General features: G+C 68.2%; 180 protein-coding genes, 2 tRNA genes, 1 rRNA gene, 3 pseudogenes and 1 riboswitch (1 of these 187 only partly in view). Of the genes and pseudogenes, 138 read left to right on the forward strand and 48 right to left on the reverse strand.

All coding sequences use genetic code 11. The features are described 5' to 3' along the window. The 10 genes from H507_RS15010 to H507_RS15020 form a co-directional block, all read left to right on the forward strand. Positions 1-803: the 3' portion of a purine nucleoside phosphorylase YfiH/LACC1 family protein gene (locus H507_RS15010; protein WP_022909744.1), read on the forward strand. 10 nt of this gene lie to the left of the window's left edge; only the last 803 of its 813 coding nucleotides appear in the window; its start codon lies beyond the left edge, outside the window; it ends in the stop codon at positions 801-803. Positions 804-869: 66 nt separating this feature from the next. Further along, entirely contained in the window at positions 870-1,364 is a 495-nt protein-coding gene (locus H507_RS18415) for a cell division protein SepF (RefSeq protein ID WP_022909745.1), read from the forward strand. A gap of 51 nt (positions 1,365-1,415) precedes the next feature. After that, positions 1,416-1,706, forward strand: a complete 291-nt coding sequence (locus H507_RS0105615; RefSeq protein WP_022909746.1) for a YggT family protein — start codon at positions 1,416-1,418, stop codon at positions 1,704-1,706. Between the two features lie 164 nt (positions 1,707-1,870). Continuing rightward, positions 1,871-2,908 (forward strand): DivIVA domain-containing protein, encoded by a 1,038-nt coding sequence (locus H507_RS0105620; protein ID WP_022909747.1) that lies wholly within the window; start codon positions 1,871-1,873, stop codon positions 2,906-2,908. Between the two features lie 173 nt (positions 2,909-3,081). Beyond that, entirely contained in the window at positions 3,082-3,501 is a 420-nt protein-coding gene (locus H507_RS0105625) for a TraR/DksA family transcriptional regulator (RefSeq protein WP_022909748.1), read from the forward strand. A gap of 17 nt (positions 3,502-3,518) precedes the next feature. After that, a complete protein-coding gene (gene lspA / locus H507_RS15015) occupies positions 3,519-4,070 on the forward strand; it encodes a signal peptidase II (protein ID WP_022909749.1) in 552 nt (183 codons plus the stop codon). Then, a complete protein-coding gene (locus tag H507_RS0105635; protein WP_022909750.1) occupies positions 4,070-4,990 on the forward strand; it encodes an RluA family pseudouridine synthase in 921 nt (306 codons plus the stop codon). The genes lspA and H507_RS0105635 overlap by 1 nt, the downstream gene beginning before the upstream one ends. Positions 4,991-5,064: 74 nt before the next feature. Further along, positions 5,065-6,486: a pyruvate kinase gene (gene pyk, locus H507_RS0105640; protein ID WP_022909751.1), complete on the forward strand. Its 1,422-nt coding sequence runs from the start codon at positions 5,065-5,067 to the stop codon at positions 6,484-6,486. A 161-nt stretch (positions 6,487-6,647) separates the two neighbouring features. After that, positions 6,648-6,733 (forward strand) — tRNA-Leu (locus H507_RS0105645). Positions 6,734-6,844: 111 nt separating this feature from the next. Beyond that, on the forward strand, positions 6,845-7,483 hold the full coding sequence (locus tag H507_RS15020) for an ANTAR domain-containing response regulator (protein WP_022909752.1): 639 nt from the start codon (positions 6,845-6,847) through the stop codon (positions 7,481-7,483). 48 nt (positions 7,484-7,531) lie between these two features. Here the strand turns inward: H507_RS15020 and H507_RS0105655 are convergent, their stop codons facing one another. Next, complete coding sequence (locus H507_RS0105655; protein ID WP_051139641.1) at positions 7,532-7,939, reverse strand: PaaI family thioesterase; 408 nt, start codon at positions 7,937-7,939, stop codon at positions 7,532-7,534. 37 nt (positions 7,940-7,976) lie between these two features. Here H507_RS0105655 and polA point away from each other — a divergent pair, with 37 nt between their 5' ends. Next, positions 7,977-10,706, forward strand: a complete 2,730-nt coding sequence (gene polA, locus H507_RS0105660; protein ID WP_051139642.1) for a DNA polymerase I — start codon at positions 7,977-7,979, stop codon at positions 10,704-10,706. Here the strand turns inward: polA and H507_RS15025 are convergent. Together H507_RS15025 and H507_RS18235 are read right to left on the reverse strand one after the other, a co-directional pair. Then, positions 10,663-13,521 (reverse strand): FAD-binding and (Fe-S)-binding domain-containing protein, encoded by a 2,859-nt coding sequence (locus H507_RS15025; RefSeq protein WP_022909755.1) that lies wholly within the window; start codon positions 13,519-13,521, stop codon positions 10,663-10,665. The two genes, polA and H507_RS15025, sit on opposite strands and share 44 nt — an antisense overlap. Positions 13,522-13,597: 76 nt before the next feature. Beyond that, the gene (locus H507_RS18235; RefSeq protein ID WP_022909756.1) at positions 13,598-14,407 is read right to left on the reverse strand and encodes a hypothetical protein; all 810 of its coding nucleotides are present in this window, start codon (positions 14,405-14,407) and stop codon (positions 13,598-13,600) included. Between the two features lie 324 nt (positions 14,408-14,731). Here H507_RS18235 and rpsA point away from each other — a divergent pair, with 324 nt between their 5' ends. Then, a complete protein-coding gene (rpsA, locus tag H507_RS0105675) occupies positions 14,732-16,183 on the forward strand; it encodes a 30S ribosomal protein S1 (RefSeq protein ID WP_026377833.1) in 1,452 nt (483 codons plus the stop codon). A 79-nt stretch (positions 16,184-16,262) separates the two neighbouring features. Here rpsA and H507_RS0105680 read toward each other — a convergent pair whose 3' ends face one another. Further along, positions 16,263-17,405: an ROK family protein gene (locus H507_RS0105680; protein WP_026377834.1), complete on the reverse strand. Its 1,143-nt coding sequence runs from the start codon at positions 17,403-17,405 to the stop codon at positions 16,263-16,265. 207 nt (positions 17,406-17,612) lie between these two features. On the opposite strand from H507_RS0105680, the gene H507_RS0105685 reads away from it, so the two are divergent. From H507_RS0105685 to H507_RS0105705, 5 genes are read left to right on the forward strand one after another with little or no spacing between them, the layout of a single operon-like run. After that, complete coding sequence (locus tag H507_RS0105685) at positions 17,613-18,626, forward strand: ABC transporter permease (RefSeq protein ID WP_022909759.1); 1,014 nt, start codon at positions 17,613-17,615, stop codon at positions 18,624-18,626. Further along, positions 18,626-19,558, forward strand: coding sequence for an ABC transporter permease (locus H507_RS15030; protein ID WP_022909760.1), 933 nt, complete (start codon positions 18,626-18,628; stop codon positions 19,556-19,558). Before H507_RS0105685 ends, H507_RS15030 begins: the two co-directional genes overlap by 1 nt. After that, entirely contained in the window at positions 19,555-20,697 is a 1,143-nt protein-coding gene (locus H507_RS15035) for an ABC transporter ATP-binding protein (RefSeq protein ID WP_022909761.1), read from the forward strand. Before H507_RS15030 ends, H507_RS15035 begins: the two co-directional genes overlap by 4 nt. After that, the gene (locus H507_RS15040; RefSeq protein ID WP_022909762.1) at positions 20,694-21,740 is read left to right on the forward strand and encodes an ABC transporter ATP-binding protein; all 1,047 of its coding nucleotides are present in this window, start codon (positions 20,694-20,696) and stop codon (positions 21,738-21,740) included. The genes H507_RS15035 and H507_RS15040 overlap by 4 nt, the downstream gene beginning before the upstream one ends. Positions 21,741-21,791: 51 nt before the next feature. Continuing rightward, on the forward strand, positions 21,792-23,507 hold the full coding sequence (locus tag H507_RS0105705; protein ID WP_022909763.1) for an ABC transporter substrate-binding protein: 1,716 nt from the start codon (positions 21,792-21,794) through the stop codon (positions 23,505-23,507). A gap of 54 nt (positions 23,508-23,561) precedes the next feature. Here H507_RS0105705 and H507_RS0105710 read toward each other — a convergent pair whose 3' ends face one another. Then, positions 23,562-24,671 (reverse strand): fatty acid desaturase family protein, encoded by a 1,110-nt coding sequence (locus tag H507_RS0105710; protein WP_022909764.1) that lies wholly within the window; start codon positions 24,669-24,671, stop codon positions 23,562-23,564. A gap of 145 nt (positions 24,672-24,816) precedes the next feature. On the opposite strand from H507_RS0105710, the gene coaE reads away from it, so the two are divergent. From coaE to H507_RS0105735, 5 genes are all read left to right on the forward strand, one after another. Then, entirely contained in the window at positions 24,817-25,431 is a 615-nt protein-coding gene (gene coaE, locus H507_RS0105715) for a dephospho-CoA kinase (RefSeq protein ID WP_051139643.1), read from the forward strand. Positions 25,432-25,528: 97 nt separating this feature from the next. Beyond that, positions 25,529-26,761, forward strand: a complete 1,233-nt coding sequence (locus H507_RS15045; protein WP_022909766.1) for a zinc ribbon domain-containing protein — start codon at positions 25,529-25,531, stop codon at positions 26,759-26,761. After that, the gene (locus H507_RS18070) at positions 26,758-27,651 is read left to right on the forward strand and encodes a hypothetical protein (RefSeq protein ID WP_022909767.1); all 894 of its coding nucleotides are present in this window, start codon (positions 26,758-26,760) and stop codon (positions 27,649-27,651) included. The genes H507_RS15045 and H507_RS18070 overlap by 4 nt, the downstream gene beginning before the upstream one ends. Positions 27,652-27,788: 137 nt before the next feature. After that, complete coding sequence (gene uvrB, locus H507_RS0105730) at positions 27,789-29,882, forward strand: excinuclease ABC subunit UvrB (RefSeq protein WP_022909768.1); 2,094 nt, start codon at positions 27,789-27,791, stop codon at positions 29,880-29,882. A gap of 272 nt (positions 29,883-30,154) precedes the next feature. Further along, positions 30,155-31,153: a TerC family protein gene (locus tag H507_RS0105735; protein WP_022909769.1), complete on the forward strand. Its 999-nt coding sequence runs from the start codon at positions 30,155-30,157 to the stop codon at positions 31,151-31,153. Positions 31,154-31,231: 78 nt separating this feature from the next. Here the strand turns inward: H507_RS0105735 and H507_RS0105740 are convergent, their stop codons facing one another. From H507_RS0105740 to H507_RS15055, 3 genes are all read right to left on the reverse strand, one after another. Then, positions 31,232-32,209, reverse strand: a complete 978-nt coding sequence (locus H507_RS0105740; protein ID WP_022909770.1) for an aldo/keto reductase — start codon at positions 32,207-32,209, stop codon at positions 31,232-31,234. Between the two features lie 64 nt (positions 32,210-32,273). Then, on the reverse strand, positions 32,274-32,972 hold the full coding sequence (locus tag H507_RS0105745) for an MBL fold metallo-hydrolase (RefSeq protein WP_022909771.1): 699 nt from the start codon (positions 32,970-32,972) through the stop codon (positions 32,274-32,276). A 24-nt stretch (positions 32,973-32,996) separates the two neighbouring features. Then, positions 32,997-33,743: a maleylpyruvate isomerase family mycothiol-dependent enzyme gene (locus H507_RS15055; protein ID WP_084707636.1), complete on the reverse strand. Its 747-nt coding sequence runs from the start codon at positions 33,741-33,743 to the stop codon at positions 32,997-32,999. A 112-nt stretch (positions 33,744-33,855) separates the two neighbouring features. On the opposite strand from H507_RS15055, the gene uvrA reads away from it, so the two are divergent. Beyond that, a complete protein-coding gene (uvrA, locus tag H507_RS15060) occupies positions 33,856-36,921 on the forward strand; it encodes an excinuclease ABC subunit UvrA (RefSeq protein WP_245558853.1) in 3,066 nt (1,021 codons plus the stop codon). An 89-nt stretch (positions 36,922-37,010) separates the two neighbouring features. Here uvrA and H507_RS17645 read toward each other — a convergent pair whose 3' ends face one another. The 3 genes from H507_RS17645 to H507_RS0105770 all read right to left on the reverse strand — a co-directional run bounded on the left by H507_RS17645 (position 37,011) and on the right by H507_RS0105770 (position 38,668). Next, positions 37,011-37,484, reverse strand: coding sequence for a Rieske (2Fe-2S) protein (locus tag H507_RS17645; protein ID WP_022909774.1), 474 nt, complete (start codon positions 37,482-37,484; stop codon positions 37,011-37,013). Between the two features lie 64 nt (positions 37,485-37,548). Next, the gene (locus tag H507_RS15070; protein WP_022909775.1) at positions 37,549-38,295 is read right to left on the reverse strand and encodes a histidine phosphatase family protein; all 747 of its coding nucleotides are present in this window, start codon (positions 38,293-38,295) and stop codon (positions 37,549-37,551) included. 52 nt (positions 38,296-38,347) lie between these two features. After that, a complete protein-coding gene (locus H507_RS0105770; RefSeq protein ID WP_022909776.1) occupies positions 38,348-38,668 on the reverse strand; it encodes a putative quinol monooxygenase in 321 nt (106 codons plus the stop codon). Between the two features lie 67 nt (positions 38,669-38,735). On the opposite strand from H507_RS0105770, the gene uvrC reads away from it, so the two are divergent. From uvrC to H507_RS0105820, 10 genes are all read left to right on the forward strand, one after another. After that, positions 38,736-40,715, forward strand: a complete 1,980-nt coding sequence (uvrC, locus tag H507_RS0105775; protein WP_022909777.1) for an excinuclease ABC subunit UvrC — start codon at positions 38,736-38,738, stop codon at positions 40,713-40,715. Positions 40,716-40,758: 43 nt separating this feature from the next. Then, entirely contained in the window at positions 40,759-41,649 is an 891-nt protein-coding gene (rapZ, locus tag H507_RS0105780; RefSeq protein ID WP_026377839.1) for an RNase adapter RapZ, read from the forward strand. A gap of 2 nt (positions 41,650-41,651) precedes the next feature. Next, positions 41,652-42,698, forward strand: a complete 1,047-nt coding sequence (locus tag H507_RS0105785) for a gluconeogenesis factor YvcK family protein (RefSeq protein WP_022909779.1) — start codon at positions 41,652-41,654, stop codon at positions 42,696-42,698. Positions 42,699-42,725: 27 nt separating this feature from the next. After that, a complete protein-coding gene (gene whiA, locus H507_RS0105790; protein ID WP_022909780.1) occupies positions 42,726-43,706 on the forward strand; it encodes a DNA-binding protein WhiA in 981 nt (326 codons plus the stop codon). 219 nt (positions 43,707-43,925) lie between these two features. Next, the gene (gene gap, locus H507_RS0105795) at positions 43,926-44,930 is read left to right on the forward strand and encodes a type I glyceraldehyde-3-phosphate dehydrogenase (protein WP_022909781.1); all 1,005 of its coding nucleotides are present in this window, start codon (positions 43,926-43,928) and stop codon (positions 44,928-44,930) included. Between the two features lie 114 nt (positions 44,931-45,044). Continuing rightward, complete coding sequence (locus tag H507_RS0105800; RefSeq protein WP_022909782.1) at positions 45,045-46,253, forward strand: phosphoglycerate kinase; 1,209 nt, start codon at positions 45,045-45,047, stop codon at positions 46,251-46,253. Beyond that, the gene (gene tpiA / locus H507_RS0105805) at positions 46,253-47,035 is read left to right on the forward strand and encodes a triose-phosphate isomerase (RefSeq protein WP_022909783.1); all 783 of its coding nucleotides are present in this window, start codon (positions 46,253-46,255) and stop codon (positions 47,033-47,035) included. The genes H507_RS0105800 and tpiA overlap by 1 nt, the downstream gene beginning before the upstream one ends. Before the next feature lie 205 nt (positions 47,036-47,240). Then, positions 47,241-47,486, forward strand: a complete 246-nt coding sequence (gene secG / locus H507_RS0105810; RefSeq protein WP_022909784.1) for a preprotein translocase subunit SecG — start codon at positions 47,241-47,243, stop codon at positions 47,484-47,486. A gap of 124 nt (positions 47,487-47,610) precedes the next feature. Further along, positions 47,611-47,967 (forward strand): RNA polymerase-binding protein RbpA, encoded by a 357-nt coding sequence (locus H507_RS0105815; protein ID WP_022909785.1) that lies wholly within the window; start codon positions 47,611-47,613, stop codon positions 47,965-47,967. A 70-nt stretch (positions 47,968-48,037) separates the two neighbouring features. Beyond that, complete coding sequence (locus H507_RS0105820) at positions 48,038-48,787, forward strand: class I SAM-dependent methyltransferase (protein WP_026377842.1); 750 nt, start codon at positions 48,038-48,040, stop codon at positions 48,785-48,787. A 36-nt stretch (positions 48,788-48,823) separates the two neighbouring features. Here the strand turns inward: H507_RS0105820 and pgl are convergent, their stop codons facing one another. The 4 genes from pgl to tal all read right to left on the reverse strand — a co-directional run bounded on the left by pgl (position 48,824) and on the right by tal (position 53,312). Continuing rightward, the gene (gene pgl, locus H507_RS0105825) at positions 48,824-49,552 is read right to left on the reverse strand and encodes a 6-phosphogluconolactonase (RefSeq protein ID WP_022909787.1); all 729 of its coding nucleotides are present in this window, start codon (positions 49,550-49,552) and stop codon (positions 48,824-48,826) included. Continuing rightward, a complete protein-coding gene (locus tag H507_RS15075; RefSeq protein WP_022909788.1) occupies positions 49,549-50,484 on the reverse strand; it encodes a glucose-6-phosphate dehydrogenase assembly protein OpcA in 936 nt (311 codons plus the stop codon). Before H507_RS15075 ends, pgl begins: the two co-directional genes overlap by 4 nt. Before the next feature lie 48 nt (positions 50,485-50,532). Next, positions 50,533-52,062: a glucose-6-phosphate dehydrogenase gene (gene zwf, locus H507_RS0105835; protein WP_022909789.1), complete on the reverse strand. Its 1,530-nt coding sequence runs from the start codon at positions 52,060-52,062 to the stop codon at positions 50,533-50,535. 140 nt (positions 52,063-52,202) lie between these two features. After that, positions 52,203-53,312 (reverse strand): transaldolase, encoded by a 1,110-nt coding sequence (tal, locus tag H507_RS0105840; protein ID WP_022909790.1) that lies wholly within the window; start codon positions 53,310-53,312, stop codon positions 52,203-52,205. A 124-nt stretch (positions 53,313-53,436) separates the two neighbouring features. Between tal and H507_RS0105845 the strand changes: the two genes are divergently transcribed. Then, a complete protein-coding gene (locus H507_RS0105845) occupies positions 53,437-54,480 on the forward strand; it encodes a glutathione S-transferase family protein (protein WP_022909791.1) in 1,044 nt (347 codons plus the stop codon). 59 nt (positions 54,481-54,539) lie between these two features. On the opposite strand, the gene H507_RS0105850 is transcribed toward H507_RS0105845, so the two are convergent. From H507_RS0105850 to H507_RS0105870, 5 genes are read right to left on the reverse strand one after another with little or no spacing between them, the layout of a single operon-like run. After that, entirely contained in the window at positions 54,540-55,523 is a 984-nt protein-coding gene (locus tag H507_RS0105850; protein ID WP_051139646.1) for a heme o synthase, read from the reverse strand. A 27-nt stretch (positions 55,524-55,550) separates the two neighbouring features. Continuing rightward, positions 55,551-57,260: an FG-GAP repeat domain-containing protein gene (locus H507_RS0105855; RefSeq protein WP_022909793.1), complete on the reverse strand. Its 1,710-nt coding sequence runs from the start codon at positions 57,258-57,260 to the stop codon at positions 55,551-55,553. A 42-nt stretch (positions 57,261-57,302) separates the two neighbouring features. Continuing rightward, positions 57,303-58,211: a COX15/CtaA family protein gene (locus tag H507_RS0105860; RefSeq protein ID WP_022909794.1), complete on the reverse strand. Its 909-nt coding sequence runs from the start codon at positions 58,209-58,211 to the stop codon at positions 57,303-57,305. Next, positions 58,199-58,969: an ABC transporter permease gene (locus tag H507_RS0105865; RefSeq protein WP_022909795.1), complete on the reverse strand. Its 771-nt coding sequence runs from the start codon at positions 58,967-58,969 to the stop codon at positions 58,199-58,201. The genes H507_RS0105860 and H507_RS0105865 overlap by 13 nt, the downstream gene beginning before the upstream one ends. Then, positions 58,969-59,688 (reverse strand): ABC transporter ATP-binding protein, encoded by a 720-nt coding sequence (locus tag H507_RS0105870; protein WP_022909796.1) that lies wholly within the window; start codon positions 59,686-59,688, stop codon positions 58,969-58,971. Before H507_RS0105870 ends, H507_RS0105865 begins: the two co-directional genes overlap by 1 nt. 109 nt (positions 59,689-59,797) lie before the next feature. On the opposite strand from H507_RS0105870, the gene H507_RS15080 reads away from it, so the two are divergent. The 8 genes from H507_RS15080 (at position 59,798) to H507_RS0105910 (ending at position 66,568) form a co-directional block, all read left to right on the forward strand. Next, positions 59,798-60,508: a helix-turn-helix transcriptional regulator gene (locus H507_RS15080; protein WP_211217291.1), complete on the forward strand. Its 711-nt coding sequence runs from the start codon at positions 59,798-59,800 to the stop codon at positions 60,506-60,508. A 65-nt stretch (positions 60,509-60,573) separates the two neighbouring features. Further along, positions 60,574-62,025 carry a Fe-S cluster assembly protein SufB gene (gene sufB / locus H507_RS0105880; RefSeq protein ID WP_051139647.1) on the forward strand — a complete coding sequence of 484 codons (1,452 nt, stop codon included), beginning with the start codon at positions 60,574-60,576 and terminating at the stop codon, positions 62,023-62,025. 44 nt (positions 62,026-62,069) lie between these two features. Further along, a complete protein-coding gene (gene sufD, locus H507_RS0105885) occupies positions 62,070-63,215 on the forward strand; it encodes a Fe-S cluster assembly protein SufD (protein ID WP_022909799.1) in 1,146 nt (381 codons plus the stop codon). Continuing rightward, positions 63,212-63,571 (forward strand): non-heme iron oxygenase ferredoxin subunit, encoded by a 360-nt coding sequence (locus H507_RS0105890; protein ID WP_022909800.1) that lies wholly within the window; start codon positions 63,212-63,214, stop codon positions 63,569-63,571. The genes sufD and H507_RS0105890 overlap by 4 nt, the downstream gene beginning before the upstream one ends. A 45-nt stretch (positions 63,572-63,616) precedes the next feature. Further along, entirely contained in the window at positions 63,617-64,384 is a 768-nt protein-coding gene (gene sufC, locus H507_RS0105895) for a Fe-S cluster assembly ATPase SufC (protein ID WP_022909801.1), read from the forward strand. 32 nt (positions 64,385-64,416) lie between these two features. After that, on the forward strand, positions 64,417-65,715 hold the full coding sequence (locus H507_RS15085) for a cysteine desulfurase (protein WP_022909802.1): 1,299 nt from the start codon (positions 64,417-64,419) through the stop codon (positions 65,713-65,715). Next, complete coding sequence (sufU, locus tag H507_RS0105905; protein ID WP_022909803.1) at positions 65,712-66,182, forward strand: Fe-S cluster assembly sulfur transfer protein SufU; 471 nt, start codon at positions 65,712-65,714, stop codon at positions 66,180-66,182. Before H507_RS15085 ends, sufU begins: the two co-directional genes overlap by 4 nt. Beyond that, the gene (locus H507_RS0105910) at positions 66,179-66,568 is read left to right on the forward strand and encodes a metal-sulfur cluster assembly factor (protein ID WP_022909804.1); all 390 of its coding nucleotides are present in this window, start codon (positions 66,179-66,181) and stop codon (positions 66,566-66,568) included. The genes sufU and H507_RS0105910 overlap by 4 nt, the downstream gene beginning before the upstream one ends. Positions 66,569-66,601: 33 nt before the next feature. Here the strand turns inward: H507_RS0105910 and H507_RS0105915 are convergent, their stop codons facing one another. Then, positions 66,602-68,161, reverse strand: coding sequence for a hypothetical protein (locus H507_RS0105915; protein WP_022909805.1), 1,560 nt, complete (start codon positions 68,159-68,161; stop codon positions 66,602-66,604). A 137-nt stretch (positions 68,162-68,298) separates the two neighbouring features. On the opposite strand from H507_RS0105915, the gene H507_RS0105920 reads away from it, so the two are divergent. Genes H507_RS0105920 through H507_RS0105930 form a run of 3 tightly spaced genes read left to right on the forward strand, consistent with a single transcriptional unit; the run spans position 68,299 to position 72,513 of the window. Then, entirely contained in the window at positions 68,299-69,897 is a 1,599-nt protein-coding gene (locus H507_RS0105920) for an ABC-F family ATP-binding cassette domain-containing protein (protein WP_022909806.1), read from the forward strand. 37 nt (positions 69,898-69,934) lie between these two features. Further along, positions 69,935-70,600 (forward strand): helix-turn-helix domain-containing protein, encoded by a 666-nt coding sequence (locus H507_RS18240; RefSeq protein ID WP_022909807.1) that lies wholly within the window; start codon positions 69,935-69,937, stop codon positions 70,598-70,600. After that, on the forward strand, positions 70,597-72,513 hold the full coding sequence (locus tag H507_RS0105930; RefSeq protein ID WP_026377849.1) for an ABC transporter transmembrane domain-containing protein: 1,917 nt from the start codon (positions 70,597-70,599) through the stop codon (positions 72,511-72,513). The genes H507_RS18240 and H507_RS0105930 overlap by 4 nt, the downstream gene beginning before the upstream one ends. Here H507_RS0105930 and H507_RS0105935 read toward each other — a convergent pair. The 3 genes from H507_RS0105935 to H507_RS0105945 form a co-directional block, all read right to left on the reverse strand. Further along, complete coding sequence (locus H507_RS0105935) at positions 72,510-73,280, reverse strand: SDR family oxidoreductase (protein ID WP_022909809.1); 771 nt, start codon at positions 73,278-73,280, stop codon at positions 72,510-72,512. The genes H507_RS0105930 and H507_RS0105935 overlap by 4 nt on opposite strands. Then, positions 73,261-74,004, reverse strand: a complete 744-nt coding sequence (locus H507_RS15095) for an SURF1 family cytochrome oxidase biogenesis protein (protein WP_051139649.1) — start codon at positions 74,002-74,004, stop codon at positions 73,261-73,263. The genes H507_RS0105935 and H507_RS15095 overlap by 20 nt, the downstream gene beginning before the upstream one ends. A 99-nt stretch (positions 74,005-74,103) precedes the next feature. Continuing rightward, positions 74,104-74,451 carry a DUF3099 domain-containing protein gene (locus tag H507_RS0105945; RefSeq protein WP_022909811.1) on the reverse strand — a complete coding sequence of 116 codons (348 nt, stop codon included), beginning with the start codon at positions 74,449-74,451 and terminating at the stop codon, positions 74,104-74,106. A gap of 125 nt (positions 74,452-74,576) precedes the next feature. On the opposite strand from H507_RS0105945, the gene fabG reads away from it, so the two are divergent. Genes fabG through H507_RS15100 form a run of 3 tightly spaced genes read left to right on the forward strand, consistent with a single transcriptional unit; the run spans position 74,577 to position 77,829 of the window. After that, the gene (gene fabG / locus H507_RS0105950) at positions 74,577-75,293 is read left to right on the forward strand and encodes a 3-oxoacyl-ACP reductase FabG (protein WP_026377851.1); all 717 of its coding nucleotides are present in this window, start codon (positions 74,577-74,579) and stop codon (positions 75,291-75,293) included. 59 nt (positions 75,294-75,352) lie between these two features. After that, the gene (fabI, locus tag H507_RS0105955) at positions 75,353-76,126 is read left to right on the forward strand and encodes an enoyl-ACP reductase FabI (RefSeq protein WP_022909813.1); all 774 of its coding nucleotides are present in this window, start codon (positions 75,353-75,355) and stop codon (positions 76,124-76,126) included. Positions 76,127-76,131: 5 nt separating this feature from the next. Next, complete coding sequence (locus tag H507_RS15100; RefSeq protein ID WP_022909814.1) at positions 76,132-77,829, forward strand: Mur ligase family protein; 1,698 nt, start codon at positions 76,132-76,134, stop codon at positions 77,827-77,829. Positions 77,830-77,833: 4 nt separating this feature from the next. Here H507_RS15100 and H507_RS0105965 read toward each other — a convergent pair whose 3' ends face one another. The 5 genes from H507_RS0105965 to H507_RS17240 form a co-directional block, all read right to left on the reverse strand. Next, on the reverse strand, positions 77,834-78,808 hold the full coding sequence (locus H507_RS0105965; protein WP_022909815.1) for a hypothetical protein: 975 nt from the start codon (positions 78,806-78,808) through the stop codon (positions 77,834-77,836). Next, positions 78,805-79,530: a hypothetical protein gene (locus H507_RS0105970; RefSeq protein WP_022909816.1), complete on the reverse strand. Its 726-nt coding sequence runs from the start codon at positions 79,528-79,530 to the stop codon at positions 78,805-78,807. Before H507_RS0105970 ends, H507_RS0105965 begins: the two co-directional genes overlap by 4 nt. Next, a complete protein-coding gene (gene cphA, locus H507_RS15105) occupies positions 79,527-82,268 on the reverse strand; it encodes a cyanophycin synthetase (protein ID WP_051139650.1) in 2,742 nt (913 codons plus the stop codon). Before cphA ends, H507_RS0105970 begins: the two co-directional genes overlap by 4 nt. Before the next feature lie 55 nt (positions 82,269-82,323). Beyond that, on the reverse strand, positions 82,324-83,265 hold the full coding sequence (locus H507_RS15110; RefSeq protein ID WP_022909818.1) for a cyanophycinase: 942 nt from the start codon (positions 83,263-83,265) through the stop codon (positions 82,324-82,326). A gap of 195 nt (positions 83,266-83,460) precedes the next feature. Beyond that, positions 83,461-84,219 carry a hypothetical protein gene (locus H507_RS17240; RefSeq protein WP_022909819.1) on the reverse strand — a complete coding sequence of 253 codons (759 nt, stop codon included), beginning with the start codon at positions 84,217-84,219 and terminating at the stop codon, positions 83,461-83,463. A gap of 76 nt (positions 84,220-84,295) precedes the next feature. Between H507_RS17240 and H507_RS0105990 the strand changes: the two genes are divergently transcribed. From H507_RS0105990 to H507_RS15120, 3 genes and pseudogenes are all read left to right on the forward strand, one after another. Continuing rightward, on the forward strand, positions 84,296-85,099 hold the full coding sequence (locus H507_RS0105990) for an ABC transporter ATP-binding protein (RefSeq protein WP_022909820.1): 804 nt from the start codon (positions 84,296-84,298) through the stop codon (positions 85,097-85,099). Positions 85,100-85,102: 3 nt separating this feature from the next. After that, a complete protein-coding gene (locus H507_RS0105995; protein ID WP_022909821.1) occupies positions 85,103-85,561 on the forward strand; it encodes an NfeD family protein in 459 nt (152 codons plus the stop codon). 79 nt (positions 85,562-85,640) lie between these two features. After that, positions 85,641-86,723: pseudogene (locus tag H507_RS15120) on the forward strand (SPFH domain-containing protein); the annotation flags it as partial. 247 nt (positions 86,724-86,970) lie between these two features. On the opposite strand, the gene H507_RS15125 reads toward H507_RS15120, so the two are convergent. After that, positions 86,971-88,029 carry a bile acid:sodium symporter family protein gene (locus tag H507_RS15125; protein ID WP_022909823.1) on the reverse strand — a complete coding sequence of 353 codons (1,059 nt, stop codon included), beginning with the start codon at positions 88,027-88,029 and terminating at the stop codon, positions 86,971-86,973. A 63-nt stretch (positions 88,030-88,092) separates the two neighbouring features. Here H507_RS15125 and H507_RS0106010 point away from each other — a divergent pair, with 63 nt between their 5' ends. Further along, a complete protein-coding gene (locus H507_RS0106010; protein ID WP_022909824.1) occupies positions 88,093-88,917 on the forward strand; it encodes a TrmH family RNA methyltransferase in 825 nt (274 codons plus the stop codon). A gap of 29 nt (positions 88,918-88,946) precedes the next feature. Here H507_RS0106010 and def read toward each other — a convergent pair whose 3' ends face one another. From def to H507_RS17245, 3 genes are read right to left on the reverse strand one after another with little or no spacing between them, the layout of a single operon-like run. Next, complete coding sequence (def, locus tag H507_RS0106015; protein ID WP_022909825.1) at positions 88,947-89,585, reverse strand: peptide deformylase; 639 nt, start codon at positions 89,583-89,585, stop codon at positions 88,947-88,949. Next, positions 89,582-90,826 (reverse strand): amidohydrolase, encoded by a 1,245-nt coding sequence (locus H507_RS0106020; protein WP_022909826.1) that lies wholly within the window; start codon positions 90,824-90,826, stop codon positions 89,582-89,584. The genes def and H507_RS0106020 overlap by 4 nt, the downstream gene beginning before the upstream one ends. A gap of 18 nt (positions 90,827-90,844) precedes the next feature. After that, complete coding sequence (locus tag H507_RS17245) at positions 90,845-91,879, reverse strand: lactonase family protein (RefSeq protein ID WP_022909827.1); 1,035 nt, start codon at positions 91,877-91,879, stop codon at positions 90,845-90,847. A 35-nt stretch (positions 91,880-91,914) separates the two neighbouring features. On the opposite strand from H507_RS17245, the gene H507_RS0106030 reads away from it, so the two are divergent. Continuing rightward, positions 91,915-92,832 (forward strand): tyrosine recombinase XerC, encoded by a 918-nt coding sequence (locus H507_RS0106030; protein WP_022909828.1) that lies wholly within the window; start codon positions 91,915-91,917, stop codon positions 92,830-92,832. Positions 92,833-92,862: 30 nt separating this feature from the next. On the opposite strand, the gene H507_RS17815 is transcribed toward H507_RS0106030, so the two are convergent. After that, complete coding sequence (locus H507_RS17815; protein WP_211217292.1) at positions 92,863-93,849, reverse strand: M23 family metallopeptidase; 987 nt, start codon at positions 93,847-93,849, stop codon at positions 92,863-92,865. 310 nt (positions 93,850-94,159) lie between these two features. On the opposite strand from H507_RS17815, the gene rpsB reads away from it, so the two are divergent. From rpsB to rlmN, 6 genes are all read left to right on the forward strand, one after another. Then, entirely contained in the window at positions 94,160-95,119 is a 960-nt protein-coding gene (gene rpsB / locus H507_RS15145; RefSeq protein WP_040437951.1) for a 30S ribosomal protein S2, read from the forward strand. A 48-nt stretch (positions 95,120-95,167) separates the two neighbouring features. Then, the gene (gene tsf, locus H507_RS0106050) at positions 95,168-95,980 is read left to right on the forward strand and encodes a translation elongation factor Ts (protein ID WP_022909831.1); all 813 of its coding nucleotides are present in this window, start codon (positions 95,168-95,170) and stop codon (positions 95,978-95,980) included. A gap of 141 nt (positions 95,981-96,121) precedes the next feature. Further along, positions 96,122-96,835 (forward strand): UMP kinase, encoded by a 714-nt coding sequence (gene pyrH / locus H507_RS0106055; RefSeq protein ID WP_022909832.1) that lies wholly within the window; start codon positions 96,122-96,124, stop codon positions 96,833-96,835. 50 nt (positions 96,836-96,885) lie between these two features. Next, the gene (frr, locus tag H507_RS0106060) at positions 96,886-97,440 is read left to right on the forward strand and encodes a ribosome recycling factor (RefSeq protein ID WP_026377855.1); all 555 of its coding nucleotides are present in this window, start codon (positions 96,886-96,888) and stop codon (positions 97,438-97,440) included. A gap of 45 nt (positions 97,441-97,485) precedes the next feature. Next, positions 97,486-98,367 (forward strand): phosphatidate cytidylyltransferase, encoded by an 882-nt coding sequence (locus H507_RS0106065; RefSeq protein WP_026377856.1) that lies wholly within the window; start codon positions 97,486-97,488, stop codon positions 98,365-98,367. A gap of 88 nt (positions 98,368-98,455) precedes the next feature. Further along, positions 98,456-99,613 carry a dual-specificity RNA methyltransferase RlmN gene (gene rlmN, locus H507_RS0106070; protein WP_051139709.1) on the forward strand — a complete coding sequence of 386 codons (1,158 nt, stop codon included), beginning with the start codon at positions 98,456-98,458 and terminating at the stop codon, positions 99,611-99,613. An 18-nt stretch (positions 99,614-99,631) separates the two neighbouring features. Here rlmN and H507_RS0106075 read toward each other — a convergent pair whose 3' ends face one another. The 3 genes from H507_RS0106075 to H507_RS0106085 all read right to left on the reverse strand — a co-directional run bounded on the left by H507_RS0106075 (position 99,632) and on the right by H507_RS0106085 (position 102,794). Then, the gene (locus tag H507_RS0106075; RefSeq protein WP_022909836.1) at positions 99,632-100,180 is read right to left on the reverse strand and encodes an NUDIX hydrolase; all 549 of its coding nucleotides are present in this window, start codon (positions 100,178-100,180) and stop codon (positions 99,632-99,634) included. After that, positions 100,177-101,319 carry an LOG family protein gene (locus H507_RS0106080; RefSeq protein ID WP_022909837.1) on the reverse strand — a complete coding sequence of 381 codons (1,143 nt, stop codon included), beginning with the start codon at positions 101,317-101,319 and terminating at the stop codon, positions 100,177-100,179. The genes H507_RS0106075 and H507_RS0106080 overlap by 4 nt, the downstream gene beginning before the upstream one ends. Before the next feature lie 83 nt (positions 101,320-101,402). Continuing rightward, positions 101,403-102,794 (reverse strand): serine hydrolase domain-containing protein, encoded by a 1,392-nt coding sequence (locus H507_RS0106085; protein WP_022909838.1) that lies wholly within the window; start codon positions 102,792-102,794, stop codon positions 101,403-101,405. A gap of 238 nt (positions 102,795-103,032) precedes the next feature. Here H507_RS0106085 and H507_RS0106090 point away from each other — a divergent pair, with 238 nt between their 5' ends. The 10 genes from H507_RS0106090 to H507_RS0106135 all read left to right on the forward strand — a co-directional run bounded on the left by H507_RS0106090 (position 103,033) and on the right by H507_RS0106135 (position 116,297). Continuing rightward, positions 103,033-104,463 carry a purine-cytosine permease family protein gene (locus H507_RS0106090; protein WP_022909839.1) on the forward strand — a complete coding sequence of 477 codons (1,431 nt, stop codon included), beginning with the start codon at positions 103,033-103,035 and terminating at the stop codon, positions 104,461-104,463. An 8-nt stretch (positions 104,464-104,471) separates the two neighbouring features. Continuing rightward, a complete protein-coding gene (gene dxr / locus H507_RS0106095; protein ID WP_026377857.1) occupies positions 104,472-105,698 on the forward strand; it encodes a 1-deoxy-D-xylulose-5-phosphate reductoisomerase in 1,227 nt (408 codons plus the stop codon). Further along, the gene (locus H507_RS0106100; RefSeq protein ID WP_022909841.1) at positions 105,698-106,978 is read left to right on the forward strand and encodes a M50 family metallopeptidase; all 1,281 of its coding nucleotides are present in this window, start codon (positions 105,698-105,700) and stop codon (positions 106,976-106,978) included. The genes dxr and H507_RS0106100 overlap by 1 nt, the downstream gene beginning before the upstream one ends. 123 nt (positions 106,979-107,101) lie before the next feature. Then, positions 107,102-107,236, forward strand: a complete 135-nt coding sequence (locus H507_RS18365) for a hypothetical protein (protein WP_022909842.1) — start codon at positions 107,102-107,104, stop codon at positions 107,234-107,236. Next, on the forward strand, positions 107,233-108,381 hold the full coding sequence (locus tag H507_RS0106110; RefSeq protein ID WP_022909843.1) for a N(5)-(carboxyethyl)ornithine synthase: 1,149 nt from the start codon (positions 107,233-107,235) through the stop codon (positions 108,379-108,381). The genes H507_RS18365 and H507_RS0106110 overlap by 4 nt, the downstream gene beginning before the upstream one ends. A gap of 153 nt (positions 108,382-108,534) precedes the next feature. Next, on the forward strand, positions 108,535-111,180 hold the full coding sequence (locus H507_RS15150; protein ID WP_084707640.1) for an ExeM/NucH family extracellular endonuclease: 2,646 nt from the start codon (positions 108,535-108,537) through the stop codon (positions 111,178-111,180). Between the two features lie 330 nt (positions 111,181-111,510). Continuing rightward, positions 111,511-112,653 (forward strand): flavodoxin-dependent (E)-4-hydroxy-3-methylbut-2-enyl-diphosphate synthase, encoded by a 1,143-nt coding sequence (ispG, locus tag H507_RS0106120; RefSeq protein ID WP_022909844.1) that lies wholly within the window; start codon positions 111,511-111,513, stop codon positions 112,651-112,653. A 157-nt stretch (positions 112,654-112,810) separates the two neighbouring features. Next, positions 112,811-113,644: a GNAT family N-acetyltransferase gene (locus H507_RS0106125; protein WP_022909845.1), complete on the forward strand. Its 834-nt coding sequence runs from the start codon at positions 112,811-112,813 to the stop codon at positions 113,642-113,644. A 117-nt stretch (positions 113,645-113,761) separates the two neighbouring features. Beyond that, positions 113,762-115,507 (forward strand): proline--tRNA ligase, encoded by a 1,746-nt coding sequence (locus H507_RS0106130; protein ID WP_022909846.1) that lies wholly within the window; start codon positions 113,762-113,764, stop codon positions 115,505-115,507. 4 nt (positions 115,508-115,511) lie between these two features. Further along, positions 115,512-116,297 (forward strand): sulfite exporter TauE/SafE family protein, encoded by a 786-nt coding sequence (locus tag H507_RS0106135; protein ID WP_022909847.1) that lies wholly within the window; start codon positions 115,512-115,514, stop codon positions 116,295-116,297. 27 nt (positions 116,298-116,324) lie between these two features. Here H507_RS0106135 and H507_RS0106140 read toward each other — a convergent pair whose 3' ends face one another. Further along, on the reverse strand, positions 116,325-117,305 hold the full coding sequence (locus H507_RS0106140) for a DUF4439 domain-containing protein (protein ID WP_022909848.1): 981 nt from the start codon (positions 117,303-117,305) through the stop codon (positions 116,325-116,327). A gap of 109 nt (positions 117,306-117,414) precedes the next feature. Here H507_RS0106140 and rimP point away from each other — a divergent pair. The 7 genes and pseudogenes from rimP to H507_RS15170 all read left to right on the forward strand — a co-directional run. After that, positions 117,415-117,900: pseudogene (rimP, locus tag H507_RS15155) on the forward strand (ribosome maturation factor RimP); the annotation flags it as partial. 140 nt (positions 117,901-118,040) lie between these two features. After that, on the forward strand, positions 118,041-119,012 hold the full coding sequence (gene nusA / locus H507_RS0106150) for a transcription termination factor NusA (RefSeq protein WP_022909850.1): 972 nt from the start codon (positions 118,041-118,043) through the stop codon (positions 119,010-119,012). A gap of 23 nt (positions 119,013-119,035) precedes the next feature. After that, on the forward strand, positions 119,036-119,287 hold the full coding sequence (locus H507_RS15160; RefSeq protein ID WP_245558821.1) for a YlxR family protein: 252 nt from the start codon (positions 119,036-119,038) through the stop codon (positions 119,285-119,287). 229 nt (positions 119,288-119,516) lie between these two features. Beyond that, positions 119,517-122,621: a translation initiation factor IF-2 gene (gene infB / locus H507_RS0106160; protein ID WP_022909852.1), complete on the forward strand. Its 3,105-nt coding sequence runs from the start codon at positions 119,517-119,519 to the stop codon at positions 122,619-122,621. An 83-nt stretch (positions 122,622-122,704) separates the two neighbouring features. After that, positions 122,705-123,127, forward strand: a pseudogene (rbfA, locus tag H507_RS15165) (30S ribosome-binding factor RbfA); the annotation flags it as partial. Between the two features lie 104 nt (positions 123,128-123,231). After that, on the forward strand, positions 123,232-124,119 hold the full coding sequence (gene truB / locus H507_RS0106170; RefSeq protein WP_022909853.1) for a tRNA pseudouridine(55) synthase TruB: 888 nt from the start codon (positions 123,232-123,234) through the stop codon (positions 124,117-124,119). 38 nt (positions 124,120-124,157) lie between these two features. Then, complete coding sequence (locus H507_RS15170; protein ID WP_342662649.1) at positions 124,158-125,144, forward strand: bifunctional riboflavin kinase/FAD synthetase; 987 nt, start codon at positions 124,158-124,160, stop codon at positions 125,142-125,144. A 58-nt stretch (positions 125,145-125,202) separates the two neighbouring features. On the opposite strand, the gene H507_RS0106180 is transcribed toward H507_RS15170, so the two are convergent. Beyond that, positions 125,203-125,691 (reverse strand): GNAT family N-acetyltransferase, encoded by a 489-nt coding sequence (locus H507_RS0106180; protein ID WP_022909855.1) that lies wholly within the window; start codon positions 125,689-125,691, stop codon positions 125,203-125,205. A 252-nt stretch (positions 125,692-125,943) separates the two neighbouring features. Here H507_RS0106180 and rpsO point away from each other — a divergent pair, with 252 nt between their 5' ends. Then, the gene (gene rpsO, locus H507_RS0106185) at positions 125,944-126,207 is read left to right on the forward strand and encodes a 30S ribosomal protein S15 (protein WP_022909856.1); all 264 of its coding nucleotides are present in this window, start codon (positions 125,944-125,946) and stop codon (positions 126,205-126,207) included. Positions 126,208-126,415: 208 nt separating this feature from the next. Here the strand turns inward: rpsO and H507_RS15175 are convergent, their stop codons facing one another. Then, positions 126,416-127,372 (reverse strand): type IV toxin-antitoxin system AbiEi family antitoxin domain-containing protein, encoded by a 957-nt coding sequence (locus tag H507_RS15175; RefSeq protein WP_084707642.1) that lies wholly within the window; start codon positions 127,370-127,372, stop codon positions 126,416-126,418. A gap of 527 nt (positions 127,373-127,899) precedes the next feature. Between H507_RS15175 and H507_RS0106195 the strand changes: the two genes are divergently transcribed. The 3 genes from H507_RS0106195 (at position 127,900) to H507_RS0106205 (ending at position 131,733) form a co-directional block, all read left to right on the forward strand. After that, entirely contained in the window at positions 127,900-130,119 is a 2,220-nt protein-coding gene (locus H507_RS0106195; protein WP_022909858.1) for a polyribonucleotide nucleotidyltransferase, read from the forward strand. A gap of 95 nt (positions 130,120-130,214) precedes the next feature. Further along, entirely contained in the window at positions 130,215-130,952 is a 738-nt protein-coding gene (gene dapB / locus H507_RS0106200; RefSeq protein ID WP_026377858.1) for a 4-hydroxy-tetrahydrodipicolinate reductase, read from the forward strand. A gap of 10 nt (positions 130,953-130,962) precedes the next feature. Continuing rightward, on the forward strand, positions 130,963-131,733 hold the full coding sequence (locus H507_RS0106205) for a hypothetical protein (protein ID WP_157438890.1): 771 nt from the start codon (positions 130,963-130,965) through the stop codon (positions 131,731-131,733). Positions 131,734-131,769: 36 nt separating this feature from the next. Here the strand turns inward: H507_RS0106205 and H507_RS0106210 are convergent, their stop codons facing one another. Continuing rightward, entirely contained in the window at positions 131,770-132,393 is a 624-nt protein-coding gene (locus H507_RS0106210; RefSeq protein WP_022909861.1) for a GNAT family N-acetyltransferase, read from the reverse strand. A gap of 39 nt (positions 132,394-132,432) precedes the next feature. Here H507_RS0106210 and H507_RS0106215 point away from each other — a divergent pair, with 39 nt between their 5' ends. From H507_RS0106215 to H507_RS0106325, 23 genes are all read left to right on the forward strand, one after another. Beyond that, positions 132,433-134,115 carry a ribonuclease J gene (locus H507_RS0106215; RefSeq protein ID WP_022909862.1) on the forward strand — a complete coding sequence of 561 codons (1,683 nt, stop codon included), beginning with the start codon at positions 132,433-132,435 and terminating at the stop codon, positions 134,113-134,115. A 222-nt stretch (positions 134,116-134,337) separates the two neighbouring features. Next, complete coding sequence (rpmB, locus tag H507_RS0106220; protein ID WP_022909863.1) at positions 134,338-134,523, forward strand: 50S ribosomal protein L28; 186 nt, start codon at positions 134,338-134,340, stop codon at positions 134,521-134,523. A 144-nt stretch (positions 134,524-134,667) separates the two neighbouring features. Further along, positions 134,668-136,926: an ATP-dependent DNA helicase RecG gene (locus H507_RS0106225; RefSeq protein ID WP_026377861.1), complete on the forward strand. Its 2,259-nt coding sequence runs from the start codon at positions 134,668-134,670 to the stop codon at positions 136,924-136,926. Further along, positions 136,923-137,546: an RsmD family RNA methyltransferase gene (locus H507_RS15180; RefSeq protein ID WP_022909866.1), complete on the forward strand. Its 624-nt coding sequence runs from the start codon at positions 136,923-136,925 to the stop codon at positions 137,544-137,546. The genes H507_RS0106225 and H507_RS15180 overlap by 4 nt, the downstream gene beginning before the upstream one ends. Continuing rightward, positions 137,543-138,031, forward strand: coding sequence for a pantetheine-phosphate adenylyltransferase (gene coaD / locus H507_RS0106235; RefSeq protein WP_022909867.1), 489 nt, complete (start codon positions 137,543-137,545; stop codon positions 138,029-138,031). Before H507_RS15180 ends, coaD begins: the two co-directional genes overlap by 4 nt. A gap of 218 nt (positions 138,032-138,249) precedes the next feature. Then, entirely contained in the window at positions 138,250-138,795 is a 546-nt protein-coding gene (locus H507_RS0106240) for a YceD family protein (RefSeq protein WP_022909868.1), read from the forward strand. 49 nt (positions 138,796-138,844) lie between these two features. Further along, a complete protein-coding gene (rpmF, locus tag H507_RS0106245) occupies positions 138,845-139,036 on the forward strand; it encodes a 50S ribosomal protein L32 (RefSeq protein WP_026377862.1) in 192 nt (63 codons plus the stop codon). Between the two features lie 56 nt (positions 139,037-139,092). Continuing rightward, entirely contained in the window at positions 139,093-139,740 is a 648-nt protein-coding gene (gene rnc / locus H507_RS15185) for a ribonuclease III (protein ID WP_084707700.1), read from the forward strand. Positions 139,741-139,746: 6 nt separating this feature from the next. Further along, a complete protein-coding gene (mutM, locus tag H507_RS0106255) occupies positions 139,747-140,625 on the forward strand; it encodes a bifunctional DNA-formamidopyrimidine glycosylase/DNA-(apurinic or apyrimidinic site) lyase (RefSeq protein WP_022909871.1) in 879 nt (292 codons plus the stop codon). A 65-nt stretch (positions 140,626-140,690) separates the two neighbouring features. Next, complete coding sequence (locus tag H507_RS15190; RefSeq protein ID WP_084707701.1) at positions 140,691-141,284, forward strand: GtrA family protein; 594 nt, start codon at positions 140,691-140,693, stop codon at positions 141,282-141,284. Further along, complete coding sequence (gene smc, locus H507_RS0106265) at positions 141,284-144,856, forward strand: chromosome segregation protein SMC (protein ID WP_022909873.1); 3,573 nt, start codon at positions 141,284-141,286, stop codon at positions 144,854-144,856. The genes H507_RS15190 and smc overlap by 1 nt, the downstream gene beginning before the upstream one ends. Positions 144,857-145,100: 244 nt before the next feature. Beyond that, positions 145,101-145,304: a hypothetical protein gene (locus H507_RS0106270; RefSeq protein ID WP_022909874.1), complete on the forward strand. Its 204-nt coding sequence runs from the start codon at positions 145,101-145,103 to the stop codon at positions 145,302-145,304. Between the two features lie 96 nt (positions 145,305-145,400). Further along, positions 145,401-146,579 carry a signal recognition particle-docking protein FtsY gene (gene ftsY / locus H507_RS0106275; RefSeq protein ID WP_022909875.1) on the forward strand — a complete coding sequence of 393 codons (1,179 nt, stop codon included), beginning with the start codon at positions 145,401-145,403 and terminating at the stop codon, positions 146,577-146,579. Between the two features lie 68 nt (positions 146,580-146,647). Continuing rightward, positions 146,648-147,748, forward strand: a complete 1,101-nt coding sequence (locus tag H507_RS0106280) for an alpha/beta hydrolase (protein WP_022909876.1) — start codon at positions 146,648-146,650, stop codon at positions 147,746-147,748. 63 nt (positions 147,749-147,811) lie between these two features. Continuing rightward, on the forward strand, positions 147,812-149,380 hold the full coding sequence (gene ffh / locus H507_RS0106285; protein WP_022909877.1) for a signal recognition particle protein: 1,569 nt from the start codon (positions 147,812-147,814) through the stop codon (positions 149,378-149,380). A gap of 88 nt (positions 149,381-149,468) precedes the next feature. Next, positions 149,469-150,656, forward strand: coding sequence for an amidohydrolase family protein (locus H507_RS0106290; protein WP_425393306.1), 1,188 nt, complete (start codon positions 149,469-149,471; stop codon positions 150,654-150,656). Positions 150,657-150,887: 231 nt separating this feature from the next. Continuing rightward, positions 150,888-151,322, forward strand: a complete 435-nt coding sequence (rpsP, locus tag H507_RS0106295; protein ID WP_022909879.1) for a 30S ribosomal protein S16 — start codon at positions 150,888-150,890, stop codon at positions 151,320-151,322. Positions 151,323-151,324: 2 nt separating this feature from the next. Continuing rightward, positions 151,325-151,579, forward strand: coding sequence for an RNA-binding protein (locus tag H507_RS0106300; protein WP_022909880.1), 255 nt, complete (start codon positions 151,325-151,327; stop codon positions 151,577-151,579). Positions 151,580-151,681: 102 nt separating this feature from the next. Next, positions 151,682-152,233, forward strand: a complete 552-nt coding sequence (gene rimM, locus H507_RS0106305) for a ribosome maturation factor RimM (protein WP_022909881.1) — start codon at positions 151,682-151,684, stop codon at positions 152,231-152,233. Then, the gene (trmD, locus tag H507_RS0106310; RefSeq protein ID WP_022909882.1) at positions 152,230-152,967 is read left to right on the forward strand and encodes a tRNA (guanosine(37)-N1)-methyltransferase TrmD; all 738 of its coding nucleotides are present in this window, start codon (positions 152,230-152,232) and stop codon (positions 152,965-152,967) included. Before rimM ends, trmD begins: the two co-directional genes overlap by 4 nt. A 184-nt stretch (positions 152,968-153,151) precedes the next feature. Next, positions 153,152-153,805: a succinate dehydrogenase cytochrome b subunit gene (locus tag H507_RS0106315; protein WP_022909883.1), complete on the forward strand. Its 654-nt coding sequence runs from the start codon at positions 153,152-153,154 to the stop codon at positions 153,803-153,805. Between the two features lie 53 nt (positions 153,806-153,858). Next, positions 153,859-155,895, forward strand: a complete 2,037-nt coding sequence (locus H507_RS0106320; protein WP_026377867.1) for a fumarate reductase/succinate dehydrogenase flavoprotein subunit — start codon at positions 153,859-153,861, stop codon at positions 155,893-155,895. Continuing rightward, the gene (locus H507_RS0106325; RefSeq protein WP_022909885.1) at positions 155,892-156,647 is read left to right on the forward strand and encodes a succinate dehydrogenase/fumarate reductase iron-sulfur subunit; all 756 of its coding nucleotides are present in this window, start codon (positions 155,892-155,894) and stop codon (positions 156,645-156,647) included. Before H507_RS0106320 ends, H507_RS0106325 begins: the two co-directional genes overlap by 4 nt. Before the next feature lie 102 nt (positions 156,648-156,749). On the opposite strand, the gene H507_RS0106330 is transcribed toward H507_RS0106325, so the two are convergent. Both H507_RS0106330 and H507_RS0106335 read right to left on the reverse strand, forming a co-directional pair. Then, entirely contained in the window at positions 156,750-157,628 is an 879-nt protein-coding gene (locus H507_RS0106330; RefSeq protein ID WP_157438891.1) for a hypothetical protein, read from the reverse strand. Between the two features lie 67 nt (positions 157,629-157,695). Then, positions 157,696-158,190, reverse strand: a complete 495-nt coding sequence (locus H507_RS0106335; protein ID WP_022909887.1) for an RNA polymerase sigma factor — start codon at positions 158,188-158,190, stop codon at positions 157,696-157,698. Between the two features lie 279 nt (positions 158,191-158,469). On the opposite strand from H507_RS0106335, the gene rplS reads away from it, so the two are divergent. The 7 genes from rplS to H507_RS0106370 all read left to right on the forward strand — a co-directional run bounded on the left by rplS (position 158,470) and on the right by H507_RS0106370 (position 163,963). After that, positions 158,470-158,820 carry a 50S ribosomal protein L19 gene (gene rplS, locus H507_RS0106340; RefSeq protein ID WP_022909888.1) on the forward strand — a complete coding sequence of 117 codons (351 nt, stop codon included), beginning with the start codon at positions 158,470-158,472 and terminating at the stop codon, positions 158,818-158,820. Positions 158,821-158,999: 179 nt separating this feature from the next. Further along, positions 159,000-159,827 carry a signal peptidase I gene (gene lepB, locus H507_RS0106345; protein WP_022909889.1) on the forward strand — a complete coding sequence of 276 codons (828 nt, stop codon included), beginning with the start codon at positions 159,000-159,002 and terminating at the stop codon, positions 159,825-159,827. After that, positions 159,824-160,462, forward strand: a complete 639-nt coding sequence (locus tag H507_RS0106350; RefSeq protein ID WP_022909890.1) for a ribonuclease HII — start codon at positions 159,824-159,826, stop codon at positions 160,460-160,462. The genes lepB and H507_RS0106350 overlap by 4 nt, the downstream gene beginning before the upstream one ends. After that, on the forward strand, positions 160,459-160,770 hold the full coding sequence (locus tag H507_RS0106355; RefSeq protein WP_022909891.1) for a DUF2469 domain-containing protein: 312 nt from the start codon (positions 160,459-160,461) through the stop codon (positions 160,768-160,770). Before H507_RS0106350 ends, H507_RS0106355 begins: the two co-directional genes overlap by 4 nt. Positions 160,771-160,926: 156 nt before the next feature. Next, positions 160,927-161,295, forward strand: coding sequence for a YraN family protein (locus H507_RS0106360; protein WP_040437961.1), 369 nt, complete (start codon positions 160,927-160,929; stop codon positions 161,293-161,295). After that, positions 161,292-162,821, forward strand: coding sequence for a YifB family Mg chelatase-like AAA ATPase (locus tag H507_RS0106365; RefSeq protein ID WP_022909893.1), 1,530 nt, complete (start codon positions 161,292-161,294; stop codon positions 162,819-162,821). Before H507_RS0106360 ends, H507_RS0106365 begins: the two co-directional genes overlap by 4 nt. Then, positions 162,818-163,963, forward strand: coding sequence for a DNA-processing protein DprA (locus H507_RS0106370; protein WP_026377871.1), 1,146 nt, complete (start codon positions 162,818-162,820; stop codon positions 163,961-163,963). Before H507_RS0106365 ends, H507_RS0106370 begins: the two co-directional genes overlap by 4 nt. 38 nt (positions 163,964-164,001) lie before the next feature. Here the strand turns inward: H507_RS0106370 and H507_RS17255 are convergent, their stop codons facing one another. Continuing rightward, positions 164,002-166,335, reverse strand: a complete 2,334-nt coding sequence (locus H507_RS17255; RefSeq protein WP_084707644.1) for an FG-GAP-like repeat-containing protein — start codon at positions 166,333-166,335, stop codon at positions 164,002-164,004. Positions 166,336-166,586: 251 nt separating this feature from the next. Here H507_RS17255 and H507_RS0106380 point away from each other — a divergent pair, with 251 nt between their 5' ends. From H507_RS0106380 to H507_RS0106390, 3 genes are all read left to right on the forward strand, one after another. Next, positions 166,587-167,225, forward strand: a complete 639-nt coding sequence (locus tag H507_RS0106380) for a hypothetical protein (RefSeq protein ID WP_022909896.1) — start codon at positions 166,587-166,589, stop codon at positions 167,223-167,225. A gap of 48 nt (positions 167,226-167,273) precedes the next feature. Further along, a complete protein-coding gene (locus H507_RS15200) occupies positions 167,274-167,951 on the forward strand; it encodes a DinB family protein (RefSeq protein WP_022909897.1) in 678 nt (225 codons plus the stop codon). A 247-nt stretch (positions 167,952-168,198) separates the two neighbouring features. Further along, a complete protein-coding gene (locus H507_RS0106390) occupies positions 168,199-169,023 on the forward strand; it encodes a class I SAM-dependent methyltransferase (protein ID WP_026377872.1) in 825 nt (274 codons plus the stop codon). 321 nt (positions 169,024-169,344) lie between these two features. Here the strand turns inward: H507_RS0106390 and H507_RS0106395 are convergent. Then, positions 169,345-169,429 (reverse strand) — tRNA-Leu (locus H507_RS0106395). A 112-nt stretch (positions 169,430-169,541) separates the two neighbouring features. Between H507_RS0106395 and H507_RS0106400 the strand changes: the two genes are divergently transcribed. Beyond that, complete coding sequence (locus H507_RS0106400; RefSeq protein WP_022909899.1) at positions 169,542-170,903, forward strand: M20/M25/M40 family metallo-hydrolase; 1,362 nt, start codon at positions 169,542-169,544, stop codon at positions 170,901-170,903. 26 nt (positions 170,904-170,929) lie between these two features. On the opposite strand, the gene H507_RS0106405 is transcribed toward H507_RS0106400, so the two are convergent. Continuing rightward, a complete protein-coding gene (locus tag H507_RS0106405; RefSeq protein ID WP_022909900.1) occupies positions 170,930-171,898 on the reverse strand; it encodes an aldo/keto reductase in 969 nt (322 codons plus the stop codon). Between the two features lie 48 nt (positions 171,899-171,946). On the opposite strand from H507_RS0106405, the gene H507_RS15205 reads away from it, so the two are divergent. The 4 genes from H507_RS15205 to H507_RS0106425 all read left to right on the forward strand — a co-directional run bounded on the left by H507_RS15205 (position 171,947) and on the right by H507_RS0106425 (position 175,229). After that, complete coding sequence (locus H507_RS15205) at positions 171,947-172,708, forward strand: MSMEG_4193 family putative phosphomutase (RefSeq protein ID WP_022909901.1); 762 nt, start codon at positions 171,947-171,949, stop codon at positions 172,706-172,708. Next, positions 172,705-173,247 (forward strand): DUF3090 family protein, encoded by a 543-nt coding sequence (locus tag H507_RS0106415; RefSeq protein ID WP_022909902.1) that lies wholly within the window; start codon positions 172,705-172,707, stop codon positions 173,245-173,247. Before H507_RS15205 ends, H507_RS0106415 begins: the two co-directional genes overlap by 4 nt. Positions 173,248-173,254: 7 nt before the next feature. Beyond that, positions 173,255-174,088, forward strand: a complete 834-nt coding sequence (locus H507_RS0106420) for an SCO1664 family protein (RefSeq protein ID WP_022909903.1) — start codon at positions 173,255-173,257, stop codon at positions 174,086-174,088. A gap of 85 nt (positions 174,089-174,173) precedes the next feature. After that, the gene (locus H507_RS0106425) at positions 174,174-175,229 is read left to right on the forward strand and encodes a hypothetical protein (RefSeq protein WP_022909904.1); all 1,056 of its coding nucleotides are present in this window, start codon (positions 174,174-174,176) and stop codon (positions 175,227-175,229) included. Here H507_RS0106425 and H507_RS0106430 read toward each other — a convergent pair. Further along, positions 175,213-176,064 (reverse strand): serine protein kinase RIO, encoded by an 852-nt coding sequence (locus H507_RS0106430; RefSeq protein ID WP_022909905.1) that lies wholly within the window; start codon positions 176,062-176,064, stop codon positions 175,213-175,215. The genes H507_RS0106425 and H507_RS0106430 overlap by 17 nt on opposite strands. A 337-nt stretch (positions 176,065-176,401) precedes the next feature. Between H507_RS0106430 and mshC the strand changes: the two genes are divergently transcribed. From mshC to H507_RS15215, 5 genes are all read left to right on the forward strand, one after another. Next, positions 176,402-177,658: a cysteine--1-D-myo-inosityl 2-amino-2-deoxy-alpha-D-glucopyranoside ligase gene (mshC, locus tag H507_RS0106435; protein ID WP_022909906.1), complete on the forward strand. Its 1,257-nt coding sequence runs from the start codon at positions 176,402-176,404 to the stop codon at positions 177,656-177,658. A gap of 129 nt (positions 177,659-177,787) precedes the next feature. Further along, positions 177,788-177,923, forward strand: a riboswitch (FMN riboswitch). A gap of 76 nt (positions 177,924-177,999) precedes the next feature. Next, a complete protein-coding gene (gene pnuC, locus H507_RS15210) occupies positions 178,000-178,713 on the forward strand; it encodes a nicotinamide riboside transporter PnuC (protein ID WP_022909907.1) in 714 nt (237 codons plus the stop codon). Between the two features lie 67 nt (positions 178,714-178,780). Further along, positions 178,781-179,047, forward strand: coding sequence for a phosphoribosyl-ATP diphosphatase (locus H507_RS0106445; RefSeq protein ID WP_022909908.1), 267 nt, complete (start codon positions 178,781-178,783; stop codon positions 179,045-179,047). Positions 179,048-179,055: 8 nt separating this feature from the next. Beyond that, entirely contained in the window at positions 179,056-179,925 is an 870-nt protein-coding gene (gene hisG, locus H507_RS0106450) for an ATP phosphoribosyltransferase (RefSeq protein WP_022909909.1), read from the forward strand. 11 nt (positions 179,926-179,936) lie between these two features. Continuing rightward, positions 179,937-180,407, forward strand: coding sequence for a PH domain-containing protein (locus H507_RS15215; RefSeq protein ID WP_022909910.1), 471 nt, complete (start codon positions 179,937-179,939; stop codon positions 180,405-180,407). Positions 180,408-180,461: 54 nt separating this feature from the next. Here H507_RS15215 and H507_RS0106460 read toward each other — a convergent pair whose 3' ends face one another. Then, entirely contained in the window at positions 180,462-180,965 is a 504-nt protein-coding gene (locus tag H507_RS0106460) for a hypothetical protein (RefSeq protein WP_022909911.1), read from the reverse strand. Between the two features lie 127 nt (positions 180,966-181,092). Here H507_RS0106460 and H507_RS15220 point away from each other — a divergent pair, with 127 nt between their 5' ends. The 15 genes from H507_RS15220 to H507_RS0106535 form a co-directional block, all read left to right on the forward strand. Further along, positions 181,093-181,635: an SseB family protein gene (locus H507_RS15220; protein ID WP_022909912.1), complete on the forward strand. Its 543-nt coding sequence runs from the start codon at positions 181,093-181,095 to the stop codon at positions 181,633-181,635. 250 nt (positions 181,636-181,885) lie between these two features. After that, entirely contained in the window at positions 181,886-182,545 is a 660-nt protein-coding gene (infC, locus tag H507_RS17660) for a translation initiation factor IF-3 (protein ID WP_040437967.1), read from the forward strand. A 90-nt stretch (positions 182,546-182,635) separates the two neighbouring features. Beyond that, entirely contained in the window at positions 182,636-182,848 is a 213-nt protein-coding gene (locus H507_RS0106475) for a large ribosomal subunit protein bL35 (protein WP_022909914.1), read from the forward strand. 60 nt (positions 182,849-182,908) lie between these two features. Continuing rightward, positions 182,909-183,277, forward strand: coding sequence for a 50S ribosomal protein L20 (rplT, locus tag H507_RS0106480; RefSeq protein ID WP_022909915.1), 369 nt, complete (start codon positions 182,909-182,911; stop codon positions 183,275-183,277). Positions 183,278-183,293: 16 nt separating this feature from the next. Further along, a complete protein-coding gene (locus H507_RS0106485; protein WP_022909916.1) occupies positions 183,294-184,130 on the forward strand; it encodes a TrmH family RNA methyltransferase in 837 nt (278 codons plus the stop codon). 187 nt (positions 184,131-184,317) lie between these two features. Continuing rightward, positions 184,318-185,427, forward strand: coding sequence for a phenylalanine--tRNA ligase subunit alpha (gene pheS / locus H507_RS0106490; RefSeq protein ID WP_022909917.1), 1,110 nt, complete (start codon positions 184,318-184,320; stop codon positions 185,425-185,427). Further along, entirely contained in the window at positions 185,424-187,940 is a 2,517-nt protein-coding gene (pheT, locus tag H507_RS0106495; RefSeq protein ID WP_022909918.1) for a phenylalanine--tRNA ligase subunit beta, read from the forward strand. The genes pheS and pheT overlap by 4 nt, the downstream gene beginning before the upstream one ends. 68 nt (positions 187,941-188,008) lie before the next feature. Further along, entirely contained in the window at positions 188,009-189,046 is a 1,038-nt protein-coding gene (argC, locus tag H507_RS0106500) for an N-acetyl-gamma-glutamyl-phosphate reductase (RefSeq protein WP_022909919.1), read from the forward strand. Continuing rightward, positions 189,043-190,218, forward strand: coding sequence for a bifunctional glutamate N-acetyltransferase/amino-acid acetyltransferase ArgJ (gene argJ, locus H507_RS0106505; RefSeq protein WP_022909920.1), 1,176 nt, complete (start codon positions 189,043-189,045; stop codon positions 190,216-190,218). Before argC ends, argJ begins: the two co-directional genes overlap by 4 nt. Further along, a complete protein-coding gene (gene argB / locus H507_RS15225; protein ID WP_051139653.1) occupies positions 190,215-191,147 on the forward strand; it encodes an acetylglutamate kinase in 933 nt (310 codons plus the stop codon). The genes argJ and argB overlap by 4 nt, the downstream gene beginning before the upstream one ends. Continuing rightward, positions 191,144-192,370, forward strand: coding sequence for an acetylornithine transaminase (locus tag H507_RS15230; protein ID WP_022909922.1), 1,227 nt, complete (start codon positions 191,144-191,146; stop codon positions 192,368-192,370). Before argB ends, H507_RS15230 begins: the two co-directional genes overlap by 4 nt. Continuing rightward, positions 192,367-192,888 carry an arginine repressor gene (argR, locus tag H507_RS0106520; RefSeq protein WP_022909923.1) on the forward strand — a complete coding sequence of 174 codons (522 nt, stop codon included), beginning with the start codon at positions 192,367-192,369 and terminating at the stop codon, positions 192,886-192,888. The genes H507_RS15230 and argR overlap by 4 nt, the downstream gene beginning before the upstream one ends. Further along, the gene (argH, locus tag H507_RS0106525; protein WP_022909924.1) at positions 192,885-194,360 is read left to right on the forward strand and encodes an argininosuccinate lyase; all 1,476 of its coding nucleotides are present in this window, start codon (positions 192,885-192,887) and stop codon (positions 194,358-194,360) included. The genes argR and argH overlap by 4 nt, the downstream gene beginning before the upstream one ends. A gap of 77 nt (positions 194,361-194,437) precedes the next feature. Further along, positions 194,438-195,703, forward strand: coding sequence for a tyrosine--tRNA ligase (gene tyrS, locus H507_RS0106530; RefSeq protein ID WP_022909925.1), 1,266 nt, complete (start codon positions 194,438-194,440; stop codon positions 195,701-195,703). 676 nt (positions 195,704-196,379) lie between these two features. Beyond that, positions 196,380-196,515 (forward strand): 16S ribosomal RNA (locus tag H507_RS0106535); the annotation flags it as partial.

The following is a 196,515-nucleotide window of genomic DNA, read 5'->3' on the forward strand; positions in this document are numbered from 1 at the left end:
TGCTGATCAGCCCCGACGCCAATGCCGGCGTCGGGGCTTGTTTCACCGACCGCCACGGTGGTGTGACGCCCGGCGACCTCGGCTCACTCAACCTCGGTCGGACCGACGTCGACCAGGTGAGCCACGTCGAGGCCAACTTCGAGCGCGTGCGTCGCGCCATCGGCGGACCCACCCTGGTCACCCTGTCGCAGGTGCACTCGTCCGACGTCGTGGTGGTCGACGACTCCTTCCTCTCCGGCTGGGGGCCGCGATCCCACCTCGGATCGCCCGGGGGAGTGGCGCCCTTGTCGTCCGCTGACGCCATGGTCACGACCCGGGCCGACGTGGCCCTGGTGATCCGGGTGGCGGACTGCGTCCCCGTCCTCCTCGCCGACCCGACGGCCGGGGTGCTGGGTGCCGTGCACGCCGGGCGGGAGGGCTACCTCGGTGGTGTGGTGACCCACACCGTCGAGGCGATGCGTGACCTGGGCGCCCGCGAGATCGTCGCCTGGGTGGGGCCGCACATCTGCGGCCGCTGCTACGAGGTCGACGAGGCGATGGCCGACCGGGTGGCATCGTCCCACCCGCAGGTGGTGGTGGCGTCACGCTGGGGTACCAGGGCTCTCGACCTGGGCGCGGGGGTGGAGCAGGAACTGGTCGACCAGGGGGTGACCGCCGTCAGACTGGACCCCTGCACGCTGACCACGCCCGAACTGCACTCGCACCGCCGTGACGGGGCCGACGCCGGGCGGTTCGCCGGCATCATTTGGCGCGTGTCGGGTGTTGCGTCGACCGGCGTGCCGGGGGCAGCAGGTACGGTGTAGGCGATCCGACTTCCCCGTCCGTCAGGGCTGGAGGTCCAGGGGCGACAACTTGTGGAGGCTGGACGCATGTCTTTTCTGAGGAACACGGCTGAGTGGCTCGGTCTGGTGCAGACCGACCGGTACGCCGGTACCCACGATGACGACGACTACGCCGAGATCACCCAGGCCGTCGACCACCGTGAGGCCGAGGACGAGCTGTCGACCATCACCCCCATCCACCGCAACCCGAGCACCCGGGAGGTCTCCGTGTCCGGTCACGAGTCCGAGCAGAAGATCGCCGACCTGACCCGCATCATCACGATCCATCCGCGCACCTACAACGAGGCCCGCACCATCGGCGAGCACTTCCGTGACGGTGTGCCGGTGATCATGAACCTCTCCGACATGGAGGACGCCGACGCCAAGCGCCTGGTCGATTTCGCGGCCGGACTGATCTTTGGCCTGCATGGCACGATTGAGCGCGTCACCTCGAAGGTGTTCCTGCTCTCGCCGAAGAACGTCAACGTTCGCGCCGAGGACAAGGAACGCATCGCCTCGAGTGGCTTCTTCAACCAGAGCTGACTGCTCGCCCCGCGGGGTCGTTCGGTCGGATGATCCGTGGAGGTCTGATTCGTGCAGGTCGTCGGAGTGGTGCTCGCGTGGGCACTGCAGATCTACATGTTCCTGTTCTTCGTCCGCATGATCCTGTCGTTCATTCCCGCGCTCAGTCCCTCGTTCACTCCCCGGGGTGTGATCCTGGTCGTCTTCGAGGTCGTCTACACCCTGACCGACCCACCCATCCGCTTCTTCGAACGCTTCCTGCCCCCCTTGCGGGTGGGCCAGGTGGCCTTCTCGTTGGGGTTCATGGCGGCGTGGTTGTCCTTGCTGATCGCACAGCGACTGGTGACCGCGATCTTCTTCTGAGGGCTGTCTCAACTTCTGCTTGAACGTGTCCGGCGGCCAGTGGTGTGGCGTTCAACCCGTGCAGTAGCCTGATCAGGATCGCTTGTGCGCGCTCACCCCCGCAGGCCAACCCCTGGGTGTCCCGGCCGGGGTGCGCTGCATCCCCCGAGAGTTTGGAGACAACCATGACGATGACCTTGGACGAGGTCAACCAGATTCGGTTCCCCATGGCCCGGCGCCCCAACGAGGGCTACCGCGCGCAGGAGGTGGACGAATTCGTTGATCGGGTGGTCGCCACATTCCAGTCGATGCACGAGGAGGCCGATCGGGCCAAGGCCCAGGTCGAGGCGCTCAAGGCCGACCAGGCCGGTGTTGCGCACGAGCCCTCGGGCCAGGTCGACCAGGCCTTGGTCGAGGAGAACGACCGACTCAAGGCCGAGGTCGCCGAGCTCCGTGCCCGCGCCGAGCGCGCCGAGGCGGCCCTCGCTGCCACCCAGGGATCTGACACCCATGACCCGGGCAATGCCGAACTCGAGGTCCTGCGTCAGCGCAACGCCGAGTTGGAGCAGCGCACCAGCGACCTGGATCGTCAGCTCGCCGAGGCCCGCGAGTCGGCCGAGTCCCGCCAGCCGGCAGAGGCTGCCGCCGAGGGTCAGGTTCAGCACGGCACCGGCAAGCTGGAGCGCCTGGTGGTGACCACCAGCACCGATGCGAGCCCCGCGGTCATCCGGTTGGTGCAGCTGGCCACCGAGCAGGCCGAGGGCGTCGTCGCCGACGCCCAGCGCGATGCCGAGGGCATGCGCAACGAGGCTGCGGCCGACGCCAAGCAGACTCGTGACGAGGCCGACGCCTACGCCGCCGAGACCACCAAGGCCGCGGACGCCAAGGCCGAGCAGATCACCGCGGAGGCCACGTCGAACGCCGACTCACTGGTGGCCGCCGCCCGCGCGAACGCCGAACAGGTCGAGGTGGACGCCAAGAACCGCCGCACCGAGTTGTTCCAGACGCTGGAGTCGGAGCGCGACGAGTTCGCCGGCAAGGTCGACCAGCTCAAGGCCTGGGAGTCCGACTACCGCAGCTCCTTGACCCAGCACCTGCGCTCGCAGGCCGAGGCGCTCGAGTCCGGGCAGTTCCAGCCCGGCGGCAACGCCGCCCTGCTGGGCGACGAGCGGTCGGCTTCCGCCACCCCCCGTTTGGACGCCCTGCTCGCCCAGAAGCAGTGACCCCCACCAGGTGACAGACTCGGCCCCGTTCCGCAGGGAACGGGGCCGATCACCGTCCGGGTGAAGGGGTGCGTGTCGGTCAGCCGCCACCTGCCCTTGACCTGCGCCGTGGGTGGTGTAGCCTTCACTCTCCGCGCCCCGACGGGCGCGGCTGACTCAGAGAGGATTCGGCCATGACCAGCAAGGCGAAGTCCACCGCGGTGACTCTTCCCGTCCGTGACGGCGAAGAGCCGTGGACAGAGGCTGAAATCGCGGAGGTGCGCGATGAACTGGTCGCCGAGATCGCGCAGCTCAACAAGAAGATCCGCCAGCACGAGGAGGAGCTGGCCGACATCCTCAAGGAGGGCAGCGACGGAGCTGGTCGCGATCCCGCCGACGTCGGCTCGTCCAACTTCGAGCGCGACCAAGAGCTGTCGCTGGCGCAGAACTCTCGCGAGATGCTCGACCAGGCACAGCTGGCCCTGCGCTTGTTCGACTCGGGCGACTACGGGCTGTGCGAGAACTGTGGCAACCCGATCGGCAAGGCTCGGTTGCAGGCGTTCCCGCGTGCAACCATGTGCGTCACCTGCAAGCAGCGCTCCGAGCGTCGCTGAGCGCGTGGGCACTGAGCTTGTCTGATCCTGAGCTCGTCGACCCCGGTGGATCGCCCAGGGTTCGTCCCCGGGTTCTCCTGGCAGTGATCGCGGTGCTACTGCTGGTGACCGACCAGATCACCAAGCAGGTGGCGTTGACCCATCTCGACCCGCGTGACCCACCGGAGTTCCTCGGCGGATTCTTCCGCCTGTGGCTGGTGTTCAACCCCGGAGCAGCCTTCTCCCTGGGCACCTCCTCGACGCTGTTCTTCTCCGTCCTCGCCCTGGTGGTGCTGGCGCTGCTCGTGTTCGTCATCGCGCCGCGCGTCAGGAGCGTGGGAATGGCGGTGGTCGTCGGTCTGGGCATCGCGGGGGTGGGTGGCAACTTCATCGACCGGGTGGTGCGCGATCCCTCCCCCTTCCGTGGGCACGTGATCGATTTCCTCTCCTTCGGTACCTTCCCGGTCTTCAACGTCGCCGACATGTGTCTCACCTCGGCGGCTGGCCTGATGATCCTGTTGTCGCTGCGCCCCCACCCTCGTGAGCAGGCAGCCAGACCTGTCGACCACGTCTCGTCGGGGCAGCCCTGATGGCGGTCATGCTGGTTCCCGACGGTCTGGCCGGGGAGCGGATCGATGCCGCCGCTGCGCGGATGACCGGACTCTCGCGATCCCGGGTCGCCGACCTGATCACGGCCGGTGGGGTGGTGCTGGCAGGCATGCCGGTCGAGAAGGCCTCCGTCAAGGTGGTCGGCGGTGAGCTGCTCGAGATCGATCTCGACAGCCCGGCCCGCAGCGCGACGATCACTCCCCAGATGGTCGAGGGGGTGCGCATCGTCCACGACGACGCCGACATCGTGGTGGTCGACAAGCCGGTCGGCGTGGCTGCCCATCCCTCCGTGGGGTGGGAGGGTCCCTCGGTCGTCGAGCACCTCGCCGGGGCCGGGTTCCGCATCTCGACGAGCGGGGCCGCGGAGCGGCAGGGGATCGTCCAACGCCTCGACGTGGGCACGTCGGGGCTGATGGTGGTGGCCAAGTCGGAGCGGGCCTACACCGTGCTCAAGCAGGCATTCCGTGACCGGACCGTCGACAAGACCTACCACGCCTTGGTGCAGGGCCACCCCGACCCCTTCGAGGGCACCATCGACGCGCCCATCGGTCGCCACCCGCACCACGACTGGAAGATGGCGGTGATGGAGGGCGGGCGTCGATCCATCACCCACTACCAGACGATCGAGGCCTTCCGGTCGGCGACCCTGCTCGAGATCCACCTCGAGACGGGCCGCACCCACCAGATCCGCGTGCACATGAGTGCCCTGCACCACCCCTGCATCGGGGACCCCCTCTACGGCTCCGACCCCGTGCTGGCCGCCCGGCTGGGACTGGATCGGCAGTGGCTGCATGCCCACAAACTGGGCTTCGTGCACCCCACCGAGGGCGACTGGGTCGAGTTCGTCTCGCCCTATCCGGACGACCTGCAGAGGGCACTCGACATCATCGCCGCCGGCTGACGGCAGCGCCAACGCTGGGCAGCCATTCGGTGAACCCGTTCTTGGGCCCCAGCGGTCTCGGGTAGGTTGTGCCTGTGCGTAGAGCAAAGATCGTGTGCACGCTGGGCCCGGCTGTCGAGTCGCCCGAGCGTATGGAAGAACTGGTCGCCGCGGGGATGAACGTCGCCCGCCTGAACATGAGCCACGGGGATTACTCCGAGCATGAGAACCGGCTCAATCTCACCCGGGCCGCGGCGAAGGCCGCCGGCAAGCGGGTGGCGGTCCTTGCCGACCTGCAGGGCCCCAAGATCCGCCTGGGCAAGTTCGAGGGCGGTGAGAAGCACTACCTCGAGGTCGGCCAGAAGTTCACCATCACCACCGACGACATCGAGGGAACGGTCGAGCGTTGCTCCACCACCTTCAAGGGCCTTCCCGGTGACGTGAAGCCCGGCGACCTGCTGCTGATCGACGACGGCAAGGTCATGCTGAAGGCGATCGAGGTCACCGACACCGACGTCATCTGTGAGACCGTCGTCCCCGGCCCCGTCAGCAACAACAAGGGAATCAACCTTCCCGGGGTTGCCGTCAGCGTGCCCGCCCTGAGCGACAAGGACGAGGCCGATCTCCGCTGGGCGCTGGGCAAGGGTGTCGACATGGTCGCGCTGTCCTTCGTCCGCTCTGCCGACGACGTCACCCGGGTGCACGAGATCATGGACGAGGAGGGCCGCCGAGTCCCCGTCATCGCCAAGCTCGAGAAGCCCCAGGCGGTGCAGAACCTCGACTCCATCGTCGACGCCTTCGACGCCGTCATGGTCGCCCGCGGTGACCTCGGCGTGGAGCTGCCCCTCGAAGAGGTGCCCCTGGTGCAGAAGCGCATCGTCAACCAGGCGCGCCGCTGGGCCAAGCCCGTGATCGTTGCCACCCAGATGCTCGAGTCGATGATCGACAACCCGCGCCCGACCCGCGCCGAGGCCTCCGACGTGGCCAACGCGGTGCTCGACGGTGCCGACGCGGTCATGCTCTCGGGTGAGACCTCGGTGGGCAAGTTCCCGATCGTCACCGTGCAGACCATGGCCCGGATCGTCGAGAACACCGAGACCCACGGTCTCGACCAGATCCAGGAACTCGAGTGGGATCCGCACACCACCGGTGGCGTGGTCGTGATGGCCGCCTACGACGTGGCGAAGCGGCTCGACGCCAAGTTGCTGGTCGCGCTCACCAAGTCGGGTGACACCGCACGTCGTCTGGCCCGACTCCGCCCCACCATTCCCATGGTGGCCTTCACCCCCGACGAGGACACCTGCCAGCGGATGATGCTGTCGTGGGGTGTGCAGACAGTGCTCACCCCGTCCTACGACGACAAGGACGAGGCCGTCGCCCACATCAACGACGTGCTGCTGCAGCAGGGCCTCGTGCAGGTCGGGGACAGGGTGCTGATCGTCTCCGGTTCACCGATGGGTGTGCCCGGCAAGACCAACGCCCTGCGCGTGCACCGGATCACCGAGCCGCAGGCCTGACACCCACAACCACGATGACACGCTGACGACGACCCTGACACAAAGGTCCGTCAGCGGGACGACTGAAGGGCGGCGCCCCCACCTCGGTGGGGGCGCCTCCCTCGTCATGGGGCCGGAATGCCTCACCCCTCCAGGTGTGGCTACAATCGTCCATGCTGCTCGCCCGGGTGGCGGAATGGCATACGCGGACGGCTCAAACCCGTCTGGTCGAAAGACCGTAGGGGTTCGACTCCCCTCCCGGGCACCACGGATCGTCCGCACTTCAATCGGCGCTCGACCCGGGCGTCGGGCAGTAGTGTCGGGCGCAGCGCCCCCCTCGCCACACGAGTGGGTGCCAGGAACCAGAGGAGCAAGCATCGTGGCTGAGCCGAGCACCACCACCCCGCAGCGTCCCCGTCCCAGGGTGTTGGTCGCCGAGGACGAGGCCCTGATCCGGATGGACCTGGTGGAACTGCTCACCGACGAGGGATACGACGTCGTCGGTCAGGCCGGCGACGGCCAGCAGGCCCTTGAGCTGGCCCGTGAACTCGAGCCCGACCTGGTCGTGATGGACGTGAAGATGCCCGTCATGGACGGGATCACCGCTGCCGAGAAGATCGCCGAGGAGCGCATCGCCCCGGTGGTCATGCTGACCGCCTTCAGCCAGCGTGACCTGGTTGAACGGGCCCGTGAGGCCGGCGCCATGGCCTACGTGGTGAAGCCGTTCGACGCCTCCGACGTGGTGCCCGCCATCGAGATCGCGATGGGGCGGTTCCAGGAGATCCGCTCGATCGAGGACGAGGTCGCTGACCTCGAGGACAGACTGGCCTCCCGCAAGGCCATCGACCAGGCCAAGGGACTGCTGCAGGAGGCTCTCGACCTGTCTGAAGCCGAGGCCTTCCGCTGGATCCAGAAGACCGCCATGGACATGCGCAAGTCGATGCGTGAGGTGGCCGAAGGGGTCATCACTCAGTTCTCGAAGTCGAAGGCCAAGGCCAGGACGAAGTCCGACGACTGAGGCCACGGGCACCTCACCACGGTCACCGGCCCGGGCCCTCCTGTCGGCTCAGCCCATCTGGACGAACTGACAGGTCAATCGGCCGGTGGCAACCCTGCGGTGGTTCTCGTCGGTGATCACCACTTCCCAACTGGTGGTGGTGCGGCCCACGTGCAGCGGTACTGCGGTGCCCGTCACCCAACCGGACCGGACGGGCCGGTGGTGGGTCACACTGAGGTCAACCCCCACCGCTGCCTTCCCCTGTTCCCGCGCGTGGGCGAAGGCCCCCAACGAGGCGAGGGTCTCGACCACCACCGCCGATGCGCCCCCGTGCCACAGTCCCATCGGTTGGGTGTTGCCGGCGACGGGGTAGCGGGCCACCACCCGCTGCGCGGACAGTTCGACCAGTTCGATCCCCATCCGGTCGTCGAGGGCGCTGTGGTAGTGGTCGGCCCACTCGGGCAACGTCGGCGTCATGCGCCGAGGCTAGTGGCTGGGCCTCGGGCTGGGGAAAATGTGGGTGTCGCTCGCTAGAGTCGCGGGTGTGAATGAGACCCCACGGCTCCTGCTCATCGACGGTCACTCGATCGCCTATCGGGCGTTCTTCGCGTTGCCGGTCGAGAACTTCTCGACCTCGACGGGCCAGCACACCAATGCCGTGTACGGGTTCACGTCCATGCTGATCAACGTGCTGCGCGACGAGCAACCCACCCACGTGGCGGTGGCCTTCGACCGCTCCCGGCAGACCTTCCGCACGGAGCAGTACGCGGAGTACAAGGCGAACCGTTCGAAGTCACCCGAGGAGTTCACCGGCCAGGTGCAACTCATCAAGGAGGTGCTCGACGCCCTCAACATCGTCCACCTCGACCGCGAGGGGTACGAGGCCGACGACCTGATCGCCTCGATGGCCAAACAGTTGGCCGGCAGCGCCGATGTCTACATCTGCACCGGTGACCGGGACTCACTGCAGTTGGTCAACGACCACGTGACGGTGCTCTATCCCCGCAAGGGGGTCTCAGATCTGGCCCGCATGACCCCAGTGGCGATCGAGGAGAAGTACTTCGTCACCCCGGCGCGCTACGCCGAACTGGCGGCGCTGGTCGGCGAGACCTCCGACAACCTGCCCGGGGTGCCCGGGGTGGGGCCGAAGACCGCGGCCAAGTGGATCGCCCAGTTCGACGGTCTCGAGAACATCGTGGCCCGCGCTGAACAGATCCCGGGCAAGGCGGGTGAGTCGTTGCGCGCCCATCTTGACGACGTCGTGCGAAATCGGCGCCTCAACGCGCTGGTGGAAGATCTCGAGTTGCCCTTCGGCCTCGACGAGCTTCGCCGTCAGGACTGGGACCGTGAGGCCGTGCACACCCTCTTCGACGGGCTGGAGTTCCGCGTGCTTCGCGACCGACTGCTCGAGGCGCTCCCGCAGCACGGCGAGGAGCCCGAGGCCGAGCAGGGGTTCGAACTCATCGGCGAGGTGCTCCGTCCCGGTGAACTGGCCGCCTGGCTCGATCGTCACGCCCGTGGCGACACGGTCACGGGGCTCGACGTGATCGGCCACTGGGGAAGCGGCACGGGCGACGTCAAGGAGCTCTCGTTGGCCAGCGCCGACGGCGAGGCCTGCCACATCGTCACCACCGACCTCACCCCCGAGGACGACGCTGCCCTGGCCGACTGGTTGGCCGACGAGTCCTGCGGGAAGGCGCTGCACGAGGCCAAGGGACCGATGCTGGCGTGCTGGGCGCGCGGGTGGGAACTGCGAGGCGTGGTCAATGACACGGTGCTGGCCGCCTACCTCCTACGCCCCGACCAGCGCACGTTCGACCTGGCAGACCTGGCGCTGCGCCACCTCAGGCGTGAACTGCGCGTCGAGTCGGGGGCGGTCGACGACGACGACCAACTCACCCTGGACTTCGGTGAGGACGACGGTTCCTCGCTGCAGGCCGCGCGCGAGTCGATGGTGCGGGCCAGGGCGGTGATCGACCTGTCCGACGCGCTGGCCACCGAGTTGGCCAACCAGGACGGTGCGGAACTGTTGGCCGAGGTGGAGGTCCCACTCGAGCGGATCCTGGCCGGCATGGAGAGGGTGGGGATCGCGGTCGACGTGACCCTGCTCGACCGGCTGCGCTCCGAGTTCGACGCCAAGGTGGTTGCCGCCGAGCAGGACGCCTACGCCGTCATCGGGAAACCGATCAACCTCGGTTCACCCAAGCAGTTGCAGGCGGTGCTGTTCGACGAACTCAACATGCCCAAGACACGCAAGACCAAGTCGGGCTGGACGACCGACGCCGATGCGCTGGAGGGATTGTTCGCCAAGACCGAGCACCCCTTCCTGGCGCACCTGCTGGCGCACCGTGACGCCATCCGCCTGCGCCAGACCGTCGACGGCCTGCTCAAGTCCGTGGCCGACGACGGTCGGATCCACACGACCTATGTGCAGACCATCGCTGCCACCGGCAGGCTGTCGTCCACCGACCCCAACCTGCAGAACATCCCCATCCGCACCGAAGAGGGACGTCGGATCCGCGAGGGCTTCGTCGTGGGCCGTGGCTTCGAGTCGCTGATGACGGCCGACTACTCCCAGATCGAGATGCGCATCATGGCTCACGTCAGCGAGGACGACGGCCTGATCGAAGCATTCCGTTCGGGGCGGGACTTCCACACCGAGACGGCCTCCAAGGTGTTCCACGTCGAGGCCGACCAGGTCTCGGGCGAGATGCGCGCCAAGATCAAGGCCATGAACTACGGCCTCGCCTACGGGTTGAGCGCCTTCGGCCTGTCGAACCAGTTGGGGATCACCACCAGCGAGGCCAAGGGTCTGATGGACGACTACTTCTCCCGCTTCGGGGAGGTGCGCGACTACCTGCAGTCGGTGGTCGGTGAGGCCCGCAAGACCGGGTTCACCGAGACCCTGCTGGGGCGCCGTCGTTACCTGCCCGACCTCACCTCGTCGAACCGGCAGCGCCGCGAGATGGCCGAGCGGATGGCGCTCAACGCGCCCATCCAGGGATCGGCGGCCGATGTCATCAAGGTGGCCATGCTGCGCCTGCACGAGAGCCTGGTCGAGCAGGAGTTCTCGTCCCGCATCCTGTTGCAGGTGCACGACGAACTGGTCCTCGAGGTGGCGCCGGGGGAACGCGACCGGCTGGAAGCCCTCGTCCGACAGACGATGGGTCACGCCATGGACCTCACCGTGCCACTGGACGTCAGCGTCGGGGTCGGGGCTTCCTGGCACGAGGCCGCCCACTGAGGGCCCGGTCGAGGGCCAGCAACACGTGCTCGTACTCGACCCCCAGGGCTCGTCCCACGCCCAGTTCGCAGGTGCGGTTGGCCGACAGGTACAGGTCGAAGTCGTGCGCTGACCCGTGCCGGTGACCCTCGTCCTGTCGTCCGATCTCCTCGACCATGTCACGGGTGGCGGCCTGCGTGAGTTCTGGGTGCAGCAGTCCGCGGTCCCCGGCGAACCCGCAGCACCGCCACGCGTCGGGCACGACCACGTCGTCGGCGACCAATGCGGCCAGGGACCGTAGCTGGACGTCGAGCCCCACCTGGGTGGTCGCACAGGTGGGGTGCAGCAGGGCACGGGCCACCCGCGGTACCGGGGGCAGCGACGTGGCACGGTCAGCCACGAATTCCACCACATCGACGATGGTGAGCCGGGCTCCCAACGCGTTGGCGGCAACCCTCAGCCCCTCGGTGCACGAGGCCGCATCGGAGATCACGACCAGTTCGCCGCCCCGAGTGGCTCGCTCGAGCACATGGGTCACGCGGTCGTCCATCACCTGCTGCCCACGCCCGTGACCCTTCGACTTCCACGGAGTGGCGCAGCACAAGGACTCCACCTCGTCGGGTACCAGGACCTGCACGCCGAGCCGTGAGAGCACCGACTCGACGGCCGACTGCAGGGTGGAGCCGTCCCGTTGGCCGAACATGGTCTGCACGCACGACGGCAGGTAGACAGCATCAGGGCGGCTGCTCGGTCGTGGTCGGCGGCCGACTCCACCGGGTGGCAACTCCGCCGACAGCTGGGGCACCGCGTCATCGCCCAGCAGACGCCGCCCCAGGGCCAGCGGCGTGGTCACCACCGGCGTCGGCAGCCGATCGGCCGCCGTCATCCCCATCGACGACAGTCGGGTGAAGGGTCCCCACGCGTGGGCGGCCACGTGCCACCCGGCCCCGGTGAGCGGGGTCTGCGACTCCCGACGCAGGCGGCGCACCAGGTCGCCGGTGTTGATGCCCACGGGGCAGGTGGTGGCACACATGCCGTCGACCGCGCAGGTCTCGGTCACCGGATAGGTCTGGTCGCGGCGGAGCCGGTCGGCCAGCTCGTGGTCGCCCGCCTCGTCGGCGTCGACGATGGCCCGTTGGGCCACGATCCGCTGGCGCGGGGTGAGGGTGAGGAACTCGCTGGGGCAGACGGGTTCGCAGTACCCACATTCCACGCAGCGGTCCACCTCGGACTGGACGGTGGGAGTGGTCTTGAAGTCACGCAGGTGCAGTTCTGGATCATCGGTGATGACGGCCCCGGGGTTCATGATGCCCGCCGGGTCGAGGGCCTGTTTCAGCGAGCGCATCATCGTGTACAGCTCCGGGCCGTACTGCCGCTCCACGAAGGGAGCCATGATGCGTCCCGTGCCGTGCTCGGCCTTGAGGGTTCCGGCGGCATCCAGCACCAGCTGCACGAGACCCTCGGTGAACTCACGCTGCCGTGACACCGCGTCGGCGGTGCGGAAGTCCTCCGTCACGAGGAAGTGGAGGTTGCCGTCCTTGGCGTGTCCGAAGATCACCGGAGCCGCTCCCAGTCGGTCGCGGCAGAGCTGGGTCAAGTCGCTGCAGACCTGTGCCAACGAGGGGACGGGTACGGCGATGTCCTCCAGCAGGGCCGTGGTGCCGCTGGCGCGAGCGCCGGCGACCTTGGCGTACAGCCCCTTGCGAAGCGCCCACAGCCCCGAGCGGCGCCGTGCGTCGAACGAGAACTCGGCCCTGGCCAGACCGAGCTGGTCGCAGGCGTCGGCCACGTCGGCGTCGAGCCGGTCGGGGCTCGCGGACTGGAACTCCACCAGGAGCGCGGCTTCGCCATGGCGGGCCCCGGGCAGCACGGCGGCGTGCGCCGGGTCGGTGCGGCACACGGCAAGTGAGGTCTCGTCCAGCAGTTCGATCACGGCTGGGCCGGTCTGCCGCAGGTGGGGGACGACCGCGGTGGCCTCGTGGAGCGATCCGAAGGTCAACAAGGCCGTCGAGACATGGGGCAGCAGGGGCACGGTGTTCATCACCACCGATGCGATGAACCCGAGCGTCCCCTCGGAGCCCACCATCAGGTGCTCGAGCGCCTTGGCGGGGGAGTCGTGGTCGACGAGTGCGTTCAGTCCATAGCCCATGGTGTTCTTGCGGGCGAACTGTCGTCCGATCTCCTCGGCGAGGTCGGCTCGCCGCGCCTGCGCCGACAGGGACACCAGGAGGGAGTGCAGGGCCGGTTCGTCCGCCGCCAACTGGGCATCTGCGTCGGGGGCACCGGTGTCGAGCACGGTGCCGGAGGCCAGCACCACCACCATGGAATCCACCGTGCGGTAGGAGTTCTGCTCGACCCCGCAGGTCATGCCGGAGGAATTGTTGGCCACCACCCCGCCGACGGTGCAGGCCACCTCCGAGGCGGGGTCGGGGCCGAGTTTGCGTCCGTGCCTGGCCAGCCGGGAGTTGACCTCGCGCACGGTCATACCGGGGCCGAGCCGAACCCGGCGGGCGCCCTCGTCCAACAGTTCCATGGAGCGGAACCCGCGACGCACGTCGACGAGCAGTGCGGACGACTGCGCCTGCCCGGACAGGGACGTGCCCCCGGCCCGGAAGGTGACCGACGTGCGATGGCGGGTGGCCACCCCCAGGATCGTCGCCACCTGCGAGGCGTCGGCCGCGACCAAGGAGGCCTGGGGGGTGAGCAGGAAGTGGCTGGCGTCGACGGCGGTGGTGGCCCGGTCGAGCGGCGAGGTGCGCACACGTGCCCGGCCCAACAGCCGCGTCAACTCCTCGGCCAGGTCGGAGGGGAGGGGGGTCGTGCTGCTGCGCCGCATGAGCCCACTCTAGGCAGGCGCGGGGTGGTCGGGCCGGGGCCGCGCAGCTGCGGGGCCGGACAGGTCAGGGCTGGAGTCAGGCGGAAGGGGCGACTGGTGTGAGGTGGAACAGGATGCGCGAGTCCCACGCGGCCGTGGCCCGGTTGAAGTCCCAGCAGATGACGATGATCGCCTCGGGGGCCCCCGCGTCGTCGTAGAGCACGGTCGAGTTGGGGTCGTAGTCCTTGACCCACACCTTGGTGGAGCGGCTGAAGGTGTAGCAGACGGTGTTCCCGCGCCCGTCGCTGACCCTCACCAGGGCCCCGGGTCGCAGTCCCGAGTTCGGGTCGGCCAACTCGTTTCCCAGGGCGTTGCCATTGCGGTACGTGTGGATGGTCAGCACGGCGTGGCCCTGACCCGAACCGAGCTTGGGACCTTGGTCGAACCAGCCGACGGTGCGGGGTTGGTCCTTGGGTGGGGCAGCCGCCGACCCGCTCTCGTCCAGTCCCAGCGACAGCATGGGGGAGTCGACCTTCATCGACTCGATCGACAGCCGCTGCGGATCGTCCATCGGGGCGGTCGGGCTGCTGCAGCCGGGCGGCAACGGTGTGGACGAGGAGGCAGTCGGAGTCGGTTGGGCAGGCGTGGTGCCGGAGCTAGTCGGGGACTCCGGTGTCGGGGCAACGATGGTCGCGGAGGTGCTGGTCTCCGGGCTGGCCGGCGGCGCCGCGACTCCCGGTTGCCGGTTCGTCGCTCGCCAGATCGCGAAGCCAGCCCCCACCAGGATCACCAGGACCACCAGCAGCACGACCAGGCGGGAGGGTCCCCGTCCAGGGCTGGACGACCGGCCGCGTCCGGGGACGCCGTCTGGCTGCGGACTGGCTGGCACGGGGGCCTGGTCGGCCATGGTCGTCGTGGTCCTCTCGGGTGGCTGCGTGGTCGGGGGTGCTGCGGACGGGAGTGTGGTGGATCGCTGCTGTCGTGCTGCCGGACGCCGTGTGGCACCCGGTTCAAGGGTCTGCGCGGAGCCATGCCTCGCTCGCGCATCAGCGTACCGAGTGCGGGCAAGCCCGGATTGACCCTCGCGGTTGACCGCGAGTACTCTGGACGGGCACTGTGACCTGTCCTGTTCCGTACCGAGTGAGTGGGTCTGCGGTGGGGGGAGACTTCCAAGTAGCCGCAGGGTGATGGTGCGTCATCAGCATTGTCCAACCATCGGAGCACCTACTACATGACCTCCTCCACTGAGGCCTCGACCCAGGTCGCCTTTGACGACCTCGGCTCGCCGGAAGCCTTCCTGGCCGCCGTCGACGCCACCATCAAGTACTTCAATGACGGTGACATCGTCACCGGCACCGTCGTCAAGGTTGACCGCGACGAAGTCCTGCTCGACATCGGTTACAAGACCGAGGGCGTCATTCCTTCCAAGGAACTTTCCATCAAGCACGACGTGGACCCCTTCGAGGTCGTCCAGGTCGGCGACGAGATCGAGGCTCTCGTCCAGCAGAAGGAAGACAAGGAAGGCCGCCTGATCCTGTCGAAGAAGCGGGCTCAGTACGAGCGCGCCTGGGGCACGATCGAGAAGGTCAAGGAGGAGGACGGCGTCGTCACCGGCACCGTCATCGAGGTGGTCAAGGGTGGTCTGATCGTCGACATCGGTCTGCGCGGCTTCCTGCCCGCATCGCTGGTCGAGATGCGTCGCGTCCGTGACCTGCAGCCCTACGTCGGCATGGAGCTCGAGGCCAAGATCATCGAGCTCGACAAGCACCGCAACAATGTCGTGCTGTCTCGCCGTGCCTGGCTCGAGCAGACCCAGAGCGAGGTTCGCCAGAACTTCCTCACCCAGCTGCAGAAGGGCCAGATCCGCAAGGGCGTCGTCTCCTCGATCGTCAACTTCGGTGCCTTCGTCGACCTCGGTGGGGTCGACGGTCTGGTGCACGTCTCGGAGTTGTCGTGGAAGCACATCGACCACCCGTCCGAGGTCGTCGAGGTCGGTACCCCGGTCACCGTCGAGGTGCTGGAGGTCGACATGGACCGCGAGCGTGTCTCGCTGTCGCTGAAGGCCACCCAGGAAGACCCGTGGCAGACCTTCGCACGCATCCACGCCATCGGCCAGATCGTGCCCGGCAAGGTCACCAAGCTGGTGCCCTTCGGTGCGTTCGTCCGCGTCGAGGAGGGCATCGAGGGCTTGGTGCACGTCTCTGAGCTCGCTGAGCGTCACGTCGAGATCCCCGAGCAGGTCGTCACTGTCAACGACGAGGTCATGGTCAAGATCATCGACATCGACCTCGAGCGTCGCCGTATCTCGCTGTCGCTCAAGCAGGCCAACGCCGGTGTCGACGTCGCCGCTGACGACTTCGACCCCTCGCTGTACGGCATGACCGCGAGCTACGACGACCAGGGCAACTACATCTACCCCGAGGGCTTCGATCCGGAGTCCAACGAGTGGAAGGAAGGCTACGAGGAGCAGCAGCGTGCCTGGGAGTCCCAGTACGCCGAGGCGCAGTCCCGTTGGGAGGCGCACAAGCGTCAGGTCGAGGAGGCCGAGCAGGCCGACCAGAACGCTGCCACCGAGTCGGCCACCACGACGAGCTTCGCATCGACCGAGGAGCCGGGCGCTGGTTCGCTCGCTTCGGACGAGGCGCTGCAGGCCCTGCGCGACAAGCTGACCGGCGGCAACTGACCGCCCTTCGGCTGACAGCCACCAGGCAGGCCCCCGACCACATGGTCGGGGGCCTTCCTCGTTCTGTCCTAGTCCTGTGTCAGCGCTGCGGAATGAAGGCGGCGCGTGCCAGGGCCGAACGGGCTTCGTCCAAGGCTCCCAGGCGCACGGCTTCGTCCCCCAGGTCACTGGAGCGCACCATCGGCGGGGGCCAGTGCAGGGTCGTGCGCAGGATGGCCTCGAGGGCCGCGCGCAGCGACTCCCCGGCAACGCGCGAGGTCTCCCCGGCCAGGATGACCAGTTCCGGGTCGAGCGTGGTGGCGATGTTGACGATGCCGGGTGCGATCCGCTCGGCCAGCGCATCCCAGACCGGTGAGCCCAAGGGCTCGCTGCCGGTGATCTCATCGAGCCACGCATGCCCGGGGCTGTGCTCGCGCCCGACGGTGTGCGCCAGGTTCCAGGCACCCGCACGGTCCTGGTAGGGCGTCTGGCCGGCTTCGCCCGTGTGCATGAACCCGATCTCGCCGGCCGCGCCGTGGGCGCCCCGATGAACCCGGCCGCTGAGCACCACGGCAGCGCCTACGCCACTGCCCAAGCTCACCAGCACGTAGTCCTCGGCATCGGCGGCCACCCCGTGCAACTTTTCGGCGATGGCCCTGAAGTTCACCTCGTTGTCGAAGGCGACGTGGGCTCCCTCGAGGCGCTGCGCGATCCGATGGGCGGTGCCCGCAACCCAGCGGGGCTGCTCGGTCGAGAAGAGCACGTCGCCAGTGAGCGGGTCGACGGCGCCCGGCAGGGCGATCGACACGGCGTGGTGCCGGTACGACTCAGGGGGGATGGTCGCGTTCACCGCCTCGACGATGGCGTCGTCGAGCCTTCGGTCACGATCGAGTTCCACGTCGTGGCCCAGTGCCTGGGTCGAGCCCAGCGGGGAATGGCTGACGAGGAGCACGTCTCCGTGCACCTCGACGGCCGTGGCCAGTCCGAGGTCGGCCGCCAGGGTGAACTTGGCCGCTTTGGGGCCGGGACGGCTGGCCTCGTCGAAGCCATCGGCCACCACCAGTCCTTCGGCCTGCAGCCGCTCAATCACATTGAGCGCCGCTGGACTCGAAAGTCCAGCCAATCGGGCAAGTTGCGGCCGCGTCGATGGACCATGCTGTGCCAGGAGCTCGCAGAAGACACGGTCGTTGACCTGGCGCATCAGGCGCTGCGGAGCGCCTCCGATGCTCGACGGGTGGGTCATGGGGCCCATCTTTCCTGAAGCCACCCCGTCACCGCCGTGGTGATCGATGGGTGTCGCTCCCTGTCTTGGTTGATTATTTACTTACTTATTGATTGTGTGCAAGATGTACCCCGACGAGCAACGAAGCCGGGAGACGACGTGAGCGTGGACGCGAAGACAGACGGGGGGTCCCGGGCTGAGGCTGCGCAGCGTCCAGGGCCCCGAGGGATGCCCCAGTGGCTGGTCTTCCTGGGTCGCCGACTGGGTATCTACACGGGTACCGCCGTCCTGGCCGTGGTGATGAATTTCATGCTTCCCCGGCTGATGCCGGGGGATCCGGTGCAGGACATGTTCCTTCGGATCCAGCAGGCCACGGGTGCGCCGCCACCTCAATACCTGATCGACAACATCTATGCCCTGTACGGCGATCCCAACCGCCCACTACCCCTGCAGTTCGTCGATTACCTCACCCAATTGGCGCGCGGTGACCTGGGCAGGTCCGTCATGCAGTACCCGACTCCCGTTTCAGAACTGCTGGCCCAGACCTTGCCATGGACGCTCGGCCTCGGACTGATCACGCTGGTGCTCGCCTGGCTGATCGGCACCCTGCTGGGGGCCTGGCTCGGGTGGAAGCCCTCGGGCATGGCCGACAAGGCCTTCACCCCGGTGTTGATGTTCTTCCACTCGATCCCGGCTTTCTGGCTCGCGATCATGGCGGCCTGGTTCTTCGCCTACCGCAACTACTACTTCCCGGCCCAGGGTGGATACGACGCCGAGCAGCGCAACCACTCCTGGGCAAACGGCCCCTTCCTCACCTCGGTGGTCACCCACGGGACGCTGCCAGCGTTGGTGCTTGTCATCGTGGGATTCGCAGGATGGTTGTTCAGCATGCGCAACATGACCATCGCCACCACCAGCGAGGACTACGTCACGCTTGCCCGAGCCAAGGGGCTCTCGCGGTGGGTGGTCCTGATGCGCTACGCCGCACGCAACGCCATCCTGCCCAACGTCACGGGCCTGGCCCAAGCAGTGGGCGGACTCCTCGGCTCAATCGTGTTGGTCGAGTCTGTCTTCGTCTACCCGGGCATGGGCAACTTGTTGGGCAATGCCATCGGTCAGCGTGACTACCCGGTGATGCAGGCGATCCTGCTGATGACGGTGTTCCTCACCTTGGCTGCCAATTTCATCGCCGACTCGATCTACGTGCTGCTCGATCCCCGCACCCGAGAAGGAGACGCCTGATGACCAGAAGATTTCTGGGACTGCCGATGGTGCGGGCTGGCATCGCGCTGATGGCCTTCTTCGCATTGATGGCGACGGTCGGCCCATGGCTGTGCTCCACCTTCCTCGGCCTCGACCCGCTTGAGCTCGACACCGCAAACGCCGGCATGCCGCCGAGCGCACAACACTGGCTCGGCACCACCTCGTCCGGTCAGGACGTGCTCGCCCGCATCGTCTGGGGGGCACGTGGCTCCCTGCTCGTCGGTCTCGCCTCGGGAACGATCGCCACGGCGCTGAGTGTGGTGATCGGCACCTGGGCGGGATTCATCGGGGGCTGGGCCGACAAGGTGCTGAACACCTTCACCAACCTGTTCCTGACCATGCCGAGCTTCGCCGTCACGCTGATCATCGCCGGCTACGTGCAGAAACTCGACTGGCTGTCGGTCTCCCTGATCATCGGCGCCTTCGAGTGGCCCGGTGGGGCGCGCCGCATCCGCGCCCAAGCCATGAGCCTGCGCGGACGAGACTTCACCGCGGCCCTGCGGACGACCGGTGAGTCACGCTGGCGGATCATCGCGGTCGAGGTCGCACCCCATCTCAACGGCGTGGCGTCCAGCATGTTCCTGACGGCCTTCGTCTACGGCGTCTTCACCCAGGCGTCGATGGCTTTCCTGGGCATCGGCGACCCGGAAACTGTTTCCTGGGGCACCGAGATCGCCTACGCCGAGGGCCAGAACGCGCTCTTTCGTGGCTACTGGTGGTGGTTCGCCCCGCCCGGCATCGCCATCGCCCTGCTCGGACTGAGCACCGCCCTCATCAACTTCGGCATCGACGAGATCGTCAATCCGGTCCTCAACTCCAAGCAGGAGGTACTGGTGCGCCAGTTCTTCAAGCGCACCCGGAAGGGTTCCCACCATGAAGTCCGGCCGGTCACTGGGGCGGTGACCCGATGACCCCCACCGACCAGACGCTGCCGGCTGAGCGGGATCACCACACCGGCCCCCTGCTCGAGATCCGCAACCTCTCGGTGCGCTACCTCACCGAGGCCGGCGAGGTGCCTGCCTGCGACGACGTCACCCTGACCGTGCGCCGCGGCGAGATCCTGGGCATCGCAGGCGAGTCGGCCTCGGGCAAGTCGACCCTGCTGACCGCTCTGCTGCGCCTGCAACGCACCCCGGCCGTGACCTCGGGGGGTGAGGTGATCTTCCATCGAGGGGGTGGGAGACCACCCGTCGACCTCGTCCGCCTCGATGAACGGGCGATGTCACCGTTGCGGTGGTCCGACCTGTCAATCGTGATGCAGTCCGCGATGGCCTGCCTCAATCCCGTGATGCGTCTGCGCGCCCAGTTCGCCGACGTGATCACACTCAAGAACCCGACGATGACCCGCGGTCAGGTCGACGAGCGCATCACGGAACTCCTGCGCATGGTCGGCATCGCTCCCGACTACGCCACCGCGTATCCCCACCAGCTCTCCGGCGGTATGCGGCAACGTTCCCTGATCGCCCTGGCGCTGGCGTGCGACCCCGACCTCGTGGTGATGGACGAGCCGACCACTGCGGTCGACGTCGTCATGCAGCGCACGATCCTCGACCAGGTACTGGCCCTGCAGGAGCGATTGGGTTTTGCCATCATCATGGTGACCCACGACCTCTCGCTGTTGCTCGAGATCTCTGACCGGATCGCCATCATGTACGGCGGCCGTGTGGTCGAGGTGGGCGACGCGGCCGAGATCTACGCCCACCCACGGCACCCGTACACCCAGGGCCTGCGCAACGCCTTCCCTCCGCTGAGCGAACCGGTGCGTCGACTCACCGGCATCCCTGGGACGCCGCCGAACCTGCTGAATCTACCTGTCGGTTGCGCCTTCGCGCCGAGGTGCCCGCACGCGCAGGACGACTGTCTGGCCCTTCGACCCGAGTTGAGGACGATGCCGACGACCGGGGCCGGCGAGCCCGGCCTGGCCGCCTGCCTGCACCCGCTCGATCGGGACGAGACCCGGCGGCAGGACGAGGATGCCGCCAGGCCAGATGCCGTCGCGGTCGATTCCGAGGCCCTCCTGGCCTCGACCATGGAAGGAGCGCAGCGATGACGGCCACCCTGCCCGCCAACCCGCCGGGCCTGCCGGGTTCCGGCCCGTCGCCTTCCGGAGGGCCGATCGTCAGCGCGAGAAGGCTGACCAGGCACTTCCAGGGACGGTCACGCGGAGGAGGTCGAACCACGATCCGAGCCGTTGAGGAGGTCGACTTCGACATCGAACCCGGCACCATCGTGGCATTGGTCGGGGAGTCCGGATCGGGCAAGACCACCTTGGCGCGGATGTTGGCTCTCCTCCACCCGCCCACCTCCGGGGACCTCGTCGTGGCCGGGAAGGAACTCCCGCGCCGCCAGCGCGACAAGGTGCGTTACTACGGCAACGTGCAGATGATCTATCAGGATCCCTTCGCCTCGCTGAACACCCTCAAACCCTTGCGTCACATCTTGGGCCGCGCCCTGCGCATCCACGGACGAGCCAAAGGGCGTCGTAACGAGAGGGAGCTCGTCGCAGAACTTCTCGCGAAGGTGAACCTCACCCCGCCCGAACAGTTCGTGGACGCCTACCCCACCTCCCTGTCGGGTGGGCAACGACAGCGGGTGGCGATCGCTCGGGCGCTGGCCGTGCGGCCTCGGCTCCTGCTCGCCGACGAGCCCACCTCGATGCTCGATGCCTCCATCCGCCTCGACATCCTGAACCTGTTGCGCGACCTGCGAGATTCCGAGCGGGTGGCCATTCTCTACATCACCCACGACATCGCATCGGCGCGCTACATCTCCGACCGGATCATGGTGATGTACGGCGGCCGGATCGTCGAACAGGGGCCGACCGACGACGTGGTGCAGAACCCCAGGCACCCCTACACCCGGCTGCTGGTGGCCTCCGCCCCCGACCCGGCGCACCACAAGGGCAGCGGACTGAACCGGCGGGTCCAGGTCGTCGGGGACGCAGAGCCGGTCGACGTCTCCCAAGAGGTGACGGGTTGCCGGTTCGCCCCACGCTGCCCCTTCGTGATGGACCGCTGCCGGGAGCAGCGTCCCCCCTTGCTTCAGGTCGGCGACCAGGCCGCCGCCTGTTGGCTGCTCGAGGACGAGCAGTGACCCCCCACCTCCGTCGCGCTGCGACGGCACCCCAACCATGAAGGAACAACGATGTCTCTGAACCTGTCACGTCGTGCCGTGCTGGCGACGCTGTCCGTCGGCGCGCTCGCAGGCACAGCTGCCTGCGCCGGCCAGGGAGGCGCCAAGCCGGGCGGTTCCGGAACCAGTGCCACGTCCGGTTCGTCCGCGAGCAAGGTGGCCACCAATGACGGTGTCATCACCCTCGCCTCGGGTGGACCGACGTACCCCAAGAACTTCAACTGGTACGGCGCCAACCAGAACGGCACGGCCCCCGGCCTCAACTTGATCTATGAATCGCCGTTCGCGCTCGACTACACCAAGCCCGGCCACTTCATCCCCATGCTCGCCGAGAGCTACGAGATGGAGGACGACGGGTCGACCATGGTGTTCCACCTGCGCAAGGGTGTGAAGTGGTCCGACGGCGTCGAGATGACCGCGGACGACTTCGCCTACACGCTGGGCTTCATCAACGGCGACGCCTGCCCCGACCCGGAGAAGTGTTGGGCGAAGAAGCCCCCGGAGGCGACCGACAAGTACACCTGCAAGGTCTACTTCAACGACACCGAGTACCAGCAGATGGCCAGCTACGCCATGTACTACCCGATCATCCCGGCCCACGTGTGGAAGTCGAAGGACCGCAAGACCGACACGAATGACAAGCCCGTCGGCACCGGTCCTTGCACCCTGGAGTCGTTCGACCCGCAATTGGTCACCTACACCTGGCGCGAGGACTACTGGGGCGGCAAGGGCAACGGAGTGAAGACGGTGAAGTTCAAACCCATGGGGCCCATCGGCGGGGTCGAGAGCCAACTCGACCGTGGCGACCTCGACCTCGCTGAGGGCACCGCCCCCGGCATCGAGAAGGATTTCGTGGCGAAGAACCCCGAGCTCAACCACTTCTCGGTCTACCCCTCGGGCGGCTCGCAGATCATCACCTTCAACTGCCTCAAGGCGCCCTTCAACGACGTCGCCGTGCGCACCGCTCTGCGCGGAAGCCTCGACCTGCAGGCGGCGGCAGACTTGGCGGCGACCGGCTACACCGTGCCGAGCGTCACCGGCCTCGACCCGCAGGTGTACTCCGACACCTTGCTTCCCGACTACAAGCAGGCGCAGAAGGCCGATGTCGAGGGCGCGAAGAAGGCTCTCGCAGACGCCGGCTGGACCGTGGTGGACGGTCACCTCAGCAAGGGTGGCAAGGCGCACCCGATCGCGCTGGTGCTCGACAACTCCAACCAGGTCTGGATGCAGCTGGGCCAGGTGCTGATCGACCAGTGGATGAAGGCGTTGGGGGTCAAGGTTGCCTGGCAACCCACCCCCACCCAGGTCTTCAACGACAAGGCGGTCAAGGGCGAGTACGACATGTTCGCCGCAGGAGGCGTCAGTTCGGGCAACTACTACCAGGCCTTCGCGCAGTACTCCAAGAGCAATTGGCAGCCGATCGGCACCAAGGAGAACGTGTGGGGCAACTACGGTCGTTGGCAGAACAAGGCCATGCAGGACAACGTCAAGAAGATGAGTGACTTCCGCTCCGACGACGCAGAGGGGCTGAAGCCGCTGATCGAGGCCATGCAGAAGGCCGTGGCGGACGACGCCCCGTTCATCCCCGTGATGACCAACGCCCAGGGTGTGCTGTGGAGTTCACGGAAGTGGACGGGCTTCCCCGAGCCCGGTGCGACCGCCTACCTGCCGGGCGTCGGTGGGGTCAATCACTCGATCCTGACCCTGCTGAACCTCAAGCCCGCCTGAACAAGGACGTCCCGGCACCCGAGGGTGCCGGGACGTCGTCGCGTCACGTCGGGGTCACACCCGGCGGTACTGCGCGTTCATGGGGCAGTCGAACGGGTCACGGGCGTGCAGTCCCACCTCGTTGAGGTATCGGACGACGATGCCGTAGGACGCCAGCAGGGTGGTCTCGGTGTAGGGCACGTTGTGCTTGCGGCAGTAGTCGCGGACGATGGCTCGGGCCTTGCCGAGGTGGGGGCGTGCCATGGTCGGGAAGAGGTGGTGCTCGATCTGGTAGTTGAGGCCGCCCATCAGGAGGCTGGCCGCCCAGCCCCCGCGGATGTTGCGGGAGGTCCGCACCTGCTTGGTGAAGAAGTCCAGTCGGGCTCGCTTGTCGATGATCGGCATCCCGGTGTGGTTCGGCGCGAACGATGCGCCCATGTACACGCCGAACACCGCCACTTGCACGCCGACGAAGGCGAAGGCCATCCCCAGCGGCAGGAGCCAGAACACGGGCACGAGAACTGCGGCGAAGCGCACGGCCAGCAGCACGATCTCCGTGGCCCTCTTGTCGACCTTCCCGCGGCCCAGCACGTGACGCACGCTGTGCAGGTGCAGGTTCAGGCCCTCGAGGGTGAGCAGCGGGAAGAACAGCCAACCCTGCCGCTTGGTGACCCACCGGAGCCAGCCCTTGGCCCGGCTGGCGTCCTCCTCCAGGAATGAGATGGTGTCGCGTTCGATGTCGGGGTCCTTGCCGACCCGATTGGGGTTGCCGTGGTGCCGCGAGTGCTTGTTCTGCCACCACGACAGCGACAGCCCCACCACGCCCGTGGCCAGCAATCTGGCCAGGCGGTTGTTGTTCTCCCCGGATTCGAGGATCTGACGGTGGTCGGCCTCGTGTCCGACGAACGCGACCTGGGTGAAGATGATGCCCAGCGCCGCTGCGATCAGGAGCTGGAACCAGCTGTGCCCCAGCAGGATGAACCCGGCGATGCAGCCGCCCAGCCCGAGGGCCAGGATGGTGAGCAACAGGGCGTAGAACCAGCGCGCCCGCTTCATCAGTCCAAGACCCTTGGCGAGGGTCGACACCTCGACGAAGGCACGCAGCTGGGGTGGGAACGAGGCGGCGTCGACGTATTTCGAGGGGGTGTCCGTCGCGGGCGACGAACGAAGCAGCGTCTCGCTCATGTCTGCTGCACCTGGCTCTCTGCTTGGTGGCGTGGGGACGCTTCGGCGTCGGTTCGGCCACGGGCTTGTGCCTACAGCTGATGCCAGTCTACCCGTCGGTGACAACGCCCACTGCGGGCAGCGCCCGATGCGCAAGACTGGTGGCATGGCCCCTCATCCACCTCGCTCTGCGCAGCCGCGGCGGATCGGGCTGACGGGGGGAATCGCCTCGGGCAAGTCCACCGTTGCCGAGCGGCTGACCGAGTTGGGGGCCGTGGTGATCGATGCCGACGAGCTCGCCCGGCGCGTCGTTGAGCCCGGCACCGACGGCCTCGCCCAGGTGATTGCCAGGTTCGGACCGCAGGTGGTGGGGGAGGGGGGCGGACTTGATCGGGCCCGCCTCGGTCAGATCGTCTTCGCGGACGACACCGCCCGCCGTGACCTCGAGGCGATCATCCACCCGCGGGTCCGGGCACTCGCGGCGACCCTTCGCTGTTGCCATCCCGGTCGGGTGGTGGTCGAGATGATCCCCCTGCTGGTCGAGACAGGGCAGTCCGGCGCATTCGACGAGGTCATCGTCGTCGACCTTCCCGAGGATCTGCAGCGCGAACGTCTCGTCCGTCGTTCTGGTCTCACGCCGGCCGCGGCTGAGGCTCGGATACGGGCACAGGCGAGCCGCGACCAGCGGTTGACGGCCGCCACCACGGTGTTCGACAACTCCGGCGACAGGGCTGCGCTGATCGCACAGGTCGACCAGTGGTGGCGTGAGCTGCACGCCTGACCCGGTTGTCGTTGAAGGTCAACTAACCCTCCGATGGGATTGACTGGACCCGTCACGCGCCTGCTCGGCGCAGTCCCCCCACTCCAAGGAGCGACCTGTGAGCTGCCCACGCTGCGGCACCGAACTGCCGGAGGCTGGACATTTCTGCCACGCCTGCGGTCACGACCTCTCGGCGGGCGACGGCGCCCGTCGCTCCTTCGCGGCCAAACCCGACGAGCCGGTGCGTTCCTTCCGGCTGGTCTCGTCGATCATGCCGAAGGGTGCCGCCGAACGTCCCCGCACGTACCAGATCGCCTTTGGGGTGTCCTTCGTGGTCGCCGTGGTCGCCGCCCTGCTGGGTGCGCTTCCCGTGGCCATCCTCGTGGCGGCCCTGGCCATCCCCCTGATCTACATCGTCTACCTCTACGACGTGAACCTCTGGGAGGACGAACCCTTGCCGGTCACCGGTCTGGCGTTCGGACTCACGTTCGCGCTGGCGGCCCTGTTCACGGTGGGGTGGACGACGCTGCGAGGTCCCCTGGTGAGTGCGCGCGCGTTCGACGCGGCAGCCACCCCGACGATGGCGGGGGTGCTGATCACCGCCTTGCTGGTGCCGGTCGTGGGTGAACTCATTCGGCAGGTGGGTCCAGTGGTGCTGGCGGCTCGACCGGAGTTCGACGACCTGATGGACGGTCTCACCTTCGGGGTCATCTCGGGCGTGGCGTTCGCCACGGCCGACACCCTGGTCAAGCACTGGGACCTGCTGGGGCAGGGCTTCCACGCGCCCGGACAGAGCGCAGCCACCTGGGTGGCGCTGCTGGTGCTCGAGGGCTTCATCAAGCCGCTGGTGATCGGGACCGCTTCGGGCATCGCATGCGCAGAGTTCTCGGGACTGGGGAAGGGCTATGACGGCTTCACGGTGCGCTACCTGTTGGCAGTGCTCGAGGCCGTCGCCTGGAACGCTCTCTACTTCGGTGGCACCTATCTGCTGAGCTTCGTGAGCCCTGTCTGGCTCGGTCTGGTTCTGTCCGTGGTGCTCGGGGGCGTGCTGCTCGGCGCACTGCTGATCAGGATCAGGGGAGTGCTGCAGACCGGTCTGGTCGAGGCAGCGCTCGAGGCCACCGCCCGTCATGGGGCCGGCGGCGTCGGTGTCGAGGGCGACCTCACCCATTGCGCCTCCTGCGAGATGCCGCTGCTCGGCGGGGCCGCGTTCTGCTCGAACTGTGGACTGGCACAGAAGTCCACGGTCAAGGGACGCCTGCACCCGCAACGCGCCGTGTTGGCAGGTGCAGGTCCAGCGCCCACCGCCCCCGATGATGCCCGCAACGATGATCTGGAGGCCCGCTCATGAGCAGCCCGAACCAGCAGGGGCAGTCGCCTCAGTCGTGGGGCCAGCAGCCCGGTCAGCCCTATGGTCAGCAGCCCGGACAGCCCTACGGTCAGCAGCCCGGACAGCCCTATGGTCAGCAGCCCGGACAGCCCTACGGCCAGGGCTTCACCGGATTCGGGGGTGCCCAACCCCCGCGACCAGGGCGTCGTCGTCCCGTGCTGGTGATGGTCGCCATCGGCATCGCGCTGGTCGTGGTGCTCGGAGTCGTGATCGGGCTGGTGGGGTCCAGGGGCAAGGCGGGGCCTGAACCGACCGCGCCCATCTCGGTGTCGACGCCCACGGCCCCGGAACCGAGCGACGAGCCCAGCCAGGAACCCTCCTCGAGCGCCTCGGCCGACACCTCCGGCGGCCCCAGCTCCAGCTCATCCGCCGAACCGACCGAAGAGCCGGGGACCAGCGACGAACTGGCCTTCCGCCACAACATCCGGGCATCCGTCCCCCAGGGATGGAAGGTGGTCAAGCACGACACCAGCAAGGACTTCTACGTGCTGCAGGCCGCGGACGGGTCGGCGCTGCTGCTGCAGACCTACACCCCGGGCGGGAAGGACGCTGCGGCAGAGGTCAAGGCGTACCTCGACCGTCAGGCGGAGAGCCTGCAGGACGCCAAGGCGGGCCAGGTCAAGGTGCACGAGGTCGACCCTGCCCTGTCCGTGGCCGAAGGGGCCTTGGCCGGTGTCGACGTCAGTTCGGGCGGGTCGGACACAGTCGTGATCGACACCGTGGTGTCGGTGCGCAAGGCCGATGACGCGGCCTTCGCCGCAACCCTCGTGGGCGGGAGCGTCGATGACGTCAAGGCCAACAGCGATGACTTCTCAAAGGTCGTCAACCAGGTCCTCTCGTCCATGGTCTGAGGACGGGGCGTGAGGGGTGTGGACTGGGATGCAGCTCATGATCCTGTGAGCTCCTGATGGTCAGGATGGGCCGGCTTCCGCGGTGAGCGGAGGCCGGCCCATCAGTTTTGTCAGGGCTGCTGTCTACGCTGGTTCCCATGCGTCCCAAGGAGAAGTTGCAGCGTCGAGTCGCGCCGTTCACGATGCAGGCCGACTTCGAGCCGTCCGGTGACCAGCCAGCGGCCATCGCCGAACTCGAACGCCGTATCCGCGCAGGCGAGAACGATGTCGTGCTGCTCGGGGCGACGGGCACGGGCAAGACAGCGACGGTGGCCTGGCTCGCCGAGCGGTTGCAGCGTCCCGTGCTGGTGATGCAACCCAACAAGACGCTGGCCGCCCAGTTCGCCAATGAACTGAGGCAGTTCTTCCCCGACAATGCGGTGGAGTACTTCGTCTCGTACTACGACTACTACCAGCCCGAGGCCTACGTACCCCAGACGGACACCTACATCGAGAAGGACTCCTCGCTCAACGAGGAGGTCGAGAGGCTCCGCCACCAGGCGACCCACTCGTTGTTCACCCGACGCGACTGCATCGTGGTCGCCACCGTGTCAGCCATCTACGGTCTGGGCACCCCCGAGGAGTACCTCGACCGGGCCATCCAGTTGCAGGTGGGCGACGAGTGGGACCGTGACGCCCTGCTGCGGGCGCTGGTGGGCATCCAGTACGCGCGCAACGACCTGGCAGGCACCCGCGGGACGTTCCGGGTGAAGGGAGACACCCTCGAGGTGTTCCCGATGTGGGAGGAGCTGGCCTGGCGGGTGGAGTTCTTCGGCGACGAGATCGAGGCACTCTCGACGCTCAATCCGCTCACCGGAGAGGTGGTGACCGACGACGACGTGCTCGCCATCTTCCCCGCGACCCACTACTCCGCCGGTCCCGAGCGGATGGAGCGGGCCATCTCGAAGATCGAGGTGGAGCTCGAACAGCGCCTGGCCCAGCTCGAGAAGCAGGACAAGCTGCTCGAGGCCCAGCGGCTGCGCATGCGCACCAGCTACGACATCGAGATGATGCGCCAGATCGGAACCTGTTCGGGCATCGAGAACTACTCCCGCCACATCGACGGACGCGAGGCAGGCTCGGCCCCCAGCTGCCTGCTCGACTACTTCCCCGAGGACTTCCTGCTGGTGGTCGACGAGTCGCACGTCACCGTTCCCCAGATCGGGGGCATGTTCGAGGGCGACATGTCTCGCAAGCGCACCCTGGTGGAGCACGGCTTCCGGCTGCCGAGCGCCATGGACAACCGTCCCCTCAAGTTCGAGGAGTTCGTCGACCGGATCGGGCAGACGGTCTACCTGTCGGCCACCCCGGGCAAGTACGAGTTGGCACGGTCGAACGGTTTCGTCGAGCAGATCATCCGCCCGACCGGACTGGTCGACCCCGAAGTGGTGGTCAAGCCCACCAAGGGGCAGATCGACGACCTGATGGGCGAGATCCGTGGCCGGGTCGAGAAGAACGAGCGGGTGCTGGTGACCACCCTGACCAAGAAGATGGCCGAGGACCTGACCGACTACCTGATGGAGAACGGAGTCCGCACCCGCTACCTGCACTCGGAGGTCGACACGCTGCGACGCATCGAGTTGCTGCGCGAACTGCGCATGGGCGAGTACGACGTGTTGGTCGGCATCAACCTTCTGCGAGAAGGGCTCGACCTGCCCGAGGTGAGCCTGGTGGCCATCCTCGACGCCGACAAGGAGGGCTTCCTGCGCTCGGATCGTTCCCTCATCCAGACCATCGGACGAGCCGCCCGCAACGTGGCCGGCCAGGTTCACATGTACGCCGACAAGATCACACCCTCGATGGAGTCCGCGATCGAGGAGACCAACCGACGACGTGCCATCCAGCAGGCCTACAACGCCGAGCACGGCATCGACCCGCAACCCCTGCGCAAGAAGATCGCCGACATCACCGACATGCTCGCCCGGGAGGACGCCGACACCGAGAAGCTCGTCGACCAGGCGAGGGGGGGACGGCCCAACCGGGGACGGTCGCCGGTGCCGGCGGTCTCGCCCACCCGCCAGCTCGACACCGCGGGCATGGCGGCCAGCGAACTGGCAGACCTGGTGCAGGACCTCACCTCGCAGATGCACACCGCGGCAGCCGAACTGCAGTTCGAGGTGGCCGCTCGCCTGCGAGACGAGATCTCGGACCTCAAGAAGGAACTGCGCCAGCTGATCGAGGCCAACCGCTGACCCTTGCCAACTGTTGCGGTGGACACTGCGGCGATGCGTCCGCGCTTGTCATGAGGGCATTGCGTTGGTGCTGCCTCGGCGGGATCGCAGCCGAGCGCTGGTCGGCCACGGTGAAGGTGACACAATGGTCGGCGGAGGGGAGTACTCCATTGCGCAGGGTCGTCAACACGGACGAGATCCCGGTCCTGTCGCCCGCCTGACGCTGCTGGCGCCATCGGGTGGAAGAGACCTCCAGCCCTGATTCATGCTCAACTCTCCGTGAAGGGTGCTGGATGAACGTCCACATGTACACCTGGGCCATCACCATCGTGGTGATGGTCGCCGTTCTCGCCATCGACGTGCTGGTCATCGGTCGCCGACCGCACGTCCCGTCCTTCAAGGAATGCCTGCTGGCCGTCCTGCTCTTCGTCGGTCTGGCGGTGATCTTCGGCATCGGCGTCACTGTGTTCAGCGGGGCAGCCTACGGAAAGCAGTTCTTCGCCGGGTGGTTGACCGAGTACAGCCTGTCGATAGACAACCTGTTCATCTTCCTGATCATCATGGCCAAGATGCGGGTGCCCAAGCACCTCCAACAGTTCGCGCTGCTGATCGGCATCATCCTGGCGTTGGTCTTCCGCGGCATCTTCATCGCAATGGGCGCGGCCATCATCTCCGCCGCAGCATGGGTTTTCTTCATCTTCGGCGCGTTCCTGCTCTACACGGCGGTCGACCTGGTGAAGGACTTCATCGAGAAGGACACCGAGGAGGAGGCGACCGACAACTTCCTGCTGCGATGGGTCAAGCGTCGTTTCCGTTCCACCGAGGACTTCCACGGCACCCGCATGACCATCATCGACCGCGGCAAGCGCGTGATGACACCCATGCTGATCGTGATCATCGCGCTGGGTTCCACGGACCTGCTGTTCGCCCTCGATTCGATCCCCGCCATCTACGGGCTCACCCAGGAGCCCTACCTGGTGTTCACCGCCAATGTGTTCGCGCTGATGGGCCTGCGCCAGCTGTACTTCCTGTTGGGCGACGTGCTGCAGAGGCTGGTGTACCTGCCGATCGGCCTGTCGGTGATCCTGGCGTTCATCGGTGTGAAGCTCGTGCTGCACGCCATGCACCACTACCACTTCGACGAGAAGCTCGGCTTCTCCCTCGACTTCTCTATCGAGTTGTCGCTCGGGGTGATCGTGGTGACGCTGTTGGTGACCACCGTGGCGAGCCTGCTCAAGTCGAGGTCGGAGCGGACCGCCGAAGTTCCCGAGTCGGTCGACTCGCCGCTGTGAGCGAGCTCGCACCACAACCACCGACGATCGCCGCCACCCCCCAGGGGTGACGGCGATCGTCGTGTGTGCCGGGTGGGATCACCAGGCGTAGGCCTCGGGGGCAGTCCCTCCAGGTCCGGGGAAGATCTCGTCGAGGCGAGCCAGGGCAGCCTCGTCCAGATCGATCGACAGCGAAGCGATGGCACCCTCGAGCTGGTCCATGGTGCGGGGTCCCACGATCGGACCGGTCACCACGGGGTTCGCCAACAGCCAGGCCAACGCCACCTCTCCGGGCTTCTCGCCGCGGTCGGCGCAGAAGCTCTCCCACTGTTCGAGCTGGGGCCGGAGCTTCTCGATCCGCTTCTGCATGCCCTCCTCGGTGCGGCGACCCTCAGCCGCGCCGGCGAGCACGCCACCCAACAGACCGCCAGCGAGCGGGGACCACGGGATGACCCCGAGGCCGTAGTGCTCGGCGGCGGGGATCACCTCAAGCTCGATGGTGCGGTCGGCCAGGTTGTACAGCGACTGCTCGCTGACCAGGCCGAGGGTGTGGCGGGCCTTGGCTGCCTCGTTCGCCGCGGCGATGTGCCAGCCGGCGAAGTTCGACGAGCCGACGTAGAGGATCTTGCCCTGGGAGACCAAGGTGTCCATCGCCTGCCAGAGCTCCTCCCACGGAGTGGCGCGGTCGATGTGGTGCATCTGGTAGAGGTCGATGTGGTCGGTCTGCAGGCGGCGCAGTGAGTCGTCCACGTTCTTGCGGATGCTCGCTGCCGACAGCTTGCCGTGGTTGGGCCACGGGGTCATGTCGCCGTAGACCTTGGTGGCCAGCACCACCTTGTCGCGGTTGCCGGACTTGGTGAGCCAGTCGCCCACGATCTCTTCGGTGTGGCCGCGGTTGTCGGCGCCGCCGTACACGTTGGCTGAGTCGAAGAAGTTGATGCCGGCGTCAATGGCGCGCGACATGATGGCGTGGGAATCGTCGGGAGTGGTGCGGGGGCCGAAGTTCATCGTGCCGAGCACGATGCGGGACACCTTGAGTCCCGTGCGGCCGAGTTGGGTGAAGGTCATCTCTGACATGTGTTCCACCCTAGGGAGACTGCCGCGGCCGGTGTGCGCACGGTGATCACATGCTCAGTGGGGTTCACCACCCGCGAACACGCCACCCCGTCAGGTGCGGTCGCTCCGCACCGAGGGTGGTGGCGTCGCCGTGACCGGGATGGACGACGGTCTCGTCCGGCAGCACGTCGAAGATCTTGGCCTCGAGGTCGTCCATCAGAGAGCTGAAGTCATCCGGCCTGGCGGTCTTCCCGGGACCTCCGGGGAAGAGGCTGTCGCCGGTGAACAGGCTCGGCGGGCCGTCCTGGGGCTGCCACAGCAGGGCGATCGAGCCTGGGGTGTGGCCCACCAGTCCGATCACCTCCAGGTGTCCCTCGTGCAGCGCGACGCGGTCACCAGTCCACAACCCCCGCTGCTCCACACCCGTGGCCTCGGCGATGGACGCGGCGTCCGGGGTCCCACAGAAGCAGGTGGCACCGGTGTCCTCGACCACCTCTGCGATCGCCTTGATGTGATCGTGGTGGCGATGGGTGGTGACCAGGTGGTGCAGGGCCCGCTGCCCCAGCGCCGACAGCAGTCGGTGGGCATCGTTCGCCGCGTCGACCAGGACCACCGACCCCTGCGTCGGCACCAGCAGATAGGCGTTGTTGTCCATCGGGCCCACCGACAACTTGTGGCAGGTGACCCCTCCGCCGAGGTCGAAGCTGGTGTGCCCGCCGGGTTCGACGTGGTGGGCCCGTTCCGTGCGGTCCGGCTGGTGACCGGGTTCGATGGGTTGGCTCATGGTGAATCCTCTCCGTAGGGGTGGTCAGCCGAGCAGGGGGAGCATGACGCCCCCGGTGCCTTGGACGGTGTCACCATGGCTGCGGCCGGTCAACCACCCGAGCAGTGCCTGGTCCGAGCCGTGCACCTCGCTCCGGTCACCGACCCCGCCGAGGGCGGCCTCCAGGCCGGAGGTGGACGACAGGTGCAGCGGGGGCAGGTCATCGCGTCCCTCCAGCCGCAGCAGGGTCCACTCGACCAGCCAGCGAGCGACGGGTTGGGGAACGTGGTCGGGGGTGAAACCGACGTTCAGGTCGATGTGGTGCAGCACCACCTCGTTGAGTCGGGCCAGGGGAAGCAGGACCACCGGGATGCGGAACCCCGCACGCAGTTCGATCATGGTGTCGGGGTCGAGCCCCTCGATCTGGTCGAACACCCGGTTGAGATTGCCGGCCGAGGTGTCCAGGTCGATCTGCAGGTCGAGGCCCGTACGCTGCGAGCCGCGCTCGATGTCGCTCTGACGGTCAGCCTCGGAGGAGTACATGCGCTGGGGGCGTCCCTTGATGAGGGCGTCGAGACTGTGCACGAATCCGTCGGCGTTGCGGGCCACGTGGGTGGCCACGTGGGCGCGGGTCCACCCGGGCAGCAGACTGGGCTCCTGCCATTCCCGGTCGGAGAGCCGGATGGTCTCGCCCAACAGGCGTTGTGTCATCTCCAGCTTGCGGGAGCGCACCTCGTGCAGGCTGCCACCGATGGACCACCCATGCGGGTGTGGCGCGGTCATCGGGCTCATGTCGCCAACCTAACGAACCCGGGCGCTGTGCGAAAACGGTGGACGAAAACTGTCAGGGGCGAGGTCTAGGCTTCCCGATGTGAATGATCGCCTAGTCGTCCGCGGTGCCCGCATGCACAACCTGAGGAACGTGTCGCTCGACCTCCCGCGCGACTCCCTCATCGTGTTCACCGGGCTGTCGGGGTCGGGCAAGTCGTCTCTCGCCTTCGACACCATCTTCGCCGAGGGTCAACGCCGCTACGTCGAGAGCCTGTCGGCCTATGCCCGCCAGTTCCTGGGGCAGATGGACAAGCCCGACGTCGACTTCATCGAGGGTCTGTCCCCAGCGGTCTCGATCGATCAGAAGTCCACCAGTCGCAATCCGCGTTCGACCGTGGGCACCATCACCGAGGTGTCGGACTACCTGCGCCTGCTCTACGCCCGCATCGGCATCCCCCACTGCCCGGTCTGTGGCGAGGAGATCAGCCGGCAGAGCCCGCAGCAGATCGTGGACCGGCTCCTCAACCTGGACGAGGGCACCCGCCTGCAGGTGCTGGCACCCGCCGTGCGCGGACGCAAGGGCGAGCACGTGGAGTTGTTCAGGCAGTTCTCCACCCAGGGCTTCTCGAGGGTGCGCGTCGACGGCGAGATGCACCAGCTGACCAACCCCCCGGTCCTCGACAAGCAGAAGAAGCACGACATCGACGTGGTGGTCGACCGCATCGCGATCAAGGCCAGCGCCAAACAGCGCCTCACCGACTCGATCGAGACGGCGCTGGGGTTGGCGAACGGTGTGGTCGGCATCGACTTCGTCGACCGTTCACCCCACGACCCCGACCGTGAGCGGCGCTACTCCGAGAAGTTGGCCTGCCCCAACCAGCACGACATCAGCATCGAGGAACTCGAACCCCGTCAGTTCTCGTTCAACGGCCCGTGGGGTGCCTGCCCCACCTGCACCGGACTGGGCACGTCCATGGAGGTCGATCCCGAGCTGGTGGTACCCGACAGCAGCCTGAGCCTGGCCGGGGGAGCGATCGCGCCGTGGGCCAACCCCCAGGTCGCCGCGCACTTCGAGCACGTCTACGAATCCCTCGCGGAGAAGGAGGGTTTCTCGGTCACCACACCGTGGGAGGAGCTCCCGGCGCCCGCCCGGAAGGTACTGCTGCACGGCGTGGGCGACCCCGTGGTGGTCAGGTACAAGAACCGTTTCGGACGGGTGCGGTCCTTCACCCAGAAGTTCGAGGGGGTGCTCCACTACGTCAAGCGCAGGCACGCGGAGTCTGAGACCGACACCGCCCGCGAGCGTTGGGGCGAGTACATGCGCGAGATTCCCTGCTCCACCTGCGGTGGTGCCAGGTTGAAGCCGTCGAGCCTCGCGGTCACCGTGGGCGGACGCAACATCGCGCAGGTGAGTGAGCTCTCCATCGGTGAGGCCAGCGAGTTCCTCGCCGAGATCCGGTTGAGCGACCGTGACCGCCAGATCGCCGAGCGTGTGCTGAAGGAGATCCAGGAGCGGCTGAGGTTCCTGCTCGACGTCGGCCTGGACTACCTGACGTTGTCGCGTTCGTCGGGCTCCCTGTCCGGCGGCGAGGCTCAGCGCATTCGCCTCGCCACGCAGATCGGCTCCGGTCTGGTCGGGGTGCTCTACGTTCTCGACGAACCGTCGATCGGGTTGCACCAGCGCGACAACCGCCGGCTGATCGAGACCCTCGTGCGGCTGAGGGATCTGGGCAACACCTTGATCGTGGTGGAGCACGACGAGGACACCATCAGGGTTGCTGACTGGGCCGTCGACATCGGTCCCGGTGCCGGTGAGCACGGCGGCAAGGTCGTCCACTCCGGTACGGTGGCCGATCTGTTGAGCAACGAGGAGTCGCTGACCGGCGCCTACCTCTCGGGTCGCCGCGAGATCCCGCTGCCTGCCCAGCGACGTCCGCTCACGGGTCGCACCCTGGTCGTCAACGGCGCCACCGAGAACAACCTGCGCAACGTCACCGTCGAGTTCCCGTTGGGGCAACTGATCGCGGTCACCGGGGTCTCGGGCTCGGGCAAGTCGTCGTTGGTCAACGGCATCCTCTACAAGGCTCTGGCGCGCCGGATCTACGGGGCCAAGGCCGCGCCCGGTCGCCACAAGGGCATCACCGGTATGGATCAGCTCGACAAGGTCATCCACGTCGACCAGTCGCCCATCGGACGAACGCCACGCTCCAACCCGGCCACCTACACCGGTGTCTTCGACAAGATCCGCGGACTGTTCGCCCAGACCCCTGAGGCGAAGGTGCGTGGCTACCAGCAGGGTCGGTTCAGCTTCAACGTGAAGGGTGGACGCTGCGAGAACTGCATGGGCGACGGCACCATCAAGATCGAGATGAACTTCCTCCCCGACGTCTACGTCCCCTGCGAGGTCTGCCACGGTGCGCGGTACAACCGCGAGACCCTGGAGGTGCACTACAAGGGGAAGACGATCGCGGAGGTGCTCGACCTGCCCATCGAGGAGGCCGCCGACTTCTTCGAGGCGATCCCGGCCATCTCCAGGCACCTCAAGACCCTCGTCGAGGTCGGTCTGGGCTATGTGCGGCTCGGTCAGCCTGCCACCACGTTGTCCGGAGGTGAGGCGCAGCGCGTGAAGTTGTCGGCGGAGCTGCAGAAGCGGTCGACGGGCCGCACCCTCTACGTCCTGGATGAACCCACCACGGGCCTGCACTTCGAGGACATCCGCAAGCTGCTGGGTGTGCTCGGCAAGCTGGTGGACGGAGGCAACACGGTGCTCGTGATCGAGCACAACCTCGACGTCATCAAGACAGCCGACTGGCTGATCGACATGGGTCCCCAGGGCGGGTCCCGTGGCGGGGAGGTCGTGGTCGAGGGGACCCCCGAGACGGTCGCCCAGCACGAGACCTCGGCGACCGGTGAGTTCCTGCGGGAGATCCTGCACGGCCGCCACGTGCCGGTGGGGGACGCGGAACCGACGCTCATCGATGCTGAACCACCGACGGCCAAGACGGCGCGGAAGACTGCGGCTCGCAAGAGTTCGAGCCGCGCCACCAGCAAGCAGCCGGCCCCCGCGAGGGCAGCCGCCACCAAGCCAGCCGCCACGAAGGGCACGGCAGCGAGGTCCTCAGGCAGCAAGGCCTCCGCGGGCTCCGGCGGGGCTGCATCCCGGACCTCTGGTCGGGGAGGCTCAGCAGCAGCGAGCTGACACGTCGGGAGGACAGTTGGCCCAGTCCCGTTCGGATCGGTCCCGCTCAGCCCCGTCCCGTTCAGCCCAGTTCGGTTCAGCCAGTCCGTTCAGCCCAGTGTGATCTGGTCGCCGTTGTCGGTGAATGGCTCGCTTGCGAGTGGCTGTGTCGCAGGGCCTCGTACGACGGAGCCATCGGTGATGGAGAACCTCGAACCGTGGCAGTTGCACGCGATCTGCCCGCCTTCGACGGCGGTGACGGGGCAGCCCTGATGGGTGCAGATCGAGGTGAACGCCTTGAAGTCCCCCCGAGTCGGTTGGGTGACGACGATCTGGGCATCGGTGAGGATGATCCCGCCGCCGACCGGAATGCTCGACTTGGGGATGTTCTTGCCACCCTGGACCGTGCCCCCCGAACTGGTGGCCAGCGACTTGGTGGGCTCACTCGACGCCCGGGTTGGACGGCCCGAGGCGTCGGTGGAGGAGGCACCCGGGGTCGGGGCGGCGGTGTCGGTGCCGCACGCGGCGAGACCGCACGCGGTACAGGTGGCTGCGGCGACCAGTCCGCGTCGTGTCAGTTCCATCCGAGCCTCCGGGTTCGTGCGCTGCGGTGCGGGTGCCATCACGCTACACACCCGCCGAAACTGCTCAGCCGCTGAACGCGGGAGGGAATCGGTGGTGGGTCCGTGAGACCTGGTGCTCGAGTCCGGCGAGGTGGTCGATCCGGTTGATCCAGTCCACCTCGACCTGCTCGTCGCCGACGAGTTCGAGCAGGCTCACGGAGGTGTTGTCGAGACGGAACCAGAGGGGTAGGTGGGCGGCATCCGCGGCGGGATCCTGGGCCAACTCCCGCACGGGTTCGGGGTGCAACAGCGCACTCATCAGCACGGAGCCGATCGCGCCGTGGATCACGAGGGCCACGCATGACTCGTCCGTCGCGCGCAGCCAGTCGACGAGGGCCAGGGCGCGCTGGCAGACCTGCTGCGCCGACTCCACCTCGGCCCGGTACCACCCGTCCTCGTCCACTCCCGGCGGCAGCACGACCTCATGGGCGAGGCCGCTCAGCACCGACCCCGGTGACCCCGCGCCTGCCACCCTGTCGAGGTAGGCACCCTCGAAGACACCGCCACTCTCGAACAGGTCGCGATGGGGTTCCACGGGTACCCCCAAGGCATGCGCCAGCGGTGCCGCCGTCTCGATGGTGCGCCTCATCAGAGACGTGTGGATGCGCTCGGGGTGCGGGCCGTGGTCGACGATCCACCTGCCGACGGCCTCCGCCTGTCGTCTGCCCAGGTCGGTGAGAGCAGGGTCGGCCACGCGGCCGTCCTCCCCCAGAGAGGCCTCCATGGCGACATTGTTGGCGGACTGTCCGTGACGAATGATGAGGAGCTGCACGAACCCAGCCTAGGAGTTCACGGCCCTCGCTCGCCGCGCCGGGTCGGGCAGCTCAGTCCACCTGGAGCTCACCCATCGGGCCCCAACCCGAGCCCTCGACCTGGCGGCTGATGATGCGGGGAGTGCTGGCGAGTGCCGGGCGCATGTCGTCCATGGCCTGCTTGAAGTGCTCGGAGTTGACGTGCGGAGCTGCGCCGTCGTCGGTGAATCCCTCCACCAACACGAACGTGTCCGGCTCCTCGGCGCTGCGACTCCACTCGAAGAACAGGTTGCCGGGCTCACGTCGGGTGGCCCGGGTGAACGAGTCGACCCGGTCGAGCCAGTCATCGCTGTGCTCGGGCTTGACGGTGAACTTCACCACGATCAGATACACGACAGCTCCTGGTTCGTCCGGCAGGCAGGGCATCAGCCCTGTCAGAGGGTGCTTCTAGACTCCCATCATGGCCGACCCCTCGACGTACCGCCCCGCACCGGGCAGCATCCCCACCGATCCAGGGGTCTATCGGTTCTCGGATGCGAACGGCATCGTCATCTATGTCGGCAAGGCCAAGAACCTTCGCCAGCGCCTGAACTCCTACTTTGCCGACCCGGCCGGGCTGCACTTCCGCACCCAGACCATGGTTCGGACGGCGGCGAAGGTGGAGTGGACCGTCGTCCGCAACGAACTCGAGTCCCTGCAACTCGAGTACACGTGGATCAAGCAGTTCGACCCACGGTTCAACGTCAAGTACCGCGACGACAAGTCCTATCCCTGGCTGTGCATCACCTGGTCGGAGGAGTTCCCGCGCGTCTTCGTGGGACGAGGCGCCAAGCGCCCCGGCTACCGGTACTTCGGTCCATTCGGACAGGCCTGGGCCATCCGCGACACCGTCGACTCCCTGTTGCGGGTGTTCCCGATGCGCTCCTGCTCGTCGGGCACCTTCAAGTCGGCCGCTGCCAGTGGACGACCCTGCCTGCTGGGGTACATCGGCAAGTGCTCGGCCCCCTGCGTGGGCAAGATCTCGGCCGAGGACCATCGCGAGATCGTCGGCGACTTCGCTGCCTTCATGAACGGCCAGTCCGCGGCCCTGATCCGCAAGTTGGAGCGGGAGATGAGCCGGGCGGCCGAGCGACAGGAGTACGAGCATGCCGCCGTCGTCCGAGATTCGCTGACCGCGCTGCGCCTGGCGACCGAGAAGAACGCCATCGTGCTGTCGGACGGTGCCGACTGCGACGTGATCAACCTGGCCGTCGACCCGCTCGAGGTGGCCGCCCAGATCTTCCACGTGCGCGCCGGCCGCGTCCGCGGCGAGCGTGGCTGGGTGGCTGACCGACCTGACGACGGGGACCTCCCCGACCTGGTGGAGTCGCTGCTGCTGCAGCTCTACGCGGGGGCCAGTGATGCCTCGGACGACACCTCGTCCATCCCACGCGAGATCCTGGTGCCGCACCTGCCCACCTCCGGGTCGGCGATGGCCGAACTGCTCAGCGAGGTGCGGGGTGCCCGGGTGGCGGTACGGGTGCCCCAACGTGGTGACAAGGTCGCCCTGCTCGACACGGTCGGTCGCAATGCGGCCGAATCCCTGGCCCAGCACAAGATGAAACGCGCCTCCGACCTGTCCACCCGCAACCGGGCCCTGGAGGAGGTGCAGCGCGCCCTGATGCTGCCCGACCCACCGCTGCGGATCGAGTGCTACGACATCTCGCACACCCAGGGCTCCGAGGTGGTGGGCTCCATGGTTGTCTTCGAGGACGGTCTGCCCCGCAAGAGTGAGTACCGCAGGTTCGTGATCCGATCGTTCGAGGGATCCAACGACGTGGCGGCCATGCACGAGGTGCTGACCCGGCGGTTCCGTCGACTGCTCGAGGACAGGGAGGCGATCAGGGCCGCCAGTGGGGCCAGCGCGGGGGAGGAGGCAGCACTGCTCATCGATCCCACCACCGGGGCGCCCCGCAAGTTCGCCTACGCACCGGCGCTGGTCGTGGTCGACGGTGGCGAGCCCCAGGTCAATGCCGCGCAACAGGTCTTCGACGAGCTCGGCATCACCGACATCGCCCTGGTCGGCCTCGCCAAGCGACTCGAGGAGGTGTGGCTGCCCGGCGACGACATGCCCGTCATCCTGCCTCGCACCAGCGAGGGTCTGTACCTGCTGCAGCGGCTGCGCGACGAGGCGCACCGCTTCGCCATCACCCACCACCGGGGTCGCCGCAGTGCGGCCATGGTCGACTCGGTCCTCGACCACGTCCCGGGGCTGGGCGAGACCCGCCGGAAGGCCCTGATCAAGCACTTCGGGTCGCTGAAGAAGCTGCGCACCGCCGACGAGGAGCAGATCGCCCAGGTGCCGGGATTCGGCCCCACCCTGGCCGCTGCGGTCAAGCAGGCGCTGGTGGCCGACCAACCCGGCGAGGCGATCAACATGGCCACGGGGGAGGTGCTGTGAGCGCGGCTGCCGCCGTCGGGTCGCCGACTGGCAGGATGGGCCCGTGAGTCAGTCGCAGTCGCCAAGGTCGTCGTCCGCCACGAAGTCGCGTGTGGTCGTGATCACTGGTCTGTCGGGGGCTGGTCGTCGCACCGCGGCACACGCGATGGAGGACCTCGGCTGGTACGTGGTCGACAACCTGCCGCCGTCGATGGTGCCCAGCCTGGTCGGCTTTGCCCGGCAGCAGGCCCTCACCAAGGTCTGTGTGGTGCTCGACGTGCGCTCGCCCCGACTGGTCGAGCAGTTGCCGCAGATGTTCGCGGCCCTGGCCGACGCCGGGATCGACCACGAAGTGTTGTTCCTGGAGGCCACCGACGACGTGATCGTCAAGCGGCAGGAGTCCTCCCGTCGGCCGTTGCCGCTGCAGGGTGACGGACGACTGCTGGACGCGATCGCCAGTGAACGCAGCATGCTGTCGGCGGTGCGGGCTAGCGCGGGCCTGGTCATCGACACCGGACGGCTCACGGTTCACCAGTTGGCCTCCCGGGTCGCGCACGCCTACGGCGGTGACTCCTCGGCCATGGTCCGCATCGCCGTGATGTCGTTCGGCTTCAAGAACGGCCTCCCCATCGACGCCGACCTCGTCTTCGACGTGCGGTTCCTCCCGAATCCCCACTGGGTGCCCGAACTGCGTCCGAAGACCGGCCTCTCCCAGGAGGTGTCGAGTTATGTGCTCTCCCAGCCCGGAGCCGCGGAATTCCTCGACCAGACCGAGGCCCTGCTGGTCACGATGGCCCCCGGGTACGTGCGTGAGGGCAAGCGTCAGTGCACGATCGCAATCGGCTGCACGGGCGGCAAACACCGGTCGACGGCCATCTCTGAGGCCCTCGGTGCGCGGCTCACCGCGCGCGGGTTCAGGGTCAACGTCACCCACCGAGACCTGGGGCTGGAATGACCATGGGCCGCTCACCCGGTCGCTCCCACGCCGCCGGGCCGACCCACGGGACCGGCCCCCACGTGGCCGGGCTGAGGACGACCGCGGCGGCGCACGGCTCCGGGCTGCACAGCAGCGTTCCGGCGGTGACCGCCCTGGGTGGTGGCCACGGACTGTCTGCCACCCTGTCGGCGCTGAGGCGCGTGACCGATCGGGTCACGGCGGTCGTCACCGTTGCCGACGACGGGGGTTCGTCCGGGCGGCTGCGCGAGGAACTCGACTGCCTGCCGCCCGGTGACCTGAGGATGGCGCTCGCTGCCCTGTGTGGGGACTCGCACGATGGGCGCCTCTGGGCCGACGTGCTGCAGTCACGCTTCGGCGGTTCGGGTGCGCTCGCGGGTCACGCCATCGGCAACCTGCTGATCGCCGGCATCTGGCAACGCCTCGACGACCCGGTGTCGGGCCTCGACATGGTCGGGGAACTGCTCAACATCCGGGGGCGGGTCCTGCCGATGTCGCTGGTGCCGCTGTCGATCGAGGCCGATGTCATCGGGCTCGACCCCATGCGACCCGACGAGATGTGCACGCTGGCGGGCCAGGCGACCGTGGCCAAGACCCGTGCCGAGGTCCAGGCGGTCCGCCTGGTTCCGGAGAACCCCCCGGCCTGTCCCGAGGCGGTCGAGGCGGTGCTGGCCAGCGACCACGTGGTGCTCGGACCCGGGTCGTGGTTCACCTCCCTGATCCCGCACCTGCTGGTGCCCGACCTGGCCCGGGCCATCCAGGAGACCCGGGCCCAGAAGATCCTGGTCATGAACGTCACGTCCGCCGACGAGACCGACGGCTTCTCGGCCTCGCGTCACATCGAGTTGCTCGCCGAACACGCGCCCCAGCTGCGCTTCGACGTGGTGGTGGTGGACGAGACGTTCGGCAGCGCCGACGCCAACCTCGAGTCGTATGCGGCCTCACTGGGGGCCAGGGTCGAGATCGCCGACGTCGCCATGCGCGACGGCACCGCCCGTCACGACCCTTTGCGCCTGGCCTCGGTGATGAGCCAGCTGATGGGCGTCTGAGCACGCGGGTGTGCCAGACTCGGCACCATGGCAATGACCGCACAGCTGAAGTCCGAACTGGCGACGATTCCAGCGGCCAAGCCGTGCTGTCGTCGCGCAGAGGTGGCTTCCATGCTGCGCTTCGGGGGTGGTCTCCACCTGGTGGCGGGCAAGCTCGTGATCGAGTGCGAGTTCGACACCGGAGCCGCCGCCCGACGGCTGCGGACTGCCATCGCCGAGATCTTCGGCCTCACCAGCGAACTGTTGGTGATCAACGGTTCGGGCATCAGGCGGGGAACCCGCTACATGGTGCGCCTGGTGCAGGACGGGGAGGCACTCGCACGCCAGACCGGCATGATCGACGCCAAGCGTCGTCCCGTGCGAGGACTGCCTGCCTCGGTCGTCGGCTCCGGCATGTGCTGCCAGGTCGCGGTGTGGCGGGGCGCCTTCCTCGCCCACGGGTCGTTGACCGAGCCGGGACGATCGATGAGTCTCGAGATCACCTGCCCGGGCAGCGAGGCCGCGCTCGCGCTGGTCGGGGCCGCCCGACGGCTGGGCATCAGCGCCAAGGCCCGCGAGGTGCGCAACATCGATCGGGTCGTGATCCGCGACGGTGACCAGATCGCCGCCCTGCTCGCGCGAATGGGCGCCCACGACACCCTGCTCACCTGGGAGGACCGCCGGGTGCGGCGCGAGGTGAGGGCCTCGGCCACCCGGCTCGCGAACTTCGACGACGCGAATCTCCGACGGTCCGTGCACGCTGCCGTCACCGCCAGCGCCCGGGTCGAGCGAGCCCTCGAGATCCTCGGCGACCAGGTGCCCGAACACCTGCTGATGGCGGGCCGGCTGAGGTTGGAGCACCGCAACGCGAGCTTGGAGGAGCTGGGTCAGGCGCATGAGCCGCCGCTCACCAAGGACGCCATCGCCGGCCGGATCCGCCGACTGCTGTCGACCGCCGACAAGGTGGCCCAGGAACGGGGCGTCCCGGGCACCGAGGTGCACCTCTCGGCCGACCTGCTCGACGGCTGACCGGATCCAGGCCCGAGTTCCCCGAGCGTCTCGTGCCGCCCCCGCGGCGGGTTCCCGCCGGTGGGGGCGGCTGTCCACGATGCAGTCAAGCGAACCCCGCCCGGACAGGCTGCGGCGGCATTCGTTAGGCTGTCAGGGTCGGAACAAGACACCGCAGCGGGCCGGGGTGCCTACCTCGATTCGTCGCCCGCCTGAGCATCTCGAAGGAGATCACGAGACATGACCGTCAAGGTTGGTATCAACGGCTTCGGCCGCATTGGCCGCAACTTCTACCGCGCGCTGCTCGCTCAGGGCGCCGATCTCGAGGTGGTGGCCGTCAACGACCTCACCGACAACAAGACTCTCGCGCACCTGCTGAAGTACGACTCGATCCTGGGTCGTTTCGAGGGCGACGTCACCTACGACGAGGACTCGATCACCGCCAACGGCAAGACCATCAAGGTCTTCGAGGAGCGCGACCCCGCGAACCTTCCCTGGGGTGACCTGGGAGTCGACATCGTCGTGGAGTCGACCGGTATCTTCACCGACGCCACCAAGGCTCAGGCCCACATCAACGGTGGAGCCAAGAAGGTGCTGATCTCGGCCCCCGCCAAGAACGAGGACATCACCATCGTGATGGGCGTCAACGACGGTCTGTACGACCCCGCCCAGCACAACATCATCTCGAACGCCTCGTGCACCACCAACTGCCTGGCCCCCATGGCCAAGGCGTTGAACGACTCGATCGGCATCGTCAAGGGCCTGATGACCACGATCCACGCCTACACCCAGGACCAGAACCTGCAGGATGGTCCCCACAAGGACCTGCGTCGCTCGCGTGCCGCCGCCCTCAACATGGTGCCCACCACCACTGGTGCCGCCAAGGCCGTGGCCTTGGTGCTTCCGGAGCTGAAGGGCAAGTTGGACGGCTACGCCATGCGCGTCCCGACCCCCACCGGTTCGGCCACTGACCTGACCTTCGAGGCCGGCAAGGAGACCACCGTCGAGGAGGTCAACGCCGCCGTCAAGGCCGCCGCCGAGGGTGCTCTCAAGGGCTACCTGGTCTACACCGAGGACGAGATCGTCTCGAAGGACATCGAGACCGATCCGGCCTCCTGCATCTTCGATGCCGGGCTGACCAAGGTCATCGGCAACCAGGTGAAGGTCGTCGGCTGGTACGACAACGAGTGGGGTTACTCCAACCGTCTCGTCGACCTGACCGAGCTGGTCGCCTCGAAGCTCTGAGCCTGACCGGTTCACACCCGTCTTTCGGGGGAACGAGGGGGTGGGGGACTGCCCCCACCCCCTCGTTCTCGTTCCACCTCACACTCAGCCCACAACCACCGCGAGAGGAATCCCGTGAAGTCCATCAAGGAGCTCGGAGACCTGTCCGGCAAGCGCGTCGTGATCCGTTGCGATTTCAACGTGCCGCTGGACGGCTCCACCATCACCGACGACGGCCGCATCCGTGCCGCCCTGCCCACCCTCACCGAGCTGCGTGAGGCCGGCGCCAAGGTCATCGTGCTGGCCCACCTGGGTCGTCCCAAGGGGCAGGTCAACCCCAAGTACTCCCTCGCGCCCGTGGCAGCCCGCTTGGGCGAACTGTTGGGCACCGAGGTCAAGCTGGCCGAGGATGTCGTGGGTGAGTCCGCCTCGTCCGTGGTCGCAGCCCTCTCCGACGGAGACGTTGCCCTGCTCGAGAACGTTCGCTACGAACCGGCCGAGGAGTCCAAGGACGAGTCTGAGCGCGCCGCCCTCGCCGCCCGTTACGCCGCCCTCGGCGACGTCTTCGTCTCCGACGGCTTCGGTGTCGTGCACCGCAAGCAGGCCTCGGTCTACGACGTCGCGAAGTTGCTCCCCGCCGGCGCTGGCCACCTGGTCGCCAAGGAGGTGGAGGTGCTCGCTCGCCTCACCCAGGACCCCGAGCGCCCGTTCGTGGTCGTGCTCGGCGGCGCCAAGGTGGCCGACAAGCTTGCCGTCATCGACAATCTGCTGAAGGTCGCCGACACCCTGGTGATCGGCGGGGGGATGCTGTTCACCTTCCTCAAGGCACAGGGCCACGAGGTGGGCGCCTCGCTGGTCGACGACGCGAACCTGGAGACCTGCAAGGGCTACCTCGAGCAGGCCAAGGCGGCAGGCAAGACCATCCTGCTGCCCACCGACGTGCGCGTGGCAGACGGGGCCGACTTCGAGAACCGAACCGTCAAGGGTGAGGTCGAGGTCGTGGCCGCCGACGCGATCCCCGCCGGCAAGATGGGTCTCGACATCGGTCCCGACTCCGAGAAGGCCTTCGCGGAGGCCATCAAGGGGGCCCGCACGGTCTTCTGGAACGGCCCCATGGGCGTGTTCGAGATCGAGGAGTTCGCCGGCGGCACCAAGGCCGTCGCGCAAGCCCTCACCGAGGTCGAAGGACTGTCGGTCGTCGGCGGTGGCGACTCCGCCGCAGCCGTGCGTGACCTCGGTTTCGCCGATGACGACTTCGGTCACATCTCCACGGGTGGCGGCGCCTCCCTGGAGTACCTCGAGGGCAAGGAGCTCCCGGGTCTTTCTGTCCTTGAGGAGAACTGATGGCACGCAAGCCGATCCTGGCCGGCAACTGGAAGATGAACCTGAACCACGTCGAGGCGGTGGGCCTGGTGCAGAAGCTGGCCTGGACCCTGGCCGACAAGAAGTGGGAGGCCGATCAGTCAGAGGCCGTCGTGATCGTCCCGTTCACCGATCTGCGGACGGTGCAGACCCTCGTCGAGGGCGACCGGCTCCCGATCGTCTTCGGTGCGCAGGACGTCTCCGCCCATGACAAGGGCGCCTACACCGGCGAGGTCTCGGCCTCGATGCTGGCGAAGCTGGGGTGCACCTACGTGGTGATCGGGCACTCGGAGCGTCGCCAGTACCACGCCGAGAGCGATGAGCTGATCAACGCGAAGGCCAAGCAGGTGCTCGCCAACTCCATGACGCCGATCATCTGCGTCGGCGAGGGGCTCGACATCCGCAAGCAGGGCCAGCAGGTGCCCCACACCCTCGCCCAGGTGGACGGCGCGCTCAAGGACCTCTCGGCCGAGCAGGTCGCTGGCCTCGTGATCGCCTACGAGCCCGTGTGGGCCATCGGCACCGGCGAGGTGGCCACCCCCGAGGACGCCCAGGAGGTGTGCGGGGCGATCCGTGCCCGGGTGGCGGAACTGTACGACCAGCCCACGGCGGATGCCGTCCGCATCCAGTACGGCGGTTCGGTGAAGGCCAGCAACGTCGTCGAGATCATGGCTCAGCCTGATGTCGACGGTGCTCTGGTGGGAGGCGCGAGCCTCGACCCCGAGGAGTTCGCCGGGATCGTCCGGTTCCAGCAGCTCGCCTGAGCCGACCTCGCGTCGACCACCGTCAGTCCCTCCGACCGACGAACAGACGGCCCGTCCCAGCAATGGGGCGGGCCGTTTTGGTGTGCCCGGTCGGGCCGTTGTGGGGCGCCGCTGAGCACGCCTGCGACCCCCGAGGTCCGGGGGCCTGCCGAATGTGGTTTTGGTGGAGGGGTGGGTTATCCTGAGCGACGTGATTGTCCCGCTCATGACCTGGCCTGTGATGACCCTTTCGATCATTCTGGTCGTGGTCAGCGTGATTCTTGCGCTGTCAGTCCTGCTGCACAAGGGGCGCGGTGGCGGCATGTCCGACCTGTTCGGTGGTGGCATGTCCACCTCGATGGGAGGGACCTCCGTCGCGGAACGCAACCTTGACCGCATCACCATCGTGCTGGGGTTGGTCTGGCTGGCCTGCATCATCGGCCTGCTGGTGCTCTACAAGTACCAGTCCTGACAGCAGCCCAATGCCCGCCGGGTGCGCGGGCCTCGGGGCGATCTCACCAAGATCTCCCGGGACATGCCCTCGCAGCACGCGAGGCAGGCATCCGGATCACCGAACACAACCAAGGAGTCACACAGTGGTGGGTGGCAGCGCCATCAGAGGCAGCCGGGTCGGCGCCGGACCGATGGGAGAGGCAGAGCGCGGGGATTCCGCACCGCGACTGCACGTTTCATACTTCTGTGCCAACGGGCACGAGACGCGTCCGGCCTTCGCGGCCGACGCAGCCATCCCGGCTGAGTGGGACTGTCCGCGTTGCGGGCTGCCGGCGAACCTCGATTCCGAGAACCCGCCGCCACCGCCGAAGATCCAGCCGTACAAGACTCACCTCGCGTACGTGAAGGAGCGTCGCAGCGACGCGGAGGCGGCAGCCATCCTGGCCGAGGCCCTCGACCTGCTGCGCACCCGCCGCGCCAACGGCGAGATCATCTACTGACCCCCGTTCGATCCTGAGTCGTAATTCAGGTGCCTGCCCTGCTCGCGTGGGGCAGGCTGGGGGCGTGAAGATGCCCCGACGAACCAGCAACGAGATCTGGAATCGTGCCGCCGCCCAGAGCTATGACAGCCCCGGCGAAGGCATGTTCGACGAGCAGGTGCTCGACCGGACGACGGCCCGACTGCAGGAACTCGCCGACGGCGGCCCCGCACTCGAGTTCGCCGTCGGCACCGGCCGGGTGGCCATCCCCCTGCAGCGACGTGGGGTGAGTGTCAGTGGTATCGAGTGGTCGCCCGACATGGTCGATCGACTGCGCGAGAAGGTGGACGAGGCCACGCTGCCTGTCACCCTCGGCGACATGTCGACCACTCGCGTCGACGGTGCGGGCGAGTTCGGTCTGGTCTACCTCGTCTACAACACCATCGCCAACCTGCTCACCCAGGAGGCCCAAATCGAGTGCTTCCGCAACGCGGCCCGGCACCTTCGTCCCGGTGGTCGATTCGTCATCGAACTGTGGGTACCCCGTCCGCAGTCCACGCACGGTGCGGTCGCCGCAGAAGTGTTCACCGTCGAGGACGGCTACCTGGGTGTCGACGTGATGGATCCGGTCACCCAGCAGTTGGTGAGTCACCACGTACGCTTCGACGATGACGGAACCGCCACGGTCGGCTTCAGCCCTCACCGGTACGTCTGGCCGAGCGAACTCGACCTGATGGCGCGGTTGGCCGGTCTCGAACTCGAGACCAGGCACGCGGACTGGGAGGGAACCCCGTTCTCGCACGACTCGCGCGGTCACGTCAGCGTCTACCGCAAGCCCTGACCACGGCCCAGCGGGCCTTCGTCATCCGAAGGTCTGTCAGAGCAGGCAGTTGAAGCGGGGGAGCAGCGCCGCCGCCTCCGCATCGAGGAACAGCAGCGTCTCCTCGGTGCCGTGCACCCGGGCGGCGGGCAGGAACCAGTCGCCCGACAAGGCCTTGGCCACCGCGTCGGCCTTCTCCTCGCCGGTGACCACCATCCAGATCGCCTTCGACCGGTTGAGGGCATTGATGGTCAGAGAGATCCGCTCGGCCGGCGGCTTGGGGGCGTCGGTCACCCCGATCACCGTCGCGGTGGTCGGGTCGAAGCTGGGATGGTCGGGGAAGATCGAGGCCACGTGCCCGTCGGGTCCCATCCCCAGCAAGCAGATGTCGAACACCGTGTCGCCCAACTCCTGGGCGTAGGCGTAGGCGGCGTCGCCCGGATCGGCGCGTCCGTCCTTGCCCGGCATGGGATGGATCTGCGCCGCCGGCACGTGCAGTGTGCGCGCCAGGATCGACAGCGACTGCAGCGCGTTGCGGTCGGGGTCGGTCAGGCCGACGAACCGCTCGTCCCCCCACCACAGGTGCAGGGCCGTCGGGTCGATGCCCGAGTCCGCGAACTGGTCGGCGAGCGACTCGTACATGCGGTTGGCGACTCGACCGCCGGTCAGACACAGGTCGGCCCGGCCCTGGGTGTCCTGCAGGTCGCGAAGGCGTCCCAGCAAGGTACCCGCCGCCCCGTCCGCCAGTTCGTCGGGGGTGTGGTACCGGACGACCCGGGTGCTCACGCCCTCGCCTTCTTCGGCTTCGTCCGGTCAGGGTTGTCCCAGCGCTTCACCAAGGTGGCTGCCGCCGCCTCGAAGATGTCGTCGGCGTCCAGGCGGCGCAGTTCCTCCGAGATCAGTTCGGTGAGCGAACGTCGCTTGAGTGCCACCTTGCGACGCGGCTGGCCGGGCACCTCGTAGGTGGCCAGCAGCCCGTCCGTGCGGATGATGGCGATGTCACCCGCGGCCGTGGTCAGCCTCACCGCCGTGATGCCCGGCCCGTCGTTGGTGGTGCGGACGACCGGTACGTGCAGGCGACTCTCGAGCCACGACGCCAACAGTTCGGCCGGGGCGTTGTCGCGGTCGGCCTCGACCTTGGCCGACGAGATCCGTGCCGGGTACTGGTCCAGCGCTGCCGCCAGCAGGGCTCGCCAGACGGTCAGCCGGGTCCAGGTCAGGTCGGTGTCGCCGATGGCGTGGTGCTCGGCCCGCAGGCGCAGTGCCTGCAGCGAGTGGGTGACCCCGCTGGCGTCGGTGATGCGCCGCTTGGCGAGTCGGCCGATCGGGTCGTCGGCGGGGTCGACCGGCGACTCGTTCGGCCACCACGCCACGACAGGCGAGTCGGGCAGCAGCAGGGGCAGCACGACGGAGTCGGCGTGCTCGGCGACCTCACCGCCCATCCGCAGCGTGATCACGTCCCCGGGGGCGTCCTCGCCGAAGTGGATGTCGGCGTCGAGCTTGCTCGTGCGTCCGGTTCCCTTCACCACCAGGATGATGCGCGAGGGATGCTCCCGTCCGGCCTGCAGGGCGGCCTCGAGGGCCTCCTCGTAACGGCGGGCCGACACCATCACGACGAGGGTGAACACCAGCCCCGAGGCGGTGCCGCTGCTGCGCCGGGCCTTGCGGATGGTCGAACTGATGGCCCCGGCATTGGTGTGGTTCAGATGGATGATCACGGTGTCTTCCTTGAGTCTTGGTGGCGAGCGCTGCTGGAGGGCTGACCCTCAGGGCCTGCGCCAGACGAAACCGTCGCGGGCGAGCATGTCGATCCCGCTCTGGGGTCCCCAGGTGCCGGACTCGTACTGGTCGACCGGGCCACCCAACTCGGCCCAGCGGTTCAGGATGGGATCGAGGATCTGCCAGCTGAGCTCGACCTCTTCGTGCTGCGGGAACAGTGGGGGCTCGCCCAGCAGCACGTCGAGGATGAGCCGCTCGTAGGCCTCCGGCGACGACTCCGTGAAGGAACCGCCATAGTTGAAGTCCATCGACACCTCGCGGATCTCCATCTGGGTCGACGGCACCTTGGCGCCGAAGCGCATGGTGATGCCCTCGTCGGGCTGGATCCGCATCACCAGGGCGTTGATGCCCAGTTCCTCGGTGTCGGTCGAGGTGAACGGCAGGTGCGGGGCCCGCTTGAAGTTCAGGGCGATCTCGGTGACCCGGCGCGGCATCCGCTTGGCCGAGCGCAGGTAGAACGGCACACCGGCCCAGCGGCGGTTGTCGATGTCGACGCGGATGGCGGCGTAGGTCTCGGTGAACGAGTCGGGCTTGATGCCGTCCTCCTCGAGGAACCCCTTGACCTTCTCGCCGCCCTGCCAGCCGGCGGAGTACTGCCCGCGGGCGGTGTGGGCGTCGATGTCGACCGGGGGCCGGGCTGCACCCAGTACCTTCTGCTTCTCGGTGCGCAGTTGCGCAGCCTCGAAGCTGGTCGGCTCCTCCATCGCGGTCAGGGCCATCAACTGCATCAGGTGGTTCTGGATGACGTCACGGGCTGCACCGATGCCGTCGTAGTAGCCGGCCCGCCCACCGATGCCGATGTCCTCGGCCATGGTGATCTGCACGTGGCTGACGTAGTTGTTGTTCCAGATCGGCTCGAACATCTGGTTGGCGAATCGGAAGGCCAACAGGTTCTGCACCGTCTCCTTGCCCAGGTAGTGGTCGATCCGGAAGACCGACTCCGGGGGGAACACGGTGCTGACGATGTCGTTGAGTTCGCGGGCCGATCGGAGGTCGTGGCCGAAGGGCTTCTCGATGACCACGCGCCGCCATCCCTGACCCTTCTCGTCGGCCATGCCGTGGCGTCGGAGTTGCCCCACCACGTCGTCGAAGAAGGACGGGGGGATGGACAGGTAGAAGGCGTGGTTGCCACCCGTGCCCCGTTGCTCGTCGAGTTCCTGGATGGTCTCCCTGAGCGTCTCGAAGGCCTGGTCGTCGGAGAACTCACCGGGAACGAAGCGAATCCCCTCGAGCAGTTGCTGCCAGACCTCCTCACGGAAGGGGGTGCGGGCGTGCTCCTTGACGGAGTCGTGCACCTCCTTGGCGAAGTCCTGGTCGGCCCAGTCGCGGCGGGCGAAGCCGACGAGCCCGAAGCCCGGGGGCAACAGCCCGCGGTTGGCGAGGTCGTAGACCGCGGGCATCAGCTTCTTGCGCGACAGGTCACCGGTGACACCGAAGATCACCAGGACGCTGGGTCCGGCGATCCTGGGGAGTCGGCGATCCTGCGGGTCGCGAAGCGGGTTGACGTGCTCGGTCACGGGTGGTGCTCCCTCAGGTGGGTGAACAGGGGGTGGGATGAACAGGAGGTCTGTGGAACCGGAGTTCGGTGGGATGGGGGACCGGTTCCCACTGTCTGGTGGGCAGCGGACGGCTGCCCGAGACGATGGGTGCGGGTGGGTCAGGCCTCGTCGAGGGTCTTCTGCACGGAGGCGACCAGTTCGTCCCAGGAAGCGCTGAACTTCTGCACACCCTCACGCTCGAGGGTCGCGAAGACGTCCTCCATGTCGAGACCCACGCCTGCTGCCCGGCGCAGGGTCTCCTCGGCCTCGCCGTAGTGGGGGACGACCGTGTCACCGGCGACTCGTCCGTGGTCGGCGAAGGCCTGCAGGGTCTTCTCGGGCATCGTGTTGACGACTCCGGAAGTGACCAGGTGGCTGACGTAGAAGGTGTCGTCGAGGTCGGGATTCTTCACGCCTGTCGAGGCCCACAGGGGGCGCTGGACATGGGCTCCCTGGTCGGCGAGGGCATGCCATCTCTGCGAGGTGAACGCCTGGGCGTAGAGATGGTGCGCCACGCGGGTGTTGGCCACGGCCACCGTGCTGAGCAGGGCGGACGCCTCGTCGGTTCCCAGCGCCTTCAATCGCTTGTCGACCTCGGAGTCGATGCGGCTGACGAACACCGACGCGACGGAGTGGATGGTCGACAGGTCGAGACCGGCCGCGGCCGCCTTCTCGAGGCCCGCCAGGTAGGCCTCGATGACCTGCTGGTAACGCTCGGCGGAGAAGATCAGCGTGACATTGACGCTGATCCCGGCGGCGATGGTCTCGGTGATGGCAGGCAGGCCCTCGAGGGTTGCGGGAATCTTGATGAGGACGTTGTCGCGATTGACCAGGTCGTGCAGTTCCGCGGCCTGCTTGATGGTCCCTCCGGTGTCATGGGCCAGCCCGGGTTCCACCTCGATCGAGACCCGACCGTCATACCCGTCGGTGCTGGTGTAGAGGTCGGCGAAAAGGTCACTCGCGGTGCGTACGTCAGTGGTGGTGAGCTCACGGATGGCGTGGGCGACGTCGGCGCCCTCCCGTCGGAGTTGGCCCACCTGCTCGGCGTAGGCCTCGCCGTCGGCCAGCGCGGCGGCGAAGATGGTCGGGTTGGTGGTCACACCCACCACGTTGCGCGTCGCGACCAGTTCGGCGAGGTTGCCCGACTGCAGCCGCTCCCGGGACAAGTCGTCCAGCCAGATGCTGACGCCCGCGTCAGACAGGGCTTGGGTGTTCGGATTCTGCGACATCACATTCTCCTGGTGAATCACTGGTTGATACTTCAAGCAACTTCGCGGCGTGCTGTTCTGTTCCCTGCCTTTCACTCTAGTCAGCGTGGCCGAATGCACGAGGACTGCTGACTAGATTGGCCCCATGACTGAGTCCCGCGCGAAGGCAGAGACGTCGGGGTCGGGCTACGTGACCAAGGGTCAGGGCTACGACCGCGACACCACCTACATCACCGATCGGATCACCTCGTCGGGGGAAGGTGCCAACGAGTGGCCCGTGCAGCCCGGTCGTTACCGGCTGATCGCGGCCCGGGCGTGCCCGTGGGCCAACCGCGCCATCATCGTCCGCCGCCTGTTGGGGCTGGAGCCCGTGATCTCGCTGGGCATGCCCGGACCCACCCATGACGCGCGGTCGTGGACCTTCGACCTCGACCCCGGCGGGGTCGACCCGGTGCTGGGCTACGAGCGACTGCAGCAGGCCTACTTCGCCCGGTTCCACGACTACCCCCGCGGCATCACCGTGCCGGCCATGGTCGACGTCCCGACCGGAGCCGTCGTGACCAACGACTTCGCCCAGATGACCCTGGACTTCTCGACCGAGTGGAAGCAGTACCACCGCGAGGGTGCTCCCGACCTGTTTCCGGAACATCTGCGCGGTGAGATGGAGCCGGTGATGAAGCGGATCTACACCGAGATCAACAACGGCGTCTACCGGTGCGGGTTCGCGGGGTCGCAGGATGCCTACGACGCCGCCTACGAGCGGTTGTTCACCGCCCTTGACTGGGTGGACGAGCGGCTTCGCACGCAGCGATACCTGATGGGTGACTCCATCACCGAGGCCGACGTGCGGCTGTTCACGACCCTCGTCCGCTTCGACCCGGTCTACCACGGGCACTTCAAGTGCAACCGGCAGAAGTTGTCGGAGTTCGGCGCCCTGTGGGGCTACGCCCGCGACCTGTTCCAGACCCCCGGGTTCGGCGACACGGTCGACTTCGTGCAGATCAAGCGGCACTACTACATCGTCCACGCCGACGTGAACCCCTCGCAGATCGTGCCCCAGGGCCCTGATCTGGCGAACTGGCTCTCCGAGCACCACCGCGAGGAACTCGGTGGACGGCCGTTCGGCGCCGGGACGGCGCCGGGGCCGGTGGCAGCCGGTGACGAGGTTCCCCTCGGACACGGGGCCTGACCGGGTCGGAGGCGACCGTTCCGACGCCGTCGTGCGGCGACTCCCCGGGACGGGAGGGTTCAGAACAGGAGCGGGTCGATCGCCGCGGCAATGAACACCAGCGCCAGATAGCTGTTCGACCAGTGGAACAGCCTCATCGGCTGCATCGCCACCTCGTCGAGCCCGGCCCGCGCTCGGCGGAGCAGTCCGACAGCCTGCCAGACCAGCACCACTCCGGTGGCCAGGGCGACCGCGGGGTACAGCCAGCCGGTGTGGGCCACGGGCCACAGCGTCAGGGAGACCAGCACGGTCACCACCGAGTAGGCGAGCATGCGACGAGCCACGCCCACCCGATCCATGACCACCGGCAGCATCGGCACGCCCGCGGCGGCGTAGTCGTCCTTGTAGCGGAAGGCGAGAGCCCAGGTGTGCGGAGGAGTCCAGAAGAACACGATCGCGAACAGGATCAGGGGCGGCCAGTCAACCGAGCCCGTCACGGCGGTCCAGCCGATCAGGGGAGGGAAGCAGCCGGCGATCCCACCCCAGACGATGTTCTGTGAGGTGCGGCGTTTGAGCCACATCGTGTAGACGAAGACGTAGAAGGCGTTCGCTCCCAGCGCCAGCAGGGCCGACAGCCAGTTCGCCCCCCAGCCCAGGACGAGGGTCGCGGCCACTCCCAGGAGTGCGCCGAACGTGATCGCGTGAGCGGGCGGCACCTGGTGCCGGGGCATCGGACGGCGTCGCGTGCGCCTCATCACCTCGTCGATGTCGCGGTCGATCACACAGTTGAACGTGTTGGCGCTGGCGGCGGCGAACAGCCCGCCCAGCATCGTCCAACCGGCGAGCGCGAGAGGTGGCAGACCGCCGGCGGCCAGGAACATGGCGGGAAGGGTGGTGACCAACAGCAGTTCGATGATCCGCGGCTTGGTGAGGGCCACGTAGGCACGCGCCACGTCACGCCACGTGGCGCTCACGGCAGGATGCACGACGGACGCCGCGGGGCGCTGCTGGTGTGTGGTCACGTGGTCCTTCCGAGTGCCTGGCGGTTGGCGACGGCACGACAGGTGCCGAGTCTACCGAGGCCTCCGAGGTCAGGCGAAAAGCCGATACCCGCCGAACCCGGTGCCGACGAGTCGAGCGGGGGAGAAGCTCACCCGCCCGGTCTGGTAGGCGTACAGGGTTCCGGAGGAGTTCCGTCCGACCAGGTCGGGCACCCCGTCACCACTCAGGTCACCAGGGGTAAACACTGCGGTCCAGCCCGACCAGCCGCGACCGACCTTCGCCGCCTGCACGATGATGCCGTTGCGCACGTAGTAGGCGATCAGGTCGCCCTGCCTCGACACCGCCACCAGGTCGTTCCAGCCATCGCGGTTGAAGTCGCCCAACCCGACGGTGAACGAGATGGCCTGCCAGTTGCGGCCGATCTTGTTGGTGCTCGTGAACCCGCTCCGGGTCAGGGTGTAGCGCACCAGGTCGCCGGATGAGGAGATGGCGACCACCTCGGGAGTGGAGTCGTGGGTCATGTCACCGATGACGGTGATGTTGCGCACCGTGTTCCAGCCGCGCCCCACTTGACGTCCCGACGCGTATCCACCCATGCCCGAGCCCAGGTAGAGCCACATGCTCCCGTCGGAGCGGACGGCCAGCAGTTCGTCGGTGCGATTGCCGTCGAGGTCTGGCACGTGGCCCACCCAGATGGTGGTTCCCCATCCCGGCCCGATGGGCCAGCGGGCGCCGAAGCCCGCGCCGGACTGCCCCTTGATCATCTGCAGGGTGCCGGCTGTGTCGACGGCCAGCAGGTCGGCGACACCGTCGCCGGTCTGGTCCCCGTTGCCGCGGGCCGTGGCGGCGGTGGTGAACGAGATGGCCGCATCGAGGTTCTGGCTCGCCCCTTGGTCGGTGACGGCCGTTCCGCGGACCCGGCCGGAGTAGATGGCTCCCGGCACCAGCGGACGGGTGGGGACCACCAGGACGAGGCCGTCGACGCCGGTGAAGCCCGCGTCCGAGACGACGCAGGTCTCGATCGGCTGGCCGTCCTCGGTCAGGGTGGCCTGCGCCCCGAGGACCTGGTGGATGCGGGTGTCATCCAGCTGCACCGAGATGGGGTACCCCCACTGCACCGGGTTCTGGCTGCACTGGCTCGTGTAGTACGAGGCTCCCGACGAGGTCCAGGCCAGTCCGCGGTGGCTGGCCTTGGCGGGGAACACCTTCGGCCACGAGGTAGAGACCGCCGAGGTGGCGACGGGGAGACCTATGACCGTGAAGGTGGCGGTGTGGGCGAACGCCGCCGACGTGGCCCTGGGGTTGAGCAGGAGCGTGCTGCGGGCCCACGGATCGGTCATGGCGACGTCGAGGGCGATCGCATGGGTGCTCGCCTCGGCAACCGTGACGGTGAAGGGCGCGATGGCGTCCCCCTCCGCCGAGTAGCCCGGCTTGCCCAATTGCTCGTCGTTGGGGTTGAGGTTGGCGTCGTCCTTGTTCAGTTCGAGGTAGACGGCGTGTGCGCTGACGGCCGACTGGGTTGCGCTGGTGACCGCCAAGGAGGACGAACCGACACGCGAGCGCAGTTCGTTGAGCGAGCTCAGGGCCGGATCAACGGCTGCCTGGGTGGTCACCGTCTGCGGGGCCAGGCCCTGGCTGCCCGAGGACTGGGGCGACACGGTGCTGCTGCCAGCGCTGAGGATGCGGGGGCGCGACTGCGGGGTGGGTTCGGCGTGTGCCGAAGGGGCCGTGCCCGCCAAGGTCACGACGACCAGGGAACTGGCGACGGCAACCGTGAGCGCGCGAAGTCGGATCGACATGGACAATCTCCTGGCATCACCGGTGGGGAAGTGGGCGCCAGTCTAGGCAGCGGCCCTCGTCAGTCGGGAGTCGTGCCTCGAGCTGTACATGACACTTGCGGCGGCGGCGGCGGCCAACCCGGCACCCAGCAGGTGCAGCAGCACGACACCTGCCGGCAGCCCCGTGAAGAACTGCAGGTAGCCGATACCCGCCTGCACCAGTTCGACGCCCACCAAGGCGGTGGCCCAGCGGCGTACCACCCGGTGACCTGCACGCCAGGCCCTCACCAGGACCGTCACGGTGAGCAGGACGGTGAGCCACACGGTGGCCGAGTGGATGCGCGCGACCACCTCGATGTCGAAGCCGGTGCGGGCGGCACCGCCGTCCCCGGCGTGCGGTCCCGATCCGGTGACGACGGTGCCCAGCCAGCACGCCACCATCATCAGGGCGAAGGTGGCCACCCCGAGGGTTCGGTCGAGTCGCCCGACGGTGTCGGGCACCACTGCGGTGACCGCGAACAGGAGCCGCACGATCAGCACGACAAGTACCAGTGACAGCAGCAGGTGCAGGGCGACCACGAAGGGGTTGAGCCCGCTCAACACGGTGACCCCGCCGATCACACCCTGGAACGGGATGCCGAGGGCCACCAGCAGGGTCAGGCGTCGGACCAGCCGACCACGGGGATCGTCCACGGTGACGCGTCGAGCCGTGATCCAGCAGGCCACCGCGATGATGATCAGCACGAACGTGAGCAGCCGGTTGCCGAACTCGATCAGGGAGTGGTGACTGATGGCGCCATGGGGCACGTACGCGGCGTCGTTGCACTGGGGCCACGTGGAACAGCCCAGGCCCGAAGCGGTCAACCGGACGATGGCTCCGGTGACGATGATGCCGATGTTGGCGACCAGCGAGGCCCATGACCAACGGCGCAGCGCGACCTCGGTGCCGAGCAGGCGGTTCAGGAAGTCCATCTCATGACCTTTCGGGCGAGCAGGACGGCGGCCACCGCCCAGACGAGGGCGACGACCAGGGGTACCCACCAGCCTCCGCTGGCGGGGGCATCGGCCAGTCCCTGCCGCAGTCCCTCACCGAGGGCAGCCGTGGGCAGACAGCGCACCGCCGGTTCCAGGAAGCCATAGCTCCCCGCAGGCACCACCAGGGCCCCGCCCGCGGCGAGCGCCAGATAGACGAGATTGGCCAGGGCGAGGGTGATCTCTGCCCGGAGCAGGCTGGCCATCACCAGGGCAGCCGCGACGAAGGAGGCCTGCGCCGCCAGCATCGTCGGCACGGCCAGCAGCAGGCCCAGCGCGTCGAGCCGGGGTCTCCACCCCAGCGCCAGCGACAGGGATACCAGCAGGACGACCTGGGCGAGTGAGACCACCACGCTGGCGGACGCCTTGCCGATCACCATCCCGGTACGACCCAACGGCGTGGAGGCGAGCCGCTCCAGCACCCCGTAGCGGCGGTCGAACCCGGTCCCGATGGCCACGGAGGTGAATCCCGTCGAGAAGAGGGCCAGTCCGAGGACCGAGGGCACCAGCAGGGTGAAGTCGACGCCGAGCCTGCTCGGGAACCAGCGGCCCACGAGCAGGACAGCGGCGGGGATGACCAGCGCCAACAACAGCTGCTCGCCGTTGCGGACCAGCATCAGTGTCTCCAAGGTGGCGTGGCGCACGATCCGCTGCCGGGTCGGCGCGGCCCCGGGGGCGGGCGCGAAGTCGAGGCTCATCAGACTCCCTCGTCGGTGTGGCTCAGGAACAGTTCCTCCAGTGAGGTCGTGCGGGTCAGCTCCGGCACCGCCCCGGACATCACCGCCCGTCCGTGGTCGATCAGCACGACTTCGTCCGCCAACTGCTCGGCCTCCACCATGTCGTGGGTGGTGAGCAGCACCGAGACGCCGGCAGCCCGCAGGTCGCGGACGAGGGCCCAGGTGCGGCGGCGGGCGTGCGGGTCCATACCGGCGGTGGGTTCGTCCAGGAAGACCAGCTCGGGCCGCCCCACGATCGCTCCCGCAAGGTTGACCGCCTGCTTCTGCCCCCCGGAGAGACGTCGGTAGGTGGTGCGGGCGAAGGCGTCGATGCCCAGGTGGGTGATCAGGGTGTCGGGGTCGAGTGGGGTGGCGTAGAGACCGGCCAGGAAGTGCACGAGCTCGCCGGCCCTGACTCCCGACCACGCGCCGGTGCTCTGCGGCATCACCCCGAGCCGGGCCCCGAGGTCGGGGGACCCGGGGGCCTGCCCGAGCACCCTGACCGTTCCCGACCGTGGGCCCACGAGCCCCGTGCAGGTGCGCAGCAGGGTGGTCTTGCCGGCGCCATTGGGACCGAGCAGCGCCGTCACGTGCCCCCGCAACGCCCGAAGGCTCAGCGAGTCGAGGGCGGTCACGGCTCCGAAGGTCACCACCAGATCGGCGATGTCGAGCACGGGCTCGGAGGGGGTGGGCGTGGGCACCCGCCCATCGTAGGGGCGAGCCGAAGAGGTCCGACCGCGGGGTTCGGCTGCGAGCGAAGCAAGGGCAGCCTTACTTGTGTGGGCGCGGGAATAAGGAAAGTATGGTGTCGTGAAAAAGGTGGCGGAGAACGCAGTGCAGGAGGGTCATGACGATGATGCCTCCACGCGTCAGCGCGTCGCCCAGTCGATCCTGGAGCAGGGACCGTCGACCGCTGCCGAGCTCGCCGAACGCCTGGGGCTCACGCCTGCGGCGATCCGTCGACACCTGACCGCACTGGTCGAACGCAACCAGGTCAGTTCACGAGAGAAGAAGATCTACGGACAGCGTGGCCGCGGTCGCCCCTCGAAGGTCTTCCTGTTGACCGACGAGGGACGCGCCACCTTCTACCAGGCCTACGACGACCTGGCCATCCAAGCGCTGAAGGCGTTGGCGTCCGTGGGCGGCTCTGCCGCGGTGACGAGGGTGGCCGAGGAACGTTTCGGTCAGGTGGAGCGGCGCTACCTCGCCCTCCGCGAGGCCGACCCCGATCGTTCCCCGGTCGACCTGTTGGCCGAGGCGCTCACCGCCGATGGGTACGTGGCCTCACTGAAGCCTGCCCGTTTCGGTGAGCAGCTGTGCCAGCACCACTGCCCGGTGGCACACGTCGCGACCGAGTTCCCGGAGCTGTGTGAGGCCGAGACCCAACTGTTCAGCCGGCTGCTGGGTTCGCACGTGCAACGGCTGGCGACCATCGCCCACGGCGACGGGGTGTGCACGACGCACATTCCGCTGGCCTCGATGGTGCAGCGGTTCAGACCGCCCCTTCCCAGCCACACCTGACCCAGCCCGATCCACACCATCCCCGAACCACCCAGCCACGACACTCGACACGTTTGGAGCAGATCATGACCCAGGTCGACAACCCCCGCCCGGCAGCACCGGGACTTGGGGCCACCCAGGACGAACACATCGAGGCCCTGTCGAAGTACCAGTGGGGGTGGCATGACGCCGACTCCGCCGGTGCCATCGCCCAGCGCGGCCTCAGTGAGGCCGTCGTCGCCAACATCTCGGCACTGAAGGACGAGCCGCAGTGGATGCTCGACCTGCGCATGAAGGGCCTGAAGCTCTTCCGCCGCAAGCCGATGCCCAGCTGGGGTGCCGACCTGTCGGACATCGACTTCGAGAACATCAAGTACTTCGTGCGCTCCACCGAGAAGCAGGCCCAGACCTGGGAGGACCTGCCCGAGGAGATCAAGAACACCTATGACCGGCTCGGCATCCCCGAGGCCGAGAAGGCGCGTCTCGTCTCGGGTGTCGCAGCCCAGTACGAGTCCGAGGTGGTCTACCACAAGATCAACGAGGAGCTCGAGAAGCAGGGTGTCATCTTCCTCGACACCGACACCGCTCTCAGGGAGCACCCGGAGATCTTCCAGGAGTACTTCGGCACCGTCATCCCGGTGGGCGACAACAAGTTCGCCTCGCTGAACACGGCCGTCTGGTCGGGTGGCTCGTTCATCTACGTGCCGAAGGGTGTGCACGTCTCGATCCCGCTGCAGGCCTACTTCCGCATCAACACCGAGAACATGGGCCAGTTCGAACGCACCCTGATCATCGCCGACGAGGGCTCCTACGTGCACTACGTCGAGGGCTGCACGGCGCCGATCTACTCGTCGGACTCGCTGCACTCGGCCGTGGTCGAGATCGTGGTCAAGAAGAACGCCCGTGTTCGCTACACGACCATCCAGAACTGGTCGAACAACGTCTACAACCTCGTGACCAAGCGCGCCACCTGCGACGAGGGCGCCACCATGGAGTGGATCGACGGCAACATCGGGTCCAAGGTCACCATGAAGTACCCGGCCGTCTACATGATGGGTGAGCACGCCCGCGGCGAGACCCTGTCGATCGCCTTCGCGGGTGAGGGGCAGCACCAGGACGCCGGCTCCAAGATGGTGCACTGCGCACCGCACACCTCGAGCTCGATCATCTCGAAGTCGGTGGCCCGCGGTGGCGGTCGTTCGTCCTACCGCGGCCTGGTCGAGGTGCAGGAGGGCGCCCACCACTCCGCCAGCTCGGTGAAGTGTGACGCGCTGCTGGTCGACACCATCTCGCGTTCGGACACCTACCCCTACGTGGACGTGCGTGAGGACGACGTCTCGATGGCACACGAGGCCACCGTGTCGAAGGTCTCCGACGACCAGCTGTTCTACCTGATGTCTCGTGGCATGGAGGAGGACGAGGCCATGGCGATGATCGTGCGCGGCTTCGTCGAGCCGATCGCCCGTGAGTTGCCGATGGAGTACGCGCTGGAACTCAACCGCCTGATCGAGCTGCAGATGGAGGGTGCGGTCGGCTGACCAGCACTCCCGGCATCCCATCGACCCCCCTGAAGGAGACACCCTTGTCCGTCGACACCCTGTCGGCCGCGATCGAGACCGTCGAATCGCACCTGCACCCCACACCCTCCTGGAACGTGGACGACCACCCCATGCCCACCGGCCGCGAGGAGATCTGGCGGTTCAGCCCCGTCAAGCGCTTCCGCGCGCTGCTGTCACCGTCCGACGACCTCGGCACCCTGGACTGGTCCGGACAGTTCAGTGCGCCGGTCACGGTCACCTCGTTGACCGCGGACGAGGCCCGAGCCCTGGCCGTGGAGGCGCCCGTCGACAGGGTGTCGTCCCTGGCCGCCGAGCAGACGGTGCACCGCACCCACATCTCGATCCCGGCCAACGCCGAGCTCAGCGAACCCGTCGTGTTCACCGCCACCGGTGTCGACGGCCGGGCCAGCGACCACTACGTGCTCTCGGTGGGCAACTTCGCCCGTGCCACGGTGGTGGTGAAGTTCGAGGGTCGCGCGACCTACTCCGAGAAGCTCGACGTCATCGTGGGTGACGGCGCCAGCCTGAACCTGATCACGGTGCAGGACTGGGCCGACGGTTCGGTGCACGGGGGCCAGCGCTCCATCAGGGTGGGTCGCGACGCGCAGGTCAAGGCCATCACGGTCTCGATCGGTGGCGACATCCGACTGCAGGAGAACGCCCGTTTCGCCGGCCCGGGAGGGTCGCTGCAGCAGTTCGGTCTCTACCTGGTCGATGCCGGCCAGCACATCGAGCACCGTCTGTTCGTCGACCACAATGAGCCCCACACGAGCTCGAACGTCGACTACCGCGGAGCCCTGCAGGGCAGGGGTGCGCACTCGGTGTGGATCGGCGACGTGCTGATCCGCAAGGTCGCCGAGGGGATCGAGACCTATGAGTCGAACAAGAACCTGGTGCTGACCGACGGTTGCCAGGCCGACTCGGTGCCGAACCTCGAGATCGAGACCGGCGAGATCGCCGGTGCCGGCCACTCCTCGACCACCGGACGCTTCGACGACGAGCAGTTGTTCTACCTGCGCAGCCGGGGCATCTCCGAGGCCGAGGCCCGACGGTTGGTCGTCCACGGCTTCTTCAATGACATCATCCGTCGCATCGGCGTTCCCGACATCGAGGACCACCTGCGCGAGATCGTCGAGAACGAACTGGCCATCGTGGGGGACGGACGGTGAGCGGCACCCCCGACTGGCAGAAGGTCGCCACCCTCGACGAGTTCGAGGACGACCGGCCGATCGGCTGCGCCGCGACGCTGCCCTCGGGCGAGGACCTCGAGGTGGCCATCGTGCGCCACCAGGGCGAGTGGTTCGCCATCCGGGACGAGTGCTCCCACGCCAAGGTGCCGTTGTCGGACGGTGACGTCGTCGACTGCACGATCGAGTGCTATCTGCACGGATCGGTGTTCAGCCTGCGCACCGGTGAGCCGCTCAACCTGCCGGCCACCCAACCGGTGCCGGTCTTCCCGGTCCGGATCGACGGGAACGACATCCTCGTCGACATCGCCAACCCCAGCTTTGATGCCGACTGGTGACCCAGCCGGTCACCCACCAGTCATCCACCCAGAGAAGAGATCACCATGAGCACCCTTGACATCAAGAACCTGCACGTGTCGGTCGAGACCGAGGACGGCCCCAAGCCGATCCTCAAGGGCGTCGACCTGACCATCCACTCCGGCGAGGTGCACGCCATCATGGGCCCCAACGGCTCGGGCAAGTCCACGTTGGCCTACTCGATCGCCGGCCACCCGAAGTACACCATCACCGACGGTTCGGTCACCCTCGACGGGGTCGAGTTGACCACCCTGTCGGTCGACCAGCGCGCCCGCGCCGGCCTGTTCCTCGCCATGCAGTACCCCGTCGAGGTGCCGGGGGTGTCGGTGAGCAACTTCCTGCGGACCGCCAAGACGGCGCTCGACGGCGAGGCCCCCAAGGTGCGCACCTGGGTCAAGGACGTCAACGCCGCCCTCGCCAAGATGCAGCTCGACAGCTCCTTCGGTGCCCGCTCGGTCAACGAGGGCTTCTCCGGTGGAGAGAAGAAGCGCCACGAGATCGCCCAGCTGGAGTTGCTGAACCCCCGGTTCGCCATCCTCGACGAGACCGACTCGGGCCTCGACATCGACGCCCTCAAGGTCGTCTCGGAAGGTGTCAACCGCTACACCGCCCAGGGCGATCGTGGGTTGCTGCTGATCACCCACTACACCCGCATCCTGCGCTACATCGATCCCACCTTCGTGCACGTCTTCGTCGACGGCCGGATTGCCGAGCAGGGTGGCAAGGAACTGGCCGACCAGCTCGAGGCCGAGGGGTACGACAAGTACGTGCGCGCCTCCCGCGTCTCGGCCTGAGAGCCGATCCATCCCCGAGAGGAGGGGCACTCATGACCTACGACGTCGAGGCGATCCGTCGCGACTTCCCGATCTTCGAGCGGACGGTGGGGGAGTACCCCCTCGTCTACCTCGATTCGGCCAACACCTCGCAGAAGCCCCGTCAGGTGGTCGAGCGCATGTCGGCGCACTACCTGCAGCACAACGCCAACGTGGCGCGAGCGATGCACCTGCTGGGCGCGGAGTCCACCGAGGCCTACGAGTTCGCCCGGGCCACCGTGGCGCGCTTCGTCGGTGCCCGCTCGACCCGCGAGGTGGTGTTCACCAAGAACGCCTCCGAGGCGCTCAACCTGGCCGCCCACACCCTCGCCTCGCGGCTCGAGCCCGGTGACGAGGTCGTGGTCTCGGTGATGGAGCACCACTCCAACATCGTGCCGTGGCAGATCGCCTGCCAGCGCACCGGTGCGACCTTGCGGTGGTTCGACGTCACCGAGGACGGCCACTTGGACCTGGAGAAGGCCGAGCGTGAGGGGCTCGTGAACGAGCGGACGAAGGTGGTCTCGCTGACCTGGGTCTCGAACGTGCTCGGTACGGTCAACCCCATCGCCGAGATCGCCGCCCAGGCCCACGCGGTCGGGGCCCTGATGGTGGTCGACGGTGCCCAGGGGGTGCCGCAGCGGGTCACCCGTGTCTCCGACCTGGGTGCCGACCTGCTCGTGTTCACGGGTCACAAGCTGTGCGGACCCACCGGGATCGGCGTGCTGTGGGGTCGGCTCGACCTGCTCGAGGAACTGCCGCCCTTCATGGGCGGCGGGGAGATGATCGAGATCGTCCATATGGAGGGCTCCACCTATGCGCCGCCTCCCGCGCGCTTCGAGGCCGGCACGCCCCCGATCGCACAGGCCATCGGGTTGGCCGCGGCCATGGACTACGTCAGTGCCGTGGGCATGGACGCCGTCGCTGCGCACGAGCGCGAACTGACCGCACACATGCTCGCGCAACTCGATCGCGTCACCGGCATCCGCATCCTCGGCCCCCGCGATGCCGATCGTGGGGGAGCCGTCGCCTTCACCCTCGACGGGGTGCACCCCCACGACGTGATGCAGATGCTCGATTCGCGAGGGGTCGCCGTGCGAGGGGGACACCACTGCGCTCGTCCCCTGCACGAACGCTTCGGGGTGCAGAGTTCCACCCGCGCCTCGAGCTACCTCTACACCACCACCGCCGAGGTGGACGCCCTGGCCGAGGCCCTGGACTACACCCGCGACTTCTTCGCCGGGAAGTTCTCGTCGGGTGGGTCACGGGCCCGCCGTGAACGTCGCCGCCAGTTGGCGGGGGAGGACATCCGATGAGCCAACCCCACCTGCACAGCATGGAATCGCTGTACCAGGAGATCATCCTCGACCACTACCGCGAGAAGCACCACAGTGGACTGCGCGAGCCCTTCGAGGCGCAGGTGCACCACGTGAATCCCAGTTGCGGTGACGAGCTCACCCTGCGGGTGCTGCTCGACGGCGACACGGTCTCCGACATCAGCTACGAGGGAGTGGGATGTTCGATCTCGCAGGCCTCGACCTCGGTGATGAGCGACCTGGTCATCGGCCGCTCGATCGAGGACTCCATGAAGCTCTACGACGAGTTCCGTGAACTGATGGACTCACGCGGCCTCGCCGAACCCGACGAGGACCGCTTCGAGGACGCCATCGCCTTCGTCGGCGTGGCCCAGTTCCCTGCCCGAATCAAGTGCGCGCTGCTGGCCTGGGCAGCGATGCGCGATGCCACCAGCCAGGCCGTCGCAGCCCGCGAGGAGACCCCATGAGCAACCCCACCACCGAACCCCGTCCCTCAGACCTGGTCAGGGACGAACTGCCCGACGTCACCGCCGTGGCCTCCGCCCGTCCCACCGAGGACGACGTGCTCGAGGCGATGAAGGATGTCGTCGACCCCGAGTTGATGGTCAACGTCGTCGACCTCGGTCTGGTGTACGGGGTGCACGTCGACGAGCAGAACAACGCCACCCTCGACATGACGCTGACCAGCCCCACCTGCCCGCTGACCGACCGGATCGAGTACGACACCCAGTCGGTGCTGGACGGTCTGGTCAACTCCGTGGCGATCAACTGGGTCTGGCTGCCGCCGTGGAGCCTCGACAAGATCACCGAGGACGGCCGCGAGCAATTGCGGGCGATCGGGTACAACGTCTGAGCCGACCGGCCATCCGGCCCCTCGGCTGAACGGTCAGGGCTGCTGGACCAGTCGAACGCTGTCCGGCAGGTCGTAGTAGGCGCGGATCATCGGTGCGTAACGGTCGAGCCGGAACGCGTAGTAGTAGATCAACTCGGGGTGCGGGTACTGCCGGGGGAAGACGACCTCGTCCACCTGACCAGCCCGCGCCCGCTCGATCTGGGCGAGCACCGGCCCGTACGCTGCGGCGTTGTCGCGCAACCCGGTCCAGGTACGCCACCACCACAGCGGCACCGCCCAGGACGACAGTCCGAGGACGAGGACCAGCGCCCCCGCTGCGAGTCGGCGTTCGACCGCTCGTGACGTCTGCACCGCCCACCCGCCCAGCACGGCGAAGGCCAGCGCCAGCAGCCACAGCGTCAGGGGCAGCAACGCCCGGGTCGCGGTGATGCCCGCCAACAGCGGGGGCATGAACGAACCGGCTGCACCCGCCAGGGCCACCACCGGGAGCGGCCCGAGGTGATCGACCAGCGACCCCGCCATCACCAGCGCCGCGAGGGACGCCACCACCACCGACCCGAGGAACACCGTCGCCCAGCCCAGTTGTTCGGCCGTCATGGCGAACCCGTAGCTGGTGAGCGAGGGCCACCTGGACCACTGCCGGCAGGCCAGGACCGCCGTCCCCATCCCGAGGACGTGCACCACCGCGAAGGCCGTGAGCCGCGAACGCCAGCCACGGCCAACCACGGCAGCGACGGTGAGCAGTCCGCTCACGACCAGCACGACGGCTCCCGCTGTCGCCCCGACCTGCCAACACGTGTTGGCCGCCCGCAGCAGGAGCAGTCGGGGCCCCGCCTCAGCCGGCTGGGTTCCGGTGACGGCTCCCAGACGCTTCCACATCCCCGGCGCCGTCGCCTGCACCACAGCGCTGACCGTGGCGACGATCAGCAGGGTTCGCACCCGGGGCTGGGTCGTCCGGGCCCTAGCGCGTTGCACCACCACCAGCACCACCACGCTCGCGAGCGTGGCCAACGACCCCGTCTCGTGGAGCAGGGGTGCCACCACGGCCAGCAGCGTCACCCCGAGGGTGCGTGGCCAGGACCAGCGCTCGTCCGACTCGGTGCCGAGCACCAGCGATCCGACCAGCACCAGGCACAACACAGGTGAGACCACGTAGTCGAAGCTCGCCTGGGCCCACACCAGGGCAGCCCCGTGCAGTCCGGGATCACGCCAGCCCAGAATGGGGACTGCGCACACCGCTGCCAACGCGAAGGCCCAGCGCACCGGCGGAGGGGTCGACGTGCTGCGGCTCCACAGCAGCAGCACCGCCGCCACGCCGACCTGCTGGGCGGTCATCGCCCACCGGACGACCTCCGGCCCTCCTCGGAGGACGATGCGGAACAGGCTCCCGGACTGACGTCCGGTGGCTTGCCAGTAGTCGCGCCACGAGTCGTTGGCCCACGCCTGGAACGTGAAGTGCCCGCCGCGTGCCCCGCCGATGGTGGCCGACATGAAGTCGTCGCCCTGCATCATCCAGAACCGGAAGACCAGCCACCAGGCCAATCCCCCCAGCGCCAGGATGACGAGGACACCCCGGCGGGAGACGGCAGACATGGCGTCATGCTAGTCACAGCGGTCGGGCGGATTCCGACGTGCTCGTGGGCCGGGGTGGACCGTTCCGGTCAGGCTTGATCCGTTCGGTGAGGGTGAATCGGTTTGGTCGAGGGCGGACCGGCTGGAAGAATGGGCCGGTGCTTCAGGTTCGCGATCTCGAGGTGCGGGCGGGCGCCCGCCTGCTCGTCGAACCCATTTCCTTCCAGGTGATCGCCGGTGACAAGGTGGGCCTGGTCGGCCGCAATGGTGCCGGCAAGACCACCCTCACCAGGATCCTCGCCGGGGAGGCCCAGCCCGCGGGTGGCACCGTCACCCGAACCGGGCACCTGGGTTATCTTCCGCAGGACCCGCGCGACCCTGACCTCGAGGTGCTGGCCCACAACCGCATCCTGTCGGCCCGTGGCCTCGACGAGGTGCTGGTACGCCTGCGTCGCTACGAACTCGAGATGGCCGAGGCCGACGGGGACCGTCGTGACGCCGCCATGAGGTCCTACGAGCGCGCCGAGGCCGAGCACGTGGCGGCCGGCGGCTACGCGGCGGAGTCGGAGGCCGCCAGGATCGCGGCCAACCTCGGTCTTCCCGACCGCGTGCTCGGTCAGCCGTTGAAGGAACTCTCCGGTGGTCAGCGCAGGCGGGTCGAACTCGCCCGCATCCTGTTCTCCGGCGCCGACACCCTGCTGCTGGACGAACCCACGAACCACCTGGACGCCGACTCCATCATCTGGCTGCGGTCCTGGTTGCAGGGCTACTCGGGCGGCCTGATCATGATCAGCCACGACGCGAGCCTGCTCGACGCCACGATCAACAAGGTCTTCCACCTCGACGCGAACCGCTCGATGATCGACGTCTACTCCATGAACTGGAAGCTGTACCTGCAACAGCGCGAGTCGGACGAGAAGCGACGCAAGCGTGAACTCGCCAACGCCCAGAAGAAGGCCGACGCCCTCAACGCCCAGGCCGAGAAGATGCGCGCCAAGGCCACCAAGGCGACCGCCGCCCAGAACATGATGAAGCGCGCCGAAAGACTGCTGGCCGGGGTCGAGGGTGAGCGCGAGGTCGACCGGGTCGCACGGATCGCGTTCCCGACCCCCGCCCCATGCGGGAAGACTCCCCTGATGGCCGAGGACCTGTCGAAGTCGTACGGTTCCCTCGAGGTCTTCACCGGTGTCGACCTGGCCATCGACCGTGGCTCGAAGGTGGTCATCCTGGGGCTGAACGGTGCCGGCAAGACGACCATGCTGCGCATCCTGGCGGGCGTGGAGGAGTCAGACACCGGTGGCCTGCTTCCTGGTCACGGCCTCAAGTTGGGCTACTTCGCCCAGGAGCACGACCTCCTCGACCTCAAGGCGACGGTGCTCGACAACATGCAGGCTGCAGCCACCGACATGAATGCCACGGAGTGCCGCAAGGTGCTCGGCTCATTCCTGTTCAGCGGTGACGACGTGGACAAGCCTGCTGGTGTGCTGTCCGGAGGCGAGAAGACCCGTCTCGCGCTCGCCATGCTGGTGGTCTCGGCCGCCAACGTGCTGTTGCTCGACGAACCCACCAACAACCTCGACCCCGCCTCGCGCCGTGAGGTGCTGGACGCCATTCGTACCTATCGGGGGGCGATGGTGCTGGTCACCCACGACGAGGGTGCCGTCGCCGCCCTCGAACCCGACCGGGTGCTGTTGCTGCCCGACGGCGTCGAGGACCTGTGGAACGCTGAGTACGCCGAACTGGTGTCGCTGGCCTGAGCAGGGTCACCGACCAGGTCGCAGGAGGGGACAGCCGATGGAGCTCACGCCACACGCCCGGATAGCGGGGGATGACAGGCGTTCCCTGACCAGTCTCGTGGTCGAACGACACCGCCAGGGCGCGAGCCTGAGGGCGATCGCCGCCGAACTCGGACGAAGCTACGGCTTCGTCCATCGGCTGCTGGACGAGGCCGGGGTGCAGCCACGCGACCGTGGTGGGGACACCCGCAGTCCCCAGGCCCGTGAGCGCCGGGCGTCATCGACCGGGGCTCAGGTGGCCGCCACTGAGCACATCACCTCAACACCGGAGGGCGGGACCACGGACAAGGATGCGGCCACCAGCACCGATCCACCCGAGCGGGCTTCCGGGCAGCCGCCCACGAAGGCCAAGAGGAAGGCCGGGAAGAAGGCCCGGAGGAAGGCAGAGGCGTCCGGGAAGGCCGATGTCGCGGACGGCACATCCGTGAGCGCGAAGGGCGCGGGGGAGCGGGCGAAGAGCCAGAAGGCCAAGGTCGGGACGGGCCGCGACGAGGCCAGCACGAAGGCGGCCAGCAAGAAGGCGGCCAGCAAGAAGACAGGCAACAAGAAGACAGGCAACAAGAAGGCGAGCAAGCGCACGCTGGACAAGGTCACGTCGGACACCTCGGACAAGCCGGGCAAGTCGGGCAGGTCGGGCAAGGCCAAGAAGGCGAAGCAGTCGTGAGCGTGGGCATGGGCCCGAACGGCGGCATGATCATGCGCCAGTTCAGCAAGGGTGACGCCATCAAGGGGGCGGAACTTCGTCCGGGCACGTGGCGCCGGGTGCTGGGCTACGCCACCCCGTACCGAGGACTGCTCACCGTCTTCCTGATCGGTGTGGTCATCGACGCCACCCTGGGCGTCGTCCCGCCGCTGTTGCTCCAACGTCTCGTCGACCACGGGGTGCTGGCCGGCAACTCACGTCTGGTGGTGCAGTTGGCGGTCGTGGTCGCTGCCATCGCGCTGGTCGACGCCGTGCTCGGGACCTTCACCACCTGGTGTTCGGCCACCATTGGTGAGGGCCTCATCCGTGACCTGCGCATCCAAGTGTTCGACCACGTCTCGGCGATGCCGCTGGCCTTCTTCAGCCGAACCCAGACCGGGCAACTGGTCTCGCGTCTGCAGTCCGATGTGATCGGGGCCCAGCAGGCCTTCACCTCGACCCTGTCGCGAGTGATCTCGAACGTGCTGTCGGTCGTGCTCGTGCTGCTGGCGATGCTCACCCTCGACTGGCGTCTGGCCATCGCCTCGGTGCTGCTGTTCCCGTTGGCCCTCGTGCCGACGCGCCTTGTGGGCCGTCGGGTGGCAGCACTGCAGCGGCGGTCGATGCAGGTCAACGGCGACCTGTCGGGCCTGATGACCGAGCGTTTCTCGGTCTCGGGTGCCCTGCTGGCCAAGCTGTTCGGGTCGCCCGCGCGGGAGCACGAGACATTCGCCGATCCCGCGAACCAGCGGCTCGAGATCGGTGTGCGCATCGCCATGATCGGCCGTGTCTTCGCGGCCACGCTGGTCCTGGTCGCCGCCCTCGCCACCGCCATGGTCTACGGGGTGGGCGGCCTGATGACCGTCCGCGGCGCCCTGACCGTCGGCACCCTGACCGCCTTCGCCGGACTCCTCGGGCGCCTCTACGGCCCCATGCAGGCCCTCACCACCGTACGCGTCGACATCATGAGCGCCCTGGTCAGCTTCGAGCGGGTCTTCGAGGTGCTCGACCTGCCCATCCTGATCACGGATGCACCCGACGCCCGACCGGTCACCGGACCCGCGTCGATCGAGTTCGACCACGTCAGCTTCGCCTACCCCGACCCTGCGTCGTACTCCCTGCGATCCCTCGAACCGGCGGGCAGCGCCGAGGCTCCCTCCGATGAGGGGCCGGGGCGGGCGGTGCTGCGTGATGTCTCGTTCCGGGTGGAACCCGGCCAGACGGTCGCACTGGTGGGCGCCTCCGGGGCAGGCAAGACCACGATCACCCACCTGCTGGCGCGGCTCTACGACGTCGAGGCAGGCAGCGTGCGACTGGGCGGTGTCGACGTGCGCCAGATCAGTCAGGAGTCGCTGCGTCGGCTGGTCGGCTACGTGACCCAGGACGCCCACATGTTCCACGACACGCTCCGCGCCAACCTCACCTACGCCAATCCCGCGGCGACGGAGGAGCAGATGCGCAGCGCCCTCGCCCAGGCGCAGGTGCTCGACCTCGTCGACCGCCTGCCCCAGGGTCTCGACACCACCGTGGGGGAACGCGGGTACCGCCTCTCCGGTGGGGAGCGGCAACGGCTCGCCATTGCCCGGTTGCTGCTGGTTCAGTCGCCGATCGTGGTGCTGGACGAGGCCACCGCCCATCTCGACTCCCGCTCCGAACACCTGGTCCAGCGGGCCCTCGACACGGCCATGGAGCAACGGACCTGTGTGGTGATCGCCCACCGCCTGGCGACGGTGCGCACGGCCGACCAGATCCTGGTCGTGCGCGACGGTCGCATCATCGAACGTGGCACCCATGTGGAACTGCTGGCGGCCTCGGGGCCGTACGCCACCTTGTACGCCACGCAGTTCGTCGACGATCCAGCCGTGCCGGACGACCAGATCGCCGTCGGTGACTAGAGCGCCCGCATGGCCCCACCGTCGACCGGCACCAGGCAGCCCGTGACGTAACTGGCGGCGTCGGAGAGCAGGAAGGCTGCCACTCGCCCGAACTCCGCCGGTTCACCCAGCCGGCGCAACGGGATGGCCGCTGCTGCCTGCTCACGCGCGGCCTGGGGGTCGGGGGTGCCGCTCCACAGGTGCTGCAGGCGTTCCGTCGCGACCGACCCGGGCAGCAGGCCCACGGCTCGTCCTCCCCGGGGGCCGAGTTCATCGGCCAACTGCTTGACGAGCATCGCGAGACCGGGACGGAGCCCGTTCGAGATCGCCATCTGTGCCAGCGGCACCTTCGCCGAGGTCGACAGCACGAAGGCCATCCGGGGGGCCGGCTGGGCCGACGTCACCGCTCGGGCCGTCCGCAGCGCGGGCAGGAAGACCGAGGAGAAGGCGGAACTCCACTCCTCGTCGGTGTTGTCGAGCACCCCGCCGCGGGGCGGTCCGCCCACACTGACCAGGGCGCCGTCGACCCGACCGAAGGTTCGCAGGGCCAGGTCCACGGCCCGTTGGGGTACCTGCGGGTCGGCGAGGTCCGCCGCCAAGCTGTTGGCACGATCGGGCGCATCGTCCCCGCCGTTGAGTTCCACGCAGGCCTCGGCGAGTGCCTCGGCGCGGCGTGCCACGAGCACCACCCTGGCGCCCTCGGCCACGAGCGCATGGGCCGTGGCGAGCCCCAGTCCGGAACTCGCGGCCGTCACCACGAAGACCTTGTCAGACAGTCCCAGCTGCATCCCTGCTCCGTTCGCGACGTTTCCGGCGGTCCTTCAGGTCTCCCCGGATCAACAATGCAGCACCGCCCACGGCGATGGCGGTGAACACGAACCACTGGATGGCGTAGGAGAAGTGGGGGCCCTCGTCCAGGGTGGGTGTCGGCACCGGGGACAGCACCTTGTCGTCGGACGGGGTCGAACTGATCTGCTGGATGTAGCCGTCCTCGAGGCGCAGCCCCAAGGTCTCGGCGATCATCGGGGCGTTGATCAGCCGGACGTTGCCCTCCACGGGCCTGGTTGCCGTGGTCTTGCCGTTCTCGCTGCGGCGCACCCAGCCCACGACGGTCACGGTGCCGACCGGTGCCTTCGGCACGTCGGCCTCGGGACGGTCCTCGGGCTTCGGGATGAAGCCCCGGTCGATCAGCATGGTGCGCCCTGACGCCGTCACCAGCGGTGTGACCACCTCCATGCCGGCCTGGTCGCCCGAGTTGCGGTACCGCACGCGCAGGGAGTGCTGCTGCTCGTAGGTGCCCGTGATGGTCACCCGCTGCCACTGCTGGTCGTCGGCGATCGGCCCGGTGAACACCTGCGTCCAGTCGCGGACGGGCTCCTTCTGGTGGGCCACGATGCGGGCGTTGGTCTCGCGGCGGTGGTCGAGGCGGTGCAGTTGCCACTCACCGAGCCGCACGAAGACCCCACCGAGCACGGCCACGAAGACGACCAGAACGATCCATCTGACCCACATCCTCTGCACTGGGCGAGCCTACCCGTCCCCAGTCGCCGTCAGATTCCCAGTCCCCGCCCCGTTGTCAGTCCCCGCCCCGTTGCCAGTCCTCGGAGAGTTTCAGTCATCGACGACTTCGCCCCGGATCACCTCGCCGGTACCCAGTTGGTGCCCGGTGAGGTCGGCGTCCTCGTCCCCGGGGGCGGTGGGGACCGTGTAGGGCTTGGACGACACATTGGCGAGCATGACCGCGAAGGCCGGGATGATCGCGGCCCCGACCGCGAAGGCCCATCGCCACGGGCCCGGCGTGACCACCAGTCCCAGGAAGCACAGCACCCGGATGCTCATCGAGATCAGGTAGTTGCGCTGGCGTTTGTGACGGTCGACGCTGCGTCCCGGTTGCGCGTCGGTGACGGGCGCCCAGGTCAGGCCTGGGCGGCCGGCGCCGGGCTCACGGGGGTCTGTCACCGCGCCAGCCTACGTCGGGGTCGGTGGCGCCCGGCCCGACCGATCGCGGGTTGCTCGGGCAACCAGACCCGGGACAGGACGAACGCGGACTGACACGGCGGGTCCGGCCCGATAGGTTGCAGGTCGTGAATGCAACAGCGTCCCGCAGTGTCCTGGTCACCGGCGTCAGCAAGGGGATCGGGCGAGCCATCGCGGCTGATCTGGTGGCCGCCGGTCACAAGGTCGCCGGTACCCATCGCTCGGGTGACGTGCCCGAGGGGGTGCTGGGCCTGGTCTGCGATGTCACCGATCCCGAGCAGGTCGAGGCCGCCTTCCTCGCCGCCGAGCAGGCACACGGTCCCGTGGAGATCCTGGTCGCCAACGCCGGCATCACGAAGGACGCCCTGCTGATGCGCATGAGCGAGCAGGACTTCGCGTCGGTCATCGACACCAACCTCACCGGTACCTGGCGCGTCGTGAAGCGGGCCGTGCGACCCATGATGAAGGCCCGACACGGCAGGATCGTGCTGATCAGTTCGGTGGTGGGGCTGCTGGGTTCAGCCGGGCAGGTGAACTACGCGGCCTCGAAGTCGGCACTGGTGGGGCTCGCGCGCAGCCTGAGCCGCGAGGTGGGGAGCCGGGGCATCACCTGCAACGTGGTCGCTCCCGGGTTCATCGAGACGGACATGACCGCCGTCCTGTCCGACGAGGTGATCGCCGGCTACAAGGAGCGCATCCCCGCGGCCCGGCTGGGCTCGGTCGACGACGTCACCTCGGCCGTCCGGTTCCTGACCAGTGACGCCGCCGGTTACATCACCGGTGCCGTCATCCCCGTTGACGGTGGCCTGGGCATGGGCCACTGAGCCCGGCGAGAACCCATCCACGACCACTCATCCCTCTCCCCGACTGAATAGGAACCGCAATGGGAATCCTCGAAGGCAAGTCCATCCTGGTGGCGGGAGTCACCCTCAACACCTCGATCGGTTTCGAGGTGGCGCGCCAGGCCCAGCTCGAAGGTGCCACCGTCGTGGTCTCCAACTTCGGACGAGCGCTCTCGCTCACCCGCAGGGTCGTGCAGAAGCTCGACCCCGTTCCGCCCGTCCTCGACCTCGACGTGACCAATGAGGAGCAGCTGGCGGGTCTGGTGGACGCCCTGCGCGCCGAGGGCATCGAGCGGCTCGACGGGGTCGTGCACTCGATTGCGTTCGCCAACCCTGAGCGTGCCCTCGGAGGCGCCTTCCTGAGCACCGAGTGGGACGACGTCGCCACCTCGATGCGCGTGTCCGCCTACTCCTACGCAGCCCTGGCGATGGCCTGCAAGCCGCTGTTCGGCGAGAAGGCCTCGGTGGTCGGGCTCACCTTCGACGCGACCGTCTCGTGGCCCGCCTATGACTGGATGGGCGTGTCGAAGTCCGCCCTGGAGTCGACCAGCCGTTACCTGGCCCGCTACCTCGGCAAGGAGGGGGTGCGTTCGAACCTGGTCGCGGCCGGCCCCCTGCAGACCATCGCCAAGAAGGCCATCCCCGGAGCCTCCACCTTCGATGACGTCTGGTCCGAACGGGCACCCCTGGGGTGGGACCCCACCGACCTCACCCCGACGGCCCGGGCGGTCGTGGCACTGCTCAGCGACTTCTTCCCCGCCACCACGGGCGAGATGATCCACGTCGACGGTGGCGTCCACGCGATGGGCGCCTGAGCGACATGGGGCAGGCGGGGGCGCTGCTCGAGCACCGGCTGCTGGAGGGAGCCAACCTCTACTTCCCACGGCCAGCGGTGAAGCTGACGTTCGACGTGTCAGGACTCGCCGAGTTGCCCGAGGGGAGCGCCCTCAGCCTCGCCCGCGCCGTCGGCATGCGTACCGCGGCGGTCGGCGCCCCGAACTCGGAACTGCGTTGGTTCACCCTGTCGAGGCTGGTCAGCGCGCTCACCCGCCAGGTGGCCCGGCGCGGGGGAGTCGTCCGGCTCGCCGTGCGATCCAGGCGCGGTACCCACCCCAACGAGGTGGTCGTCGCCGTGCCGTGGCGCCACACCGGCAAGGTCGACGCCCTGGCCGAGGGCATCTCTGAGGTGCTGGATGCCGCAGGCTCCCGTCGGCGGACCATTGACGCGGCCCTCGTGCGCGCGGGTGAGCGGTTGCGCGCCGCCGACGAAGGGGGCGAGCCACGCCTGATCGAGCCGAGCGTGCCGGTGGTCGGGATCACCGGCACCAATGGCAAGACCACCACCAGCCGGATGATTGCCCACGTCGCGATGACGGCCGGGCGACACGTAGCCTGGTCGAGCACCGAAGGGGTGCACCACGACGGTCGACTGGTGGTCGACGGTGACTACTCCGGCCCTGGTGGCGCCCGCGAGGTCTTCAAGTGTTCACCCCTCGACCTGGCGGTCACGGAGACCGCCCGAGGGGGCATCCTCCGGCGCGGGATCGGGGTGCGGCGATTCGACGTCAGCGTGGTCACGAACGTCACAGCCGACCATCTGGGACTGGAGGGCATCGACACCCTCGACCAGCTCGCCGAGGTCAAGTCGGTGGTGCCCCGCATCACCAAGCCGAAGGGCTGGGCCGTGCTCAACGGCGACGACCCGCGGGTCTTCGCCATGCGTCATCTCACCGCCGCTCGTCCGTGGATCTTCTCACCCGACCCGAACTCCCCATCGCTGCGCACCGCGCTGGACGAGGGGGGCCGGGCCACCACCGTGCTGGACGGTGCGGTCGTCGTCGTCACCCACGGCCGGGTCATGCCGGTGGTCGACCTCGTCGACGTGCCCATGACGTTGTGCGGTCTGTCGCGAGCCAACGTCGAGAACGCACTGGGGGTGACCAGCGCAGCGATGGCCCTGGGTTTCACTGCTCCCCAGATCGCGGAAGGACTCACCTCCTTCCTGCCCGAGCAGAACAACCCCGGACGGATGGCCATCTGGCTGTACCGCGACAGGATCTTCGTGATCGACGTGGCGCACAACGAGGCCGGGTTGCAGGCGCTGCTCGACATCTGCCACGGCCTGCGTGGCCCCGGTGCCGCTCTGGTGGTGAGCCTGTCGATGGCCGGCGACCGGCAACCCGATGCCTTCCGCAAACTCGGTGAGATGGCAGGACTGGCCGCCCAGCAGGTGGTCTACACCCGCACCTCCCACTATCTGCGCGGTGCAGACCCCAACCAGTTGGCCGAATGGGTCGCCGAAGGGCTCGAGCCGACGGGCACCTCGCTGTCGGCACGATTCGACAGCGAGCTCGAGACCCTCGAGTGGGTCATGGGGCACACGGCCCCCGGTGACGTGATCGGATTCATGTCCCACCAGCAGCGTGACGAGGTGAAGGCGCGCATGGGGGCCGACGGGGGCCATGCGGCCAGCGTCGACGAGATCCGCTCCCTCGTCCTCGGTGACGGGTCGTCGTGACCGGTCACCGATCGGTGGCGAGGTCATGGAGCCGAACCGCCTCCGCGATGGCGTCGCTGGTGACCTGCGAGCAGCTGCGCCCGTCACCCACGATGCGGGCCCCCGAGAGGTAGGACCCTCGCCGGACGTGCTTGAACGGCCCGATCACGACCTGGCGGAGTCGTCCGTCCTCGGCCGCGCGTCGCCAGGACGACCGTCGCGAGATGCCGCGTCGTCCGGGGAAGACGACCAGGGGCAACCAGCGCGCCTGCCAGTCACGGCTGCCGACCAGATGGGTGAGACTGGCGACTCGGTCGATACCGGGGTCGGCGTTGAGCACGCCTCCCAGCGAGATGAGGTGCACCCTCGCCCCGGCCGCGGCCAGGTACCACGCGGCTCCTGCGGCGATCTGGGCGCCCCCGCTCCAGCCCAGCAGCACCACCGACGAACCCTCACCGGGACGATGCCCGGCCTCCCGCAGTTGCCTCCAGATGGTCGTCGCCACGCCGGCCGAGAAGACGGGGCCGTACCGCTCGTCGGCCGAGACCAGCACCTGGAAGACGTTGCGCAGGTTGATCACCAGCGACAGCAGCGACACGAGACCCCGTCGGCCCTGCAGTCGGACGAGGAACCGCCAGACGACCGAACTGCGCCGGTCGTCGGTCAGCCCCCGGTTGTCGACGGAGTAGGGGTAGATGGATGAGACCACGCGCAGGTCGCCGAAGGTCTGCTCGAGACGCTCGAGGATGGGACGTTCTGCCCGGGGCACCAGCCCGTCGTCGTAGCGGGCTACGCCCGACAGGTAGACCACGTAGCAGCGGGTGCGCGCCCTCGCGGTGGATGGCCGACGGGGCTCGGACAGGGCTGCCGCGACCTCGAGACGCGCCTGCTGGGTCGCGGTTCGTCCCCGTCTGGACCACCAGACCAGCGACTCCAACGGCGAGACCAACCAGGCGAGCACCGCGAGCGCCGTGATCGCGGCCAGCACCTGCCCGATCACGGCTGGGTACCCTTCCCCGGCTTCGCCCGAGGGCCATGGGCAAGGGCGAGTTCCTCCGCCGCTGCGGGTGCGGACAGTTCGGCGAAGACCTGTTGGGCGCTGAGCAGGCGCCTCGTGCCGGTCAGCCGCCACCAGACCGCCTCCCGGACGACCGCCAGCGGGACGCGGACCACCGCCACCAGCACCTGACGGGCCAGCCAGGCGACGGTGACCAGCGCCAGTGACCACCACGGGAGTCCCGTGAGATCTGAGACGAGCGACCACATCACCAGGAACTGCCACACGTGCAGCACCCGCTCGAGCAGGGGACCGATGAACGGTGCGATGGCCACCCAGCTGAACCACAGCGGCGCCAGCGAGACCAGCACCACCTGCACCACCACCGTCAACGGCGGGGTCCGCACCGGCGAGACCAGCACCATCGCCCACAGCAGCAGACCCTGCACGGCGTGCGTCAGGATGGTCTGTACCCCCGACAGCAGGCCGGCCACGACCACACCGACGCCGCGGATGTTGTTGATCACCACGAGCCCGATGTCGCCGACCATTCCGGCGAGGGCCGCGACCAGGGGGATGGTGACGACCACTGACCAGGCCAGGGCGCCCGGGTTGCTGTCGAGCACCCCCGGTACCGTCAGCGAAGGGGAGCCGATCGGGTCGAGGCCGACCAAGTCTGCCCACGTGTGCAGGAGCAGCCGCCCCCACTGACCGAGGATGCTCACCCGTGGGGCGACTCGTGGTCGCTGGGGGTGGCCCGGTGTCCTTGGTTCTCGAGTTCCGCCATCACCCGGGCATGGGAGTCGGAGCAGATGACGACCAGGTCGCCCGGGGAGCTGAGGGACATCACGTGGCGGGTGGCCTCGAGTTCGTCGAGCACGACCTCCACCCGCTGACAGCGGGCACCCTTGGCCATGGCCTCTTCCACCCCCTCGACCGTCAGACGGGCGGTCTCACCCACCTGCCGGCCCCGGGTGCGGGCATCCTCGCGGACGACGACGTGGTCGAAGTGCCGGGCAGCCACTCGTCCCAGTTCGGCGATGTCGTCGTCGCGTCGGTCGCCTGCTGTGGCGATCACCCCGATGCGGTGCATGGGTCGTCCGGTCGTCTGTTCCGACTCCGCGGCAGTGCGGTCGACGAAGTCGCCCAGCATCACCATGCCCGGTGCGTTGTGGCAGTAGTCGATGATGACGGTCCGACCGTCCACGGTCACCTCGTTGAGCCGACCGGGGGCCAGGTAGTAGCTGGTCGAGAACGTGCGCAGCCCTTGGCGGATGTCGTGCAGGGAGGCCCCCGACGAGTACGCGGCGGCGGCCGCGGCCATGGCGTTCTGCACGTTCATCACGGCTCGCCCCCCGAAGGTCGAGGGCATCAGGTGGGTCCAGGCGATCTGCATCGAGCGGCGCCCGTCGCGCAGCATGATCCGGTCTCCCATCTCGGAGGAGTCGAGGACGACCGCCCGCCCGCCCCGACGGCAGTGGTCCTCGACCATGTCTCGCGAGGCCTCGCCCGGCTGGCGCATGCTGAACCAGACGACCCGTCCCGAACAGGCACGCCGCATGCCGGCCACGTTCGGGTCGTCGGCGTTGAGCACGGCGTAGCCGTGTCGGGGCACGGCCTCGACCACCACCTGCTTGACCGCCGCCAACTGCGCCAGGGTGTTGATCCCCCGGATGCCCAGGTGGTCGGGAGTGACGTTGAGCACAACGGCGACGTCGTTGTAGTCGTAGCCCAGCCCCTCACGCAGGATGCCCCCGCGCGCGACCTCGAGCACGGCGAAGTCGACCCGCGGGTTCTGCAGCACCATCCGGGCCGAGCGTGGTCCGGAGGCGTCGGCCCTGATCACCAGGCGTTCGTCGATGACCACACCATCGGTCGAGGTCATGCCGACCTTGCGACCGATCCCCTTGAAGATGTGGGCGATCATGCGGCTGGTGGTGGTCTTGCCGTTGGTGCCGGTGACCGCGACGATCGGGATCCGGCTCGGAGTGCCCGCCGGGAACAGCATGTCGATCACGGGCTTGGCGATGTACTGAGGGTCACCGATGGTCGGGTGCGTGTGCATCCGGAACCCCGGCGCGGCGTTGACCTCGCAGATGCCACCCCCGGTCTCACGCACGGGCTGGGTGATGTCGGGGCAGATGAAGTCGATGCCGGCGATGTCCAGGCCGATGATGCGGGCGGCTTCCTCGGCGATCTCGATGTTCTCGGGGTGTGCCTCGAAGGTGCGGTCGATGGAGATCCCACCGGTCGACATGTTGCCGGTCAGGGTCAGTTGCACCACCCGGCCGGGCTCGGGTACGTCATCCATGCCCATGCCCTGACCAGCAACCAGGTCGACGGCATCCTGGTCGATCCGGATGCGGGTGAGCACCTTCTCATGGCCCACACCTCGCCTTGGATCGGCGTTGGTCTGCTCGACCAGTTCGGTGATCGTGTGTCGTCCGTCGCCGACCACGTGGGCGGGAACACGCTCGGCGATGGCGGCGATCTGGCCGCCGATCACCAGACAGCGGTAGTCGCGGCCCGTGATGAAGCTCTCGACGATCATCACCCCACGCTTCGACTCGGCCCGTGATGCCTCCCAGACGTCGGCGATCGCCTGTTCGTCGGCGAGGTTGAGCTTCACCCCTCGTCCGTGGTTGCCGTCGAGGGGTTTGATGACCACGGGGTAGCCGATGCGGCGGGCCTCCCGCTGGGCCTCGGCCAGGGTGCGCACGGACGCGGATCGGGGCACGGGCAGACCGGCGTTGCCCAGCAGTTCGAGGGTGAGGTTCTTGTTGGAGGCGATGTCGACGGCGATGTTCGAGGTGCGCGAGGTCATGGTGGCGCGGATGCGCTGCTGGTGCACTCCCTGGCCCAACTGGATGAGGCTGGCGGAGTTCAGCCGCTGCCAGGGGATGTCACGGCTGACGGCCTCGTCGACGATGGCCTGGGTCGAGGGGCCCAGGGCGTACCGCTCGGCGGTGCGGGCCAGGGAATCGATCTCGGTGCCGAGATCGAAGCCGGGTTCGGCGCTGACCAGGTGGTTGACGAGTCGGACTGCGAGTTCGCCGGCGGCCAGGCCCACGAACTCGTCCTGGTAGGCGTAGATCACGTTGTACTTGCCCGGTTCCCCCTTCACCGACCGGGTCTTGCCGCGGCGCGCGTCATGCCCGACCTGGGTCTGCAGTTCGATGGCCACGTGCTCGGTCACGTGCCCCAGCCAGGTGCCCTCGTGCAGGCGCTCCACGAATCCGCCCTTGCGGCCGCGTGAACAGTGGTGGTTCCACAGGCCCGGCAGCATCGCGTACAGGGTGTCTGCGAAACCGGGAAGGGTGTCGGTGGGGAACTGCTCCAGCACCCCGAGGTCGACGACCAGTTGAACCACCTTGCGGTAGTGCCAGACGTTGGGTCCCCGGAAGACTCGGGACGACTCGATCCGCAACTCCGGTGCCGGCACGGTGGTGGTGGTCTCGCTCATGGGCTGCATCTTTCCACGACTGTTCCCGGCGGGGGCGCGCTGGTGGTCGGCGCCCTCAGCTCGCCTCGGCGCTGGGACGACGGCGCGACTTGCGCTTCTCGTAACCGAAGGTGTCAGCCCCCTCGGACGCGATGTCGCGGGCCAGTTGGCGCAATGACTCGGCTGCGGCGGTGATCTCGCGCTTCTCGCTCAGGGGCACCTTGGGGATGTGGGGACGGTAGGTGCGCGAGGCCATGTGGAACTGTTGACCGGCGGGGAGCACGTGCATGGTGACTCCCGAGACCAACAGCGGTTGGGTCTGCTGCGCTGTGGGGGCGTCCGAGATGGCATGGGACCCGTCGACGATGGTCACCGCGCCGCGGCCGACGACGGTCATCAGGCCGTCGTCGGTGAACACCGCGGCCGTGTCCTCATCGACCCCCAGGCCGAGCAGCGAGGGTGACTGGGCCACGAGGGCCAGCAGGCGCCCGTAACGATTGCGCTGGGCGAAGTGCTGGTCGAGGATCACTCCGGGCACGAGTCCCAGTCCGCCGGCCATCTGGCCCATGCGTTGCTTCGGGGTGGGTCCGGCCGCTCCGAAGGCGATCATGTGTTCCGCCAGGATCGAGCACCCGGCCGAGGTGCCACCGACGACTGCGCCTCGTTCGTGGGCTCTCAGGATGGCTTGGCCGACGGGGGTACCGGTGATCACGGCCGTGAGCTTCAGTTGGTTGCCCCCGGTCATGAACACGCCGGTGGCGCGGTCGATGCGTTCCACGAGGGCCGGGTCATCCGACTCGAGGCGGGTCTGTGGCCTGACCTCGAGCACTTCCTGTGCCCCCAGTGAGGTGAAGGCCGCGTCGTAGACGTCCATCACCTCGGGGCCGAGGGAGGAGGCGGTGGGGATGACGACGATCCGCGCGTTGGCACCCCCGGCAGCCTTCAGGAACGCTCGCAGCACGGTGCGGCGACTGAGTTTGGCCTCGGCGCCGCCGATGGCGAAGATCGGTCCCGACATGCGTTCCACCCTAACGGGTGGGCGATGGTGCGGCGGTGTGGCGCATGGGCGCAGTGGCAACTTCATCCCGTGGCGCTTCCGACCACCGTCGGCCATTGCTGGCGATCCGAAACCGTGCGAGCGCCCCCGATGTTGCTCGCGCCAGGCAAGTTCTCCAGCCCTGCAACGGTTGTGGATCGCTGATCGGGAGGCTCCTCAGCGCATGGCGTGGGTGGGCCAGCTCACGCAGGCCTGCACGACGTCGTGGCAGACGTCGACCAAGGAGCCGAGTTCGCGCTCCCGGGTGAGCACCCCGTGGGAGTGCAGCACCTCGTCCGGGCTGGACAGGGCGGCGCGACAGGCGTCGAGCACCACCAGGGCGCGATCAAGCAGCACCTGCGACGAGTCGGGATAGGCCGGGCCGAGCCGCACGGTGCTGGTCGAGGAGGGTCTGGTGCCCCCGCTCACCCCGAGGGACTGCAGTCGCTCGGCGGCCGCCATCAACGCCGTGGTGAGGGAGCGGGAGGCCTCCGAGGGCGTCAGTTCGACGAGCGGACGATCCGCCCGCCACAGCCGCCACTGCACCGCTTCGGTCTCGGGGAAGCCCAGCAGGTGCGGGAGCCAGGCCGCGCCTCCTGCGTGGGGCACCACCACCGCCGCCGTCAGGTCGTCGTCCCCCGTTGCTGCCAGGAGGGCGGCCTCGGTCAGCGGCCGCGGGCCCCTCAGGCCGCCGGATCGTCCGTGGCGGGGGAGGGCCACCGCCCAACTGGCACCCTCACCGGCCTCACGCACGGCTCTGGTGAGCGCCACCCGCACGGTGCTGGCGGGTTCGCCGAGACCCAGCACGTCGTCGGGGTCGGTGACGTGCATGACCAGCCCGTTGCGGAGCAGCGCGTGCTCGACCTCGGGCACGTTCGCCACCTGCGCTGACGCCGAGTTGAGCCCCGCCGCCAGTCGCAGCGCCTCGATCAACAAGGCTCCTCCATCGCCATGGCCGCAAGGGTAGTGCGTGGTCGTCATGGGGCACCCGCGCTCGGGTAGGTTGGAGGGTATGAGCGTGGTCGTGGAACTGGACGGTGTCGGTGTCGTGCGTGGCAGGGCGACCTTGCTCGACGACATCAACTGGACGGTCCGCGAGGGTGAGCGCTGGGTCATCATCGGCCCCAACGGGGCCGGCAAGACCACGCTGTTGCAGATCCTCGCAGCGCAGATGTTCCCCTCCCGGGGGTTGGTGGGGCTGCTGGGAGAGGTGATGGGCACCGTCGACGTCTTCGAGGTGCGTCCCCGCATCGGCATGACCTCCGCTGCGCTGGCCGACCGCGTGCCCCGCGGCGAGGCCGTCGACAATGTCGTGATGAGCGCCTCCTATGCGGTGCTCGGTCGCTGGGTCGAGGAGTACGACCCGCTCGATGTCGAGCGCGCCGGTGACCTGATGAGGCAGATGCGGGTCGACCACCTCGTCGACCGCACCTTCGGCACCTTGTCGGAGGGCGAGCGCAAGCGCGTGCTGTTGGCGCGCGCCCTGATGACCGATCCCGAATTGCTGCTTCTGGACGAGCCTGCCGCGGGTCTCGACGTCGCCGGCCGCGAGTCGCTGGTCGGCACCCTGTCGGAGATCTGCACCGATCCCTACGCTCCTGCGACGGTGTTGGTGACCCATCACGTCGAGGAGATTCCCGAGGGGATCAGTCACGCGCTGCTGCTCAAGCAGGGACGGGTGGTGGCGGCCGGTCCGATCGACGAGGTGCTGACCTCCGAGACGATGACCCAGACCTTCGACCTTCCCCTCACGGTGGCCGTCGACCATGGGCGCTGGACGGCCCGCGCGGTGCGCCAGGGTCAGCGGGTTGGGTGAGCCATGGGTGAGTGGTTCCGCGAACATGCCTGGGCCGCCTGGTTGATGGTGGGCCTGGTGCTCGCGGGCGCCGAGATGCTGACGCTCGACCTCACCCTGCTCATGCTCTCGGGAGGGGCGTTCGCAGCTGCGGGCGTCGCCGTGTTCTTCCCGCATGCCTGGCTGGCCCAAGTGATCGTGGGGGTGGTGGTGGCCCTGGCCATGCTGCTGGGTCTTCGTCCGACCCTGCTGGCCCGGATGCGTCGGGCGCCCGGGTACCGCAACTCCATCAGCAAGCTGGTGGGCTCGACTGCTCTCACCACCCGGGCGATCTCGCACTCCGACGGCGAGGTCAAGGTGAACGGCGACACCTGGACCGCGCGCAGTTACGACCCCAAGGTCACCATCGAGGTGGGCGAACGCGTCGAGGTGTACGAGGTGGACGGCACCACCCTCGTGGTCTACCCGGCCGATCGCCCATGACGACCGATCGCCAGTGAAGACCGAGTGCCGGTGAAGCCCGATTGCCAGTGAACAGGTTCGACGAGGAACGAGGAACTCCATGGAATACGTGATCGCCATCGTGCTGATCGGCGTGCTGCTGATCGTGCTGGCGCAGTCGTTGAAGATCGTGGGGCAGCAGCGCGTTGCCCTGGTGGAACGCATGGGCAAGTTCCGGGCAGCCCTCGAGCCGGGGCCGCACCTGATCGTGCCGATCATCGACCGAGCCAAGTACACCCTCGACATGCGTGAGCAGGTGCAACCCTTCCCGCCGCAGGGGGTGATCACCGAGGACAACCTGATGGTCTCGATCGACTCGGTCATCTACTTCCAGATCGTCGACCCGGTGCGCGCGGCCTACGAGGCGCAGAGCTACCACGTTGCCATCGAGCAGCTCACCATGACCACGCTGCGCAACATCATCGGCGGCATGGACCTGGAGGCGGCCCTGACCAGCCGTGAGGAGATCAACCAGCGTCTGCGTGCCGTCCTGGACGAGGCCACCGGCAAGTGGGGCATCAAGGTCAACCGGGTGGAGCTTCGGGCCATCGAGCCGCCGGCAACGATCCGGGACGCCATGGAGAAGGGCGCCCGGGCCGAACGCGACAAGCGCGCCCAGATCCTGATCGCCGAGGGCCAGCGGCAGTCGCAGATCCTCTCCGCCGGGGGTGACCGCGAGTCGGCCATCCTGCGAGCCCAGGGTGAGCGGGAGGCGCAGGTGCTGCGTGCCCAGGCCGATCGACAGGCCCAGATGCTGCGGGCCGAGGGTGAGGCACAGGCCATCACCACCGTCTTCAACGCCATCCACGCCGGCCAGCCCGACCAGGGCCTACTGGCCTACCAGTACCTGCAGATGCTGCCGACCCTGGCCCGAGGCGACTCCAACAAGATGTGGATCGTGCCGTCGGAACTCAACGACGCCCTCAAGGGTCTCGGTCAGGTGATGGGTGGCGGTTCGTCCGGGGAGACCCCGGCCGTGGGCGGGGTGCCGGCCGCGGCTCCGGTGAAGGCGTCGGGACCGTTCACCGCACCGGAGAAGATCGACGTCTTCGCCGAGATCGAGCAGCAGAAGGCCGATGAGAAGCAGCGCTCCGACGAAGCGGTGCAGAAGGCCATCCGCGAGGCTGCGGAGTTGGAGAACCCGAACGCGATCCGTCGGGGTGTGCAGCGCCGTCAGCCGGCGGCGGTCCAGTCGTCGCAGTCACCCGAACAGCTCACCCAGTCGAGCGAGCCTGCCGACCAGAGCCTGGTGCAGCACGACATGGGACATGTCGATCCCGATCCCTTCTCGAGCCACGGGCCCCAGTTCCAGGAGCAGTCCTCCGACTACCAGGGGCGGCAGGCCTACCAGTCGAGCCCGCAGAATCCGTGGGCCCAGCCCGGGGCACAGATCAGCGAGCAGCAGCCGGGTCAGCCGATCCCGCCCCGTCAGGACGAGCCGCGTCAGGACGAGCCGGGTCAGGGCTGACCGTTCCAGCGGCGACGTGTGCCCTGGCCAGTCGTCCGGCGATGGCTCCACAGGCCATCAGCTGGGCCTGGTGGAAGACCATCAGGGGCAGCACGATCAGGCTGGCCGGCGTCTGCGTGCCCGCGAACAGCACGGTCGCCATGGGCAGCCCGGAGGCCAGTGACTTCTTCGTGCCGCACATCATGATGGCGATCCGGTCGGGGCGGCTGAACTTCATCCAGCCCGAGCTGTACCAGGTGAGCGACAGCATGCCCGCCAGCACGACCAGACTGACGAACAGCACCGCCAGCAGGTCGACCACCGAGACCTGCGACCAGATGTGCTCGCGCCGACCAGCCGAGAAGGCGTTGTAGACCACCAGCACGATGACGCCTTGGTCAACGAACTTCAGTGCCTTCTTGTTGCGGTCGACGAACCCTGCCGTCCAGCGACGGGAGAGTTGCCCCACCACGAACGGCACCAGGATCTGCAGCACGATGTCGAGGATCGAGGAGGGGTCGATGTGAAGGCCGCCCGCCCCCATCAGCAGCAGGACCAACGCGGGGGTGAGCACCACGCCGATCAGGTTGGATGCCGAGGCCGCGACGACGGCACCCGCGACGTTGCCGCCCGCGACCGAGGTGAAGTTGATGGACGACTGGACCGTCGACGGCACCAGCGTCAGGTAGAGCAGCCCCATGGCCAGGGCAGGGGTGGTGAACGTCGGCGCGATCGCATGGATCGCCAGACCCAGCAGCGGGAACAACACGAAGGTGAATCCGAGGATCACCGAGTGGAGCCGCCAGTGCTTGAGCCCGGCGATGGCCTGCTCGGGGTGCAATCGGGCGCCGTAGAGGAAGAACAGCAGGGCGATCAGCGCTGTGGTGCCGTGGTCGAACAGGGGCACGGCCACCCCCCGAGCGGGAAGCAGGGTGGCGATCACCGCCGAGGTCACGATGGCGAGCAGGAAGGTGTCGAGCCGGAGGCGCTTGAGCAGGTTCATCGTCGACCGAGCCTACGCCCCGCCGCGGTGGCTGGCCCAGCCCGAGTCGATAGCCTCGTCCGGGTGGCGACCTATCAGGAACTGACCGACCCCGACGATCCCCGTCTGGCTGACTACGTGAGTCTGCGCGACACCCAACTGCGCAAGAGCGTCGAGGCCGCGAACGGCTTCTACATCGCCGAGGGGCACAAGATCATCCGGCGGGCGATCGAGTCGGGTCACCATCCACGTTCGGTGGTGCTGGCGCCGCGCTGGATCGAGGGTCTGCGCGATGTGCTCGACCCGATCGATGTACCCGTGCACGTGGTGACCGAAGCCCTGGCCGAGCAGGTGACCGGATTCCACGTGCACCGTGGGGCCCTGGCCGCGATCGAGCGGCCCACCGGACACGACGACCTGGCGGCCCTGCTGCACCAGGTGCAGTGGGGTGCCGGCCCTCGCTCCCGGATCGCCGTGCTCGAAGACCTCGTCGACCACTCCAACGTGGGGGCGGCCTTCCGCAGTGCGGTGGCGCTGGGGGTGGATGCCTTGGTGGTCACCCCACGCTGCGCCGACCCGTGGTACCGCCGCTCGATCAAGGTCTCGATGGGTGCGGTCTTCCAGGTGCCGTGGGTGCGCGCCGATCCGTGGCCGTCGGGCATCACGCAACTGAAGGAGGCGGGCTACTTCGTGGCGGGCATGTCGCTGGGGGAGGGCTCGATCAGTCTGGACGAACTGGTGGCCCAGGACCACTCGCGGCTCGTGATGATCTTCGGCAACGAGGGGCACGGTTTGACCCCGGCCACCGACGCCCTCATCGATGCGCGGGTGACGATCCCGATGATGGGTGGGATCGACTCCCTCAACGTCGCGGCCTCATCGGCCGTCGCGTTCTACGCGACCAGGTAGATGCCCCCAGGTGGCGGCGCCACCATCCCTCAGACGGTGTCGTGCACCTCGTGCGGGGCGAGTTTCGGGCTCACGGGCCAGTCGTCGGGGTAGCGGTCGGCGAGGTCGTCCTTCTGCTGGTCGAGAAGTCGCCGCGAGCGAGCCGACAGGCGGTCACCGAAGACCGTGCCGAAGCAGTGGTCCGACTCGTGCTGCAGACAGCGCGCGAACAGTCCCGTGCCGACCAGCGTGACGTCCTCACCGAAGGCGTCCTGGCCGGTGCAGGTCGCCCGATCCGGACGAGCCAGCGGCTGGTAGGCGCCCGGCCAGGACAAGCATCCCTCCTCGGTCGACTCCAGCTTGCGGTCGCGTCCCTCGGGGAGGGTGACCGAGGGGTTGCACACGACACCGACGTGGCGGACGCCGTCATCGTCGGGGCAGTCGTAGACGAAGACGGCCAGGTCGACGCCCACCTGGGTGGCGGCCAGACCGACACCTTCAGCGGCTTCCATGGTGGCGAACATGTCACGGAGCAGGGCGTGCAGGTCGTCGTCGAACTCGGTGACCGGACGAGTCCTGGCGTGCAGCACGGGCTCCCCCCACCGGGTGATCCGCCGGACGGACCCTCCGGTGAGGAGGTCCTCCAGGGTGCGCGCTGTCGCTGAGTTGGGGACGGGTTCGGTGCTCATCGGCGTCCTCGCTGCGGGGGCTTCACGGTGCTGCCCAAGGTCGAATAGGGGTCGAGGGTGACGCCCTCGGCGGTCTCGTCGTCCCAGGTGTAGACCTGCCGGCCGTCGACCCACACGGTCTCGACCCGGCTGTAGATGTCGAGCGGGTCACCGCTCCACAGCGCCAGGTCGGCATCCTTGCCGGTCTCGATCGAGCCGACCCTGTCGTCCAGCCCGAGGATGCGGGCCGGGTTGATGGTGACCGACTCGATGCCGGTGCGCCGGTCGAGGCCCTCCTTGACGGCGAGGATCACCTGGTAGATGAGGAAGTTGATGGGGATGACGGGCGCGTCGGTGGTGATCGCGATCTGCACCCCGGCCCGGGCGAGATGGCCCGGGTTGGCCAGGGAGCGCTGGTTGACCTCCCACTTCGAGCGCGACGTCATCAGCGGTCCGATGACCACGGGAAGGTTCCGCTCGGCGATCAGGTCGGCGAGCAGGTGGGCTTCGGTGCCGTGGTTGATGACGAGTTTGTAGCCGAACTCGTCCGCCAGCCGGATGGCGGTGGCGATGTCGTCGACCCGGTGCGTGTGCTGGCACCAGGGCAGACCGTTCTCGAGCACCTGCACCAAGGTCTCGAAGGTGAGGTCGCGGTCGAAGGGCTTGCCCTCGGACTCCGCATGCTTCTTGCGAGCCGAGTAGTCCTGGGCCTTGGTGAAGGCCTCGCGCAGCACGGCCGCGACACCCTGACGGGTGGTGGGCAGCACCTTGCGCTCCTGGCCGTGGAAACGCTTGGGGTTCTCGCCCAGGGCCGACTTCACCGAGACGGGCTGCTTGAACACCATCTCGTCGACCATTCGCCCCCAGCACTTGATCGCAACCGTCTGGCCACCGATCGGGTTGGCCGAGCCCGGCTTGACCACCATCGAGGTGACCCCACCCGACAAGGCGTCCCGGAACCCCTCATCCGAGGGATGGATGGCATCGAGGGCGCGGAACCGCGCTCCGTTCACCTCGGTGCCCTCGTTGGTGTCATTGCCGGACCAGCCGATGCCCTCCTCGTGGATGCCGACGTGGCCGTGGGCCTCGACCAACCCGGGCAGCAACCACCGACCCCCGGCGTCCACCACCTCGGCGCCCTCGGGCACCTGCACGTCAGTACCTGAGGCGGAGATCTTGCCGTTCTCGACGATCACAGTGCCGTCGAAGGGTTCCCCCACGACAGGCACCACATGGGCATTGGTGATGGAGATGACACTCATGGGACCAACCTAGCCAAGTCAGCGGAACAGCAGCGCGCCCGGAGCCTCCACGGACGTCCGCGAGGCGAGGCGCCAACTGCAGGTCTCGGAGTCCAGCCCTCGCCGGGTGAAGCAGCACACGTCACCCGTGCCCTGATTGGCCACCCAGATGTCTCCTTCGTGGACGACGACGTCGCGTGGGTGGTCACCCCCGCAGTCGAACTCGTCGGCCAGCACCAGTTGTCCCGACTCGTGCCACTCGAGCACGCCGAGGGTGTTGATGCGACGGTTCGCGACCACCAGGGTCTGCTCGTCGAGCAGGCGCAGGGCGGATGGTTGGGCCTCCCCGACCAAGGTGCCCTGCACCTGTGAGACGCGCTCCCAACCCGTCGTCCAGTCCGGGGAGCCGCCAGTACCGTCGTGATGCCGATAGGAGGCGACGTTGCCATCCAGTTCGCCGCCGACGGCCACCTGGGTCTGTGCGCCATGCGGGCCGTTCACGCGTCGGACGACCAGGTGCCGCGGCCCGAAGCCGGGAGTCGTGGTGATCTTGCCCACCTGCCTGAGGTGACCGTCGAGCCAGCTCACCACCCGGACGGCGTCGGCGCCGAGGTCGCACACCAACAGGTGTTCCTCGTCCAGCCAGACGGCCTGATGGGCATGCGGGGCCTCCTGCCGGTCGGGGACCACACCTGACTGGCCGCCGAAGCGCACGACGGTCGCGTCCCCCCAACCGCCCTCGACCAGGGGGACGACGGCGAGCGACCCCGAGCTGTAGTGGGCGATGGCGACCGCGGAGCCGTCGGGGGACAGGGAGGCATGGCAACCGTCCAGTCCCGAGGTGTCGCGACGTGATCCCACGGTGATGCCGTCGGCGTCGACGTCGAGTCGCACCAAGGGCGAACCCTGGGTGTGAGAGGCGGCCACCACATGGTCCCCGGCCTCGACCAGCCAGGTCGGGGAGGGCACCGCGGCCTGCGCGATCGGGGTGAGCTGGTGCCCGTCCACCCCGAACAACTGCAGGCCGCCGACCCCGGACTCGTCCGTGAAACAACCCACCAACAGCGTGCTCATGCGCCCAACCTAGCCCGATTGGGCACACTGGACCGGTGACTGTGCCCGCTTCGCTCGCCGACGGTCTGGCCGAGTTCGACACCTGGCTGCGGATGGACCGTCAGCGCAGCGACCACACCCGCCGCGCCTATGGGGGAGACCTGGCTGCGCTGGCGCTGTGGCTGCACGAACGCGAGCTCAGCGACTGGTCGGCGGTCCAACTGCGGGACCTGCGTGCCTGGCTCGCCGACCAGGTCGCGGACGGGGCCGCGGCAGCCACCCTGCAGCGACGGTCAGCGGCCGTCCGGGTGTACTTCCGGTGGCTGCACGCCGAGGGCATCGTGGCCCTCGACGTGGCCGCCGGACTGAAGTCACCCAAGGTGCCCCGACGGCTTCCCCCGGACGTGAGCATCACCGAGCTCAGCCAGTTGTTCGAGGCGGCCATCACACACGCCGGTGAGGAACCGGGACCAGGGACGGCTCGCGACCTCGCCCTGCTCGAGGTGCTCTACGGCTCGGGGATCCGGGTCGGTGAGCTCTGCGGGCTCGACGTGGACGACCTGGATTCCGATCGCGGAACCCTGCGAGTGCTCGGCAAGGGGAACAAGGAGCGCACGGTGCCGCTGGGTGAGCGGGCCGGGCGCGCGGTGCGCGCATGGCTGGCGGTGAGGGGCGAGTGGGCCGTCGCTGCCTCGGGCCCGGCCCTGTTCCTCGGTCGGCGCGGCGCCCGGCTCGACCCTCGCGTGGCCCGACGTGTCGTCCATCGCGCGTTCGAGGCCATCCCTGACTCGCCCAACCTCGGCCCGCACGGTCTGCGTCACGCCATGGCCACGCACCTGCTCGAGGGAGGAGCGGACCTGCGCAGCGTGCAGGAGATGCTGGGTCACGCATCCTTGGCCACCACGCAGCTCTACACCCATGTCACCTCGGAACGGTTGAGGGCTGCCTTCCGGCAGGCGCACCCGCGCGCCTGAGCGCACCCACCTCCGCTGCGGTGCCGGGCGTCACTGTGGGGTCACCAGCCAACTGGGATCGACCAAGGTCTGCTCCCGCCAGGCCATGACGTGCAGGTGGCAGCCCGTCGACCAGCCGGTCGTCCCGACCAGTCCGACCTGCTGCCCCGCCTCGACCCGCTGGCCGACGGCGACGTTGACCGCGGCCAGATGCGCGTAGCCCGTGCGGGTGCCCCCATGGTCGACGATCACCCGATTGCCGTAGGCCACGTGACGTTCGGCCACCAGCACGGTGCCGGCCAGCGCAGAGCGCGCCGGCGCCCCGCAGGGGGCGCCGATGTCGACCCCGTCGTGCAGCTTCCACACGTGCAGCACGGGGTGCAGGCGCATGCCGAAGCCCGAGGTCACCGGACCATCCGCCGGGCGGGTGCTGCCCCTGGCCAGCCACGGCAGGCCGACCGGCACGGGTGTCACCACCGCCTCCTCCGCCCACGCCGCCCCGTCCGTCTCCACCGGGCGAGGTGTCGCGCCCGCGGGCAACAGACGGACCTGATTCGGCCGCACCGGGGCGGGGGCGCCCCGACTGTGGGACAGGGGGTCGAGGTAGGTCTCACCTTCGATGAGTCCCCAGTGCAGACCGTCGTGGCGGTCGACCACAGCTTGCACGCGACCGATCACCTGGCCTCGGCGGACGCGCTGACCCGCGCTCACCACGGCCTCCACCGGCTCGTAGGTGGTGCGCAGCCTGGTGGCGGGCTGATGGGTGATGGCGACGACGCCTCGGCCGGCGATCGTCCCTCGGAAGGAGACCACCCCATCGGCTGAGGCACGCACGGGTTCGCCCGCTGCGGCTGACAGGTCGACCCCCCGGTGCCCCGCGCCCCAGCGCTCACCGGGTGGGGCGAACCCTCGAGTGACCCGCCCCCCGACAGGGTGGTCCAGGTCGATCGCCGGTGCGGCAACCGCAGCGGAGCCGCCGGCGGCCCCCAGAAGGATGGCGGAGAGCAGGACGAGCACGATTCGATGACGGATTCCCACGCCCCAGTTGTGCCCATCGAGAGGCCAGACGTCCCGGTGGGACGACCCGCCTGTGGACAACGCCCGGGGCTCGATCTGGGCTGTGGACAACCCCTCCTCGCCCGATTGGCGCACCCGACGGCCACGACCTAGAATGGCCGAGGCGATCGGTGCCTCGGCACCGCTCGACTTCACGTGCAGACCACCAGTCCTGGCCGAGGTCCCCGCTCGCGGGGTGGCCGTTGCTGCTGCACCAGGCAGTGTCGAACAGTTCGACACGGTGAAACCGAACCGGGCGCAGTCACCGCTGTGCCCACAGAAAGGACCGGCCATGGCCGTCGTCACCACCCGCCAGCTGCTCGAGAGCGGCGTTCACTTCGGGCACCAGACCCGTCGTTGGAACCCGAAGATGAAGCGCTTCATCTTCACCGAGCGCAACGGCATCTACATCATCGACCTGCAGCAGTCGCTCACCTACATCGACAAGGCCTACGCCTTCGTGCGTGAGACCGTCGCCCGCGGCGGCCAGGTGCTGTTCATCGGCACCAAGAAGCAGGCCCAGGAGGCCATCGCCGAACAGGCGACCCGTGTGGGCATGCCCTACATCAACCAGCGTTGGCTGGGTGGCATGCTGACCAACTACCAGACCGTGATCAAGCGCGTGCAGCGCCTCAAGGAGCTCGAGGGCATGGACCTCGACACCCAGACCTCGGGTGGACTCACCAAGAAGGAGAACCTGGGCCTGAAGCGCGAGCGCGACAAGCTCTCGAAGACCCTCGGTGGCATCCGCGACATGGCCCGCACTCCTCAGGCGGTGTGGATCGTCGACACCAAGAAGGAACACCTGGCCGTCGACGAGGCTCGCAAGCTGCACATCCCCGTGATCGGCATCCTCGACACCAACTGTGACCCTGACGAGGTCGACTTCCCGATCCCCGGCAACGACGACGCGATCCGCTCGGTTGCGCTGCTCACCCGCATCATCGCCGACGCCGCCGCCGACGGCCTGATGGCGCGTTCGGGCCAGGGCGCCTCCGGTGAAGAGGCCGAGCCCATGCCCGACTGGGAGCGCGACCTGCTCGCCGGCGAGACCAACCGCGAGAGCTCGGTCGAGTCGCCCGCGCAGGCCGAGGTCGCGGACCCGCAGGCCGGTCAGCTGAACGCCGACGTGGCCGAGGCTGCACCCGCTGAGGAGGCTTCCGCCGCAGACGAGGCTGCCGCCGCCGACGAGGCTCCTGCCGAGGAGACCCCCGCCGACGAGGCCGCCACCGACGCTCCCGCCGAGGCCTGATCACACCGGTTCACCGGTACACCCACAACAGATAGGGACACATCGCACATGGCTATCACTGCCGCTGATGTCAAGAAGCTCCGCGACGCCACCGGCGCGGGCATGATGGACGCCAAGAAGGCCCTCACCGAGGCGGACGGCGATTTCGACAAGGCCATCGAGATCCTGCGTGTCTCGGGACAGGCGAAGGCTGCCAAGCGTTCCGACCGCGATGCCTCGAACGGGCTCGTTGCCGCCACCGGCACCACCCTCATCCAGCTCGCCTCCGAGACCGACTTCGTGGCGAAGAACGAGGAGTTCGTCGCCCTGGCGAACCAGATCGTCGCCGCCGTCGACGCCGCCAAGGTGAACGGCAAGGAGGCGGCCGGTCAGGTCAAGCTGCCTTCCGGCCAGACCGTGGACGAGGCCGTGCAGGCCCTGGCCATCACCATCGGCGAGAAGCTCGAGTTGGCCGAGGCCGTGCACTTCGAGGGTGACTCGCACATCTACCTGCACCGTCGTGCGGCCGACCTGCCCCCGCAGGTCGGGGTGATCGTGGAGTACACCGGCGATGAGGCCATCGCCCATGGTGTCGCCCTGCACATCGCCGCCATGAGCCCGGTCTACGTCACGCGTGACGAGGTGCCCGCCGAGACGGTCGAGAACGAGCGCCGTATCGCCGAGGCCACCGCTCGCGAGGAGGGCAAGCCCGAGGGCGCCCTGCCCAAGATCGTCGAGGGTCGCGTCAACGGCTACTTCAAGGACGTCGTCCTGGTCGATCAGGAGGCCACCGTGACCGAGGACAAGAAGTCCATCGGCAACTACCTGCAGGAGAACGGCACGGGCGTCTCACGCTTCCGCCGTCTGGCTGCGGGCGCCTGATCGTCCGCAGTTCCCGGTCCTGCCCCGCCCCCGCCCAGGGGAGCGGGGCAGCTCCGTTTCTGCCGCGGCAGGCCACTCGCGCTAGGCTGGTCGCCGCCTGCCGGACTGCATCCACCTCTCCCGAGGTCAGCTAGGAGAACCATGACCAACCCGTACAAGCGCGTGCTGCTGAAGCTCTCCGGAGAGGTCTTCGGCGGTGGCCAGTTGGGGGTCGACCCACGGGTCGTCGCGTCCACGGCGCAGCAGATCGCCGAGGTGGTCAAGTCCGGCGTCCAGGTCGCGATCGTGGTCGGGGGCGGCAACTTCTTCCGCGGCGCCGAACTGCAGCAGCTGGGTATGGAGCGCGACCGCGCCGACTACATGGGCATGCTCGGCACCGTGATGAACTGCCTCGCACTGCAGGACTACTGCGAGAAGGCCGGCATCGACACCCGCGTGCAGACCGCGATCACCATGGGTCAGGTGGCCGAGCCCTACATCCCTCGCCGCGCCGAACGCCATCTCGAGAAGGGTCGCGTGGTCATCTTCGGTGCGGGTTCCGGTATGCCCTACTTCTCCACCGACACGGTGGCCGCCCAGCGCGCCCTCGAGATCGGGGCCGACGTCCTGCTGATGGGCAAGCAGGGCGTCGACGGTGTCTACGACTCCGACCCGAAGACCAACCCCGATGCGGTCCGGTTCACTGACCTGAGCTTCGACGACTACCTCAGTCGAAACCTGAAGGTGGCCGACGCCACGGCCATCAGCCTCGCCCGCGACAACGGCCTCGAGATGATCTTCTTCAACCTCGACGTGCCCGGGAACATCGCCCGCGCCGTTGCCGGCGAGAACATCGGCACCGTCGTCCACCGCTGACCGAATCGGCCTTTCAACCTCTAGCCACCGCAACGAAGGAAGCTGACGTGATCGCTGACATCCACAAGGACGCCGAGCAGAAGATGGACTCGGCCATCGAGTTCGCTCGTGACGAGTTCGGTGCCATCCGCACCGGGCGCGCCCACCCGTCCATGTTCAACAAGCTGATGGCCGACTACTACGGCGCCCCCACCCCTCTGCAGCAGCTGGCCACCTTCCAGGTGCCCGAGGCGCGGGTGGTGCTGATCACTCCCTACGATCGCTCCGCCATGAACGCCATCGAGCGGGCCATCCGCGACTCCGACCTGGGCGCCAACCCCTCGAACGACGGCAACATGATCCGCCTCGTGCTGCCCTCCCTGACCGAGGAGCGACGCAAGGAATACATCAAGATGGCGCGCAACAAGGCCGAGGAGGCCCGGGTCTCGGTGCGCAACGTGCGTCGCAGCGCCATGGACCAGGTGAAGAAGTTGGTCAAGGACAAGGAGATCGGCGAGGACGAGGCCAGCCGGGCCGAGAAGGCCCTCGACGAGGTCACCAAGAAGCACACCGACCAGATCGACGACCTGCTCAAGAGCAAGGAAGCCGAGCTGCTCGAGGTCTGAGCCGAGCCCTGTGCTCGGTTCGGCCCGTCAGCGACCCGGTTACCCATGACTCACGTGACGCCGACGTCAGCGGCAACCCCCACACCCCACAGTCGGGCTGGCCGCAACCTGCCCTCAGCCATCGGCGTGGGCGTTGCCCTGTCGGGCGCCGCCCTGATCACCCTGCGTTGGTTCCACTGGGGGTTCGTGGGCATCACGGCCCTCGCGCTCGCGCTGGGTGCGGTCGAGGTGAACCGGGCGATGTCGCGGATCGGGATGACGGCTGCGGTCAAGCCGATCGTCGCGGCCGCCTTCCTGATCCCGCTGGGCAGCTACTGGGCCGCCAGGCACCCGGAGAGCGGCTTGAGTTCCAATGCGCTGTTGTTGGCGATGCTGGCCCTGACGGTGCTGGTGGCCCTGGTGTGGAGACTGCCGGGTGGGCCGCAGGGCTTCGTCAAGGACGCCGCCGCTTCGGTCTTCATCATCGGCTACCTGCCGCTGCTCGGCTCGGCCGTGGCGCTGATGCTGGCCGGTGACCTGGGTGCCCAGCGCATCGTTGCCTTCCTGTTCTGCGTGATCGCGAACGACACGGGCGGCTACCTGTTCGGGGTGCTCTTCGGACGCACCCCGATGGCGCCCACCATCAGCCCCAAGAAGACCTGGGAGGGGTTCGCGGGGTCGGTGATCTCCGGCGTGGCGGTGGGCGTGCTGATGGCGACGTGGTTGCTGCACGTCGACTGGTGGGTGGGGGTGGTGCTCGGGGTGACGATGGTGGCCTTCGGTACGGCCGGCGACCTGATCGAGTCGATGATCAAGCGCGACGTGGGCATCAAGGACATGTCGAGCTTCCTCCCCGGCCATGGTGGCATCATGGACCGTCTCGATTCCTTGTTGGTCGCCGCCCCGGTGGCCTGGCTCGTGATGTACCTGTTCGTGCCGGGAGGCTGACGTGACCGATCTCGACCGTGATGTGGACGCCGTCGTGCCCGACGAACGCAACCGGGCTCGTCCGGGTCGCAACCATGCCGCCCCGCCTCTGCCCGCGGAACCCCTGGCGGAACCGGGCAAGGCGCTTCCGCTGGTCTTCACCGCCCCGAAGAGGAACAAGCCGGCCCGGCACTGGATCGACCTGACCGCCGACGAGCGCACCCAGGCTGTGGTGGACCGAGGGCACAAGCCGTTCCGCGCCAAGCAGCTCAATCACCAGCTGTTCGAGAAGCACAACACCGACCCGGCCGCCTGGACCGAGATCCCCGCCGCCGCGCGGGACCAACTCGCTGCCGACCTGTTCCCCTCACTCCTGACCGAGGTCAGCACCCAGACCGCCGACCAGGGCGCCACCGTCAAGACCCTGTGGCGCCTCCACGACGGGTCGTTGGTCGAGTCGGTGCTGATGCGCTACGCCGCCACCGACACCTCGTCCGGTCGCTCCACCCTGTGCGTGTCCTCGCAGGCCGGTTGTGGCATGGCCTGCCCGTTCTGCGCCACCGGTCAGGGTGGGTTGCAGCGCAACATGTCGAGCGGCGAGATCGTGGCCCAGGTGATCGACGCCGCCGGGCGCCTCGGCCGCGGAGAGGTGACCGGCGGGCCAGGGCGACTCAACAACGCCGTGTTCATGGGCATGGGGGAGCCGCTGGCCAACTACAAGGCCGTGATGGGGGCCGTCCGCACCATGACCACCCCCGGTCCCGATGGCCTGGGCATGAGTGCCCGCGGGGTGACCGTCTCGACGGTCGGCCTCGTGCCCCGCATCCACCAGCTCGGCGACGAGGGCATCCCCGTGACCCTGGCCCTGTCGCTCCACGCACCCGACGACGAGCTCCGCGACGAACTGGTGCCGATCAACACGCGCTGGAAGGTCGACGAGGTGGTGGACGCCGCGTGGGACTACGCCCGACGCACCAAGCGCCGCGTCAGCATCGAGTACATCCTGATCAAGGACATCAACGACCAGGCCAGCCGGGCCGACCTGCTCGCCCAGGTGCTGAAGAAGCGGGGCGACTGGTCGTGGGCGCACGTGAACCTGATCCCGCTCAACCCGACTCCCGGGTCGAAGTGGACCGCCAGCCGCAAGTCGGACGAGCGCGAGTTCGTCCGCCGGTTGGAGGCGCGAGGGGTGCCCGTGACGGTGCGTGACACCCGGGGCCGCGAGATCGACGGCGCCTGCGGGCAGCTGGCGGCCAGTCAGCGCTGAGCCTGCGGCGGCCCGTCATCAGGTGAGGGAGGCGCGGGCGCGCTCCACCAGCCGGGCCAGGTGGCGGACTTCGTCTGCCGCGTCGTCCAGGTGGAACCAGGCGACGTCGGTGGATTCCTCCGAGACGGTTGGCACGGCATCCCCCGGCACCAGCGTGGCGTAGCGCACGTCCAGGTGCTCCTGGCAGACGCCGAACGAGCCCACCAACAGGTGCGCGTCGAGTTCAACGGGCACCAGCGGCCTCTCGAGCACGAGCCCTGACTCCTCCGACCCCTCCCGGCGGGCGGCGGCCTCCAGTGAGGGATCCTCCTCCTCGAGGTGGCCGCCGAACTGCAGCCACTGGCGGGCCCGCCGGTGGTGGGTGAGCAGCACCTTCTCGAGGGTGTCGTCGAGCACCAGCACCGAAGCGGTCAGGTGGGCGGGCAGGACGCCCTTGACGAGGGCTCGCTGCCCTTCACTCGCCAGCAGGGCGAGGTAGCGGGTGCGCAGCTGTTCCTGCTCCAGGTCGCCCCTCGGCCAGTCCTCCAGCGCTCGCACCACGTCTGTGGTCACCGTCGCCCAGCTCATCCGTGATCCTTTCCCAGCAGCACCTCGGCCGCCTCCTCGATGGTGTCGACCAGATGGATGTGGCCCCCCATGGCCCGACCGTCCCCCAGCGACTGGAGCAGGGGCCACGCCGGCAGGGTCCTGGTCCAGTGTTCGACGCCGACGAGAACCATTGGTGAGGGCCGGGTCTCGTCGGCCGCGTAGTAGTTCCCGGTGGCGGCCTGGAAGATCTCCTGCACGGTGCCCGCTGCACCCTCGAGGTAGATGAGACCGCGCCGGCAGTGGGCGAGCAGCGTGTCCTCGCGCAGGGCGTTGGAGAAGAACTTCGCGATGTGGCTGGCGAAGGGGTTGGGCGGCTCGTGTCCGTAGAACCAGGTGGGCACGCCGATGCTCGTGCCGGTCGCGTCGAACCGCTCCCGCACCTCGAATGCCGCGCGCGCCCACGCGGTGATGCCCTGCCCGCCTTCGGCACGGGGGCGGAAACTGGGCACCCTTCCCAGGTCGTCCACGGCCGCGTCGATCCGGTCGTGCGGGACGGGGTCACCGTTGGTGATCAGCGAGGCACCCAGGTTGGCGGCCTCCATCGCGCCGGGTCCACCGCCGGTGAGCACCGTCAGACCCGCCCGGGTGAGTTCGGCCGCCAGATGGGCTGCCGCACGATAGGACCCGGACCCGCGTTCGGAGGCGTGCCCACCCATGATCCCCAGAGTGTTGGCGGGGGAGAGGGTCGCCTCGAGTTCGTTCAGTGCGTCAGAGATCGCGTGGTCGTGCAGCGACATCGCCAGCGTGTTCGCCAGCGCTTCAGCGGCGGGACGCTGCTGCCACGCGTACACGAGGGCATCGGGGGTACGTGAGTAGTGCTCCTGCAGCCCGGAGTAGAGCTCCTCGGGGGTGTACAGGGCCCCCCGATAGGGGCGAAACGGCAGCCGGGGCAGCTCGGGGAAGACCAGCGCGCCCCTGGCCCGCAGGTCGGCGTCGGCCTCGGGGGTGAGCTGGCAACCGAGGAACACGGCGTGGTTGACGGGGCGCTCCGACAGCTGCTGGGTTCGCTCGCGCAGGTCGATGCCCTGCAGGGCGACGCGGCTCAGGCCTCGGGGAGGCGTGGCCGCAAGCCAGCTGTCGAAGTCGTCCACGGACTGCAGTTCCACCAGATGGGGCATGGCGCCACCCTAGTCAGCCGGTCGGGCGGTCACCCCGGGACCGCTCGAGCGGACGGCAACCCGGCCCCGGGGCATGACCGCCCTCAGCGGTCCCAGCCGTCGGGCAACGAGATCCCCTTCAAGGTGTCCTCTCCCAGCGGTTGGGCGTTCCACGAGAAGCTGCCACGGTCCGTGTCGCCGGGGAAGTCGAGCAGGGCCGTGTGCGGCGTGTTGAGGCAGGCGAGCCTCACCCGCAGCACGCCCGACTCGTCGACGGCGCCCGCAGCCGAGACATCGAGCGATGACCCGTCCCAGCGCATCACCGAGTCGCGCCAGTGCCCGTGTCCGACCGGGATCCGGTGCTCACCCCCGTCGGGGTCGCTCCACGCGATCAGCCACCCGTCACCGTCGCTGGCCACCCGGGCCGCGCCGCGGTCGGCGATCGTGCCCGACCAGGCCGCGAAGTCGGCTGATCCGGTGGGGACCGGGACGATGGCCGCGGGCTCGGGTGCCTCGAGCGAGTCGAGGGCGGGCAGCAGGATCTGACGCACCTGGTCGATGGTGACCTGCATGTCGCCGACGAGGCTGGTGATCACCACCGCCAGCTTCTGGTCGGGCCAGATCAGTCCGTACTGACCGTAGGCGCCGTCGGCACGGTGGCCGCCGTCGCGCCCACGCCACACCTGCCAGCCGTAGCCCTGGGCCCAGTCGCTGTCGGGTGAGGGGTTGGCGGCGGCGTTCTCGACCCGCTTGATCGCGTACTGGTCGATCCAACCCTGGGGCAGCAGCTGCTCCCCGTCGTGGGCGCCGCCGACAGCGACGCCGCCGTTGGCGACCAGCCCGATGAAGCTCGCCAGGGTGCGCGGCGAGACATGGTTGCCCGAGAACCCGAAGGCGTTCCCGTCGGGGTCGCTGGCCCACCAGCTGGGCTCGCAGTCGAGCTTGTCGAGCACCTCACGGCGCATCAGGTCGTGCACACTCGTCCCGGTGGCACGGGCGACGGCCAGGGCAACCGTGTAGGTGCACAGCTGGTTGTAGCAGAAGGTCTCACCGGGGGTTCCGTCCGGCTCGTGGCGCAGGAACTCACCGATACCGGAGGAGTCCAGCGTCCAACGCCCGTTGAACAGCTCGATGGTGTCGAAGGTGTGCCCCGAGGCCATCGACAGGCAGTGACCCAGCGTGATCGTGCGAGCCTTGGGGCCCACCCTGTCGTCCAGGTGTTCGGGGAACAGGTCGATGACGAGATCGTCCTCGCTCAGCAGTCCGCGCTCACGGGCGATGCCGAAGGCGGCCGAGGTGAACGTCTTGCTCATCGAGTACACGAGGCTGGCCCGCTCCAGGGTCCACGGGGCGACCCCGAACTCGACGAGCCTGACTCCGTCCTTCACGACCGTGAGCGAGTGGAGCTCACATCCGGCTGCCTGCTGCGCTTCCCTGAATTGCTGGATGGCGGGGACGTACTGCTGGGCGGGGGACTGCTCGATCGGATCTGACATGCCCCCATCCAACCGGTATCCGTCCGCTCGGGCACAGGGGACCACCGGTTGGGCGTGTCGGGTTCGGCACACCCGGTCGCTGGGAAGGATCCTTGCCCTTGGCCCGCTGGTGGCATGATCTGCGTCCATGGTCACCACTGTCCCCGAGCCGTCCACCACGGAGCCGTCCACTGCAGGGTCGTCCACTGGGTCGTCCACTGGATTGTCCACTGGGGACGCCTCGACCGGGGCGTCCTCCGTGCCCAGTCGGCACCGCATCGAGATGCAGGGCATCGACGTCATCGCGGAAGCCGACCGGCACGGGTCACCCCGGTCGCTGTTCTGGCCGTGGTGCGCCGGGAACATCTCGGTGCTCTCGGTCTCGTGGGGTGCCTACCTGTTCGACTTCGGCATCTCCTTCGGTCAGGCCCTGCTCGTGACGCTGGTCGGGGTGGTCGGCTCGTTCCTGCTGGTCGGGCTCGTCTCGCTGGTGGGGCAGCGAGGGTCGGCCCCGACGATGGTGCTCTCCCGCGCGGTGTTCGGGGTGCACGGGAACATCCTGCCGGGCATCGTCAGCTACCTGTTGCTGCTGGGGTGGGAGATCGTGCTCACCTCGATGGCGGTGCTGTCGAGCCAGACGGTCGCCGACCGGCTCGGTCTCGGCGGCGGTGGTGTGGCGAAGGTTGCCGTCTTCGCCGTGGTGGTCGCGGTGACCGTCGTGTTGGGCGTGATCGGTTTCGACGCGGTCATGAAGGCACAACGATGGATCACGGTCGCCACCCTGGTCATGACCGCGGTGTTCATGGCCATGACCCTCGACCACATCAACCTGTCCCAGGTCACCTCACACCCGGCTGGAGGGGCCGCGGCGGTCCTGGGCGCGGCCATGATGGTCTTCGCGGGGTTCGGAGTGGGCTGGACGAGCGCGGCGGCCGACTACTCGCGGTACCTGCCGCGACACACCTCGGGTCGCTCCATCGTCGGATGGACGACCTTCGGCGGCTCCTTGCCCGTGGTGGTGCTGATCGGCTACGGACTCCTCCTGTGCGGGTCCGACCCGACGCTGTCGAAGGACTTGGCGAGCGACCCGATCGGCGCCCTCACCTCGGTGCTGCCGACCTGGTTCGTGGTGCCCTTCTGGCTGGTCGCGCTCACCGGTCTGGTGGCGGGCACCATCATGGACCTGTACTCCTCGGGGCTCGCGCTGGTGGCGATCGGCCTGCCCATCAAGCGGTGGGTCGCCGCGGGTGTCGACGGGGTGCTGGTCACGTTGGGCACCATCTACGTGGCCTGGTTCGCCTCCGACTTCCTCACCCCGTTCCAAGGGTTCCTGATCACCCTGGCCGTGCCGCTGGCCGCATGGACCGGGATCTTCTGCGCCGACCTCGTCAACCGATGGCGCGAGGGCTATGACGAGTCCAGGCTGTTCGACTCCGGCCCCACCGGCTACGGGTCGATCCGCTGGTTCCCGGTGGCGTGGCTCGTGCTCACGTGTGTGGTCGGCTTCGGGCTGGTCACCAACTCCAACGCCAACTGGCTCAGCTGGCAGGGCTACCTGCTCGCCCCGTTCGGTCTGGGCGGCAAGGACGGCCCATGGGCCTACGCCAGCCTGGGGGTGCTGGTCGCACTGGCGCTGGGCTTCCTGGGGCAACTGGTGTGGATCAAGCTGCGTGCCAGACTGGTGGGGTGACTGCTGCACTGCGCCGCGTGACCATCCTCGGTTCCACCGGGTCGATCGGCACCCAGACCCTCGACGTGATCCGCACGCGCCGCGACCGGTTCGTCGTCCACGGGCTCTCATCGGGGGGTTCCGACATCAAGGCGCTCGCCGCGCAGGTGCTCGAGTTCTCACCTGCAGTGGTGGCCGTCGCTCGGGCCACGGTCGTGCAGGACCTTCAACTGGCGCTGTACGCGGAGGCGAGTCAACGCGGCTGGAACGCGGGCGACTTCAGACTGCCCAAGATCATCGCTGGCCCCCACGCGTCGACCGAACTGGCCGCCGAGCCCGTCGACGTGGTGGTGAACGCGATCACGGGCGCCGCGGGCCTGCGTCCCACCCTGGCGACCCTCGGGGCTGGGACCACCCTGGCGTTGGCCAACAAGGAGTCTCTGGTGATCGGCGGTCGGCTCGTCACCCGGGCGGCCGCGCCCGGGCAGATCGTCGCGGTCGACTCCGAGCACTCGGCCTTCGCCCAGGCTCTGCGGGCAGGACGCAAGGACGAAGTGCGCAGGCTGGTCCTCACCGCCTCGGGAGGTCCGTTCCGGGGTCGCACCCGCGAGGAACTCGTGCACGTCACCCCCGACGAGGCGATGGCGCACCCGACCTGGAACATGGGCCGGGTGATCACCATCAACTCCTCGACCCTGGTCAACAAGGGTCTCGAACTGCTCGAGGCCGGCCTGCTCTATGACGTCGACCTCGACGACATCGTGGTCACCGTGCACCCGCAGTCGATCGTGCACTCGATGGTCGAGTACTGCGACGGGTCGACCATCGCCCAGGCCTCACCACCCGACATGCGCCTGCCGATCGCGCTCGGACTGACCTGGCCCGACCGGGTCGAGGGCGCCGCCCCTCCCTGTGACTGGACGACCGCCGCCACCTGGACCTTCGCGCCGTTGGACGACGAGGCCTTCCCCGCCGTGGCGCTCGCCCGCCGCGTCGGCACGCTGGGTGGCACCGCCCCCGCCGTCTACAACGCCTCCAACGAGGTGCTGGTCGATGCCTTCTGCGCGGGTCGGATCGGCTTCCTCGACATCGTCGACACCATCACCGAGGTCGTGGACGAGCACCTCTCGGCCCAGGAGCTGCCTGCCGCCCACGTGGCTGACACCGACCTCAGCGTCGAGGCGGTGCTGGCTGCCGACGGCTGGGCCAGGCAGCGAGCCGCTCGCCTGGTGCAGGAGAGAGCAGCGGTGCACTGATGGAGGTGCTCGTCATCATCGCGGGGGCGATCGGGTTCTTCGCCCTGATCATGGCCTCGATCGCCCTGCACGAGGTCGGGCACCTCGTGCCCGGCAAGATCTTCGACGTCAGGATCAGCCAGTACTTCGTCGGCTTCGGCAAGACCCTGTGGTCGTTCAAGCGGGGCGAGACCGAGTACGGCGTGAAGGCGATCCCGCTGGGCGGCTACGTCCGGTTGCTGGGCATGTACCCTCCGGCGCGGCCGCAGGCTCGTCCGACCTGGTTGACCAGGCTGGCGGACACTGCCCGCGAGGCCGAGTACGAGCAGATCACCCCGGCCGACGAGGGGCGGTTGTTCCACCAGAAGAAGACCTGGCAGAAGCTGGTCATCATGGCCGGCGGTCCGCTGATGAACATCCTGCTGGCACTGCTGATCTTCACCGGCGTGAACGCGCTGCACGGCCAGTACCGGGCGCAGCTCTCGATCGCCAGTGTCAGCGAGTGCATCGTGCCGGCCGGACGAGCGGCCCAGACCTGCCAGCCCGGCGACCCCGCCACCCCGGCGGCCCGCGCCGGCCTCGAGGTGGGTGACGTGGTGCAGAGTTTCAACGGCACCGCGGTGACCTCGTGGGCGCAGTTCTCCGACCTGATCAGGGCGAACCGTGACCGTCGAGCAACCATCGTCGTCATGCGCCACGGCCAGCCGACCACCGTGACGACGAACACGGTGATCACCGGTGTCGTTGATCGGATCGACCCCTCCCGCACCGTTGAGGCGGGTTTCCTGGGAGTGGGACCCACCTACCGCCTCGAGCGATCGGGCCCGGTCACCGCCGCCCGTGACCTGTGGCAGCTGACGAAGCAGTCGACGGTGGCGTTGGCCAGCTTCCCGCAGCGCGTCTGGAACGTCGCGGTCGACATGGTGACGGGTCGTCCCCGGGACGAGAACGGTCCGATCTCCATCGTCGGAGCGAGCCGGGTCGCCGGTGAGATCGCCGCCGCCGACCAGGTACCGGCAGGCGATCGGGTGGCGTCCTGGTTCACCATGTTGGGGTCGGTCAACCTGTTCGTGGCGCTGTTGAACCTGGTCCCGCTGATGCCCTTGGACGGCGGCCACATGGCCGGTGCCGTGTGGGAGTGGGTGCGCCGACTGGCGGCCCGGGTGGCTCGACGTCCTGACCCCGGTCACGTCGACACGGCCAAACTGCTCCCGGTGGCCTACGTGGTGGGTGGCTTCCTGGCCCTGTCGGGTGCGGTGCTGATCATCGCCGACATCTTCTTCCCCGTCCGCCTGTTCTGAGCAGGCTGCCTGAGAGCGTCCGCGCCCCGACCTCGTTGGCGCTGCCGGAAGCCCACCAATCGACCCGGACGGCGTAGGGTCACAGGATGGAGCCATTCAGGCTTCCTCCCAAAGGACAGTCCCATGAGCGACAAGTCGCCGCGGCAGAGCATGACCAAGAAGACCGGTAAGTCCATCAAGGAGAAGCGCGCAGCCAAGCGCAATCCGGCAGGTGAGGAATTGGTTGCTGACAAGGTGCAGCAGTCCAAGAAGAAGTGACCCTGCTGACGTTGGGTCTGATCTCGACGTCGTCCATGGAGAACGAGCGACGTCTGCCAGTCCACCCTGAGCACCTGTCCGGGCTGGATCCGGATCTTCGCGCTGCCATCACCCTGGAGCACGGCTACGGAGCCCGCTTCGGTGTCCGTGATGAAGCCCTCGCCGACCAGGTGGCGGGGTTCGCCTCCAGGGATTGGCTCCTGGCGCACTGCGACGTCGTGCTGCTGCCGAAACCCCAGCACAGCGATGTCGCGGCCATGGGTCCCGGGCAGGTGCTGTGGGGCTGGCCTCATTGTGTGCAGGACCCGGTCATGACCCAGTTGGCCATCGACCGAGGGTTGACCCTGATCGCGTTCGAGATGATGAACCACCGCACGTCGGAGGGCGCCATGGGGGTGCACGTCTTCCACAAGAACAACGAACTCGCGGGCTACTGCTCCGTGATCCACGCCCTGCAGTTGGCCGGGGTGACGGGTGACTACGGACGGCCGCTGAGGGCGGCGGTCATTGGCTTCGGGGCGACGGCGCGCGGTGCGGTGACCGCCCTCAAGGCGCACGGCGTGAACAACGTCACGGTGTTGACCAACCGCGAGGTGGCGGCGGTGGGGTCGCCGATCCACTCCACGACGATCCGCCGCTTCGAGCACGGCGCCGAGGGCACCCACCACGTGGTCACCGAGCACGGGCAGGAGCCACTGGCCGACCTCTTGGCGCGCACCGACGTCGTCGTCAACTGCACCCTGCAGGACCCGGCCCATCCCTTGGTATACCTCCACTCCGAGGACCTGGCGACCTTCCGCCCCGGCAGTGTGATCGTCGACGTCTCCTGTGATCTGGGAATGGGTTTCAGCTGGGCTCGGCCCACCACCTTCGACGCTCCCACCTTCGTGGTCGGCGAGAACGTCCTCTACTACGGGGTTGACCACAGCCCCTCCTACCTGTGGAACGCGGCGACCTGGGAGAACAGCATGGCCCTGTTGCCGTTCCTGCGGCCCGTGCTCCGAGGAGCCGTCGGTTGGGATGGGGACGAGGTGCTCCGCCGCGCCATCGAGATTCGGGACGGACGTGTGGTCAATCCCGCGATCCTGGCCTTCCAAGGACGAGCGGCCGACCCCCCTCACGACAGGTCGGGCAGCATCCGGTGAACTTCGGGTGAACCGCTCCCGCCGCGCGCGGGGATGGCCCGAGCCCGTGGTTGGGTGAGGCTGCAACCAGCCGATCCAGTCCACCCGGTTCAGTCCGCCCGATTCAGTCCCCCCCGATGCAGTCCCCCCGATTCAGTCACTGGGAGCCACGCCATGCAGCCCTCCGCCCGCGCGGGAGTCGGCCTCGTCCTGTTCGCCACCGCGCTCGTCGGTGTCATCCAGGCCGTGCCGGCCCGCGCCGCCGCCGACCACCTGATCATCAACGAGGCCTACCTGCGGGGCGGTTCCAGCAACCAGCCCTACACCCACAAGTTCGTCGAGATCCTCAACCCCACCGGTTCGCCGGTCGTGCTGGACGGACTGACCCTGCAGTACCGATCGGCCACCGGAACGAGCAACGCGACCACGGTCGTCCCGCTGACCGGAACCCTGGCCTCGGGGGACCTCCACGTCGTGCAGGGGGGATCCAACGGCACCACCGGCACGGCCCTGCCGGCCGGGGTCGTCGACCAGGTGGCCAGCGGACTCAACCCCAGTGGCACCACGGGGACGATCTACCTGGTGCAGGGCAGCAGCGCCACCCTCCCGGATGCGTCCTCGGTGGTCGACAAGCTCGGTTACGGCACGTCCAACTCCCCCGAGGGAACGGCCGCGACCTACACCGGCGCCAACTCCGACCCGGGAGCACTGGCCCGCACCACCACCGACGACACCGGCAACAACGCGGCCGACTTCGCGTTCACCACGGACATCACCCCAGGGGCGGCGAACCCCGGACAGTCCGCCGATGGGGGAGCACCGAGCACCCCCCCTACCAGCACACCACCAGCCCAGTCGCGCACCATCGCCGAGATCCAGGGGACGACCGACACCAGTCCTCTGGTCGGGCGGCAGGTGACCACGCGAGGTGTGGTGACGGCCGTCTATCCCACGGGTGGCTTCAACGGGTTCTACCTGCAGGCCCCCGGATCGGGTGGCGTGCCCAAGACCGCGAGCGACGCCTCGGACGGTGTCTTCGTGTACGGACGAACCGGTGTGTCGGTCGGCAACTGCCTCGACGTCAGCGGGACGGTCGTCGAGTACGGAGGTCTCACCGAACTCTCGAGCGTGACGACCACCGCCGTGGACGACTGTGCGCCGGTCGCCGTCACCGGGTTGGCCACCCTTCCGGTGACCGATGCCGACAAGGAGGCCTACGAGGGGATGCTGGTGCAGCCGCAGGGCACCTACACCATCACCAACAACCATGCGGCGAACCAGTACGGTCAACTCGACCTGGCCGTGGGGGACGAGCCGCTCTACACGCCAACCGACAAGGTGCCCCACACCGAGGCCGCCGCCTACGAGGCCCAGCAGGTGCGCAAGCTGATCACCCTCGATGACGGTTCCTCCTGGAACCTCCTGACCAACTCCACGGCCAAGAACTCCCCCTTGCCCTACCTGTCGGGCGCAACGCCCATGCGCACCGGATCGCACGTGTCCTTCACCGGGCCGGTGATCCTCGACCACCGCTTCCAGTGGAACTACCAGCCCACCCGCCGGGTGGTGGGGGCCGAGGTCGACTTCCTGGCCAGCGAGAACGATCGTCCGACCTCGGTGCCCGCCGTGGGGGGTGACGTCAAGCTCGCCACCTTCAACGTGCTGAACTACTTCACCGACCTCGGTCAGGACGAAGCTGGCTGCAAGGCATACACCGACCGCTCGGGCACCCAGGTCGGGACCAACGGCTGCCAGGTGCGGGGCGCCTACACGCCCGCCGCCTTCGCCGACCAGCAGGCCAAGATCGTCTCGGCCGTCAACGGGCTCGACGCCGACGTGGTGGCGCTGATGGAGATCGAGAACTCCGCCAACTTCGGCCACGACCGCGACCAGACGCTGGCCAACCTGGTCGACGCCCTCAACGCCGCCGACCCGGGCAAGGGCTGGAGGTATGTGCCGACCAGTCCCGCGCAGGTGCCCACCGGCGAGGACAACATCCGGCTGGCCTTCATCTACCGCGCGGCCACCGTGGCGCCGGTCGACGGCTCGGTGATCCTCAGCGACCCGGCGTTCGCCAATGCACGCCAGCCGCTGGGCCAGAAGTTCGAGGTGCGCGGGACCAGGACCTCATTCGTCGCCGTCGCCAACCACTTCAAGTCGAAGGGTTCCGGAGCCGACGACGGCACCGGACAGGGCCTGTCCAACCCCTCCCGCAAGGCGCAGGCCACCGCGCTCACCTCCTGGGTGGGCCAGGTGTTCGCCGACCAGCCGGTGTTCCTGCTGGGCGACTTCAATGCCTACTCCAAGGAGGAACCGGTGCAGATCATCGAGTCCGCCGGCTTCAGCAATGTGGTCACCAGTGATGACACCACCTACCAGTTCGGCGGACGACTGGGTTCACTCGACCACGTGTTCGGCAATGACCGGGCCCGGCAGTTGGTCAGCTCGGGCGCCGTCTGGAACATCAACGGCGACGAATCGGTCGCGTTCCAGTACTCCCGCCGCAACTACAACGTGACGGACCTCCACGCCGCCGACCCCTTCGCGTCGTCCGACCACGACCCGACGGTCGTCGGCATCGTGGCGGTCAAGGTCGTCGACGTCGCCATCAAGGGCAACCGGGTGGGTGTCGAGACCGCGGGGCTGCCCCTCGGTGCCACCGTCACGGTGTCCGCCGTGCTGGACGACGGCAGCACCCGCACCTTCACGGCCACCGTCACCGGATCGGCCCTGTCGTTCAAGGCGCCCAGCGTCAAGAGCGCCACCGTCGAGGTCACCAGCGGTGGCCACGTGGTCGGGTCGGGTTCAGCCGTGAAGTGAGGTGCGGTCCGGGCCCCACGTGAGCCGCGGTTCGGCCGCTCACGGCTGATCCGAACCAGCGCCCGTCGTCCTGCCATGGATGGCGGGCGCTGTGGCGTGTCGGGAGTCGCCGTGCCCGGGTTCCACGCGAAACGGGGCAGGTGAGCGGCCTTCTCGTCAGCTGGCGTGACGAACACCGCGCTGGCGTGCCCCAACTGGCGCGGAATTTTCGGCGCGGATACCCGGCGTGCCCCGCCTGCTGGATCGCTCCACGACGCGCTCACGCCCTGGGCGCACCGCTCGGCGCCCGGTGGGGCGCTCCGGCGTTCCTCTGCGCGGTAATCTGGCCCCATGAGCGTCAATCTCGGTCTGCCCGCCATGCCCCCGCCCGTACTGGCCCCCCGTCGCAAGACCCGTCAGATCAAGGTCGGCAAGGTGATGGTCGGTGGCGACGCCCCCATCTCGGTGCAGTCGATGACCACCACCAAGACCACCGACATCAACGCCACCCTGCAGCAGATCGCCGAGCTCACCGCCACAGGCTGCGACATCGTGCGGGTCGCGGTTCCCTCGCAGGACGACGCCGAGGCCTTGCCGGCCATCGCACACAAGTCGCAGATCCCCGTGATCGCCGACATCCACTTCCAGCCGAAGTACGTCTACGCCGCCATCGACGCCGGGTGCGCCGCCGTCCGCGTGAACCCGGGCAACATCCGGGCCTTCGACGACCAGGTCGCCGGCATCGCCAAGGCAGCCGCCGACGCTGGTGTCTCCATCCGCATCGGCGTGAACGCTGGATCCCTCGACAGGCGACTGCTCGAGAAGTACGGGGCTCCCACCCCGGAGGCGCTGGTCGAGTCAGCCCTGTGGGAGGCGAGCCTGTTCGAGGATGTCGGTTTCCACGACTTCAAGATCTCGGTCAAGCACCACGACCCCGTCGTGATGGTGCGCGCCTACGAGATGCTCTCCGAGAAGTGTGAGTACCCCCTGCACCTGGGCGTGACCGAGGCCGGTCCCGCCTTCCAGGGCACCATCAAGTCGTCCGTCGCCTTCGGTGCACTGCTCGCTCAGGGCATCGGTGACACCATCCGAGTGTCGCTCTCGGCCCCACCCGTCGAGGAGGTCAAGGTCGGCATCAAGATCCTCGAGTCGCTCAACCTTCGTCCGCGCCACCTCGAGATCGTCTCGTGCCCCTCGTGCGGACGTGCCCAGGTCGACGTCTACACCCTCGCGGAGAAGGTGACCGAGGGCCTCGAGGGCATGACCGTACCCCTGCGCGTGGCCGTCATGGGCTGTGTCGTCAACGGCCCGGGAGAGGCTCGTGAGGCCGACCTCGGTGTCGCCTCCGGCAACGGGAAGGGGCAGATCTTCGTCAAGGGTGAGGTCATCAAGACCGTGCCCGAGGCGGAGATCGTGCAGACCCTGATCGAGGAGGCGAATCGGATCGCCGCCGAGACGACCGAGATCGGTGCCCCTCAGGTCTCGGTCGGCTGAGGTCTGGGCGCGCCACGGCGCGGCCGTTCGACTCCGAGCAGTCGGCAGGCGTGCGTGACAGACTGAGCGGCGTGCCAGCCGTTGTCTCCTCCACTCGTCAGCTCACCGTGAGCTCCATGGGCACCGCGTCGAGCCCGGCCGCCCCGGGGTCCGCTGGATGAGCACACGACTCAGGGTGCTGGGCAATGCCGATGTGGCGGCCGCCCTGGAACTGCTTCGTCCCGAGCCCATCTCGAACCTTTTCCTGCGGGCCCGATTCGCCCACCACGGTCTCGATCGGGTCACCCTCGGCTGCGAGGTGCTCGGGTTCGAGCGCAACCGCCAGCTGGTGGCCTTGTGCCACGTCGGCTCCAACCTCGTGCCCGCCGGGGACGACGCCGAGGCGCTGGCCGCCTTCGCTGCCAAGATCGGGGCACGCAGGCATTCGTCCTCGATCATGGGGCGAGCACCCCTGGTGCGAGGACTGTTCGACCACCTCGTGGAGCGACACCAGAGCTGGGGCCACCCTCGCGAGCTGCGGTACCACCAGCCGCTGATGGTGATCGACCATGACTCCCCGTTCGCGGGTGATCCCCGCGTGCGCCAGGTGACGCTGCAGGAATTCGAGCCCTACTTCGACGCGGCGGTGAAGATGTACACCGAGGAGGTCGGCGTCTCACCGCTCGATCCCTCCGGCGGGTACCGCTCGCACATGCGGCGGCTGGTCATGGACGGACAGTGCTACGCGATCATCGAGGACGGCAGGGTGCTGTTCAAGGCCGACGTGGGTACGGCCTACGGCACCATCTGCCAGATCCAGGGCGTCTGGCTCGCCCCCGAACTTCGGGGTCAAGGCCTGTCGGTCCCCGCCATGGCGAAGGTGATCGAACTCGTGCGTGAGCGGTACCCGGTGGTCTCGCTGTACGTGAACGACTTCAACACCCGCGCCCGCAAGTTGTACGAGCGCTGCGGGATGCGCACCATCGATGCCCTGGCGACCGTCCTGTACTGACCGCGGGACCACCAGCCGCGCCCCGTCCGGAAACTGGTGCCGGGGTCAGGGGTCTGCACCGATAGGCTGAGCGGCGTTCCCCATCGCCGCCAGAGAGGCCCCAGCGTGATCACCAGGATGTCGCAGTTGTTCGTCCGCACCCTGCGAGAGGACCCTGCCGATGCCGAGGTGCCCAGCCACCGCTGGCTGGTGCGTGCCGGTTACATCCGTCGTGCCGCTCCCGGTGTCTACAGCTGGCTGCCGTTGGGGTTGAAGGTGCTGCAGAAGGTCGAGGCCATCGTCCGCGAGGAGATGGACGCCATCGGCGCGCAGGAGGTGCGCTTCCCGGCGCTCCTGCCGCGCGAGCCCTACGAGGCGACCGACCGGTGGACCGAGTACGGCGACAACCTGTTCCGCCTCAAGGACCGCAAGGGTGCCGACCTGCTGCTGGGGCCGACCCACGAGGAGATGTTCACCCTGCTGGTGAAGGATCTCTACAGCTCGTACAAGGACCTGCCGCTGTCGCTCTACCAGGTGCAGACCAAGTACCGGGACGAGGCGCGTCCCCGTGCGGGGCTGCTGCGCGGCCGCGAGTTCGTGATGAAGGACTCCTACTCCTTCGACGTGGACGAGGCCGGTCTCGAGCTGAGCTACCAGCAGCACCGTGAGGCCTACATCAAGATCTTCGACCGTCTCGGGTTCGAGTACGTCATCGTCAAGGCCGACGCCGGCGCCATGGGTGGTTCGGCGTCCGAGGAGTTCCTCGCGATTGCCGCCAACGGGGAGGACACCTTCGTCCGTTCGCCGGGTGGCTACGCCGCCAACGTCGAGGCCGTCGAGCGTCCGCTCGCCGCTGAGGTGGACGCCTCGTCGGTGGGTGCGAGCAGGGTGGTCGACACCCCCGACAGCCCCACCATCGAGTCGCTGGTCGCGCTCGTCAATGCCGAGCACCCGCGTCCCGACCGTGTCTGGACGGCCGCTGACACCCTCAAGAACGTGCTCTTCGTGCTGCACCACCCCGACGGTTCGACCGAGCCGCTGGCCGTGGGGCTGCCGGGCGACCGCGAGGTCGACCCCAAGCGCCTCGAGGCAGCCGTGGGTCCGGCCGAGGCGGTGCCGTTCGGCGAGGAGGACTTCGCGGCGTACCCCACCCTCGTCAAGGGGTACATCGGCCCCCGCGCGCTGGGCGCGGAGAGCCCGAGCAAGGTGCGCTACCTCGTCGACCCCTCCGTGGTGTCGGGGACGGCATGGGTGACCGGTGCCGACGAGGCGGGCCGTCACGTCATCGACCTGGTGGTCGGTCGCGATTTCACCGCGGACGGGCACCTCGATGTCGCCGAGATCCGGGAGGGCGACCCGTCGCCCGACGGTTCGGGACCGCTGACGTTGGCGCGCGGCATCGAGATGGGCCACATCTTCCAGTTGGGTCGCAAGTACGCCGAGGCCCTCGGGCTGAAGGTGCTCGACCAGAACGGGAAGCTGGTCACCGTCACCATGGGTTCCTACGGCATCGGCTGTTCACGCGCCGTGGCCGCCGTCGCTGAGGGCACCGCCGACGAGAAGGGTCTGTGCTGGCCGCGCAACCTCGCCCCCTACGAGGTGATGGTGCTCGCGACCGGCAAGGGTGACGAGGTCTCCGCCTTCGCCGAGAAGCTGGCCTCTGAGTTGGACGATGCCGGGGTCGCGGTGCTCCTGGACGATCGCAAGGCCTCGCCCGGGGTCAAGTTCGCCGATTCGGAGGTGCTCGGCATGCCGACCTCGGTGGTCGTCGGACGAGGCCTGGCTGACGGGCTCGTCGAGATTCGCGACCGCGCCACGGGCACCGCCCGCACGGTCGCCGTCGAGGATGCCTTGGCCGAGGTGCTGCGCGAGCTCGAGAGCTGACCTCGTGGAGCTTGCGCTTCACGTCGTCCTGCTGCTGGTGCTCGCTGCCTTCGTGGCGGGCTGGGTCGATGCCGTGGTGGGCGGCGGAGGGCTGATCCAGCTCCCCAGCCTGCTGATCGGTCTGCCCGCCGACACCTCGGTGGCGGCCATCTCCGGCACCAACAAGGTGTCGTCGGCGGCGGGAACCCTGGTGGCGACCACCACCTACCTGCGCAAGGTCCGCGTGGACTGGCGGATCGCGGTCCCGCTGATGGTGTTCGCCTTCCTCGGGTCGACGTCGGGGGCGAGACTGGTGAACTTCCTGCCCAAGCAGTGGTTCACCCCGATCGTGCTGGTCGCTCTCGTGGGAGTGGGCCTCTACACCGTCCGCAGACCCACCCTCGGACTGCACCATGAGGTGAGGCGTCATGGTTGGGCCGCGGCTGCGACGGCCGCCGGCATCGGCGCCGTGGTGGGGCTGTACGACGGCTTCCTGGGGCCCGGAACTGGGTCGTTCTTCGTGATCGCCCTCGTCGGGCTGCTGGGTTACGGCTTCCTGCAGGCCAGCGTTCTGGCCAAGCTGGCCAACCTCACCACGAACGTGGCAGCGATCGCCGTCTTCTCCATCCAGGGAGTGATCATCTGGAAGTTGGCGCTCGCCATGGCGGCAGCCAATCTCAGTGGCGGGTTCATCGGCGCCCAGATGGCCGTGCGCCACGGTTCCGCGTTCGTCAGGCGGGTCTTCCTGGTGGTGGTGGGGATCCTGATCCTCAAACTCGGCTGGGACAGCCTGCGGATCTTCATCGGCTGAGGCCGACGGCACGCCCTTCCGGGTCGATCACACCCAGCCCGGGAACCAGCTGACGCCGGTCCATCGGGTCACCTGGGGCAGCTGTGTGAGCCAGGCGGCGTGTGCTGCGGTGCGTGCTTCGTCCGTCGCGGGTGTGGCGCAGAACACCCCTGCTGCCGCGTTGAACAGGTCGGTCTCGATCGTCGCCATCACCGCAGCCACCGTGCCCGCGGCCGGGCGAATCGGGAGTTCGTAGCCGGGTTCGGGCGGGGGAGGGGTTGCACCGGCCGCCCGCATCGTCGCCTGCAGGTCGACCCGCTGCTGCACCAGCAGACCCCTCCGCTGGGCCAGTTGGGTCCGCAGGCTGCCCGGACGAAGGGCCCCGACCAGCGCGGCCAGGGCTTGGTCAGCACGGAAGAGGTGTTCGACCAGGACTGACTGGGCCGAACCCAGGGATTCGGACTCGAACGAGAAGGGGACGACCCCGTGGTCGACGGGTGGATGGGGCGCTGGCTGGGCGCTGGCGCTGGCGAAGACCGACAAGGATCCCCAGAGCAGGGCGTCCGGGCCGGTTTCGGCGCTGAGCGCGACGGTCAACAGTGTGGCCGCCTCAGCCGTCGCGAGGGTCGCCAGTTCGTCCGTGGCCCGGACGGCGGGCACGCGAGCCCCAGTCGTGCGTGGGGAGCCGGATGCCATGGGGTCGTCCCCCAGGGCACCGCTCAGGGGATCGGGTCGGAGCAGCACGCGCCGCTGCAGCTGCAGAGCGCGTTGTACGGCGGTCGTCCACGCCACTTCGGCGGGCGTGGCGCCGGTCGCGGTGCGCAGTACCTGCAGTGCGGCGGTCAGCGACTCGTTGCCCGCGAGGGCATTCACCTGGGCCTGCTCGGGGGTCGGGCTGGGTCTGGGCAGGTTGCGGACAGCGGATCCGTGAACAGTGGGGTCGAAGAAGGAACACCCGGACAGCGGCGTCGCCACCAGCGCCAGACCCGCCGTGAGCCCGAATGCGCGGCGACTGAGCAGTGGGGGCATGCCCCCAGCGTAGGGCCCGGCACCAGCTCGCGATCGGCGCTCGGGTCGTGCCGGCTGGACTACACTTGTGCGGCACAACAGGACTGCACAACAGAAAGAGGCCAGAGAAGTGAATGACACACGACTCAGTGATGTCGTGGAGCCCGTGCTGGCCACCCACGGACTCGAGCTCGACGAGCTCGAGGTGATCCCCGCCGGACGTCGTTCGGTGCTGCGGGTCACCGTGGACGGTGACGGCCCCCACGGGCGAGGCCCCCTGCTGGACGACATCGCATCCGCCACCCGTGACATCTCGGACGCCCTCGACGCGATCGACGCCATGGCAGGTGCCTACACTCTCGAGGTCTCGAGCCGCGGCATCGGCCGCCCGCTCACCGAACCCAAGCACTTCCGCCGCAACCTCACCCGTCTGGTCAAGGCCACCCTGGCCGACGGCACCTCCCTGGTCGGTCGCATCGTCGCCGTGGAGGGCGACCGGCTCACCCTCGAGGTGACACCCGAATCCGTGAAGGGCAATCGCAACCCCAAGCCCGTCAGCCACGACCTGCTGATCAGTGACATCACGAAGGCCCTGGTGCAGGTCGAGATGAACCGCTCCATCGATGACTACGACGTGGACGACATCCCAGACGAGGACGACCCCGACGAGGACGAACTCGACGAGGACGATCTGGACGACGACGATCTGGACGACGACGACCTGCACGGCCACGTGGACTAGGAGGAGGATCACTGATGGATGTCGACATGGCCGCCCTGCGGCAGATCGAGCGCGACAAGGGGGTCTCCCTGGACTACGTCGTTCGCGCCCTTGAGGACGCCCTGCTCAACGCCTACGAGAAGACCCCGCTGCACATGTCCCACAGCCGGGTCGAGGTCAACACCAAGACCGGGCAGGTGCACGTCTGGGCCCCCGAACTCGACGCGGAGGGGCAGAAGATCGGCGAGTACGACGACACCCCCGACGGCTTCGGGCGCATCGCCGCATCGATGGCCCGGCAGGTGATCTTCCAGCGGTTGCGTGAGGCCGAGGACGAGCGCAAGTACGGGCACTTCCTCGCCAAGGAGGGCGACATCCTCACCGGGGTCGTCCAGCAGGACCGTGACTCCCGCGTCGTGCGGGTCAATCTCGGCGAGATCGAGGCGATGATGCCGCCGGCCGAACAGTCGCCGGGCGAGGTCTACTCCCACAACAAGCGACTGCGGGTCTACGTCGTGGCCGTGCGCAAGGAACTCCGGGGGCCCCAGGTGGTGGTCTCCCGTACCCATCCGAACCTGGTGAAGAGGCTGTTCCAGCTCGAGGTGCCTGAGATCGAGCAGGGCATCGTCGAGATCAAGGAGGTCGCCCGTGAGGCCGGCCACCGCACCAAGATCGCCGTCGTCTCCAAGAACCCGCAGGTGTCGGCGAAGGGCGCGTGCATCGGACCCATGGGCCAGCGTGTCCGAGCCGTCATGCACGAGCTCAACGAGGAGAAGATCGACATCATCGACTGGTCTGAGGACCCGGCCGAGTTCGTGGGCGAGGCCTTGTCGCCTGCTCGGGTCAGCTCGGTCACGGTCGTCGATGCCCAGGCCCGCGCCGCCCGGGTGGTCGTCCCTGACTACCAGCTGTCGCTGGCCATCGGTCGTGAGGGTCAGAACGCGAGGTTGGCCGCGAGGTTGACGGGGTGGAGGATCGACATCCGCTCCGACGCCGCTCCCGAGTGATGCTCCCCAGCGCGCCTCCGGGTGTGGGGGGCTCGGGCGGCGACGGCCCGATCCGCACCTGTGTGGGTTGTCGCAGGGTCGCCAGCCGCGACGAGTTGGTGCGCCACGTCGTGGTCGACGGGGTGGTGGTGGTCGACCCGGGTCACCGGTTGCCCGGACGGGGCAGCTGGCTCCACCCCGATCCGGCATGTCTGGCAGCTGCCGTCAAGCGGGGCGGCTTCGCCCGCAGCCAACGTCGCCCGGCCGACCCCTCCGGGCTGCTCTCGCAGAGGTGAGCTGCGCCCCGCGGATCATTCGGTTCGCGCCGCCCGCCGTGACTGGCTAAACTTGAACCCGCGTGTCCGCTCGATCCACGAGCGTGACCTCCGTCCTGCCCCGCCGACTACGGGTGCCGCGTTTCAGAAAGTGGGCTGACGCTCATGACCACTCGATGAGTACTCACCAATGAGCATGGACAACAACTAATTGGTTCGGCCGAGTCACGACCGGACCTGAAGGAGACAAGTGGCCAAGGTCCGCGTCTATGAGCTCGCCAAGGAGCTCGGACTCGAAAGCAAGGATGTTCTGTCGAAGCTGAACGACATGGGCGAATTCGTCCGGTCGGCTTCGTCCACCATCGAACCGCCTGTGGTGCGCAAACTGCGCGAACAGGCCAAGACCGGCGGCGGTTCAGCCCCGGACAAGTCAGGTGACAAGTCAACGGGTGCACCCAAGCCGGGTGGCACCCCCGCTCCGCGTCCGGCCGCACGGCCGGGTGCCCGTACGACCGATGCTCGTACGACCGATGCCGGCTCGGTGGCCAACGCCCCCAGCCCGGCAGCGACCGGCTCCGCGCCGACCAGCCCGGCGCCGTCCAGTGCGGCACCAGCCAGCCCTGCGCCCCGTCCCGCTCCTGCCCAGGCTCCGGCAGCCGCGACGGCCGACGCGCAGGCGCCCGCCGCCGGATCGGCCACCGACCGTTCGGACGCCGCGCGATCTGATGCTCCCCGCTCCGAGGCCCCGCGCCCCGGTGGGGCGGCACCTCGTCCGTCCACGAGCGCCTCGGCGCCCGCGGGCCAGTCGGCACCCCGCCCCAGTGGCGCGCAAGCGCCTCGCCCGGGTGGTCCTCGTCCGTCGGCGGCCGCTCCCGGTGCTCGGCCGGCCTCCAGCGCCTCTCGCACGGGCGGTACCCCCGCCGGTGCTTCAGGTGCGCCGCGTCCCGGGGCTCCTCGTCCCGGTGCCGCCCCCGGGGCCCGACCGGGCGGTGCTCGTCCGGGTGGCTCCGGTGGTCTGCCCAGCGGTCAGGCCGGTGCTCGTCGCACGGGAACCCCGCGTCCGGGCAACAACCCCTTCGCTCCTTCGCAGGGCATGGGAACGGCTCGTCGGCGCCCCGAGGGTGCGCCCGCCCAGGGTCGTCCGGGCCAGGTCAGCCGTGAGGGACGCCCCGCGGGCACCTCGACCGGCATGCCTCGTCCCGGTGGCACCAGTGGGATGCCTCGCCCCAACCCGGCGATGATGCCCAAGCAGCAGTCCGCCCAGGTCGGAGCCCCGGCCAGGGCCGGTGGCCGTGGTGGCCCCGGCGGCGCCCGTCGCGGAGGCCCCGGTGGTCCCGGACGCGGTCCGGGTACCGGTGGCTTCGGTGGCCCCGGTGTCGGTGCTCCCGCTGGCGGTGGTCGTGGTGGTCGCGGTGGTCGTGGCGGATCGGGCACCCAGGGTGCCTTCGGTCGCGGCGGTGCCGGTGGCAGGCGCGGACGCAAGTCGAAGAAGCAGCGCAGGCAAGAGTTCGACCAGATGGAGGCGCCGCTGATCGGTGGCGTGCGCGTCCGTCAGGGTGACGGTTCCACGGTGCGTCTGCGCCGTGGCGCCTCGCTGACCGACCTTGCCGAGAAGATCGGTCTGGAGCCGGCATCGCTGGTGCAGGTGTTGTTCAACCTGGGCGAGATGGTGACCGCGACCCAGTCCGTGTCGGACGAGACCCTCGAGGTGTTGGGCGCCGAGCTCAACTACTCGATCCAGGTCGTCTCTCCCGAGGACGAGGATCGTGAGCTGCTCGAGAGCTTCGACCTGGAGTTCGGCGAGGACGAGGGCGACGAGTCCGATCTGGCCCCGCGCCCGCCGGCCGTCACCGTCATGGGTCACGTCGACCACGGAAAGACCAAGCTGCTCGACGCGTTGCGCAAGTCGAACGTCGTCGCCGGCGAGGCCGGTGGCATCACGCAGGCGATCGGTGCCTACCAGGTCGAGACCACGGTCGACGACGTGGACCGCAAGATCACCTTCATCGACACCCCGGGCCACGAGGCGTTCACCGCCATGCGTGCCCGTGGTGCGAAGGCGACCGACATCGCGGTGCTGGTCGTGGCCGCGGACGACGGTGTGATGCCCCAGACGATCGAGGCGCTGAACCACGCCAAGGCGGCCGATGTGCCCGTCGTGGTGGCGGTCAACAAGATCGACAAGCCCAGTGCCGACCCCGAGAAGGTGCGCGGACAGCTCACCGAGTTCGGTCTGGTGCCCGAGGAGTACGGCGGCGACACGATGTTCGTCAACGTCTCGGCCATCACCGGTGAGGGACTCGACCAGCTGCTCGAGGCGGTCGTGTTGACCGCCGACGCGGCTCTCGACCTGCGGGCCAATCCAGACATGGACGCCCAGGGTGTCGCCATCGAGGCGCACCTCGACAAGGGTCGTGGTCCGGTGGCCACCGTGCTCATCCAGCGCGGAACGCTGCACATCGGTGACTCGATCGTCGCCGGTTCGGCCCATGGCCGCGTCCGTGCGCTGATCAACGACCGCGGCGAGACCGTCACCGAGGCGCCGCCCTCGATGCCGGTCCAGGTGCTCGGTCTCACCAGCGTGCCCGGCGCCGGCGACAACTTCCTGGTCGTCGAGGACGACCGGATGGCTCGTCAGATCGCCGACAAGCGCGAGGCGCGCATGCGTGCCGCGGCCCAGGCGGCCGGTTCCCGTCGCAAGACCCTCGACCAGCTGTTCGAACAGCTCGAGAAGGGCGAGACCCAGGAACTGCTGCTCATCCTCAAGGGCGACGGCGCAGGTTCGGTCGAGGCCCTGGAGGACGCACTGTCGAAGATCGACGTCGGCGACGAGGTGTCGCTGCGTGTCATCGATCGCGGTGTCGGTGCCATCACCGAGACCAACGTCTCGCTGGCTGCTGCCTCGAAGGCCGTCATCATCGGGTTCAACGTCCGGCCCACGCCGCACGCCACCCAGATGGCCGACCGCGAGAACGTCGACATCCGCTACTACTCGGTCATCTACTCCGCGATCGACGAGATCGAGGCAGCCCTCAAGGGCATGCTCAAGCCGATCTTCGAGGAGAAGACGCTCGGACAGGCAGAGATCCGCGAGATCTTCCGCTCGTCCAAGTTCGGCACCATCGCCGGTTGCATGGTGCTGTCGGGTCTCATGCGACGCAACGCCAAGGCGCGTCTGCTGCGTGACGGGGTCGTGCTGGCCGAGACCACCATCGCGTCCCTGCGGCGCGAGAAGGATGACGCCACCGAGGTCCGTGAGGGCTACGAGTGTGGTCTGACGCTCGGGAACTACTCCGACGTCAAGCAGGGCGACATCATCGAGACCTACGAGATGGTCGAGAAGCCGCGCGACTGAGTGCGCACACATCACCACATCGGCAGCGGCGGAGGGCATCAGCGCTCCGCCGCTGTCGGCATCACTGAAGGGACACCCCCCCCATGCCCAACCCCCGCGTGGCCAAGCTGGCTGACCAGATCAAGGTCGTGGTGGCCGAGACCCTCGAGCGGCGCATCAAGGACCCACGGCTGGGCTTCCTGACCGTCACCGACGTCCGACTGACCGGCGACAGCCGCGACGCGTCCATCTTCTACACGGTCTACGGCACCGACGAGGAGCGTGTCGGCACCGCAGCGGCGCTGGAGTCGGCCAAGGGTCTGCTGCGCTCGACCGTGGGCAAGCGGCTGGGTCTGCGCTTCGCCCCCACCCTCACCTTCCACCTGGACGCCACCGAGGAGTCCGCCCGTTCGATCGAGGACCTGCTGGTGCAGGCCAAGCGTCGCGACGCCGAGTTGGCCGCCCAGGCGGCCACTGCCCAGTTCGCGGGGGAGGCCGATCCCTACCGCCACGAGGATGACGACGACTGGGACGAGGACGACCAGTCCGAGGCCGTTGAGGACGACGAGACCGACGTTGCTGAGGCCGAGGAGTCCGAGGCGGTCGACGACGAGGACGAGAACACTCCTCGATGAGCCCCCAGGACTCGTCCGGCATCGTGCTGGTCGACAAGCCCCAGGGCTGGACCTCCCACCAGGTGGTGGGCCGGATGCGACGACTGCTGGGCACGCGCAAGGTCGGGCATGCCGGCACGCTCGACCCGATGGCGACCGGGCTGCTCATCATCGGCGTCAATCGCGCGACCCGGCTGCTCGGCCACCTGGCCGGCCATGACAAGACCTATGTGGCGACCATCCGGCTGGGGCAGTCCTCCTCCACCGATGACGCAGAAGGGGAGTTGTCGCAGGTGGTCCCGGCGGCCCACCTCGAGGCAGCGGCGATCGAGACCGCCATGGACGACCTGCGCGGTGACATCGAACAGGTGCCCTCGAGCGTCTCGGCCATCAAGGTCAACGGCCAGCGGGCCTACGCCCTGGTGCGGGGTGGGGAGCAGGTGACGCTCCGCGCCCGCCCCGTGACGGTGGCGCGCTTCGAGGTCATCGGTCGCAGGACCGAGGGCGACCTGCTCGACCTCGACGTGGTGGTCGACTGTTCCTCAGGCACCTACATCCGTGCGCTGGCCCGTGACCTGGGTGCGGAGCTGGAGGTCGGCGGGCATCTGACCAGTCTGCGACGGACCAGGATCGGCGGCTTCGTCCTGCCCGAGCTGACGGTTGACCTCATCGGGGACGAGGCCCCTGCCCTGACCTCCATGGGCGAGGTGGGTCGGACTGCCTTTGCCCATCTGGACGTGTCGGCCGAGCAGGCCGATGACGTGCGCTTCGGCCGGGCACTCGAACTGGACCTGTCAGCGGATGTCCCGACGGCGTTGATCTCCGCCGACGGTGACCTGCTGGCCCTCCACGAGGCCAACCCCGATCGTCCGGGGTGGACGAAACCGGTCGCCGTCTTCGTCTGAGCGGGCTCGCTGGGGCACGAGCCCCCCGGGGGTGGGCCGTGCTGCATCGCTCGTGCGGGCCGGGGTTGTCTAGACTCGGGCGCGTGCAGAATCCAACGGTCGTCGTGATCGGCAACTTCGATGGCGTGCACCGCGGGCACCGTGAGTTGCTCGCCCACGCCCAGAGCCAGGCTCCCGGACTGCGTCTGGTGGCCGTCACGTTCTGGCCCCACCCCCAGGCCGTCATCCACCCCGGGTCGGAACCCCAACTCCTGACCGGACTCGACGACCGCATCCGGCTGCTCAAGCAGGCCGGCGCGGCCGAGGTGCGGGTGGTGCCCTTCACCCGCGACGTGATGGCCTGGTCACCGGAGCAGTTCGTCGACCAGGTGCTGGCCCCGCTGCACCCCGAGGTCGTCGTGGTGGGCACGAATTTCACCTTCGGCTCGCGGGCCGCAGGCAGTGTCGAGACCCTCGCCGAACTGGGCCGTCGTCCGCAGAGCAGGTTCCGGGTCGAGCCCTTGTCCCTGCTCGCGACCGACCAGCAGATCACCTGCTCATCCCTGATCCGGGCCTCGATCGAGGCGGGCGACGTCGAGACGGCCGAGGAGCACCTGGGTCGCCCGCACCGGTACGTGGGCACCGTGGTGATGGGCCACCAGCGCGGACGAGAACTCGGCTACCCCACGGCCAACCTGCCGGTGGAGGCGTGGCACCTGGCGCCCGCGGACGGTGTCTACGCGGGTTGGTTGACCAGACTGGACGAGCCCGACCCGACCCCGCTGCCCGCGGCCATCTCGGTCGGTACCAATCCCACCTTCGATGACGTGCCCGATCGTGTGGTGGAGGCCTATGTGCTCGACCGCTCCGACCTGGAGTTGTACGGGGTACGGGTGGCCGTCGACTTCGTGAAGCGGCTGCGTGGGAACGTGAAGTTCACCGGGCTGGAGACGCTGGTCAAGCAGATCGCCGCAGACGTCGACCAGACCCGTCAGGTGCTGGGCCTGGCCGCGCTCGCTCCCGCGAGCCACGACGCCGCCGAATAGGGGACCGGCCCGGCACCCCCGGGTCCGCAGCGAGTCCTCGGTGAAGCCCGCTGGGGCTTCAGCGCATGGTCAGTGACTTGCGATAGACCGCGTAGTAGTTGCTCACCTGGCTGGGGTGGGCCACCTGTTCCGCGTCGGGGTCCTCGACGAACTTGTGGTCGCCGGTCGCGGAGTAGCCCAGGTCGATCGCCAGCGGGATCGCCTTCTCGTTGTTGGGGTCGATCGCCATGTGACAGGCGAGGTAGCCCTGCTTGCGCGCCTCTTCCTCGAGGAACTCGGTGAGTTGCACACCCAGACCCTTGCGTCGCGACCCGGGCACCACGTACAGCAGTTTCACCTCGGGCTGCAGATCGGACTCGCGCAGGTCGAGCACACCCGATCCCTGCACCTGGCCGTCGACGAGCGCCACGGCGAAGATCGCCTCCCCCGCGCGCTGGCCAGCGAAGACGTCGTCGGTGAGGTGAAGTTCGGGACGGGTCTCCATCGAGCGCAGCACCTCGAGATCCGCCTCGGTCGCGGGGCGGACGAGGATCGTGGGGTCGGCCATGGGATCTCCTTCTCGACTCGGCAGAGGCGGCCGAACCCGGCCTGGGGCCGGATCGACGAGCATCCCCAGTCAATCATGCCGGGGGCCTCAGTGGGAGGGGGGCCCTCGCTCTGCGACCTCCACCCGGGGTCCGGTTTGGTTGAGATCGCGACCACGCGTACTGTTGACCCTTGGCGTCAGACGCCCGCGGACCAAGAGAGTCACCCGATCAGGGCCCGACACCGCGCAACGGACGAAAGGAGCACCACACTGATGGATGCCGAGACCAAGAAGCAGATCATCGAAGAGTACGCGACCACCCCAGGCGACACCGGTTCTCCCGACGTCCAGGTTGCGCTTCTCACCAAGCGCATCGCGCACCTGACGGAGCACCTGAAGGAGCACAAGGGTGACCACCACAGCCGTCGTGGATTGCTGCTGATGGTGGGCCAGCGCCGCCGTCTGCTCAACTACGTGGCCAAGCAGGACGTCGAGCACTACCGCGAGCTGATCGCTCGCCTCGGCCTGCGTCGATGATCTGACCTCTCCGGCACGTACTTCGCCCCGGTTCCCTCGTGGAGCCGGGGCGAAGTCATGTCCGAGGGTCATGTGCCACCGACTCTTGTTGCCCCGGGCCTTGTTGCGCCGCCCTTGTTGTTCTGGCCCCGTCCATGTGGCTGGCGCTGTTCCCGATGGCTGCTGTCGACAGCACAAGCTACGAGGAGTATCGCCAGCCACGCTGGGGTCACGGCCGGCCCTGCAGTGCCGAGCTGAGGATCCGTGCGAACCGGGCGGGGTGGTGCAGGTCGCGCACCATCCACCGGACGATACGCCACCCCTCGTCCGCCAATCGGCGCTCCCTGTCCCGCTCGGCCGTCACGGCATCACTGGGACGACCCCCATGGCGTGGTTGGTCGTACTTCACCCTGCCGTCGCACTCGCCAATGAGGCGCTGGTCCCGCCAACCGAAGTCACCGCGTCCCACCAGACGTCCCCGGCTGTCCCAGACCTCCACTTGTTCAACGGGTCTGGGCAGCATGAGTTGGTGCATCCGCAGACGGGACACGGACTCGGCCGGGCTCTCGGCCAATCTGCTCGCGAGTTCGACGGAGGTCCTGGCGGCTCGGACCCCGGGCCGACGTGCCTGCAGACCCAGGACGTCCTGGAGTTCTCGCGGGTCGAGTCCTGCGTGTCGAAGGGCCCAGTCGGCGGCGACGACGCCTTGGTCGGGCCCGAAGCGGCGTGCCAAGTCCAGCACGGTGCGCGCGAGCGTGGTCACCGGGAGGCCATCGACGGCGGTGACCTCGTGCGGGGTCAACGGGCAGTTGTTGGCGTGGATCGGGCCGCGCACGTAGCCGCGGGTGGTGTTCGACCGTGTCACCCAGACCTGGGTCCCCGGCTCCAGCTCCCACAGCGGGATCCCCCAGAGCACTGCCGCCGACAGGTGGGAGAGGACGACGCCTTCCCCCATCCATTCCGCCGAGGCGTGAACCAGCGTCCGGTGTGCCTCGGTCAGCGGGACTGGTGGGTTCCCGCCCGTACCGGCTGCTGCGTACACACCACGCCTCAATCGGACGAGGGCACCGTCCCTCGTCGCCCGACGGATGGTGTTGGCGCTCCAACCAAGGCCGACGAGTTGGGACGAGGTCAACGATTCGCCGAAGGGTGTCGTGGAATGCAGGAGTGATGGCGGAGGAGTCATGCCTCGAGCCCACCATCCCGGGCGGCTGCGCAACAGGGGAGAGGTGTTGGCCGAATGTTGTCGCCATGTTGTCCGGGGCCACGGACATTCAGTGGTCCGGACGACCGCTCATCCGCCAACCGTATCGACGTGGCTGGCATTCTTCCTCCTGGCTGCTGTCCACAGCACAAGCCACGTAAAGGATCGCCAGCCACGTGGTCCGTGGCGTGGCTGGACTCCGGCCGGACGACCTTCATCGGACGACCCCATCGGACGACCCCATCGGACGACCCCAACCGCTCGCCGACGAGCGCGAAGCGACCCACCCCGCTAGACTGGGCTGCGGTTCGAAGAATGAACCCTGCCAGCGCAGCTCGAGAACGCGGTCTGGTCCTCGGTAGTGACCTTCAGGTGGTAACCCCTGCGGGTCTCGATCGAAGACCGGCTGGTTCGTGAGTGGCCCGCCGACGGCCCCGCGGGAATCGTCCCGCACGGAGCCCTGATCGAGGCGCGCCCGCGCGGCAGTCCAACCCCAAGAGAGGTATCCCGTGGAGGGTCCTGACATCCAGTTCGCCGAGGCCGTGATCGACAACGGTAGCTTCGGCAAGCACACCGTCCGTTTCGAGTCGGGCCTGCTGGCCCAGCAGGCCGACGGCGCCGCCGTCGTCTACATCGACGAGGACACCATGCTGTTCTCGGCGACCACCGCCGCCAAGTCGCCCCGCGACTCCATCGACTTCTTCCCCCTGACGGTCGACGTCGAGGAGCGCATGTACGCCGCGGGTCGCATCCCCGGCTCGTTCTTCCGCCGTGAGGGTCGCCCGTCCGAGGGCGCCATCCTGGCCTGCCGCCTGATCGACCGTCCGCTGCGTCCCTCGTTCGTCAAGGGACTCCGCAATGAGGTGCAGGTCGTCGTGACCATCATGGCCCTCAACCCCAACGTGCTCTACGACGTCATCGCGATCAACGCGGCCTCGATGTCGACCCAGATCGCCGGGCTTCCCTTCTCGGGACCCATCGGTGGTGTCCGCATTGCCCTGATCGACGGCCAGTGGGTCGCCTTCCCGACCGTCGAGCAGCTCGAAGGAGCCGTCTTCGACATGGTCGTGGCCGGACGGGTGCTGCCCGACGGTGACGTCGCCATCATGATGGTGGAGGCCGAGTCGACCGAGACCACCTTCGAGCAGGTGCGCGCCGGTGCCCAGGCCCCGACCGAAGAGGTCGTCGGCGAGGGCCTCGAGGCGTCGAAGAAGTTCATCAAGGCCCTGTGCGACGCGCAGGCCGAGCTGGCTGCCAAGCTCCCGAAGGAGACCTACGACTTCCCCGTCTTCTCCGAGTACGGCGACGACGTCTACGCCGAGGTCGAGCGCCTCGGTCAGGAGAAGCTCACCGGCATCATGCAGATCGCCGGCAAGCAGGAGCGCGACGACGCCAGCCACGAGCTGCGCAAGTCGATCGCCGACGAGCTGACCCAGAAGTTCGAGGGTCGCGACGGCGAGATCTCGGCGGCGTTCAAGTCGCTGACCAAGAAGATCGTGCGCCGCCGCACCCTCACCGACGGTGTCCGCATCGACGGTCGTGGGGTCGAGGACATCCGAACCCTGTCGGCCGAGGTCGGAGTCATTCCGCGCGTGCACGGTTCGGCACTGTTCCAGCGTGGTGAGACCCAGATCCTGGGTGTCTCCACCCTGAACATGCTGGGTCTGGAGCAGAAGCTCGACACCCTGGCGCCCGAGAACCACAAGCGCTACATGCACCACTACAACTTCCCGCCCTACTCGACCGGTGAGACCGGTCGGGTGGGTTCGCCGAAGCGTCGTGAGATCGGGCACGGAGCACTGGCCGAGCGCGCGCTCGTCCCGGTGCTGCCGACCCGCGAGGAGTTCCCGTACGCCATCCGTCAGGTCTCGGAGGCCCTCGGGTCGAACGGATCGACCTCGATGGGTTCGGTGTGCGCCTCGACCCTGTCGCTGCTGAATGCCGGTGTGCCCCTCAAGGCCCCCGTCGCCGGTATCGCGATGGGCCTGATGAGCGAGCAGATCGACGGCAAGACCCACTACGTGGCGCTGACCGACATCCTGGGAGCCGAGGACGCCCTCGGCGACATGGACTTCAAGGTCGCCGGCACCTCGGAGTTCGTGACCGCCCTGCAGCTCGACACCAAGCTCGACGGCATCCCCGCCGACGAGCTGGCCAAGGCCATGCTGCAGGCCCGCCGTGCTCGTCACACCCTGCTCGAGGTCATGAACGAGGCCATCGACGCACCCGACGAGATGAGCCCCTACGCCCCGCGGATCCTCACCCTGAAGATCCCAGTCGACAAGATCGGCGAGGTCATCGGCCCCAAGGGCAAGATGATCAACCAGATCCAGGACGACACGGGTGCCCAGATCACCATCGAGGACGACGGCACCATCTACGTCGGTGCTGATTCGGGCGAGGCCGCCGAGGCTGCCCGGTCGACCATCAATGCGATCGCCAACCCGACCATGCCTGAGAAGGGCGAGCGCTACCTGGGCACCGTGGTGAAGACCACCGCCTTCGGAGCCTTCATCTCCCTGCTCCCCGGCAAGGACGGCCTGCTGCACATCTCGAAGATGCGCGACCTGGCCGGCGGCAAGCGCGTCGAGAACGTCGATGACGTCGTCAGCGTCGGTCAGAAGATCCAGGTCGAGATCTCCGAGATCGATGACCGCGGCAAGCTGTCGCTGGTCCCGGTCATCGAGGGCAAGGACGACAAGTCGGACGAGGCTCCCTCGGCCGAGTGATCGACCAGTACGTGGCGCGACCCCGGTTCCTCGGAGCCGGGGTCGCCCCATGTCTGGGCCAAGTCGTGTCACCGCACCCCGGTAGGCTCCCCTCCATGACTCGAGTGGCTGTGTTCGGAGCTGGCGGCAAGATGGGGGCCGAGGTGTGTCGTGCGGTGGAGCGTGCGGGGCATGAGCTCGTGGCTCGCATCGACGTGGGGGACGAACCCTCGTCCGCCCTCGGCGCCGATGTGGCCGTCGACTTCACCCACCCTGACGCGGTGATGGACAATCTCAAGTTCTGCATAGACCACGGCATCCACGCCGTGGTCGGTACCACCGGGTTCACCCCGGAGCGACTCGACACGGTGCGCACCTGGCTGGGGGAGGAGCCCACGACCGGGGTCGTGGTGGCCGCCAACTTCTCCATCGGGGCGGTGCTGATGATGGCGATGTCCAGGAAGGCCGCTCCGTTCTACGAGTCGGTGGAGGTCATCGAGTTGCACCATCCGAACAAGGCCGATGCGCCCTCCGGCACCGCCACCGTCACGGCCCATGGCATCGCCGAGGCACGCCGAGCCGCAGGACTGGGTCCGGTTCCCGATGCCACCCAGCAGGAGGTCGACGGGGCACGCGGCGCCGACATCGACGGCATCGCCGTGCACAGCGTCCGCCTGCGTGGGCTGGTGGCCCACCAGGAGGTGCTCTTCGGTGCCGAGGGAGAGACCTTGAGCATTCGCCACGACTCCCTCGACCGGGTCTCGTTCATGCCGGGCGTGATCGCCGCGGTCGAGGCGGTGCCTTCACGGCCCGGACTCACCGAGGGTATCGAAGCCATCCTGGGTCTCGACTGAGGTGGGGGCTGTGACTGAGGCGGGGGCACACGCCCGCGGCCGGAGCGTCGGCGCTCGCCGGTCCACGACGCGGGCGGGCGGCTGCCTGCGGATCCTGGTGCTCGGCCTCGTCCTCGTCGTCGTGCTGGCCGTCGTCGCGGTCGTCGTGGGGGACCGATTCGTCCGGTCCGAGGTCGAACAACGGGTCGGGACGTCGGTCTCGAAGAGCCTCGGCGGTCCCACGACCGTCACCATCGACGACCGATCGGTGCTGCTCGCGCTCGCCCGGGATCGGTTCGCCACCGTGCGTGGGTCCGCGCCCACCGCGAAGTTCAGCCAGGGTACGGGAGCATCGGCGCAGACCCTGCACGTCACCGACCTGACCTTCACCGCCTCCGGGGTCACCCACCTACGCTCGGGGGACACCCTCGACGTCGAACACCTCCGAGCGGGTGCAACGGTCAGCTACGCCGAACTGAGCCGACTCGCCGGCACACCCGTGGGTTCGGCCGGAGCAGGACGGGTGAAGCTCACCCAGACGGCATCCGTGTGGGGGGCCAGCGTCACCATCGAGGTCACGGCCAAGCCGGGGGTCAAGGGCGATCGCCTGACCCTCGACGACCCCGCAGCCACGGTGTCGGGCGTCGACGTGCCGCAGTCGTTGCTTCGTCCACTGCTCGCCCGTGTCACGGACCAGGCAGCCCTGCCCCCGATCAACGGCATGGGCTACGACTCGCTGACTGCCGGTGCCGCTGGCGTCGTGGTCACCCTCAGCGGGGAAGGCGTCGCGCTCCCTCGCTGACTGCGGGACGAACCCGGGCCCGACACAGACCGGTGGTCACTGCCCGTCGGACGAGATGTCCGTGTGCAGCCTGACCTGCTTGACCCGGACGACACCGTCCTCGGTGCCGAGTTCCTGGTGCCCGCCGTCGGGTGCCCACCCGGTGCCCACCAGCAGGGCGCGGAAGTCGTCGTCGGTGGAGCGCACCCAGCAGGTGGCCCGGGTGAAGTGATCCGCCCGCAGGGTGTCGACGGCTGCGTTCAACAGCCTTGAGGTGTGCCCCCTGCCCCGGGCCATGGGGTCGACCCGGAAGTAGGACAGCTCACCGTCGTGACCGGTCGCGTCCTCGTCCTGGGCAGGTCCCACCACGGCGAACCCCACCACCCTGGAGGCCAGCTGGGTCTCGTTCTCCCGGCCCGTCGCACGCGGGGCGCCTTCGGGCTCGGTGGCCACCAGCACCCGCATGCTGGCCAGGGGCGGCCTGGTGATGGAGGTGTGCCAGATCTCTGCCATCTGCTCCAGGGTGGTCTCATCGAGGAACCGCGTCATGAGCGGGTCGTCGGTCCACTCCCGGCGCTGGATCTCGGCGAGTTGCCAGGCCTCGACGGGCATGGCCAGCCTGACCCCCGGGGCCACCTGTGGAGTCGGTCCGGGGTTCACCAGCGGCAGCTCACGCGTCATGGGGCGAGAATAGTCAGCGACCCTCGCTAGGGTGGAATCGTGACTGGTTCCTCTCTGCGTACCCCGCCCAAGCTCGCCCCCGACACCCTGAGGGTGATCCCACTGGGGGGTCTGGGTGACGTGGGCCGCAACATGGCCACCCTCGAACTGAATGGAAAACTGCTGCTGATCGACTGCGGCGTGCTGTTCCCCGAGGACCACCATCCCGGTGTCGACCTGATCCTGCCCGGCCTCGACGCGATCGACGACCGCTTCGACGACGTGGTCGGGCTCGTGCTCACCCACGGCCACGAGGACCACATCGGCGCGGTGCCCTACCTGCTGCGCCGTCGGCCCGACATCCCCATCTTCGGGTCGAAGCTCACCCTCGCCCTCGTCGAGTCGAAGATCCGTGAACACCGCATCAAGAACCCCATCCTGCGCCGCGTGGTCGAGGGCGACCGCCTCGACGTCGGCGAGTTCGACCTCGAGTTCCTGGCGGTCAACCACTCCATCCCCGACGCCTTGGCCGTGTTCGTCCGCACCAGCGCCGGCACGGTGCTGCACACCGGTGACTTCAAGATGGACCAACTGCCCCTCGACGGCCGCATCACCGACCTGCGTTCCTTCGCCCGGCTGGGCGCCGAGGGAGTCGACCTGTTCATGTGCGACTCCACGAACGCCGAGGTGCCCGGATTCGTCCCGAGCGAACGAGAGATCGAGCCCGCCATCGCGCGCGTCTTCGCCCAGGCCAGGCAGAAGCTGATCGTGGCCTGCTTCGCCAGCCACGTGCATCGCGTGCAGCAGGTGCTCGACATGGCAGTCCAGCACGACCGCAAGGTGGTCTACGTGGGCCGCTCGATGGTGCGCAACATGCAGGTGGCCCGCGATCTCGGGTACCTCAAGGTGCCCGAGAACACCTTGGTCGACATCAAGGACATCGAGCACCTGCCCGACGACAAGGTCGTGATCATCTCGACCGGGTCGCAGGGCGAACCGCTGTCGGCGCTGGCTCGCATCGCCAACCGCGAGCACCCGGTCGTCAGCCTTGGCCCGGGCGACACCGTGCTGCTTGCCTCGTCGCTGATCCCCGGCAACGAGAACGCCGTCTACCGCGTGATCAACGGCCTCACGCGGCTCGGCGCGAACGTCGTCCACAAGGGGAATGCCCTCGTGCACGTCTCGGGCCACGCCGCCGCGGGAGAACTGCTCTACTGCTACAACATCCTCAAGCCGCGCAACGTCATGCCGGTGCACGGCGAGGTTCGTCACCTGGTGGCCAATGGCGCACTCGCCATCAAGACCGGCATCGCCCCGCAGAACGTGATCATCACCGAGGACGGGGGAGTGGTCGACCTCGCCCGACGCCAGGCGCGGCTGGTCGGGAAGATCGACGCCAGCTACATCTTCGTCGACGGCTCGAGTGTCGGCGACATCACCGAGTCGCAGCTGACCGACCGTCGCATCCTCGGCGAGGAGGGATTCATCTCGATCGTGGCTGCCGTCAACCTGCACGACCGCTCGCTGGTGTCCGGTCCCGAGATCACCGCTCGTGGTTTCGCCGAGGACGCCGAGTTCGACGCGATCATCGAGGAAGTTCGTGGGGTGTTGCTGCGAGGACTGAAGGACGGCGCTGAGGACGCCTACCAACTCCAACAGCAGGTTCGCCGCACGGTGGGCCGCTGGGTGAACCAGAAGCACCGACGCCGCCCCATGATCGTCCCTGTCATCGTCGCGATCTAGTTTGCGGGGATGACCCCCTGCACCCCCACGCGGGGGATGACCCCCTGCACCCCCACGCACCCTCGACCTCGCGGGGATGGCCCCCCGCACCCCCACGCACTCCAGCCGATTTTGGACGGATCGCCCCCCTCGGCTACGATTGACAGGTTGCTGCGCGCCGCAAGACGCCAGCCGCTCACTCTCGCGCCTCTCGGCGCACCACCAACTAACGAGGAGATTCCCATGGCTGCCGTGTGCGACATCTGCGCCAAGGGCCCGAGCTTCGGACACAACGTGCCTTGGTCGAAGAAGAAGACCAACCGCCGCTGGAACCCGAACATTCAGCGAGTCCACGCTGTCGTCCAGGGCACCGCGAAGCGCCTCAACGTGTGCACCGCGTGCATCAAGTCCGGCAAGGTCACCCGCTGACCCTGTCGCGAGCGTGACCATGGTCACCACGCGCGTCCTGTACTGCATCGAAGGCCCGCTCCCCGGGGAGCGGGCCTTCTGCTGTGCCCACCCCTGGGTCGACGTGACCGGTGAGGTGCGCCGCCACGGGTCGGTGGGGCGAAACTGTCACGACCTGCCGATACGCTCCCTGATGTGACTCGCTGGCAGACCACCACCTTCGCGCGGCTCAACCAGCCCGTCGCCAAGGTGATCGGCGAGAAGTCGGCGAAGGCGTTCGCAGCCCTCAAGGTCCGCACCGTCGGAGACCTCCTGAGGCATGTGCCCCGGCGCTACCTGCTGGGCACCGAGAACTCCGACCTGCGTGACCTCCCCGTCGGCGAGGAGGTCGCCATCATCGCTGAGGTGGCCGACGTCCGGGGCCCACTCGGGCAGGAGCCCCGAATGCGCATTGAGGCGACGCTCACCGACGGCAGCGGACGGGTGACCGCCACCTTCTTCGGCAAGAAGCACCACTGCGCGTACTGGGCCATGAACCTGAAGGCGGCGACCAGGGGCATCTTCGTCGGCAAGGTCAGCACCTTCAACGGCAACCTCCAGTTGACCCACCCCACCTTCGTCATGTTCGACTCCAGCGGCAAGGTCGTCGGCAAGGCCGACCAGGCCGCCGAGATCGCCGAACAGGTGACCCGATCGGGACTGGTGGGTCTCTACCCCGCCACCTCCAAACTCCCCACGTGGACGATCGGGGCCACCATCGACCTGGTGCTCGACAGCATCGGCGACCTGTCCGAACCGCTGCCCGCCTGGGTGCTGGAGGAGACCGACCTGCCCACCCTGCAGGCTGCCTACACCGGCGTCCACCGCGCCTCCACGAAGGAGGAGGCAGCGCGCGCCCTCGAGCGCCTGCAGTTCGACGAGGCGCTCGCCCTGCAACTGGTGATGGCACGACGACGCGCCGACAACACCCACCTGCGCGCACCGGTGCTGACGTCGCGCGACGGCGGACTGCTCACGGCCTTCGACCGTCGCCTGCCGTTCGCACTCACCCGTGGGCAACTCGAGGTGTCGTCCCAGATCTTCGACGACCTCGCCCGCGAGGTGCCCATGCAGCGACTGCTGCAGGGAGAGGTGGGCTCGGGCAAGACCTTGGTGGCGCTGCGGGCCATGCTCGCCGCGGTCGACTCCGGACACCAGGCAGCGCTGCTGGCACCCACCGAGGTGCTCGCCGCCCAGCATCTCAGCACCATCATCGACCTCCTGGGCGACCTCGGCCAGGGCCGGGTGCTCGGGGCCCCGGCCGAGGCCACCCAGGTCGTCCTGCTGACGGGGTCCCAGTCCGCCGCCGAGCGCAAACGCGCCCTGTTCGCAGCTGCCAGTGGTGAGGCAGGCATCGTGATCGGCACCCACGCCCTGCTCGCGGACCGCGTGCAGTTCGCCGACCTGAGCCTGGTGGTGGTCGACGAGCAGCACCGTTTCGGCGTCGAACAACGGTCTGCCCTGACCCAGAAGGCCGAACTCAGCCCGCACGTGCTGGTGATGACGGCCACCCCGATCCCACGCTCCGTCGCGATGACGGTCTTCGGTGATCTGGAGACCAGCCTGCTCACCGAGATCCCCGCCGGACGAAGCGACGTGCAGACCACTGTCGTCGATGCCGGCGCGAACCCCACCTGGGTCGAGCGGGCCTGGCAGCGGGTGACCGAGGAGGTGGCCGGCGGCAGGCAGGCCTTCGTCGTCTGCTCGACGATCACCGCTGCCCAACGCGAGGACGTGCCCGACGAGATGACCGTGGACGAGGACCCAGCACCGGTCCCTCCGGTGGCGGTCGAGGACCTGTACGCCGAGCTCTCGTCCGGCGCCCTGAAGGGACTCTCGGTCGGCATGCTCCACGGTCGGATGAGTGCCACCGACAAGGACGAGGTGATGGGCCGGTTCGCGGCCGGCGAGATCGACGTGCTGGTGGCGACGACGGTGATCGAGGTCGGGGTCAACGTGCCCAATGCGTCGGTGATGGTCGTGATGGACGCCGATCGCTTCGGGATCAGTCAGCTGCACCAGCTGCGCGGGCGCATCGGACGAGGCGAGCACCCCGGCCTGTGCCTGCTGCTCACCCATGCTCGGCCCGACTCCCCAGCCCGCACCCGTCTCGACGCCGTGGCCGGAACCCGCGACGGATTCCTGCTGGCCGAGGCCGACCTGGCGGCGCGGCGGGAGGGCAACGTGCTGGGGGCCAACCAGTCGGGCACCCGCTCGACCCTGCGACTGATCCGCGTGCTGGAACATGCCGACCTCATCGTCACCTGCCGCGACATCGCAGCCAAGCTGGTGGCCGACGATCCCGACGCAACCAACCCCCACCTCAACGACATCGTCACCCAGGCCGAACTCGACGCCGCCGGTGACTGGCTGGAGCGAGCATGAGCCGCATCATCGCCGGACGAGCCGGGGGCCGCCGGTTGCAGACGCCCGCCGGGGACAGGACCCGTCCGACCACCGACCGGGTCCGGGAGGCGTTCTTCTCGTCCCTGGCAGCGTGGAACGGCACCGGTGACGGACCCGGAGAGACCCACCTGTCGGGTCTCGCCTTCCTCGACCTGTTCGCTGGTTCGGGGGGCGTGGGTCTGGAGGCTGCGAGCAGGGGAGCGGGTCCGGTCGTCCTCGTGGAGTCCGATGCCCGCACCGCCCACCTCATCCAGCGCAACGCCAAGGACGTGGGACTCGACGTGACCGTGCGCGCGGCCAAGGCCGAGACGTACCTCGCCGGCACCCCTCCGCACCGGTTCGACGTCGCCTGGGCCGATCCTCCCTACTCCCTACCCACTGACCACCTGGAGGACCTGCTCGCCCGGGTGCGGGACGAATGGTTGCTCCCCGACGGTGTCATGGTGGTCGAACGCGCCCGACGGTCGTCCGTGCCCCAGCTCGCCGGTTGTGAGACCTGGACCCGCCCCTACGGCGAGACCACCCTGGTGTGGATCGCCCCCCTCGAAGCCGCAGACGCGACAGAGCCCTCCCCACCAGCAACCCAGGAGACCCCATGAAGGCCGTCTGTCCCGGCACCTTCGACCCCATCACCCTCGGGCACGTCGACATCATCCGGCGGGCGGCCAGGCTGTTCGATGAGGTGATCGTGGCCATCGGCACCAACTCGACCAAGTCGACCCTGTTCACCCTGGACGAACGACTCGCGCTCTGCCGGGAGGCGATGACCGAGTTCCCGGCCGTCACCGTCGCCGTGATCGACGGTCTGCTCGTCGACTTCTGTCGGGAGCACGACGCACCCGTGGTGGTGAAGGGTCTACGTTTCGGCTCCGACTTCGACTACGAACTGCAGATGCACCACGTCAACCACACCGTGGGTGGCATCGAGACGGTGCTCCTGCCCGGTGGCCGGGAGTTCGGGACGATCTCGTCGACCCTGATCCGCAACATCGCCTCATACGGCGGCGACGTCTCCATGTTCCTCAGCCCCGACGTGAACGATGCGCTGGTCGAACGGATGGCGGAGCGCAGGGCTGCGCGCTGAGCGTCCGCAGCTGCCCGGCCGCCAAACTCTCACGCTCGGGGCAAACTCTCGCGCTGGAACGGGGGCGGAGTCAGGGGGAGTGTGTCCGAACGGCGAGAGTTTGTGGGGATCGGCGGCTCCAGGTGACGGGTCTGGTCGGTTTGGTCGCCAGTCACGGGAGACGGTAGAGTTGACCCTCGGTCATTGACACCGTCAGGCTGCCATGAGGAGGTTCGGTCGTGAACTCCCTGTCGCGTTCCGCAGATGCCCGTTCACCGTTGGTCTTCGACGTCCACGAGATGAGCAGGCAAGCCGGCACGATGAAGGAGATCTCGCGTTCGGTGCCCGCTCCGGCGGACCTGGGGGTCGAGATGATGCGGGTGCCCGAGGGCTCCCCGATCGCCTTGGAGCTTCGCCTCCAGTCGGTGGTCGAGGGGATCTGGGTGTCCGGAACCGCTGACGTCGAGTTGGCCGGTGAGTGCTCGCGCTGCCTCACTCCGTTGGAGGACGAGGCGTCCTTCGACCTGGAGGAGTTGTTCGTGCATCCCGACCGCGAGGCGGATGAGGATGCCACCTTCGTGGTCGACGAACGGATCGACCTCGAACCCGCGCTGCGGGATGCAGTGGTGCTCGATCTTCCGTTCACCCCGCTGTGCCGGGAGGATTGCGCCGGTCTGTGCACCATCTGTGGTGCCAACCTGAACGACGATCCCGAACACACGCATGGAGAACAGGTCGACCCCCGGTGGTCGACCCTCCTCCGCGTCGACACCGACGACAACTGAGTTTTGACCCCGTCCGGCACCCAGCCGGGTGATTCATGAGGAGAAGACCGTGGCAGTTCCCAAGCGGAAGATGTCCCGCAGCAACACGCGCCACCGCCGTTCGCAGTGGAAGGCCGCTGCGGTCAACGTGGTGACCTGTGTGAACCCGGCATGCCGTCAGCCCCACCTGCAGCACACCGCTTGCCCCGCCTGCGGCCAGTACGGCCCCAAGGGTGAGCGTCGCCAGGTTCTCGAGGCCTGAGCGCGCCAGCGGTGACGAGCCGCTTCACTGAGCTGCTCCAGGAGCTGGGTGTCCCGATGGACGCTCAGCTCCTTGAGCTTGCCCTGACCCATCGTTCCTGGGCGTACGAGAACGGCGGCGTGGCCAACAACGAGCGCCTCGAGTTCCTCGGCGACGCCGTGTTGGGAGTGGTGGTCACCGAGCACCTCTACGTTGCGTACCCGGACGAGCCCGAGGGCCGTCTGGCGAAGATTCGCGCCGCCACGGTGAACGCCAACACCCTCGCTGACGTCGCCCGAGGGTTGCAGTTGGGTCCCCTGATCAAGCTGGGCAAGGGGGAGATCGCCACCGGTGGCGACGACAAGACCTCGATCCTTGCCGACACCATGGAGGCGTTGATCGGGGCTGCCCTGCTGTCGGGAACCCGGGAGACAGTCGAACGGCTCGTCCGGCACCTGTTCGTGCCGATCGCCGACCAGGCCAGCACCATGGGCGCCGGACTGGACTGGAAGACCTCCCTGCAGGAACTGGCCGCCCGCAGCGGCTGGACGGTGCAGTACGAGGTGACCGAGACCGGACCCGACCACAACCGTCAGTACTCCGCTGCCGCCGTCATCCACGAGACCACCCACCCCGTGGCCACCGGACGATCCAAGCGTGAGGCCGAGATCGGGGCCGCCCGGCTCGCCTATCTGGCCCTCAACACCCCGGCCATCAGCAGCTGAGTCGCCATGCCCGAACTTCCCGAGGTCGAGTCGGTGCGCCGCGGCCTCGACGCGGTGGCAACCGGCCGCACCATCACCGGGGTCACGGTGCTGCATCCCCGTCCGGTCCGCAGCCATCTGGCCGGACCCGATGACTTCGCCCACCGCCTGCACGGCCGCACCTTCGGCAGGCCCGGACGCCGCGGCAAGTTCCTGTGGTTGCCCTTGACGGGCGGTGAGGCGCTGATGGCCCATCTCGGCATGAGCGGTCAGTTCAGGGTCGACGATCCCGCTGCGCCCCTGGTGCGCAACACCAGGGTGTTGATCGACCTGGACGACGGTCGCCAGTTGCGGTTCGTCGACCAACGCATGTTCGGTGGACTGTCGATATCGCCGATGGACCCGGGCGACGCCACCCACCCCGCCGACGAGGTGCCTGCCGAAGCCGCCCATGTCGCCCGGGACCCGTTCGACCCCCTCTTCGACGCCGACAGTGTCGTCCGGCGCATGAAGCGCTCGGTCTCGGGTGTCAAGAGCCTGTTGCTGAACCAGACGATCGTCTCGGGCTTCGGGAACATCTACGCGGACGAGGCGCTGTGGCGAGCCGGCTTCCACCACCTGCGCACCGGTGACCGCATGACCCTCACGGCGCTGCGAGACCTGCTGGACCACGGTCGCGTGGTGATGGCCGAGTCCTTGTCGGCCGGCGGCACGAGCTTCGACGCCCTGTACGTCAACGTGAACGGCGAATCGGGTTACTTCGCCCGCTCACTCCATGCCTACGGACGCGAGGGTCAGCCCTGCGACAGGTGCGGAGCCCCGATCGTTCGGGAAGCCTTCGCCAATCGGAGTTCGTTCTCGTGCCCCGTCTGCCAGCCCCGCCCGCGGCGCCGACGGGCTGTCTGAGGCCCGCACAGCCGGGTCACTGTTCCCCGCCGGGGCCGCCCAGCTATCGTGAGCGTCCTATGACCATGAGTTCCCGGCTGTGGCGAACCCTGCGCCAGTTCGTCCGATTCGGCATCGTCGGTGGCAGCGGGGTGGTCGTCAACCTCGCCGTGGCGGTGGTGATGCACAAGCTCCACGGAGGCACCCAGCACGGCAACGACCCCGTCTGGCCGATTCCGGGCACCGACTTCCACGTGCGCTTCCGACACGTCGTGTGGATCGTTGCCTTCCTGGTCGCCAACCTGTGGAACTTCCAGCTGAACCGGTCCTGGACCTTCAAGTCGTCGAGGCACTCGACCTGGTGGCACGAGTTCTGGCCGTTCCTGGCGGTGGGCAGCGTGGCTGCGGCGGTCGGACTGTTCATCCTGACGGCGTTCACCCACCCCGGCTCGGCGGTCTACCTTCCTGACCCGTTCTTCAACGAGACCAAGGGCATCCACTCCCGCGAGTACTGGGCCCAGTTGCTGACCATCGTGGTGACCATGCCCATCAACTTCCTGGTCAACAAGGTCTGGACCTTCCGCGCTGTCCGCGGGCACCACCCCGAGCTCGCCACGGTTCCACCGGTGCCCGAGGTGGTCACCGGAACAGACCGGGAGATCGAGACCACGGGCAGCTGATGTACCTCAAGTCGCTCACCCTGCGAGGGTTCAAGTCCTTCGCCTCGGCCACGACCCTGAACTTCGAACCCGGCGTGACCTGCGTCGTCGGCCCCAACGGGTCGGGCAAGTCCAACGTGGTCGATGCCCTGAGCTGGGTGATGGGCGAACAGGGAGCCAAGAGCCTGCGCGGCGGCAAGATGGAGGACGTCATCTTCGCGGGCACCTCGGGACGGGCGCCGCTGGGGCGCGCGGAGGTGGTGCTCACCATCGACAACAGCGATGGGGCCCTTCCGATCGACTACACCGAGGTCACGATCTCGCGCACCATGTTCCGTTCGGGGGGTTCGGAGTACGCCATCAACGGCGACCCAGCCCGACTGCTCGACGTTCAGGACCTGCTGTCGGACTCGGGGATCGGCCGCGAGATGCACGTCATCGTCGGCCAGGGCCAACTCGACACGATCCTGCAGGCGACTCCCGAGATCAGGCGAGGCTTCATCGAAGAGGCAGCGGGTGTGCTCAAACACCGCAAGCGCAAGGAGAAGGCGCTGCGCAAGCTCGAGTCGACCGCCGCCAACCTGCACCGACTCAACGACCTCATCTCAGAGATCCGACGCCAGCTCAAACCCTTGGGCAGGCAGGCCGAGGTGGCGCGCAAGGCGGCCCTCATCCAGGCGGAGGTGCGCGACTCCCGCGCCCGACTGCTCGCCGACGATCTCCATCAGCTGCAGGAGGCCCTCGCGTCCGACCTCGCCGACGAGCAGGCCGCCGAGCAGGCCAAACAGGCCGCTGAACTCGCCCACCAGCGCGCCCAGCGAGCCGAGGCGCAGGCCGAACAGGCGGTGGCGGAGGCCAGCCCCCGTCTGGCCGCCGCCCAAGAGAACTGGTACGCACTGGCCGCACTGCGGGAGCGGTTGCAGACGACCATGTCGATCGCGGCCGAACGGATGCGCAACGCGGACGCCCAGCCCGAGCTGGGCCGCGGTGGACGCGACCCCGAGACCCTCGAGATCGAGGCCAGGCAGGTTCGCGACGAGGAGTCGTCCCTGCGTGAGGAGGTCAGCAGGCTGACCGATCAGCTCACCTTGGCGACCACCCGCAGGACGGGGGCCGAGGCGGCCCAGGCGGAGGCTGATCGCGCCTGGAACGCGCAGTTGCGAGCGATCGCCGATCGACGCGAAGGGGTCGCACGGCTGGCGGGGCAGGTGAACGCCATGCAGTCGCGCCTGCAGGCCTCGTCCGAGGAGATCTCGCGGCTGGTTACACGCCGACAGGAGGCGACCCACCGCGCCGACGCGGCCCGCACGGAGTACGCCCGTCTGGAGCAGCAGTTGGCGGGTCTTTCCGACGGGGAGTCGGGGCTCGACGTCGCGTATGAGCGCGCGGCGGAGGAAGTCGACGATCGTCAGCGGGTGGTCGACGACCTACGGGAACGAATCGCACAGCTGACCCAACAGCGACACTCCCATCAGGCCCGGCTCGAGGCGCTGCGCCTGGGCCTCGAGCGCAAGGACGCCCACGCCGCCCTGATGGCTGCTGGAGATGCCGTCACTGGTGTCATCGGCCACGTGGCGGCCCTGCTCACTGTTGCGCCGGGTTGGGAGGCGGCCGTGTCGGCAGCCCTCGGGCAGATGAGCGAGGGTGTCGCCGTGAGTGGCGTCGAGGCGGCTGTCGAGGCCGTCGTCCACCTCAGGGACGAGGACCTCGGACGCGCAGGACTGCTCGTCGGCGGCGCCGACGCTGACCGTTCGGCATGGCCGCCGTTGCCCCAGGACGCCACCTGGTTGGTCGACCTGATCACCGTGGACGACGCGCTCGTGGGCTCGTTCACCCGACTGCTCGACCGGGTGGCCGCGGTGGACGACCTGGCGGCAGCCCGCTCACTGGTGGGCGCCCTGCCGGCGGTCACGGCGGTCACGCGGGAGGGCGACGTGGTCGCCCGCTGGTACGCGGCGGGTGGGTCGGGTCGCCAGCCAGGACTGATCGAGTTGCAGGCCGCAGTCGATGAGACCGAGGCGTCCCTGGCAACGGTCACCCACGAGGCGGAACGCGAGGCCTTCGCAATGCAGCGGGCGGGCGAGCAGTTGGCGGCGGCGACGACCGAGGCGGAGTCATTGCTCGACCGCCTGCACGAGTCCGATGCCCAGTTGTCGGCGGTGACCGAGCAACTGGGCTCCCTGTCGCAGCGGCAACGTGAGGCCAGGGCCGAGGCCGAACGCCTCTCCCAGTCGATCGAGCAGGCGACTGCCTCACGCGGCAGCGACGAACAGACATTGGTCGAGCTCCAGCAGCGTCTTCAGCTGGCGTCCAGCGAAGAGGAACTGGTCGAACCCGACCCGACCACCCGGGACACCCGGGCCGCCGAGGCCAGACTGGCCCGGCAGTCGGAGCTCGAGGCGCGCCTGGCTCTCCGCACCGCTGAGGAGAAGGCCAAGGCGTTGGCCGGCAGGGCCGATTCGCTGTCGAGGGCCGCCTCGAACGAGCGCCAGGCCCGCGCAAAAGCCCTCGCTCGCGCAGAGCAGCTCCGCCGGGAGGCTGGCGCTGCCCGGTGCGTGCACGAAGCCGCCCAGTGGCTGGTCGGACAGGTTGAACTGGCCCGAGAGACGGCCACCGAAGAACGTGCTGCTGCCGAGGAGTCACGTCAGCGTGCCGAGGCAGCCCTCGGGGTCGCCAGACGTGCAGCCCGGGAGGCGGGCAGACAACTGGACGAAGTGGTGCAGGGCGCTCACCGCGGGCAGCTCAACCGGATCGAGTTGCGCATGCGCATCGAGCAGCTCGAGGAGAAGGCGATGGCCGAGCTGGGTCTCGCCTCCGACGTGCTGGTCACCGAGTTCGGCCCCGACCAACCCGTTCCGGTGCTCGTCCACCCAGACGGGCGACCCGTGGATCCCGCCGACGACGAGCCGGCTCCCGACCCGGTGCCCTACGAGCGCGAGACGCAGGAGAAGCGCCTGCGAGCGGCCACCCGCAACCTCGAGCTGCTGGGACGGGTCAACCCGTTGGCGCTGGAGGAATTCGACGCCATGCAGGAGCGCCACCAGTTCCTGGCCGAGCAACTCGACGACCTCAAGCGCACCCGTACAGATCTGAACGACATCATCGACGAGGTGGACGCGCGAGTCGAGCAGGTGTTCGCTGAGGCCTACCGCGACGTCGAGCAGGCCTTCGAGCACGTCTTCGCGCGATTGTTCCCCGGAGGTGAGGGCCGCCTGGTGCTGACGGACCCCGGCCAGTGGCTGACCACGGGGATCGAGGTCGAGGCTCGTCCGGCGGGCAAGAAGGTGAAGCGGTTGTCGCTGCTGTCGGGTGGGGAGCGGTCGCTGGTCGCCGTCGCCTTCCTCGTCAGCCTGTTCATGGCCAGGCCCAGCCCCTTCTACATCCTCGACGAGGTCGAGGCCGCTCTGGACGACACGAACCTGGGGCGGCTGCTGGGCATCTACGAGGAGCTGAGGGAGAACTCCCAGCTGCTCGTGATCACCCACCAGAAACGGACGATGGAGATCGCCGACGCCCTCTACGGTGTCACCATGCGCGGCGACGGGGTGTCGACCGTGGTCTCGCAGCGACTACGGGAGTTGGCTGAGGCCTGACCGGTCTGGGCTCCGCGACGACAGTGGGCCCCGACCTTGTCGAGGACCCTTGGCGGACACCTTGGTCGGCCCCGGCCGTTCCGCCCTCGTGTCGCAGCGGGAACTCTTGGCCGGCGAGGCACAATGGTGCCAGCGATGGCGCTTCCCCAGGACGACATGCCCCAGCCTTCGCGGCCGGTCGAGTTCGACCCGGGGTGGCCCCTGCGCCCACGCCCTGACCACAGCTTGTCTGGAAGGAACCCCGGTGACTCTTGCCGCTGCCATTGTCGTCACCCTGGCCGTCGTCGTCGCCTCCGTCGTCGCCCTGATGGTGGCGCTCGGACTGCGTCGCACCTCTGTCGCCGACGCGGGCCTGCGTGGTCAGCTCGCAGAGGCCGGTCGGCACCTGAACGGTGAGGCCGAGGTCCCCGCCAAGTTCGCGCAGCTGGTGGCCCGCACCGGCAACTGAACGACCGGCGAATCCCTCGGGTCGTCCCGACCGGCCCACCGGGCCGATCGCACCCTCCCGGGAGGGGCCCGCGGCGCGTCGCCCTAGGATGAAGGCGTGCCCACAGACCTGACGTTCATCTTCTGGATCATTCTCGGTGTGGTGCTGGCGGCCACGGCCGTCGGCATCGTCGTCGCGCTTCGCGAGCGCCGACAGCTGCCCCCGGTCGTGCCGACCCCCGAGGTCGAGGCCCCGGAGGCCGAGCCGGAGACCTTGCCCGCCCCACCCCCAGTCGAGGCGCCCATCGAGGAGACGCCCCCGGCCGAGGCAGCGCCCACTGCCGCAACCTCCGCCCCCGAACTGGAGACGATCGAGGCCCCCACCTCTCGACTGGCACGACTCCGCCGCCGACTGGCCACCTCGAACAATGCCCTCGCCCGTGGCCTGGCCGACCTGCTGAGTCGCGACCGGATCGACGACGAGACGTGGGACGACTTCGAGATGACACTGATCAGCTCTGACCTGGGCGTGGGGCCCACCACGGAACTGACCACTCACCTGCGGCAGGCGATGGCGATCGACGGGGTGGCCGACCCCGCCCAGGCCAAGGCCACCCTGCGCCGGGAACTCGTCCGGCTCGTCGACCCGACCCTCGATCGCACCCTGCACGTCGAGGGTGCCGACGGCAATCCCGGAGTCGTCATGGTGGTGGGTGTGAACGGGACCGGCAAGACCACCACCGTGGGCAAGCTGGCCCGGGTACTCGTGGCCGAGCAGAAGACGGTGCTGCTGGGAGCCGCCGACACCTTCCGTGCGGCGGCCGCCGAGCAGCTCACGACGTGGGGTGAACGTGTCGGGGTCGAGACGGTTCGGGGCCCCGAGGGCGCCGACCCGGCGTCGGTGGCCTTCGACGCCGTCGCCCAGGGTGTCAACGCCGGGGTCGACACCGTCATCGTCGACACCGCCGGGCGCCTGCACACCAAGACCGGTCTGATGGACGAACTGGGCAAGGTCAAGCGGGTGATCGAGAAGAAGGCGCCGGTCACCGAGGTGTTGCTCGTGCTCGACGCGACCACCGGACAGAACGGGCTGGTCCAGGCTCGCATCTTCGCCGAGGTGGTGGATGTCACCGGCATCGTGCTCACCAAGCTCGACGGGTCGGCCAAGGGCGGCATCGTCGTGCAGGTGCAGCGCGAACTCAAGGTACCCGTCAAGCTGATCGGGCTCGGTGAGGGCGCTGACGACCTGGCCCCGTTCGAGGCAGAAGGGTTCGTCGCGGGACTGCTGGGGGAGTGAACCCGTGCCCCGTCGGTGAGCCCGGCGGCACCCGGCGTCGTCTTGGGTGGCGCACATAGATTGACGCCATGATGGAACTCACCGGGGCCCCGCTCGCCGTCATCGCGGTCGCCGCCGCAGTTCTGCTCCCGCTGGCTGCGCTGTTCCTCACCGGATCGACGTGGCGGCCACGCCTGGCCCGGGTGCTGCTCGTCGTGCTGTGCCAACTGGTCGCAGTGTCGGCCGTGTTCGTGCTGGTGAACCGACATTACGAGTTCTTCGCCACGTGGGACGACCTGTTCGGGGTCCCCGGTCAGGTCGAGAAGCTCACCCAGGCCAAACCTGTCGGCGCCCCGGTGCCGGTCGAGCGCATCGCCATCTCGGCCGACAATCCCCACCCGGGCGGCGAGATGGTGACCATGCACCTGCCCGACTCCAGCCCCGACTACTCCACCGGGGCGGTCTACCTGCCCGCCGCCTACTTCGAGCCCTCCCAGCACGACCGTCGGTTCCCCGTGGTGGTGATGGTGGGTGGACTGCACATGTCGGGCCCCAAGTTCGCAACGTTGTTGGATGCGCCCAGCCTCTACTCGGGTCTGATCGATGGCGGGAAGGCCACCCCGTTCATCGCCGTGCACGTCGGTGGGAGTGTCACCACCGGGGTCGACTCGGAGTGCGTGGACGTCAGGGGAGCCCGGCAGGAGACCTTTCTGTCCACCGAACTCCCCGCCGCGATCGCCAGCCAGTTCAGGGTCACCGAGGACCATCACCGGTGGTTCATGTCGGGCTGGAGCACCGGTGGCTTCTGCACCGCCCTGATGGTGGCCAAGCACCCAGACGTCTACGGCGGGGGAGCCGCTCTCGCCCCCTACTACCATCCGTTGTTCGACACGCCCTCGCTGCTCGCCGACCCCGTCGCCACCCGCGAGGCGAATGACGTGACAGCCATGGTCAGGAGCAAGAAGGTCCGGCAGTTGCCCCTGTTGAACGTGATGTCGACGGCTGACAACCAGTCATGGGGGCCGCTGAAGCCGACGGCCGAGACCGCCGACGGCAGGAACTTCCACAAGGTGGCCCGCACCACTCCCGGGGTCGCCTTCCAGTTGATCAAGGGTGGGGGCCACAACTTCGGCACCTACCTACCCCTGTTCGTGCCCAGTCTGACCTGGCTCGCCACCATGGGGCTGTGAGACTGAGCACGCCGGACGTCTATCCTTGACCGACGGGTGAGAACCACGACGATGGGATGACTTGTGTTCGACACACTGCAGGACCGCCTTGCCGCCACCTTCAAGGGGCTGCGCGGCAAGGGTCGGTTGACCGAGGCCGACATCGACGCCACGGCGCGCGAGATCCGCATCGCGCTGCTCGAGGCCGACGTCAACCTGCAGGTGGTCAAGGACTTCATTGCCGCCGTGAAGGAACGGGCGCGCGGCTCCGAGGTGCACCAGGCGCTCAACCCCGCCCAGCAGATCATCAAGATCGTCGACGAGGAACTCGTCCACATCCTCGGCGGCGAGACCCGCACCATCCGCTTCGCCAAGAACCCGCCGACCGTCATCATGCTGGCCGGCCTGCAGGGTGCCGGGAAGACGACCTTGGCGGGCAAGTTGGCCAAGTGGCTCAAGGACGAGAAGCACTCACCCCTGCTCGTCGCCGCTGACCTGCAGCGTCCCAACGCCGTCAACCAGCTGCAGGTGGTCGGTGAGCGGGCGGGCGTGCACGTGTTCGCCCCGCGGCCCGGCAACGGTGTCGGTGACCCCATCGAGGTGGCGCGGCAGTCGATCGAGGAGGCCAGACGCCGCCAGTTCGACGTGGTGATCGTCGACACCGCCGGACGACTCGGGATCGACGCCGAGCTGATGCAGCAGGCAGCCGACATCCGTGCCGCCGTGCAACCGGACGAGACCCTGTTCGTGGTCGACGCCATGATCGGACAGGACGCCGTCAACACCGCCCTTGCCTTCAACGAGGGCGTCGGCTTCGACGGGGTCGTGCTCACCAAGCTCGACGGTGACGCCCGCGGCGGCGCAGCCCTGTCGATCGCCCGGGTGATCGGTCGTCCCATCATGTTCGCCTCGAACGGTGAGCAACTCCAGGATTTCGACGTCTTCCACCCCGACCGCATGGCGAGCCGGATCCTCGGCATGGGCGACATGCTCACCCTCATCGAGCAGGCCGAGAAGACCTTCGACGCCGAACAGTCCAAGGCCGCGGCCGACAAGTTGCTGGGCGGCCGCGGTGAGTTCGGTCTGCAGGACTTCCTGTCGCAGATGCAGCAGATGCGCAAGATGGGCCCGCTGTCGAAGATCTTCGGCATGCTGCCCGGCATGGGGGCGATGAAGGACCAGATCGCCAACATCGACGAGAAGGAGGTCGACCGCATCGAGGCGATCATCTACTCGATGACACCGGGCGAGCGGGCTGACGTCGCCATCCTGAACGGTTCGAGGCGCTCACGCATCGCGAAGGGAGCCGGTGTCGAAGTCCGCGACGTGAACCAGTTGGTCACCCGTTTCGTCGAGGCCCGCAAGATGATGCAGTCCATGGCACCGATGCTCGGCGGCGGCATGCCCGGCATGGGCGGCGGAGCCCAGCGTCGTCCCGCGAAACAGCAGGCCAAGAAGGGCCAGAAGGGCAAGGCAGCCAAGGCCAGGCGTCAGCCGCAGGACGCCCCCGCCGCACCGTCGGGCGCCCCGGGTGCCGCCTTCGGTGCCGGTAAGACGCCCACCGCCGCCGAGCTCAACCAGGCCATGCAGGACTTCCAGTTGCCGCCCGAACTGCAGAAGATGTTCAACCAGGGCAACAAGGGTCCTCGCTGAGCCACCCGGCGGGGACCACCCCTGCCGTCGCCCCCGCCGCGCTGTGTGCTTGGATCGTGGCATGACCCACAGCCACGCCCCGCACGACCTGGACGCCGACGGTGCAGAACTGTTCCACGACCACGGCGACGGCCTCCACAGTCACGGACCCGGTGGCCACAGCCACGCCGCCGACGGCCACCACCACACCAGTGTCGACCCCGGTCGGCTCCACCTGCGCGGTGTCGTACTGCCCGAAGGAGTGGAGCGCGACCTGTGGATCGTCGACGGGTTGCTCGGCTTCGAACCGGTGGCCGACGCCACCACCGTGTCCGGCCGCTGCTGGATCCTCCCCGGACTGGTCGATGCGCACTGCCACATCGGTCTCAACCACGCCGGTGCCGTCGGCAGGGACGAAGCCGAGACGCAGGCGCTGACCGATCGGGACGCCGGCACGTTGCTCGTCCGCGATGCTGGTTCCCCGGCCGACACCCACTGGATCGACGACCGGGACGACCTGCCCCGGGTCATCCGCGCGGGGCGGCACATTGCTCGCCCCAAGCGCTACATCCGCAACTTCGCCGAGGAGGTCGACCCCGACGAGTTGGTGGCCACCGTCGAGAGACAGGTGGCCCGGGGCGACGGATGGATCAAGTTGGTCGGCGACTGGATCGACCGCGAGGTCGGTGACCTCGCTCCGCTGTGGCCCAAGGAGGTGGCGAGGCAGGCCATCAAGCGTGCCCATGAGTTGGGGGCCCGGGTGACGGCCCACTGCTTCGAGGAGCAGTCCGTGGCCGACCTCGTCGACGTCGGGATCGACGGCATCGAGCACGGCACGGGCATCAGCGACGAGGTGATCGACCAGATGGCGGCCAGGCAGGTGGCCCTGGTGCCCACCTTGGTCAACCTGCAGAACTTTCCCGACTTCGCCGCAGCGGGGGAGGCGAAGTTCCCCACGTATGCCGCGCACATGCGCCAGTTGTTCGCCACCCGCTACGAGGTGCTCGGCAAGGCGCGCGAGGCCGGGGTGCCCATCTTCGCGGGCACGGATGCCGGTGGCCAGATGGCCCATGGTCTGATCGCCCACGAGGTGGGGCAACTGGCCCACCTGGGCGATGCGGAGTTCGCCCTGGGGGCCGCCTCATGGCGGGCCCGTCAATGGCTGGGTCGTCCGGGCATCGAGCACGGAGCCAGCGCCGATCTCGTCGTCTACGACGCCAACCCGCTCGAGGACCTGTCCGTGGTGCACCACCCCAAGCTCGTCATCCTGCGTGGCCGGGTCGTCCTGACCCGCTGAGCGTCCATGAACGAGCCCCGAGCTGGCGAACGTCGAACCGACCGGCCGGAACGGGGCGTTTCGCCTGCGGGGGTGGTCCGTGGCAGAATGTCGGATGCATCTGTGCCGACATGCCCTCTCAACGTGTCGGCGCTGGACAACCGAACCCAGAGGCGCGTGCCCCACACGTGACCGGCGGGGTTCAACCGCCCGCCGCAACCCTGCGGCTCTTCCACAGGAGACACCACACACGTGGCTACCAAGATTCGTCTGAAGCGACTCGGCAAGATCCGCTCGCCCCACTACCGCATCATCGTGATCGACTCGCGCTCCAAGCGCGACGGCAAGGCCATCGAGGAGATCGGGCTCTACCACCCGAAGAACGACCCCTCGGTGATCCAGGTCAACTCCGAGCGTGCCCAGTACTGGCTCGGTGTCGGCGCCCAGCCCACCGAGGCCGTCGTCGCCCTGTTCAAGCGTTCGGGTGACTGGCAGCAGTTCACCGGCGAGAAGTCCGACTCCGGCATCGAGGTCGCTCCCGAGAAGAAGTCGAAGCTCGACCTCTTCAACGCAGCCCTGGCCGAGGCCGACGGCGAGCCGAGCACCGACGCGATCTCGAAGAAGAAGGCCAAGGACGAGGCACCCGCCGAGGCCCCCGCCGCTGAGGCAGAGAACACCGAGGCCTGAGCGTGCTGCAGGAAGCCCTGGAGCACCTCGTCCGCGGCATCGTCGCCAACCCCGACGACGTGCGGGTCAAGGACAAGGAACTGCGCCGAGGTCGCATGCTCGAGGTGCGCGTGCACCCCGACGACATCGGCAAGGTGATCGGACGCCAAGGTCGCACCGCCACGGCGCTGCGCACCGTGATCGCCGCCTTGGCGGGGCGGGACCAGGTTCGGGTCGACTTCGTCGACGTCGACCGCCGCCCCGGCTTCCGTTCCTGACCCTGCGCCGCCGACGCCGGTTGACCGGCGACCAGACCTGACCGTTGCCCCGCACCCACCAGGTGCGGGGCAACGCTCACATCCACCCCTGTTGGAGGAACCATGGCCGACCTGATCGAGGTCACCGTCGGTGCGATCGGACGCGCCCACGGCATTCGCGGTGACGTCACCATCGACGTGCGCACCGACGAGCCCGAACGGCGATTCGCCGAAGGATCCACCCTGACGGCCACCGACCGGGAGGGCAGGCGACGTCCGTTGACGGTTGAGGACGTCCGCTGGCACTCGGGACGGCTGTTGGTGACCTTCGCCGAGGTGGCCGACCGCAGCGCCGCCGAGGCCCTGCGGGGCGCCGAGTTGTCCGTCCAAGTGCCCGCCGACGAGGTGCCCACCGACGAGGGGGAGTACTACGACCGCCAACTGGTCGGACTGCTGGCCCTCACCACCGAGGGCGACGAGATCGGACGAGTGACCCATGTCGTCCACCTGCCCGAACAGGACCTGTTGGCCATCGACGCCGACGGCACCGAACGGCTCGTTCCCTTCGTGCTCGACCTGGTTCCCACGGTCGACCTCACCGCGGGAACGCTGAGCGTGCGCCCGATCCCCGGCTTGTTGGACGATCAGGCCGAGGTCGCCGGCGGGCAGTCATGAACCAGAACGCGCCCGTCGGACCCACCGCTGTCCAGCGGATCGACGTGGTCACGATCTTCCCCGACTACCTCGCCCCGCTGCAGCTGTCGTTGGTGGGCAAGGCGATCGGTTCGGGGCTGCTCGACCTGGGCGTGCACGACCTGCGCCAGTGGACCCACGACCGGCACCACACCACCGACGACACCCCCTACGGAGGGGGAGCCGGCATGGTGATGAAGCCCGAACCGTGGGGCGAGGCCTTCGACGCGCTGATCGACGACGACCAACCCCCGACCGTGATCGTGCCCACCCCGTCGGGTGACCGGTTCACGCAGGCGATGGCCCAGGAACTGTCCGGCCACCCCCGGCTGCTGTTCTGCTGCGGACGCTACGAGGGCATCGACCGCCGTGTCTTCGACCACGCCTCCAGTCGGGCTCAGGTGCGAGAGATCAGCCTGGGTGACTACGTGCTCAACGGTGGCGAGGTCGCGGTGCTGGCGATGGTCGAGGCCATCGTCCGGCTGATCCCGGGGGTGATCGGCAACCCGGCGAGCCTCGACGAGGAGTCCCACTCCGAGGGCCAGGACGGTCTGCTGGAGTACCCCGTCTACACCAAGCCTGCGAGCTGGCGCGGTCTGGAGGTGCCCGAGGTGCTGATGAGCGGCCACCACGGACGAATCGCCGCGTGGCGCCGTGAACAGGCCCTCGAGCTGACCAGGCGGCGTCGTCCCGACCTGCTGGACCCCACTCAATAACGAAACGTTCCAGTTGGCATATTTGCCCTAGTCGGAGCGCAACTGGCGAAATGTCACGGTTGGGCCGATTACCCGGGGGCGTCGGTTCACTCCCGGGAGCCATGTGGCTAAGGTGCTGTGCGTGGCGACAACACTGACAACTCACCAGAGAGCAGTCCGGTCCACGGTGGCAATGAAGGCCGTCATGGCCATCACTGGCTTGCTACTGGTCGGCTTCCTGCTCGCACACATGTTCGGCAACTTCAAGATGCTCCTGCCGGATGACGGCAAGGAGTTCAACGCGTACTCCCACTGGCTGCGCGACTTCGGCTACCCGGCCATCCCGCACACGGTCTTCCTCTGGATCTTCCGGATCGTGCTGCTGCTCTCGGTCTTCCTGCACATGTACTCGGCCTTCAAGCTGCGCGTCCGCGCCGCTGCCAACACCGGCGGGTCGCGGTACGTGGTCAAGCGGAACATGGAGAAGAGCTACGCGGCCCGCACCATGATCTGGGGCGGCATCATCATCGTGCTGTTCGTGATCATGCACATCCTGCAGTACACCGCCCAGGTGCTGAAGTTCGGCTACGCCTCGGGCGTGAGCACCCTCGAGCCCTATGACCGGGTTCTCGCCGGCTTCTCGCAGTGGTGGGTCGTGCTGATCTACGCCATCGCGATGGGTGCGGTGTGCATGCACCTGTGGCACGGCGTCTGGAGCGCCCTGGCGACGCTGGGTGTCCAGGTCTCGGCCGCTTCCCGCAAGGTGCTGAAGGCCGTCGCGTACGTGATCTCCGTGGGCCTGTTCCTGGGCTTCATGATTCCGCCGGTGCTGATCCTGTTCGAGGTGATTGGAAAATGAGCGAACTTCCCCAGACCGAGGCCCAGACCCTGGTCGAGGCCGATGCCGAATCGATGACCCCCGAGACGGGATCGCAGTCGTCACCCGACTCCGCTGCCCCGGCGGCCACCGACTACTGGACGCAGGGCGACGACATCGCCGACACCAAGGCCGACCTGAGCCAGCCCATCGACAAGATGTGGGAGGCGCGCAAGTTCTCGGCCAAGCTGGTCAACCCCGCCAACCGTCGCAAGTTGACGGTCATCATCGTGGGCACCGGCCTCGCCGGTGGTGCAGCGGCGGCCACCCTGGGTGAGGCGGGCTACAACGTCCTCAACTTCTGCTACCAGGACAGCCCCCGACGTGCCCACTCGATCGCTGCCCAGGGTGGCATCAATGCGGCCAAGAACTACCGCAACGACGGCGACTCGGTGCACCGTCTCTTCTACGACACCGTCAAGGGCGGCGACTACCGCTCCCGCGAGACCAATGTGCACCGCCTCGCCGAGGTGAGCGCCAACATCATCGACCAGTGCGTGGCCCAGGGTGTCCCCTTCGCCCGCGAGTACGGCGGTCTGCTCGACACCCGCTCGTTCGGTGGCGTTCAGGTGCAGCGCACGTTCTACGCCCGCGGCCAGACCGGTCAGCAGTTGCTGATCGGCGCCTACCAGGCCCTCGAGCGTCAGGTCGCGGCGGGCACCGTCAAGATGCACACCCGCCACGAGATGGTCGAACTGATCGTGGTCGACGGTCGTGCCCGTGGCATCGTCACCCGTGACATGGTCACCGGCCGCATCGAGGCCCACTACGCCGATGCCGTGGTGCTCGCCACCGGTGGCTACGGCAACGTGTTCTTCCTGTCGACCAACGCCATGGGCTGCAACGTGACCGCCTCCTGGCGGGCCCACCGCAAGGGTGCGTACTTCGCGAACCCGTGCTACACGCAGATCCACCCCACCTGCATCCCGGTGCACGGCGAGACCCAGTCGAAGCTGACGCTGATGTCTGAGTCGCTGCGCAATGACGGACGCATCTGGGTGCCCAAGAAGGCCGAGGACTGCGCCAAGGACCCCCGCGAGATTCCTGAGGAGGATCGCGACTACTACCTGGAGCGCATCTACCCCAGCTTCGGGAACCTGGTGCCTCGTGACATCGCTTCCCGGCAGGCGAAGTACATGTGTGACGAGGGACGAGGAGTGGGCCCTGCGGTCAAGGAGCGTGACCACGACGGCAACGAGCGCGAGATGCGTCGCGGTGTCTACCTCGACTTCGCCGAGGCCATCGGACGACTCGGCAAGGACGCCGTCGAGAAGAAGTACGGCAACCTCTTCGACATGTACGCCCAGATCACCGGTGAGAACCCCTACGAGATGCCGATGCGCATCTACCCGGCGGTTCACTACACCATGGGCGGACTGTGGGTCGACTACGACCTGCAGTCGTCGATCACGGGTCTGTACGTGGCCGGGGAGGCCAACTTCTCCGACCACGGGGCGAACCGCCTCGGCGCGTCGGCGCTGATGCAGGGGCTGGCCGACGGTTACTTCGTCCTGCCCAACACCATCAACGACTACCTGGCGGGCGCACCGTTCGACAAGATCGACGACTCCCACCCGGCCGCCGCTGAGGCCCTTGCCGCAGCGAAGGGTCGCATCGAGAAGTTGCTGTCGATCAACGGCACCCGCACCGTGGACTCCCTGCACAAGGAACTCGGCACCATCATGTGGGAGTACTGCGGCATGGAGCGTTGGGAGGACGGCCTGAAGACGGCGATCGAGAAGATCCGCGCCCTCAAGCAGGAGTTCTGGACCAACGTCAAGGTCACCGGGGTGAACGAGGACTTCAACCAGACCCTCGAACGTGCCGGTCGTCTCGCCGACTTCCTCGAGCTCGGCGAGCTGATGTGCATCGACGCCCTGCACCGTCGCGAATCGTGTGGCGGACACTTCCGTGGCGAGAGCCAGACGGAGGACGGCGAGGCTCTGCGACACGACGACGAGTACCTCTACGTCGGCGCCTGGGAATGGGGCGGTGAGGCCAGCAAGCCCGTCCTGCACAAGGAACCTCTGGTCTACGAGGCCATCGAGCTCAAGCAACGGAGTTACAAGTGAAGGTCACACTGCGTATCTGGCGTCAGGCCAAGGCCGACGCACCCGGCGGCATGGTCACCTATCCGCTCGACGGGGTCAGTCAGGACATGTCGTTCCTCGAGATGCTCGACCTGTTGAACGAGCACCTGACCGAGCGTGGCGAGGAGCCCGTGGCCTTCGACCACGACTGCCGTGAGGGCATCTGCGGGATGTGTGGGGTCGTGATCAACGGCCTCGCCCACGGTGGCCAGCACACCACCACCTGCCAGCTGCACATGCGCTCGTTCGCCGACGGGGCCACCATCGACATCGAGCCCTGGAAGGCGGGGGCCTTCCCCGTCATCAAGGACCTGGTCGTCGACCGGTCGGCCTTCGACCGGATCATCCAGGCCGGGGGGTTCATCTCCGCCAACACCGGATCGGCGCCGGAGGCCCACTCGGTGCCGGCTCCGAAGCGGCAGGCGGACCTCGCCTTCGACAACGCCACCTGCATTGGCTGCGGCGCCTGTGTGGCGGCGTGCCCCAACGGCTCGGCGATGTTGTTCACCTCGGCGAAGATCACCCACCTGGCGATGCTGCCGCAGGGCCAGCCGGAGCGTTACTCGCGCGTCAAGTCGATGGTGGCCCAGCACGACGAAGAGGGTTTCGGCGGCTGCACCAACATCGGTGAGTGCGCCCAGGTCTGCCCCAAGGGCATCCCCCTGGAGTCGATCAGCCAGTTGAACCGTGACCTGATCGCCTCGCTCTTCAAGGGCGACGGCAAGCAGGGCTGAGCCAGAACCCCAGCGCGTCACGACAGGTCCCCGGCACCGAGGCATCGGTGCCGGGGATCTGTCGTCCTGTGTGGTGGAGACCCTCGTGGGTGCTGCTCCGGCTCAGGAGTTGAGCCGCTGGACGATGGTGTCGAGATGCTGCGCGGTCTGCACCAGAGGCAGGTCGGGATTGTCGGCGTGCATGGCCGGTCCGACCGCGTTGTAGTCCATCCCCACCACGAACTGCCCGATGATCAGCACGCGGTTGCCTGAGACGACCACGAGGATGCCGTTGAACAGACCGTCCTGACCGTCCTTGCGGAGCATCTGCACCGAGAAGTCGACGCGTGCACCGGCGACCGTGGTGGTCTTCTCGTTCTCCGCAGTGGCCGCCGCCCCGCCGTAGCCGTGGACGCGACTGGCGCAGGTGGTGTTCCAGGAGCGGATCGTGTCGGCCAGTTGGGTGGCACTGGCGGCGGAGTCCATCTGCAGCAGGTGTGCGCGGCTGAACGTGCCGCCTTGGGGGAGGGTGAAGATCGCAGACTTGGACGACACGATGCCGGGCTGCTGGGCCAGGCCGTCCTCGCAGATCCAGAAGGTCTGCTCCTCCGATGCCGTGGACAGGCCGTCGGTGATGAACGGCTTCGGTACGTCACCGGGCTTCTGCAGGTAGATCTCGGCGTTGGTCGGCAGGTTGGCCACCGTGATCGGGTCGCTGATCCCGGCCGTGTCCGGGCCGGTCGGGCTGCTCGCGGTGGACGAGGGCGTGCGATCTCCGGTGGGCGTGGGGGACGTCGAGGGAGATTGGCTGGAGCTGGTGCTGGGTACTGGTGCGCTGGGTGTGCCGGCGATGTCGGGTCCGGATCGGGGCATCCCCCCGGTTCCGAGCACGACACCGACCCCGGTGAGAGCAGCCAGGCTCAGGGTCGCCCCCGCGATCGTCACGCGTCGGGTGAGGCGGCGACGATCGCCCAGACGTCGGATCTGGTCGGGTGCAAGCATGGGAACCCCTCGGGTGTCTCGTGAGAAGGAACTCCAGGCCTGGTCCAGATCGGGCTTCGGGTGGATGTCAGGCATGACGGACCTCCAGATCATCGGAGAGCAGACGGGCCAGGGCGGCTCGTCCGCGTGACAACCGGGCCTTGACGGTCCCGGTTGGTGAGCCGACCTCGTCGGCGATCTCGGCGACGCTGAGGTCGCACAGGTGATGCAGCACGATGACTCGTCGCTGATCGGAGGGGAGTTGGTCGAGCGCCCGATCCAGGGCGATGCGGGTGGGATCGGGTGCGGAGTGGTGCTGCTGGGGCTCGAGGGCCCGGTCGGGTTGACGGAAGGCGCGGCGCGCCTTCCGCCAGCGGGAGACCGCCAGCCGATAGGCAGTGGTGCGTACCCACGCCTCGGGACTCTGCGCGGCGTCGAGCTGCTTGCGGTGGTCCCAAGCCCGGATGAACGCCTCCTGCACGCAGTCCTGTGCCTCGGCCAGGTTGCCGCACATCGCGTAGATGTGGGCGACCACCCGGGAGAAGGAACTCTGGTAGAAGGCGTCGAATGTCTGTTCGTCCATGCCCCTCGCCACCTCCTTCCAGACGGTTCGATGGTGTTCTGCGGCTCGTCACTGTGAGTACGCACCCCGCCGCGATCTGGTTGCACCCGATTGCGGCTGTTCTGGATCCGGGGCGGTCGCCGACCGGATCGTCGCCCAATTCGCGCCCGGGTGGCCAGCATGGCAGAATGGGCAGCTGTTGCCCGTGCTGCGGCTCCTGCCATGGGGGGATCGTCCGAGGTCAGGCAACCATCCATCGAACTTTTCACGGGTGACCCATGGCACCGGCGAGGAAACAACATGAGCCAGCTGATCGATCAGATTGACCAGTCGTCCCTGCGTGACGACATCCCCACCTTCCGCCCTGGCGACTCGGTGAAGGTGCACGTGAAGGTCATCGAGGGCACCCGCTCCCGTGTGCAGGTCTTCGCCGGCGTGGTCATCTCGCGCACCGGTGGCGGCGTTCGCGAGTCGTTCACCGTCCGCAAGGTCTCCTTCGGCACCGGCGTCGAGCGCACCTTCCCGCTGCACTCGCCGATCATCGAGAAGATCGAGGTCGAGCGCCACGGTGACGTGCGTCGCGCCAAGCTGTACTACCTGCGCGGACTGCGCGGCAAGGCCGCCAAGATCAAGGAGAAGCGCGACGCCTGAGTCGGCTTCCCGTTGAACGTCCCGGTCCCCCTGGGGGGCCGGGACGTTCTGCGTCCGGGGTCGGCACGAGTCCCACTGTCGGGGGCGTCGACCGTCGGCACCGAGGAGGTGTCGGTCGTGGGCCTCTAGGATGGGGAAGCCACGAGGCGCCACCGTGCCTCATCGTCCGAGGAGCCCGCGTGACCGACGAGCCGACCACCACCCCGGAGTCGGGCGACCACTCGGGTCGGCATCCCTCGGGTTCGGGCCCGGATTCGCGGCAGTCGCGCTCACGCAGCCCCTTGGCGGTTTTGCTGGGGTGGGCCAAGGAACTCGTCGTGATCGCGGTGATCGCCTTGGTGATCTCGTCGTTGATCCGCGCCTTCCTGGGGCAGGTGTTCGTGATTCCCTCGGGTTCGATGGAGAACACGCTGCAGGTCAGTGATCGGGTGGTGGTCAGCAAGGTGACCCACTTCAAACGAGGCGACGTGGTGGTGTTCAAGGATCCCGGTGGCTGGTTGCCGGCGGCTGATCCGTCCACCGGGTGGCGGCGTGGTCTGGAGTTCGTGGGGGTGCTGCCCAACTCCAGTTCGCAGTACCTGATCAAGCGTGTCATCGGGGTGGCCGGCGACACCGTGACGTACACCACGGGGGGCAAGCTCACCGTCAATGGCCGTCCCCTCGAGGAGGCCTCGTACCTGTACTCCGACGCCCAGGGCCAGGTCGCGCCCGCTGAGGTTCCCTTCGAGGTGGTCGTCCCCGCGGGCACCGTCTTCGTGATGGGCGACCACCGCAACGACTCGTTCGACTCGCGCTGTCACCTGGCCGACATCACCAATGACGGCAGGCCTCGCGGTGCCAGCGCCTTCGTCCCCGTCGGCGACGTGGTCGGGCCGGCGGTTCAGATCGTCGCCCCGCTCGACCGTTTCCACCAGCTGAAGCGCCCCGCCACCTTCGCATCCGTTCCTGCCGGGGCCGCCCCGCCGGCCCAGGCGAAGATTGTCCCCGAGGGGGTCGGCTGCCAGTGATCCGTCCGGGACGAGGCCTGTATGGCTACGAACGGGCCCTCACCCGCGCTGGCTTCTCGCCGATCGCGGGGGCGGACGAGGCCGGGCGCGGTGCCTGCGCCGGTCCGCTGGTGGCCGCCGCCGTGGTGCTCGCCGACACCCCCGCGCGGCAGATCACGGGGCTGCGGGACTCCAAGTTGCTGACCCCCAAGGCGCGGGAGCGGTGCTTCGACGAGATCATGGCGAAGGCCGTCGCGGTGAGCTGCGTCAGCATCGAGGCGGACGAGTGCGACCGGCTCGGCATGCACGTCGCCGACATCCAAGCCCTGCGGAGGGCGGTGTCACGGCTCGAGGTCACCCCCGAGTTCGTGCTCACCGACGGTTTTCCCGTCGATGGCCTGGGGGTGCCCGGTCTGGCGGTGTGGAAGGGCGACCGGGTGGCGGCCTGCGTGGCGGCTGCCTCGGTGATCGCCAAGGTGACGCGCGACCGGATCATGACCGACATCGCCGCCCACTATCCGCAGTACCGGTTCGACGTCCACAAGGGCTACTGCACCCCCGAACACCAGGCCGAACTCGACCGATTCGGGCCTGCGGACATCCATCGCCGCCGGTTCGAACTCGTCAGGCGAGCGGCTACAGTGAAGGCACCATGAGCGCCGAAGATCTCGAAGCGTACGAGTCGAAACTCGAACTCGACCTGTATCGCGAGTACAAGGACGTCGTCGGCATCTTCACCTACGCGGTCGAGACCGAACGACGGTTCTACCTCTGCAATGCCGTGGACCTGAAGGTGCGCACCGAAGGTGGCGACGTCTACTACGAGGTCTCAATGGCCGACGCGTGGGTCTGGGACATGTACCGCCCAGCCAGGTTCGTGAAGTCGGCGAAGGTGCTGACCTTCAGGGACGTGTCGATCGAGGAGATCGTGCACTCCGACCTGCAGGTGCCCGACCAGAAGTGACCCCGCGGCCGCGGGCACACGGTCCGCGCCAGGTCGCAGGATCCCTTGGAGTTGTGGACAACTCGGGTCGAGCGGCTGCTTCGCCGGTGAGCCTGTGGACATCGGCACGTCTGGGCCCGGCGCGCGTATCACTTCCCTATGAGGGAGGTGGTCACCATGGCGGTGGCACGGATCACGGGTGTGCTGGGTCGCTGGGGCGAGGACCAGGCCGCCCTTCACGTCGCCCACCTCGGGTGGACGATTCTCGACCGCAACTGGCGGTGCCCGGTCGGTGAACTCGACCTGGTCGGCAGACAACCTGACGGCACCATCGTGTTCATCGAGGTCAAGACCAGGTCGGGGCGAGGCTACGGGGATCCCCTCGAGGCGGTGACCGTCGCCAAGGTGCGCAAGCTGCACGAACTGGCGCTGTGGTGGCTCCGGGAGCGGAACGTGTCGGCACGCCGGGTCAGGATCGACGCCATCGGCCTGGTGCGTGACCGCGACGGGGTCGACCTCACTCACGTCCGCGGGATCACCCGATGAGGGCCTCGGCATTCTCGGTGGGCCTGATCGGGCTGGAAGGCCAACTGGTCGAGGTCGAGGCGGCCCTGGGAGGTGGACTGCCCCGCACCGTGCTGGTCGGGTTACCTGACACGGCACTGTACGAGGCCCGCGATCGGGTGAAGGCTGCCATTCAGGGCTGCCGGCTGAAGTGGCCCGACCAGTTGGTGACCATCAACCTCACCCCCGCCTCCCTGCCCAAGTCGGGCACGCACTACGACTTGTCCATCGCCGGTGCCGTGTTGGCGGCCCTGCACGTGGTGCCGCCTGAGTCGGTGCTGACGACGGTGCTGCTCGGGGAACTGGGTCTGGACGGACGTGTGAGGGCCGTGCGGGGAGTCCTGCCGGGCCTGCTGGCGGCGGTCGAGGCCGGCATGACTCGCGCCGTCGTGCCCGCCAGCCAGTTGCGTGAGGCGAGCCTGGTCGAGGGTCTGGCGGTGTGGGGGATCGACACCCTGCCCGACCTGGTCGAGGTGCTCCAGGGGCGCCCCGTCCACCCCACGCTGACGCCCCGCGCGGACGAACCACCGGCCGATGCCATCGGACAGCCTGACCTCGCCGACGTGGCCGGCCAGACGGAGGCACGGTTCGCACTCGAGGTGGCCGCCGCCGGACGCCACCACTTGTTCCTGCACGGCGCTCCGGGTGTGGGCAAGTCCATGCTGGCCAGCCGCCTGCCGACGATCCTTCCCGACCTGAGCCCGGCCGAGGCGCTGGAGGTGTCGGCCATCCACTCGCTGGCGGGGATCCTCGATGGTGATCTGGTCACCCGACCGCCCTTCGCCGACCCCCTGCACAACGCCTCCATGTCGTCCCTGGTGGGGGGAGGTCCCAGGATCGCCCGCCCGGGCAGCGTCTCGTTGGCGCACCGGGGTGTGCTGTTCCTCGATGAGGCCCCCGAGTTCCCCAAGAACGTGATCGAGGCGCTGAGGACACCACTCGAGACGGGGTGGGTGACGATAGCCCGATCCCAGGTGACCTGCAGGTTCCCGGCCCGGTTCCAGTTGGTGTTGGCGGCCAACCCGTGCCAGTGCGGCAACTTCGGGGTGGTCGGCCTGCACTGCAAGTGCGCCCCGATGGCGGTGCGCCACTACCAGGACCGCATCTCGGGGCCGATCATCGACCGGATCGACCTGCAGCAACATCTCGTCCCCTTGAGGAATGCCAACCTGAAAGCCTCCCTGTCCCGTGCTGAGTCGTCGGCCGTCGTGGCGGGGCGGGTCGCCGAGGCCCGTGAGCGGCAGGGTCGACGCCTCGCTCCGCTCGGATTCCAGGTCAACGGTGAGGTTCCCGGCAGCGTGCTGCGTCACCATCTGCCCCCACCGGGGGGTGGCGAGTTGATCGACCTGGCCTTGGTGCGGGGGCAACTCAGCGCACGCGGTGTCGACAAGGTCCTGAGGGTGGCGTGGACCCTGGCTGACCTGGGTGGACGAGACGCCGTCGAGGTCGCCCACGTTCGGGCTGCCCTGGCGATGCGTCGTGGCGAGGGTGCCGAGGTGGCGGCATGAGTTGGTCGGCTGAGCGTCAGGCCAGGGCCTGTCTGGCGGCAGCCAGTGGGGGAGGGATGCGAGCCCTGGCTGAACTGGTGGCTGAGCACGGCCCCGTCGAGGTGTGGCAGACCCTGCGCGAAACCTCGAGGACGAGCTTGGCGGAACGAGCCCGCTCGGTCGACGCCGAGGAGGTGGAGCGAGCCACCAGTCGGCTCGGTCTCAGGTTCGTCGTCCCGGGCGACGATGACTGGCACACCGGTCTCGATGCCTTGTCCACACCCGATCCCGGGCGACTCGACCCCGGGCTGGGCGGCATCCCGCTCGGTCTGTGGCTGCGCGGTCCGTTGTCGCTGGATGGTGCCCTCGCGGTGGGGCTGGTGGGGTCGCGCGCATCGTCGACCTATGGGGAGCGGGTCGCGAGCGACCTCGGCGCGGACCTCGCCGCCGGTGGTAGCGGCGGGGAAGGATCCTGTGTCGTGGTCAGCGGAGGCGCCTACGGCATCGACGCCGCCGCCCATCGGGGAGCTCTGTCGGTGGGGTCCACGCTGGCGGTGATGGCCGGTGGACTCGACGAGTACTACCCCAAGGGGAACGAACGTCTGCTGGCCACTGTGGCCGAACGCGGGCTGCTGGTCTCGGAGGTCGCTCCCGGCGGGCGTCCCACCAAGGCTGGCTTTCTGGCCCGGAACCGCATCATCGCTGCCCTCTGCGCAGGTGTGGTGGTGGTCGAGGCTGCGCACCGTTCGGGGGCGCTGAACACAGCCGCCTGGGCCAGTCGGCTACGCAGGCAGGTGATGGCCGTGCCCGGACCGGTCACCTCGACCCTGTCGCTGGGCACCAACCGACTGCTGCAGAGCGGCGAGGCCGCGCTGGTGTCGAATGCCGGTGATGTGCGCGAGTTGCTGCTGCCGCTGGACGCCACCCGCGAGGCTGCTGAGCGACCCGTTCAGGGCAGCCTCGTGGACGAGTTGCCGGAGATGCTCGTGCAGGTGCGGGAGTGTCTCTACCCGCGGCGCCCCACGTCGATGGACGAGATCGCCGAGGCGACCGGGCTGCGGCCACCCGACTGCTTGGCGGCTCTGGGTGAACTGGAGGAGCGGGGTCTGGTCGCCGCTCATCCCGCCGGATGGGTGTTGGCGCAACCGCGACGACCGACATGAGCAGTGCTCATGCCGGCCGTCGGGTCGGGACCGGGCGGTCAGGCGAGGAGTCGGTACCCCGACCCCTGCGCGTACCAGACGCCGGTGCCCTGCCAGGACTGGTTGCCAGCGTTGAGGTAACCCAGGATCTGGCCGGTGCCGGAGCTTCGACCGAGCAGGTCGCGGCGTCCGTCCCCGTTCAGGTCACCCGTCGACCACATCTGGTTCATACCGCCCCAGCCGTGGCCCACCTGCTTCGACTCGGTGGTGTTGCCGCCGGAATTGAGGGCGTAGGCGAACAGTCGGCCGTACTTGTCGACCGCGAGCAGATCGGGCGTCGGATCGCCGATGAACTGGTCGACGGTGGTCAGCATGCGCATGTTGTCCCAGTTCTTCCCCACCACACTGGCACCGGTGAGGTAGCCCCCCTTGGGGTTGAAGGAGTACCGGATGAGGTTCTGTCGGGCGTCGACGGCCATCAACTCGGGCAATCTGTCGCCGTTGAGGTCGTTGACGATCACCATCAGGCGGATCGAACCCCATCCCCGGCCGATCTTCTCGCCCGCGGCATAGCCACCGGTGGGCACGCTGCGGTAGAGCCACAGGCTTCCGTCGTCCCGGCGGGCGACGAGTTCGGTGAGCCCGTCGCCGTTGATGTCACCCATCTGGCTGATCCAAGTGGTGGTGGCCCAGCCTCGTCCGATCTCGAGTGGCTTGCCTCCACTGACATCGGCCTGCCCGGGGATCCACCACAGCTTGTTCTGGGCGGCGTCGACGGCGACGACGTCACCCAACTTGTCGGGGAAGCGTGCTGTGACGAGTTGGAAGCTCCCGTCGGACTTCTGCAACAGTGCCCCGTTCTGGAACTGCTGCACCAAGGCGCCCGACGAAGTACGGGTCTGGTCACCCACGGCGAGTCCGAGCTGGGTCTTCAACGTCGGGTGACCGTTGAGCCAGGTGAGCACGGGTGGGGTCACGAGGGCTGCCGCCGTCGAGCTCGTCCAGTGCACCTCCCCATTGGGGAAGGTGGCAACCAGCCCACCGGAGCGAGCCACGGGATTGCCCTGCATCCAGCCCAGCTCGGCGTAACCGGCAGCGCGGGCCCGAGCAGCCATGGGTGCGTTCAGCTGGAGGATCTGCCCCCCGCTGGTGAGGAACAGGGTCCCGCCCTTGAAGTCGACGACTCGTCCGCCCATGAGGTCTCGTTCGAGTACGAAGACCGGACCGAGCGAGCCGGACTCCCCGCCCAACTGCTGCCAGCGGCTCTGCAGCCGTGTCGTGGTGCTGAGCGCCGCGGCGACCTGGGTGCGCAACGTGGGCAGGTACGCCCGCAGATTCGTGCCGGGGCACTCGGTCTGCATGACGTCACCGTGTCCGGAGATGATGTTGATCTGCTTACCGGCCAGCGTCACCTGTCCCTGGGCCGGGCGGTAGTTGTTGGCCAGCTTCCAGGCGATGATCCGTGTCAGCGAGGACTTCGTCGCCGCCGTCACCGCCGCGGTGTTGGAGTCCATCATGACGCTGACCCCGAACGTGTCGGTGTTCCACAGGGTCGCGTGGGCCCCGTGCACGGGGTACTCAAGGCCCCCGTGGCGTCCCTCGAAGATCTGCCCGTACTTGTCGACCAGCGCGTTGTAGCCGATGTCGCACCAGCCCCGGTCGAGCACGTGGAAGCGGTAGATGCCGCGCACGATCGAAGCGGACTGGTCCTTCGTGTAGGAGTTGGACCCCGCCGTGTGGTGGACGATCACCGCCTTGGTGGTCGTGTCGTAGTCCGGGGGCACGCAGTCGGCCCCGTTGGTCGACAGCAAGCTCTCGTCAGCGCCCCACGCCGCTCGCGTGATGACCGCCGGACGAGGCGTGTAGCCCGAGACGGCCTGGGTGGTGACCTGTGCCGGAGCGGCGTCGGAAGGCACCTGCTCAGGGTCGATCAAGGTGGCCTTGGCGTCGGTGACCGAGCCGCCATCGGTGGTGATCACTCGGGCTTCGACACCAGAGGCCTGCTCGGTGTAGACGGGGTCAGTCCCGGGCCGGCCCCGCTCGCTGGAGTCGACCTCGAGCACGTCCCAGGCCGACCAGGTGGATCCGTGCAGCACGCGGTACTGGACGGCGAGCTTGCCGGTCTGCGACGACCAGGTGAATCCGACCAGGTCGAAGGGGCGGGTGGCGGTCTGCCCCATCTCGGCGACCACTGTGTAGGCCTTCTGGTCGACCGTCACCTTCTTGGAGGAGGTGGCGGGTGACAAGGAGACATGCTCGGTGTCGACGCGGGGGGCCGCCTCGGCCGGGGGAGCGGTTGCGGTGAGGGAGATGCTGGCCACCATGGCTGTCATGGCCGTGGCGGCGAGCACGTGGCGTCCGTACCTCATGGGCTGCTCACATTCGTGTGTCATGTATCGGTGCTGGATCTGTGTCGGGTGACTGGGTTGCGGATCGGGGTCATTGGCCGCGTCTCGGGGGTGGTGCGTGGGGGGATCGCAGGCGAACCTGCCACTCCATCATGAACACATTCGAGGGCCATCCGCACCCCCGAGGTGCGCCCTCCGCGAGCCGCGGGCGGTCCTGCCGGGGAAACGCTGCAGGGCTACTTGAGGTTGCCCGCTCTGCGAAGCTGAGCGATGTCGACACGATGCGGAGGGCAACGATGCGGATCTACGCCAGCGGGCGGAGGGCCACCAGACAAGCCGTGGGAGACCTCCTGGTGGTGTGCTGGGTGGTCGGCTGGGTCTGGGCCGGGGTGGTCGTCCACCGGGTGATCGCGCACCTGGCCGACCCGATCCGCCAGACGGCGAACACCTCCGGCAGCATCGCCTCCCAATTGCGGGAGGCCAGTTCGCAGCTGGGCCGGGTGCCCGCTGTGGGTGACCAGTTGATGCGCCCGTTCGACCGGATGGCCGGTGACCTCGACGGCCTGGTGGCGCAGGCCCACCAGCAGGTGGCCATGATCGGTTCGGTGGCGACGGTGCTTGGGCTGGTAACGGCCCTCGCGCCGATCGCGCTGGTCCTGACCTGGTGGGTGCCGCGACGCGTCGCGTTCGTCCGCAATGCGTCAGCGGCCCAGCGGTTCATCGACGCGGACGCCGATCTTGACCTGTTCGCGCTGAGGGCCCTCGCACACCAGCCGATGCCGCAACTGGCGAAGGTGTCCGACGACCCGATGGGTGATTGGCGTCGGCGGGACCCGCGGGTGGTGAAGGCGTTGGCCAGACTGGAGCTGGATCGGCTGGGCATGGTCATGCCCGGCCGCGCTGAGGCATCAGCTGCTCCGGACGAGGTCGGGTGAAGCCACTCAGGGGTTGACCCCGTCTCTGTCCCGGGCTGCCATGGAGGTATGGAAGCGCGCGGAATCGATCGGAGTGACCACGACCGAGGTGGCAGTGACCGGGGTGGCAGTGACAGGGGTGGCAGTGACAGGGGTGGCAGTGACCGAGGTGGGAGTCACCGGAGTGACCTCGATGACGAGGACCGTCGGGAGTCCATCGAGGCAGAACTGCGTCGGGTCGACGAGGACTTCCGGCACCTGCTGACCACGGCTTCCCGGTCGGAGTTGCTGAGCCGCAGCGACGGCACTCGATGGACGAACGAGCAGTTGCTGTTCCACATGCTCTTCGGCTACCTGCTGGTGCGCAACCTGCTGGGCCTGGTGCGCGGTTTCAGCCGGCTACCGCGCTGGACCTCCCGTGCCTTCGCGACCGTACTCAACTCGCTCTGGCGTCCATTCCACGTGGTCAACTACTGGGGCTCCCTGGGTGGCGCCCGTGTGCTCGGGCATGCGCGGATGGAGCGGCTGTTCGACACCACGACGGCCGAACTGGCCCGGCGGCTGCACGCGGCGACCGCGGATGAACTGGCGCGGGGCATGCATTTCCCCACGCGATGGGACCCCTACTTCGTCGACTACATGACCCTGCATGACGTGCTGCACTACCCGACCCAGCACTACGACCACCACCGACGCCAGTTGACCCTGTCGGCGGTCCGCGGCCCAGGGGCGGACAGGAGTCGTTGACTCGTCCCGGACGCGGCGAAACCACAGGACCGACGCAGTCGCCAGCAGGTCGCGTCGCTCCTCACTTGCCGCCGTCTCGTCCCACTTGCCCCCGTCCCGAGCAAGTGCCCCACGCCTCCCCGGGGGCAGATGGGCCGTGCGGGGGCAGCTGGGTCGCACTGAGGGCAACACGGACGACAAGACGGCCCCTGGACCCGAGTTGTCGTCCACGACAGCCACCGCGATCGGAAACTGCCACCATGGCCTGATGGAACAGGTTGCTCGGTTCTACGGTGGCCCCGGAGGCCTCGTCCAAGCGGTCCGCACGGCTCTGGAGGAGGCGGGACTCGACCCCGGTCGGCTACGACCTGACGACCTTGCACCGCTGGACGAGTTCCACATCCGCGGTCGGGCAGCGTCGATGGAGATCGTCGCAGCCCTGGCTGTGACGTCCGACTCCCACGTGGTCGATCTGGGCAGCGGGTTGGGCGGTCCCGCACGGACGATCGCCAAGATCACTGGCTGCACGGTCACCGGCGTCGACCTCACCCCGGAGTTCGTCGAACTCGCCACCGCGCTCTCGCAGTGGACGGGCCTCTCGGACCGAACCCACTTCATGGTGGGGGACGCGACGGCGACTGGGCTGCCCGAGACCTCCGTTGATGCGGTCGTGACCGTCCACGCAGGCATGAACATCGCTGACAAGGCAGCCCTGTACGCCGAGGCATTCCGAGTGCTTCGCCCAGGCGGACGATTCGTCCTCTACGACGTCCTGCAGGGGGAGGGCGGTGAGGTCCACTACCCGGTGCCATGGGCGAAGGACGAGTCGACCAGCTGGTTGGCAACCCCGGACCGGACACGGCAGCTGCTCGTTGAGGCCGGTTTCGAGGTGGTGGAGCAGGCGGATTCCTCCGACGAGAGCCTCGAGTGGTTCCGGCAGGTGCGCGCTCGCATCGAGCGGGAGGGCCGGCCACCGGTCACGTTCGCGACCTTCCTCGGCGACGCGTTCGCTGAGATGGCGGCCAACCAGGTGACCAATCTCGCTGAGCGGCGAATCCGCACCGTGATGGTGGTGTGCTCGCGGTCCCAGTGAGGTGGTTTGGGTCATCCAGACCGGAATCGCCAGATGCCCACGTCCTGCACCACCTGCCCTCGTGCCGCTCACCTGCCCTGCCCTTGGACGGGGGCAAGCGCACGGAATCAGGGCAACTGGCACGGAACGGAGGCAGGCGCGCGGAATGAGGGCAGCTGGTCCAGGACGGCGGCAAGCGCACCGAAGGAGGGCAAGTGGCACCGAATGAGGGCAACCGCCCCGCGATGGCGGCAAGTGCGCCGGCCGGCCTCCGCCTCGAAAAGGGCCCACGAACAAGAAGTCCCGGGACATCAATCGATGTCCCGGGACTTCTCACCAGTGTGTCCGAGAGAGGACTTGAACCTCCATGCCCTTAACGGGCACTAGCACCTCAAGCTAGCGCGTCTACCTATTCCGCCACCCGGACTCCACTGCCCGGTCGCCCGGACAGCCCTTGAACAATAGCACCAGCCGCACGGCACCAGAAATCGAGTCGCGCCGACTGGGCGACCCCGCCGCGACTTGGCAGGATGAGTCACATGACCAGCCGTCAGCCCTCGTCCCAGACCCCTCCCGTGCAGACCGAGAACGCCTCACGCAGGCCGGACGCGGAGGTGGTTGACATCTGTCGCGACCTGATCACCCACGACACCACCAACTACGGTGCCGGGGAGTCCAAGGGCGAGCGCGAGTGCGCAGAACGGGTGGCCGAGTACTTGGCGGAGGTCGGCATCTCGTCCGAACTGATCGAGACCGAACCCCGCCGCAGCACGCTGGTCGCGCACTGGGAACCCGAGGGAACCGACAGTTCCGTCCCACCACTGCTGATCCACTGTCACACCGACGTCGTGCCGGCAGTGGCCGGCGACTGGTCCGTGGATCCGTTCGCGGCCGAGGTCAAGGACGACATGCTGTGGGGACGCGGAGCTGTCGACATGAAGGACTTCGACGCCATGCTGCTCTCGGTGGTGCGATCGAGGGTGCGCGAGGGACGTGCCCCACGTCGTCCGATCCGGATGGTGTTCTTCGCCGACGAGGAGGCCGGGGGAGAGCTCGGTTCCCACACCCTCGCCCGCACCCGTCCCGAACTGTTCAACGACTGCACCGACGCCATCAGCGAGGTGGGCGGGTTCTCGCTGACCGTCCGCGAAGACCTGCGCCTGTACCTGGTGCAGACCGCCGAGAAGGGGCTCGTCTGGTTGAAGTTGATTGCCGAGGGCCGCGCCGGCCACGGGTCGATGCGCAACCACGAGAACGCCATCACCGAACTCGCCGGCGCCCTGCACCGGATCGGTACCCACCGATGGCCCGACCGCCTGCACCCGGCCCAGAAGGCCTTCCTGGCCGAGGTCGAGGACGCCTTCGGCATCGAGGTCGACAACGACGACGTCGAACAGACCCTGGAACGACTGGGTTCGATCAGCCGCATGATCGGCGCCACCATGCACAACACCGTGAACCCCACCATGATCGAGGGCGGCTACAAGGCCAACGTCATTCCCGGACGAGCGGAGGCCCAGCTCGACGGGCGCTTCATCCCGGGGTTCGAGCAGGAATTGATCGACACCGTCCGAGAGTTGGCCGGACCGACCATCCAGGTGGAGACGACCGTGCGACGCCGAGCAGTCGAGACGGAGTTCGCCGGCGGCCTGGTTGAGGCCATGCGGTGGAGTCTGAGTCAGGAGGACCCGCACGCCAGGGCCGTCCCCTACCTGCTGAGCGCGGGTACCGACGCGAAGGGCTTCGAGGGCATGGACATCAACTGCTTCGGGTTCGCCCCGCTCCGCCTCCCCCCGGAGTTGGACTTCACCGCGCTGTTCCACGGGGTGGACGAGCGGGTGCCGCTCGAGTCACTGGAGTTCGGCGCCCGAGTGCTCGACCACTTCCTCGACCGAGCCTGAGCCTCCGCCGGCCCGCCTTCCCTGACCTACGAGAGATGACGGGCGACGTTCGGGCCACCGGAGATGTCGTCGAGGGCTGCGGTGATCTCACCGGGAAGACGCTGGCCCACCACCCCCATCAGCTCGTCCAGGTGGGCGACCGATCGCGGGCCGACCAGCGCCGACGCCACCCCGGGTGCGTCGCGGGTCCACAGCAGCGCGACCTGGGCAGGTGAGAGTTCGAGCCCTTGGGCCGCGGTGGCCACCGCATCGGTGATGGCACGCGGTTTCGGCTCGAGATACGGCTCGACGAACCAGGAGAAGTGGTCCAGGGCCCCACGTGACCCTCGCGGCACACCGGTGCGGTACTTGCCGGTGAGCACCCCCCGGCCGATCGCCGACCACGCCAGCACGCCCAGTCCGAGCGCCTGAGCCGCCGGCACCACCTCGACCTCAGCCCGGCGGGCCAACAGGGAGTACTCGACCTGCGCCGACACCAGTGCCGCCCGACCCGGCACCGCTCGCTGCCAGGTGGCTGCCTGGGCGGTCTGCCAGCCGACGAAGTTCGACACCCCCACATATCGGGCCATCCCCTTGCTGACGGCTTGGTCGAGGGCCTCCAAGGTCTCCTCCAGCGGGGCATCGCCCCACGCGTGCACCTGCCAGAGGTCGACGTGGTCGGTGTGCAGACGCCGCAGCGAGGCTGCGAGGTCGGTGAGCATGGTGCGTCGCGAGGTGTCCACCACGCGGCGACCGTCGTGGAGGCCGAAGCCGGCCTTGGTGGCGATCACCAGGTCGTCTCGGCGCAGGTCGGTGTGGATCGACTTGCCGATGATCTTCTCGGCGATCCCCTGGCCATAGGCGGGGGCAGTGTCGACGAGCGTGCCGCCGGCGTCCACGAAGCCGCGAAGCAGGTGGCGCCCCACTTCGGGCGAGGTGTCACGCCCCCACGTCATCGTGCCGAGGCCGACGGTCGAGACCTTCAGTCCCGACGCGCCGACGTGGCGTTCCTCCATGCCCTTCACGCACGACACCCTAGCCACCGGCTGGGTAGTGTCGCCCCCATGAGCACTCTGGTCGTGGTCCGCCACGGACGAAGCACGTCCAACGCTGCGGGCACGCTGGCGGGGCGCACCCCTGGCATCGTCCTCGACGAGGTCGGCCATCAGCAGGCCGCCACGCTGGGTGAGCGGCTGGCAGGGGTGAGGCTCGCCGCCGTCGTGTGCAGTCCTCTGGAGCGCTGCCAGCAGACCGCCAGCCGCGCTCTCGACATCGCGGGCATCAGCATCGAGGTCTCCACCGACGAGCGGGTGCAGGAGACCGACTACGGGCATTGGTCGGGCCGTCTGCTCAAGGACCTCGCGAAGGAACCCGCGTGGCGCACCGTGCAGACCGCTCCCAGCCAGGCCCAGTTCCCCGGCGGTGAACGCATGCTCGAGGTGCGTGAACGGGTGGTCGACGCGGTGCTCGACTGGAATGCGCGTCTGCCGGTCGACGCAGTCTGGCTGTTGGTCAGCCACGGCGACCCGATCAGCGGGCTGCTGACTTGGGCGCTGGGGATGGACTATGACCGGGTGCAGTCCCTCATGGTCGACCCCGCGTCCGCCTCGATCATCCACCTGCCGCCTCCCGGTGCCGAGGCCGGTAGTCCGCAGGCCATCGTCCGGGTGGCGACGGTCAACTCGGTTGCCGGGCCGATCGGGGCTTTCGTCCGCACCCCTGACGCGGCGGGTGGTCAGGTCGGTGGGGGAGTGGGTGCCACCGGTGGCGCCCCCGTGGGCAATGACCCGACCGATTCCGACGCATCTTCTACAGTGGCCCCATGAGTCGGTCCACCTTCAGCTTCCACGACCCCGACCGTTTCGTCTCGGGCACCATCGGCCAGCCGGGCCAGCGCGCCTTCTACCTGCAGGCCCGCGAGGGCAACCGCATTGTCAGCGTGTTGTGCGAGAAGGAACAGGTGCAGGTGTTGGCCGAGCACCTCGAACGGATCCTCGACGAGCTGACCAAGCTGGTCGACCAGCCTCAGCAGGTCGCGGCTCCCGTGACCGTCGCCGACGACCTGGACCCGCTGGACCAACCCTTGGACGAGGAGTTCCGGGTGGGCTCGATGTCGCTCGCGTGGGACTCGGGACGGCAGAAGATCGCCATCGAACTGTTCAGTGTCGATGACGAGGACGAGTCCGGTGACTCCGTCGACGTGAGGCTCAGCACGGGGCAGGCGCGTCAGTTCGTCGCCCGGTCGAAGGCACTGGTCGAGTCGGGCCGGCCCGCGTGCCCCTTCTGCCTGCAGCCGATCAACCCCGACGGTCACATCTGCCCGCGGGCCAACGGGTACCGGCGGCCGTTGTTCGCTCGCGAATGAGCCACAGGTGACTGAGCAGTCGAGCGCTCCCTCCGAGGACGACGAGGAGGAGTTCGACCTCGTCCAGCCCCCGGGCTTCAGCCACGACCTGGCCGAACCGCCACGCGGCGAACTCGTCGTGACCGGGCGGTTGGTGCGGGCGTCCAATGCGACCTTCCTGGTCGCGGACGAGGCGAACCGCAAGTGGGTCTACAAGCCCGTGCGCGGGGAGGCGCCCTTGGCCGACTTCCCGATCGGCACCCTGGGCCAGCGGGAGATCGCCGCCCATGACCTCTCCCGAGCCGTGGGGTACGACTGCGTACCCTTCACCTGTCGCGCCGATGGACCGTTCGGGCCCGGATCGGTGCAGCACTGGGTCGATGACGCCATCGACGACCTGGCCGCGCTCGTGCTGGTCGACGACGTGCCGGCCGACTGGTTCGGCATGCTCGTGGGCGCGGACGAGAGTGACCGCGACATCGCCCTGGTGCACGCGAACCATCCGCGGCTGCGCCGGCTGGCCCTCTTCGACCTGGTCACCAACAACGCCGACCGCAAGGGGGGCCACATCCTGCACCGGCCCGCGAGTGACCAGGTGCTGGGCGTCGATCACGGGCTGACGTTCAATGCCGACCCGAAGCTGCGCACCATCCTGTGGGGCTGGGCCTCTGAGCCCTTCACCAGCGATGAGCAGCACCTGCTGCAGCGCACCCTCGAGCTGGCCGAGGACGTCGTCGGGCCCTGGCTCGCCGACGACGAGATCGACGCCCTCCACGAGCGCGTCACCGAGGCCCTCGTCCGCGGCACCTTCCCGGAACCACGCGACGAGGGCTGGCGCACGATCCCCTGGCCCCCCATCTGAACCCTCGCCGGTGCAGGTTCGCGGAAACCTTCCCCCGGCGGGCCACCGGTCGTAGCGTTGGAGCATTCCGACAAGGGGGTGGGTCATGCCAGGGGTGGTCAGGTCCGATTCGCGGCTGGCGGTGGTCGAGGTCGACGGGGTGCAGGTCGGCATCACCGATTCGGTGACGGGGGGTGCGTTGTCGAGCATGATCGTCGGTCTGCCAGGTCCCGGCGACACCATCAACCAGCACGTCTCGCACCCGCTCTACGAACCCCTCTCCTGGACGATGGGCGCAGCCCTCGACTCCGGTCTGCCCGACTGGATCATGGCAGCGGTGAACCAGCGCACCGTTCCCTCGCGCGGGTCGCTGTCTTTTCGTTCGACCGCCGGTGAGGAGGCGCAACGTCTGGAGTGGGGAGAGCTGACCGAACTGCACGTGGCCTTCCCCCTGTTGGACGCCACTCGATCCGAGCGGGGAGTGGTGACGGCAACCCTGCACGCCGGTCGCCTGCACCGCACCGCGGGCTCGGCCGCCGCCAGCGCCACCCCCAAGGAGGGTCGGCAGCCACAGTGGTTGGTCAACAACTTCAGGCTGACGATCGGCGGGCTCGACTGCTCCCGGGTGAGCCGGGTGCAGCTGCCAGAGGTGGTGGTGACCATCCCGTCGACAGCCGTCGGTGAACGTCGCGAACCCACGGGTGCCGTCGCATCGAGGGTCGGCAACCTGAGTCTGCAGCTGGAGGATGCAACCGGGTTCTTCGCCTGGTACGAGGACGTGGTTCAGGGGGGCAACAACGGAACCGCCGGCGAGCGGTCCGGACGGTTGGAGTGCTTGGCCCCCGATCTCAAGCAGGTGTTGTTCTCGGTCGAGTTGACCGGCCTGGGGATCATGCGGATCGCCCCGCAGTGGACCGCGACCTCGGGGAAGCCCTCCACCACGGAGGTCGACCTGTACTGCGAGGGACTGCTGGTCAAGGCCCCCACCGCGAAGCAGGACTCGGCCGACCGCGAATCGCTGACGGACGACTCCCGGACCAGCGCAGACCCAGCGGCTGGCGCGGGCACCAGCACCACACCAGTCATCGAGACACCCCTGCGGAACCGGCCACCGATCGGACGAACGATCCCCGACCTTCCGCCGTTCACCAGGCCGAGCTGACGGCTTCCGCGAACCACTCCTGGGGATCCTCGGTGTGACCTCGGCGGGTGAACCAGTCGCACAGGTTGGTGCAGTCGCGCAGCAGCCATTCGTGGGCCTGGGGATGCACCACCAACTCGACTGCTTGGGGCACGTCGATGACCACCAGTCGTCCCTCGTGCACCAGCGTGTTGTAGGGCGACAGGTCGCCGTGCACCCAGCCGAGTTCCGCCAGCCGGACGACCACCCGACGAGCCTGCCCAGCCAGATCGGCCAACTCGGCGGGGTCGGGTGAGGTCTGCACCAGGCGGGGCGCAGCCTGCTGCGCAGGGGCGTCACCGATGAACTCCATCAGCAGTTCTGTCCCGGTCACCTGCACGGGGTACGGCACCGGTAGCCCCGCCGACCAGAAGGTCGACAGCAGGTCGAACTCGCGACGCGCCCATTCGACGACGGCGACCTCCCGACCGAGGTCGGTCCCCTTGCGCTTGGCGCGGCCCTCACGCGTGTTGCGCGTGCGTACGCCCGCCAGGTAGGTGTCGAACCCGCCGAACGAGCGATGGTCGTGGGACCGGTACCGCTTGGCCACCAGCATGGACCACTCGCCGACAGCGCCGGTGCGCTCGGCGGGCACCAGTGCACGCTCGATCAGGTGGGCGTCGGCCTCCTTGCCGGTCTTGAGCACGCCGAGTTCGGTGTCACGGGCGGCCTCGTGCTGCACCACCCAGGCGGGCTGTGGTGGGGGGCCCTGGGTGACCCCGATGTCTGGCCACGTCGACCATCGTTGGTTCTCGTCGAGTTCGGTGGCACCGAAGGTGAGATCGACTGTCGACCAGTCGAAGGAAGAGGGGTTCAAGGCAGGTCTCCTGAAGAGTCGGAGGTCTGTCAGGCAGAACCCCCGAGGACGAAACGGGTGTGGGCATGCAGCCGTCCATGTGCCATGACGTCCTCCTTCCAGTGGGCCCGCTCCGTGGCGGGATCTCGATGCGCTCACCGTAAGCCCTCGTGTGGTCGTCCCGCATTCGCTTTTTGGTGCGGTCCCCGGGGCGGGGTGGGCAATGACCCTGAACCGGGGGCTCACCGGGCCCCCGAGCACAGCTCTGGACCGTGCCTGTTCGCTCCCGGCTGATGCGCCGCGTGGACGGCTGGACGGGCGAGGTGTCGGTGCCGGAGCCACAGCTAGGCTGACCGCCATGCAGGCTTGGACTCGTCCCTTCGTCCCCCGCGTCACGGTCGAGACCGATGACGCCCCCTCGCGACTGAGGGTGCATGACACCGCCCGTGAGGAGCTGGTCGAGGTGGGCCCGGTCGACGGCACGGCTCGCATGTACGTCTGCGGAATCACCCCCTACGACGCCACCCACCTCGGTCATGCGAACACCTACCTGACCTTTGACCTGATGAACCGGGTCTGGCGCGACCTCGGTCTCGCGGTGAACTACACCCAGAACGTCACCGATGTCGACGAACCGCTGCTGGAGCGGGCCGAGCAGACGGGAGTGCGCTGGCAGGACCTCGCCCTCGACCAGACCGACCTGTTCCGCAGTGACATGGAGGCGCTGAGGGTGATCCCGCCTGACCACTACATCGGGGCCGTCGAGTCAGTCCCGTCGGTGCTGGGCTTGCTCGAGTCGATGCTGCCGAGCGGGGCCGTCTACCAGGTCGACGACCCTGAGCACCCGGACTGGTACTTCGACGTGTCGACCGCTCCCGGCTTCGGGTCGATCAGTCACCTCGACCACGACGCACAGCTCAAGAAGTTCGTCGAGATGGGCGGGGACCCCGATCGGGAGGGCAAGCGCAACCCGCTCGACTGTCTGGTCTGGCGCCTCCATCGCAACGGCGAACCCCACTGGGAGTCGACGGCGCTCGGTGAGGGACGACCCGGCTGGCACATCGAGTGCAGCGCCATCGCCCTGGGCCATCTCGGGCCACATTTCGACGTGCAGGGGGGCGGGTCCGACCTCGCCTTCCCCCATCACGAGATGTGCGCCGCCCAGGCGCGGGTCGCCTCCGGCGAACCCCTCGCCGATGCCTTCGTCCACTCCGGCATGGTCGCCCTGGACGGCGAGAAGATGTCGAAGTCGAAGGGCAACCTCGAACTTGTCTCACGCCTGCGCGCGAACGGTGCCGAACCGACCGCCATCCGGGTCGCGCTCCTCGACCACCACTACCGCTCCGACTGGGAGTGGACCGACACCCAACTCGAAGCCGCCGAGCAGCGACTGGCCACCTGGCGTCAGGCAGTGTCGCGGGCGGAAGGTTCCGCGCCGGTCGAGGCGCTCGTCAAGGGCCTTCGGACCAGCCTCCGCGACGACCTCGACGCACCGGCGGCGTTGGTCGTGGTGGACGACTGGGCCCGACGCACGCTGGCCGGTGAGGGTGCCGACGACCCGGAGCAGGCCGTCGCGGCGATCGACGCGCTGCTGGGCGTCTCGTTGACAGCCTGAGCGGAACAGGGCTTCCGGCGCCGGGCTGGTGAATCCCTTGGCGTGGCTGGCCGTCCACCGAGGGAACAAAGTTCGGCGGCATGTCGTTGGGAGTGCCAGAATCCATTGGTCGCCGACAGGCGACGCAGCACAGTGTTCCGGGGTCGGTGAAAGTCCGAGCCGGCGGTGACAGTCCGCGACCCGAGGCCGTTGGGAGACCAACGCCGAGGTTGAACTGGTGGAACTCCAGTACCGACGGTGAAAGTCCGGATGGGAGGAACACGAGGTCAGCTGGCGCGCTCCGCGTGCCTGCCTGTCCTTCTCGCCCCGGTGCATCGCTGCAACCGCGCGAAAGGACACCCATGTTCGACCTCCTCACCCGGTTGCTGGATGCTCAACTCGACCTCGGTCTCGGCAAGCCCATCCTGTGGCGCGAGATCATCGGCAACGGTTTCGGCCTGGCGTCGGCAGTGCTCGGCATGCGCCGCAGGGTCTCCGCCTGGCCGATCGGCATCCTCGGCAACGTCATCCTGTTCACCGTCTTCCTGGGCGGTGTCTTCCACACCCCGCAGAACCTCGACCTGTGGGGGCAGGCCGGACGCCAGGTCTTCTTCCTGATCACCTCGGTCTACGGCTGGATCACCTGGGCCGCCTACCGCCGGCGACACGAGGACGAAGGGGTGGGCGTCCAGCCTCGGTGGGCTGGCAAGTGGGGGCTGCTGCAGCTGGGCGTCGGGGGTGTGGTCATCTTCGTGGCCAGCTTCTACGTGCTCCGGGCACTCGGCTCGTGGGGTCCCGCAGCAGATGCGTGGATCCTGACCGGCAGCATCCTCGCGACCTACGGCATGGCCCGGGGCTGGAACGAGTTCTGGCTGATCTGGATCGCGGTCGACATCGTGGGCGTACCCCTGCTGTGGAAGGCCCAGTACTACCCGAGCGCGCTCATGTACGTCATCTACGGAGCGTTCGTACTCTGGGGGTTCGTCACGTGGCTGCAGGTCCAGCGGCGCAACCGTGCCGTGGAAGCGGACGCAGCGCACGACCAGAGCCCGAGCGGGGTCAGCGTCAGCCTCTGATCCTCGCGGGTCTCACCACGATGCGCGGGGTGGGGGCACTGTCCCCACCCCGGTAGTCTTGCTCCACGTGAGCAAGTCCTTCGAAGAGCTCTACGCCGAGCTGAGTCACACCGCCGCCACCCGCCCCCAGGGATCGGGCACCGTCCAGCGACTGGATGCGGGCGTGCATGCCATCGGCAAGAAGGTGGTCGAAGAGGCCGCCGAGGTCTGGATGGCCGCTGAGTACCAGTCCAAGGACGAGGCCGCCGAAGAGATCAGCCAGCTGCTGTACCACCTGCAGGTGATGATGATCGCTCTCGACCTCTCCCTCGAAGACGTCTACAAGCACCTGTGAGGACTGACATGACTGACGAATCGGGTGCGCCGCTGCTGCGGATCGCGGTCCCCAACAAGGGGTCACTGTCCGAGTCCGCGATCCAGATGCTGCGTGAGGCCGGGTATCGCACCCGTGCCGACACCAAGGAACTGGTGCTGCTCGACGAGCAGAACCAGGTGGAGTTCTATTACCTTCGTCCCCGCGACATCGCCGTCTACGTGGGGGAGGGAACCCTCGATCTGGGCATCACCGGACGCGACATGCTGACTGACTCCCGAGCTTCCGCCAAAGAGATCATGGGTCTGGGCTTCGGCCGCAGCCGTTTCCGTTTCGCCGCTCCCGGCGGCGCGGACTGGCAGGTGGGTGACCTCGAGGGCACCCGGATCGCGACCTCCTACCCGGGCCTGGTCGAGGCCTACCTGGCCGAGCGTGGAGTGACGGCTCGCCTGATCAAGCTGGACGGGGCGGTCGAGTCGTCGATCCGGTTGGGAGTCGCCGACGCCATCGCAGACGTGGTCGAGACAGGGACGACGCTGCGCAAGGCCGGCCTCGAACTGTTCGGCGAGCCCATCTGCATCTCCGAGGGCATCCTCATCGAGAGGGTCGGGCTCGAACACAACGCACTGGTCGAGCAGGTGCTCCGACGGTTGTCCGGCGTGTTGGTCGCCCGTGACTACGTGCTGGTCGACTACGACGTGGCCGCCGAGCACCTCGACGCGGCCTGTGCCATCACCCCGGGGCTGGAGGGTCCGACCGTTTCGGCCCTGGCCAAGCCGGGATGGAGCGCCGTCCGCTCGTTGGTGCCCAAGGCGCAGGCCCAGCGGTTGATGGACGAACTGTGGCAGGTCGGGGCGCGAGCCATCCTGATCACCGAACTGTCGGCCTGCCGGCTGTGAGGGGTGCTGACGTGAGCGAGCGCCTGCAACCCGGCGAGAAGCGGGTCTTCCGTTCACTTCCCGTGATGCGGACCGCCATCAGCCTGTCGGTGCTGCTGGTCGGTGCCTCGCTGTTCGGTTGGTTCATGCTCGACCCACGCGTGCGAGCGCAGTTCACCGTGCCGCAGATCGCCACCCTGCTGTTCTTCGTGGCGCTGATGGTTGGGCTGATGATGACCGTCGGCCTGTCGTCGGCCGTGGCCACCACGGAGGGTCTGAAGGTACGCAACGTGGTGAGCACCCGTCGCTACGGCTGGGACGAGCTCGAAGGAGTCAGCATCGGGTCAGGCGACGCCTGGGCCTACCTCACCCTGGCTCCTTCCCAGGACCAACCCGAGGGAGAGACCAGCATGCTGCTGGCCATCCAGCGGGCCGAAGGGGTCGAGGCGTCGGTGGAGAGGGTGCGGGAACTCCGCGAACTGATCGAGGCCAACCGCTCCTGAGTGGCGCCCCCGTGGTCTCGCCGGTCGTCCCGGTGGGTCAGGCGGTGGGCCGGATCACTCGATCCCGCGCTTCTTCAGCAGCGCCTCGATCTCGGCCATCTCGTCATCCACCGGAGCCGAACTGCGCCGCTGCTGGGGCACCGGAGCAGCCGCCTGACCGGCCGACCCACGCGCGGCAACCGCCTTGGTCGGCCCCGCGCCCTTGACGCCCGCCGAGGGACGACGGGACTGGCGGACCTGCTTGGCCTCCTGCCGGGTACGGGGGTTCAGTCGTCCGCCCGCGATGAACATCAGCACGGCCACCGCAAGGACGCCGAGCCCGATCATCATGGCGAGCGTCATGGTGGCGTGCTGGAAGTACTGGCCCACGGCCTGGGCGCCGATGACCACCGGGCGCATGGCGCCCGTGACCAGCAGTCCCACGGGAACCAGGGCGAACGCCGACCAGCGCAGCACCGGGCGCGGCCCCAACCCGCGCAGGTGGGAGTAGACCGCCCCGCCGACACAGAGCAGGCTGAGCACGACTGTCGCGATGACGGTCCAGGTGAAGATGTCCATGTCGCAAGCGTGTCACACGCAGCCATCCACCCCGACGCCGTTGGCATGAGCCACGGGGCGAATCAGGGCTGTTCCGGGGAACCGCGCGACGACGGTGCGGTCGGGTGGGGGGCCTAGGCTGCTCGTCATGAAGCAACTCTCCCAGCCCAACGCGGCCTGGCTCGACGACGACGGCCGTGCCGACCCGTGGCTGCGTGGACGACTGGCCGAATCCGACGGCAGGCTGGGATACCTGAGGGCCGTGGCGGCGCTGGGGGGTGCCCGGCTGCTGTTGCCGATCGTGGCGTCCGGAGACGAGTCGATGGACGGACCGGACCCCGATCGTCACGCCGAGATGGCGGCAGTCACCCTCGACCACCCCGAGCTGGGCCGGGCCCTGGTCGCCTTCTCGGGAATGGACGCCCTGCAGGCCTGGAACCGCGCTGCGCGTCCGGTTCCGTGCACCCTCGACGACCTCGCTGCCACGGTTGCCGAGGCCGGGGCCACGCTGCTGGTGATCGACCCCGCAGGCCCCCATCCCGTCACCGTGCTGGACGATGTGGTCGCCGAACTCGCCCGCGGTCGAAGGCTGGTCGAACTGGACGACGGAACCTTCGGCTGGGCCTTCGTCGAGACCGACAACGGCGCTGCCCGGACGGGAACGGCCGATTCGGCCAACAGCCGTCCATGAGCTAACATGGGACATCGGTGATCGGTCCACGTCGACGATCCAAGCAAGTGGAGGCCTGACCTCCCACCCGCCTCGAATCCAGGTTCGACGGGTCGGCACCCGCAGTGGGGTGGAGGAACGCACACGCGTTCTCGTCCACCCAGTCTGCATCGTCAGGCCTTCGCATGCGCGGAGGCCTTTTTCGTCGGCCGAGCACCCGTCAATCAACCTTGGAGGACACATCAGCACCGAACCCCGCATCAATGAGCGGATCCGCGTTCCGGAGGTCCGCTTGGTCGGCCCTGCCGGCGAGCAGGTCGGAATCGTGCGCATGGAGCAGGCGCTCCAACTTGCGCGCGAGCACGACCTCGACGTGGTCGAGGTCGCGCCGCAGGCTCGCCCGCCCGTGGTCAAGCTCATGGACTACGGCAAGTTCAAGTACGAGAACGCCCAGAAGGCTCGTGAGACACGTCGTAACCAGACGAACACGGTCATCAAGGAGATGAAGCTCCGTCCCAAGATCGACCAGCACGACTACGACACCAAGAAGGGCCACGTCGTCCGCTTCCTCAAGGCAGGCGACAAGGTGAAGATCACCATCATGTTCCGCGGACGCGAGCAGTCGCGCCCCGAACTGGGTGTCAACCTGCTGCAGCGACTGGCCGAGGACGTGGCCGAGTTCGGCTACGTCGAGTCCTCGCCGAAGCTGGACGGCCGCAACATGCTCATGGTGTTGGGCCCGACCCGCAAGAAGACGGAAGCCCGCGCCGACGTCAAGGCCGAACGTGACCGCCGCATGGCCGAGCGTCAGGCTGGTCACGACGCCGAGCGCGAGCTCGAGGCCGAGTTGCGCGCAGCACACCAGGCCCAGCCCACCCCGAAGAAGAAGCGGGGGCCGGCGGACAACCTGGACCCCGACATCGACGTCTGAGTCGATCCACCACAGACCTCTGACGGGAAACCGTCAGGACCCGGACCGGGCCTGCCCCGATCCGGCCACCACATGAAGGAGAGCGGCGAAATGCCCAAGAACAAGACGCACTCGGGAACCAAGAAGCGCTTCAAGGTCACCGGTTCCGGCAAGCTCATGCGCCTGCAGGCCGGCCGCAAGTCCGGCGCTGCGTTCGCCTCGGCGCCCACCACCGGGAGCCGCAACAAGCACCGCCAGAAGAGCGGGCTGGTCGAGGTCTCGGCCGCCGACCTCAAGACCATCAAGAAGCTGCTGGGTCGCTGACCCTTCCCTGATCCACCCCTTCCCGAAGCACCCCCTTCCTGATCCACGAGGAGAAACACCATGGCACGCACCAAGCGTTCTGTGAATGCGCAGAAGAAGCGTCGCGAGGTACTGGAGCTCGCATCCGGTTACCGAGGACAGCGCTCGCGCCTGTACCGCAAGGCCAAGGAGCAGCTGCTCCACTCGGCCACCTACGCCTACCGTGACCGCCGCGCCAAGAAGGGCGACTTCCGCTCGCTGTGGATCCAGCGGATCAACGCCGCGTGCCGCGCCGAGGGCATGACCTACAACCGTTTCATCAACGGGCTGAAGAACGGTGGCATCGAGGTCGACCGCAAGATCCTCGCCGAACTGGCCGTCAACGACGCTGCGACCTTCACGGCGCTCGTCCAGGTGGCCAAGGACAACCAGCCGGTTGCCGCGGCCTGAGTCTGGCCCCGTCGACGTGACTGACGACAGCTTCGAGCCGGTCGCAGCCCTTCCCCTGGTCTCCAGGGGACAGCTGCGGTCGGCTCGTCAGCTTCTGCAGCGTCGCGGACGAGACGAGTCCGGGCGATTCCTGGTCGAGGGCACCCAGGCCGTGCGGGAAGCTCTCAAGCGTCCCGAGATCGTCGAGGCGGTCATCGTCGACGACCCGGCGCGCCACGCCGAACTGCTGTCGATGGCGAACCCCGACCTGTGCTGGGCCGCGACCCCGTCCGACATCGCCCAACTGGCCGACACCGTGACCAGCCAGGGCATCTTCGCGATCTGCCGACAGCTGGAGTCCAGCTGGGACGACGTCCCCGCGCCGAGACTGGTGGTCATCTGCTCACAGGTGCGTGACCCCGGCAATGCCGGCACGGTCATCCGTTGTGCCGACGCCTTCGGTGCCGACCTGGTCGTGCTGACCAAGGGTTCGGTCGAACTGCACAACCCCAAGACGGTGCGTGCCTCCGTCGGGTCGATCTTCCACCTGCCCGTCGTCACAGGGGTGACCCTCGACGAGGCCGTGGCCCACCTTCGAGCGCACGGCATGGAGGTGCTCGCCGCCGATGGTGGCGGCGCCTCACTCGACCAGGTGGAGCACTCCGGGGGTCTCAGCGGGCCCACGGCCTGGATCCTGGGCAATGAGGCCTGGGGGCTGCCGGAGAGTGACCGCGCGTTGGCCGACCACGTGGTCGGGGTACCCATGTGGGGCCAGGCCGAGTCACTCAACCTCTCGACCGCCGCCGCCGTGTGCCTGTACGCCACCGCCAGCGCCCAAAGGGCTGCTCTGGACGAGCCCGGCGCCTCGTCCTGAGGCTGCTGCACCCGTCACCGGGCCCACAGCTGCGCGGGGGCGTCGACTGCTAGAGTCAGCCGCATGCGTGGACTGCGATTTCGGTGCCCCCGGCCGGTTGGCCGTGGGAGGCGCCACGCGTCCTGACCCGCGGTGACCGGTCGGGGGAGAACCGACCCACCCTCCTCCCCCGAAAGGACGGCGCCCAATGAGCGGGCCCAACACGAACTACGACCCTGTGCAGGTCACCCCCTTGAAGGCCGACCAGATCGAGGCGATGGTCGCCGAGGCCCTCGCCGCGATCGATGGGGCCTCCACCACCGACGAACTCAAGGCAGTGCGCCTCGCCCATGTCGGCGAGAAGTCGCCCCTGGCCCTGGCCAACCGCGAGATCGGCGCCCTGCCGCCGCAGGCGCGCAAGGACGCCGGCCAACGCATGGGCCGCGCGCGTTCCACGGTGAACCAGGCCATCACGGCACGTCAGGCTGAACTGGCCCGGGCAGAACTCACCGCCAGACTTGCCTCGGAGCGCATCGACATGACCCTGCCGGTGGAGCAGCATCCGGAAGGTGCCATCCATCCCCTGACCGCCATGATGGACATGATGAGCGACGTCTTCCTCAACCTGGGTTGGGAGGTGGCAGAGGGTCCCGAACTCGAGGCCGAGTGGCTCAACTTCGACGCGCTCAACACCGGGCCCGACCACCCAGCCCGGGGGCTCACCGACACCATCTTCGTCGAGCCGCTGGCGAACCACATCCTGATGCGGACGCAGACCTCGCCCGTGCAGGCGCGAACGCTGCTCACCCGTGACCTGCCCGTGTACGTCGTCTGCCCCGGCAAGGTGTACCGGGCCGATGAGTACGACGCGACCCACCTGCCCGTCTTCCACCAACTCGAAGGGCTGGTCGTCGACCGGGGCATCTCGATGGCCCATCTGAAGGGCACCCTCGACCACCTCGCCCGCTCGCTGTTCGGTGACATCTCCACCCGGCTGCGCCCGCACTACTTCCCGTTCACCGAGCCGAGCGCCGAGATCGACCTTGAGTGCTTCGTCTGCCATGGCGCGTCCGTCGGCAACCCGGATCGTCCCTGCCGCACCTGCCGGTCGGAAGGATGGATCGAGTGGGGCGGCTGCGGTGTGGTCAACCCGCGCGTGCTGATCGCCGCTGGAGTCGACCCCGACGTCTACTCCGGCATCGCCTTCGGCATGGGCATCGACCGCACGGTCATGTTCCGCAACAACGCCTCCGACCTGCGCGACTTCGTCGAGGGCGACATCCGTTTCAGCCGCTCGCTTCTGGGAGGAGCACGATGAGGGCACCCCTGTCATGGCTGCGGGAGCTCGTGCAGCTGCCCGCCGACATCACCACGACCCAGATCGCCGACCGCTGGACCCGCGCCGGCCTCAACGTCGAACGCATCGAGTCCACCGGCGGGGACGTCAGTGGTCCGGTGGTCATCGGACGTGTGCTCAGCCTGGTCGAGGAACCGCAGAAGAACGGCAAGACCATTCGCTGGTGCCGGGTCGACGTCGGCCCGCAGTTCAACGAACCCGCCACCGCGGACGAGCCCGCGGGTCGGGGTATCGTCTGCGGCGCATCGAACTTCAAGGTGGGCGACCACGTGGTGGTGGCACTACCCGGAGCGGTTCTGCCGGGGGACTTCGCCATCGCGGCCCGCAAGACCTACGGGCACGTCTCCGACGGCATGATCTGCGCCGAGGACGAGCTCGGGTTGGGCAGCGACCACGCCGGAATCATGGTGCTGCCGGAGGTGCTCGACGGACGTCCGCTGGTGCTGGGTGACGATGCCCTTGACGTGCTGAAGGCCCGCGACGAGGTGATCGAGGCCGACATCACCCCCGACACCGGCTACTGCCTGTCGATGCGAGGACTGGCGCGCGAGACGGCACAGGCGTTCGGCGTGGGCTTCACCGATCCCTACTCGTCACCAGTGCCACCGGAGACCTCGTCCGGTCACCCGGTCCTGGTTGACGACCCATCGGGGTGTTCGTTGTTCACGGCGACCACCGTCACGGGGATCGACCCCCATCGTCCCTCGCCCAGCTGGTTGGTGCGCAGGCTCGAGGCCTCGGGCATGCGCTCCATCTCACTGGTGGTCGACATCACCAACTACGTCATGCTCGAGTCGGGTCAGCCGCTGCACGCCTACGACGGCGACTCCCTGCAGGGTGCGATCGTGGTGCGGCGGGCGCGTGAGGGCGAGACGTTGACGACCCTGGACGACGTCACCCGCGACCTGCGCGTGGGCGATGACCTGCTCATCTGCGACGACTCCGGGCCGATCGGTCTCGCGGGTGTCATGGGGGGCGCCACGACGGAGGTGACGGCCTCGACCACGACCGTCGTCCTCGAGGCGGCAACCTTCGATGCCGTGACGATCGCTCGCGCTTTCCGCGCCCACAAGCTGCCCAGCGAGGCCAGCAAGCGGTTCGAGCGCGGGGTCGACCCAGCCCTGGCGTGGGCGGCGGGTCAACGTGCCGCCGCCTTGATGGCCGAGCTCGCGGGGGGCACTGTCTCAGCCGCTGCGACCATCGTGGGGGGCCCTCGTGCCATGCCTGCACAACGCATTTCCGCCGACCTGCCGGCCACCATCCTGGGCGCCGACATCGGTCATGACGAGGTGATGGAGGTGCTGCGCGCGTCCGGGTGCGAGGTCGAGGTGATCGGCTCCGAACTGCGGGTGGTGCCGCCCACCTGGCGCGGCGACCTGGTCGACCCCTACGACTACGTCGAAGAGGTCGGACGCAAGGTGGGCTTCGAACGCATCGGCTCCGTGCTGCCCGTCGCCACCTCTGGGCGCGGACTCCCGAGCGGGCAGCGGGGGAGACGCACCGTTGGCCGCGCCGCTGCGGACGCCGGGTTCGTGGAGCTGATCACCCTGCCGTTCGTCTCGGACGATGAACTCACCCGCCTCGGCCTTCCCGAAGGCGACCCCCGACTGTCGGCAGTGAAACTGCAGAACCCCTTGTCGGACGCCCAGCCGTATTTGCGAACAACGCTGCTCGGTGGACTGATGACAGCGGTGGGGCGCAACACCTCTCGAGGCCAGGACGACCTGGCGCTGTTCGAGATCGGCAGTGTGTTCCATCAGCGTGGGGATGCCGTCGCTGCGCCGATGCCCTCGGTGTCGGCTCGTCCCTCCGAGCACGACATCGCCGCCCTCGATGCGGCACTGCCTGACCAGCCACGCATGCTCGCGGCGATCGTCACCGGCCAGTGGCGCGCGGCGGGTTGGCGGGGACCTGCCGTCCCGGCGGACTGGACCCATGTGGCAGCGCTGGCCGAGGCCGTGGCAGCCTCGGTTGGTCTGCGACTGGTCCGCCGAAACGCCGAGCACGCCCCCTGGCACCCCGGCAGATGCGCCGAACTCCTGGTGGATGGCGCTGTGATCGGCCATGTCGGGGAGTTGCACCCCGAGGTGGCACGGGCATGGGGTCTGCCCGAGCGTCCCGCCGCGCTCGAACTCGACCTCGACGCGCTGTTGGCGGCCGCGCCGGGGCCCGGGGAGGTGGCACCCCTGCGCACGGCCATGGTCGCCAAGGAGGACGTGGCCCTGATCGTGGACGAGAGCGTGGCCGCGTCCGACGTGCGCGATGCCTTGGTGGAGGGTGCCGGAGACCTGCTCGACTCGGTCCGGTTGTTCGACGTGTACCGCTCCGAGCAGGTGGGCCAGGGCAAGAAGTCCCTCGCGTTCGCGCTCAAGTTGCGGGGGGCGGCCACCCTGACCGACGCCGAAGCGGCTGAGGCGCGGGACCGCGCCGTCGCGGTCGCCGTCGAGCGGTTCGGCGCGGTGCACCGAGCCTGAGGGCTCTCGCCCGTCTCACCCGGCGACAGCGACTGGAATAAGTATGCCGTGACCGGCATACTTATTCCATGAGTTACACAGTCGCCGTCGCCGGGTGCACGGGCTACGCGGGTGGGGAGGTGCTCCGGCTGCTGCTGGGTCATCCTGACGTCACCATTGGGGCACTGACCGCCGGCTCGTCCGCCGGGACGCTGTTGGGTCAACACCACCCCCACCTGGCCCCGCTGGCCGACCGGGAGGTGATCGAGACGACCGCCGCCAACCTCGCCGGTCACGACATCGTGTTCCTCGCTCTCCCACACGGCACCTCCGGTGCGATCGCAGCGCAGCTGGACGACGACGTGCTGGTCATCGACGCCGGCGCCGACTTCCGCCTGCGCAACCCGGACGACTGGGCCCGCTGGTACGGCACCGAGCATGCAGGCACCTGGCCCTATGGGCTGCCCGAGTTGCCGGGTCAACGAGAGGTTCTCGCCAGCGCCCGCACCATCGCGGTGCCCGGCTGCTACCCGACGACCGCAACCCTGGCCCTGCTGCCGGCGGTCACGTCAGGGCTGATCACCGGTGCCGACGTCACCGTGGCGGCTGCCTCCGGCTCCTCGGGGGCCGGGAAGGCGGCCAAACCCAACCTGCTCGGATCAGAGTTGTTCGGTTCGGCCTCGGCCTACGGCCTCGGAGGTGCGCACCGCCACACCCCGGAGATCTTGCAGAACCTCCGGCTGCTTGGGGCAGAGAACCCGAGCATCAGCTTCACGCCGCTGTTGGTGCCGATGTCGCGCGGCATCCTGGCCGTCTGCACCGCCCCCTTGGCACCCCACCGGGCCGCCAGCCCCCAGGAGGTGCGTCAGGCCTATCTCGACGCGTACGCCGACGAGCCCTTCGTCCGGGTGCTCCCCGAAGGGCAGTGGCCGCAGAGTCAGCACGTGGTCGGCTCCAACGCCGTGCAGGTGCAGGTGACCGTCGACCCATCTGTGAACAGGCTGATTGCCGTGGCCACGCTCGACAACCTGACCAAGGGCACGGCTGGGGGAGCGATCCAGTCGATGAACCTCGCGCTCGGACTGCCCGAGACCAGCGGGCTCAGCGCTGTGGGGGTGGCACCGTGACCATCACACGATCGGGACGTGGTGTGACCGCACCGCTGGGGTTCGTCGCAGCCGGCGTGACCGCCGGCCTGAAGCCCTCGGGCAGGCCAGACCTGGCACTCGTGCAGAACCTGGGACCCAGCAAGGCAGCAGCGGCCGTCTTCACCAGCAACCGCGTCGTCGCAGCGCCCGTGGTGTGGTCGCGCGCGGCGGTCTCCGACGGGTCGCTCGACGCCGTGGTGCTCAACTCCGGCGGCGCCAACGCCTGCACCGGGCCCGGCGGGTACGCCGATGCGGTGGCCACGGCCGAGCGGGTGGCCGCGGCTCTCGATCTGCTACCGGCGCAGGTCGCCGTCTGTTCCACCGGACTGATCGGCGAGCGGTTGCCCATGCCAGTGCTCCTGGCAGGTGTGGACGATGCGGTCACCCAGCTCTCGTCCGAGAACGGGGGGTCCGCGGCCATGGCGATCATGACCACCGACACCGTGTCGAAGTCGGTCGAGTTCACCCATGGAGACGGGTGGACGATCGGGGCCATGGGCAAGGGAGCAGGGATGCTCGCACCGGCCCTGGCGACCATGCTGGTGGTCATCACCACCGATGCGGTGGTGCCGCCCGACGTCGCCGAGGATTCCCTGCGCGGCGCGACGGGTGTCACGCTCGACCGGCTCGACTCCGACGGGTGCATGAGCACGAACGACAGCGTCCTGCTGTTGGCCTCCGGTGCCTCGGGGATCACCCCTTCGGCCGAGGACTTCCGGTCGGGACTCACCGCCGTGCTCCACGACCTGGGCCAGCAACTCCTGTCGGATGCGGAAGGAGCCCACCACGACATCACCATCGCGGTCAGGGGAGCCGCCAGCACCGCAGACGCCCTCGAGGTCGGACGGACGATCGCCCGCAACAACCTGTTCAAGTGCGCCATCTACGGCGGCGACCCCAACTGGGGCAGAGCCCTGGCCGCCATCGGCACCACCGCCGCCCAGTTCGACCCCGATCGGCTCGACGTGAGCTTCAACGGGGTGATGGTCTGCCGGGCGGGGGAGGTCGGGGACGACCGAGCACTCGTCGACCTGGGTCCCCGCGCCGTCACCGTCGACGTCGACCTGCACGCCGGCCAGGAGTCGGCCACCATCTGGACCAATGACCTGACCCACGACTACGTCACCGAGAACTCGGAGTACTCCACATGAGCCGCGTGCGCGCCGACGACACCGAAGCCCTGCAGCGCAAGGCGTCCACCCTGATCGAGGCGCTGCCCTGGCTGAGCGAGTACGCCGGGAAGATCGTCGTCATCAAGTACGGCGGCAACGCCATGGTCAACGACGATCTCAAGCGAGCCTTCGCCGAGGACATCGTCTTCCTGCGCCGTTGCGGGGTGCTACCGGTGGTCGTGCACGGGGGCGGTCCGCAGATCTCGTCGATGCTGAAGCGACTCGACATCTCCTCGGAGTTCCGGGCCGGTTTCCGGGTCACCACCCCCGAGGCCATGGAGGTGGTCCGGATGGTGCTCGTCGGCCAGGTCGGACGAGAACTCGTGGGCCTGATCAACGCCCACGGCCCGTTCGCCATCGGCATGTCAGGAGAGGACGGGGGGCTGTTCACGGCAGTCCGTCGTGGGGTCGAGATCGACGGTGAGGATGTCGACCTGGGACTGGTGGGCGACGTCGCCGAGGTGCGCGCCCAAGGGGTGCTCGACCTGGTGCACAAGGGCCGCATCCCGGTCGTGGCCTCGGTCGCTCCCAATGCAGAGGGCGAGGTGCACAATCTCAATGCCGACACCGCCGCAGCCGCCCTCGCCGTTGCCCTGGGGGCCGAGCGACTGGTGATGATGACCGATGTCGCGGGCCTCTATGCCGACTGGCCCACCTCCGACACCGTGATCACGCAGATCTCGGCGGACGAGCTGCGCGAGCTCATGCCCCGACTGGAGTCGGGCATGGTGCCGAAGATGGAGGCCTGTCTGCGTGCCGTCACCGAGGGGGTGCCCAAGGCGACCATCATCGATGGGCGCATCCAGCACTGCCTGCTGCTCGAGATCTTCACCGACGACGGCATCGGCACCCTCGTCCAGAACGAACCCTCGTCCTTCCCCACACCCGAGAGCGGAGCCACCGCATGAGCCAGCCCACCGCAGCCGACCTGACGCTGCCCGAGGCCTCCGACGCCCCAGCCCTCAGCGAGCGTTACCAGCAGGTGATGATGAATGCCTTCGGAGGGCCGAAGCGGGTCTTCGTCCGCGGTGAGGGCTGTCACGTGTGGGACGACCAGGGCCGCAAGTACCTCGACCTTCTGTCGGGGCTCGCTGTCACAGCACTCGGCCACGCCCACCCGGCGGTGCTGTCGGCGATCACCTCGCAGCTGTCGACCCTGGGTCACGTGTCCAACTTCTTCGCCACTCCCGCCCAGGTCACCCTGGCCGAGAAGCTGGTGCACCTGGTGGCCCCCGCCAGCGGAACCGGGCAGGCCCGGGTCTTCTTCACCAACTCGGGTACCGAGGCCAATGAGGCTGCCTTCAAGCTGACCCGGTTGACGGGCCGCACCAGGATCATCGCGATGGAGGGAAGCTTCCACGGACGCACCATGGGAGCTCTGGCGATCACCTCCAACGTGAAGTACCGCGAGCCCTTCGCCCCGCTGCCCGGCGACGTCACCTTCGTGCCCTACGGCGACTCCGAGGCCTTGGCCGAGGCGATGGACGACCGGACGGCAGCAGTCGTGATCGAACCCATCCAGGGCGAGAACGGCGTGGTGGTGCCCCCCGACGACTTCCTCACCCACGCCCGAGAACTCTGCGATGCCCACGGTGCCCTGCTGTGGTTCGACGAGGTGCAGACCGGTATGGGACGCACCGGCCGGTGGCTCGCCTCGCACCCGGTCACACCCGACCTGGTGACCTTGGCCAAAGGGTTGGGCAACGGATTCCCAGTGGGGGCGTGCATCGGCATCGGACGGGCTGCCTCACTGTTGCAGCCGGGCCAGCACGGCACCACCTTCGGTGGCAACCCGGTGGCCGCCATCGCTGGACTCGCGGTGATCGGGGTGATCGAGCGGGACGGTTTGCTCCGCAACGCGATCGAGCGGGGGGAGCAGTTGGTGCGCGAGGTCGAGGGGTTGGACGATCCCCTCGTCGACCACGTTCGCGGCGCCGGTCTGCTGCGCGGCATCGTGCTCACCGAGCAGGTCGCCACCAGTGTGTCCGATGCGCTGCTCGACGCCGGCTACATCGTCAACGCCCCTCGCCCCGATGTCATCCGGGTCGCACCCCCGCTGATCATCACCGAGGGGCAGATCAGCTCCTTCGTCCAGGCCTTGGCGACAGCCCTGCGGGATGCCCGGCCATGAGTGACCGCGCGGGCGACAGGGGAGTCTCGCGCACGGCCCGACAAGGGCTGGTGGCGACTCTGCTGCAGACCCACGAGGTCACCAGCCAGACCGAGTTGACCGACCTGCTCGCCGCCGAGGGTGTCGCAGTCACCCAGGGCACCGTCTCGAAGGACCTGCTGGAACTGGGAGCAGTGCGCACCAGGTCGGCCAGCGGGACGGTGGTCTACTCCCTTCCCGACGAGGTGGGGGCCGATCGCGACGCCGCGAACCAGAAGCTCGCCAAGGTGTGCACCGAGCTGCTCGTCTCGGCCGACGCCTCCGCGAACCTGGCCCTGGCCCACACGCCGCCTGGCGCGGCGCAGTACTTCGCGTCCGCGCTCGACCGGGCAAACTGGTCGGACGTGCTCGGCACCATCGCCGGGGACGACACCATCATGATCATCACCCGCGACCCCGAAGGGGGTGCCACGGTGGCGGAACGGTTGCTGAGCCTGGCAGCCACCCCCCGGGCGGGCAGAACCAGGAGCATGCCATGACCACTGCCGAGGGCCACGACAGCGTCGACGGGCGCGGCGATGCGGGACCGATCGACCAGCCCCGTGGGGACCAGGGACGTCTCTGGGGTGGTCGCTTCGCCGGGGGCCCGGCCGACGCCATGTTCGCGCTGTCGGTCTCGACCCAGTTCGACTGGCGGTTGGCCCGGCATGACATCGCAGGCTCCCGGGCGCACGCCTTGGCCCTGCACGCCGCCGGGCTGTTGACCGAGGACGAACTCACCCAGATGCACGCGGGCCTGGACCGGCTCGAGGCGGACGTTGCCTCGGGTGCATTCCGGGCCGCGGCCTCCGACGAGGACGTGCACGGGGCCCTGGAGCGCGGACTGCGCGAGATCGTGGGTTCCGAACTCGGTGGACGACTGCGTGCCGGACGAAGCCGCAATGACCAGATCGCCACGCTCATCAGGCGTTGGCTGCGGGAGCAGGTGCGCTCGCTGAGTCTCGACATCTCCGCGGTGGTCGACGCCCTGCACCACCAGGCCACCCGCAACCTCGGGGCCATCATGCCGGGACGAACGCACCTGCAGTCGGCCCAGCCGGTACTGCTCAGCCACCACTTGCTGGCCCACGCATGGCCCTTGGTGCGCGACCTGCAGCGTCTGCGTGACCTCGACACCCGACTGTCAGTCAGCCCGTACGGCTCCGGGGCCCTGGCCGGTACCTCGTTGGGCCTGGACCCGGAACTCGTCGCCCGGGAACTGGGGTTCGACAGTTCTGTCGCGAACTCGATCGACGGCACCGCCGCGCGTGACCTGGTCAGCGAGGCCGCATTCGTGCTGGCACAGGTGGGTGTCGACCTCTCACGGCTGAGCGAGGACGTCATCCTGTGGTGCACCCACGAGTTCGGGTTCGCCACCCTGGACGATGCCTGGTCGACGGGCTCGAGCATCATGCCGCAGAAGAAGAACCCCGACGTGGCAGAGCTGGCCCGTGGCAAGGCGGGACGACTGGTCGGGCACCTCGCCGGGCTGTTGACCACGTTCAAGGGGCTGCCGCTCGCCTACAACCGCGACCTGCAGGAGGACAAGGAACCGGTCTTCGACGCGGTCGACCAGTTGCACGTGCTGTTGCCGGCCGTGGCGGGCATGGTGTCGACCCTGACCTTCCACCACGACCGGATGGCCGAGGTGGCCCCGCGCGGATTCTCGCTCGCCACCGACATGGCCGACTGGTTGGTGCGCCAGCGCGTGCCGTTCGCCCGGGCCCACGAGATCACGGGACGAGCGGTGCAGTTCTGTGAGGCGAACGGTGTCGAGCTGCAACAACTGAATGACTCCCAGTTGGCCGAGATCTCGCCCGAGCTGACCGGCGACGTGCGCGAGGTGCTGACGATCGAGGGTTCAACCGCTTCGCGCAACGGCCGTGGCGGAACAGCGGAGCCTCGGGTCCGCGAGCAGTTGGACGAACTCTCGGTCGCACTCGCCCAGGCGCGCGCCTTCGCAGCGAGCTGAGCGGGCGCGAGGCCTCCCGGTGTTCACCCTGGGATGGTGGGGCGGACTCGAGCGCACGCGCTCGGTAGGCTGATCGGGTGAATGCGGTCTTCGACGAACTGTCCTGGCGCGGCTTGGTCGCGCACTCCACCGATGCCGAGGCGCTCGCCCAGCATCTGGACGATGGGCCCGTCACGTTCTACGTCGGCTTCGACCCCACGGCGCCGAGCATCCACATGGGCAACCTGGTGCAGTTGATCGTTGCGCGACACCTGCAAGCCGCCGGCCACAAGCCCCTGCTGCTGGTGGGCGGTTCGACCGGCCTGATCGGCGACCCCAAGGAGTCGGGGGAGCGGGTCATGAACCCCGTTGACCAGGTGCACGCCTGGGTGGAGAAGATCAGGGCTCAGGTGAGTCGGTTCGTCAGCTTCGAGGGTGCCAACGCTGCCGAGGTGGTCAACAACTACGACTGGACGGCCAACCTGTCGACCCTCGACTTCCTCCGGGACGTGGGCAAGCACTTCCCTGTGAACCGGATGTTGGCCAGGGACGTGGTGTCACGCCGCCTCGAGTCGGGCATCAGCTACACCGAGTTCAGCTACGTGCTGCTGCAGAGCCTCGACTACCGCGAGCTCTTCCGGTCGAAGGGTGCCACCCTGCAGACAGGTGGCTCGGACCAGTGGGGGAACATCACCGCTGGGGTCGAACTGATCCGCCGGTCGGAAGGTGCACGCGTGCACGCCTTGGCGACACCGCTGCTCACCAAGGCCGACGGCAGCAAGTTCGGCAAGACGGAGTCCGGCACCGTCTGGCTGGACGCCCAGATGACCTCGCCCTACGCCTTCCACCAGTTCTTCCTGAATGCCGAGGACGCAAAGGTCATCGAGTACCTCAAGGTCTTCTCACCCCGCGGGCGTGACGAGATCGACGAACTCGAGCGCCAGGTGACCGAGGAACCGTGGAAGCGAGCCGCGCAGAAGGCCCTGGCCGATGACATCACAGACCTGGTGCACTCCGTGGACGACCGAAGGGCTGCCGTGGCTGCTGCCGAGGCGCTGTTCGGGAAGGGTGACCTGCGTGCGCTACCTGCGGCCACGGTGCGGGCCGTGGCCCACGAGGTGGGAGGCGTCGAGCTGACCGACGGCACCCTGCCCAACGTGGTGGATGCACTCATGCTGGCCGGCGTCGTGGACTCGAAGGGAGCCGCGCGCCGCGCCGTGGACGAGGGCGGTGCCTACCTCAACAACGAGAAGGTCACCGACCCCGAGCGCAGACTCGTGGCCGACGACCTGCTGCCGGGCGGAGTGGCACTGCTCCGCCGGGGCAAGCGGACCCTTGGCGCCCTGCTGCTGCCCAGGGGTTGACCGAGGCCCGGGAGGGCGCGAATCCTGTCTGGCTTGGGGCGGCGCGATGTCGACAAGCTCACACCGACCGGGTTTGCGCGATCGGTGACCTGCGCGTAATGTTTACCGAGCCTTGAAGGTGAGACGGACGGCGGAGCTCCTCGGAGTGGAGCCGGACGGACCCAGGGCCACATCTCTTGAACATCCCTCACGGGATGAGTGTGCGTACAGCTCGTACCCACTCGGATCGTGAATGACGCAAGAATGTGCAGGGAGGCGGATTTGACCCGGCTCCCGAATACAACTAAAGTTCATCAGGTTGCCCCACGGGGCAGCTGATCCTCGGAGAAGAAAATGGAATCCATTCCTGGATGACATTGAATCGAAAAGGAACCAAGCCGGCGGATTTGACTCCGAAGGCGAGGAAGAAGTAAAGTTTCACGAGTTGCCCCTTGCGGATGGCCTTCGGGTTGGATGTGTGGGTCGCACCCGAATCTTGAGAACTCAACAGCGTGCTTTATAGTCAATGCTATGTAATGACGATATTTTTTGTCTCGTGCCTGGGCTGGCCCTTTTTGGGGTTGGTTTGGGTGGAGATTCCTTTGATGAATGACAGTAAGATCCAGCAATGGTTTCTTTTGTCGGGATTCGGAACTCTTGGCTGCCTTGCCTTTTTTTGGTGGGGTGGTTGTTGTTTTCAACGGAGAGTTTGATCCTGGCTCAGGACGAACGCTGGCGGCGTGCTTAACACATGCAAGTCGAGCGGTAAGGCCTTTCGGGGTACACGAGCGGCGAACGGGTGAGTAACACGTGAGTAACCTGCCCCAGACTTT

This window comes from Aestuariimicrobium kwangyangense DSM 21549 (assembly GCF_000421525.1).
Classification (GTDB): domain Bacteria; phylum Actinomycetota; class Actinomycetes; order Propionibacteriales; family Propionibacteriaceae; genus Aestuariimicrobium; species Aestuariimicrobium kwangyangense.

Excerpts from the sequence above, each read along its gene's own strand:
- H507_RS18415 (WP_022909745.1), top strand. The coding sequence starts at position 870 with ATGTCTTTTCTGAGGAACACGGCTGAGTGGCTCGGTCTGGTGCAGACC.
- H507_RS0105620 (WP_022909747.1), top strand. The coding sequence starts at position 1,871 with ATGACGATGACCTTGGACGAGGTCAACCAGATTCGGTTCCCCATGGCC.
- H507_RS0105625 (WP_022909748.1), top strand. The coding sequence starts at position 3,082 with ATGACCAGCAAGGCGAAGTCCACCGCGGTGACTCTTCCCGTCCGTGAC.
- H507_RS0105635 (WP_022909750.1), top strand. The coding sequence starts at position 4,070 with ATGGCGGTCATGCTGGTTCCCGACGGTCTGGCCGGGGAGCGGATCGAT.
- H507_RS0105655 (WP_051139641.1), bottom strand. The coding sequence starts at position 7,939 with ATGACGCCGACGTTGCCCGAGTGGGCCGACCACTACCACAGCGCCCTC.
- polA (WP_051139642.1), top strand. The coding sequence starts at position 7,977 with ATGTGGGTGTCGCTCGCTAGAGTCGCGGGTGTGAATGAGACCCCACGG.
- H507_RS15025 (WP_022909755.1), bottom strand. The coding sequence starts at position 13,521 with ATGCGGCGCAGCAGCACGACCCCCCTCCCCTCCGACCTGGCCGAGGAG.
- H507_RS18235 (WP_022909756.1), bottom strand. The coding sequence starts at position 14,407 with ATGGCCGACCAGGCCCCCGTGCCAGCCAGTCCGCAGCCAGACGGCGTC.
- rpsA (WP_026377833.1), top strand. The coding sequence starts at position 14,732 with ATGACCTCCTCCACTGAGGCCTCGACCCAGGTCGCCTTTGACGACCTC.
- H507_RS0105680 (WP_026377834.1), bottom strand. The coding sequence starts at position 17,405 with ATGACCCACCCGTCGAGCATCGGAGGCGCTCCGCAGCGCCTGATGCGC.
- H507_RS0105685 (WP_022909759.1), top strand. The coding sequence starts at position 17,613 with ATGCCCCAGTGGCTGGTCTTCCTGGGTCGCCGACTGGGTATCTACACG.
- H507_RS15030 (WP_022909760.1), top strand. The coding sequence starts at position 18,626 with ATGACCAGAAGATTTCTGGGACTGCCGATGGTGCGGGCTGGCATCGCG.
- H507_RS15035 (WP_022909761.1), top strand. The coding sequence starts at position 19,555 with ATGACCCCCACCGACCAGACGCTGCCGGCTGAGCGGGATCACCACACC.
- H507_RS15040 (WP_022909762.1), top strand. The coding sequence starts at position 20,694 with ATGACGGCCACCCTGCCCGCCAACCCGCCGGGCCTGCCGGGTTCCGGC.
- H507_RS0105705 (WP_022909763.1), top strand. The coding sequence starts at position 21,792 with ATGTCTCTGAACCTGTCACGTCGTGCCGTGCTGGCGACGCTGTCCGTC.
- H507_RS0105710 (WP_022909764.1), bottom strand. The coding sequence starts at position 24,671 with ATGAGCGAGACGCTGCTTCGTTCGTCGCCCGCGACGGACACCCCCTCG.
- coaE (WP_051139643.1), top strand. The coding sequence starts at position 24,817 with ATGGCCCCTCATCCACCTCGCTCTGCGCAGCCGCGGCGGATCGGGCTG.
- H507_RS18070 (WP_022909767.1), top strand. The coding sequence starts at position 26,758 with ATGAGCAGCCCGAACCAGCAGGGGCAGTCGCCTCAGTCGTGGGGCCAG.
- uvrB (WP_022909768.1), top strand. The coding sequence starts at position 27,789 with ATGCGTCCCAAGGAGAAGTTGCAGCGTCGAGTCGCGCCGTTCACGATG.
- H507_RS0105735 (WP_022909769.1), top strand. The coding sequence starts at position 30,155 with ATGAACGTCCACATGTACACCTGGGCCATCACCATCGTGGTGATGGTC.
- H507_RS0105740 (WP_022909770.1), bottom strand. The coding sequence starts at position 32,209 with ATGTCAGAGATGACCTTCACCCAACTCGGCCGCACGGGACTCAAGGTG.
- H507_RS0105745 (WP_022909771.1), bottom strand. The coding sequence starts at position 32,972 with ATGAGCCAACCCATCGAACCCGGTCACCAGCCGGACCGCACGGAACGG.
- H507_RS15055 (WP_084707636.1), bottom strand. The coding sequence starts at position 33,743 with ATGAGCCCGATGACCGCGCCACACCCGCATGGGTGGTCCATCGGTGGC.
- uvrA (WP_245558853.1), top strand. The coding sequence starts at position 33,856 with ATGCACAACCTGAGGAACGTGTCGCTCGACCTCCCGCGCGACTCCCTC.
- H507_RS17645 (WP_022909774.1), bottom strand. The coding sequence starts at position 37,484 with ATGGAACTGACACGACGCGGACTGGTCGCCGCAGCCACCTGTACCGCG.
- uvrC (WP_022909777.1), top strand. The coding sequence starts at position 38,736 with ATGGCCGACCCCTCGACGTACCGCCCCGCACCGGGCAGCATCCCCACC.
- H507_RS0105785 (WP_022909779.1), top strand. The coding sequence starts at position 41,652 with ATGGGCCGCTCACCCGGTCGCTCCCACGCCGCCGGGCCGACCCACGGG.
- whiA (WP_022909780.1), top strand. The coding sequence starts at position 42,726 with ATGGCAATGACCGCACAGCTGAAGTCCGAACTGGCGACGATTCCAGCG.
- gap (WP_022909781.1), top strand. The coding sequence starts at position 43,926 with ATGACCGTCAAGGTTGGTATCAACGGCTTCGGCCGCATTGGCCGCAAC.
- tpiA (WP_022909783.1), top strand. The coding sequence starts at position 46,253 with ATGGCACGCAAGCCGATCCTGGCCGGCAACTGGAAGATGAACCTGAAC.
- secG (WP_022909784.1), top strand. The coding sequence starts at position 47,241 with ATGACCTGGCCTGTGATGACCCTTTCGATCATTCTGGTCGTGGTCAGC.
- H507_RS0105820 (WP_026377842.1), top strand. The coding sequence starts at position 48,038 with ATGCCCCGACGAACCAGCAACGAGATCTGGAATCGTGCCGCCGCCCAG.
- tal (WP_022909790.1), bottom strand. The coding sequence starts at position 53,312 with ATGTCGCAGAATCCGAACACCCAAGCCCTGTCTGACGCGGGCGTCAGC.
- H507_RS0105845 (WP_022909791.1), top strand. The coding sequence starts at position 53,437 with ATGACTGAGTCCCGCGCGAAGGCAGAGACGTCGGGGTCGGGCTACGTG.
- H507_RS0105855 (WP_022909793.1), bottom strand. The coding sequence starts at position 57,260 with ATGTCGATCCGACTTCGCGCGCTCACGGTTGCCGTCGCCAGTTCCCTG.
- H507_RS0105860 (WP_022909794.1), bottom strand. The coding sequence starts at position 58,211 with ATGGACTTCCTGAACCGCCTGCTCGGCACCGAGGTCGCGCTGCGCCGT.
- H507_RS0105865 (WP_022909795.1), bottom strand. The coding sequence starts at position 58,969 with ATGAGCCTCGACTTCGCGCCCGCCCCCGGGGCCGCGCCGACCCGGCAG.
- sufB (WP_051139647.1), top strand. The coding sequence starts at position 60,574 with ATGACCCAGGTCGACAACCCCCGCCCGGCAGCACCGGGACTTGGGGCC.
- sufC (WP_022909801.1), top strand. The coding sequence starts at position 63,617 with ATGAGCACCCTTGACATCAAGAACCTGCACGTGTCGGTCGAGACCGAG.
- H507_RS15085 (WP_022909802.1), top strand. The coding sequence starts at position 64,417 with ATGACCTACGACGTCGAGGCGATCCGTCGCGACTTCCCGATCTTCGAG.
- sufU (WP_022909803.1), top strand. The coding sequence starts at position 65,712 with ATGAGCCAACCCCACCTGCACAGCATGGAATCGCTGTACCAGGAGATC.
- H507_RS0105910 (WP_022909804.1), top strand. The coding sequence starts at position 66,179 with ATGAGCAACCCCACCACCGAACCCCGTCCCTCAGACCTGGTCAGGGAC.
- H507_RS0105915 (WP_022909805.1), bottom strand. The coding sequence starts at position 68,161 with ATGTCTGCCGTCTCCCGCCGGGGTGTCCTCGTCATCCTGGCGCTGGGG.
- H507_RS18240 (WP_022909807.1), top strand. The coding sequence starts at position 69,935 with ATGGAGCTCACGCCACACGCCCGGATAGCGGGGGATGACAGGCGTTCC.
- H507_RS0105935 (WP_022909809.1), bottom strand. The coding sequence starts at position 73,280 with ATGCAGCTGGGACTGTCTGACAAGGTCTTCGTGGTGACGGCCGCGAGT.
- H507_RS15095 (WP_051139649.1), bottom strand. The coding sequence starts at position 74,004 with ATGTGGGTCAGATGGATCGTTCTGGTCGTCTTCGTGGCCGTGCTCGGT.
- fabI (WP_022909813.1), top strand. The coding sequence starts at position 75,353 with ATGGGAATCCTCGAAGGCAAGTCCATCCTGGTGGCGGGAGTCACCCTC.
- H507_RS15100 (WP_022909814.1), top strand. The coding sequence starts at position 76,132 with ATGGGGCAGGCGGGGGCGCTGCTCGAGCACCGGCTGCTGGAGGGAGCC.
- cphA (WP_051139650.1), bottom strand. The coding sequence starts at position 82,268 with ATGAGCGAGACCACCACCACCGTGCCGGCACCGGAGTTGCGGATCGAG.
- H507_RS15110 (WP_022909818.1), bottom strand. The coding sequence starts at position 83,265 with ATGTCGGGACCGATCTTCGCCATCGGCGGCGCCGAGGCCAAACTCAGT.
- H507_RS0105990 (WP_022909820.1), top strand. The coding sequence starts at position 84,296 with ATGAGCGTGGTCGTGGAACTGGACGGTGTCGGTGTCGTGCGTGGCAGG.
- H507_RS0105995 (WP_022909821.1), top strand. The coding sequence starts at position 85,103 with ATGGGTGAGTGGTTCCGCGAACATGCCTGGGCCGCCTGGTTGATGGTG.
- H507_RS15125 (WP_022909823.1), bottom strand. The coding sequence starts at position 88,029 with ATGAACCTGCTCAAGCGCCTCCGGCTCGACACCTTCCTGCTCGCCATC.
- def (WP_022909825.1), bottom strand. The coding sequence starts at position 89,585 with ATGAGCACCGAACCCGTCCCCAACTCAGCGACAGCGCGCACCCTGGAG.
- H507_RS0106020 (WP_022909826.1), bottom strand. The coding sequence starts at position 90,826 with ATGAGTGTCATCTCCATCACCAATGCCCATGTGGTGCCTGTCGTGGGG.
- H507_RS17245 (WP_022909827.1), bottom strand. The coding sequence starts at position 91,879 with ATGAGCACGCTGTTGGTGGGTTGTTTCACGGACGAGTCCGGGGTCGGC.
- rpsB (WP_040437951.1), top strand. The coding sequence starts at position 94,160 with ATGGCCGTCGTCACCACCCGCCAGCTGCTCGAGAGCGGCGTTCACTTC.
- tsf (WP_022909831.1), top strand. The coding sequence starts at position 95,168 with ATGGCTATCACTGCCGCTGATGTCAAGAAGCTCCGCGACGCCACCGGC.
- pyrH (WP_022909832.1), top strand. The coding sequence starts at position 96,122 with ATGACCAACCCGTACAAGCGCGTGCTGCTGAAGCTCTCCGGAGAGGTC.
- H507_RS0106065 (WP_026377856.1), top strand. The coding sequence starts at position 97,486 with ATGACTCACGTGACGCCGACGTCAGCGGCAACCCCCACACCCCACAGT.
- H507_RS0106075 (WP_022909836.1), bottom strand. The coding sequence starts at position 100,180 with ATGAGCTGGGCGACGGTGACCACAGACGTGGTGCGAGCGCTGGAGGAC.
- H507_RS0106080 (WP_022909837.1), bottom strand. The coding sequence starts at position 101,319 with ATGCCCCATCTGGTGGAACTGCAGTCCGTGGACGACTTCGACAGCTGG.
- H507_RS0106085 (WP_022909838.1), bottom strand. The coding sequence starts at position 102,794 with ATGTCAGATCCGATCGAGCAGTCCCCCGCCCAGCAGTACGTCCCCGCC.
- H507_RS0106100 (WP_022909841.1), top strand. The coding sequence starts at position 105,698 with ATGGAGGTGCTCGTCATCATCGCGGGGGCGATCGGGTTCTTCGCCCTG.
- H507_RS18365 (WP_022909842.1), top strand. The coding sequence starts at position 107,102 with ATGAGCGACAAGTCGCCGCGGCAGAGCATGACCAAGAAGACCGGTAAG.
- H507_RS15150 (WP_084707640.1), top strand. The coding sequence starts at position 108,535 with ATGCAGCCCTCCGCCCGCGCGGGAGTCGGCCTCGTCCTGTTCGCCACC.
- ispG (WP_022909844.1), top strand. The coding sequence starts at position 111,511 with ATGAGCGTCAATCTCGGTCTGCCCGCCATGCCCCCGCCCGTACTGGCC.
- H507_RS0106125 (WP_022909845.1), top strand. The coding sequence starts at position 112,811 with ATGAGCACACGACTCAGGGTGCTGGGCAATGCCGATGTGGCGGCCGCC.
- H507_RS0106130 (WP_022909846.1), top strand. The coding sequence starts at position 113,762 with ATGTCGCAGTTGTTCGTCCGCACCCTGCGAGAGGACCCTGCCGATGCC.
- H507_RS0106140 (WP_022909848.1), bottom strand. The coding sequence starts at position 117,305 with ATGCCCCCACTGCTCAGTCGCCGCGCATTCGGGCTCACGGCGGGTCTG.
- nusA (WP_022909850.1), top strand. The coding sequence starts at position 118,041 with ATGGATGTCGACATGGCCGCCCTGCGGCAGATCGAGCGCGACAAGGGG.
- truB (WP_022909853.1), top strand. The coding sequence starts at position 123,232 with ATGAGCCCCCAGGACTCGTCCGGCATCGTGCTGGTCGACAAGCCCCAG.
- H507_RS0106180 (WP_022909855.1), bottom strand. The coding sequence starts at position 125,691 with ATGGCCGACCCCACGATCCTCGTCCGCCCCGCGACCGAGGCGGATCTC.
- rpsO (WP_022909856.1), top strand. The coding sequence starts at position 125,944 with ATGGATGCCGAGACCAAGAAGCAGATCATCGAAGAGTACGCGACCACC.
- H507_RS15175 (WP_084707642.1), bottom strand. The coding sequence starts at position 127,372 with ATGACTCCTCCGCCATCACTCCTGCATTCCACGACACCCTTCGGCGAA.
- dapB (WP_026377858.1), top strand. The coding sequence starts at position 130,215 with ATGACTCGAGTGGCTGTGTTCGGAGCTGGCGGCAAGATGGGGGCCGAG.
- H507_RS0106210 (WP_022909861.1), bottom strand. The coding sequence starts at position 132,393 with ATGACGCGTGAGCTGCCGCTGGTGAACCCCGGACCGACTCCACAGGTG.
- rpmB (WP_022909863.1), top strand. The coding sequence starts at position 134,338 with ATGGCTGCCGTGTGCGACATCTGCGCCAAGGGCCCGAGCTTCGGACAC.
- H507_RS15180 (WP_022909866.1), top strand. The coding sequence starts at position 136,923 with ATGAGCCGCATCATCGCCGGACGAGCCGGGGGCCGCCGGTTGCAGACG.
- coaD (WP_022909867.1), top strand. The coding sequence starts at position 137,543 with ATGAAGGCCGTCTGTCCCGGCACCTTCGACCCCATCACCCTCGGGCAC.
- rnc (WP_084707700.1), top strand. The coding sequence starts at position 139,093 with ATGGACGCTCAGCTCCTTGAGCTTGCCCTGACCCATCGTTCCTGGGCG.
- mutM (WP_022909871.1), top strand. The coding sequence starts at position 139,747 with ATGCCCGAACTTCCCGAGGTCGAGTCGGTGCGCCGCGGCCTCGACGCG.
- H507_RS15190 (WP_084707701.1), top strand. The coding sequence starts at position 140,691 with ATGAGTTCCCGGCTGTGGCGAACCCTGCGCCAGTTCGTCCGATTCGGC.
- smc (WP_022909873.1), top strand. The coding sequence starts at position 141,284 with ATGTACCTCAAGTCGCTCACCCTGCGAGGGTTCAAGTCCTTCGCCTCG.
- H507_RS0106280 (WP_022909876.1), top strand. The coding sequence starts at position 146,648 with ATGATGGAACTCACCGGGGCCCCGCTCGCCGTCATCGCGGTCGCCGCC.
- rimM (WP_022909881.1), top strand. The coding sequence starts at position 151,682 with ATGGCCGACCTGATCGAGGTCACCGTCGGTGCGATCGGACGCGCCCAC.
- trmD (WP_022909882.1), top strand. The coding sequence starts at position 152,230 with ATGAACCAGAACGCGCCCGTCGGACCCACCGCTGTCCAGCGGATCGAC.
- H507_RS0106315 (WP_022909883.1), top strand. The coding sequence starts at position 153,152 with ATGGCCATCACTGGCTTGCTACTGGTCGGCTTCCTGCTCGCACACATG.
- H507_RS0106320 (WP_026377867.1), top strand. The coding sequence starts at position 153,859 with ATGACCCCCGAGACGGGATCGCAGTCGTCACCCGACTCCGCTGCCCCG.
- H507_RS0106330 (WP_157438891.1), bottom strand. The coding sequence starts at position 157,628 with ATGCTTGCACCCGACCAGATCCGACGTCTGGGCGATCGTCGCCGCCTC.
- H507_RS0106335 (WP_022909887.1), bottom strand. The coding sequence starts at position 158,190 with ATGGACGAACAGACATTCGACGCCTTCTACCAGAGTTCCTTCTCCCGG.
- rplS (WP_022909888.1), top strand. The coding sequence starts at position 158,470 with ATGAGCCAGCTGATCGATCAGATTGACCAGTCGTCCCTGCGTGACGAC.
- H507_RS0106355 (WP_022909891.1), top strand. The coding sequence starts at position 160,459 with ATGAGCGCCGAAGATCTCGAAGCGTACGAGTCGAAACTCGAACTCGAC.
- H507_RS0106360 (WP_040437961.1), top strand. The coding sequence starts at position 160,927 with ATGGCGGTGGCACGGATCACGGGTGTGCTGGGTCGCTGGGGCGAGGAC.
- H507_RS0106365 (WP_022909893.1), top strand. The coding sequence starts at position 161,292 with ATGAGGGCCTCGGCATTCTCGGTGGGCCTGATCGGGCTGGAAGGCCAA.
- H507_RS0106370 (WP_026377871.1), top strand. The coding sequence starts at position 162,818 with ATGAGTTGGTCGGCTGAGCGTCAGGCCAGGGCCTGTCTGGCGGCAGCC.
- H507_RS17255 (WP_084707644.1), bottom strand. The coding sequence starts at position 166,335 with ATGACACACGAATGTGAGCAGCCCATGAGGTACGGACGCCACGTGCTC.
- H507_RS0106380 (WP_022909896.1), top strand. The coding sequence starts at position 166,587 with ATGCGGATCTACGCCAGCGGGCGGAGGGCCACCAGACAAGCCGTGGGA.
- H507_RS15200 (WP_022909897.1), top strand. The coding sequence starts at position 167,274 with ATGGAAGCGCGCGGAATCGATCGGAGTGACCACGACCGAGGTGGCAGT.
- H507_RS0106390 (WP_026377872.1), top strand. The coding sequence starts at position 168,199 with ATGGAACAGGTTGCTCGGTTCTACGGTGGCCCCGGAGGCCTCGTCCAA.
- H507_RS0106400 (WP_022909899.1), top strand. The coding sequence starts at position 169,542 with ATGACCAGCCGTCAGCCCTCGTCCCAGACCCCTCCCGTGCAGACCGAG.
- H507_RS0106405 (WP_022909900.1), bottom strand. The coding sequence starts at position 171,898 with ATGGAGGAACGCCACGTCGGCGCGTCGGGACTGAAGGTCTCGACCGTC.
- H507_RS15205 (WP_022909901.1), top strand. The coding sequence starts at position 171,947 with ATGAGCACTCTGGTCGTGGTCCGCCACGGACGAAGCACGTCCAACGCT.
- H507_RS0106415 (WP_022909902.1), top strand. The coding sequence starts at position 172,705 with ATGAGTCGGTCCACCTTCAGCTTCCACGACCCCGACCGTTTCGTCTCG.
- H507_RS0106425 (WP_022909904.1), top strand. The coding sequence starts at position 174,174 with ATGCCAGGGGTGGTCAGGTCCGATTCGCGGCTGGCGGTGGTCGAGGTC.
- mshC (WP_022909906.1), top strand. The coding sequence starts at position 176,402 with ATGCAGGCTTGGACTCGTCCCTTCGTCCCCCGCGTCACGGTCGAGACC.
- pnuC (WP_022909907.1), top strand. The coding sequence starts at position 178,000 with ATGTTCGACCTCCTCACCCGGTTGCTGGATGCTCAACTCGACCTCGGT.
- hisG (WP_022909909.1), top strand. The coding sequence starts at position 179,056 with ATGACTGACGAATCGGGTGCGCCGCTGCTGCGGATCGCGGTCCCCAAC.
- H507_RS0106460 (WP_022909911.1), bottom strand. The coding sequence starts at position 180,965 with ATGGACATCTTCACCTGGACCGTCATCGCGACAGTCGTGCTCAGCCTG.
- H507_RS15220 (WP_022909912.1), top strand. The coding sequence starts at position 181,093 with ATGAAGCAACTCTCCCAGCCCAACGCGGCCTGGCTCGACGACGACGGC.
- H507_RS0106475 (WP_022909914.1), top strand. The coding sequence starts at position 182,636 with ATGCCCAAGAACAAGACGCACTCGGGAACCAAGAAGCGCTTCAAGGTC.
- rplT (WP_022909915.1), top strand. The coding sequence starts at position 182,909 with ATGGCACGCACCAAGCGTTCTGTGAATGCGCAGAAGAAGCGTCGCGAG.
- pheS (WP_022909917.1), top strand. The coding sequence starts at position 184,318 with ATGAGCGGGCCCAACACGAACTACGACCCTGTGCAGGTCACCCCCTTG.
- pheT (WP_022909918.1), top strand. The coding sequence starts at position 185,424 with ATGAGGGCACCCCTGTCATGGCTGCGGGAGCTCGTGCAGCTGCCCGCC.
- argC (WP_022909919.1), top strand. The coding sequence starts at position 188,009 with ATGAGTTACACAGTCGCCGTCGCCGGGTGCACGGGCTACGCGGGTGGG.
- argB (WP_051139653.1), top strand. The coding sequence starts at position 190,215 with ATGAGCCGCGTGCGCGCCGACGACACCGAAGCCCTGCAGCGCAAGGCG.
- H507_RS15230 (WP_022909922.1), top strand. The coding sequence starts at position 191,144 with ATGAGCCAGCCCACCGCAGCCGACCTGACGCTGCCCGAGGCCTCCGAC.
- argR (WP_022909923.1), top strand. The coding sequence starts at position 192,367 with ATGAGTGACCGCGCGGGCGACAGGGGAGTCTCGCGCACGGCCCGACAA.
- argH (WP_022909924.1), top strand. The coding sequence starts at position 192,885 with ATGACCACTGCCGAGGGCCACGACAGCGTCGACGGGCGCGGCGATGCG.